This window comes from Bradyrhizobium cajani (assembly GCF_009759665.1).
GTDB lineage: Bacteria > Pseudomonadota > Alphaproteobacteria > Rhizobiales > Xanthobacteraceae > Bradyrhizobium > Bradyrhizobium cajani.
Window position 1 is genome coordinate 172831 of the sequence record NZ_WQNE01000001.1, and the last position, 227061, is coordinate 399891.

Here is a 227061-nt window from a genome sequence, read left to right on the forward strand (position 1 = left end):
GTCGAGCGCCGTTCCGGCCTTTGACGTGACCCGCATCCGCTTGGTACCACGCAGCATCTTCGCGGCCGCACGAACGCGCTTCTCGAGCGCAGGATCCGGCACCATGCGTTCCAGCGCCTCGGGATGCTCATTGGAGATCACCAATATGCGCGCGCCGGCCTTGAGGATCTCTGGCGTCTCCACCGCATGCATGAGGCCCTCGATCGTGCAATCGACCACAAAACCGGCCTGCTGAAGAGCAGTAATGACCGGACCGAGCTTCTGGATCGCCTCGCTCGCCCCGGTCGAGCGAACCGGAACGATATTCCGATTGCGCGGCGTCGGCATTACCACATGAAATGGCCTTGCACCTAATCGCAGCAGCGCCAGCTCTGCCAGATGCACATTCAACGCGCGCGACTGGGTTTCCGATAGGATCGCCGCCGTATCGCCGGCCTTGACCGCGCATCGTTCAAAAATCTCGCAAAACGCGTCGATCCATTTTGCCTCGATGCGATCAGCCAGCATGGTTCACTCCCGGTCTTCTGGTTTCTTGTTCGTCCAGTTCACGCTTCGGGGAAGCCCCGTAAGAGGTACGATCGCACGGCGCCAAGCAAGCCGTTCAGAATCAACCCCAGCAGCGAGATCGTAATCAGCGGCACGAACATGTCGACAGCCTGGAAGGTTCGCGCTGCCGTGACGAGCGCATGGCCCAATCCGTCCGTCGACGTAATCATCTCGGCCAGAAACACCACGATGCAGGAAATGACAAGACCGATCCGGCAGCCGGTCAGGATCGACGGCATCGCCGCGGGTAGCACTACCTTGAAGAGGACTTCATAGCGCGGCGTTCCCGCCGCCATGGCCGACCAGATCAGCTTCTGCTCGACGGTCGATGCACCGTAGTAGGTAGACAAAAGAATGGGAAACAACGCATCCGCCGCAACCAGCGTGATCTTCGATCCGTGACCGAAACCAAGCAGCAGCAGGAGTGCCGGATAGAGCGCGACTTTGGGCAACGGCGCCAATACGCGCACGATGGGCCGAACCACCGCATTTATGGCCGGATTGGCGGCGGCGGCGATGCCGATGCTCACGCCGAGCACGACCGCAATCGCGAAGCCGGCGAACAACCGGACCAGGGTTGCCGCTATCTCCTGCTGAAACGTCCACGTCACGAGCTGCTGGAGCAGCCGGCTGAAGACCAAGCCCGGCGGCGGCAGCAAAACCGCGGGGGCCAAGCCCGACGACACGAGGCCCTGCCACAGCGCGATCACCAGCACGATTGGCGCAAGCCCAAGGATCACGTTTGCTGGGAAAAAACGCGATATCATGAGAAGCTCAGCGGCATATCGAACTGAGGCTCGGACCAGCGCACCAGCCGTGCGCGAACCCGCTCGAAGATCGCATCCAGGCAGATCCCCATCGCTCCCACGATGATGATCATCGCGAAGACGGTGTCGTACTGGCCCATGTCGAGCGCGTTGAACAGGATGTTTCCGGCGCCGGACTGGCGGGCGATCATCTCGCTGGTGATCATCGTGATCAACGCCAGCACGAGACCCGTGCGGCACCCGGTCAGAATCTCCGGCAGCGCTGCGGGCAGCACGATCCGCATCAGGCGTTGCACGGGTGAAAGCCCCATCGCAGCACCCGACCACAGCATCTTTTCTTCCACGGCCTTGGCGCCCTCAAAGCTGTGATAGATCACGGGTAAGCTGACGCCGAGGAAGATCACCAGCGTCTTCGTGATGTCGCCGACACCAAGCCACAGCATGATGATCGGCATCAGTGCAGCCTTCGGCACCGGGTAGATCACCATCAAGAGCGGATTGAAGAAGGCCGCGACAGCCCGGCTGCGTCCCATCAACAGACCGAGTGGAATCGAAACCAGCACGGCTACGCCGAACCCGATCGCCATGCGGCGGAGCGAGGCCAGGATGTTGATTAGGGACTCCTTGTCGCCAAGGATATCCGGAATCGCGCGGATCGCCTCGATCGCCGTTGGAAAGCTGTCATTCTTCAGCGCGAGCGACCCAGCCTGCCACGCTGCCAGTAATCCGATGCATGCCAGCACCGGAGCAGCACGTCTGATCAAGGCTGCCGGCGATATCATGACGCAGACCCGCCTTCGTCGCTCTCATCGAACATCCGCTCGATGTCGACGACGTGTTTCTGGTAGCGCGGGTCGAGCAACAGCTCGTTGCGGCGACGCGGCCGCGGAAGATCGATGTCGATCAACTGCCGAATGCGGCCGGGCGACTTCGACATCATCACGACCTTGTCCGACAGGAACACAGCCTCGTCGACCGAGTGGGTGACGAACAGCACGGTCTTGCGGTCGCGCTCCCAGATATTCAAGAGATCGTTTTGCAGACGTGTCCGGGTGTGGGCATCCAGCGCGCCGAACGGTTCGTCCATCAACAGGACCTCGGGATGGTAGGCGAGCGTCCGCGCCAGCGCGACACGCTGCTTCATGCCGCCAGACAGTTCTTTGGGATAGAAGTTCTCATAGCCCTTGAGGCCGACCATTTCGATCAGGGCCCGGCTCTGCGCTTCTGCCGCGGCAGCCCGCACACCCTGCTGGCGCGGACCGTACATCACGTTGCCCAGCACGGTCTTCCAGGGAAACAACGCGAATTCCTGAAACACCGGACCGCGATCCGGCCCTGGTCCCGTGATCGCCTGTCCCTTTATCTTCGCCACGCCGCTAGTCGGGCTGACGAAGCCCCCGACGATGTAAAGCAGCGTCGACTTGCCACAGCCGGACGGACCAAGGATGGACACGAAGGCTCCCTCGTCGATCGTCAGCGAGATGTCGGATAACGCCAAATGATCCCTACGCGACGAGGTCTGGAAAACCTGCGAGACGCGGTCGATCTCGATGATCGCAGAAGCCGGCTTTTGTGACATCACCGGTCTCACCCATTCACTCGATCTCGAAGGCACTACCTTCATCGCGTCTCTTGCCTCACTCGTGCACGAACATCGCGCGACATAGCCGCTGAATGTCCTCCATCAGCGGCACAGCTTAGCAAGAAACTTGCCAGATTGCCGCTTCGCGCGAGCGCCGCGCATCATTCGAACCAGGGCCATTCTGCCGGGCCTTTGTGCGTGACGGCACCGCCCGGCGCCTGCCCTACCAGGCGCGCATATTTCGCGAGCGCGCCGGCGCGGTGCCGTGGCGGCTGCTGCTTCCAATTGCGTTGCCGCACTGTCAGTTCCTGCTCGTCGAGCAGTACGTCCATCCGCCGGTTTACGGCATCTATCCGGATCCTGTCGCCGTCGCGAACAAGCGCCAGCGGACCGCCGACAAAAGCTTCCGGAGACACGTAACCGATGCACATCCCGCGGGTTGCACCGGAGAACCGCCCGTCGGTGATCAGGGCCACCTTCTCGCCCATACCCTGCCCATAGATCAGCGCGGTGACGCCGAGCATCTCGCGCATGCCGGGACCACCGACAGGCCCTTCATTGCGGATGACGAGAACCTCACCCGCCTTGTAGCTGCGGTCGCGAACCGCTTTAACACAAGCCTCTTCGTCTTCGAAAACGCGAGCCACACCTTCGAAGAATTGGCTCTTCAGGCCCGCGACCTTGATGACCGCACCGTCGGGACAGAGGTTTCCCTTCAACACCGCCACGCCGCCGTCGGGCATGATCGGCGCGCGGGCCGTATAAACGACCTTTCCATCGGGTGCGTTGGCTGCGCCGTATTCTTCGGCGAGCGTGCGGCCCGTGATGGTGATGCAGCTGCCGTCGATATGACCGCTCTGAATTAGCTCGTGGATCACCACAGCGGCGCCGCCGATGTCGTAGACATCCTTTGCCGTGTATTTGCCGCCCGGCCTCAGATTTCCGATCAGTGGCGTCCTGGCAAAAACCTCGCCGACGTCATCGATCGTGAACGCGATGCCGGCCTCGTTCGCAATCGCCGGCAGATGCAGCGCGGCATTGGTGGAACCGCCCGTTGCAGCCACGATCGCAGCGCCGCTCTCCAGGGATTTCCGCGTCACGATGTCACGCGGTAGCGGCCCGCCGCGGTCCAGCATCTCCATGATCAGCCGCCCAGCGCGTCGCGAGATCTGCGCACGTTCGGCGTAGACACCGGGCACCATCGAAACGTTGGGAATGGTGAGGCCCATCGCCTCTGACACCATTCCCATCGTGTTCGCAGTGAATTGGCCGGCGCATGCGCCTATCGTCGGCAGGCAAGCGCGCTCGATCCGCTCGAGCGTGGCGCCATCGATCTCCCCGGTCATGAAGCTACCGACAGCTTCATAGGAATCGAGCACCGTCAGCGTCCGTCCGTCCACTCGTCCCGGCAGGGAGCTGCCGCCGTAGATGAAAATGGACGGCACGTTGCAACGGACCATCCCCATCATCACGCCGGGAAGGGTTTTGTCGCATCCGCCATACCCAATCAGCGCATCGTAGGCGAGGCCATGAACGACGGCCTCGATCGAGTCGGCGATCAGCTCACGAGAAAACAGGGAAAATTTCATCCCCTCGTGATTCATGCTGATGCCGTCGGAGACGGAGACAGTCGTGAACTCGCGCGGCGTACCGCCGGCCTCCTCGATTCCCGTCTTGGCCGCGGCGACCTGGAAGTCGTGGGTCATATTACAGGGCGTCTGTTCGCCCTTCATGCTGACGACGCCCACCATCGGCTTGGCAATCGCAGCGTCGTCGAGCCCCATGGCGCGCATGAACGCGCGGTGCGGGGCCCGGTCGAGGCCGTCTGTCGTGACCCGTGATCGCAACTTCTTCATGGATGCATCTGCTTCATGCTGCGCCCCGGATCACCCGGGACGTCGCGATCTCTCCAGTCGGATAATTCGCTCGGTCGCCTACTGCAGCGGCGCGACGATGGTCGGATGCTTGAACTGCGCAACATCCAGCTTCGGTAGCATTCCCGTCTCCGCATAGATGTCCAGCATCTTCTGGATCGCGGGGAAGTTCGGTGCCGCACCTGGATCCCGACCGAAATCGTTGTCCTTGAGCAGATAAGTCTCGAGCACCGGAATAGGCGCCTTCAGAACTTCATTGACGACCTTCAGGGTCTCTTCGCGGTTTGCCAACGCCTTCTTCATGCCTGACGTGATGTCGCTGACATAGGCCTTGACCAGCTCCGGATTCTTGTCGACGAAATCGGCACGGCAAGCCTCCAGGATGTGCACGATGTTCGGCATGGCCTGCGACAGCGAGAACAGCTTTCGGGTGCCGCCCTTCGCTTCCGCGCGCGCGGCAAACGGCTGGTTCATGTTGACGGCATCAACGCGGCCCTGCCGCAACGCATCTTCGGAGACGGCAAAGCCGACCTCCACCAGCTTGATATCCTTGGCCGGATCGACGCCGTTCTGCTTCAGGAGCAGGTTGAATGGGCCCTGCGTGCCGCCGCCGATCACGGAAATGCCGACCGTCTTGCCCTTGAGATCGGCAATCGTCCTGACCGGCGAGTCATCCATGACCGCCCAATAGACCGAGAAGCCGCCGGGCTTCTCGAAGACGTGTTGCGCCACGATGTAGGCCTTGAGATTGCCGCCGACCACGCCGTTGGCAAGCGACAGCGGCGCTTGCGTCGCGCAATCCAGTGCGCCGGCCGCGAGTGCCTGCGTCATCGGCGCGGTGCCCTGAAACTGGGTCCATTCGATGTTGTAGGTCTTGCCGATATTGGGAAATTCGGCCGGGCGGCGCATCATCCAGTACTTGGATTCCTCGGCCGGGATCGTCCAGCCGACGCGGATCGCCTGTTGAGCCCATGACGGACTCGAGCCCACTATCGCGGCCACAGCCGCCCCCAATGCCAGGATCCTCCTCGAAACGGTTCGCATCGTGCCCACTCCGTTGCTCCGGCGCCGAACGGCGCCACCCAACCCGACCGACCCAAATGTTTCATGGTTCAAACAATCAGGCAAGCCATGCGGGCCGGACGGTTTCGCCGTCAAATCTGCCATGTATGGTAAGGACGCGTTGCGTTGCGACAGAAGGAGGCAACCTATGGCTGATGCGAGCAAGATGAACCCGCAAGACGTCGAGAAGCTGGGCTATCTCGGCCTTGGACTGATGGGGACGCCGATGACTAGGCGCCTGCTCAAGGTCGGGCATCAGGTCAGCGTCTGGAATCGCTCGGAGGGCAAGGTCGCCCCGCTCGTCGAGGCCGGCGCCAAGCATGCAGCTTCACCTCGTGACTTATTGGCCCATTCGGACATCGTCTTCATGTGCGTGACGGATGCGGCGGCCGTGGAAGAGGTGATTTTCGGAGCTGAAGGTCTTGCAGCTGCTCCAGGCGCAGGCAAGCTCGTGGTCGACTTCTCATCGATCCACCCCGACGCCGCGCGCGACCTTGCAACACGACTGAAAGCCGCGAACAGCGCGGGCTGGATCGATGCGCCTGTGTCCGGAGGCACCAAGGGCGCCGAGGAAGGCACGCTCGCCATCATGGCGGGCGGAGAAGCCGGCGACATCGAGAGGGTGCGGCCCTATGTTCTGGCCATGGCACGGAGACTCACCCACATGGGTCCTATCGGGGCCGGACAAACCACAAAGCTCTGCAATCAGGTGATCGTCGGATGCGCGATGGCCGTTCTTGCGGAAGCGACGCGCCTTGCCGCGAACGCCGGAATTGACGCCAGTCGATTACCCGAAGCGCTCGCAGGCGGCTTCGCCGATTCCATTCCGCTTCAACTCTTCGTGCCACGGATGGTGCAGGCCATTCACACGCCGCCGCTCGGTCACATCGCCACGATGCTCAAGGATCTCGACACAGTTGCCGATGTCGCCCGGGCGACGTCGACGCCCGTCCCGATGGCGACGCTTGCGGGACAGATTTTCAGGCTGGCCAAGGCCGCGCGAGGCGCAGATGCAGACGCATTGGAGATATACAAGCTCTCTGCGGCAGAGCGTTGAGCCGTCGGACGCGACCTTAGCGCGTTACGGCGACTTCTTGCCCTCGTCGTCGGTCAGAAACCGGCCGAACGTCCCACGCGCGAAGAGCAGCGGCTCCTTTGCACTGTAAGTGTAGGCCTCGACCGCACCAAGAAAGATCACGTGGTCGCCGCCGTAGTAGCGATTGACCGAGCGGCATTGAAAATTGGCGACGCTCTCGGCGAGCACCGGCGCATTGCCAAGGCCTGGTGTCCAGTCCACACCGCTGAACTTGTCGTCGGACGACTTGGCGAATTTATTCGCGAGTGCCTGCTGCGATGCGCCAAGCACATTGACCGTAAAGTGGCTGGCATTCTGAAACACGGTCAGGCTGGAGGAATAAACGACGAGGCTCCACAGAACCAGCGGAGGATTCAATGAGACCGAGGCAAAGGAATTGCAGGTCAGTCCATAGGGCTTTCCGTCAGGAGCCGCGGCCGTGATGATCGTCACTCCCGTGGCATAGGTGCCGAGCGCGTTGCGAAAATCGCGAGGGTCGATCGGTGAGTTGTCGCTCGCGAACTCATTGGCTGGATCAGGAACGGCCGGCTGCTTCGGCAGGTCATTCATCGGCCGGCCTCACAGGGTGAGATTTTCGGACGGCAGGCCCAATGCCACGCGTCCATAATTGGTTCCCGACGCATCGAAATTGAACGCGAGATGGGAATTGATTGCGTGCGCATCGCGGAACTGGCGCTGCAACACCCCCGTTGTGAACAAACCGCGCGCTCCGCTCGCCGCAAACAGCATCGAGACTGCTTCCGTGCATAAGTTCACTGAGAAAGCACCGTCGCGCCGATATCTGGTCTTGGTCGCCATATCGGGAATATGACCGCGTCGCGCATCCTCCATGGCCACGAGACACGCCGAGCGCATGACCAGGCGCGCGGCATCGATCTTCGCCGATGCTTCGGCGATCTTGATCTGGGTGCTTTGGAAGTCACTCAGCTTGGCACGGTTGTAGGTCGAGATGCGATGACGCGCGACTTCCGCATAATCGTCGAGGCACGCCTGCGCGTTACCGAGCGCGACGCCAGACAGGACGTAGGGAAACAGCGAGAACACGGGTAACGCGTACAGCGGATTGGGATTGATCCTGCTCCCCGGGGTCTTGTCTCCAGCAAGCTCACCCACGGCGATCGTCATGTGGTCGGGCGCGAAGGCGTCCCTGACTTCAACATCGCAAGACCCCGTACCGCGTAGTCCCGCAACATTCCAGGTATCGAGCACTCTGTAGTCGCCCTTCGGAAGCAGGAATATCCGATATTCGATGCCGTCCGCCTCATCCTCAGAGTAGACAACGCTTGCGAGCATGTTCCATTCGCAGGAGGCAACGCCCGAGGAAAACGGCCAGCTGCCGTGCAGCCGGTATCCGCCCTCGACTCTCGTGGCGCGTCCGGCGGGGAAAATGAACGAGGATGCAATCAGTGCGTCCGGATCACGGCCCCAGACCAGATCCTGCGCCTTTTGCTCGAACATGCCGAGCATCCAGTGATGGCTCGCCAGATTGGCGAGATTCCAGGCGACCGATGCATCCGCCTGTCCAAGCAGATCCGCGCAATCGATCAGGGCGACATAATCGAGTTCGGCGCCGCCGACGCGCTTGGGCTGGAGCATCCGGAACAGGCCGGCATCGTGCAGATCTCGCTCGGTCTCCGGCGGCAAGTGCCGCAGCTCTTCCGTCCGCGCCGCCCGCTCCCGCAGTTGCGGCAGCAGCGCTCGAGCCCTTGCGATCATCGTCGCGTACGCGTGTTCACCGGAGTCCGGCCACGCGGGCTGCCCTATGCTCGGCTTTTGACCAGGCGCCATCGATGTTCCTCGCTTTGATACAGTTATGCGGCGGGAACCTCGCTAAATCAAGCTGAAGGCAATGTTAGCTAGCTGCGGTCGTCTTGTACCCCGGCTGCTCGAAGGGGTGCGACGTCGCAAAGGCCGGCATTGCGAAACACTGATCCGCCAGGCCCGCAACCCTGGGAAACGGCGTCAAGTCGAGCTTCAGAAAACGTGCACCTACGATCTGGCCGGCAAGGCAGATGTCCGCGAGGCCCACCTGTTGACCCAGTGCGAATGGCGCCGGCGGCCGCCGGTCCAATAATCTCTCATAGGTGGCCAGTCCTTCGATGGTCCAATGCCCCGCCCAATCCTCGACGGACTTGGCGTTGGCGCCGAGCATCCTGATCAGATGATTGCGGACACGTGGTGTTACCAATGGATGCGCATCCGCGACGGTAACCAGAGCCAGAGATCGTGCATAGGCACGATCGGCAGGATCAGATGGCAGCAACCTCGGTTCCGCTTTGAGGTCATCGAGGTATTCAATGATGGCCAAAGACTGAAATAGCCGGTGCTCGCCATGTACCAGCGTCGGGACGACGCGCTCGGCGTTGACAGCGTCGTAATCCGAACAGAACTGGTCTCCGGACAGGATATCGACAGGGATTTCCTGGAATGGCAACTCCTTAAGCTTCAGTGCTACGCGCACGCGAAACGAGGCAATCGATCGCCAGAAGCCGTAGAGCCGAAGGGTCATCGTCAACCTCCTAACCAAGAGATAGTCGATCCGCTTGGAGCGAGCAGGTCTTAAGCATCATTTCGGTTCAAAGCGACGCCAAAGGCTTGCTCGATCCAAAGACGCCTCTTCGCGCGAGCTCTGCAATGCGGCGATCGTCGTAACCGAGAGTATCACGCAAGACACGATCCGTATGCTCGCCCAGCAGCGGAGCGGCCACGGGATCCATCGCCGGCGTCACGCTCATGCTGATCGGTGGCTCGATGTTGGGAACCCATTCCGCCGTGGGATGCGGAATCTGATGCAAACGATGGCGCTCCCGGACCTCAGGCGCATTGAAACCTTCCTCGACCGTGCGCAGATAGCCCACCGGGATATTGGCGAGTTTCATCTTCGCCATCCAGTTCTCAAGGCTGTCGTTTGCAAACACCTCCGCGATGGCTGCCCGCAACAGCTCCTTGTTCGCGGAACGCGCCTTGCGCGTGGCGAACTGCGGATCTGTGATGAGATCCGGCCGGTTCAACACTTCGACAACCAGCCGTTTGTAGAGCCGGTCGTTGGCGCACGCCATGTAGAGTGGTCCATCGGACGCCTCGTAGACACCGACGGTAGGAGACCCGCTCGGCGAATTTCCGAATCGGCCAGGGTTTTGACCATTGATGAGATAGGCCATGCCGTAAAAGCCGGTCATCGCCATCGCGATATCGAACAGGGCAACTTCGACGTGTTGGCCGCGGCCCAGCCGATCTCGTGCCAGCAGGGCCAGAAGGATGGCGTTACAGGCCGTCATCCCCGTCGCAATGTCCACGATAGGTGGGCCCGTCCGGACTGGAGGGCCGTCGGAAAATCCGTTAAGCGACATGAAGCCGCTTTCCGCCTGCGTGATCGGGTCAAAACCGGGACGTGAAGCGAACGGTCCGGTACGTCCGTACGCGGAGATCGAGCAATAGATCAGCCGCGGATTGAGCGGCGCGACCGCCTCGTAGTTAAGGCCGAATTTCTTCATGACCCCGCTGGAGAAGTTCTCGACGACCACATCCGCCCTGCGGATTAGATCCAGCGCAATCTCGCGGGCCTCCGGCACGGCGAGATCAAGCGCAATCCCGCACTTGTTGCGGTTCAGGCTGAGATATGCCGCGCTCTCGCCTCCGATCTCGGCATGTTCATAGGCGCGCGTGTCGTCGCCCCCGTCGGGATTCTCGATCTTGATGACGCGCGCGCCGAAGTCGGCGAGCGTCTGCGTGCAGGCTGGGCCGGCGACCACGCGCGTGAAGTCGACGACCAGAAGACCATCAAGCGCGGTTGGCCCGACCTCGGCCCGCGGCGGACGCTGCGGCAGTTGCGGCTTGGTGGACATCGACAGCTCTCCCTTACATCGGCTTATGATCGCCGAATTTCCTGCAAGAGCAGACTTAAAGCCCGCCGACGCCGACTTCGCAAGTGCCTCACTCGCAACGCCTGAAAAAGCAAAAGGGCCCGGCAGCCATTGAGCTACCGGGCCCTCAGACATTCTGGGTACAAAATACCGCGCCACGTCGCGCGGGCTACGTTACAAAGCCACGTTCCGCATCACGGGAAACCCGTACCATTTAGCGAAGCCACTTTCGCCAGTAAAGCGTGTGCGACCAGGCCCAGGGCAGCTCTGGCTCGTAGAGCCGATAGCCCGCCCTGATGAAATTGTTGGCTGATACCGGGTTGTCCGTCGTGTCCGACACAATGCTGTCCCATCCGCTGCGCCGCCCCCTCGCCTCAATCGCGCGCATCAGCTTGAACTGAAGTCCTCGCCCCCAATGCCGTTGCAGAACCCCGACCCTGGAAAAGTAGCCGCTGTTTCGCGCATATGTCGACGGCACAACGCCGGCAAACGCGACAGCCTCGTCGTTGCAATAGGCAAGCCACCATGCACCAAGCTCGAACTGCGGCACCGCCGCAGCATCGAAGAAGGTCAGCTGATGCAGATCAGCCAAGGTCTCAGCAATGTCGTCATCCAACGCATCAACGCAACGAATTCTGTACATGGGATGGCCTATTTCGGGATGGCTTTTCGCGCGAACGAGCGGCTCGATCGCCGCTCGCGTTCACTTGCCCAACATGACCTTGACACCAAGCCAGACTGCGCCAACCAGACCGGTGACAATTACGGTGATCACGGCCTTGAACGTGTAGCTCTGCGCCTGTTCAACGCTCTTCCGCCACCGCCGCAGGTGCTGGAAATCCGCCCTGACCTCTTTCCGGTCATCATCTTCGATTCCAAAGGAAGCCAGCACCGAAGCCACCGCCTTCAACACGATCGCATCGATGCTCTCCTGATGAAGCCTGTGCTGCTCGGCCAGTGTTTCGGCGACAATCGCCCTGATTTCGTCGTCTGGCATCTTCACCGCCTGATTATCCTCGCAACATTCTCGAAACCGCGCTTGGCAAAGTAGAAGGAGACCACGAGATTAGCTGTGATCGCCGCAAATCCTGCCAGAGCATCCGTGGTGCCGAAGCCGAGGATCTTGTCGCGCCAGTTCGCCTTCACGACGACGGCACCGTCGGGTTGGCGCCCTCGCAGAAAATCGTCGATCGCATCACTCTTGCGGCGCGGATTCCAACTTGCCCAGAGCTCGGAGTCCTTGGCGCGGATCGTCGGCCGCAGCAGCGCGAGGCTGCGCGCGCTCAACGATTGCGCCTCGTCGATCCAGGCGATGCGAAATCCCTCCAATGACTTGATCGAGTCGGCCGTGTGGTCCTGAAGCCCGCGGAAGATGATGAGCCCGTCCCCGGGCGTCTCGATCTTGTCGCTGAAGAGCTTGAAGCCATGGCCGAGCCCGAGACCAGCAATCTTCCCTTCGATCAAGCGCTTCGACGATTGCGCCAGCGTGCGCTGTGCCTCGCGAATGCAGACCGCGAGCGTGCCCCGCTCGGCCTGGCAGGTCTCGACCAGAAGCTCGCCGAAGAAATGCGATTTTCCCGAGCCGCGCCCCCCATAAACGCCCTTGTAACGCGCGGGTTGCAGCAGCGGCTCGAAGATCTTGGCCGTCGGAATTTTCAGAATGGACAATGGCTACGCTCGCTCGCCCTAGGGCAGGCCGGTGCGCCTGCGCCACATCGCGGACCAGTCTTCGTTGTTGGGCGTGTCAGGTTTTCCCTGCTGAGCTTGATCGAAACCAGCAAGGACGCCGCCTCCGGAAGGCGAAGGCCAAGTTTTGTATCGTCCCTCGAAATCGGCTTTTGGCGAAGACGGAAACGAAGCGTCGGGAGGAATAGCGGGCACCGGCACGAGATCACCCGAATTGAATACGGATCGATCCGATTCCCCGGTCGGCATCCTTCTCAGAATCCGTACATCTTCGGGACGGGTCCCAGGCACGCGACCCGCGTTTTGCAGATACCGCAGATACTCCGGAATGTACGCCGGCAGAGCCGGGTTCGGATCGAATGGCCCCAATGCATCGGCAAACGCGCCTGGATCCACGAGACGCCCTTCAGAATCCTTGATTTGATAGTGAACGTGCGGGTCTCCCGGCTTTCCATCCTTACGGATGATGCCTGTGTTCCCCATAGTCCCGATTAGCTGGCCGGCGGCCACCGGATCACCGATCTTCACATGCCTGGCGTCGGTGTGCAGGATCTGATGGAGGAGGCCGTTCTTGTCTCTGATCGCGATCGTTCCCCACTTGTCCTCACCGGCGTTCTCGACCACACCATCAACCGGCGACCGCACCGCCGGATTGCTCTTGTTCAGACGAGCCTCTCGTCCGCCGACATAGTTGAAATCGATACCTCGATGCGGATTGGATGAGCCACGCGGCCTGTTCGTCGTCTCTCCGTATCCACTCGTAATATGAGGCGCCACGCGGCCGACGGGTTGCAAAATGCGCCGCATCATGTCTTCCCAGGACATATCCAACTCTCCATTTCAAGAGACGCAAGCCAATTCGTTCTACCCGTAGCTGCCATCCGCAGCTTCGGCCAGCTTGCTCAACTCAGGATAATTGCTTAACTATCTCACCCGCAGGGGTTTGCAGGCGCGGAAATTCGATCCAATGAGACACGGGAGATTTGCTTGAGGAAGTCGTCGGTCCTCAGAATTCTGGATTATGCAACGCTGGTGCTCTCACTGGCCACATTCACGTCCGCCGCCTTCGCGCAGGACCGGCCTACACCGGCATCCGACAAATGGCGTCCCAAAGCCGGCGTCTATGCCGAGTCCGGCAGGAATTTCCAGTCGTCCTGCGACGAAAGCGGCGGCCTTACGATCGACCTTGGCGAAAAGTCGGTCAGCGGTTACGAATGGGGCTGCGACGTCAAGAAAATCACCGATCTTGGCCCGGGCTCGCTGAAGGTTGAAATGGTCTGTGACGATTACAACCTTGCGCAGAACATCAACCCTCGCGATCCCAACTGGGAGAACAGACAATTCAACGAAGTCATGCTCGTCAAGCGGCTCGATGCGGCGACGATCTCCGTTCAGAAGAGCCTGAATGGGAAGCTCAAGGATCCACCCTGGCGTGCGGCCTACTGCCCTCTGAAGACACAGCGCGCGCTTGCCGAGGCCACGTTGAGAGCCAAGGTGGAAGCGAAGCAAAAGGCCGAGCAGGATCGAACCCTCAAGGAGGCCCACCCGAGGGATGGCGTCTACGCGGCGGCAGGCCCCGATTTCGAGGATCGCTGCACGAAGTTCAGCGACACCGTCGTTGCGTTCGCCGGCAAATCGATCACGACGGCCTCCAACATCTGCAAGATCGAAAATACGCGGGTCCAGCTTCCCGACACCGTGAGGATCGGCGCGACCTGCGCGCTGCAAGGGGCTTCTGGCCCGGATGCCGTCACCGTGCAAGATAAGGCCTCCACCCCGGACCGCGAGAACCTGATGTTCAAGAAGATCGACGACAAGACCGTCATTCTCTGGATCATCAACAACGGGCACTTCACCGGCGATGGTCGAAAGCTGTCCTATTGCAGCGACCAGACGCAGCGCGCCCATGCCGGGCAACGGCGGGCCAACAAGCCGACCACGAACTAGCGGAGGGATCATCGAAACGAAAAACCCGCGGCCAATTGCTGGGCGCGGGCTGAACCAACTCAATCTCGATGATGCCATTCTGCCAGTGTTTTGCCCGACGTGTCAAACGATCAATCGAAATTCCGAATCGAACTTTTCGCCTGATCAGGCCTCATGCCCGGCATCGCCGTCGCTCGCGTTGTCCGGATGCACGATGACGCGCTCGATCCTTTGAACCAATTCCGGTGCGCCCTCTTCGCCGTTCTCGGTCGGCTGCGCGGCCTTGCCCCAGCCGCGATCGAGGATGGCGTTCGCCGCCGAGACGCGGGCCGCCGGCGTCGCGTCATCGCTGCGCATGATGCCGACGAGCACGCGGATTGCGGTTCTGGTGTGGCTGCGCGCCAGCGAGCGGATCTCGGTCAGCGTCCGCGCTTTGGATGTCTTCCTGGCCGAGCGGACCGGCGCGCTCTCGAGCTCGCGTTCGGCCTCCTCGCTCAAGACAACGTCTCCCACAGCACGATTGCGACGAGGCCAGTGAGCGCGAGCGATATCAGGTAAGCGGTCATCGTCTCTCCACGACAAGAAAATGCGCGGCAGATCGCGTAACGAGGCGCGATCGTTTCGGGCGCGAACCCTATCTCCGTAAAGCCCGGAGACCGCAGCGGCGCGAGCGACAAGCCCAGCGCCGCGGGCCGGCACGTTCGCGCGTGCACGGCCAGCAATGGTTCGGACGACAGCGCGCCGATCGGCGCTCCAGTTCCAGCGAGTGCGTGGCCGTTATGCGCCGCCGCCGTCCGATCTCGAAATCGAGACGAAAAAACCCGCGGCGGATGTTGTCCGCGCGGGTGAACCAAACTCGTCTCGATGATGTCATTATGCCGGTGTTTTGCCCGACGTGTCAAACCTCGTGTTGAGCAAGTCGCCGCCATGCGAAGCGAGAACGAAGGCAGCGAAAATAAGAAGGCCCGCTGCAGATCGCTCCGCGCGGGCCGAACCAAACGTCTTTCGATGATGCCATTCTGCCAGTGTTTTGCCCGACGTGTCAAACGTCGCTCATGCGACCAGGCCTTGCCGGAACTTACCCGAAGCGGCGCGCGTTGATTCCTTCGTCGAGAGGAACGTTCGCGCGATGAGCCATACCGTCCTGGTTGTTGACGATGATCCCGCCGTCCTCGACGTGATCGTCGGCATGCTGGAAGATCTCGGCTGCCAGGTGATAAGCGCCCAAAGCGGGCGGGATGCGCTGGATCGGCTCGAGGAGAACCAGGACATCTCCATCCTCATCACGGACATCAACATGCCAGGCATGGACGGTCATGAGCTGGCCGAACTGGCCAGGCGAGCCCACCCGGAGCTCAAGGTGCTTCAACTTTCAGGCCGCGAGCCACGGCGCGGCGGCCTGCCCATGATCAGGAAGCCGTTCTCGTTCGAGGAACTCGCCGACATCATGCAGCGAACGACCGGCACTTGAACATCACGCCCAAAACAAAACCCGCGGCGGATTGCTCCCGCGCGGGCTGAACCAAACTCTTTCGATGATGCCATTCTGCCAGTGTTTTGCCCGACGTGTCAACGCGGCCGAACACGAGCGAGGAGACCTTCCTCCCATTCGTATATGTGGTGCGCAAGGGGCTTGCTTCAAGTCCCGGTCCCTGCCGTAGAACCCGTGACCCGGCCAACATATCGAGGGGTCACGACATGCCTGTACTGCTTCCGACGTCCCGTTCACGCCAGCAGGCGCATCGCGCCGGCGCGAGGAACGCGGCGATGACCGATCATGCCGTCATCATCGCTGGCGGCGGCCCGACCGGTCTGATGCTGGCGGCAGAGCTTGCGCTCGCCAATGTCGACGTCGCCGTGGTCGAGCGGCGCGTCAACCAGGAACTGGTCGAGACGCGCGCCGGCGGATTGCACGCGCGCAGCATCGAGATGCTCGATCAACGCGGCGTTGCGGATCGTTTCCTGCGCGAGGGCCAGATCACCCAGCTCGCGGGCTTCGCCTGGACTAGGCTCGACATCAGCGATCTGCCCACCCGGCACCCTTACGGCCTCGCGCTGCGGCAGAGCCACATCGAGCGCATCCTGGGCGGCCGGGTCGCGGAGCTCGCGGTGCCGGTCTATCGGGGCTCCGACGTGACGGGCTTCGCGCAGGACGAGACCGGCGTCGATATCGCCTTGTCCGGCGGCGAGACGCTGCGCGCGAATTATCTCGTCGGCTGCGACGGCGGCCGCAGCCTAGTGCGCAAGGCCGCCGGCATCGACTTCGCCGGTTTCGGCCCGACGCTCAGCAATCTCATGGCCGAGGTCGAGATGCGCGAGGCGCCGGCCTTCGGCCTGCGTCACGACGCGCTCGGCTTTCATGGCCTCAGCAAGACCGAGAACGGACGCGTGCTGGCCGTCGTGACGGAAGCGACGCTCGAGCGCACCGGCGAGCCCTCCTTGCGCGATCTCAGCGACGCCCTCATCGCGGTCTACGGCACCGACTTCAGTCTGCAAAATCCCGCCTGGATCTCCCGCTTCACCGATGCGGCACGGCAGGCCGTGTCCTATCGCAAAGCACGCGTGCTGCTCGCCGGCGATGCCGCGCATATCCATCACTCCGTCGGTGGACAGGGCCTCAACACCGGCATACAGGACGCCGTCAATCTCGGCTGGAAGCTGGCGCAGGTGATCAAGGGCACCTCGCCCGACAGCCTGCTCGACACCTACCATGCCGAGCGCCATCCCGTCGCCGCGCGCGTGCTGCGCAACACCATGGCGCAGATCGCCCTGCTCCGCCGCGGCGACGACGGGCTCAAGGCCGCGCGCGACGTCTTCTCCGAGTTGCTCGTCATGGACGAGCCGCGCCAGCGCTTCGGCGCGATGATGAGCGGGCTCGACATCCGCTATGATCTCGGCGATGGCCACCCCCTGCTCGGACGCCGCATGCCTGATCTCGATCTGACGGCCGAAGGACAGAAGTTGAGATTGTTCACGTTGCTGCACGGCGCCCGCGGCGTGCTGCTCAATTTCGGCAAGCGCGGCGGCATCGCCGGTACGCCCTGGGCGGATCGCATCGGAGTCGTTGACGCCGCCTGTGACGGCCCATGGCAGCTTCCGGCCATCGGAGAGGTCGCCGCGCCAAGCGCAGTGCTGCTGCGGCCCGACGGCCATGTGGCCTGGGTGGCAGACGAGAGTCGGCACGGACTCGAGGAGGCATTGACGAAGTGGTTCGGACCGGCTGCTGCGTAGCGCGCGAACGTGCTAGCGGCTCCAAACAGAGAAAGCCCGCGGCATCCCGCGGGCTTGATCCGAACTCTTTTGATGATGCCATTCTGCCGGTGTTTTGCCCGACGTGTCAAACGAACGATCTCGAGCGGCGGACGCATCACTCTGTAACAAGGCTTCACTCCGACCGAATGAGCGGCCGTATCCAGCGCGAGAACCATTCCTCGGCATCGTTGTGCGGATTGCCCGCGCCATCCACTCCGAAGATCGGTGGCGGAATGAGGTAGCTTGGTTCATCCGCAAACGCGCCGATCGGCTTGCTCGTGGGCGGTGGCCGTCCGTCAGTGGTCGGCACAATCCAGTTGCCAAACCGATCCGTGGAAGGCAGATATGGGACTGGCGCAGTCCCCGACGTGAAGACGTTACTCGCATTCGACGCGTTGACCCGGGTGAGGCGCCGGACCTCCTCGGGTGCGACAGCTCCTGCGGCTGGAGCGTCCGGCATCTGTTGCGCGTTCGAAGGCTGCGCAGGCTGAGTGCCTGCTGGCGTGTCGGTCCAGCTTCCGAAGCGATCGGCGAAGGTGCTTGCATGTTCCGGTTCAGGTGAACTGTCTTCGGCCGGCCATCCGGGTACAAGCCCAAGAGAGCTTCCGCCTGATTGAGGGGCAGGATTCCTCGAGGCGAACGCGTTGTAAGGAGTCGTGCCCGAGGAGAAGACGCCTTCAGCGCCTCTCTCGGCGCTGCTCTCCGCACCAGCGGCGCGAGCCGGCAACATCCCAGCGGATCCAATAGCGCCCAATATTCCCAGCAATGGCAGCAATTCCGGAGCGGCCGCTCCAAGCGCGGCGATTCCTGCGACACCATAGAGGGCGGGAGGCGGCATGTCGGCCGAAGGAGGATCGGGGTCTAGGATTGGTGAGGGCCCAGAAAATGGTTGAGGAGCCCCGGTAGCCGGATCGAACCTGAGAACCAGGGGATCCCGAGGGGTCACCGGAGTAGGAGGCAACTGCCCAAAGCCTTGCGGATCGACCGCCGGGAAACCGGGAAGTCCATAAGCTTGATGCGGGCTAGGCGAGAATCCTTCCGGTCGATTCAGATCTCCAGGTGAAGGCGGAATAAAGCCGGGCAGTCGCGCATCGATAACGGGGGCAACGAGGCCAGGCAGATCGGGAACAGGTCCAACAACCGCGAAGTGCTGCGAGATATGTGGACTAGAGCGATATCTCTCTAAGATCGCTATCCTGTCCGCGAGACTGAGAGTGGCGTCCGGAAAGAGGAGGGGAACGCGCAGAGCGCCTTCCCTTTGGCCAGCGGTATAAAGTCTGTCGGCGGTGTCCTGCATATGCTGAATGCTGTCTCGATTCTCGTTGGCGTACGTTCTCCAGTTTGCGTACCAGTCTTCAATACGTTTGTTCGCGTTCTCGGGTGTCATTCCCAAAGGAGTGTTGGCAAGCAAATGCCCCTTCGCCAGCGCGTGTTTGGCAGCGCCGAGAAAGCCGCTCAGTTCGGCATCCAGCTGATCGACAGCAGCGGTGTTGCCTTCCTGAGCGGCAACAAAGGATGGATGCGCCTGGAGTTCACCGAGAAACTTGCAGAATATTTTGCTATAGCTCCCAAGATGACCTCCTGTATGAGGGCTTGATCCTAGCTCTTGAGCTGCTTGCTCATTTGATGGCAGACCCATCAAATTCTTGATGCCGTTGAGGCTGAAACGATTACCCAAGACCTTGAGTGTGAAATGGCCAGCAAGGCTCTGTGGTAAGATGTGATGGATATGGAGCATGCTATCCTCTTGCATTCCGCAAAGGCGTCAATGAGCGCGGCCCCAAGCTGTTTGGTGCCCGCATGCGAGTGAAATTTTGATTGCTTGTCTTTGCCGTAGGCGAAGCGGCAGCTAGGAATCCAGAGCGGCGTCAAGATTCATGACGACCCATTCCATGCCCGAAGCAGGCGTTCTCGCATGAGGTCGCCGCCAACAAACCATGTCTGCTGCGAGGAAGAGCTGAAAAAGGCCCGCGACATCCTCGCGAGCGTCACCCAACATCTTCTGGATTCTCGCACTCCGGTGTTTTGCCCGACGTGTCAACGAACAAACCTGGCGCCGCAACGCCTTACATTCCGTTGGCCTCGACGAGCCACGCCTCGAGCGCAAGGCTTTTCCGGTCCCATAGGCGGGATTCTCAGCCAAGGGATCTCACTATCGGCAGCAGCTGCGCGTGAACTCAATACTTGGTCGTATCGGTGAATCCGATGCCCCTCATGCCCGCTTCCTTGCACGCATCCTTGACGACCTGATCGCAGACTATCATTGGATAGAAGCAAAGTCTGAAGATATGGGCCGCCCCGACACTATCCTCTTTGAAAAGTAGGCTACTTCTTCCACTCAGATTGTAAACCTTACGATCAGGCGTGGGATGCTCGATCTTGAGAACCGACTTCGCTTCGTCGACAGCATCGAGAACCCGGATAACATCGCAAAGCCAATACGTAGGCGCGGCGCGACCGTCTCGATATCGTGTCTCGCATCTGACAAAACGAACTCCCTCCAGATCCAGCCTCTCAAGAAGGTTCTTCATCCGGTCGGAAGCGAGCCAATAGTCGTGAAAGAGCTCCCAGTCCCTGGGAGCTCGGCCGAGAGAATTGTCGATCACGAGTCGCGGTGGTTCAGGGAAAGGCGGGAATCCCCGCCCCCGTGGAGCAATGAGTACTTCGCGCTCGCCGGCGACAGCTGCGAGATTCTCCATCTCCCATCCCGGCGCCGTTTGAAACCTGAAGTCCAGGCCCACAACATAGAACCTTCGAGCTCTTGCCTTGCCCCGACGCCTCTCCGGAAGGGAACTAATCATCCGTCTTCTCTCGTTCACACACACGCCCAATGCACTGTAAAGTGTTGCGCTGACGATGCCCACTTACACGAACTCATCCGTACAGAAAAACACCGGAAGCCCTCCAAAAACGTCAGACTTCTTGTAACGGACTGCGATACGCTCGGCCTCGTCTGCCCCGATCGTGTCGCCATCGTTCACCACGTTTCCATGCTCGATCAGATAGACGGAAAGTCCGGCCACCTTGTCGATCAGTGCCGGAAGCGTCAGCTTGCCGGTCTCGAACTCGATCTCGCGTCCGACAAAAGCGGACAACCCCACCGTGATCGCGCCAATCTTTCTGCCCGACTGGAACGGAAGGATGTCGGTCCACAGCGTGAAGGGATAATCGGGGAACGGCTCAAACGATCGGCTGGACATGTCCAGCCACAGATCGGAAGGCCGCGCGACCCGGCCGGCCCACACGACGCCGCAGCATTCCGGCATTGCGGCGATCAGCGCGCCGATCACTGCGGTGGTGATGCGCGCGGCGACGAGCGGTCGCTCGTTCTTTCCCAGCATTGAGACGATCAGGTGACCTCGATGCCGGGCTGCCACCGCCTTGCTCTCCGGCCACGTTGTGGCAGCGCGCGACCACAATCCGTCATCCTCCGGAATGGGAGCCGGCATCGACATGACCGCAACAAGCTCATTGCCGCAGCGAATGAGCGGCGAGTTTGCCTGAGCCTGTTGCAATTCGTCCTTCGTCATATCCGTTGCCAATTCCGGATGTCGCGCGCGAAGAATCCTGGCAACGGCGGACATATCGGGCGTGGCCGGACTGTCCAACAAGATCAAAGCGAGAAGCGAGTTACTCATCGGCCTACCCCCGCAGAAATCATCTTGCGACGAGATCCGCGTCTCGCCCAAAGGTTGATACTTCCGTCATCTAGAACAAATAGGGAACATTGTCAATTGACGTTTCTCGCTGCGCATCCCATTCACCCCCTCACCCTCGCCATCGCCTGGGGCAGCGACGCCAGCAGCAGCACGACGCAGACGCACAGCAGCACGATGTCCTTGAACAGAAACTCGCCGGTGAGATTCCAGGCCATCGGGTCGGTCGAGAGGCTCCATGTCACGACGCCCGGCGTGGTGAAGAAGAACGAGAAGGTGATGGCGAAGGTCACGACGCCCATGAAGGCGCCGAGCGCCGAGAGCAGCGGATTGAAGGCGCCGCCGACCAGCAGCGCGGCAATGGCGAACTCGGCGATCCCTAGCACGTAGGCTTCGCCGCGCAGCCCGAACACCGAGAGCCAGGAGATGAACGGGCTGTTGGTGATGAACTGCGCGATGCCCTGCGCCGACTGCGGCGTGAATTTCTGCATGCCGAACGAGACGAAGATGATCACCATGACCCAGCGCAGGATGGCGAGAGGGCGATAGGATCCGCTGCCGGCTTCGGCAATTTTGAAGTCTGCATTCATTGACGTTTCTTCCCTTGGCTGCTCCCCGCCGCGCGGGGTTGCCGGCTATACGCCGCCAGCCTTCAGGCCGTTACGTCCGCTTGCGTCACGACCGGTTCACGACCTCGTGCGGCGCCGATCAAGGGTAGCGCTCGCCTGCCGTCGTCATCGCGCTGGCGGTCAGCTCTCTCGCTTCCGCGGAAAGCCAGGTTCGCTCGGGAAAGGTTCGTAAGTCTTGCGACCCAGAAACGTGTCCGGCACCGGCTGCTTCAGGATCTCGAACGATCGCGTCAGGAGATCGCGCAGGTGCGCGCTCTGCCTCGCGATGGCGGCCGCCTCGTCGTGAATGCGCCGCAGATGATGATCGTCGCCCGGCATGGCCGTGCTCCCCTTGCTTTGCAGGCGGGAGCACGCTCGGTCTCTCAGCCACCGACGCCCACGGACAGAGCCTTGGCCGGTGATGCCTGGTAAACCACCTGCAGGCGCCTTTGTTCAAAACTGGACTTTGGAAGCACGGGGTCTCAAGATGAGTAAGCCGCTCAAAGTGCTGAACTTGCACTCGAAAATTAGTTCTCGCTGTGTATCAAATGATACTGACTCCCCGCTCCGCGCGGCGTAGGTTTGATCCATCACCGCAAGGCCCGTGGCATCGATCGGTGATGAGAACGCCAATTGCGCTCCCGCCTTCTCGAATATGGGAGCAGGCCATGCTGAAGCGCCGTCGTTTCAAACAGACCAGGACACTTCACGAGCGGCTCGCCGACGAGGCCGCACGCCTGCGCGAGGAAGCGCGCGCGCTTGCACCCGGACGCCGCCGCGAGATGCTGCTGCGCCGGGCGCGGCAGGACGAGACGGCCATGCAGATCGACGCCTGGCTGCATTCGCCCGGGCTGAGGGCACCGACATGAGCCAGCAATATCGCGCCTACCTGGTCGGCGACAACGGCGTCTTCCGCTCCGCCGAAGCGTTCGAGGCCGCATCCGATGCCTGCGCCCTCACCTTCGCGCAGCAGTTCACGCGCCACGGCAAGGTCGAGGTCTGGCAGCTCGGCCGCAAGATCGCCGTGCTGGAGCCCGAGCAGCTGCCGCCGGGCCCGCTCACGCGTCAATGATCGCGTGCGTGCGATCGCGTCTTGAGGTTCTCGATCTCGAACGAGAATGTCACCTGCATCACCGGACCGCCGTCGTCGCGCACGTCGATCGCCATCGTCTGCCTGCCGCCGGCAGGCGAGGCGGAGAGCACGGCATCGCGCGCCATGTCGGCGACCGACTTGGCGGCCTCGGCCTGAACGGCGCGGTGGCTGGCCAATTCCAATCCTTCCTCGTCGAGCGCAATACCCTTCTCGTCGCGAAGATCGAAGTAGTATCGGGGCATCTTCGCAATCCTTTGCCTAGATAGGTCCGAGGCGGACAAAGGTTTCTTGCGGACTCAAAAATTTGTCTTGGGATCAACGGGTTTCGGGAACGGCGGGGATCCTGCAACGGAAAGGCCCGCTCACTCCTCCGCCAGCTTGCGGGCGATGTAGGCATCCACCGTTTCCGCGAACGAGCGCTGCACGCCGACCGCGGCGACGTGCTGGTCGCGTGCGTCCAGCTGGAGCACGCACAACCCTCGCCCGCGCGCGCCGGCCGGCGTGATGGCCAGATATTGATCGATGGCGTTTTCGGCGAGCGGGATCGCCTGGGGATCTCCCCTCGCGATCAAAAGACGCAGGAGGCTCTGGCAATCGGCCAAACCCGGCATGACGTCGAGCCTCACCCGCGCGAGGATTTCGGCTTCCTGACGGGCTGGGTGTGGGTGCCGAACAGCGCCAAGAGCAACGCAACTTCTTCCTTCGAACCGATCTGGATCATGATTATCTCCTTTTCGCTCCGTTGGTCGGGGCCCGGGCTGGAGGAGTTCAGGACAATCGGGTTTCAGCACTGTTTCAGGCGTGTTTCGTCGGGGCCCGACGGGGGCCATCCAGCGACGACGAATTGCACCCCTGGCAAACGGAGGAATAATTCCCAATGCTTTGCCCGACTGGTCGAACTTTACCTAAAAGGCACCGAATCGGATTCGGCGGAATGAAAGCTGTTCGCGCCATGCTGGGACATGTTCGCCTTGCTCCCGTTGCCAAGAGGCAACCGGGCAAGTTTTTGGAGAAACCGACGATGTACTACGTCGCCGCTGCATTGCTGGTGCTGTCGGGACTGTTCTACTCCGCGAGCCGTCATGAGCTCGGTCAATTCGGCGCAGACATGTGCCGCTATGGCGGCACGTTCTGCGACAACCCGGTGGTCCTCTTCACGGGCGCCGCGCTGGCCGCCGCCTGGGGCATGTTCGTCAGCGTCAAGTAGCGCCAGAAGCACGGCGCATGAGAAAGCCCGCGGCCGGGGGACGGCGCGGGCTCGGCGAATTCTGCTACGATGGCAATCTACAGGTGTTTTGCCCGACGTGTCAACGAACGGGCGAAGCATCGCGCGACGCTGGCGCGTTGAGGAACTTCCGGTCAGCATCGCGCTTGATCCCCGAATTCGAAATTGCGGAAGGTTGCCCTGTCGAGCCGATCGAAACATCGCCACGCCCAGCCCGCCAGCGCCGAAGCATCGACGAAGTCGGTGCCGGTGCTGCTGAAAAGGCTGGGGCCGGGCCTCATCACCGGGGCAGCCGACGACGATCCGTCGGGCATCGCCACCTACTCGCAGGCGGGCGCGCAATTCGGCTTCGGACTGCTCTGGACGGTGTTTCTGACCACGCCGTTCATGATCGCGATCCAGCTCGTGAGCGCGCAGATCGGCCGAGTCACCGGCAAGGGTCTCGCCGCCAACATCATGCAGCTCGCGCCGCGCTGGGCGGTGCTCACGCTCGTGTCCATGCTGGTCGTCGCGAACACCTTCAACATCGCGGCCGACATCGCCGCGATGGCGGAGGCGCTCGCGCTCGTGATCGGCGGGCTTCACCACGAGCACGCGTTGATCTTCGCGGCCGGTTCGACCCTACTCGAGATCTTCCTGCCCTATCGCCGCTATTCGCCGGTGCTGAAATTCCTCACTTTGGCACTGTTCGCCTATGTCGCGACCGCCTTCAGCGTGGAGATTCCCTGGAGCACGGCGCTGCTCTCGGCGGTGTGGCCCAAGGCGAACGTCAGCGCCGACTATTTCCTGATGGTCGTCGCCGTGCTCGGCACCACCATCAGCCCCTACCTGTTCTTCTGGCAGGCCTCGCAGGAGGTCGAGGAGATGAACCGGGGCAAGCGCGACAGGCCCCTGCGCGATCTGCCGAACGGCGGCGATCCCGAGCTCGCGCGCATCAGGGCCGACACCATCGCCGGCATGCTGCTGTCCAACGGCATCGCCTTCTTCATCATCCTGACCACCGCATCCGTGCTGAACGCCAACGGCGTCACCAATATCAGTTCGGCGACGCAGGCCGCCGAAGCGCTGCGGCCGCTCGCCGGCGACTTCACCTTTGCGCTGTTCGCGCTCGGCATCATCGGTACCGGCCTGCTGGCGATCCCCGTGCTGGCGGGCTCGGCGGCCTATGGCGTCGCCGAGATCTTCGGCTGGCGCGCCACGCTGGAGGCAAAGCCGGAGAAGGCGGTCGGCTTCTATACCATCATCGCCGCCGCAACCATCATCGGCTTCGGCCTCGGCTTCACCGGGATCGACTCGATACACATGCTGGTGTGGAGCGCGGTACTCAACGGCATCGTCGCCGTTCCGATCATGGCGATGATGATGCTGATTGTCTCGAGCAGAGCGATCATGGGCCGCTTCAGGGCCCGCTCATGGCTGATCGCGCTGGGCTGGCTCGGCACCGCGCTGATGGCGCTGGCGGTCCTCGCTCTGCTCGGCTCGTCCGCGATCGGCTGACTAAAGCATGATGCGGAAAAGTGCGCAGCGGTTTTCTGAAAAGGTCATGCTCAAACAATAACCCGACGCCCGATGACGCTTCATCCCAGTCTCATCGCGCTTTAGGGCGTCACGGGATTGACGGTCGGCGACGTCTTCGGCCCCGGCCGTGCCGGCTCGATCGGCGACCTCGGCTCGGTCGGGAGCACTGCGGCGCCCGCGGCGCGTGCCGCCTCCCCCGTGGTCGCGTACATCGCAACATGGGCGGGCCGGGTCTTGGCGCGGTTCCAGGGCCCGTGATCGACGATCAGCATCGCTGCAATCGTCAGCCCGGCCACGATCAATGCGATCACACCGGGATGGCGAAGCGCTGACGAGATGGAGTTCGCGAAACGATCAGCCGTCATCAGGGGGGTCCGCAATTATCCTATCGCAGGTTAATTCAATTGCGCCCTGCCCGGTTCCCCGCCCGGCTTCGATAAGATCAGGCCAAGGCGAGGAACATTCCGCGTCACGATTTGACTGGATTCACTCGCCTGGCGAGATGGCATTGCTCGGAGTGGGCCTGTCGGTGATCTGCTGGCCGAACAGGCTACCGATCAGTTCGACCGCAGTGCGCGCCGTGCGGCCGCGCTCGTCGAGGAACGGATTGAGCTCGACAATGTCGACCGATCCCACCACCCCTGAATCGTGCAGCAGCTCCATGATCAGATGCGCCTCGCGATAGGTCGCGCCACCCGGCACCGTAGTGCCGACGCCCGGCGCAACGCAGGGATCGAGAAAATCGACGTCGAAGCTGATATGCAGGACGCCATCGTTCGCTTTCACGCGTTCGATGACGCGCCGGATCAGCACGGCGACACCGAATTCGTCGACCTGACGCATGTCCGCAATCCTGACCTTGCGCGCCCGCATCAACTCCTTTTCGAGCTGGTCGATCGAACGCGTCCCGAACAGAACGAGCCTATCCGGGGTGATGGAGGCGCGTGGATCGTCGCCCAGCAATCCGTCGAGGCCCGGCTCGCCGCACAGGAACGCCGCCGACATGCCGTGCATGTTGGCCGTGATCGTCGTCTCCGGCGTGTTGTAGTCGGCATGGGCGTCGAGCCAGAGCACGAACAGCTCGCGCCCGCGCTCCCGCCAATGGCGCGCCATCGCATTGACCGAGCCCATCGACAGCGTATGGTCGCCTCCGAGGAAGATCGGGAGCGCACCGGTCTTCGCGATCTCATAGCCTCTGCGGCTCAGCACACGCGTCCACCGCTGGATTTCGCGGTAGTGGTTGGCTTTTTCAGGCGGCGTGTCGCCGAGGTCGCTGATCTCGGCCACGGAGAGATCTCCATAGTCGACGACTTCAATGTCCAGGCTTTCGAGCAGCGCCGCGAGGCCGGCGGTGCGCAGCGCCGCAGGGCCCATCAGGGTGCCCCGTTGCGAAGCGCCCATGTCGATGGGCGCACCGAGCAAGGCGATGCACCGGGCTCGATCCGTCACGGTCTGATCGGTCACGGCAGCCTCCTGAAATCGGCAAGGTTGAGCCAGCCTAACAGAGATTCGCATCCGTCGTTTCACCGGGATCGGCGTTTCGGCGGAACAAAATCCCGCGCGCCGAATTGCCCATCCAAGGCCGGCACCCGCCGTAAGACACGGCGCCTGTCGCGGATAGCCAAAGGTCGTCAGACCCGCTGTTCAAAACGAGCGCTCGCGCGGATAGCCAAAGGTGCCGGCCTCCATCGCGTCATCACGCCGGGAGGTCGCGCGCTTGAGCACGGAGATACCGCAGCCCACTCCTCAACCTGGCATGGCCGAGCGCGCCATCGATGCAGCGACGGATGTATCCCGCACGATCGGGGAAGTCGCCGGTGGTCTGCACGCGGCTGTCGACCGTCTCACCCTTGCGATCGAGGAAGCGCGAAGGCCGGGCCGGCCGCTCTCGACAGTCGCAGCGATCACGCGTGAAGCCCCCCTGACCAGTCTTTTTGTGGCCTTCCTGTTCGGCGTCGCGGTCGCGCGCCGTCGCTAGCAATCTTATCGGATCTGCGGCGATCTAGGCGGCGCTGACGACGGGGCGCTCGGTCGTCAGGAATTGCCGTTCGAACGCCTCGGCCGGCATCGGCCGGCCGAAGAAGTAGCCCTGCCCTTCAGCGCATCCCATGCTGATCAGGACGTCGGCCGTGGCGCGGTTCTCGATGCCTTCAGCCACGATCGTGAGCCCAAGCTGCTTGCTGAGACCGATGGTGGAGCCGACGATCGCGGCATCGTCGGAATCGGTGAGCAGATCGAGCACGAACGACCTGTCGATCTTGAGCCCATCGAGCGGAAACTTCTTCAAATAGCTCAAGCTCGCATAGCCGGTGCCGAAATCGTCGAACAGGACGCGGACGCCGAGCTTCTGGATCCGCTTGAACATGTCGAGCACGCGAGCCTCGTCGTGTAGCAGGATGTCCTCGGTGACCTCGAGCTCGAGCAGCGAGGGTGTCAGCCCCGTTGCATCGAGCAGTTCCGCAACCGAATGCGCGAGGTCGCCGGAATCGAGCTGGGACGGCGACAGGTTGATCGCCACGCGAACCCTGTTGCCGGACATTTCCCAGGCGCGCGCCTGACGGCAGGCGGTCTCCATCACCCAGTTCGCGATCCGCTCGGACAGCGCCGACGTGTTGACGACCGGCATGAATTCTGCGGGCGAAACGTAGCCGCGCGCCGCATGCCGCCAACGGATGAGCGCTTCGGCCCCGACCAGGCTGCCGTCGACCAGGCGAACCTGGGGCTGGTAGAACAGTTCGAACTCGCCGCGATCGGAGGCAAGCGCCAGTTCGCTCTCCAGCGTCAGCCGGTTCTCCAGCTCTTGCCTGATCGCACTCTCGAAAATCACATGGCTGCCGCGCCGCGTCGCCTTCGCGCGGCTCAATGCGAGATGGCCGTTGCTCAGGAGGTCGTCCGCGTTGTCGCCACCGTCGGGATAGACGGCGACACCGATGCTGATCCGGACGCGGTGCTGCCGTGTGCCCGTTGCAAGCGGCGCCTCGAAGACGCGCGCGATCCGTTCTGCGAACGCGGCAGTCGGCTCGCCGGTCTTCGCGCAATCCAGCGCGATGGCGAACTCGTCGCCGCCGAGGCGCGCGACGATAGCCCCCGCGCCTGCCTCGATCTTCAGGCGCTCGGCGACCGCCCGCAGCACGAGGTCGCCGGCAGCATGCCCGAGCATATTGTTGATCTGCTGGAAACCGTCGAGCCCGAGCACGAGCAGGGCGACGGTGGAAGAGCGTCGTTCCGCCGCGGTGATCAGGCTGGCGAGCGCCGCATGCAGCATGTTGCGGTTGGCAAGACCCGTCAGCGCATCATGTTCGGCGAGATACCTGATGCGTTCGGCCTCGCGCTTGCGGACCGAAATGTCACGCAGGATCGCGCCGTACTGAAAACCGTCCGTTCCCTGCCAGCCCGAGAAGCTCGCCTCGACCGGGAAGATTTCGCCGTTCTTGCGCCGGCCCTCGAACTCGACGACGACCGCTCCCCCGGGGACCAGAAGCGCCTGGCGCGCGGCGTCACGCATGGACGGCCTCGCATCGCCCTCGGCCGGCCCGGCGCACAAGGTTTCGAACGGACGGCCGATCATCTCGGCCGGCATGTAACCGAAGATCGCGCTCGCGCCGGGATTCCAAACCGTGATCCGGTGATCCTCGTCGGTGCAGACGAGGCCATCACCAAGCGACATCGCGATGCGATGAAAGCGACTCTCCGCGATGCGTCCCAGGAGACTACGAAAATCGATCTCATCCAGCGCGATCGCCGTCAGATAGGCGACGATCGCGATGTGGAACAGCGATGTGTCGATGACGTAGGGCCATCTTGCCTGCACAAGGACCGCGGCCAGTTCGGCGATCGCCCCGGCGGCGATCAGGATCGCGACCCGAACTCCCGGTGCGCAGCGGCGCCACGAATACATCATCAGCAGGCAGATCAGGCCGAGGCCGAGCATCATGCCGACATCGGACGTCCAGCGCAGCATCCGGTTCTGAAGGATCGATTCCGCCGCCAACGCCTGGAGGACGGGCCCCGAGATGATCTTGCCGTTCGGAACGCTGAACCGGTCGCCAAGCTCGAGCGCCGTGGCACCGACGATGATCTTCTTGCCTTTCAGCTTGTCGAGAGTCGCGGTATCGCCGCGCAGCACGTCGGCATAGGAGACACTCGGAATGGAGGTTGCCCGAATACTGAAATCGATCAGGAAAGGTGGCCGCCGATTGGCGTCCTGCCCGTCCAGTACAACCGCCATCGACGGCATCAAGGCATCGCCGAGCCTCTCTCCGAACGGATAACGGCGAACGAGCCCGTCGGATTCGACCGCGACATTGACGACGGCGGGCCACGACTGGTTGCTGAACGGCTTCAGGGGACGATTGATGTGGGCTGCGCCGCCATTCGGCGTCGGCTGCTTGAAGGACGGCAGGATCGTGGAGCCACCAACCTCCCGTAGCGCGTTGACGAAGGCCTCGTCGGAGGCCGCGTCCGACGGCATGCTGAAATCGACGTCGAAGGCGACGTCCTGTGCGCCCGCCGCCTCGAGCCGGTGCAGCAGCTCCGCGTGGAGCCGGCGCGGCCATGGCCACACTCCGATCTGGTCGATTGAGGGCGCGTCGATGGCCACCACGACGACATTGCCGCTGGCCACGCGCGACTGCGAAGCGAACCGCAGATCGGTGAGCGCATTGCGAAGCGCACCATGCCATCCCGTGGACAGCACCACCGCGAGCGCGATCACAACCAGAATATGCGGCCGATAGCGTTTCACTCTGCTCCCCTGCACTCGCGGCACTCGCCGCATAGTGCTCCCCTATGCCGACGGCGCAGTCCTAGCGATGGCCTCTGTTCCAACCGTAGTGGTGGCCATTATTGCCATTGGTGCCGTTTCCGTGGTCGTGATTGCCGTTGCCGGTTGCGCCAGTTCCGCGGCTTCCGCTTCCCGCACCTCCGCCAGACACGTCACTGGTCGAACCAGCGGTGGTCGCAACAGTCGTCGCGCTTGACGATGCCGATGCGGCGTTGGCCGAGGCTGCACTGCTGTTCACGGTGACCGCTGTCGTCGTTGAGCTGTTAGCGGCCGTGGTCGTCGTGCTCGTCTTGCCATCACTCCAGACTGTCTCGGTACCGGTGCTGGCGTTCGCGCTACGCACCTGTCCGGGAGCAACGGCGCCGTGGGCGAGACCGTGCGTGGCCTTGTGGATGTTCAGCCTGACCTCGCCGAGCGAGCTCGAGATGCGCACGACGCCAGCTTTGGACACCTGACTTCCGGCCGCCTGATGTGATTGCTTCGGCGCGCCGGCCGTCCTAGCCCCCTTGTCGATCTGACCGAGCGCATGGATTGCATGACCATTCGCGGCGTTACGCGGCGCCGACAATCCTGATTTCGGCACGGGAATTCGCTCAATCGTGGAGGCGCGCGGCTTGCCACGCTCAATCGGATTGAACGTCCCCGCGCCGCTCAGGCTGAGACCGGGCTTGCCATGCTCAAACGCGGTGGCGGCTTGGCCCGGCATGACCTGGACGATCTGTCCCGTCTTGAAGTCGGAGACCTCGACCTGGCCGCGCAGCACACCGACCTTGGTGCTGCCCGCCCCCACGGTGACGCTGAACTGCGTTCCCTTGACGACAGCGGCGAGATAGGGCGTCTCGATCTCGAAATGCTTGACGTTACGCTTCTCGACTTCGAGCAGGATCGAGCCCGCTTGCTGGATGATGGTTGTCGAGAGTCCCTCCTTCTTCTCGGGTGGCAAACCGACCACCGAATTGGAAGAGATCAGGATCGTTTCCTCGCCGCGGACGAGCAGCACCCGCCCATTGCGCCCAGTACGAATGGTGTCGCCCGGCTTGAGCACCTCTTCTTGGGTGAGCGATACCTGCTGCGCGCCGTTGGTGGCGACCCAGACCTCGCCGGAAGCCTTGCTGACGGACCACGTGCCGTCCTCAGCGGCGGATGCGCCGGAAGCCATTCCCAGCACCAGCGCCGCCACGAAAGCGCGCCGCATTCCAATTCTGCCGAGCATGACGATCCTCAGTCCGCGTTACAGCCGGGCCTGAGGCGTATTCGAAATCACTCAAGAGAGACTTAGCGGGAAGCGGCAAGCGGCGGAGCTGCATTAACCAATCATTGACCATAAAAACCTAAGAAAAATCATGCGGCTAACGAACCCTTACCGCCTTCTGGAAAGAGCTCCGTCGAACTACGGAGACAGGTTCGCTGCGCGCGTTGAGAAGCGGCACCTCACTACCGCGTTGGTGCTGCTTGCACCAATTTTTGCGGGAGTTCCGCAATCTTTCGCACAACAGGCGAACCAGCAGGGTTTTGATCCGCGCCAGCCGGAGAAATACTTTGAAAACCAATCCGAGCGGGAAACGCTGAACCGTCCGCCGGTCAAGCTACCGACGGTCGGTCAACCCGGCACCGGCGGTGATACCAGACCACAATTCGTGCTGCGCGGAATCGACGTGATCGGCGCCCACGCCGTCTCGCGCGATCGCATCGCTGCAGTTTATCAGAGCTTTCTCGGCAGGAAGGTCTCGCAAGCGGACCTTGCCGCGATTGCCGGCGCGATCAGCGATCTCTACCGCGAAGCTGGATTCCACCTCAGCCGCGCGATCGTGCCGCCGCAGGACATTGCCGACGGCCGGGTCCGAATTCAGGTGATCGAAGGCGCCATCGTGCAGGCTGACCTGAAGGGCGACGGCGCCGAGCAGTTTGGCGTGAGGCCGATGCTCGGGCCGGTTCTGGCTGAGCAACCGTCGCGCCTGGCGACGCTCGAACGCCAGCTCTTCCTCATCAACGGCAGGCCGGGTGTCCGGATTACCGATACCGCACTCGAGGAGATCGGCGGCGCGACCGGCCGCTTCCGCTTGACCGTTTACTTGAAGACCTGGCACGTCTTCTCGTCGTTCGGCCTGGACAATCTCGGCTCGTCGTCGGTCGGGCCGTGGCAGACCTACGCGACCGGTGCTTTCAATTCCTACTTTACGCCAGGCGACACGCTGGTGGTCAATCTGTCGACCATTGCCAACGATCCACGCGAGCTTGGCTTTGCGCGTCTCTCCTACGACGCGCCCGTCGGCGTCGACGGCGTACGGCTCGGCGCTTCCGTCCTGTACAGCGCGGTCCGCCCGGGCGATGCCCGCCGCCTCGACAGCGACATCACTACAACCGAGGCCTTCGAGGTGCGGGCCAGCACCGTGCCCTTGATGTCGCAATCCTCGGCGCTGACGCTCACCCTGGCTGGCACCTTCAGCAACGTGTCGGAGCACGATCTGTACGGCCCGTGGTACAACGACCACATCAGGACTGCGAGCCTGACCGCCGACTATCGGCTTCAGGATCGCTTCGGCGGCACCAACCTCGCGACGTTGAGCTACCGCCAGGGCCTTGACATCTTCGGCGCCTCGCATTTCGACGACGATCTGCTATCGCGCGACGGCGCCTCGTCGAACTTCTCGGTGCTGAATGTTTGGTTCACGCGCTACCAGACGCTCAACGACACCTGGTCGCTCAAGCTCTCCGCGGCGAGCCAAACGGCGTCGCGACCGCTGTTCATCTCGCAGCAATTCTATGTCGGCGGCGCGGCTTTCGGCCGGGGCTACGGCGCTGCCGAGATCAGCGGCGACAACGGTCTTGCCGGCTCGCTCGAGCTGCGCTTCGATCAGAAGCTCAATTTTCGCTACTGGACCGGCTACCAGCTCTATGCCTTTGGCGACGTCGGCGCAGTCTGGAACGACGGTTACCGCCTGAGCGACGGCCTGTCCCTGACGTCGGCCGGAGCCGGTGCGCGATTCTTCCTGCCGGAGGACTTCCAGGCCGATCTCGGCGTGGCCGTCCCCTTGAGCTACCGGGCGCCGGACAACGAGCGCCGCAGCCCGCGCTTCCTGTTCACACTGTCGAGCGCGTTCCGGCTTTGCCCTGAACGCGGCAAGGGCAACTGCCTCTAGCCGCAAGCCTGCTCCGCGCCTTGATGCGGCCCTTTTGGGGCACCGCTCACAAACTTGCCCAAATTTAATCCCGTAACCTGCTCACGATCGCTCGATCCGGGAGTTCCGGATGACCATGTTCAGCCGAGAGTGATCTGAGACGGGGACCATGAAGAGGGTGTTTGCAATTCTGGCGCTCCTTTGCGCCCTTGGCGTCGGCGAATATGTCGTCATCAGCCGGTTCGCGATCCGGCATGAGACGTTGACCTTGTTCGACGCTTCGCGCCAGCGGCCGATCTCGGTCGACGTCGCGGTGCGGCGCGACTACGAGACCAAGGCCAATCTCGGCCTCTGGAAGCTCCCGCTCGCCGTCATCAGCAACGGCAACACGGTCAAGGCCACCGAATATTCCTTCCTCACCAACGTGCTTGCGGCACGCGGCTATCTCGTTGCCAGTATCCAGCAGGACCTGCCGAGCGACCCACCGCTGATGACCCATGTCGGCGAGAAATATGTCGGCCGGCGCGAGATCTATATCCGCTGCGAGGCCAACATTCTCTTCGTGCTGCGCGAGCTGAAGAAGCGGCAGGAGAACGTCGATTATGACCACATTACGCTCGTCGGCCATTCCAACGGCGGCGATGTCTCGATGTATGTCGCCCATCAGCATCCCGAGCTGGTATCGAAAGTGATCACGCTCGACAATCTGCGAGTGCCGTTCGTAGTCAGCGACAACATGAAGATCCTGTCCTTCCGCTCGAAGGATCCGCATTTCGAGACGGATCCCGGCGTGCTGCCGACGCCGGAGGAAGCCAAGGCGCGCGGCATCGATATCGTCCACACAGGCGCGCAGCACACGGAGATGAGCGATCGCGGTCCCGCCTCGGTCAAGGAGAAGATCCAGCAGACGCTCGACCGCTTCCTGCGTGACAGTGCCAGCAGCGCGCTCGCGCCGGCCGATACGAAGAGCCCGATGATCATGAACCCCGGCGACTATTAGCCGGGAACGCGTTTGCGGCAGATCAAGGCGTCTCCGAGCCGGCAGGGTAAAAGGGCCCTATAGCGTCGGAGAAACCCGTGCCGCCCTACACCGAAAGCCTTGATACGAAGAGTCTTGGTCTGCCTGCGGCGAGGATGCCGGCATTTGCACGGCATCTCTACCGTTCGGCACGCAGGCTGTTGCGGTCGATCATCGCCCACATCGATCTCTCGCAATTTCCGGGATCGTGTTGCGGCTGAGCCGTCGGCCGAATGCATGAAGGTTGCCCGATGCACCAGCATTTGAGACGATTTCGCCTGCTGCTCGCCGCGGCCATCTCGAGCTTCGGCATGTCGTCCGCTCTTGCCGCCGACGCTGATCACGGCGCCGACCTCGCCAAGCGCTGGTGCGCGAGTTGCCACGTCGTGGCGACCGGCCAGACCCAGGCGAGCGCCGACGTTCCCTCCTTTGCATCCGTTGCGCGCAGGCCGGACTTCAGTCCGGAGAGGCTCGCATTCTTCCTGCTCGACCCGCATCCAAAGATGCCGAACTTTCCCTTGAGCCGGACGGAAGCCGGCGACATCGCGGCCTATATCGGATCGCTGCGCCGGTAGAGCGCCGCCAATGGGCGACGGCACCAAAACCGCAAATCCCTGCCGGAGAACCGACAGGGATCAGCAGAAAGGATGACGGACGGCGAATAAGGATCCATTCGGTGGCCCATCATGGACCTGCGTCAGCATCAGAGTGCGCATCTCGCCACCGCGCAAGATCAATTTGTGGGCATGCAGCGCGGCACCAACAGAATCAGGACTTGCCCTTGCCCGGTTGCATGAAACTGCCGGTCATCTGGCGCATGTGGTCTCCGGCGCTAGTGAACTGGCTGCGCAGGAAGTCGGACTGAATTCGCATCGCTTCCTGAAGGTCTGTGGCGTGAACGAGCTTTCGCGCATGCTCGAACGCCGACTTCATGTTCTGCTCGGTGAAAGCGAGGGCTTGTTTCGACACGTCCGTCCCCGCGCCCGGGACGGACGACATCGACTTGGTGGCGGCTTCGAAAAACATGCCAAATGCCTTTTCCGCCTGGTCGATCGTCTTCTCGGCCAGGTCACGGAGTTCGGCCGGAACTTCGAGTTTCGGTTCGATCATGGTCACACTCCTCTCCTCCCTTTTTTGACCTGAATACCACACTTGCCCGATCGCCTGCCAGCGGCCAGCCCCGGGCGCAAACCTCCGCCGGGCGCGCCCGGCTCTGGCAGAAAAGTGAAGTACAAGGGATAAAGGCCGACGCGGCCCGGCTCAGGACAGGGGGTGTTCGGGAAGGACGTCTTCGGTGGCGAGGTCTTCGACGAGCTTGATGACCTCGAAACGCTGCCGAGGCGCGAGCTTCAAAAACGCACGGAGGAGGCGCAGACTTTCGACGGTGCCACTTGCAGGCGCGCCGAGCTTGAGATGGAGTTCAGCCGCGAAATTGAGGTTCTTCATCTCGCACCTATGACAAGCATCGGCCTTCGTGATCCGTCGTCGAGAGTCCCATTCGAGAAACCGAACGCCATAACTCGACGCCATGGCGACGACGAGTTCTCGGCCGGGGTGCGCGGCGGGGATTATCACGCTGACTGCATATCCGAACGGACCGGCTCAACCGAACAGGTTGCAATTATGACAAGGAACAACCCATCCGGCAAGCCAAACTGTCGACACAGCGATGCTTCGTCTGCATCGCACCACGGCAAATCCGGATAACAGGAATATGCACCGCCGTCACCCACCTGCGTCAAGAAGCGTCATCGATCACGCCCACCGCCTTGATTGCCGTCATCGGCAAGACGTTTCGCCTTGTTTCCGATGTGAACGGAGATTGGTGGAGACGAGCTGGGGTATCTTCAGCGAATACACGCAATTGTTGAGTCGCGTCTCAGCGGTTGCATCATTGACGAAATGAAGGTCGATCTCGCGGCCCGTCTCCAGCGTCTCAATTGGGGCACCGGTGAGGCCGAAAGACGCGGGAAGCTCCCGGGATCGGACGTCTTGTCGGGCACTACATCTCTGAACGTGTCCGGCCGTGAACCGATGTTCGATTCCGAACGACCAAGCGGTTGCGAAGCGGCCACGCGGATCACGGGCGCCATGGCTGACGGACTTCTTCGATTCGGGCGCGCCTCAGCACCAAAGGACGACGATATGCTTTCTCGCTGCGATCTCATCAGGGGCGCCGCGGTCGCGCTTCTCACCCTCTCGACACAAGGCGCATGGGCGCAGGAGACCAGGATGAATCTGTTCAAGGTCGTCACCATCAAGGACGAAATCGTCATCGGGCTGTCAGCGGAAGAGCTTCGGGCGCTCGGCGGCAACGATGCGAGCGCAGTTGCGCACGCGCTGGCGCAGAAGGGCGATCTAACGGTCTGGCAGTACAACGTACATCGCGGTCCGAACGGCGAATTGCAGCAGGCGCCGACCGCCAAGATCGGACTTTTGGCCAATGCCTCGCTGCGCGTCGAGCCATACACGACGCCTTACCAGATCATGCCGCACCCGTGAGCGGCGGACGGGCACGCTTGTGAGCAGGATCGCAGGCGTGCCGTCCTCATTTGCGCTGCTCCGTACGCTGCGTCCCCGTTTCCGTCGCAAAGCCATAGATCAGTGCCAGCCGATCCAGGCATTCGCGAAAACGCCGCGCAAAGTAATCGTTCCAGCGCTGGGTGCGGACGGCCCGACGCTGCCCGATCTGGTCCATGGTCAGGCCCAGCACCAGCACGTCGTGCACCAGCGCGGCGCCGTCGGTGCCGAGCTCGCGTTCGACCCGATTCAGCCGCAGCACCGCCTGGCGCTGGCTCTCGGTGACGGGCTCACGCGTACGCGCACCATCGACATATTCACGGGTCGGGTCCATCGCCTGAGGTCCCCGCTCCGCCCTCTCCCAATCGCTCTGGAAGGCGCGCCCGCCGCGATATTGCGCCTCGTCGATTTGGTGGTGCGCATGCAGCCGCCCGAGCGGATCACTGCGGACCGACCGCACGGCCACGATCTTCTCACCGGGATCGAGCGCCAGCGGATTGTCGACCTCGACCTCCGCCACCTCGACATTGAACGGCAAGTCGCGCGACCGCCGGTCGTAGACATTCGTCAATTTGTAGGACTTGTTACGTCGGACGCGTGCCACTCGGAAACTCCCTGCAAGATTGGCGATTGAACGAACGGCCGCACCTTCAGGCGGCGGTAACCAGCCTGAGCACGACAGGACCGGCGGCTCGGTCGGGCACCGTTCCGGATCGGCGCGTCAGTCGAGCATGCGGCGTGCAATAGCTGGAACCGGGCTGGCGCGGATGGCCGCAGAAGCCGATCTCCTCGCCGTCCTTGTCCCCGCCATAGGGATAGCGGCAATCGCCGGGCGCCAGCTCGACCAGCGGGATCAAACGGGGCTTGATGCCGACGCAGCGCAACTTGACCGGCGCGGCCGGCTTCAGCGCGGACTTTGGTGGCAGGTTCAGGCCCTGCGATGCCAGACGATGCGGCGACAGAAGTGCGGACTCACCGGGCAGGGACGGCACGATCGATGGGCTCGTCATTCGTTCAGGTGCGGCGAGCCCGAGCCGTTTGGCGCGACCAGCCACCGCATTGCGCGTGTAAGCCGTTCCGAATCTTGCGTTAATCTCCTTCCCGATCTTCGCATAAGACATTCCCTTGAAAAAATAGTCGCGAAGCGCGTCGGAGTGCTCCGACGGCCAATGACCCGGTTCCATGCTGCTGTCCTGTGATGCGCCTCCTCCGATCGAACGACCGGGGGCGAAACGGACATTCCGGTATTCCGAAACAAAAGTCAAGCCGGAATTCTGATATTCATAATTGCATCAATTCCGAATTTCGGATTACAAGAGGAGACGGTGCGCAATCGAGGGAATCACCATGTTGGACGTTGCAATGATCGAGCGGGGCCTGGAGAAGACGGGCAAGAGCAAGGGCGGCCTTGCGGCGGCCATGGGCGTGCGGCCCGGCGCAGTGTCGGAGATCCTGGGCGGCGAGCGTCTGGTGAAGGCCTCGGAAATTCTGCCGATCATGGAGTATCTCGAGCTCAATCTCGCGCCGATCATGGGCCGGGTCGGCGCCGGCGCTGTGATCGAGCCCGATTATGAACAGGTTCCCCCGGAGGGCCTCGGCGACATCACGCTGCCCTTCCCCATCATGGAAGAGACGGTCGCTTTCGAGATCGTCGGCGATTCGATGCTGCCCAAATACGAAAGCGGCGACGTGATCGTGGTCTACAAGGACCAGCGGCATCCGCTGTCGAGCTTCTACGGCGAGGAGGCGGTGGTCCGGCTCAAGACCGGTGAGCGCTACCTGAAAACCATCGAGCGCGGCAAATCCCCCTCCGTCGTCAATCTCACCAGTTTCAACGCCAAGCCGATCGTCGGCGTCAAGCTCGACTGGGTCGGGGAGATCTGCCTGTCCATGCCCAAGGGCCAGCTCGAGCGGCTGCGCGCCAAGTCGGCGCGCCCCCGCAAGAAAAGTAGATAGGTCATCGCCGATTTCCGATTTTTGGAAATCACTTGACTAAATTCCGTTTTTCGGAAATACTCTGCCGCGCGCCCGATCACGGAGCGCGCGGCAGGATCGTTTCATGCAGTATTTCGTCGTGATGATCGACTATGGACGGCGTGGTCGCGAGGCGATCGTCGATCCCGAGATCACAAGGCGCGAGGTCATCTCCCGCATCGCCTCGGGTGAATATCGGAACATTTCGTTCATCCACGAGATCGCGGAAAGCTCGGTCGAGGACGTGACCGAGGCCATCCTGACTGAAGCCGCCCTGCCTCAAATCCCACCCGACGATATCGATCTCCAGGCGATCCGCCTCGATCACGCCCGCGACCTGCGCAAGCACGAGCGGTCGTGACGCGGGCCCGGACGGGCCTGCGCCACTGCCCGGCTCGACGTCACACCAGGAGGACGGTCGATCCCATGGTCTTGCGAGCGGCGAGATCGGCATGCGCCTTGGCCGCGTCCTTCAGCGGATAGGTCTGGTGCACCTCGATCTTGACTGCGCCGGACTTCACCACGTCGAACAACTCATTAGCCATTGCGACCAGGTTGTCGCGCTTGGCGGCATAGGTGAACAGCGTCGGTCGGGTGACGTAGAGCGAGCCCTTCTGCGCGAGCAGTCCGAGATTGAGCGGCTCGACGGCGCCGGAGGATTGGCCGAACAGCGCCGCGACGCCGAGCGGCGCGAGGCAATCCAGCGATTTCAGGAACGTGTCCTTGCCGACGGAGTCATAGACCACGGGCACCTTCTTGCCGCCGGTGATCTCGTCGACGCGCTTCACGAAATCCTCCCGCGTATAGATGATCACGTGATCGCAGCCATGCGCCTTGGCGAGTTTCGCCTTCTCGTCATTGCTGACGGTGCCGATCACGGTCGCCCCGAGATGCTTGGCCCACTGGCTCAGGATCAGGCCGACACCGCCGGCCGCCGCATGGAGCAGGATGGTGTCGCCGGCCTGCACCCGATAGGTCTGCCGGATCAGATATTGCGTGGTCAGTCCCTTCAGCATCATCGCCGCCGCGGTCTTGTCGTCGACGCCATCGGGCAGCTTCAACAGCCTGTCGGCCGGAATCAACCGCGCCTCGGAATAGGCGCCGAGTGGCGAAGCACCGTAGGCGACGCGGTCGCCGGGCTTCAGGTCGGGAACGCCGGATCCGACCTCCTCGACGACCCCTGCCGCCTCGCTGCCGAGGCCGCTTGGCAGTTGTGCCGGATACAGGCCCGAGCGGTTGTAGATGTCGACGAAATTGAGACCGACCGCGGTATGGCGGATGCGCGCCTCGCCCGGTCCGGGTTTGCCGACACTGACCTCCTCCCAGACCAGGACTTCCGGACCGCCGGTCTTGTGAAAGCGAATGGCATGCGTCATGGGCGTTGCTCCCTTATCGTTGCAGTGAAGGTCAGAGAACCTGATCGGACTGTGAAATAAGCCTTTGGTCCGCCCGTTACAGTACAGACACGTAGCAAGAATGTCACAGCGAACGACAAACGCCCGCCGTTCCGTCTCTGTTCGGAAGAGTTGATGACGGCCTTGGGGCGACCGGCAGTAGCCTGCACGCGGGGATTGGTGGTCGCCTGCGAAGGAGAGCCGAGATGCCAGCTTATGTTCAGCATCATCAGGATATCGAGATCGCGCCCGTGATTTGCCCTACCTGCATGGGGTTCCTGCCGATGTATGTGCGCGAGGTCGAACCGCATTGGAGCCTTGCCAAAATCGACTTTGTCTACGAATGCGCCGATTGCGGCGCCGAGGTCAGACAGACCCTCTGTAAACCGGAGCTGCAGCGGCACTGATCGCGCGATCGGCGAACGGCCCAACTTATTTGCGCTGAGCGGAAAAAGCGGTCGGTCGCGCGGATCTGGCCCTCCCAAACGAGGCTTGTTCTTTGCCAGGAACGCAGGCAGAACAAGCCTCAAGCAAGACCTTTGGGAGCGCCCTTTCGTGGCTGAACAGAAGGCCTCGACGTCGATCGAGGCAGTGGAGAGCGGCCTCGCGGCCCAGGGCTATATCGCGAGCCGGCAGATCGCGACCGCCGTCTATCTGTCGCAACAAATCGAGAAGCCGATCCTGGTCGAAGGCCCTGCGGGCGTCGGCAAGACCGAGCTTGCCAAGGCGATAGCCGCCTGGCGCGGCATGAAGATGATTCGCCTGCAATGCTACGAGGGCCTCGACGAAGCCAAGGCGCTCTACGAGTGGAAATACGCCAAGCAGCTCCTCTACACGCAGATCCTGAAGGACAAGCTCGGCGAAGTGCTCGGCGGCGCGCAGACACTGCACGCCGCGCTCGACCAGCTCCATGATTTCGGTGACGTGTTTTTCTCCAAGGAGTTCGTCGAGCCGCGGCCGCTGCTCCAGGCGCTGGAGCAGCCGGGCGGCTGCGTGCTCCTGATCGACGAGATCGACAAGTCGGACGCTGAATTCGAATCGCTGCTGCTGGAAATCCTCTCCGACTTCCAGGTCACGATTCCCGAGCTCGGCACCGTCTCGGCCATCGCCCCACCGACGGTGATCCTCACCTCGAACAGCGAGCGCGACCTCGGCGACGCCCTGAAGCGGCGCTGCCTGCACCTGCACATCGGCTTCCCCGAGCAGCGGCTGGAGGAGCGCATCGTCGAGAGCCGCGTGCCCGGCATCTCGCAGACGCTGCGTCGGCAGATGGTCGGCTTCATCCACGAGATCCGTACGCTCGACCTGAAGAAGCTGCCCTCGGTCAGCGAGACCATCGACTGGGCGCGCGTGCTGGTGCTGCTCCAGGCGTCCGAGCTCGATACCGAGATCGTCAAGGACACCCTCAACGTGCTCCTGAAATACGAGGCCGACATCGAAGCCGCGGCGCCGCAAGTTACGACCTTCATTGCCAAGGCTGCGCGGTCCAACGTCTTCGGTTGACGGCGATGCGGGAGAACCTCCATCGTTTCTTTCGGGCGGCGCGGGGCGCCGGCGTTCATGTCTCGCCCGCTGAAAGCATCGATGCGATGCGCGCGGTCAAGCAGGTCGGCTTTTCCGACCGTGCCATCTTGCGCGATGCGCTGCTCCTGACGCTGGCCAAGTCGCAGGACGAGAAGCTCGCTCTCGGCGACTGCTTTGATCTCTTCTTCAGCCAGCCCGAGCCGAAGCAGGATCAGCCTGAGGCCGACAGCGACGACAATTCTTCGCAGGACGCGGATCTGTCGCCCTCATCCGGCCCGGCCAGCCAGGCGGGCGAAGGTCAGCCGCCAGAAGAATTGGGCCCGCTCGCGCAGATGCTGCTGTCGCAGGATCGTAACGCGATCGCAGCCGCCATCGCCAGCGCTTCCGGCGCAGCCTCCCTGTCCGACATCCGCTATTCCACCCAGCGCGGCATCTTCTCCAGCCGGATCCTCAACGCCATGGGCCTTCAGCGCCTGCGCGACGATCTCGACGTGCTGACCGCAACCAACCCGGCGCTGGCCGAGCGTCTGCGCGCTGCGCTCGACGCCCTGCGCGAAGCGGTGCGCGACACGGTCTCGCAGGGGCTCGCACTCTATGCGCGTGAGGAGGCCGAAAACCTCCGCAACGAGATCCTGCGCAACGCGCCGCTCGCACGCATCGAACGGCGGCAGGTCGCGGAGATGCGCGCCCTCATCCGCCAGATCGCGCGTCGCCTGCGCGAGCGCTACTCGAAGCCGCGCAAGCGCCAGCGCCGCGGCCACCTCGATGTCCGCCGCACGCTCCGCCGTAACGCGGCCTGGGGCGGCGTACCCTTCCTCACCGCATGGAAGCGCAAGCATCGCGACCGGCCCAAGATCGTGGCACTTTGCGACGTCTCCGGCTCGGTCGCCCAGGTCTCCGACTTCTTCCTGCTCCTGATCCACTCGCTGCACGAAGTGGTCGACGACGTCCGCTCCTTCGCCTTCTCCTCGCACCTGATCGAGGTCAGCGACATCCTGGAGACGAAGTCCCCGGAAGAGGCGATGGCCGACATCATGTCCAAGGTCGGCTTCGGCTCGTCAGACTATGGCTCCTCGCTGGTCGATTTCGAGAAGGAGTGGATGAGCACGCTGACGCCGCAAACCACGGTGATCGTGCTCGGCGACGCCCGCAGCAACAACCTCGACCCGCGCGCCGACATCCTGCGCCGCATCTCCGAACGCTCGAAGCGGCTGGTCTGGCTCAATCCCGAAGGACGGCTAGCCTGGGGCTTTGGCGATTCCGAGATGCCGCGCTACGCCACCTTTTGCACCGTCGTGCGCCAATGCGCCACCGCGCAGCAACTCGAGCGCGCGGTGTCCGATATCGTGGCGACTTATCAGTAGGTCCAACCGGAGACGTCAGCCTCGCGCAAGCTCCGCCTGCACGACATTGCACTCCCGGAAGTGATAGGCAATTTCGTCGAGCGCGAGTTGCTCCCATTCCTGGGCTTGCGCGAGCCAGAAAACACGGCGTTCAAAATCGAGTGCGGCACGCTCCCGGCACAGGGATTCCTGACTGCGAATTTCCACCAGCCTGTTCATGCACTCACACTCCGTGTGAAAGCCGTTCCCTGCGAATCAGCCTAACAGACTCCTGAAAGTCTCGTCTCATGATTTCTGTGCGTATCGCGACGCAGAATGGGACAGCGATACTTCCCGTGCACCGCGGCAGCTTGCGGCGCAGCATCAAGTCCAAATCATCAATAAGTGATCGAAGCTTGGGACGGTATTCATTCGCCAGCGATTTTAACTCCTGTGGCGTAACGAAGTGCGGCAATTTGTGAAGAGAAGTTCTAAACAACTCTCCGAATTCCCGACTCATTGTCGTCGCACGGTCTTCACGCAGCGCCGCTAACAGAGGCGCGAACGTTACTATCGCTTGAGGCAACATGAGCAACGACGTCGACTTCGATCTTTCGCCGGACCAATGGGAAGCCCTGCGCACACTGCGCAACCCGGTGTCGAACGATCGCCTCTCGAAGGCCTATCTCGTCGAAAGCCTCGTCAAGCTCGGCCTCGTTGTCATCAATGACGGCGTCCCTGCGATGACGCCCGCCGGACGCAAGGTACTCGTGCGCGGATCGTGCCGGCTGCTGGACGTCGCGGCATAGGTCAGAATATCTGCGCGATCGCGATCGCGTAGGCAACGAACACCACACCCAGACCCCAGACCATCGCGGGAATCTGCGATCGCCGCCCCGTCGTGACCTCCAGCGCAATATGACTCAACGTACCCAACGCCATGCCGTTGATGAGGTTGTTGGTCAGGACGGTGACCAGCAACGTCAGCACGATCGGCACCGCGTTGACGAGATCGGTCATGTCGATGCGCGCGAGCCCCTGCATCATCAAGACGCCGACGAGCACCAGCGCCGGCGCGGTGGCCTGCGGCGGGATGATGACGAAGACCGGCCAGAAGAACAGCGCGAGGCAGAAGAACGCCGCGACCGTCAGCGAGGTCAGGCCGGTGCGACCGCCGGCCTGCACGCCGGTGATGGATTCTATATAGGCCGTGACGACCGAGGTGCCGAGCAGCGGTCCCACGATCGACGCCGTCGCATCCGTGGCGAAAGCAGCCGTGGCGTTCGGGATCGAACCGTCGGGCCGGCGCAGATTGGCAGCGCCCGTCACGCCGATCAGCGTTCCGAGAGTTGAGAAGAATTCGGCGCAGAGGAAGTAGAACAGGAGCGGGAGCGCCACAATGAAATGGCTGAAGAGATAGCCGACATCGAGCGCCATGAATGTGCTCGTGGGCCAGCGCGGCCACGACATGATGGCCGAGGGTGCTGACGTCACCATCTTGCCGTTCGCCCCGGGGACGAAAAAGCCGATCAGCGTCAGCACCGCGATCGACAAGATCAACGCCGCCGGTACCCGGCGCACCACCAGCACCGGCGTGAGCAGGAGACCAAAGAGTGTCAGCAGCACCGACGGGCTGCGCAGCGATCCCATCGCGATATAGGTCGAGGGATTCTGCACCACGAAACCGGCGCCGCGCAGCGCGATGAAAACAATGAGCGTGCCGACGGCAGCCTGGATGCCCACCTTCAGCGCCTCTGGAACATCCCTGGCAACGCGCTCGCGCAACTTCGACAGGCTGAGGATCAGGAACAAGACGCCGGTGAAAGCGACCATGGCAAGCGCACCTTGCCATGGCATGCCCATCTGCTTGACGATCACATAGGTGAAGATGACGTTCGAGCCCATGGCCGGCGCAACGGCGAGCGGCAAATTGGCGCAGAGACCCATCATCGCCGAGCCGAAGATGGCGGCGAGAGCCGTGGCGCTGACGAGATCGGCGCGATCCATTCCGGCGTTGGACATGATGGCGGGGTTCACCGCAATGATGTAGGCCATCGCCGCGAAGGTGGTCGCACCCGCCATCACCTCGCGTCCAATGGTGGTGCCGCGCTCGGAGAGGCTGAAGAGGCGGTCGATCGGACCTTGCGGGACCGACGGCCCGCCTGACTTTGGCGCGGTATCTGCGGAAGCCGTTTGCGGTGGCATCATCTCGTTCATCGCTGTCCCCCCATCGCTGCGATCACCAGACCACCGGGTGCGACTCGCCGGTCTGGACGTTGATGAATCCGAGCGGTGCCTGCTCGCAAGGCGCGACCAATACCCAGCTCCAGGGTGCGCAGGTCAGCGTCGCGAACATCAATCGCTCCGGAAATCCGGGATACCAGCGCGGCCGGAAGGTCGGCTCATACATCCAGTCCACCTTGCGGCCCTCCGCATAGAGCGCCTGCATGTCGGCATCGAGCGCCTGCGCCGAGCGACAGCTCATCAATCCGCCGACTTCGAACCGCACGGTGGCGACGAGTTCGCCTTCGCGCACCAGCGCCCATCCGCCCTGACGTTCGACCAGCGCGTTCACGGCCTTGGCCATCGCGGCATCGGACGAGCCGACCACCCAGATGTTGTGCTTGTCGTGTGCGACCGAGCAGGCAAGCGCGGTGTCCGGCGTGCGCGGTCCGCAGCCGCGCCAGAACATCTTCGCAACCCGGCCGTCGCCGGAGAAGCGATCGACGATGGCAAACTTGGTGATGGCCTCGCTCTCATCGCGCTGCACAGCGCCGTCACGCACCGGCAAATCGAGGGTGTAGAACTCCGGATGCCAATGGAACGGGCGGACCACAGCGGCCTTCATCGTCGTACGGCCGGGTTCGGCCGCCAATTCAAAGTCCTCCGGCTGGATCTCACGCTTGATGTTCACCGTCCTGGTCGCCCAATCGGGCCAGGAGATCTCTGGAACCTTGCACAGGTAGCGCTTGCCTTCGGACACCTGCACGCCGTCGGCCCAGACCTCGGCGATGGTCAGCTTGGCGACGTCCGAGAGCAGCACGACATCGGCAAAACGCCCCGGGCCGAGGCTGCCGACGAACGGCGTGATGCGCATGTGCCGCGCGGGATTGATGGTAAGACACTGGATTGCGACTTCCGGAGCGAGACCAGCCTCGATCGCGACCCGCGCGTTGTGGTCGCTGGCGCCGAGCTCGAGCGTATGGCTGGCGCTGCGGTCGTCAGTGGTGAAGGCGATCTGCGACCAGTCCTGCAAGCCCTTGGTGAGCAGCCAGGCGACGATCTCGGGCATGGCGTAGACGCGCAACTCGATGAAAAGACCGCGGGTGAGCTTGTCCCAGGTCTCCTCGGGCGTCTGCACTTCATGGTCGGAGGCGAGCCCAGCCGCGGCAAAGGCGTTGATCGATGGCAGGTCGCGCAAGCCGGAGGCGTGGCCTTCGACGACGCCGCGAGCCGCGAACGTGGCCTCGATCATGCCCCACAGCCGCTTGTAGGAGGGATTGTCGGGATTCCAGACCGCCGGCCAGTCCATCACCTCGTCGAGCCCGGTGACCATCAGGCTCTCGCGCATGAAGCGCGCCTGCTCCTCGCGGCCATACCAGCCGCCGCCCCATTCATAGGCCGTGGGCGGCACCGCCGATCCGGGTTGCGGAAAGATCTTCAGCGGCGATCCGCGACGGCGTGCCTCGAACCAGAACTCGAGATTGCGCGCGCCGTTGACGTTCGAGAATTCGTGGCTCGCCTCGCACGTCCAGGTATTGCCATGCGGCAGCACCAGCGCCGCCTCCCATTCCGGTGTCAGATGCGAGCTTTCGATATGCTTGTGCACCTCGCCGAATCCGGGCACGGCCGCGAGATCGGGCCGATGCTCGCGCTCGCGGACCTCGCCCGGATAACTGCCGGCGGGTCCAACCCAGGCAATGCGCCGCCCCTTGAACACGATCTCCTGATCTTGGCTCCAGGTGCGGCTGTGCACATCGAGCAACCTGCCGACCCGCAAGCTCCGATCGGCCGGCCGGCGGCCGAGCGATGTCAGCACCAGATCCTGCCGGATGCGAACCTCATCGGTCGCGTTGATCAGGAGGTCGTTCGGCATCTCGTCCGAGGTTGTCATGACCTGCTCCCCTATGAGGGATCTCCGGCGGCGGTTCGTTTCTGCGGCGACTTGCCGCCCTTGTCGGAACGCAGTCGTGCCGCGGCGGCATCGCGCTGGCGGATATCTTTCAGGAGCGTCCTAAGCGCCCAATCGATCGCATCGGCAATCTCGGCACTCGACATTCCGAAGTCCTCGCGCAACGCGCTCCAGGCGAGCACATTGTTGAGATAGGCTGCGAGCGCCTCGGCCTGGCGAACCTCTTTCGGCTTGAGGTGCCGCACCAGGGGGGCCATCGCCTTGCTATGTCGCTCGATCAGGTGCCGCCGGAAGCCGGCCCGTACGCTGCGGCCGGCCCGGGTCATGGCAATCGCGCGCGCCAGATTCGGATGGCGATCGAAGCTCTTGCAGAGCTTGCGAAAAATATCCGGCAGCTCGTCCGGCGAGGAAAAGGGAACGTAGCCGAAGACATTGTCTTCGATCCACTCGCCAGCTGCCGCAAACAGCTCCGCGCGGGTCTTGAAGTGCCGATAGATGGTGCGCTCGGCAACCTTCGCACGCCTGGCGACGGCAGCGATCGAGACCTCGTCGGCAGCATCATCCTCGAGCGTCTCGACGAAGGCCGCAACGATGCGCTGTCGCGTCAGCTCGGCATATTCGTCCCGAAGGCTCGCCTTGTGTCGCTTTACTGCACTCATGTCATAACTCTGACATTGGCGATCGCAGCCGGTCAAGACGGCATTCGAGGCACTGACGCCTCAATAATGTGCGGGGTTTGCCGCGCGACATGGTCGCCGGCTCTTGTCACCCTCCCAGGGAAAACCAGGTCAAGGTCACTGACGGCCCCTGCGGCGTCCGGTTCCGACGTGGATATTCGGCAAGACGGCGAAGGCGGCGGAATAGACCCGCCCCAGCGGAAACCGCCTCGTGCTGGTGTTGTCGGTCGACTGGTTCATCGGCATGGCCCGCGCGCTCGGCAACCTCGTCGGCAACTGCGTGGCGACGGTCGTGGTGGCTGCCTGGGAAGGCGACCTCGACCGCGCCAAGGCGGCCAAGGTGCTGGAGGGCGGCGAGCCGGTGGACGTGACCGCGGGATAAGCCCGCGGGTCAGTCATTCCACTGGAGGAGCGGCGTTCCATACGCCCTCCTCCAGACCGACAGGAAGCGCGGAAACCAGGAATGCGCCACGGCGCCCTTGTAGGCCCATGTGCGATATTTGAGGCCTTGCTCGGACAGCAGTTCCTGATAGCCGCCGTGAACCTCGGTTGCGGTCCGAATGTCCTTCAATATTCCCTGCGCGCACGCCCGGTAGGTATCGCCACCTGAGAATTCATCATAGTCCAGCATGCGATCCGCAAACTCGACATTGAACGTCGGCCAGGAGGAACGCCCCTGGTAGGCGGGCGCCGCGATCTTGTGGATCATCTTGTTCCGCGGATTATCCGCGGACACCAGGAAGTGGAACGTGCTGGGTATGCGGAAGCGCGGTTCGGTGATGATCAGATCCGTCGTGGCCGCGAACAGCGCGCGCTCGCTGGCGTCGTTCAGATCCCAGAAGCCGCGATGCACGCTGACGAAATCCAGGGCAACCGAGGACACCGGCGAACCTGCCGGGCCGTCCAGTGAATGCCTGACATAGCCGTCCTTGCCGAACAGACGGAGCAAGTCCTTCTTGTATTGCGCAAGGTCGCGTCCGAGCAGCGGCTTCAGCTCGTTCTCGTCGACGACTCCGAGCTGCACGCCCCATACAAACGTGGTGTAGACGCTGGCGTTGGTGACGAAACGCCGACGCTCGGCGCGGGTGTCCGTTGCCGCGGAGCGAGGCGCGCGGACGTCGCAAAGCAAGTATCTGATACCGTCATCGCTAAACGGCTCCAATTCGCTCGCAAGCTGCAGGATCGCTCCCTTCAGGTCGACGCCATACTCAGCCAGCAACAGTCGGCCAGCATGCGCGCATTGCGACATCGCCAGATAGGACGACGCGCGCTGGTCGGCATCGATCATCTGCCGCAGACCGGCAAGGACGCCAAGCAGGGTATCGGAGGGACGCGAGAAATAGTTCACGCCGAGGTACCGACCACGTCCGGCCGGGACGATCGTTGTCGTGACGACGCCGGCGCGAACCGCCTCCAGCAGCAGGCGGATGCTCTTTTCGAGCAGGCGAACCCGCCGGACCGCATCCTGCGAGTCCATGATGGTTTCAGGGTCGAGAACGTTGGGATAGAACCAGGCGAAGTCGCGCGGGTAGTATGCGGATGCGTGCGGCGCCCCGGTGACGAGAAAGGCTTCGGTCAGCGAGAACGCACTGTCCATCGAGTGCCGGTAGAGGTCCTCGATGGCCGACGACAGATGATGCGACCTTCGCAGGAAACGATCACCGAGGAAATTCACCGCCTGAAGGGCGTTGGCGACAACGCTCGCGGCCCTGCCCTGGTAGAATCGATTCTCACGACGTGATGGAAAAGAGATGTCGCTGTTCATATGCATCAATCGACTGAAGTCTGGCGATCCCGATGATGGCAGTCACCATTCTAATGGTGCCTGATTCGTATCTCTATCCGGTGACTTGCGGGCTCGACTTACCTACCCGCGGCCGAAAATTCTCGATCACCCGCAGCAGCACCCGCGCGCCAGCATCGGCATCGGCGAGCTCCACATGCTCGTCGGGGTGATGGCTGATACCGCCACGGCAGCGGACGAAGATCATGCCGACATCGGCGATGTCGATCATCGCCATGCCATCGTGCCCTGCACCGCTCGGCAGCTCGAACACGGAGAAACCTTCCGCAGCGATCGCGTTCGCGATCTGCTCCCTGAGCCACGGCGCGCAGGGCGCGGTGCGGTTCTCGTGCGTAACGTCGAGCTGAAGCGCCAGTTGACGGCGTTTCGCGATTGCCTCGATCTGGCGGACGACGTCGGCGACCGCGCGTTTGCGATGCATGTCGGTCGGCGCGCGCATGTCGATGGTAAACGACACCTCGCCCGGAATGACGTTGGTCGCGCCGGGTCTGGCGTCGATGTATCCGACGGTGCCGACCAGCCCGCTCTCGTCGGTCCGGCAGAATTGTTCGATCGCGCCGATGCATTCTGCCGCGCCTGTCAACGCATCGCGCCGAAGCGCCATCGGCACGGTGCCGGCGTGGCCTGCCATGCCGGTTAGCCGCGCCGTAAGCCGTGTCGCACCCGCAATCGCAGTAACTACGCCAACGGGCAGGTTCTGTGCTTCCAGCACCGGACCCTGCTCGATGTGCAATTCGAGATAGGCGAGCAGTTCGCGCCGCGTCCGCGCAGCTGCGCCGATGTGATCGGGGTCGAGACCAAACTGCACGAGCGCGTCACGCATCGACACACCGTCCCGGTCCCGCGTGTTCAGGACGGCCTCGTCAAAAGTGCCGGCCACCGCGCGACTTCCGAGCAGGGTCGATGCGAAGCGCACGCCCTCCTCGTCGGCAAAGCCGATGACCTCGATCGCAAACGGCAGGCGCTTGCCGCGACGATTGAGCTCTGCAACGCAGGCGATCGCCGTGATCACGCCGAGCGGCCCGTCCCATTTGCCGGCGTCGCGCACGGTGTCGTAGTGCGAGCCGAGCATCAGGCACGGCAGCCCCGGCCGATCGCCCTCATAGCGACCACAGACGTTGCCTATCGCGTCGAGGCGCGCGCTCATGCCGGCCTCGCGCATCCAGTCGAGGATCCGGTCTGCGGCGGCGCGCAGCTCCTTGCTGAGATAGACGCGGGTGAGCTGGTCGCTTTCCTCCGAGATCGCACCGAGCTCGTTGATGCGACGCACGACCTCTTCGCCGAGCGATGCGTCTTGAACGGCGTTACCAGCACCCATTCCGGCGAGCTTTCCATCCTCTGTGGACCACGACAGCGGTGATCCTGGCGGCAATCGATACAAGTTCGGTGCCAGCGAAAATCGCTCCGCTCGCCGTCCCCGACCAGCGCGTGGTTAGCATGAATACGACCGCCGCAGACCGCCGAACCAATGCAAATGCACACGCGAGAACAGGTTAAGGGTGCTTAACCAGACTGCATACAATGATGTAGTATTGCCTAATATTTAGGCCAAAGAATCTCCGACCAAAATTTGGATATGATATATATTTGTTATTTTTCAAATACTTATTCGAAGTTTCTCACTCGATAATCCTTGGCACGAAGCTTGCGACAACTTATCCCGGCTCCGCAGAGAACAGGTGGGGCCGCGAGATCAAGGCGGGGCATCCGCCAAGGGGAGCAAGCAATGGATTTTGGCAGGATTTCACGACGGCATTTGTTGCAAGGCGGCGCGGCCCTCACCCTCGGCGCGGCGGTCGGCGCCCGCCCGGCCTTCGCGGCCGAGACGACGATCGGCTTCATCTACGTCGGCTCGCGCGACGACTACGGCTACAACCAGGCGCACGCGCAGGGCGCGGCAGCGCTGAAGAAGATTCCCGGCCTCAAAGTCGTCGAGGAAGAAAAAGTGCCGGAGACCGACGCGGTCGAGAAGACCATCGAGTCCATGACCAATCTCGACGGCGCTACGCTCCTCTTCCCGACCTCGTTCGGCTACTACAACCCGCACATGATCAAGATGGCCAACAAGTACCCGAAGCTCCGCTTCGAGCACTGCGGCGGCCTGTGGAGCGACAAGGATCCGAAGAACGCCGGCAGCTACTTTGGCTACATCGACGAGGCCCAGTACATCTCCGGCATCGTCGCCGGCTACACCTCAAAGAGCGGCAAGCTCGGCTTCGTCGCCGCAAAGCCGATCCCGCAGGTGCTGCGCAACATCAACGCCTTCACCCTCGGCGCCAGGCTCGCCAATCCCAAGGCCACCACGCAAGTCATCTTCACCGGCGACTGGTCGATGCCGGTCAAGGAGGCCGAGGCCACCAACAGCCTGATCGACCAGGGCGTGGACGTACTCACCTGCCATGTCGACGGTCCGAAGACCATGGTCGAGAACGCGGCGCGCCGCGGCGCCTTCGTCTGCGGCTACCACACCAACCAGTCACCGCTCGCGCCGAAGGCTTATCTCACGGGTGCCGAGTGGAATTGGGAAGCGCTCTATCCGAAGTTCGTGAAGATGATCGCGAGCGGCGAGAGCATCCCGAACTTCTATCGCGGCGGCCTCAAGGAAGAGATCGTCAAGACCTCGCCCTTCGGCGAGGCGGTGTCGGCCGAGGCGCGCAAGCATGCCGACGACGTCAAGGCCAAATTCCTGTCCGCGGAAGGCTACGCGATCTTCAAGGGTGGACTGCTCGACAACAAGGGCAAGACGGTCATCGCGGCCGGCACCGATCGGGGCCAGAAGGATCCCGAACTGGAAAAGATGGACTATCTCGTCGAAGGCGTGATCGGAGCGACTTCGTGACGACGGAAGCGGCGGATGCTGCCGAGACGGTCGGGGCAATTGCTCCGGCCGCCGATCCCGGCTTTCTGCAACGTTACGGCGGCGCGATCGAATATGTCCTTATCCCGGGCGCGGCGCTCGTCGGTGCACTCGTGGTCTTCGGCATCTTCGTCATGCTGTTCGGCAAGAATCCGCTCGACCTCTATTTCTATATGTACTACGGCGCCTTCGGCACCTGGTTCTCCTGGCAGAACACGCTGACGCGCGCAGCGCCCCTGATCCTCACCGCGCTCTGCACGGCGCTGCCGGCGCAGCTCGGCATGGTCATCATCGGCGGTGAAGGCGCCCTCCTGATCGGCGCGCTGTCGGCGACCAGCGCCGCGCTCGCGCTTCAGGGCATGCCGCCGCTCGTCGTGCAGATCGCCATGGTCTGTGCCGGCGTGATCGGCGGCGGCCTGTGGATCATGCTGGCCGGCGGCTTGCGCCAGTATCGCGGCGTCAACGAGACGATCTCGAGCCTGCTGCTCGTCTACATCGCGCTCGCGATCCTCAACCATCTCGTCGAAGGCGCGATGCGCGACCCGGCGAGCCTCAACAAGCCCTCCACCCGCGAGATCGGCGCCGCCAACATGATCGGCACCATTCCCGGCACCGACGTGCATTGGGGCCTGGTGTTCGGCCTGATCGCCGCGATCGCCGCCTACATCCTGATCCATCACACCGTATTCGGCTTCGCCGCGCGCGTGGCCGGCGGCAATATCCGCGCCGCGAAGATCGTCGGCCTCGGCGTCAGCAAGCTCATCCTGACCGTCTGCTTCCTCGCCGGCGGGGCCGCCGGACTTGCCGGCATGGTCGAAGTCGCCGCCGTGCAGGGACGCACCAACGCCAACCTCGCAGCCGGCTATGGCTTCACCGGCATCCTCGTCGCCTTCCTCGCACGGCAAAATCCGCTCGCGATCATTCCCGTCGCCATCCTGCTCGGCGGCATCAGCGCCAGCGGCGGCCTGTTGCAGCGCCGCCTCGGATTGCCCGACGCATCCGTTCTGGTGCTCCAGGGCATCATCTTCGTTTTCGTGCTCGCCAGCGATGCGCTCTACGGCCGCATCGGTTTCCTGAAGGGAAAATCCTGATGGCAGACGGATCGATCGGGTTCTGGACCGTCCCCCTCGCCGTGCTCGGCGGCGCCATTCGCGTCTCCACGCCATTCCTGTTCGTGAGTCTCGGCGAATGCATCACCGAGCGCTCCGGCCGCATCAATCTCGGCCTCGAAGGCACGCTGGTGATGGGCGCGATGAGCGCCTACGGTATCTCCTACCTTTCGGGCTCTCCGTGGCTGGGCGTGCTCGCCGCCGGCATCACCGGCGCCATGCTCGGCGCGCTGCATGCCGGCATCTGCTCGCTGCCGCGCGTCAACGACATCGCGGTCGGCATCGCGCTGATGCTGTTCGGCACCGGCCTTGCCTTCTATCTCGGCAAGCCGCTGATCGAGCCCACCGCGCCGCGCCTGCCAGCGATCGATTTCGGCTGGTGGAGCGACATCCCCCAGGTGCGTGCCGCGCTCCGCGTCAACGTACTCTTCCTGATCGGCGTCGCGCTCGCGCCGATCCTCTACTGGGCCTTTCGCACCACGCGCTGGGGCTTGCTCATCCGCACCGCCGGCGAGAGCTCGGATGCCGCGCGCGCGATGGGCCATTCCGTGCTGCTGATCCGCCTGCGCGCGACCATGGTCGGCGGCTTCCTCGCCGGCGTCGGCGGCTCGTTCCTGTCACTGTTCTATCCCGGAAGCTGGAACGAGGGCCTGTCCTCCGGTCAGGGCATCACCGCCGTCGCGCTCGTCATCTTCGCGCGCTGGGATCCCCTGCTCTGCCTGTGGGCATCGCTGGCCTTTGGTGGCGCAGCGGCGCTCGGACCCGCGCTGCAATCGGTCGGCGTCACCTCCGGCTATCACCTCTTCAACGCCGCGCCCTACATCCTGACGCTGGCGATCATGATCATCACCTGCTCGCCGAAACGCACGCTGACCGGAGCCCCGGCCGAATTGTCGATCACCCGCTAGAGAGCGAAATCATGCCCGAGCGCCATATCAAGTCCGAGCCCTATGCCTGGCCCTACAACGGCGATCTCCGTCCCCAAAACACCGCGCTCATCATCATCGACATGCAGACCGATTTCTGCGGTGTCGGCGGCTATGTCGACAAGATGGGCTATGATCTTTCGCTGACGCGCGCGCCGATCGAACCGATCAGGAAGCTGCTCGCAGCGATGCGCGCCCAAGGCTTCCATATCATCCATACCCGCGAAGGCCATCGTCCCGATCTCTCGGACCTTCCCGCCAACAAGCACTGGCGCTCGCGGCAGATCGGCGCCGGCATCGGCGATCCCGGCCCCTGCGGCCGCATCCTGGTGCGCGGCGAACCCGGCTGGGACATCATTCCGGAACTGGCACCGCTGCCAGGCGAGCCGATCATCGACAAGCCCGGCAAGGGCTCGTTCTGCGCCACCGATCTCGAACTGATCCTGCGCGTGCGCGGCATCGAGAACATCGTGCTGACAGGCATCACCACCGACGTCTGCGTCCACACCACCATGCGCGAGGCCAACGACCGCGGCTTCGAATGCGTCCTGCTGCACGATTGCTGCGGAGCGACCGACAAGAGCAACCACGACCACGCGCTGAAGATGATCAAGATGCAGGGCGGCGTGTTCGGCGCGGTCTCGACGTCGGACGCCTTCATCGGAGCGATTTCGTGATCATCGGCGAAACGCCTCCGCCCTCCGGCGCCTTCGGCGTCGATGCCATCGCCATGACGATGCGCTTCGGCGATTTCCTGGCGCTCGACAATGTCGAGCTGAAAGTGCGGCCGGGCTCGTTCCACGCGCTGCTCGGCGAGAACGGTGCCGGCAAATCGACCCTCGTCAAGTGCATCATGGGCTACTACCACGCCACCGAAGGCGACATCATCGTCGGCGGCCGCGAGCAGCCCATCGTCAATCCGAAGGACGCCCACGCGCTCGGCCTCGGCATGGTCTACCAGCATTTCACGCTGGTACCGGCCATGACCGTCGCTGAAAACCTCGTGCTGGCCCGCGACGACGTGCCGGCCGTGGTGAACTGGCCGAAGGAGATGAAGGCGCTCGAGGCGTTCCTGGCGCAGATGCCGTTCAAAGTGCCACTCGGCGCAAAGGTCTCCGACATCTCCGCCGGCGAGCGGCAGAAATGCGAGATCCTCAAGCAGCTCTATCTGAAGCGCCGCTTCCTGATCCTGGACGAGCCGACCTCGGTGCTGACCCCGGCAGAGGCCGACGAGGTGCTCGGCATGCTCCGCGACATGGTCCTCAAGGGCGAACTGACGATCCTGATGATCACCCACAAGTTCCGGGAGGTCATGGCCTTCGCCGACGACGTCACCATCCTGCGCCGCGGCAAGCTCGCCGGTCACGGCAAGGTCTCGGAGATGACGCCCGACGCGATGGCGCGCACCATGATCGGCGCCGAGCAGCTGACGGTGCAGCCGCCGCGCACAGGCGAGGCCGGTCGGGCGCGGTTGGAGCTGAAACAAGTCCGTGCGCTCGACGATGCCGGTGCGGTTGCGGTTCACGACGTCTCGCTCGCCGTGCGCGCCGGCGAGATCGTCGGCATCGCCGGCGTCTCCGGCAACGGCCAGCGCCAGCTCGTCGAGGTGCTGGCCGGCCAGCGCGAGGCCGAGAGCGGCGAGATCCGCGTCGCGGGCGATCCCTACCGCGCCAGCCGCGAGGAGATGCGGCGTCACAAGATGTCACTCCTGCCCGAGGAGCCGTTGAAGAACGCCTGCGTCGGCGGCATGAGCGTCGCCGACAACATCGCCTTCCGCGAGTTCGACCGCGCGCCCTTTGCAAGTGGCGGCTGGTGGCTCAACCGCAGCGCTTTCCGTGACGATGCGAGGAAGAAGATCGCCCGGTGCAAGATCAAGACCCGCACGCCCGATACGCCGATCTCGGCGCTGTCGGGCGGCAACATCCAGCGCGCCGTGCTCGCCCGCGAACTCGCCGGCGACATCGAGGTGCTGATCGCCGCCAACCCCTGCTTCGGCCTCGACTTCGCAGCGGTGGCGCAGATCCACGCCGAGATCATGGCTGCGCGCAACCGCGGCGCGGCGGTGCTGCTCGTCAGCGAGGATTTGGACGAATTGCTCGAGCTGTCCGACCGAATGGTGGTGATGTTCCACGGCCAGTTCGTGTATGAAGCACGGACCAGCGAGGCCGACCTCACCGTGGTCGGCCGGCACATGGCGGGACATTGATCAGGGACCAGCGATGGACGGCGCATCCGAGCGCGACGAGCATTTCCTGCGCCTGTCCTTCGCGGTTGCCCGCCGCTCGCTCACCCATGGCAATCATCCGTTCGGCTGCATCGTCGTCGATGCCGACGGCCAGGTGCTGATCGAGGCCGAGAACGGCTACATGCCGGACCACGACGGCACCGCGCATGCCGAGCGCCTTGCGGCCACCCAGGCCTGCCGTACGTTCAGCCGCGACGTGCTCGCGACAGCTACGCTCTACTCCTCCGCAGAGCCCTGCGCGATGTGCGCGGGCGCGATCTATTGGGCCGGCATCGGCCGCGTGGTCTACGGCCTCAGCGAGCACCGCCTGCGCGGCGTCACCGGCAATCATCCGGAGAACCCCACGCTCGACCTGCCCTGCCGCGAGGTCTTTGCCAGCGGGCAGCGGCCAACGGAAGTCATCGGCCCGCTACTCGAAGAGGAAGCCGAAGCGCTGCACGACGGCGTGTGGACGAAGTAGACGTTTCAGGGTGGGCAAAGGCGCCCTTGCGCCGTGCCCACCATCGGAGTGGAATCGAACCAGGTCCGCACAGCGGGTTCCGATTTGGCTTGAACCGTCACAAATTTGCAACAGACGCCGCTTGCGGGCACAATTGCTCCCGCTGTCCAGAGCGGTTTGCGGCGCTCGGTCCTTTGGCAAACGATGACAACCGACTACGCCAGCCGCCTGCCGAAGCGTTGAGCAAGGGATGACGCATTTTCGCACCTTACGCGACGCTTCAAACTAGCCCACAATTGAGGCACTTCATCCCATGCAAGTGCATCAGCGCATGTTAGATCCGACGCTTAACGGCCAGCATACCGGCGAGTCCCCGCTGTTAAGGACGCTCGGGCTCACCAAACGCTACGGTGATTTCCTCGCCAACGATTCCATCGACATCGATATCTGGCCGAACGAAATCCACGCGCTGCTCGGCGAGAACGGTGCCGGCAAGTCGACCCTGGTCAAGGCGATCTACGGGCTGATCCAGCCCAGCGCCGGCGAGATTCGCTGGCAGGGCGAGCGAATCATGCTGTCAGGCCCGTCTGAAGCACGCCGCCGCGGCATCGGCATGGTGTTCCAGCACTTCTCGCTGTTCGACAATCTCACCGTCGCCGAGAACGTCGCCCTCGGCCTCGATGGGAGGGAATCCTTCAAGGACATGTCGGCGCGACTGGAGCAGGTGTCGAAGACCTATGGCTTGCCGCTCGATCCCCGGCGAGAGGTCTGGCAACTGTCGGTCGGCGAGCGCCAGCGCATCGAGATCGTCCGCGCGCTGATGCAGGATCCGAAGTTCCTGATCCTGGACGAGCCCACCGCCGTCTTGACGCCTCAGGAGGCCGACCAGCTCTTCATCGTGCTGGAACGGCTCAAGGCCGAAGGCCGCGCCATCCTCTACATCAGCCACAAGCTGGAGGAGGTGAAGCGGCTTTGCGACACCGCGACGATCCTGCGCGGCGGCCGAAAGGTCGAGACCTGCAATCCCAGGCTCGAGACTGCGGCCTCGCTCGCCCGCATGATGGTCGGCGGCGAGATCAGGGAAGTGAAGGCTGCGTCCGGCCGGAAGACCACGGTGCCGCGGCTCATCGTCGACGATCTCTCACTTGCACCGGGCGAAGCGCATGGCGTTCGGCTCGAGCATATTTCGTTCGAGCTCAAGGGTGGAGAGATCCTTGGAATCGCCGGGGTCGCCGGCAACGGCCAGGACGAACTGTTCGCTGCGCTCTCCGGTGAACGACTCGCGAAGGATCCTGGTACCATCGTGATCGAGGGCATCGCCGCGGGCCACCTCTCGATCACCCAGCGCCGTAAGCTGGGCGCGGCCTTCGTGCCCGAGGAGCGGCTCGGCCACGGCACCGCGCCGCGCATGAAGCTGTCGGAGAATGCTCTGCTCACCGGGCATGCGGCGAGCGGCATGGTCCATCGCGGCTTCATCGATACCGTCGCCACGCTGAAGACTGTCGATCGTGCGACCGAAACATTCGACGTGCGCAAGGCCAAGCGCGATCCCGAGGCCGCGAGCCTCTCCGGCGGTAACTTGCAGAAATTCATCGTCGGCCGCGAGATCCTGCGCAACCCGGCCGTGCTGGTGGTGAGTCAGCCCACCTGGGGCGTCGACGCAGGCGCCGCCGCCGTCATCCGTCAGGCGCTGCTTGATCTCGCAACCGCAGGCGCCGCGGTGCTCGTGACCAGCCAGGACCTCGACGAGCTCGCCGAAATCGCCGACCGTATTGCCGTGATGTTCCACGGCCGGCTGTCGGCCCCGCTTGCCACCAGCGAGGCGACGCGTGAAAAACTCGGCCTGTTGATGGGCGGAAGCAGCCTGGAGCCGAAGGAGGCCGCGCATGCAGTTGGTGCTTGAGAAGCGCGCCGAGCGCTCCAACGCTATTGCGCTGGTCTCACCCCTGATCGCGATCGGCCTCACGATCGTGACCATGGTCATCCTGTTCGCGGTCCTCGGCAAGAATCCCCTGCTCGCGCTGCAGGCCTATTTCATTGCGCCTTTGACCGACGGCTATTCGCTCCAGGAGATCGCGGTGAAGGCGACGCCGCTGGTGATGATCGCGATCGGGCTATCGCTCTGCTATCTCGCCAACGCCTGGAACATCGGCGCCGAAGGACAGTTCCTGATTGGTGCGGTCGCCGGAAGCTGGATCGCGGTGAAGACGCAGGGTACCGACGCCGGGGCCTGGGTGCTGCCGGCGATGCTCGTGCTCGCGGCAGCGGCGGGCGCTCTCTATGCGCTGATCCCGGCAATCTGCAAGGTGAAGTTCGGCGCCAGCGAGATCCTGACCAGCCTGATGCTGGTCTATGTCGCCGATCTCTTCCTCGACTATCTCGTGCGCGGCCCCTGGCGCGATCCGCACGGCTTCAACTTCCCGACCACGGCCGAGTTCGATCCGGTGGCGACGGTGCCGCTGCTGATCGAAGGCGGCCGGCTGCATCTCGGCTCGATCATCGCGCTGCTGGTCGTCGCGGCTGCGGCGATCCTGCTCGGGCGCACCATCAAGGGTTTCGAGATCCGCGTGGTTGGAGCTGCGCCCCGCGCGGCGCGGTTCGGCGGCTTCAATGCCAACCAGCTCGTCATCTTGACCTTCGCTGTCTCAGGCGCGCTGGCGGGTCTCGCCGGTATCATCGAGGTCGCCGGCCCGATCGGGCATCTCCAGCCGGGCATCTCGCCGGGCTACGGCTTTACCGCGATCATCGTCGCCTTCCTCGGCCGGTTGAACCCGCTTGGAATATTAGTTGCAGGCCTTTTCCTCGCATTGACCTTTATTGGCGGCGAGCAGGCGCAGATCGCAATGAAGATCCCGTTGGACGTCACCAAGGTGTTTCAGGGCATCCTGTTGTTCTATGTGCTTGCCTGCGATTCCCTCATCCTCTACCGCTTCAAGCTGGTGTTTTCGAACCGACAGGTGGCACGTGGAGCTGGTTGAGGCCATCATCCTGGCGGTGCTCGCGGCGTCGACGCCGCTGCTGATCGCGGCGACCGGCGAGCTCGTGACCGAGCGCTCCGGCGTGCTCAATCTCGGCGTCGAGGGCATGATGATCGTCGGCGCGGCCTGCGGCTTTGCTGGCGCCTGGCTGACGGGCTCGATCTTCGTCGGCGCATTATTCGGCATCGTCGCGGGCACGCTGATGTCGCTGATCTTCGCGCTGATGGCGCTCGGGCTCGCCGTCAACCAGGTCGCAACGGGTCTTGCGCTGACCATCCTCGGCATCGGACTCTCCGGCCTGATCGGCGCCGGCTTCGTCGGCGAGCGCCTCACGCCGGCCGCGCACCTCAGCATTCCCGGCCTCACCGACATTCCGCTGATCGGTCGCGTGCTGTTCGGCGAGGACGCCTTCGTCTATTTCTCCATCGCGCTCATCATCGGTGTCTGGTGGTTCCTGTACCGCACGCGGGCGGGATTGATCCTGCGCGCCTGCGGCGACAACCACGTCTCCGCGCACGCGCTCGGCTATCCCGTGCTGCGCATCCGCACCTTCGCCGTGATGTTCGGCGGCGCCTGCGCAGGGCTTGCCGGCGCTTACCTGCCGCTGGCCTATACGCCGTTCTTCATCCCAGGGATGACCGCGGGGCGCGGCTGGATCGCGCTGGCGCTGGTGGTTTTCTCCTCCTGGCGGCCTGGCCGGCTCGTCGTTGGCGCCTATCTGTTCGGCGCGGTGACGATCCTGCAACTGCACGCGCAAGGCTGGGGCGTCGGCATTCCCTCGCAGTTCATGTCGGCGCTGCCCTATCTCGCGACCGTTATCGTCCTGGTCCTGCTCTCCCGGGCGCGCACCGGCGGCTCGACCGCGCCGGCAGCGCTCGGCACTGTGTTCGTGCCTGATCGCTGAGTTTCATTTCCAAGGCGTGCGCGATGGGGCGCGCACGCTGCGGATCGTGGTTTTCCCCGACTGTTGGAGATTGATGATGAGGAAATCACTTCTTGCGCTGGCTGCCGGCCTCTTGCTTGCCGGGAGCGTCAGCGCGGCCTCCGCCGCCGACAAGCTGAAGGTCGGCTTCATCTATTTGGGTCCGATCGGAGATCTCGGCTGGACCTACCAACACGATGTCGGGCGCCTGGCGCTGGTGAAGGAATTGGGCGACAAGATCGAGACCACCTATCTCGAGAACGTCCCCGAAGGTCCCGATGCCGAACGTGCCATCGAGCAGCTCGTCCGCGCCGGCAACAAGCTGATCTTCACCACGTCGTTCGGCTACATGGACCCGACGCTCAAGGTCGCCAAGAAATATCCGAACGTGCATTTCGAGCACGCCACCGGTTACAAGCGCAACCCGAACATGTCGACCTATTCGGCCAAATGGTACCAGGGCCGCTACATCCAGGGCCTGATCGCGGCCAAGATGTCGAAGTCCGGCGTGCTCGGCTATATCGGCTCGTTCCCGATTCCGGAGGTCGTCTCCGGCATCAACGCGACGATCCTCGCAGCGCAGACCATAAATCCGAACATCAAGGTCAAGATCATCTGGGCCAACACCTGGTTCGATCCGGGCAAGGAGGCCGACGCCGCCAAGGCGCTGATCGACCAGGGCGCCGACGTCATCATGCAGCACACGGATTCGCCCGCGGCGATGCAGATCGCCAGCGAGCGCGGCAAGCTGGCCTTTGGCCAGGATTCCGAGATGATCAAGTTCGGGCCCAAGACCCAGCTCACCTCGATCCTGGACACCTGGGGGCCCTACTACATCGCCCGCGTCAAGGCCGAGCTCGACGGCACCTGGAAGTCCGAAGACACCTGGGGCGGCCTCGACAGCCACATGTTCGCGATGGCGCCCTACACCAACATGCCTGATGACGTGAAGAAGATGGCAGAGGATGCCCAGGCCGCGATCACCGCAGGCAAGCTGCATCCGTTCAAATGCCCGATCGTTGGGCAGGACGGCAAGCCGGTCGAATGCAAGGGCGGCGATCACCTCGACGACGGCCAGATCCTCGGCATGAATTTTTATGTGAAGGGCATCGACGACAAGCTGCCGGGCAAGTAGCACGCTTCTTGCATTGCCTAAATCACCTGCTCCTCCCGGAGGAGGTTCGGAGGGGGTGGCCAGAAGCACCCGGCACTTGTGGTCGCCCCCTCTTTCTATTTTGGCCGGACTATCCCGCCTGCATCGCCCGCGCCGCGGAACTGTGGCGGCGGATGAGGTCGACAACATCCAGGCCCGGGATCGCGCCGTCGACCACCGCCCATTTGCCCGCCACCATCACCCGGTCGGCCCGATGCGCGCCGCACAGCACCAGCGCGGCCAGCGGATCGCCGTGGCCGGAGAAGCGCAGTTCGTCGAGCCTGAACAGCGCGAGATCGGCGGCCTTGCCGACGGCGATCTCCCCGAGTTCCGGCCGGCCGACGCAGGCCGCCGACCCCTTGGTGGCCCAGCGCAGCGCATCCTTGTGGCTGACCTTGTTCACCCCGTAGCGCGCCCGTTGCAGCAGGAAGGCGGCACGCACCTCCTGCATCAGATTTGATCCATCATTCGAGGCCGAGCCGTCGACGCCGATGCCGATCCCGACGCCGGCCTCCTCCATCTCGCAGACGGGACAGCAGCCCGACGCCAGAAGCTGGTTGCTGCACGCGCAATGACTGATGGTCGTCTTGGCCCTGCCGAGCCGCTGCATCTCGTCCGCGTTGAAGAAGATGCCGTGGGCGAGCCAGGTCCGCGCGTTGAGCCAGCCGCATTGTTCGAGGTAGTCGAGCGGGCGGCAGCCATACATCTGCTGGCAGAACCTGTTCTCGTCCTCGGTCTCGGCGAGATGAGTGTGCAGGCGCACGTCGAGCTTGTCGGCGAGATCGGCGGTGGCGAGCATCAGGGATGTCGTCACCGAGAACGGCGAGCAAGGTGCCAGCGCAATCTGCACCATCGCATCCGCACCGCGCTGGTGATGTTTGGCGATCACGCGCGCGCTGTCGGCGAGGATCGTGTCCTCATCCTGCACGACGCTGTCAGGCGGCAGGCCACCGTCGCGCTGCGACAGGTTCATCGAGCCGCGCGTCAGCAGCACCCGCACGCCGAGCCGCTTCGCCACCGCCACCTCGATGTCAACGGCGTCTTCGAGCCTTGCCGGGAATACGTAGTGATGGTCCGTCGTGGTGGTGCAGCCCGAGAGCAGGAGCTCGGACATCGCCACGGTGACGCCAAGCTCCAGCGCCTCCGGCGTCAGCTTCGCCCACACCGGATAGAGCGCCTGGAGCCAGGGAAACAGCTCGCGGTCCATCGCCACCGGCAACGCCCGCGTCAGCGTCTGATAGAAGTGATGATGCGTATTGATGAGGCCGGGCAGGACGACGTGCTCGCCCGCGTCGAACACCGCGACGTCCGCCATTGCAGGCGTGCTGCCGGCCGGCACGAGCTCGACGATCCGGCCATCCCTGACCACGATCCCGCGCGCAGCATCATCGGCGAGGATCGCGAGGGGATCCCTGATCCAGATCGGCTTCGCATCGCTCATGGCCCTGCTCTCCTCACATCTGCTAGCGACAGGCCTGCAAGGCTGACGCCAGTCCAATCACGTTCATGCTACGACTTTGCTTGTTGCGACTTGGCTCCGGTCTTGCAAGACTCTATCGCACGATTCATCGGGCGGAAGCTTTTTGGCGCAGCCATGGATTTGAATACCATCACAGCAGTCGCCCACCCGCAAACGCGCGCGGAGCTGCCTGTCTGGACGTCAAGTGATGCTTGGCTCGCGGGCGGCACCTGGCTGTTCTCGGAACCGCAAGCCCACCTGACACGGCTGATCGATCTCACCGACCTGAAATGGCCCGCGCTCACGATCACCGAGACCCATCTCACCATCGCGGCCACTTGCACGGTCGCGCAGCTCGATGGCCTCGCCTGCCCGCCGGACTGGCTGGCGGCACCGTTGATCAACCAGTGCTGCCGCGCGTTCCTCGCTTCCTTCAAGATCTGGAAGACTGCGACCGTCGGCGGCAATCTCTGCATGTCGTTGCCGGCAGGACCGATGATCTCGCTCACGTCCGCGCTCGATGGCGTCTGCACCATCTGGAAGGCCGGCGGCGGCGAGCAAAAGATTCCCGTCGCCGGCTTCGTCACCGGCAACCAGAAGAACCGCCTGACGCCCGGCGACCTGCTGCGCCAGATCGATATCCCCATCGCCGCGCTGAAGCGCCGCTCCGCCTTTCGTCAGATCTCGCTGGCGCCTGTCGGCCGCTCGGCAGCGCTCCTGATCGGCAGCCTCGATGCCGGCGGAACAATGTCGCTGACCGTCACCGCATCGACGGTGCGGCCGATCCAGCTGTCCTTTCCCAGACCGCCGGACCCGGGCGCGCTTCGCGACGCGATTGTGCAGCAGATCACGGACGATCTCTACCACACCGACATCCACGGCAAACCGCTCTGGCGCAAGCACATGACGCTGCGGCTCGCCGAGGAGATCCACAGCGAATTAACGGGTCCGGCGCGCCCATGAGCTTCGAGGTCGACGGCAAGCTGTTTTCGCAAGAGCCGCGCGCCGGCCAGTGCCTGCGCACGCTCCTGCGGGAGCTCGGCCATTTCGGCGTGAAGAAGGGCTGCGACGCCGGCGATTGCGGCGCCTGCACCGTGCTGCTCGACGGCGAGCCCGTGCACAGCTGTCTGATCCCGGCGTTCCGTGCCGAGGGCCATGCCATCACCACGATCGAGGGATTTGGCAGAGACGGCGGCCCGCACCCGATGCAGCGGGCCTTTCTCGACGCGCAAGGGTTCCAGTGCGGCTTCTGCACCGCCGGCATGATCCTGACCTGCGCCTCGTTGAACCAGGCACAGCGCGCCGATCTCGGTGCGGCGCTGAAGGGCAACATCTGCCGCTGCACCGGCTATCGGTCGATCGAGGATGCCTTGCTCGGCAGGATCAATGTGGAGGAGAGCGTCGAGGCCGGCGCCGCATTCGGCCGCAGCCTGCCGGCACCTGCCGGCCCGGACATCGTGCACGGCAGCGCGCGTTACACCTTCGATACCGAAATCGACGGCCTGCTGCACATCAAGCTGCTGCGCTCGCCTCACCCCCACGCGAAGATCGTCGCGATCGACAAGGCGGAGGCGCTGAACGTTCCCGGCGTGCACGCCGTGCTGACGCATGAGGATGCGCCGTCGATCCTGTTCTCGACCGCACGGCATGAGAAGGACTGGATGGACCCAGAGGATACCCTCATCGTCGACGACGTCGTCCGCTTCGTCGGTCAGAAGGTCGCCGCCGTCGTCGCCGAGACCGAAGGCGCCGCCGAGGAGGCCTGCCGGCGCCTCAGGGTCGATTACGAGATCCTGCCCGCGCTGATCGATCCTGAGCAGGCGATGGCACCGGGCGCGCCGATCATCCATCCTGACCGCACCACCGAGAACCGTGTTGCCGATGCCCAGCGCAACCTCGTCGCGGAGACACATGGCGAATTCGGCGATGTCGCGGCGGCGCTCGCGACGTCCGCCGCCACCTTCGAGGCCACCTTCCACAGCCATCGTGTGCAGCATGCGGCGCTCGAGACTCATGGCGGCCTCGCCTGGCTCGACGTCGAAGGCGTGCTCAATGTCCGCACCTCGACGCAGGTGCCGTTCCTGACCCGGCGCGCCCTGTCGGACATCTTTGGCCTCCCCATGGACAAGGTCCGCGTGTTCTGCGAGCGCGTCGGCGGCGGCTTTGGCGGCAAGCAGGAGATGTTCGTCGAGGACATTCTCGCACTCGCTGCCCTCAAGACCGGGCGGCCGGTGAAGCTGGAGCTCACCCGCGAGGAGCAGTTCATCGCGACCTCGACGCGGCACCCGATGCGGGTCCGCATCAAGGCCGGCGCGGATGCCGACGGCAAGCTCACCGCGCTCCAGCTCGACGTGCTCTCCAACACCGGAGCCTATGGCAATCATGCCGGCCCCGTGATGTTCCACGCCCTGGCCGAGAGCATCAGCGTCTACAATTGCCCGAACAAGAAGGTCGATGGCGTTGCCGTCTATACCAATACGGTGCCAGCCGGCGCGTTTCGCGGCTACGGCCTGCCGCAGGCGCTGATCGCGGTGGAGGCTGCGATCGACGAGCTGGCGAAACGGCTCGGCATCAGCCCCTACGACATGCGCCGCCGCAACATCGTCAAGCCCGGCGATCCCATGCTGGCGCCGCCGCCGTCCGAATATCACGACGTGCTCTATGGCTCCTACGGTCTCGACCAGTGCCTCGACCTCGTCGAGCGCGCGATGCGAGCTGATGGTCCGCCGCCTGAGCTGCCGCCGGAATGGCTGATCGGCGACGGCATCGCGCTGACCATGATCGACACGGTGCCGCCGGCCGGCCACATCGCGGACGCGATGATCTCGCTGCGCGATGACGGCGGCTTCGATCTCACCGTCGGCACCGCCGAGTTCGGCAACGGCACCAGCACGGTGCACCGGCAGATCGCGGCGACGACGCTCGCGACCACCGTCGACAGGGTCCGCTTGCGCCAGTCCGACACCGCGCATGGCGGTCACGACACCGGCGCCTATGGCAGCGCCGGCATCTTCGTCGCCGGCAAGGCGACACATGCAGCGGCGATGCAGCTTGCAGTCGAGCTGAAGTCGGCCGCGGCCGGAGCCTGGCTCTGCGATGTGGAAACCTGCGTGCTTGACGAAGACTCCGTCGTCAGCGGCGTGCGACGCATGTCTTTTGTGGAACTCGCGAAGCTTGCCCGCGAACGCGGACAGCCGTTCGCGGCGAGCGGCAACTCCGGCGGCACGCCGCGTTCGGTCGGCTTCAACGTCCAGGGTTTTCGCGTCGCGGTGAACAAGGCCACCGGCGAGCTCAAGATTCTCAGGAGCGTGCACGCGGCGGACGCGGGCGTCGTTGCCAATCCCATGCAATGCCGCGGCCAGGTCGAGGGTGGCGTGGCGCAGGCGCTCGGCGCTGCGCTCTACGAGGAGATGGTGATCGATGCAGAGGGCCACGTCACCAACCCGAAATTCCGCGACTATCATCTGCCGACCTTCGCCGACATTCCGCGCACCGAGGTGTTCTTCGCCGAGACCTCCGACACGATCGGCCCGCTGGGCGCGAAGTCGATGAGCGAGAGTCCGTACAATCCGGTCGCCGCCGCACTCGGCAACGCAATCGCGGATGCCACCGGCATCCGCTTCACCGCGCCGCCCTTCAAGCCGGACCGGCTGTTTCCGGCCCTGCTCGACAAGTTCGGCGACTCCGATGGGACGCGATAGCGGCGACCACGGCGACGCCATGCTCCCTCGCCCCGCTTGCGGGGAGAGGGTTGGGGTGAGGGGGAGTCTCCGCAAGGACGCGACAGTTGGATTCGCGGCGAGTCCCCTCACCCGGATTGCATCTTCGATGCAATCCGACCTCTCCCCGCAAGCGGGGCGAGGTGAAGAGCGCGCTTGGCATTCAGCTGCCGCGATAGGTCGAATAGCTCCATGGCGTGACCAGCAGCGGCACGTGATAGTGCCCCTCGGGCTCGCTGATCGCGAAACGAAGCGGGATCTCGTCGAGGAATGGCGGGTCCGACATCGGTACGCTGCGCTCGGCAAAGTATTGACCGACGCTGAATTTGAGCTCGTAGCGGCCGATCGGCAGCGGGCGGCCGCCGATCAGCGGCTGGTCGGTGCGGCCGTCCGCGTTGGTGACGGCGCGCGCAATGACGCGGCTGTCGCCGAGCTTCGCGAGCTCGACCAGCTCGACCGCGACGCCGGACGCGGGCTTGCCCGTGTGATTGTCCAGCACATGCGTCGAGAGTCGGCCATGCACCTTGAGCCTGTCGTCGGCGACGACGAGCTGATCCAGCCGCAGCGCGGAGATGCGGCCGATCTCCTCGATCGCGCGCCGGATCTCGGTCTTGACAAGGTTGGGCAGCCGCGTCTCGAAGTCGCGCAGAACGGAGTCCTTGGTGTGACGGCGCACGCAGACGATATAGGGGAAGCCGAACTTATCGCGATAGGCGTTGTTGACGCGCTCGAACGCCGCGTATTCGGCATCCGACAGCCGATCGAGACCGGCGCTGTTCTGCTCGTCGGTGGATTCCGCAGTCAGCCCCGCCGCGCGCTGGGTCTTGCCGGCGAGATCGGGATGCGCGCGGATCAGCGCCAGTTGCACCTCGGGTTCGGCAGCCTGAATCACCGCCATCAGTGCTGTGTGCAATTGATTGACGCCAACGAACGGCCGCTTCCCGGCGAGCTGCTCGGCGATCCACGGCGAATATTCGACGACGTTCGCAAGGGCTGAAACGAAATCGACCTTGCTCGCGGCGTTGAGATCGGAAAGCGAGATCTGCGACATCCCTCACCCGATCTCGAATGCGTCGGCCGCAAGATGCGCATGCTTGTCGTGCCAGTGCTGCGCGATCTGAAACCGCGTCGGCACCCAGACGCGCTCGTGCCTGCCGATATAGTCCAGGAAGCGGATCAGCCCGGCGGCGCGGCCGGGCCGACCGGCGAGACGACAGTGCAGGCCCACCGACATCATCTTCGGCGCGCTCTCGCCCTCGGCGTAGAGCACGTCAAAGGCGTCCTTGAGGTAAGTGAAGAACTGTTCGCCTTCGGCAAACCCCTGCGGATTGATGAACCGCATGTCGTTGGCGTCTAACGTATAGGGAATGATGAGCTGCTTACCGCCCGCGCCCTTCACCCAATAGGGCAGATCGTCGGCATAGGAATCGCAGAGATAGAGGAAGCCGCCCTCCTCCATCAGCAGGCGGTTGGTGTTGATCGAGGAGCGCCCGGTGTACCAGCCCAGCGGCCGCGATCCGGTCGCCTCGGTGTGGACGCGAATGGACTCGGCGATCTCGGCGCGCTCCTGCGCCTCGGTCATGTCCTTGTGCTCGATCCACTTCAGGCTGTGGCTGGCGATGTCCCAGCCCGCCTCCTTCATGGCGGCTACGATTTCCGGATTGCGCTTCAACGCGGTAGCGACGCCGAACACGGTGGCCGGCCAGTTGCGCGCGGTGAACATCCGCCACAGCCGCCAGAAGCCGGCGCGCGAGCCATACTCGAACATCGATTCGATGTTGGCGTGGCGCTGACCCGGCCAGGGCTGCGCACCGAGCACGTCGGACAAAAACGCTTCCGAGGCGCGGTCGCCATGCAGGATGTTGTTCTCGCCGCCCTCCTCGAAATTGACCACGAACTGCACCGCGACCCGCGCATCACCGGGCCATTGCGGATGTGGCGGGTTGCGGCCGTAACCGCGGAGATCGCGCGGGTAGCGGGTATCGGTCACTCAGACTTCCTCGAAGCGGATCGGCAGCGCGCCCTTCCACAGCACGCTCTTGCCCAGCGTCGCCAGATCGTCCAGGCCAGAGGTCAGCGTGATGAAATGGTTGCCGGCGAGCTGCCCCATCTTGCTCGCGAAATGCACGCCGCCATAGGCGAGCAGGATCTCGGTCTCGCTGATGCCGCCGGGATAGAGGATGATCTGGCCCGGCGCCGGATAGCTGGTGTGGTTCTCGTAGCCGACCCCGAAATCGAGATCGCCGAGCGGCATCCACACCCCCTCGCCACTCCAGCGCACATGGATGATGTGGCTTTCGAACGGCAAGGCCTTGCGGAACGCGGCGACGGTCTTGGGTGCCAGCTGCTCCTCGAAACGGGCATCGAAGGTGAAATCGCCGGCGCGGATAACGAGTTTGCTCATCTCATCTCTCTGGATCGGGGGCGGCAGCCCCCCGGGGAACTTTCAGGCAAAGAGCATTCCCGGCAGCTTCGCGCAAGTGGCGCGGCCAGTCACCTGCGATCGTAGGATCAGCCGAAAATGCCGCTCCGCCGCACCTCCGGCTCCGGCTCGGCGGCCGGGGCGGGCGCCTCCTTCAGTTCCGCCTGCGGCAGCGGCGCAGGCGCCGGCAGGTTCTCGCATTTCGTGGAATAGACCAGCTTTCCATCCGCCGTACGCCCGATCGGGACACAGGGATCGGGTTGCGCCACCGTGGTCTTCGGCGCCAACTTGACTTGCGCCGCCGCCGGAGAGGCGATCAGGAGAAGGACCAGCAGATATCTCGACATCGTTGTCGCCTAGAAAACCAGTTCGCCATTGAACCGGATTGCGAGGGGCAAGTCCATCGGCGCCAAGGGCGCAATTGCCGAATATTTAGCCGGCATGCGCGGGCTCCAGCCCCGACCCGAATTAGCCTTGAAAGAGCAACTGCATCAACACCGTCATTGCGAGCCAACGGGTCCGCGCGGAGCGCGGCCCGATGACAGGCTCAGCGAAGCAATCCAGAGTCTTTCCACGGAGACAGTCTGGATTGCTTCGCTGCGCTCGCAATGACGGAGTATGAAGCCACATCGCCATTCTCAAATTCGCATCTCAACCCGTAGACACGCATCCTCGCGGCGCGTTTCGCCCGAGCTTTGCTTCGTCGCGCCACCCTCTTGATCCAAGAGGGCGCAGGGAAGGCCGGGTGCCAGCTAGCACCCGCGGTCCGCTGCGCGAGATGTAGCGCAGAGAAACCGCACAGCAGCATACAGGTGAAGCCCAACACACGGCCTTCCCTGCGCAGTGGTTGGACGGCTTATGCCGTGCTCTCCCGGGAGCCGAGTTCCTTCTGGCCTCCCTCGCCCCGGCGAAAGTCGCCGGCACCGCGCCGGTTGACGCGACTGCCGCATCCGCCAGGGCTTGACCGTAGCAACGACGGCCAGGACCACACGGTTTTGCCGTACGCACGGCCCGCTGTTCGCCGCAGTTTTCCCAGCCCTGTCGACCAGGCTGGAAACTTACAGGCGAGACGAATCTGACAGCGCCGTTCGTCCGCGCGCGGTCTCGCGCTCACGGAGAGCAATCCGCCCTGCCCTTGACCTCTCGCGCCCGACGCTGCCGCGTCCACCGCAGGCCCGGCCCTGCGACCATCACGACAAAGATCGCCCCTCAAGGGTGAGCCGGGATAGGCGACACATACGCCAATTCCGAATTTCGGTAAAGCGGAATATATTTGCGCACCCAGCTTGACAGACGGACGAAACAGCGACGGCATGGCGATCTCCAACCTGGAAACGCCAAGAGGGGCGGTGCAAAGCACCGCCCCTCTTGTATTCAGGAGGCTTCCCGCAGCATGGCCCGCTGATCGAGATCCAGGCTTAGGCGAAAAGGCCGCCTAGTATGGCTGGTAGTAATAACGCTGGCCATAGTAGGGATCGCCGCCGTAATAGCCCGGACCGCCGTAGTAGGGACGCGGGCCGTAATAATAGCGGTTCTCGTAATACTCTTGGCGCCGACTCTCTGCGATTGCACCGCCGATAAGGCCCACTGCCGCGCCCATGAAGGCGAGGCCTGCCGCGTTCGGCCCGCGCCGATAGTAGCGGTGGCGGCGAGCGGCGCTGAAATCGGTGACGTCCGACGCCGCCGGACCTGCGGCAACCGCCTTGGCAGGCGGCGTGGACGAGCTCGCGGCCGAAGGCGCGGTAGAGGCCGTAACAAGGGCGAGGCTTGCGAACGCGACCAGCAAACTATTGCGGCCGGCTCCGGAAATCATGGGTCTAACACTCATCTCGATCTTCCTCTGTTCTCGCCCAAAAGAGATATGCAAACCACGATCAACGTGCAAATCACTGAAATGGTTTCATGATCGCGGCAAACTGCCACGCTTTGAACGATTGTAAACCGAACGATCGGATCCAGCTTGAACCATCCAACCTGAGCGGTTAATGAACAGCCGCGCCGTTTTTCGGTCGCCGTAAGCGTTTCACGTGAACCAACGCATCAACCGACGCCGTCGGGATCGATGCCGATTTCAAGGGTTCAACGTGACTGACGCGTCCTTTTCCTCAAGAGAAATCAGATGATTGCGGTTCGCAAACTGCCGGCGCGCTATGCGCCGATCGTGATGCCATTCGTGCTGTCCATCCTCATGACGGCGGTGGTGTCGGTCATTTCGACGCTTCGGAGCCTCGGTGCAACGCCGGCGTTCCTCGCGACCTGGCCGGGCGCCTGGGCCTTATCATGGCTCGTCGCCTTTCCAACGCTGCTGATGGTGCTGCCACTGGTCCGCCGGATCGTGGCCTGCCTCGTCGCCTCTCCATCTCAACCAGGCCGATAGAAGGCGCGGACGGCGGCGCATGGAGCACGCCGCCCCGCTTCCAGATTGCTCACCACTTGGATCAAGCTTCCACATTCCTCACTTCACCCGTCGCGCTGTTGTGGATGAAGCTGTTCCCGGTGCTGCGCGAGGTCGATCGGCTGGAATGAGCTTACGACAACGCCCCCAGCACGCCGCGCGTCGCCTTGTCGATCTCCTCGACATAGCGGCGGCGGGCGAAGGTTTCGGTGAGGAAGCCGACCACCTTGCGGCTGTCGGTGGAATCGACCACCGCCAGCATCTCGGCTTCCGCCTCGTCGAACACCGCCATCGCCGACTTCACGTTCATTTCCGGGATCAGCACGATGTCGATCAGGCGTGCGAGCTCGATCACCTGGATGTCGTCGGCGATGGTGTCGAGGTCGCTGGAGAACAGATCGGGCAGCAGGACGAGCCCGACATATTCGTCCGCATTGTTGACAATGACGATTCCGGGCCGCGAGCCCAGCGCGAATTCGCGGCGGGCCGCGGCGATCGTCGTGGTCGACGGCACCTTGCCGACGTCCGAACGCATCAGCCGCTCGACGGTGAGATTGCGCAGCCAGCCGACGTCGTTGGCGCTGCGGATGGTCTCGCCGCGGAGATGCAGGCGCCAGGTCGAGAAGGAATGGCCGAACATGAAGCGGACGCAGATCGAGGTGACGATGCAGCCGGCCAGCACCACGGCGGTGACGTCGACATTGCGCGTCATCTCGAGCACGAGGAACGACATCGTCAGCGGGCCGCCGACGATGGCGACGCCGAGCGTCGCCATGCCCGTCAGCATCGCTACCAGCGGGTCGATCGCGAAGTCCGGGCTGATGAGCAGCAGCAATGCGGCGAAGAACTTTCCGATCAGGCTGCCGACGAACAGCGAGGCGAAGAACAGGCCGCCGCGGAAGCCCGAGGCGAGCGAGATCAGACAGGCCGTCAGCTTCAGCGCGATGATGATCGCGATCAGTCCGATCGTCATCTCGTGAAAGAGATCGAGCACCATGGCACCGTGGCCGGCCGCGAGCACCTGCGGAGTGACGATCGCAAAGGAGCCGACGATGAGGCCGCCAATCACCGGGCGCAACCAGACCGGCAGCCAGGCGAACAGGCGTTCGAACATCGAGGACGAGCGCATCACGGCGATGCCGACGCCGCCGGTGATGAGCGCGAGCCCGATCAGCGCCAGATATTGCTCGATCCCGACCGAGCTGACTTTCGGTATCTCGATAGAGTACGGCGCGCCACCGAGCCACTGTGCGGTCAGCGCGCCGGCGAGCGAGGCCGCCAGGATCGGCGCGGCGCTGCCAACCGAGTAGACGCCGACGATCAGCTCGCAGGCGTAGAAAGCGCCAGTGATCGGCGCACCGAACGCCGCCGCGATCGCCGCCGCGGCGCCGCAGCCGACGATCAGGCGCAAATCGTTGCGGCGGAGATTGAAGAACTTGCCGAGCAGCGAGGCGATGCCGGAGCCGATCTGGGTATAGCCGGCCTCGAGGCCGACCGAGGCGCCGCAGCCGTTGGAGATCAGCGTCTGGCTCGATACCACCACGCTGTCCCGCATCGAGAGATTGCCGCCGCGCAATGCATTGGCCTCGATCGGGTCGACCGCGTTCGAGATCTTCATGCGCCGCCGCGACCATTCCATGATGCCGAGCACTAGCCCGCCGAGCGCAGGCGCGAGCAGCGCCGCCCAGGGGCTGACGCGCGCATGCGCGGACAGGCGGACGTCAACGGGAATGCCATAGATCAGGACATGGGCGATCTGCGCGATCTCGGCCATCAGCGTCACCACCGCGCCGGCAAGCGTGCCGATTACGAGCGCGAGCGGGATCAGGTAGAACTCGTTGCTGCGCAGCAGCGCGCGCATGCGAACCATGACGCGGTTCGAACCCTTGCGATCGACGAGATGCCTGAAGCGCGCGAACACCGTTTACCTGCCTACCCTTCCGACAGGCCGTAGCCGGCCATGCGCCGGCGGACCTGTTCGATCTCGGCGCTGGGGAGCAGCGGCGGTTGTCCGATCTGGAGGCAGCCGTGATACTGCCGCGCCAGGGTTTCGACCTCGACGGCCAACCACATCGCCTTGTCCAGCGACTTGCCGATCGCGATCATGCCGTGATGGTCGAGCAGGCAGGCAAGCCGGCCCTCCAGCGCCAGCACCGCATGCTCGGACAGTTCCGCTGTTCCAAAGGTGGCATAGGGCGCACAGCGGATGGTGTCGCCGCCGGCAGCCGCAATCATGTAGTGCACGGGCGGGATCTCCATGCCCATGATCGCAAGGATTGTACAGTAGGTCGGATGGGCGTGCACGACGGCGTTGACGTCGGGCCGCGACTTCAGGATGTCGCGATGGAAGCGCCACTCGCTGGACGGCTTCTGATTGGGGGCATGCGAGCCATCCATCGCCATGAAGACGATCTGATCGGGCGTCATGGCGTCGTAAGGCACGCTGGTCGGCGTGACCAGAAGCCCGTCCACATGCCGGACGCTGATATTGCCCGAGGTGCCCTGGTTGATGCCGAGCGCGTTCATGCGGCGGCAGGCGTCGATGATGGCCTGCCTCTTGTCGCGTTCGTCCGCTGTCATCGACATCCCGATTTTATCTCGACTTCTTGGCTTTGGACGTTTGTCAGAGGGGAAGTACGTCAAAGCAATGCGGCAGTGCAAGCGAAAGCGACCGGCTCGCGCGCCATCTTGCCGGCGGCTCTGCCGCTTCACGAAATAGACCGTAAAATCAACAGATTAACAGATTAACAGATTGTCGCACCGTTAGGCCAGGCTCGCCCGGACAGCCGCAATCCCGTTGATCACGAACTGCACCGAATAGGCCGCGAGCAGCATGCCAAGGACGCGCGAGAGCACGGCATTTCCGGTACGGCCGAGGGTGCGCGCGATCAGGTGAGCTGAGGCGAAACAGAGCATGCAGAGCAGACAGACCGAGAGCACAACCGCGATGATGATCGCGAGCCTCGCCCCATAGCCGGCATCGCCCGAAAGCAGCAGCGTGGTCGCGATCGCGCCGGGACCGGCCATCATGGGGATGGCCAGCGGAAACACCGCGACATCGGAGGCATGCTCCGACGTGGCCTTGTCGGCCTCACGGGCCTCGCGATGCGGACGGTCACCGAAGATCATCTGGTAGGAGACGCCGAACAGCAGCAGCCCGCCGGCGATCTGGAAGGCGGGAATGCCGATCCCGAGCTGGCGGAGCAGCCAGTTTCCGACGAGCGCGATCACCACCAGGATCGAGGCGGCGATCAGCGGCGCGCGCAGCGCGATCGTTCGCTTGACCTTGTCGGGCATGCCCCCGGTGGCAGCGAGGAAGGCCGGCGCAAGGCCGACGGGATCGACCACCAGCAGCAGCGTCACGAAGGCCGACAGGGCGAAGTCGATCATGTTCCGTTGGGCTCCCTGGATGCAGGAACGATGGCTGGCGGACTGACTTAGCCCGGCAGAGGCGTTTTGCAAATCACTGGAGACGATCGATGAGCGACAGCGGAATCGGAATGCTGCTCGGCCAGCTCTCGGCCAACCTGCTCTGGCTCTGGTTCATCGGAGCCTTCCTGCTCGGCGCGGTCCTCGCCTATGGCGTGATGAAGGCCGGGCGCCTGCGGCGCGGCGAACGCGCGCAACTCGACCGCAACACCGAGGCGCGGCAACGGCAGGAAGATCCCTACAAGCGTCCGACCTGAACGATCGCCGCGAGCGCCGGCTGCTGTTTGGAACTTTCGTTCTCCAAGCGGCTTTCACCGCCTGAGGATTGAGGAAGGAGACGCCTTCCCGTGTCACCTCAAGAGGAGGACGTATGGCTAAACGAGCGAAGAAACGCACAACCAAGAAATCGGCCGCGCGCCGCACGCGCCAGGCGCCGAAGATGCTGAGCGACCTGTTCCTGGAAACGCTGAAGGACATCTATTTCGCCGAGAACAAGATCATCAAGACGCTGCCCAAGATGGCCAAGGCCGTGCATTCGAAGGATCTTGCGGCGGCCTTCAACAAGCATCTGCGCGAGACCCAGGGCCAGGTCAAACGTCTCGACCAGATCTTCAAGATGCTGGGCAAGCCCGCGCGCGCCAAGCCCTGCGAAGCGATCAACGGCATCACCGACGAGGGCGCCGAGATCATGAAGGCGTTCAAGAACGCCCCTGCCCTCGACGCCGGCCTGCTCGCCGCGGCGCAGGCGGTCGAGCACTACGAAATCTCCCGCTACGGCACGCTGCGCACCTGGGCCGAAGAGCTCGGCATGCCGGACGCGGCAAGGCTGCTTCAGGAGACGCTGGACGAGGAAGAAGCGACCGATCACACGCTGACCGAACTCGCCACCTCGGTGATCAACCTCGAAGCGGAAGCAGGGTATCGCGCCGCCGCCTGATGCCGCGCGCCGCGCCCAACTGTTGCCTTCGACGCCGCGGAACATACCCGCGGCGTCGATGCGTCTGACGGCAAGGGCCTCTTCCGAATGGAGAGGCAGGCATGCTCAAACGCGCGATGCTGGAAATTTAGGGAACCATCCCCATATGCCCGGTTTCCAACCGCAGCGCCTTCCCCGAGTTTTGCCATGCAACCGAAAAATCCCCTCGACTGGATGCTGTCCGAAGCCCTGGACTCGCTGACCCGCGCCGAACGGCTGCGCCAGCAGTTCGGCCGCCAGGAAGCCTGCTGGGAGCCGCCGATCGACGTGCTCGAGACCGAGCATGAGCTCCTGATCCTGGTCGCGCTGCCCGGTGTCAATCCTGACAATGTCGAGACGGTGATCCATGACGGCGTGCTCGTCATTTCCGGCCAGCGCACCCTTCCGCCGGAGCTTCGCAACGCCCGCATCCACCGGCTCGAGCTGCCGCAGGGCCGTTTCGAGCGGCGCATCGCGCTTCCCCTTGGCCGCTACGCCATCAGCCGCTTCGTGATGGACGGCTGTGTCGCGCTGCGCCTCGCCAAATCCTGAGGTCGATCATGGCCACCGAACAGATGAATAACGCTCAGACCAATTCCCAGAACAATTCCCAGAACAATTCCGACGTGAAGATCCCCGAAGACGCGCTGATCATCATCCCCGTGCGCGAGATGGTGCTGTTCCCCGGCGCCATCGCGCCGATCTCGATCGGCCGGGCGAAGTCCATCGCGGCCGCGCAGCAGGCGCTGCGCGAGCAGCGGCCGATCGGCATCGTCCTGCAACGCAGCCCCGAGATCGAGGAGCCCGGGCCGGACGACCTCTATCGGGTTGCGACCATCGCCAACATCGTGCGCTACATCACCGCGCCCGACGGCACCCATCACATCGTCTGCCAGGGCGTGCAACGCGCGCGCATCCTCGACTTCCTGCCGGGGACGCCGTTCCCGGCTGCGCGCATCCAGCAGATTCCGGAGCCGACCACGACCTCGCCCGAGATCGAGGCGCGCGCCCTGAATTTGCAGCGCCAGGCGATCGAGGCAATCGAGCTGCTGCCGCAGGCCCCGCCCGAGCTGGTCGCGATGTTCCAGAGCACCAGCGCGCCCGGCGCGCTGGCGGACCTGGCGACCTCGTTCATGGACATCAAGCCGCAGGACAAGCAGGAGGTGCTGGAGACCATCGACCTCGCCCTGCGGGTCGAGAAGGTGTCGAAGCACCTGGCCGAACGGCTGGAGGTGCTGCGCATCAGCAATGAAATCGGCCAGAAGACCCGCGCTACGTTCGACGAGCGGCAGCGCGAGGCGATCCTGCGCGAGCAGATGGCGACCATCCAGCGCCAGCTCGGCGAAGGCGACGGCAAGGCGGCCGAGGTGACCGAGCTGACGGCTGCCATCGCCAAGGCCAACATGCCGCCCGAGGCGGACGCGCACGCGAAGAAGGAGCTGCGCCGCTACGAGCGCATGCCCGAGGCCGCCGGCGAAGCCGGCATGGTCCGCACCTATCTCGACTGGCTGATCGAGCTGCCCTGGGCGCTGCCCGCCGAGAAGCCGATCGACATCAAGGAGGCGCGTCGCATCCTGGACGCCGACCATTTCGGCCTGGAGAAGATCAAGAGCCGCATCATCGAATATCTGGCGGTGCGCAAGCTCGCCCCGCAGGGCAAGGCGCCGATCCTGTGCTTCGTCGGCCCGCCCGGCGTCGGCAAGACCTCGCTCGGCCAATCCATCGCCCGCGCGATGGATCGCCCCTTCGTGCGCGTCAGCTTGGGCGGCGTGCATGACGAGGCCGAGATCCGCGGCCACCGGCGCACCTATATCGGCGCGCTGCCCGGCAACATCATCCAGGGCATCAAGAAAGCAGGTGCGCGGAACTGCGTCATGATGCTGGACGAGATCGACAAGATGGGCCGCGGCGTGCAGGGTGACCCTTCCGCCGCGATGCTGGAGGTGCTCGATCCCGAGCAGAACGGGACGTTCCGGGACAATTACCTGGGCGTGCCCTTCGACCTGTCGCGCGTGGTGTTCATCGCGACCGCCAACATGCTGGATCAGATTCCGGGTCCGCTGCTGGACCGGATGGAGCTGATCAGCCTCGCCGGCTACACTGAGGACGAGAAGCTGGAGATCGCGCGCCGCTATCTGGTGCGGCGGCAGCTCGAAGCCAACGGCCTCTCGGCCGGGCAGGCCGAGATCGAGCCGGAGGCGTTGAAGCTGATCGTCAAGGGCTATACCCGCGAGGCCGGCGTGCGCAATCTGGAGCGCGAGATCGGCAAGGTGCTCCGGCATGCCGCCGTGCAGGTCGCCGAAGGCACGGCCGCGAAGGTCGTGGTGAGCCCGACGGACATCGCCACCGTGCTCGGCCAGCCGCGCTTCGAGGGCGAGATCGCACAGCGCACCAGCATTCCCGGCGTCGCCACCGGCCTCGCCTGGACGCCCGTCGGCGGTGACATCCTGTTCATCGAGGCTTCGCGCGTGCCCGGCCGAGGCGGGATGATCCTGACCGGCCAGCTCGGCGAGGTCATGCGCGAGAGCGTGCAGGCAGCGCTGACTCTGGTGAAGAGCCGAGCCACGCAGCTCGGCATCGATCCGCAGCTGTTCGAGAAGAGCGACATCCACGTTCACGTCCCGGCGGGCGCGACCCCAAAGGACGGGCCAAGCGCAGGCGTTGCGATGTTCACCGCGCTGACGTCCCTGCTCACCAACCGTACGGTGCGCAGCGACACCGCGATGACCGGTGAGATCTCGCTGCGCGGCCTGGTGCTGCCGGTCGGCGGCATCAAGGAGAAGGTGGTGGCTGCGGCCGCTGCCGGATTGAAGCGGGTGATGCTGCCGGCGCGCAACAAGCGGGATTACGACGACATCCCGAAGAGCGCGCGGGACAACCTCGAATTCATCTGGCTGGAGCGCGTCGACGAAGCCATCGCCGCCGCGCTCGAGCCGGCCGAGGCCAACGTCGAGGCAGCGGAGTAATGCGATGAAGAAACTGCTGGAAAGAGCGAAGCGATCACGGAAGACGCAGCGGCTGCGCCAGCTGCTCGATCGCGCCATCGACCGGGTGCGCGATGCGCTGGCGGCGCCAGGACCGCGGCTTCAGCCGGTCCCGGTCCGGGTGAAGCGCCGCAAGGGTTGAGCCCTCCGTCTCGGGCCCTCGCGGCAGCCCCAATCGAAAGGCCCCCTCCTTCGAGGGGGCCTTTGCGTTATCAGGCCACGGCGTCCTTGGCGGCCTTGACCGGGCGGGCGCGGACGATCTTCCGGGCCGGCTTGGCCTTGAACATCATCTCTTCACCCGTGAACGGGTTGGTGCCCTTGCGCGCCTTGGTCGCGGGCTTCTTGATGACCACGAACTTGGCGAAGCCCGGCACCAGGAACAGGCCGTTCTTCTTGAGCTCCTTGTGGCCGACGTCGGTCAGCGTCTCCATGACGTTCTTGACGTCACGCTTGGAAAGCTCGGTGGCGGTCGCAATCTTTTCGATCAACTGCGATTTGGACATTTGGGTTGGCATCGTGTCTCCTCTGATTCGTTGCCGGTTGCATACTAGACCAACCGTTAGAGGCTCTAGAGCCTTCTGCACAGTTTTGTCGCGGTTTTACGGGCTTTTTTGGCCCCCTGTGACAAAAAACCCTGCTTTTTAGCTGCTTCCGGAGCGGAAGGAGCCTCAGGCAGCGGTTTTTGCCTTGTTTCAAAGGCCCGCAAGCCACCTTGCTAAAGCTGATTCGATGCTTTCGACAAGCGACGACCGGCCCCTTTGCGGGAGGGGGAGCGCGATTCACCCTGAAAAATAAGGGTTAGATCGTCGTGCTGTGTGCTCTCCCTCGCCCCGTTCTTACGGGGGCGAGGTGAAGAAGCAAGCTAGAGGCGCTCGATGATGACCGCGGGCGCCATGCCGCCGGCGGCACACATGGTGACCAGTCCGCGCTTGAGGTCGCGCCGTTCGAGCTCGTCCAGCACGGTGCCGATCAGGATCGAGCCGGTGGCGCCGATGGGATGGCCGAGCGCGATCGAGCCGCCATTGACGTTGACCTTGGCGCGGTCGAGCCTGAGGTCGCGGATATATTTTTCCGCAACCACCGCAAACGCCTCGTTGATCTCGAACAGGTCGATGTCGTCGATGGTCAGCCCCGCCTTCGCCAGCACCTTGCGCGTCGCGGGTACCGGCGCGTTCAGCATCAAGGTCGGCGAGTCCCCCATGTTGGCCATCGCGACCACGCGGGCACGCGGCTTCAGGCCATGTGCCTTGGCGTAAGCGGGCGAGGCCAAGAGGATCGCGGCGGCGCCGTCGACGACGCCGGAGGAGTTGCCGGCGTGGTGCACGAAGTCGATGTCGAGGTCGGGATACTTTTGCAGGATCAGGCCGCGATAGGTCGTGCCCTTGTCGTCGAGCGCATAGTCGGCAATCGCGGGGAACGCCGGCTTCAGGCTGCTCAGGCTCTCCATCGTGGTCTGCGGCCGCGGATATTCTTCATGGTCGAGCGCGAGGCTGCCGTCCTCGCGATAGACCGGCACGAGGCTCTTCTTGAAATGGCCATTCGCCATCGCACGCGCCGCGCGTTGCTGGCTCTCGAGGCCGAGCGCGTCGACGTCCCCCCGCGTGATGCCCTCGAGCGTCGCGATCGCGTCCGCACAGACGCCCTGATGCGACTGCGGATGCCGCGCACGCAGGCGCAGATTGCCGCTATCCATCATCATCGGACCCGAGCCGCGCCGCCCCTCCATCGACATCATCTCGCAGCCGCCGGCGACGACCAGGTCTTCCGCGCCCGCCATGATCGAGCTTGCGGCCATGTTGACGCTGGTGATGCCGCTTCCGCAGAAGCGGTCGAGCGTCACGGCGCTGGCGCGCACGTCGTAGCCGGCATCGAGCGCCGACATGCGGCCGAGATCGCCGCCTTGCGTTGCGACCTGCGCGCTGCAGCCCCACACGATGTCGTCGACATCGGCCGTGTCGATCCCGGTGCGATCGGCGAGCGCGCGTAGCACGGTCGCGCCGAGCTGCTGCGGATGAATGCCCGAGAGTGCTCCCTTGCCGGCCTTGCCGACGCCGCGCGGGGTCCGGCAGGCATCGATGATCAGCGCATCAGCCATTGGCGTTGTCCTCTTGTCATGGGTGTTGGGGGCGTTGTGAATCAGGGGGAGAGCGGTGTCAATGCGCGGTGCCTCTCCGCCTCGCCCGCTTGCAGACAGAGAGGCCGGATTTTACGCGGAGCGGAAAATCCGGGTCAGGGGGAGCCTCCGCAAAAGCGGTGCCAGATGGACTCGTGGATAGCGCCCCTCACCCCTGCCCTCTCCCCGTAAGAACGGGGAGAGGGAGAGGAGCTACGCACCCGCCGCGTTCTTCGCGATGACGTTGCGATAAAAGCTCGCGCTCAGTTTCGGCGTGCGCACTTGCGTGTCGAAATTGACGTGGTAGAGCCCAAAACGCTTGTTGAGCCCGAACACCCATTCGAAATTGTCCATCAGGCTCCAGAGGAAATAGCCGCGCACCGGCACGCCTTCGGTGGTCGCGCGCTGGAGCTGGGCGAGATAGTTGCGCAGATACATGATGCGGTCGGTGTCGTAGATCTTGCCGTCGGGCGTCACCACGTCGTCGCCGGAGGTGCCGTTCTCGCTGATATAGATCGCATCCGTCTTCCAGATTTTTGCCGCGAGCTTCGGCACCCAGTAGATCGTCTCCGGGCCGACGCGCAGCCAGTCCGAATTCATGTGCGGGAACGATTTCGGGATCGGCAGCGGCATGAAGCCGGCGCCTTGGTCGGAGGCCACCACATAGTTCTGCGGCGCGTAGATGTTGAGGCCGAGGAAATCGACGGGCGAGGAGATGATCTTCAGCTCCGCGTCGGTGAACCTCGGCGCGTTGGGCCCAGCGAATTTCAGGAAGGCGTCGGTATATTGGCCCGTCATGATGACGTTGAGGTAGCCGGCGTTCATCTCGCGCAGCGCGATCTCGGCAGCGCGGACGTTCTCCGGGGTGTCGATCGCGGGCGCGCAGGCATCGATGTTCTCGGCCGGTCCCACCCTGGTGCCGCGGCGGCCATGGGCGCGCACCGCCTGCACCGCGAGTCCGTGCGCGAGCGCGCTGTTATGCCGGATCTGGTTGACCTCGGCTTGCGGCAGCGTCTCGCCCGGCGCATCGATGCCGATGCCGTAGCCGAAAAAGACGAAGCGGCCGCTCTCGTTCAGCGTGAACACGTTCTTGACCCGGTCAGTCAGGCGCTCGGCGACATAGGCCGCATAGTCGCCGAAGATCTTGCAGGTCTCCGTCGAGCGCCAGCCGCCAAACCGGTCCTGGAGCGATTGCGGCAGGTCCCAATGATAGAGCGTCAGCCACGGCTCGATACCGTTCTTTAGGATCTCGTCGACAAGACGATTGTAGAAGTCGAGCCCTTTCGGGTTCGGCTTGCCGTCGCCCTCCGGAAACACCCGCGGCCAGGCCACCGAGAAGCGATAGGCCTTGCAGCCGAGCTCCTTGATGAGCGCGATGTCCTCCTTGTAGCGGTGATAATGCTCGACGGCGCGGTCGCCATTGGTGCCATCCTCGATCTTGCCGGGGATGCGCACGAATTTGTCCCAGATCGAGGCCCCTCGCCCGTCCGTGTTGACCGCGCCCTCGACCTGATAGGACGAGGTCGCCGTGCCCCAGAGGAAGCCTGCCGGAAAGCCGCTTCCATCGCGCGGCGGTGCTGCTGGCTTGGCCTCGAGGGGACTCGCAATTCCGGCTGCGGACACTCCCGCCAGCTTGGCAAACTGGCGGCGCGAGACCCTGTCCGTCATCGATGCTGCTCCACTTCTCTTCGTTTCGGGTCGGCACAATGAACAGTTCCCGGCGATTTGAGAAGCGGGTGCGGAATGACCCAGACCAGCTAGCGCAGACGGCGCGGCAGACAATTGCCGTTCCTTTTCCGAGATGAACGCCTCTCGAGTTCAGTGTGGCGGTTCTAGTCGGCCTGCTCCGATTGAACCGACCACAATCTGCATCAGCCACGCGATGCCGGCGTCTCTCATCGCCGCCTTGGTTGCGATGGCCCGGATCGTATCCGGTTTTCGCGCGAAGGGCAGCTCGGCAAAGACCAGGCCGAAACGACCGGCGTGTTGCTCCACCAGTCCGCGCGGCAATGCTGCAATCAGATCAGACCCTGAAAGCTGGGCCAGCGCCATCATGAAATTCGGGACAGTCAAGGCGACGCGACGTTCGAGGCCGCGCTTAGCCAACATCTCATCGACGAAACCGCGTGGTTCACCACTGAGAGAGACCAGCAGGTGCTGCGATCGCGCGAATGCAGCATGGGTTGGCGCTTTTGCCAAGGGATGTCCCTTGCGCATGGCCAGCACGAACTCCTCCTCGTAAAGCCTGCGCGCCTCGAAACGCGGTGACACCGCCGGCAGCGGCAGCATTGCGATGTCGAGCTCGCGTCTTTCGAGCATGTCGAGATTTTGCTGCCAAGGCTCTCCAATCGCACCACCGCGCGGCGCAGGCATCAGGTGAATCAGCCCAATGTCGATGTGGGGCGCCGCAGTCGCGATCGATCGCAAGAGCGGACCGATTGCTGAGCCCAGTACGGCATCGGGAGCGCCAATCATGAACGGCGGCTGCTTGTCTGGGGGTTGAACGGTGCAGCCGAGCCGATCAGCCGTTCGACGCGTGCGATGATCTCGGCCACTGGCTCCCCAAGCTCCAAGGCCCGTGCCGTTGGAACGACGCCCTTCGGGGTCCTCAAAAACAGCGGATCGTTCAGCAGAAGGCGGAGTCGGCCGAGCGCATGGCTGACAGCCGACGGCGTCAGGCTCAGCCGAGCGGCTGCACGCGCGACATGGCGCTCTTCCAGAACCACGCGAAAGAGCACGAGGAGATTCAGATCAATCCTGGATAGATCAATTTGGTTCAGCATATTGCTGAAATCATATCGCTGGATTCATTATGATCAAGGCTTCATGGATGGGGCTCCTCGTTCGATCAGGAGATGTGAAATGACCAATAAACCGTCCGGGCTGAACAGGTGGCCATGCCAGGAAAAGATGTCGCGGCGCGGGATGATGGCCGCCACGGCTGCAATTCCGCTGTCCGGTCAGCTTTGGGCCGATGCGGCCCCTGGGAGCCAAGCGATAGCCAGTCTCATCGAACGCGCCCGCGAGAAGAATGCCGCCTTCATGCGTGGGGACATGGATCGCTGGTCCCAGCTTGTCCGCATTGCGCCGGATTTCACACTTATGCAGCCCTTCGGCGGTCCGGCAAGCCGCGGATTCGACGCCGGCCCAGAGCGCTTGGCTGCCCTATCGCGATACTTCAGAGAAGGCGAGACCGAACTTGAGGTTTTGCAAACCTATGCATCGGACGCGCTCGTCGTTCTCGTGATGGTCGAACGTCAGCGGGCCGAGGTGGGCGGATTGGCGGCTCAAGACTGGTCGCTGCGCGTGACTGAAGTCTACCGCAAGGACGGTATGGATTGGCAACTCGTGCACCGTCATGCGGATCCGCTGGTCCGAAGCATCACCTTGCAACAAGCAGCGATGCTCGCCCGGGGCTGGCCGGAGGAAAAATGACGAAACCCCGGTCCAGGGCGCTAGCCGGATACCAGTCGAGAGGAGCGGTTTCGTCGCGATGAGCAATCCGTCAGCGCGAGCGCTTCGGCAGTTTTGGCAACTTGTCGGGATCGAACGCCGGGAGCTCCCCGGCTCGTTTGCTTCCCTCTCCAAATGCCGGGTCGTCGAGAACAGGTTCCCTGACAATCCCCTGACTTCAAATGTTGCGATGCAACCATACGCCGCGCGCGCCCCCTTGCCTCGCGGTGGTCGACGGTGCCGCGCCGAGCGCTGCGGTCCCTGTCGCGAATTTCGCCTTCAATTTGCACGTGTGGTGGGCTTCTGCTACGCTGAGGTACGTGCCTCATTTCACCTCGCGGATTGCCCGTTGACGGGCCACCGCCGCAAAGAAGCGGATGGCGGCCGTTCCGCGCGCACCGTCGAGAGGGGGCATGCGCTCAATTCGCGCTCAAGCAGAGTTGGCCTGCATCAAGGGCCGGCCGCCTAAGGGGAGGATGATAATGAAGCGTCTCTTGGTTGCAGGTGTGTCTGTTGCTTTCGCAATTGCACTGGGTGCCGGCTCGGCCGTCGCGGCGGACAAGAAGGTTCTGGCCTTCGTCGTCAACGGCGCGTCCGACTTCTGGAAGATCGCCGAGGCCGGCGTGAAGAAGGCCCAAGGCGAGCTGCCCAATTACGACCTCCAGCTCAAATATCCGGAGCAGGCGGCCGCTGCCGTCCAGCAGCGCATGATGGACGACCTCGTCGCGGCCGGCGCCGCCGGCATCATGGTCAGCGCGGTCGATCCGAAGAATCAGGTCGAGCATCTCAACAAGATCGCCTCGCAGACGTTGCTGTTCACCACTGACAGCGACGCGCCGAACTCGAAGCGTATCGCCTATATCGGCTCTTCCAACGTCGATCTCGGCAAGGACGCCGGCAAGCTCATGCTCAAGGCGCTGCCGAACGGTGGCAAGTGCGTCGGCTTCGTCGGCCTTCCCGGCGCCGACAATGCCCGCGAGCGCATCGAGGGCGTCAAGGCGACGATCAAGGGCTCGAAGGTCGAGCTCGTCGACGTCCGCGGCGACGAGATCGACCAGACCCGCGCCAAGCGCAACGTCGAGGACATCCTCGCCGCCATGCCGGACATCAGCTGCATGGTAGGCTTCTACTCCTACAACACGCCGCGTATCTACGAAGTGCTGAAGGAGGCCGGCAAGCTCAACAAGATCCAGATCATCGGCTTCGACGAGGATCCGATCACGCTCGGCGGCGTCAAGGAAGGCGCCATCGCCGGCACGGTCGTGCAGCAGCCGTTCGAGTGGGGCTATCAGGGCATGAAGCTGATGGCGAAGTACATCGAGGGCGACAAGTCCGGCGTGCCCGCCAACGGCATCATCATCGTTCCCGGCAAGGTCATCGACAAAACCAATGTCGACGACTTCATGGCCTCGATGAAGACGATGCTCAAGAAGTAGGAGACGTGCGGGCGTTGCCCGCAAGCGTCAATGCCAGAGCCGTTTCTCGAACTGGTCGATATCAGCAAGAGCTATCCCGGCGTGGTCGCACTCGACCACGTCGGCCTTGCCGTGTCGCCGGGCGAGGTGATCGCCCTGATCGGCGAAAACGGCGCCGGCAAGTCCACCCTGATGCGGGTGCTCGGCGGCGTGGTCGAACCGAGCGGCGGCACGATCCGCGTCGATGGCGCCGAGCGGAGCGCACTCACGGTGGCTGAGGCGATAGCCGCGGGCATCGCCTTCGTCCATCAGGAGCTCAATCTCTTCGACAATCTCGACGTCGCCGGCAACGTGTTCATCGGCCGCGAGCCCGTGCATGGCGGGCCGCTCCGGCTGATCGACCGCAAGGCGCTCTACGCCAGGACGCAGCCGCTGCTGGACCGCCTGGGGGCCGATTTCGCGCCGGACGCGCCGCTTGCCGATCTGTCGCTGGCACAGCGCCAGCTCGTCGAGATCATGAAGGCGCTGTCGCTCGAGGCGCGCCTTGTCATCATGGACGAGCCGACCTCGAGCCTCACGCTGTCCGAGACCGACCGGCTGATGCGGGTCATCGCCGGCCTCAAGGCCGACGGGGTCAGCATCATTTTCATCACCCACCGCCTCAACGAGGTGATGCAATGCGCCGACCGCGCGGTGGTCCTGCGCGACGGGCGCATGGTCGGTGCGCTGACCCGTGCCGAGCTGTCTCCTGCGGCGATGATCCGTCTGATGATTGGACGTGACCTCAAGTCGCTCTACGTACCGCCGGCCGCCCCGCCCGGCGAGGCCGTGCTCGACATCGTCGAGGCCGTCACCGACACCTATCCGGAGCGCGCGGTGAGCCTGTCGCTTCGCCGCGGCGAGATCTTGGGGCTGGCAGGCCTGGTCGGCTCCGGCCGCACCGAGCTGGCGCGGGTGATCTTTGGTGTCGATCCCTTGCGCGGCGGCGTGATCAGGCTCGAAGGCGACCCGATCCGGGCCGCGAGCCCGCGCGCGGCGATCGACCACGGCATCTACCTGATCCCGGAGGACCGCAAGGGCTGCGGGCTTTTGCTCGACGTATCCATCGCCGAAAACATCTCGTTGCCGGACCTGTCGTCCTATCTGCGCTTCTTCCTGGTCAACACCGCGCAGGAGACGGAGAACGCGCGGACGCAACGCGAGCGGCTGAAGATCCGGGCGCCCGACGTCGGAACCACCGTCGGCTCGTTGTCCGGCGGAAATCAGCAGAAGGTCGTGCTCGCCAAATGGCTGTCGATGCGTCCGAAGGTCCTGATCTTCGACGAGCCGACGCGCGGCGTCGACGTCGGCGCCAAGCAGGAGATCTACGAGATGCTGCGCCGTCTGGCCGACGCCGGCGTCGCGATCCTGATGATTTCGAGCGACATGGAGGAGGTGATCGGGGTCAGCGACCGGATCGCCGTCATGCACGAGGGCGCGATCTCGGGCTTCCTTGATCGCAGCCAGTTCAGCGAACACAATGTGCTCCAGTTGGCCGTCGGCCATGCGGTTGAGATGAGGGTGCCGTGAACAAGAAAGATCTGAGCCTTCTGGTCCTGATCCTCGTCGTCGGCGCGGTCGTGGCCTTCATCAATCCGCGTTTCCTCTATGTCGGCAATCTCTCCAATACTTTGAACCAGGTCGGGATGTTCGGCATCTTCTCGATCGCAGAGGCCTTCGTCATCATCATCGGCGGGATCGAGCTCTCGGTCGGATCGGTGATCGCGCTGCTCGGCGTTATCTTCATCGATCTCATCGTCAATCACGACGTCAACTGGGTCCTCGCCGTCGCCGCGATCATCGCAGGCGGTCTAGTCATCGGCCTCGTGCACGGTGCGCTGGTCACCCGTATGCACATCCAGCCCTTCGTGGTGACGCTGTGCGGTCTTTTGATCTATCGGGGTGCCGCGCGCTACTACACCGAGGATGCGACCGCGGGCTTCGGCTTCGGCGCCAGCTTCCCGACCCTGGAATGGCTGACCGCGGGCCGCACCAACGTGCTGGGCTTTCCGCTGCCGCACAGCGTGATGGCGCTCGTCATCGTCGCCGGCGTGGCCTGGGTGCTGCTGCACCGCTCGGTGTTCGGCCGATATCTCTACGCGGTCGGCAAGAACGAGGAGGCGGCGCGCTATTCCGGCATCCGCTCGGAGCGCGTGATGATTTCGGCCTATGTCATCTGCGGCGGACTGACCGCGTTTGCCGCCATCCTGTTCGCGATGTACACCCGCTCGATCTCGCCGGCCGTGCACGGCTCGTTCTACGAGCTCTATGCCATCGCCGCCGCCGTGCTCGGCGGCTGCTCCTTGCGCGGCGGCGAAGGCTCGATCATCGGCGTCGTGCTCGGCACCGTGCTGCTCCAGGTGCTGCAAAACCTGGTCAATCTGCTCGGCATCCCGAGCTCTCTGAACTTCGCAGTGATGGGCGCGGTTATTCTGATCGGCGTGCTCGCCGATCAGTATCTTGTGCAGCGACGACACCACGTGAGCCCGGCCAAAGGCCGGGGGCAGACAAGCGTGGCGGCCGCGCCGCTCGAGCGGGTGAAGGTGGATTGAGGGACGGACGGTCTTGCGCCCGTGGTGCCGTAGAGGACCCAGTCCTTCGCATCTACCTTGACGTCACCCGCTTCCCCGCATGGAACGCGCGCGGCCTTGCCGGGCTCGGTGATGCCGTAGCGGCGGGCACAATGGCGGGTAGCGGCGGCTTTGGGAAGCGATGGTGCCGGGATTTGCGCCCCGCTTCGCAGGTCGCTATTCCGGTTCGATGCCGAGCCCCTGAATGATCTTGCCGGAAGCGACGAGTTGGTCTTCGAGGAAGCGCTTTGCGCCCGCGGGCGTCACCGCATCGCCAATACGGACATCGAAGCCGAGGGTGGGAGCTCGCTCGCGCACGTCAGCCGATTCCAGGGCGCGTGCAATCGCGGCGCTCAGTTTTTCAACGATATTGGCGGGCGTGCCAACCGGCGCCATGAACATGAACCAGCCCTGGAGATCGACGCTTTGCAGCGTTTCCGCGATCGCGGGAACGTCCGGCAGCGAGTCGATCCGTTTGGCTCCGGCAACGGCTACCGGTCGAAGCGTACCTGCCTTGATGAAGGCCTCGGCTATGGATGCCGATTGGATCGTCACCTGGATACGTCCCGTAACGGCGTCCTGAACCGCATTGGTGGTCGTGTTGTAGGGGATGAGGACAAAGCCGGTCCCGGCGTTCTTGTTGATGGCTTGAGCGATCAGACCCGAGAGGTTGCGCGCGCCGTCGACGGCAAGGCTCAATGAACCAGGCGCCGACCTTTCGAGCTTGATCAATTCCGGCAGCGAGTCGGCCTTCACTTCCGGATTGACGAGAAGGACGTGGTTACTTCTGGCCGCCATCGCGACCGGCACGAAGTCCTTTACGGGATCGTAGGGGAGCTTCTTGAACGTGTAGGGATTGGTGACGATCGCAGCCGACGTGGCAAACAAGAACGTGTAGCCGTCCGGAGCCGCACGGGCGACCGATTGCGTGCCGACGAGGTTTGCGGCACCCGGACGATTCTCGACGATGAACTGCTGCCCGAGGGTCCGGGAGAGCTTCTCGGTGATGAGGCGACACATCACGTCCGGGCTGTTGCCCGCCGGCTGTGGTACGACAATCGTCACGGGCCGCTGCGGCCACGACTGCGCGGATGCTGGAAAAGAGAGACAAAGCGCAGCGCCGGCGAGCAGCAGACGACGAGATAGTCCGGACATGGTGTTCCTCCCTGGAGATCCCGCTTTGCGGGCTTTTATCAGTCGTTCGCACGCCGTCGCCGGCTGCAGTCGTTCGATCAGGTTTCGTCTTCGACGACATTCCGCAGCACGCCGAGGCGTTCGACCTCGATCTCGACGACATCGCCGGGCTTCATCCAGAGTGGCGGCTCCCGCCGCGCGCCGACGCCCCCCGGCGTTCCGCTCACAATGACGTCGCCGGGCTCGAGCCGCGTAAACGTGGAGCAGTATTCGATCTGGCGCGGGATATCGAAGATCATCTGCTTGATCCGCGCTTCCTGCATGACTTGCCCGTTGAGGCGGGTCTCCAGCTTGAGCTCGCCCAGCGGACCGAGCTCGTCCGGCGTCATCATCCAGGGCCCGAATGCGCCGGTGTCCGGGAAGTTCTTGCCCGGCGTGAACTGATGCGTGTGACGCTGGAAGTCGCGGATGCTGCCGTCATTGTAGCAGGAATAACCCGCAACATGGTCCATGGCGTCCGCGCGGGAGATGTAGCGTCCCGCCTTGCCGATGATGACTGCGAGCTCGCCTTCGAAATCGAGGTCGGTCGAGACGCGTGGCCGCACGATCGGACGCAAATGTCCGGTCTGGCTGTTGGCATAGCGCGAGAAGATGGTGGGGTGAGCGACCTCGGCTCGGCCGGTCTCCTTGCGATGAGTCTCGTAATTCAGGCCCACGCACAGGATCTTGTCGGGGTTCGGGATGACCGGGAGCCAAACGACTCTCGAGGTCGGAACGGCAGCGGCCGTGGCTCTTGCATCCGCGACCCCCGATAACCCGGAGCCGATTGCCGCCTTGAGGTCGGCATAGCGCCCCCCAAGCACGGCGCCGACATCCAAGAAAGTCTCGCCTTCGACAATGCCCCAGGTTGTGCGCCCGTCGATCCTTACAGTAGCCAGTTTCACGGCGTGTTCTCCATTCTCAGATCGGAATTCTTGTCTCGCTCGGCTGGAGCGTCACGAAGACGCACGTCGATCTCGCGCAGGAGACCGTCGAGCTCGGTGACATTGCGCACCGTGCCGAAGACGTAATGGTCGGGGCGGACGATCGCTGCGACGACACCGTGACGATCGAACCAGTTCGCCAATACGCCCTCGGTCTCTTCGAGCGCGTCAGGCGCACCGGCGCCGACGGGTGCGACTGCCGCCGCAGATATGTCCGGGCGTGTGGCGCAGAGCGAGAGCATGGGGGCGGCATCATTGCTGCGGCCATCGATGAACAGTCGCCAGCCCGGTTCGATCACTTCGTCCAGCAAGCGAGCCGTACTGCCTCTCGCGATGCGCGGCTGTGGAAACAGGCTTCCTCGCGCCGGCGTCTCGTGATGTGCCAGACATCCTGCGCGCAGGGGCGGAATGATTTCCTGCCGTGTCATGAGCAGCGGCTTGCCACCGCCGTCCGCCAGGACTTGCGCATCGCGTTGCCGGGCCGCCGCCGGATCGCGCTCGCAGATCGATTGGCCGATCGCCTTGATCTTGCCGGTCAGCTCGATGACGTGCTGCTTGCGTTCAACCGTGTAGCTGTCGAGCAGGCTGTCGGGGGACGCGCCCTTGAGCACCCGATCCAGCTTCCAGACGAGGTTCGTGGCGTCACGCAGGCCCTGGCACATGCCCTGGCCAATGAAGGGAGGTTGCTGATGCGCGGCGTCGCCGGCGACCAGGATCCTGCCGCTGCGCCAGTCGGCTGCAACGAGGGCGTGGAATCGATAGGAGGCTGCCCGCCACAATTCCCCGTCATGCGGTTTGATCCAGGGCGAGAGCAGCTTCCAGACGTTGTCGGGCCGCTCCATCTGCCGCGCGTCTTCGCCCGGCAGCAGCATGATCTCCCAGCGGCGGTGATTCTTCGGGCCAATGAGGAAGCTCACGGGACGCGCCGGATTGCAGAATTGCGCGGAGCATTGCGGCAGGCGGGCAAGCGCGTTCTCGTTCACGCGCATGTCGACCACCAGCCAGGGTTCATCGAAGATGAGATCCTCGAGGCCAAGGCCTGCGATCTGCCGCACTGTGCTCGAGGCGCCATCGCAGCCGAGCACGTAGCGCGCAGTCACGAAGCGGTGCCGTCCATCGCGGTCCTTCAGACGTGCCCCGACGCGATCGGACGTTTGAACGAGATCGAGCAGTTCGACGCCCAGTTCGGCCCTCACATTCGAAAAGCTGGTTGCGTGACGGCGCAGCTCCGCCTCGACCGCGGGCTGATTGAACACCATGCTCGGGGTGTAGCCGAGCGGATAGGGCTTTGCGACCATGTCGATGCGTCGGATCAATCGGCCGTCGACGCCAAAATGCTCCGATGCGGTGAAAGGCTCGATGTAGGGCGAGACCGCCTCGGCGAGGCCCATATTGTCGAAATGGCGAAAGATCTCGTGATCCAGCGCAATCGCGCGCGGCTTGTCGTACACGGCGGCGAGCCGGTCGATGACCAGCGTCCGATGACCGAGACGGCCGAGCTGGCCTGCGGCAACGGCGCCGGTCGGCCCGAAGCCGACGACGAGCACGTCATAGTCGGTGGCGCCGGCCGTATCCGTCATGCGCGAGCCGTCGTAACGAGGGAGGCTGCGAAGGGAACGGCGAGTTGCGCTGTCTTGCAGGCGTCGGACTTGGGCGGGGCGATGCCCCACTGATCCGTCCGTCCCGGCGGCCAGACCCAATCGCCCGGCCCCTTCGCGACGTAGCTGTCGTCGATCTGCAAGACTTCGGCGGTGTATTCGATGACGGCACCGGTCGGATCGACGAAATAGGCAAACACGTTGTCGCCCGGTCCATGGCGGCCAACGCCCCAGCCGATCGGGTAGCCGTGGTCCACCATGCGACCTGAGCCGCGCATGACGGACTCCAGATCGGGCATGAGGAAAGCAACGTGATTGAGGCCGTTGCGAGGTGCCTCCGCAAGCACGATCGCATGGTGATCACTGTTGCAGCACAGGAATGCCATCAGCTTCGAGCGATCCGACAGCCGAAATCCCAACTCGCCCTGGTAGAAGGCCGACAGCTTTTCGATATCGGCGCTGTTGATGTTGACATGCGCCAACCGCTCGGGGCGATCCGCGATCACGCGCGGCGGCTTGGTATGATCGCCATGGACGAACTCGATGGTGCACCCTTGCGGTTCGCGAACCACAAAACCTTCGCCTCGCGACGGCGCAGGCGATGGTGCGGGCGAACCGATTACCTCGCAGCCGGATTGCCGCGCACGCGCGAACAGGTGGTGCAAATCCTCCTGTGAGCGGGCGCGGAAGCTGATCTTGCGGAGCGACGTCGCCTCGCCCGGCGTGAGCTCGAGAACATGGAAGTCGCTGCCCGTTGCGGCGAGGTACACCGTGCCGTCGGCTTCCGCCGCGACGTCGAGGCCCCAGACCTTGGTGTAGAACTCGACCGAACCGGCGAGGTGCGGCGTCGTGATCTCGACGCTGCGAAGGGCCTTCACCGGAAAGTCGGACATGGGGCTTCCTTGTCAGGGGCAAGCGAACGCCAATCCCTTAATATGTATAAAACCATCAGTAAAGCATAAATCTATAAATTGTGACCGGAAACTCTGTTAGTGTACACAAGCGCCGAGATTCCGATGGGAATGCCCATGAGCCCTGACCTGCCAAGCCAGAAGTTGGACCAGCCGGCGACGCTGGCGACCACGATCTATGCGCGCCTCAAGACCGACATCCTGACCACGCGGCTCGAACCCGGACGCAAGCTGCAATCGCGCTTCCTGATGGAGCACTACAATGTCGGGCAGACCCCGCTGCGCGAGGCGCTCAACCGTCTGACTGCCGAAGAGTTCGTCGTCGGCATGGAGCAGCGCGGCTTCTACGTAAAGGAGGTCAGCAAGGAGGAGCTCCAGGAGCTGACCAAGACGAGATGCTGGGTCGAAGGTCTGGCGCTTCGCGAGTCCATGCAGAATGCGACTCAGGCCTGGGAAGAGGCGCTGCTGGTTGCGCATCACCGGCTCGATCGCACGCCGCGTTCGCTCAAGCCCGATACATTCGAAGACAATCCGGATTGGGAGAAGGTGCATCGCGCGTTCCACGCGACGCTGATCGATCTTTGCGGTTCACGTCCGCTGCTCGGCTTCTGCGAGCAACTCGCCGACCGGCTCTATCGTTATCGCATGATGTCGATCGCGAAGGCCTATCCGGCGCGCAAGGTCGGCGCCGAGCACAGCGACATCCTCCAGGCGGTTCTCGCCAGGGACAGCGAGCAGGCCGTGCGTCTGCTTCAGCAGCACTATCAGCGCACGGCCGACGTCATCTATTCCGACCTCGACGGAGTGCTGGCAATCAAACCGTCACCCGCATCCCCGCGCAGAACGCGTGAGGCCTAAAGCGCGATGAGATTGGGATGAATCGTCATCGCGCTTTAGGTTGTTTTTTGAGCATGATCTTTTCGGAAAACCGCTTCACACTTTTCCGGATCATGCTCTAGTTGCGGGCTAACCGCCATACCACATCCGCCGAAGCAGCCCATCGCCGCGGACGAACTGGTGATAGAGAGCGGCTCCCGCATGCAACACCAGCAGCGCGACGAGGATAAAGGCGCCGAGGCCATGCGGCGCGCGCGGCGGGTAATCCGTGAAGTTCGGCAATGCCGCTCCAGTTGCGCCAAACACTGCGGGACCTGCACCGCTGAGGATCATCATCCCGATGCCGCTTGCGACCATGCCGAATATGACCACGTAAAACGCCACGTGCACCCAGCCTGCGATGCGTTCCTGCCAGTCCGCAGACCCCTGAACGGGTAGCGGCCTTCGATCGAACCACCACCACCACACGATGCGCACAAAGGTGAGAAGCACGACAATGATCGCGATCGGAATGTGGAAGCGAAGGATTCCCGCTTTTACGGCTGCTTCCACGGCAGTCGCGGCCCGGAATCCGGAGCCGAGCAAAGCGACGATGAGGAGCGCGCTCAACCAGTGTATCGAGACTGCGACCGCACCGTAGCGATTGGGCCTACTCTTCAGCATCTCCTGGTCCTTGCAGCTTGCCGCGCAGCGCCGACAAGACGCTTCGCGTGGTTTCGATGTCCTTGACCCGCAGCCCTTCCGAGAGCTCGTTGATCCAGGGCGCCTGCAGGCGCATGGCGGCCTCGAACGTCTGCTTCCCCTTGCTGGTCAGAACGACGAGTTGAGCCCGCCGGTGATGCGGGTTTGGCTCGAAGGCGACCAGACCTTCCATTTCCAGATCGTTGACGATTCGCTGCACGTTCTGCCGGTTCGCTCCCATGTCGCGCGCCAGCCATGCGACCGGTTGCGGCCTTGCCGCCGCGGCGATGGTGCCGAGCACCTGCCAGCGAGCGCTGGTCAGGCCGAGCTTGGCGACCAGCCTGTCGCCCGCCGCGAGCAGGCGGTTGTTGAGGCTGAAGAGGTCGAGAATGAGAGCACTCAAGGCGGTTCCGACCGGTGTTCGCTCGGTATCCTTCATATGTCACCATAATTCATTATTGACATCATGATGTCAAGAATATAGTATCGATGATGTCGTAATGACATCATATCACCAATTTGAACGGAGCTCAAAATGGCGCACTTGCAGCCCATGGACCCTGCTTTCCCGATCGATCGTCAGCTCGCCGTCGATGCATCCCCCGTCGTGCTCGTGAACGTCTTCACGCTCGACAAGGCCGACGAGCAGACGTTCCTCCGCACCTGGCAGGACGATGCGGAATTCATGAAGCGGCAGCCCGGCTTCATCTCGACCCAGCTTCATCGCGCGATCGGCGAAAGCCCGACATATCTGAACTACGCCGTCTGGGAATCGACCGCCACTTTCCGCGCCGCGTTCACGCATCCGGAGTTCAGGGCAAAGATCTCGGCCTATCCGACGTCGGCCAAGGCTTCCCCGCATCTCTTCCAGAAAGTCGGCGTACCCGGCATCTGCGTGGCCTGAGCGCAGTTGGGGACAAGACGGCACGCACATGGAGTGGCGAAATGCGTGCGGCCGAGATCACGCGAGAAATGATCGCGCTGGCCGTGCGCGGAGCACGGGTGCTCTGTGCCTTGCGCGACGAACGTGCCAGACAAACCGAAGCACGACGCCGCCGCTCCTGCACTCAGCGCAAGCGCTTTGGCAGCTTTGGCAGCTTGTCGGGATTGAACGCCGGTGCCTGCCCGGTTGGTTCAGGTGCCGGCGGCTGTTGTTCCGTCAGAATGAGCGTTCCCTGGAGGATCATTCCCGGCACCTGGGCTGCCCTCGCCGTGTAGGTCGCGACCTTGCCGGGACAGTTTCCCTCGATGTCGAGCGTCAGCTCATCATCGACGCCGAAGACCGTTGCACGTCCGTCGGTATGACGCTTCGTCGACACGGTGGCGGTGAAGCGATCTCCATCGACCTTGCAGGAGCCGTGATAAGTCATCAGGCTGTCGCAGCCCCAGATTTGTCCGTCTGCGACATGGACGATCCCGGTACCCTGATCGAGCGGCGTCTTGTACCACGCCGCGTAGGTGCCGTCCTTCAGCATGGGAGCAGTCTCCCCCTGGTATTCCCTCGCGAATAATCCGCATGATTAGCGCTAAGAAACGGTTAATCGCGCAGCCCGTGCCAATCCGGTCTGTCCCTCCGCAGCTCGGCTTCAAGTTCCTCGATAATGCTGTGAAGCAGACACACGGCGAGCGGGTCGGTCACTTCCCGCTCCAAACGCCTGTAACGCGCGATCTGGAATTCCTGCTCTCGCAACTGTTGCTCTGTCATCGGACGGGCCCTCCGACAAACCGACGCGGAGGAAGCCAAGTCGTTTCGTTAAAATTTTCGGATCATTCGCGATGGTTTCCGATCGGTAAAAAAACGGCGCGGCGCCCGGCTGCGCCGGCACGCTCCGGACGAACAGCCGAGGTCGCTCTCGGCTTCCGGCCTCAGCGAGCGCGCCACCATTGGCGAAGAAGGCTGCCCGGTCATAGCCGATGTCACGGCACGTCGCCGCTGCGGTGACTTTCACCGATGCTGTGCGGCTTGTTCAGGAAGAACTCCCGATTGCCGAGCGCCGCTTCCGCATATTGATCGATCGCGACCTGGATCGCCTCTACGTGCATGCGGCACCACCCCTCGCGGCAAGACAGGCGCCGCACATGATCGAGAGCCTTCAGGAATTCGGGCGGCTCCTGCATGTCGGAGAAATAGGCCGGCCTCTGTCCCTTCATACCTGCGCCACCTCTCGCAGCGGGACGAGACGCCGCCCCTCGACACGGCGCGGAGGCGTCGGCTTTCGGCGGGGAACGAAGAGGCTGGCGACGACGATCGGGTCGGTGTCGCCGAGAGCGGCCCGCTCCTGAACGAGCCCGCTCATCACCATGCGCATTTTCATGACTTCCTCGGCGACGAAGGCGCAGTCTTCGTCCCGGTTGATTTGCTCATGCATGACGGCCTCAGCCTCGCGCATGCTGACACGCAATGCTCTGATAATTCTGCGGATTTCACTGATGCGGTTGTCCATGGCTCGCTCCCTTGGCTGGACGACCAGCATAAGAACAAAACATGAACATTTAGTCAATCGGCCTGAAGTAGAGCGACGCCGCAGCGACACGCCATAGGCTGCGCCGGCGAAGAGCCCAGCCCATCTCGCTACTCCACGCCGGACCTCGCGCTTTAGGCGAAGATCAGAACGTCATCCGCATCCCCGCATAGAACGCGCGCGGCCTTGCCGGGCTGAGCGAGCGCGGATCGGTGAATTCTGCGCCACCATTGGTGAAGTTGGGCAACGCTTCGCGGTCGAAGAACTGTCCGTAGGTCGCGTAGCGCTTGTCGAAGATGTTGTCGACGCGGCCGTAGAGCTGGAAGTTCTTCGTCACCTGATAGGACGTATGGAGATTGAAGACCGTGTAGGACGGCAGTCTCGCGAACTGGTTCGACTCGTCGCCAACGAAATACTGGCTGGAGACGAACAACGCGTTGCCGCCGACTTTCCAGACGTCGGTCACGTTGTAGTCGACGCCCACTTTGATGCGGTGGCGCGGAATCGCGGGAATCTGGTTGCCGGGCAGGACCTGGATGGTCTCGGTGACGGGATCCCTGAACGGGCTTTCGGAGCCGAGTTCGAAAGCGTCGAGATAGCGAGCGTCGACGAAGGCATAGCTTGCCTGGAACTGGAGCGTGGGGGACTTGATGTTGACCTCGGCCTCGAACCCCTGACGCCGCGTTCTGCCGACGTTGGTGAAATAACCGAAGCCGGTGCGTCCGACCGCAGGAACGGCTGCGATGTCGTCATAATTGGTGGCGCGGAAGCCGCCAATCTTCCAGCCGAGCGTGCCGATGTTCAGCTCCTTGGTGCCGCGGAAGCCAGCCTCCACCGTCTTGGATACGACCTGCTTGAGCGGCGGATCGGAGACGAGAAACGCAGCGATGAGACAGGGACGGGCCGGATCGGAGCAGCCGAGCTCGAGCGGCGTCGGCACCCGGTTGGCCTCGGAATAGCCGGCATAGGCGGTCAGCTCCGGCGTGATCTTGTAGGTGCCGCCGATGACCGGATTGAATCGGGTGAAGGTGTGATCGCCGTTGAGCGCGGTCCCCAGCTGATCTTCCAGTGTGATGCGCGCCACGTTGAAGCGTCCGCCGCCGGTGACGGCGAAGGCGTCCGTGACGTTGAACGTGTCCATGGCGTAAAGGCCGTTATACTGGTTGACGGTCCGCAGCGAGACGGGACCGGCAACAGGATCTGTCGTGGGCGTCGCGCCGAGGAAGAGGCCGCTGCCGCTGACGACGTAGTTTTCGCCCATCGTGCCGATCTCGGCGGTGGCGTTGTAGCGCGTGACACTGGCATCATAGGTCGCGCCCATCACGAAGCGGTTGTCGTGTCCGAACAATTGATCGGTATTGGTGGCCTGCCCCGATACGCCGAAAGTGGTCGAACGGATCGAGCCCCGATCGATCTCGCCGAGGATCGTGCCCGACGCGAAAGGATTGGCAAGGGGCAGGCCGTTCACACCGTTCGCAGGCGTGGCGCCGTCGCCAAAGCAGAGAAGACCAGCGAGCCCCGGATCGGTGCATTCCTGCGCGTCGGTCGGATTGCCGTCGACGATCTTCTGCTCGTACCTGCGGACATGGGCGGTGCCTTCGAGCGTCCAGGTCGGCGTCGCGTCGACCTTGCCGGTCAGGTTGAGATAGCCGACCCGATTCGAGGTGGTCTGCGGTGTCGTGTAGGTCGCGCCCCAGTATTTATCGAGCAACTCGGCGGGAACGGTGGCGCTGGCACCGAAATCGTTCTTGGCGACGCCCATGTTGGCGTGGAATTCGCTGTCGCCGGCCTTGTAGCCGACATCGCCGTAGAAGCGCCGCACGTCCGATTGCGAGAAATTGCGGAAGCCGTTGTCGTGCAGGCCTTCGAGCGCGGCATAGACGGCGTAGTTCTTGTCGACCTGCTTGCCCCATTGCGCCGAACCCTGGATGCGGCCGAACGAGCCGCCCATGAGATCGAGCTCCGCACCCTGATAGGTGAAGCCGTCCTTCATTTGCAGATTGATCGCGCCGCCGAGCGCATTGAGGCCGAAGGCGGGATTGTTGGTCACCAGCGTCACTGAGCGGATCGCGGCGGTCGGGATCAGGTCCCAGTTGACGGCGTCGGAGAAGGCTTCGTTGATGCGGACGCCGTTCTGGTACACCGCAAGGCCCTGCGGCGTGCCCGTCACGGGCGAAGCGACAAAGCCGCGGAATTCGACATCCGGCTGAAACGGATTGCCCGTGACCTCGGTGATATTGACCCCGGCGATGTTATCGCGCAGCGCGTCGGTGACGTTCAGCGAGCCGGTGCGCTTGATCTGGCTGGCATCGACGGCATTGACCGCTGACGGAACCTTGTCGACATCGAGACCTCTGCCGGTGCCCGGCGAGGTCGGGTAGACGTAGATGCGTGTCTTGGGGCGGGACGAAGATGCCCCCGCACGCTCGACCGGCCGCGAAGACGCCGTGCGCCTTGCCGCGGAGGGCGGCGGCGCTGTCACCTCGACCGGCGGCAGGTTCTGGACGTTGGTCTCCTCGTCCTGCGCGGCCACGGCAGGGCTCGCGAAGACAATTCCAGACACCAGCCCCGTCGACACCGAGGCAATCAACAAACCACGCTTGCCCATCCCAGCCTTCCCATCCGTGACCATCGGCTGTTTTGATTTTCGCCGTTTCGTCGGGATGAGTGTAATCAGCGGTCGCAATCCCGCCAGCCACAAAAGATCGGGCAATATCCGCTCCCGTTTTCCCGATCAAATCGGGAATTTTTCCCGATCATCTCAGGCCGCCGCCGTCGGGACCAGCGCCTCGACGGTCAAACCGCCGTCGCCGGAGACGACGTTGAGCGTGCCGCCCAGTGCCAGAATCCGCTCGCGCATGCCGACGAGGCCGAAGCCGAGCTTCTGGCCCGGCTCCATGCCGCGGCCATTGTCGCTGACCCGCACCCGGGCGCAGAAGCGGCCGTCGCGTCCCTGCTGCCCCGCCGGCTCGATGACGACATTGACCGAGGTCGCGCCGGCGTGACGGAACACGTTGGTGAGGGCCTCCTGCACGATGCGGTAGATGGTGAGATCGGCGGTCTCCCCGGTGACGCCGAGCGCCGGCGAGATCAGGGTCTCGATCGCAACATCGGGATGCGACTCCCGCCACAGCCGCGACAGCGATTCGAGCGCCTGGCGCAGGCCGAGCTCGGCGAGACCGACGGGCCGGAGCCGCTCCAGCACCCGGCGATTGAACTGCTGGAGCGCGTTGATCTGCTCCAGCATGGCGCTGCCGTGCTTTCGCACGGCGTCCGCGCTCGGGTCGCGCCCATCCGCCTGCTTCGCCAGCGCGCTGGCATGCGCGCGCAGCGAGAACAGATACGGCCCGAACTCGTCGTGGAGCTCGCGCGCGATCTCCTTGCGCTCGATGTCCTGGAGCGACACCGCGCGCTCGGCAAGGCGCCGCTTGTCCTCGACGGCCTCGCCAAGCGTCGCCGCAAGATGGTTGAGCTTGGTGCAGATCGCGGCAAGTTCAGGCGCGCCGCCCGGTGCAACCCGCGCCTGATATCGCCCGCCTTCGAGCTCGGCCATCATGTCCGCCAGGGACTGAAGCGGCGCCAGCGCCCGGCCGACCACGTTCATCATCAGCAGGAACAGCACGAGCGCGATCACCGAGCCGACCTCGAGCTGGGTCACGATGCCGTCCCAGATCTCGGCGATCTCGTCGTCGGGATGCGAGGTGATCAGGAGCGAGCCTGGCTTGCCATGGATCGACAGGGGCACGCTCACCGCGGTCTGCTCGGGATGAACCAGGCTGACGAACCAGGCCGGCGGTCCGCGCGTGTCGTCGTCGGAATCGGGCCGGGGCGGCGTGAGCGGATGACCGCCGGCGTCCCGAAGCGTGATGCTGACATGGCGCAGACGGCTGAGATCGCGCGCGATCTGGTTCAACCTCGCATCCGGGTCGGGCGCCTCGTTCAGATCCGCCACGATCATCTCGATGAACTCGCGTGCGAGCCGGATCACGCTCTGGTCCTCGGCCTGCACGCGCGGCGCGGCCTCCGCGACCTGCCGGCCGATATTGACCGCGAGCCCCAGTGCCAGCAGAAGCGCCAGCAGCAGGTTGATGCGCGCGCGCAAGGATAGATTTTGCCACATTGGTATTGCTCGTGCCCCGCGAAGGTTTTGCCCGCGCCTGTCCGATGACGTTGACAGGGGCGAAGCGGCGGATATCTAATCGGAAGCGTACAGCAATCCCGACCGGGTTGCATGAGGCGACATGAGACGCGCGCGTCTCCTTTGTCCGGCATCATGCGGCGCAAAACAGGCAAGGTCTAACACGGGGAACGCGCTGTCGCGGGGAACGCCTATGCGCATTCTGATCGTCGACGATCATCCCATTGTCGCTTCCGGCTGCCGGGCCGTGCTGGCCGACGAAGGCGAGATCGAGATTTTGGAGGCCGCCGACGCCGAGGACGGCGAGTGCGTCTTCATCGTCGAGCGTCCCGATCTCTGCATTATCGACATCAACCTGCCGACCGTCTCCGGCTTCGAGCTCGCGCGCCGCATCCTCGAACGCGCGCCCGAGGCCCGCATCATCATGTTCAGCATGAACGACGACCCCGCCTTCGCCGCGCGTGCAATCGAATGCGGCGCCAAGGGCTATGTCTCCAAGACCGGCGACCCCGACGATCTCGTCGAGGCCATCCGTGCCGTCGGCGGTGGCGGCACTTACCTGCCGAGCGCGATCGCGCGCAGCATCGCCTTCGCTGGGCCGGCGCTGGCGCAGAGCCCGCTGTCGAAGCTGAACGCGCGCGAGATGGAGATCCTGCGGCTGCTCAGCGCCGGCAAGAGCCTGTCCGAGATCGCCTGGCTAGTGCAGTCGTCCTACAAGACGGTGGCCAACACCTCCTCGATCATGCGCCAGAAGCTCGGAGTCAAAACCTCGGTCGAGCTGGTGCGACTGGCGATCGACAGCGGCGTCGCCTGACCCGCGACAACCGCCACGAATTCGGTCACACAAGCGTTGCAATCTTGATGTGGTTAGATGCCACGGAGCTTTAAGGCATGACGATCCAGACTGTCTCGACCAATCAATCCTACGGCGGCGTGCAGGGCGTGTATCGCCATGCGAGCCAGGCGACCGGAACCGACATGGTGTTCTCGGTCTACGTTCCGCCGCATGCGAACGGCGCAAAACTTCCCGTGGTCTGGTATCTGTCCGGGCTCACCTGCACGCATGCCAATGTGACCGAGAAAGGCGAATTCCGGCGCGCCTGCGCCGAGCTCGGCCTGATCTTCGTCGCGCCCGACACCTCACCGCGCGGGCCGGACGTGCCGGGCGACGCCAACAACGCCTATGATTTCGGCCTGGGCGCCGGTTTCTATGTCGACGCGACGCAAGCGCCGTTTGCGCGAAATTATCGCATGTGGAGCTACGTCACGGACGAGCTGCCCAAACTCGTCGCGGAGAATTTTCCGGTCGACGCCAAGCGGCAGTCGGTGATGGGCCATTCCATGGGCGGACACGGCGCGCTGACGGTGGCGCTACGCAATCCGCATCGTTTTCGCGCGGCCAGCGCCTTCGCGCCGATCGTGGCACCCTCGCTGGTGCCCTGGGGCATCAAGGCGCTGACCGGCTATCTCGGGCCGAACAAGGACGCCTGGCGCAACCACGACACAGTGGCGCTGATCGAGGACGGCGCGAAGTTTTCCGGCTTCCTGGTCGACGTCGGCGAGGCCGACAATTTCCTCAAGGAGCAGCTTAGGCCTGAGCTGCTTGAAGCCGCCTGCAGCAAGGCGAGCATCCCGCTGACGCTGCGGCGGCAGGCGGGGTATGACCACAGCTATTATTTCATCTCGACCTTCATGAGCGACCATCTGCACTGGCATGCGGAGCGGCTGAAGGGGTGATGCTTTGCGCGCTAAGCGCGCGCTGCCCTTCCCTTCTCACCTTGCGGGAGAAGGTGGCGCGAAGCGCCGGATGAGGGGTATCTCTCCGTTCGCGCGGCTGTTCGTGGGGAAGGATACCCCTCACCCGGCTTCGCTGCGCGAATGTCCAGCGGATGGATGGGTAACAAAACAGACCGGATGGATAGGTAACAATCGTTCATGGTTCGGTCCGCTGCGGCGCAGCGCTAGCGTAACGCCGCAGCTTGGAGGTTTTCTGGTCGATGATGCCGATCGGCACGTCGAAGAAGCGCACTTGCCAGTGTCCGTCCTCGGTTTCCTCGACGGCAACAGCTTCATCGACAAGAGCGCTGCAAATGTGGATGAAGTCGCCACGCCATTTGATCTCGCCGTTGGAACGAACCTGGCGCACGGCAGCTTCGGGCGGATATTCCGGCGCTGGAAGCCGCCTTGGCATCGCGCGAGGCGAAGGCTGATAGGCGCTGGCAGGTCTTCATGCGGCCGTTCTTCGTTGTAGTCGCGCGCAAATGCCGCAAAGCGCCGCGCTTGCACAGCCCGGGTTAGCGGCGGTGGCCGCATGGCTTCCAGAAGCGTCGCGTGAAAACGCTCGTGACGACCGTTCTGCTGAGGATGGCCGGGATCAATCCGTTCATGGCGGATGCCAAGCTTGATCCACCATACTGACAACGCCGTCAGACCTGTCGTCCCAGTCGAGGCGAACGGCGAGCCGTTGTCGGAGCGGATGATTTGCGGCAAGCCGTACTCGCGAAATGCCCGCTCCAGCGGCGGCCGGCACTCGGCATATTGCGTGCTGCCCGTCGCCGCCAGGCTGATCAGATAGCGACTGAAGCCATCGGTTACCGTGAAGGGTTCAACGCGACAGCCGTCGCCCAACCGGATCCAGCCCTTGTGATCCAGGGCCCACACATGGTTGGCGTGTTGAGGCACCGTCAGTTGCCCCATACGCGGCGGCGCACGTCGCCGAACCCGACGGCTGCTGACCAGTCCCGCTCGTTTGAGGATCTCGCCGGCCGTCGAGGCTGACGGCCAATCGACATCTCCCTAACGAGCCTCAAGCTTGCTGACGATCTTGCGCGGTCCCCAACTCGGCCGCTCACGTCGCAGCCCTACAATCGCATCCACAATGTGCTGCGGCGTCGCTCGCCCATGCACCCACGCAGCGTGGGAGCGATCCCCAAGCCCTCCAGGCCCTTCCAGCCGGTAGCGTTCCAACCACTTGTAACCGGTCTTGCGACTAATCTCGTAGCGGTCGCAAAGCTCCGTCATCGTCCACAATCCGCTTCGCTGATCCGCGATGAAGCTAACCCGTTGGTCCATTGCGCAGCTCTCTCGCCAAGGCATCGGCTGTTCCTCCCAGCCGACAGAGAACTGTCACCCATCCATCCGGTCCACTGTGTTACCCATCTATCCGGTCTGGACACGAAGCCACCCTCTCCCGCAAGGGGAGAGGGTGCAGCGGTGTTCGCGGAGAGAAAATTACTCCGGCTTGCCGTAATTCGGCGCCAGCAGGCGGTTGCGGATCAGATAGCTCATCGTGCGGGTCCAGGCTTCATCCGTGTTGCCGCGCATATCGGCGCTGGCGGCGGTGATCATGTTGCCGGTCTTCACGTCGCGCAGATAGATGTTCAGATTGATGATCAGGTTCGAGACCTTCTGCACCATGCCGGTGATCTCCAGGTCGGCACCCAGCTGCCCGGCGAGCTGGAGATCGCAGCCGCCGCAGGCCTGCAGATTGGCGTGACGGGCGGCGTCCCTGACCGGCGCGATGTCGAGCACCTGGAACTTGCCTGAGTCAGTCAGTTCCTTGCGCAGCTGCTCGCTGATGCGGTCGAGCCGCGCCAGCTCCGGCTTCGAGCCGTAGAACTCGCCGGGCAGGCTGGTGTCGATCAGCTCGAAATCGAACACCGCGAGCTTGGGCGGATCGGCGAACGCGACCGAACCCGTCAACAGCAAAGCAGCCATCGCCGTAAGCGCTCGCATGATCGTGATTCCCGTCCTCGCGTGCGCGAGGACGAAATGCGGGGTTGCATGCCCTGACAAATCGGTCATGCTTTAGCAGAGACAATTCTCCATCGGCGGTCAAGCCGGGGAGAGCGCCTGGAGGAAACATGATCCGATGGTTGGCCGGGCTGATCGGCTTGGGTGTCGCCGCGACGAGCGCGCTCGCGGCCGACCCGGTCGCGATCGGCGTCGGCTATCTCGGCGTCGCCGGCACCAGATCGACGCTGTCGCTGGTGGAGCAGCCCGCGGAGAATGACGGCATTGCCGGCGCGAAACTCGCGATCGAGGACAACAACACCACCGGGAAATTTCTCAACCAGCGTTTTACACTGGAAGAGCGCCGCATCAGGGAAGGCGAGGATCCGGTCCAGGCCGCGACCGCGCTCGCCGAGACAAACGGCTTCATCATCGCCGACCTGCCGGCCGATGCGCTGCTGAAAGTCGCGGACGCCCTGCGCGATCGCGGTACGCTGCTGTTCAACGCCGGCGCGATCGACGAACGGCTGCGCGAGGCCGATTGCCGTGCCAATGTCATCCATACCGCACCGACGCGCGCGATGCTGGCGGATGCGCTCGGGCAATATCTCGTTTGGAAAAAGTGGTCGCGCTGGCTGCTCGTGGTCGGCTCGCATGACGAGGACAAGCTGTTCGCCGATGCGCTGAGGCGCACGGCCGCGCGGTTCGGCGCCAAGATCGTGCAGGAGCGCACATTCGAGGACAAGGGCGGCGCGCGCCGCACCGACTCGGGTGTGACGCTGATCCAGCGGCAGATGCCGGTGTTCACGCAGCAGGCTCCAGCTTACGACGTGCTCGTTGCTGCCGATGAGAGCGAGGTGTTCGGCGCCTACCTGCCCTATCGCACCTGGGATCCCCGCCCCGTCGCCGGCTCGGCCGGCCTCGTGCCCCGGAGCTGGGACGCGGCGCAGGACCAGTGGGGCGCGATCCAGATGCAGAACCGCTTCGTCAAGCTGAATTCGCGGCGGATGACCGCGCTCGACATGCAGGCCTGGACCGCGGTGCGGATGATTGGCGAGGCCACCTCCCGGACCAATTCCGGCGACGTCAAGAAGGTCACCGACTTCATCAAGGGCCCGGATTTCTCGGTCGCCGCCTTCAAGGGCACGCGGCTGACACTGCGCGACTGGAATCTCCAGCTGCGCCAGCCGATCCTGCTCGTTGACGGCCGCATGGTGGTGTCGGTGTCGCCGCAGGAAGGTTTCCTGCACCAGGTCTCCGAGCTCGACACGCTCGGCTACGATCGCCCGGAGAGCAAATGCAAGCTGAAGTGAGGACGCAAATGTTGCGCATGTGGCGTGTGGGGCTGCTCTCCGGACTGGCGCTGGCGGCCGCGCCTGCGCATGCGTTCATCGCCTATGTCTCGAACGAGAAGAGCAACACGGTCTCGGTGATCGACACCGATACCTGGACGGTGACCAAGACCATCAAGGTCGGCCAGCGTCCGCGCGGCATCGACTTCACGCGCGACGGCAAGTTCGTGATGGTCGCGGTCGGCGACGACGACACCATCCAGGTGATCGACGCCAAGACGCAAAGCGTGGTCGACAGTCTGCCCTCCGGCCCCGACCCAGAGCTGTTCGCGCAGGATGCCGCCGGAAAGATTCTCTACGTCGCCAACGAGAACGACAACACGGTGACCGTGATCGACCTCGAGAAGCGCGCACGCCTCGGCGACATCCAGGTCGGCGTCGAGCCCGAGGGCATGACCATCAGCCCCGACGGCAAGACGCTGATCAACACCTCCGAGACGACCAACATGGCTCATTTCATCGACACCACCTCGCGCCAGATCGTCGCCAACGTGCTGGTCGACGCGCGGCCGCGCTTTGCCGAATTCAAGCACGACAGCTCGGAAGTTTGGGTGTCCTCGGAGATCGGCGGCACGGTCTCGGTGATCGATCCCAAAAAGCACGAGGTGATCGGCAAGGTCACCTTCGAGATTCCGGGCCTGCGGAAAGAGGCGATCCAGCCGGTCGGCATCGGCATGACCAGGGACGACAAGACCGCCTTCATCGCGCTCGGCCCCGCCAACCGTATCGCCGTCGTCGATGTCGCCACGCGCAAGGTGACGAAATACCTGCTGGTCGGGCAGCGCGTCTGGCACGTGGCCTTCACACCGGACGAAAAGTACCTGCTCACCACCAACGGCGTGTCGAACGATGTCTCCGTGATCGACGTCGCCGCGCAAAAGGTGATCAAGACCATTCAGGTGGGCGAACTGCCCTGGGGCATCGCGATCGCGCCATGACCAGCCCTGCCCCCGTCACCGAACCGCGCGACACGCCGAGGCTGGAAGCAGCCGCGGTGCCGGCGCTGTCGATCGACGGCGTCAGCCATTCCTACGGACCGCGGCGGGCGCTGATGGACGTCTCCTTCAATGTGCAGCCGGCGAGCTTCACGGCACTGCTCGGTCTCAACGGCGCGGGCAAGAGCACGCTGTTCTCGCTGATCACACGGCTGTTCGGCATCCAGTCCGGCCGTGTCGGCATTTTCGGCCACGACATCAGCAAAGCCCCCGGCGAGGCGCTGCGGCTGCTCGGCGTCGTGTTCCAGCCACGCACGCTCGATCTCGACCTGTCGCTGACACAGAACCTGCTCTATCACGCCGCGCTCCACGGCATCGGCCGCCGCGAGGCCGCCGCGCGCAGCGCCGAGTTGCTCGGCCGCATCGGGCTCTCCGAGCGCGCCGGCAGCAAGGTTCGCGATCTCTCCGGCGGACAGATGCGGCGGCTGGAGATCGCGCGGGCACTATTGCACCGGCCGCGGCTGCTGTTGCTGGACGAGCCGACCGTCGGCCTGGATGTCAAGGCGCGCGCCGACATCATCAGCCATGTCCGCCAGCTCGTGACCGAGCAAGGCATCGGCGTGCTCTGGGCGACGCATCTGTTCGACGAGATCATGGACGGCGACGACCTCGTGGTGCTGCACCAGGGCAAGGTGCTGGCACAGGGGCCGATGAGCCGCGTCATCACCGAGGCGAGCGCGCAGGATGTCAACACCGCCTTCATGCGCCTGACCGGCGCACAAACCATGCCGGGAGGCGGCGCATGAGCAGCATCACCACGCGCGAGGCGCCGCGCGGCTTCTCCGCCTCGGAATACATGACCTGCCTCACCGGCATCGTCTGGCGCGAGGGCCTGCGCTTCCTGCATCAGCGCGAGCGATTCGTCTCGGCGCTGGTGCGGCCGCTGGTGTGGCTCTTCATCTTCGCCGCCGGCTTCCGCCAGGTGCTCGGCATCTCCATCATCCCGCCCTACGAGACCTACATCCTCTACGAGGTCTATATCGCGCCCGGCCTGATGGCGATGATCCAGCTCTTCAACGGCATGCAGTCCTCGCTGTCGATGGTCTATGACCGCGAGATGGGCAACATGCGCACACTCTTGGTGAGCCCGCTGCCGCGCGGCTTCCTCTTGTTATGCAAGCTGCTCGCGGGCACGGCGGTATCGCTGCTCCAGGTCTATGCGTTCCTGCTGATCGCCTGGTTCTGGGACATCACACCGCCGCCGTCAGGCTATCTCACCGTGCTGCCGGCGCTGATCCTGTCGGGGCTGATGCTGGGCTCGCTGGGGATGCTGATCTCCTCCGGCATCAAGCAGCTGGAGAATTTTGCCGGCGTGATGAACTTCGTCATTTTCCCGATGTTCTTCGCCTCCTCCGCCCTCTACCCGCTCTGGCGGGTGCAGGAGGGCAGCCCCTATCTGTACTACCTCTGCGAGGCCAATCCGTTCACCCATGCGGTCGAATTGATACGTTTTGCACTCTACGGGCAGATTAACTGGATCTCGCTGGCGGTGGTCGCGACCTGCACAATCGTCTTCATGATCGGGGCAATCTATGCCTATGATCCCTCGCGCGGGCTGGCGCGGCGGGGCCCTGCGGGAGGCGAAGGATGACGGTTCGGGTTCTGGCCATGGCCGCTCTGGCGCTCGCTGTTGCGAGCACCGCCGCGCACGCGGCCGATCCGCGCTATCCGGACTGGCCATGCACGCAGGCAAAAGTGCCGGACATCTCGCTCGCCGCCGTCTGGGCCGGGCCGCCGCTCGACGACGTTCAGAACAAGTGGAAGGACGACGCCAAGATCAGCGCGCTGGTCGCAAAGCTTTCGGCGCGCAAGACACCGCTGGACGAGGCCGAGAAGTCCGTGAAGGAGTTCCTGGCCGCCTCCGCCACTGACAAGACGGCGAACGCAAAGCTGCTGTTCGCGGGCCTGTTCGACACGCTCAACGCCCAGCGCTCCCAGGTGATGAGCGGCCTCGAACGCGTCAGCCGCAAGCAGCGCGAGGCCGCCGACAAGATCCGCGAGGACACGCTTGCGCTCCAGGCGCTCCAGGGCGCAACGCCGCGCGACGAGGCCAAGGTGGAGGCGCTCAGCAACGAATTGATCTGGAAGACCCGCATTTTCGAGGACCGTCACAAAGTGGTGCGATTCGTCTGCGAGGTTCCGACCACGATCGACCAGCGCCTGTTCGCGCTCGGGCGCGTGATCCAGCAGGAAATGGAATAGCGTCAGCCTCGCTGACGGCTCACCAAAGTTCCCGCGATATCAGCACGATCGTTAACCTTTCGCCGCCAGATCCGGCGGAACCAAATCGCTCTGGGATGTCTTGTCGAAGTCAATCCAAGACATCCAATCCAGGACATCGGGAGGCCTCGATGGGAACCACAAAATTCATCCTCGCAGGCGCTGCGGTCATCACCATGCTCGCATCCAGCGCCTTTGCTGACGACATGACCGGAATGGTCACGCGGATCGACCGGCTCAACGGCACGATCTCGATCCAGCAGACGCAGAAGGGCACGGTCGGCGCCAGCTCGGGGAGCGCTGGCGCGCTCCAGGAGTACAAGGCGAAGGATGCCGCGATGCTCGACGCCGTCCATGCCGGCGACAGGGTGAGCTACGCTGCCACCGACAACAACGGCACCGGCACGCTGACGAAGTTGCAGAAGCAGTAGGGCACGGTCGGCGCCTCTCCCCGCTTGCGGGGAGAGGTCGCAATGCGTACGCAGCGTGGATTCCGGGTGAGCGGCAATCTCCGCGAGTCCGTCTACCACCGAGAACGCGAAGCTCTGCCCACATCGTCATTGCGAGCGTAGCGAAGCAATCCAGGGTCCCTCCGCGGGAAAGATTCTGGATTGCTTCGCTACGCTCGCAATGACAAGGGGGAGGTGGCGCTTACTCTCTCTAACACCGCCTACTGCTCAGGTCGCGGTTCCGGCTGCGCCTCTTCGGTGGGAAGCTTTGCGCGCTCCCAGCCGTCGCTGCCGTCGGGATACCAGGCGACGTTGGAGTAGCCATACCCCAGCGCGCGCTTCGCGGCGTTCCAGGACATCCAGCAGTCGGCGAGGCAGTAGATCACGAGCAGCGCGGCCTTGTCGCCGCGCGAGGCGCGTGCGAGGCCGCGCTGGAAATAATCGTCCATAGCCGGCGGCAACGTGCCGTAGCCGGTATCCGGCAGCCAGATGCCGCCGGGAATGTTCCTGCGCGGCGCATCGCGCCACACCGTGCCGTCGGGAAGGTTCTTCGGCTTCGGTGGCCGCGGCAGCACGTCGACGAAGGCGCCGCTCTTCGCCCGCCAGATCGCTTCGGCTTCCGCTGTAGAGAGCACGCGCGCGCCTGCCAGCGTCGCCGGCACCGGCGCGCGGTAATTGTCGGTACGATACCCCTCCGGCTCGAACGGCTCCTGCTCCTGCGCCAATGCCTGCCCTGCCAGAACAGCGGCGAGCAGCGCAGCAGCGAGAGACCGCTTCATGGCGTCTTCTTGGCCGTCTCCGCGCCGAGCGGCCGGTCGTTCTCGTCCAGCAGCGGTATGCCGAAGTCGAGCAGGATCTTGTTGATCTCGCCCTGGTTCTCCTGGATCAGCTTGTTGAGCTGGCGCTTCCAGTTCTGGTCGGCGGGACGCACACCCATACCGATGCGATAGACCAGCTTCGGCCCGGTCGTTTCTTTCACCAGCGGCGTAACGTGGAGCGAGGAGCCCGCCTTCTTCGCATAATAGCCGGCCATCGGCCCCCACAGCACGCCGGCGTCGATCTTGCCGGCGGCGAGATCGTCGACCATTGCCTGCGCCGAATTATCGAAGCGCGTGTCGATCATCAGCGGATAGGGCTTTGCATCGCCCATCAGGCCGGCCAGCGCCATGTTGGTCGCCGGCGGCGTGCCGGCGACGATGCCGACATGCTTGCCCTTCAGCCGCGCGTCCTCGAGCGTGTCGACGTCCTCGAGCCCGCTGCCCGTCTTCGCAACCAGTGCATAGCTCGTGCGGTAATAGGGATTGGTGCCCTGCACGAGGTCGTCACCTTGCGGGAAGCCCATGATGACGTCGCAGCGATGCGCACCCAGCGTCATGCGTACGAAGCCGGTGGCCTGCGGGAAGAAGACGTAGTCGAGCTTCTTCTGGAGCTTGTCCGCCAGGAACTCGGCGAGCTTGTTCTCGAAGCCCTCGCCCTTCTCGTTCGAGAACGGCAGATTGCGCGGGTCGGCGCAGACGCGCAGCACCTTGGGGTCGACCAGCTCGAAGGAGAGGTCGCCGGTCTCGTTCGTCTGCGCGGTGGCGACGTCGCCCAGCACGCAGGATGCAGCCAGGCTCCACAGCAAGATCAACCAGCGACGATGTCGTCCGGCCTCCGTCATCGCGCTTCCTCCTCGTTTTGTTTGAATGTTATCCATGCAACGCATGACGCGCCATGTTTGCCAACTTTGTGTTGGCTTTGCTTTGTTGCAGTGCAATGCGGCACCCCCTGAACTGAGGCAAAAAAGTGTCTTATGTCGCTTCAATCATCGCCGCCTTGTCCGTGCTGGGGATAGCGACGCTAGCACGCGTCGAGGCGACCGAATTGCCTGTGAGCGAAGTCGCGCCGGGAATCTTCGTACACTCCGGGGCCATCGCCCTGATGAGCCGCGAGAACGAGGGCGACATCGCCAATATCGGCTTCATCGTTGGCGATGAGGCCGTGGCCGTCATCGATACCGGGGGCAGCCTCCGCGAAGGCGAGGCGCTGCTGGCGGCCGTGCGGGCCCGCACGCCCAAGCCGATCCGCTACGTCATCAACACCCATGGCCATCCCGACCATGTCTTCGGCAATGCGGCCTTTGCCGCAGCAGACACCAGCTTCGTCGGCCATAACAGGCTCCCGCAGGCGCTGGCGACGCGCGGGCCTTTCTATCTCGATAATTTCCGCCGCATCATGGGCAGCGAGCTGATCGATCCCGTGAAGATCATTGCCCCTACCCTGCTCGTTTCGGACACGAGGACGCTCGATCTCGGCTCGCGCCGCCTGATCTTGCGCGCCTGGCCGGCGGGGCACAGCGACAATGACCTGACCGTGTTCGACGAGACGAGCAAGACCCTGTTCGCAGGCGATCTCGTGTTCCTGCGCCATATTCCGGTCATGGACGGCAGCATTCGCGGCTGGCTCGACACGCTGAAGGAGTTGGAGGCCATTCCGGCGCTGCGCGTCGTTCCCGGTCACGGCCCCGTGAGCGACTGGCCTGCCGCACTCGCCGATGAACGGCGTTACCTGTCAACGCTGCTCTCCGACGTCCGCGCATTGAACAAGAAGGGCGAGCCGATCCGAGCCGCCGCAGACAAGGCGGCTGCGTCGGAACGAACACATTGGCAGCTGTTCGATGACTACAACGCCCGCAACGCAACCGCAGCATTTTCGGAAATTGAATGGGAGTAGCGGGCGCGCTACGATGGGCGCGACGCCCGCGGGACCATGACATGATGGGATGCACACGCCGCCTGACCTTGACCGCCCTTCTCCTCGGCATCGCCTTCGGCGTGCCGGCGCAGGCTGAAGAGGCCTACGATCCCTGGCCGGGTCTGGTGCAGGACATCTTCAGCAACCGTCCGATGAACGACGGCAGCGCCGTCATCGGCATCGAGATGCCCTATCGCGCCGAGGACGCGGCCATCGTGCCGGTGACCCTGCGCAGCAAGCTGTCGCCCGGCGATGCCCGCCGCATCCGTTCGATCACGCTGGTGATCGACCGCAACCCGGCGCCGATGGCGGCAAAGTTCGAACTCGGTGCGGACGCCAACGTCACGGAGATTTCCACGCGCGTCCGCGTCAACAATTACACGGACGTCCATGCGGTCGCCGAGCTCACCGACGGCCAGCTCTATGTCTCGAAAGTTTATGTGAAGGCCTCCGGCGGCTGTTCGGCACCGGCGGGAAAGAATATCGAGGAAGCCAGGAACCGGCTCGGCCAGATGCGCTACCGGCAATTCGCGCGCGAGGAGGCGCCGGTGAGCCGCGTCCGCGAGGCGCAGATCATGATCGGCCATCCGAACAATTCCGGCCTGCAAATGGACCAGGTCACGCAGCTTTATATCCCGGCCTTCTTCGTCAACCAGCTCAAGCTGACGCAGGACGACAGCCCCGTGCTGTCGATGGAAGGCGGCATCTCGATCTCGGAAGATCCCAATCTGCGCTTCACGTATGTTTCCAATGGCGCCAAGCGCTTTCGCGCGGAGGCAAAGGACACGGACGGGCACGTGTTCCGCAACGAGTGGGATGTGGAGAAGCCGGGGACGTAGTTTCGCGAGGCTTGCGCTGACCTCCCTCTCCCCTTGCGGGAGAGGGTGGATCGCCGCGATAGCGGCGAGACGGGTGAGGGGTATCTCTCCACGAGCGCCAACATCCGAGTATGAGGAGAGATACCCCTCATCCGGCGCTTCGCGCCACCTTCTCCCGCAAGGGGAGAAGGATGAGAGCACCGTCTACGCAGCAAGCCGTCAGAAACACCTCACCTCGGCCTCGGCCTGTGCACGCCTCAGATCATTCACCGCCGAGTTCGCCTGCTCGGAGGTGCGGAACTGGACGCCGAGATTGCCGCGCACCTGCGACATGCTGAGCGCGGTCTCCGCGGTGACGTAGCGTTCATAGGACACGATCGACGCCACGACATCGATCGAGCAGGAACATTGCTCGATCGCAGACCGCGTTTCGCCATTGGCCTTCATACAGCCATAGACATATTCGGCGCGCGCCGCTGTCGGATAATCATTGGCTTCCTCGGCCCGCGCCACACAAGCGGTCGCTGCCAATACCGCCAATGCGGCGACAATCGGTCGTAGCTGTCCCGCCAGTTTCATGCGCATCCTCCCGCTGGTTGCGACCAAAGCTATGCTATGCGTATTGTCCTGAAAAGCACTCTGTCAGAGGAAACGGCTCACAAGGTGATGAGAGCTCCTGGTCGAACATTGGCGCTCGCGGTGACGCTGGCGTTGACGCTAGCCGCGCCCGGCCGCGCCGCGGACACCATCCGGCTTGCGGTGCAGAAAACCGGAACATTCTCCTGGGAGCTGGCCGCGATCCGCGCCGGTGGTCTCGACAAGGAGGCCGACCTGTCGCTCGACGTCACCGAGCTCGCGAGCACCGAGGCGGGCAAGATCGCGATGCGCGCGGGCAGCGCCGACATCATCCTGTCGGACTGGCTGTGGGTCTCGCGCGAGCGGGCGCTCGGCGCCAAGCTCACCTTCTATCCCTACTCCAGTGCGCTCGGCGCAGTGATGGTGCCGGCCAATTCGCCGATCAAGACGCTCGCCGATCTCAGAGGACGCAAGCTCGCCGTCGCCGGCGGGGCGATCGACAAGAGCTGGCTGCTGCTCCAGGCCCGGTTGAAGCAGGACGGCATCGACCTGAAATCGGAGGCGACCATCGTCTATGGCGCCCCGCCCTTGATCACCGCCAAGGCGCTCGACGGCGAGATGGATGCGAGCCTCAATTTCTGGAATTTCTGCGCCCAGCTCGAGGCCAAGGGCTTCCGCCGCCTCGCCGGCATCGAGGACATCCTGCCGAAGCTCGGCGCCAAGGGCGCAGTTTCCGCCGTCGGCTATGTCTTCGACGAGAGCTGGGCCGCGAGCCGTCGCGACGCGGTGGCGCGCTTCATCGCGATGACCCGCAAGGCCAAGCAGTTGCTGGTCACGTCGGACGCTGCCTGGGACAAGATCGCGCCGCTCACCGGCACGACCGATCCGGCCATGCTCAAGACCTATCGCGATCGCTATCGCGACGGCATCCCGCGCCGGAGCATCGCCGAGGAAGAGGCAGACGCACGCGTGCTCTACCGCGTGCTGGCGGAGACCGGCGGGCGCGACCTCGTCGGGCCCGCGGCCGAGCTCGATCCCGGCACGTTCTATCATGCGGTCCCCGGAGACTGAGGTGCTGCGTCTTCTCTCGTTTGCCCTGTTCCTTGCAACCTGGTGGATCGCCGCGCTGTTCGTCGGCGGCGCAAAGCTGCCCTCCCCGCCCGCCGTGCTCCAGGTGATGATCGCGGAAGCATCGACCGGCGCACTGTTCCTGCATCTCGGCGCGACGCTCGCGCGTGTCGCGCTCGCCTTCGTGCTGGCAATGTCGCTCGGCAGTGCCATCGGCTACCTGATGGGGCGTGTGAAGCTCGCCGACCGTCTGGGCGATCCCTGGCTGATCCTGCTGCTCAATCTGCCCGCCCTGGTCGTGATCGTGCTGGCCTATATCTGGGCCGGCCTGACCGAGGCCGCAGCGATCGCGGCCATCGCCATCAACAAGCTGCCGACCGCCATCGTCACCCTGCGCGAGGGCACCCGCGCGCTCGACCGTTCGCTGGACGAGATGGCAAGCGTATTCGCAATGCCGCGCTGGCGCGCCTTCCGCCATGTCGTGCTGCCGCAGCTGGCGCCCTATATCGCCGCCTCCGCCCGCTCCGGCCTCTCGCTGGTGTGGAAGATCGTGCTGGTCGCCGAACTGCTGGGACGGCCGAACGGCGTCGGCTTCGAGATCGGCGTCGCGTTCCAGCTGTTCGATACGCCGCGGCTGCTGGCCTATTCGCTGACCTTCGCCGCCGTCGTGCTCGTCATCGAAACCTTGCTGGTGCAGCCGTTCGAAGCCCGCGCAACACGGTGGCGGCCCCGTGCGGCTTGAGGTCGAGATCACAGGGAAGACGTTCAAGAGTGCCGCGGGCGGAACGCACGAGGTGCTGGCGCCGGTCAGATTCACGCTTCAATCCGGCGAGGTCGGCGTGCTGATCGGTCCCTCCGGCTGCGGCAAGAGCACGCTGCTGCGCATCATCCTGGGGCTCGATCATGAATTTCAGGGGCGCATCATACGGCCGCCGGAGGCTCGCATCGGCATGGTGTTTCAGGAGCCGCGGCTGCTGCCGTGGCGGTCGGTCGAGCAGAATGTCCGGCTCGCGGCCCCCGACGTCACCGACAAGAAGCTCGCCGAGTTGTTCAGGATCCTGGAGCTGGAGGCGCATCGCAGCCACTTCCCCGGCGAATTGTCGCTGGGCCTTGCCCGGCGCGTCGCGCTTGCCCGCGCCTTCGCGGTCGAGCCCGATCTGCTGGTGCTCGACGAGCCCCTCGCCTCGCTCGACGACGCCCTCGCCGGCCGCCTGCGCGACGAGATTGCAACGCTGGTGGCAAGGCGCCCCGTGATGACGCTGCTCGTCACCCACAGCCTGGATGATGCGGTCCGGCTCGGCGACCGGCTGTTCTTCCTGTCGCCGCGCCCGGCGCACATTCTGGCCGAGGTCCCCATCGGCATCCCGCGCGAGGCACGCGACGACGCCGCGATTGCCGCGATCAAGGCCGGGCTTGCGCGGCAAGCCCAGGGTGAACAGGGCGCCGAACGCTCCGGGCGTGATGTCTCATAGGCAGCCGCGCGGCGCGTGTGCTAAACAGGTCGGCAGCGGAGCCTGACGATGAAACGAACCGTTGCTCTGACGACGCTGGGCTTCGCGCTCGTCGCGACTATGGCGAGCGCTCAGGACATGATGCGTGACGTCGACCTCACCTCACCTGCCATGGTCTCCGCTGAAATGAGCCGGCAGGACATCGAGGCCGTACTGGCCAAGGCGAGCGCCGGTGCACCCGCCGACTTCACCGGCACGCGCTTGTCGGGGCTCGATCTCTCGGGGCTCGACCTTTCCGGGGTGGTGCTTCGCGCGGCGCGGCTCAACAAGACAAAACTCGGCGGCGCCCGTCTTGATCGAGCGATCCTCGATCAGGCGTGGCTTCTCGATGCGGATCTCACGGGCGCAAGCCTGAAAGGCGCGAACCTGTTCGCTGCGCAGATGGCTCGCGCTCACCTCGACGGCGCTGATCTGACCGGCGCGCGCATCGCAGCCGATCTCAGCGGCGCGAGTCTGGTCGGCGCCTCGATCGCCGACGCGAATCTCGGCGCCGACATGCGCAACCAGTCGATGGGGTTGATGCGCGCCGTGCTGCGATCGGCCAAACTGGAACGGTTGAACGCGCGCAACGCCGACCTGTCGCGCGTCGATCTCGAATTTGCCTCCCTCAGGGGAGCCGACCTGACCGGGGCGTCTCTCCGGAACGCCCAGCTCGGCGGCGCGGACTTGACCGGGGCAACCGTCATCGACACCGATTTCGATGGCGCCGATCTCACCTCCGCCAAGCTGATTGCACCAATCGGCCTTGACCGCGCCAAGAATTTCGACAAGGCAAAGAACCGCGAGCGCCTGATCAGGCAATAACGGCGTCGCCTTGGGAGGACGATTTGATGCGTTGGGCTCTGGTGTTGATCGCGTTGCTGGCGTTTGCCGGCGAAGCCGCCGCGCAAGGCAAAGGCAAGGGAATCCGGCTCTGGAATCTGACGACGGAGACGATCTCGGGCTTCCAGCTCTCGCCAGCAGGCAAGACCGACTGGGGCCCGAACCAGACCTTGAACGACAAGGACAAGGAGGTCGACCACGACGAGCGGCTGCGCATCATCGGCGTCGAGCCCGGCCGCTACGACGCCAAGGTCAGCTATCCCAATGCGCGGCAGTGCATCGTGCGCGACATCGAGATCAGGGCGGATGCAGTGTTCTCGATCGCGGACAAGGATCTGAAGGACTGCACGAAGTAGTTAAAAGACCCTCATGGTGAGGAGCGCGAAGCGCGTCTCGAACCATGAAGGCCCGGCTCTCGCCTCTGGCCATCCTTCGAGACGCCCGCTCCGCGGGCTCCTCAGGATGAGGCGCGGTAAGGGGCGTACGGGCTCGTCACGCCTTGTCGTTCGGGTGGGGATATTCGCAGCGCCACCGCACTGCATGCCACTTCGGATGCTCGCCGACCCACTGCGCGATATAGGGCGGCGCGGCCATCGCGCATTGCCGCGGCGACCCCGTATAGTTGAACACGATATGCTGCTCCTCGCAGGTCGCAGGCGAAAGCACCGCACACACAGTCACCACCAGGTCAATCGGGTTCATTCCGGGATCCTCTCGCAAGGGGCGATGGAGATTAGCATGAAAGGCTACGCCCCATGGAGCGGGAAGTTTCAATTTGATCGGGGAATGGCTTCCTCTGTTCCCCTCTCCCCGTCATACCCAGGGCTATCGCATATGCTGCCAATTTCTTTGTGGCCATCCTTCGAGACGCCCGCCGTTGGCGGGCCCTCAGGATGAGGACCGAGTGCGTGGCAGCAGTTTCGACGAGCGCCGATGCCGCTTAGCCTCATCCTGAGGAGACCGCGAAGCGGTCGTCTCGAAGGACGAGGCGCGCGCTCAAGTCACGCAAAATGCCATATGCGATAGCCCTGCCGCAAGCGGGAGAGGCGAACAAAGCCCTCGCTAGAAGTTGACCCCGAACACCAGCCGTGCCTGATGACGCTCGAAATTGACGAGGTCGAGATTGGCACCTGATCCAGCCGGACGGCCCCAGGCCTGCATGCTCCAGCTCAGCGTCAGCCGCGATCGCTCCGATAGCTGGACGTAAGCGGTGGGACCGACGAACAGCGCCTGGCCTGAGAATTCGCCGAGGCCGATGCCCTCATACTGCCGGAAGTAGCGTAGTTCGCCGCCGAGCAGCACGTTGGGGCGCACGCGAACCATGCCGGCAAACGCCGCCCCGATCGTCGAACTCTTCTCGGACAGGCCCCCCACCTCGAAGCGCGCCCATTCCGGCTGATAGATCAAATTGAGCGCAGCGATGGCGAAGTTCGGGACGAGTTCGCGGTCGAAGGCCAGCGTGAATTCGGTGCCGTACATCCGTCCCTTCGCGCCGCTGGTCTCGTCGATGCGGTCGCCATGGAGTTCGGCCGCCACGGTAAAGCCAAATGGCGCGCGCTCGCGGTCGAGCAGGCGGTAACGCAGGTCGAGCGAGGCGCCCTGGAAGTTGAACTGGCGGCGATCGTCGATATCGGGAACGCCGGTGATGTCGTGCAAGGTGGCGGTGCCGCCGACCTCGATGCGAAAATTCGGCAGCGGCACCACCTCGATCTCGACCTCGTGCTCGAGGGCGCGATAAGTGCCCCCGCCTTTGCCGAGGCGCCCTGTCGTCTGGGTCTGGAATTCGCGCTCGCCGGGACTGCCGACATCGGTGCCGATCATGAAGCCGAAGATGTGCTCGGTATCGAAGCCTTCCTCGGCGCTGACGCATGCCGGCACAGCCGCAATGCCGCACGCAACCGCCGTCCAGAATCTCAGAGCCCCACCGCGCATCCCGTATCCCGAAGCCGCCCGCCGCCTTGATGCGGCAACCGCGCTGTCCGAGCGTCAGCGTAACACAGGGACGTTGAGCAGGGTCGAGATTTTGACGGGAGAATCTTGAAGCCCGCCAAGGTGTAGGTTTGCGCCAATGGCGGCGCATGAGGCACATTTGCGGGCGAAGGTCCGACACTGCCACGGCTTCGATGGCATCCGCCACCGAAGCCGCGGCAGGTCGTCAGTCTTACTTGCGCGAAGCGCAGGCGTACATGTTGATTTCCATGCCCACCGGCACTTCCACGATCTTCGGAGCTTTCCAAGCCATCCGGGGTCTCCCAAGGTATTGAGCGCGACATCGCGCGAACCGAAACCTAGGGCTGCGTCAGACACGACGCAAGTCTGGAATCCGACCGCCGATACAGCGAACTGCCGCATGACACGCGCGCAGTTCTCTCTCGGGCAAACCGTCTTCGCTCCCAGTCAAGCGCCGCGGCTCTCACCTCAACAATCGCAGCAGCGTGCGGCCCGCACGCGCGCTCAGCTCCTTCGTATCCAGCGTGCCGTCCTTGTCGGGATTGGCCGCGTTGAATCGCTGCTCCACCACGGACAGATATTCGTCGAGCGTCAAAGTCCCATCGCGATCGGGATCGGCGGCGGCGAGTTCTTTGGCCGTCAATCGCCCGCGCAATTCGCGCGCGTCGAGCGTGCCGTCGTGATCAGGATCGAGCTTGGCAAACATCGCGGCGGCCACCTTCTTGACCTCGGCAAGATCGAGCGTGCCGTCATTGTCGGTGTCGAACATCTTGACGACGTTTCCGGACGCCGACCAGGCCGGGCCGGACAGCAATGCAATCGTGAGCGCAAGCGCAACAGAAAGGCGCGATATCATCAGAACCTCCATGACCAAGAGTCCCGATTCGAGCGGGATCCAAACGAGATAAGTCCACAAACGTGCCCCGGTTCAAGTCGGGATTACAACCAGCACGCGTCACAACTCGCGGAATCGACCGCGGGCCCGGCGACGGCCTCCGGCCGAGCTGCTTCGCGACGCGGAATTTTTTCAGCGCCTGCACACAAGTGAGCCTGGGTTGTAAGGTCTCCGTCAGCTGACTGGCATCTGCGCGCAACATATCGGCGCCGCACTTGCGACTTTCGTATTGACGCGTTTTGCATTCGGGCGGAGTGTTGCTCCCGCAGCGTCAAAAGGCGCGCATATTGGGAGGAACGGATGAAACGCTTTGCGATGGCCGCGAGCCTCGTCATGCTTGCATCGACTTGTGCAAGCGCACAGACCAGCGAGCAGCTGGTCAAGGGCGCGACTGATACATCGAACGTTCTCAACTACGGGATGGGCTACAATCTCCAGCGCTTCTCGACGCTGAACCAAATCAACAAGGACACTGTCAAGAACCTCGTCCCGGTCTGGAACTACTCCTTCAACGACGATCGCAGTGAGGAATCCCAACCCATCGTCTATCAGGGCGTGATTTATGTGACGTCGCACAATGCGACGATGGCCGTCGACGTCAAGACAGGCAAGCAAATCTGGAAGAGCAAGATCGAATATCCCGCCGAGACGCCTCGAATCGTCTGCTGCGGCATCATCAATCGCGGCGTCGCGATCCACGAGGGTAAACTATTCCGTACCACCCTCGACGCCAACGTGATCGCGCTCGATGCCAAGACCGGCAAGGAGCTGTGGCGGCAGAAGGCGGCGGACATCAAGGAAGGCTACTCCATGACGGTGGCCCCGCTGGTCGCAGACGGCGTCGTCATCACCGGCATTTCCGGCGCCGAGTTCGGCACACGCGGCTTCATCGACGGCTGGGATCCGGCAACCGGCAAGCATCTCTGGCGCACCCACTCGATCCCCTCGCCGGACGAGCCCGGCGGCGACACCTGGAAGGGCGACACCTGGAAGCTCGGCGGCGGCTCGACCTGGATCACCGGGTCTTATGATCCCGAGCTAAACACGATCTATTGGGGCATCGGAAATCCCGGACCGTTCAACTCGGCAGTGCGCCCGGGCGACAATCTCTACACCTGCTCCGTGCTGGCGATGGATCCCAAGACCGGCAAGATCAAGTGGCACTACCAGTTCTCGCCGAACAATCCGTTCGACTACGACGCCGTGGCCGAGATGGTGCTCGCCGATGTGAACGTCGAGGGCAAGCCGACCAAGGCGCTGATGAATGCCAACCGCAACGGCTTCTTCTACGTGCTCGACCGTACCAACGGCAAGCTGCTCGCGGCCAACCCTTACGTGAAGGTCAACTGGGCGACGGGTATCGACATGAAGACGGGACGTCCGATCGAAACCGACGTTTCGAAGGACGCGCGCGAGGGCAAGAAGGTCACGGTCTATCCCTCGATCCTCGGCGGCAAGAACTGGGAGCCGATGTCGTTCAATCCGCAGACCGGCCTTGCCTATGCCAACACGCTTGCCTTCGGCGGAAGGTACAAGACCGAGCCCGTCACCTACAAGCAGGGTGAATGGTATCTCGGCATGGACCTGACCGACCTCTGGGAGTACGGAGACGGGCCGCGCGGTCACCTCAAGGCCATCGACCCCATGACCGGCAAATCGAAGTGGGAAGCGCCGAGCGACATTCCGCGCTTCTCGGGCGTGCTGTCGACGGCCGGAGGCGTCGTGTTCTCGGGTGCGCTGACCGGCGAGTTCGAAGCCTTCGACGCCGACACCGGCAAGAAGCTTTGGCAGTTCCAGACCGGCTCCGGCATCGAGGGACAGCCCGTGACCTGGCAGCAGGATGGCGTGCAGTATGTCGCAGTGACGAGCGGCTATGGCGGCGTCTACTCGCTGTTCTCCGGCGACGAGCGGTTGGCTCAGGTGCCGCCCGGCGGTTCGCTGTGGGTCTTTGCAGTCAAGCAGTAACTACGGATACGATGCTGAAAGTGATTTCTCACAAGACGGCGGCGGTGATCGCCGCCGTCGCGGTGCTGTCGGTCGCGCTTGCGGCGACCGTTCGCGCCGATGACGCCACCGCCAATTCCATGCAAGCGCAGATCGATCATGGCAAGTCGACCTACGCCTCGAAATGCTCGCACTGCCACGGCCCAAATCTGATGAACTCCGGCACCATCACGCCGGACCTGCGCGCCATCCCCGACGACAAGACGCGCTTCATCACCACGGTGAAGAACGGCAAGAACAACAAGATGCCGCCCTGGGGCGACATCCTCAGCGACGACGAGATCGGAAACCTCTGGGCCTTCGTCTCCAGCCGGAGACGGCCATGAGACGCCGGCTCTCCGCGTGGAGCGTTGCTGCGATCCTCGCGGCGGCGCCCCTCGTTGCGCGCGCGGCCGAAGACCCGCTGAAGATCTGTCTCGACAAGGACCGGCCACCGCTGTCGGTGCATCAAAAGAGCAAGCCGGATGCGGGCTTCGACGTGCTGCTGGCGCAGGCAATTGCAGAGCGGATGCGACGGCCGCTGACGATCCAATGGTTCGAGAGCAGGCTCGACGAGGATTCCAGCCCGCAGCTCGAGGCCAATGCGCTGCTCTCGGACGGGCGCTGCTCGCTGGTCGGCGGCTACGCGCTGACGCGGGATTCGCTCGTCGTCCCCGGCATGAAGACGGCGCGCTTGCCGGACTTCACCGGGGCCACCCGTGACGACCGGCGCCGCCGCGTCGCGCTCGGCGTGCTGGCGCCGAGCCAGCCCTATGTCTATTCGCCGATGACGGTGGTGCTCGGGCCGAAGGCGCGGGATCGCAAGATCGGCGACATCGGCGATCTCGCCGGGCTACGGCTGGTGATCGAAAGCGGATCGCTGGGCGATGCGATCCTGATGACCTACGACAAGGGGCGCCTGATCGACAGCATCACCCATCTCGTCCCCGGCCGCGACGACCTGCTCGGCACGCTCAGCCGTGGCGACCATGACGCAACGCTGATCGATCTTGCCCGCTTCGACGCCCATCGCGCCGCGCATCCCGATACGGCAATCACCGCATCCGGCTATTACTATCCGATCGGCGCCAATCGCGGCTATGTCGGGCTTGCCCGCGATGGCGCGCTGATCGAGGCCGTCAACAAGGTGCTGACGGAGCTTGGCACCGAGGGCAAGATCGCCGAATTCGGCAAGCAGGCCGGCCTCACCTATCTGCCGCCGCGCGAGCCCGCGATCCTCGGCGACGTCTGGATGAAGATCATTCAGCGGTAGAGGCCTGTCATTCCGGGGCGCCCGTAGGGCGAACCCGGAATCCATTTCTCCACAGCGCATGCGGTCCGATGGATTCCGGGCCTGCGTGCTGCGCACGCATCCCGGAATGACGATACGGTTGGCGGTGGAGCACAACGGCATCGACTCGCCTGGCGGCGCCATGAACCGTATGATGCCAGCGTTTCATTCGCCCATCCGGTGCCCCGTGAACCTCCCGACCATCCCGCCGGCCGCCAACCTGCGCGACGTCATCTCCCGGGAAATCAAGACCGGCGAACTCCTGCGCGCGCTGATCGTCGTCGGCCCCATGGTCGCGGCCTATTTCATCTCGCGCGAGGCGGCCCTGCTCAATCTCGGGCTGGTCGCAGTCTCGCTGCTGATTCCCGCGCTCAGGTTGCATTTGGCGCCGAAAGTGATCGCGTGGCACTACCTCGCCATTCTCGTCACCTTTGGCGCTCTGTTCCTCGCAAGCCCCATCAAGGCGCTGTTCGTGGGGCTGACGGCGCTCGCCGGTTTCGTCGCGGTCGCCGTGACACGCCACGGAGAAGACTTCCGCACGCTCGGCAATTGGGTCTTCATCCCCGCCGTCTATCTCGCCTGCGAAGTGCGGGAGGGCGTGAGCCCGTCCGAGGCGCTGCGCCATGCCGGCGTGATCGTCGCGTCCTCGCCGATTGCGCTGGCGTTGGTCTGCTCTGTCCAGATTTACGACCAGCGGCGGCGCGGCAGGGACGCGGCGACTTCGTTCGGAGCCCCTGCCGCCCAGTGGTTTCTGCCGGCAAGCGCGACCGCCATGGCGGTCTTCGCCGCGGCCGCGCTGGTCGAGATATTCGACCTTGCGCAGGGGCAATGGGTGATGTGGTCGGCCGCAAGCGTGGTCGTCGGCGATCTCGCTGCGTCGACGGGCAAGCTGAAGCAGCGCGCGATCGGCGCGTTCGTCGGCGTGCCGCTCGGCTTCCTCGCCGGCATCGCGCTGCCGCAAAGCCGTGTCGGCTATGCACTTGCAGTGCTCGCGGCCACCCTCACGCTGATGTCATTCTCGCGCTACGTCGTCGGCTTCGGCCTGCGCTGCTTCTTCATTGCGCTGGCCGCGTCCTTTGCCGGCGGCGCCAGCGGCATCGCGGAGGAGCGCATCGTCAACGTGCTGATCGGCGGCACGTTCGGCCTCGTTGCGGTGGCCCTGACCGAGGTCGCCTGGCAACGGGTCATGCGGAAGGCCCGGCCGCCCGGGTGAGGCGCGAACGAGCACGGCGCTCTCCTTCGAATGCGCCAATCTGTCTCGCCTGTCGGCCATGGCGGAGGCGGCGCGATGCAGTACCCTCGGTACAAATCCGGGAGAGAGCAACATGTCTGCAAGACTCGATCGCCGCCACTTCGTCGCCGCCGGTGTCAGCGCGCTCGCGATGCCTTTCGTCTCGCGCGGCGCCTCGGCGCAAGCTGCGTGGCCGGCGCGGCAGATCCGCATGATCTGCAGCTATCCCGCTGGCGGGCAGACCGACCTGCTCGCGCGCGCCTATGGCGAATTCATCTCCAAGCAGGGCGGAAAGACCGTGGTCATCGAGAACAAGGCCGGCGCCTCCGGTGCGATCGGCGCTGCGGAGGTGGCCCGCGCGGAGCCCGACGGCCACACCGTGCTGTGCTCGATCTCGACCACCTACATCATGAACCGAGTGGTGATGAAGAATCCGGGCTATGACATGGACAAGGATCTGACGCTCGTCAGCGTCATTCCCGGCGCCGGCCTCCTGCTGGTCGCAAACCCGAAAACCGGAGTCAAGACGCTGGAGGATTTCGTCGCCTTCGCCCGCAAGAGCGGCAAGGTGAATTTCGGCACCTACAGCGCCGGCTCGGTCCCGCACATGACGATCAACGAGCTGAACAAGCAGTATGGGCTCAACATCGAGCCGGTCCACTACCGTGGCGAAGCACCGATGTGGACGGGGATGCTGGAGGGCACGCTCGATGCCGCGATGGGCAGCTACACAGCGGCGCAGTCGGTTCTGCAAAGCGACCGCGGCACCGTGTTCGCGGTGCATTCGAAGAAGGTCGACGCGATTCCTGCGATCAAGACCCTCCCCGAGCAGGGCGCAACGTCGAAAATTCTTCACCGTCAGCGGCTTCACGGGATGGGCCGTCCCGAAGGCGACGCCACAGCCGGTCGTCGACCGGCTGGCCGAGCTCTGCGTCGCCGCCAACAGCGATCCGAAGGTGAAGGAGGTTCTCGCGACCTTCGTGCTCGAGCCCGCGATCGGCTTCAAGGAGACCAACGCCCTGTATCAGAGTGAACTGCCGATCTGGATCGAGAGTGCGCAGTCGCTCGGCCTCGAGCCGGCCTGAACGTCGCGGCGCCGCTTAGCCCGCTGGCCACACCCCTTTGTGCCCGGCGTCCGACCAAAGCCTAGTGTTGGAAGCGCATTTTCCCGCTATGATTGTGTACCGCTGCCGGAAGACCCATTTGGCGCGGACGCGAAAGGCCGATCGCATGACACCGGATGGCGTCGCCGTAGCAGTCATGATCATCCTGCTCTTTCCGATGGGCTATTTCACGCTGGCTTCGCCCGCCTTCCTGCTGGTGAAGCTGGATATCCAGCCCGTCGCCCAGTTGCTACGCGGAATGTTCAATGCCCATTTTCTGGTGATGCGGGTTGCCGGCGTCATCGGAACGGTGGCTTTCCTGCTCGACGGTCGCCTGGTCGCCGCGGCGGGCGTTGGGTTGGTTGCGGCCTTGGCGATCTGGGGCCGCCGCTGGTTCATGCAACGGATGGACGACCAACTCAGCGCGAGGGACGCCGGCGATACCGAGGCCCCGCGTCGGCTGCGCCGGCTGCACTGGAGCGGAATGCTGGGTAACGCGGTGCTGCTCGTCGCTCTCGTGGCCAGCATTCCCTACGTCGCCGCGTCGGCGTGAGGGATATCGCCGCCGCCGGCACGTGACCGGCAACCGCCGTTGGCGACCGGCCGTCGTCGCGCGGCCCGACTAATGCTCCTCCGAGCTCACGGTGCCCTGCTGCGCCTTGTGAATCGAGGACGGCACCACGCCGAAATATTTCCGGAACACCCGGCTGAAATGCGATGAGCTGGAGAAGCCCCAGGAGAACGCGACGTCGGTGATGGTCTTGCCGGCGTGCGCCTCGAGCTCCTGGCGGCAGTTCTGCAAGCGCGCCTGCCAGATATAGTCGCTCACCGTGGTGCCGCGCTCGGAGAACAGCATGTGCAGATAGCGCTTGGAGCAGCCGAGCTCGGCGGAGATCTGGTCGATGCACAGATCCGGATCGCGCAGGTGCTCGCGGATGAAGAACTGCGCGCGTACATACATCGCCTCGGGCCCGACGCGATCGAACATCGTGTCGGCCTCGCGCAGCGGCAGCAACAGAAGGTCGATCAGCGAGTCGGCAACACCGACTGCGCTGTTCGCCGACAGCTTCGCCGCCTCGTCGAAGGTCGCATGGACGAAATCATGGGCAATGCGGCCCGTACCTGTCTTTGCCGACAGCTTGCAGGCCGGCATCCGCTGCGACGGGAATCCGCGGTCGCGCAGCAGCGCCTTCGGCACGATCACCACGTCGTGACGCGTGAAGGCGGGGCTGATGATCGAATGCGGGCAGGAGACGTCATAGGCGATGATGTCGCCGGGGTTCAGCTCGATGTGTCGGCCTTCCTGCTCGAAATAGGACACGCCGTAGGTCTGGAAGTGGATCTTGATGTACGGGTGTTCATTGGCCTTGGCGCGCGCCATCGTGTGCGCGATGCGATGCTGGCTGACCTCGATCTGACAGAGCTTCAGGCGCGAGACGGTCGTGTAGTCGATGCGGCCCTCGAGCGAGGATGCCTCGAGCGGATCGACGTCGAAATGGCCACACAGGCTCGTCAGCCCGTCGATCCAGCTCTGGATCTGGCGCTTCGGCGTCATTCCGGTGGTCGAGAGCGTGTGAATTGTGTCGGACATTAATCCAGCCACTGGTTTGATCCGGAGATTCGACGCGAATCGCGACCAGCGCTGTCGGAGCCCTCAGCCGTGATTTGCGTGACGTTTGCCTCGAATTTGAGTGGTCTTTTGCAACGAGCGCCATCGTTCCATTGCCACCCTTGAAAGTTAATCCTCCGCCTTAGTTGCAGCGCCGTCAAGGGGAACCTGAGCGCCGAGGGCGGTCCCGAAGCGGTGCGGAAGCCGCTGAATTCGCTACTGCAAAATCAAAAACTTCGCATCCGTGCGCTGTCAAGCAAACCGGCTTCTCTCTTGGGCAAGTTTCCCGAGGACGAAGCCGTTAGGGATTACGGCAGGAACAACAAGAACGGGCCGCTCCTGCACGTGGACCCGTGGCTCTCATCAGGAGGAGGAAACAGCACAGCATCGTTTCTGGTCCCAATCGCGACCGCCCTGCACGAGCAGACGCCGGACGAGAAGCCCGGTGATTGAGCAAATAGTTCGGAAACAATAAACGAGACCAACGGAGGAATGACTATGCGCAAGGTGCTACTGGCGACCTATCTTGGCTCCGCGGCGGCTCTCGCCGTCGGCAGCGCGTCAGCCAATGACGAGCTGATCAAGATGTCGCAGAACCCGAAAGACTGGGTAATGCCGGCGGGCGACTACGCCAATACCCGCTATTCCAAGCTGAACCAGATCAACGCACAGAATGTCGGCAAGCTTCAGGTTGCCTGGACCTTCTCGACCGGCGTGCTGCGTGGCCACGAGGGCGGCCCGCTGATCATCGGCAACATGATGTACGTCCACACGCCGTTCCCGAACAAGGTCTACGCTCTTGACCTTTCAAACGAGAACAAGATCGTCTGGAGGTACGAGCCGAAGCAGGATCCGAACGTCATCCCGGTGATGTGCTGCGACACGGTCAACCGCGGCCTGTCTTACGGCGACGGCAAGATCATCCTGCACCAGGCCGACACCAACCTCGTCGCGCTCGACGCCAAGACCGGCCAGGTGGCCTGGTCGGCGACGAACGGCAATCCGTCGAAGGGCGAGACCGGCACATCGGCCGCGCTGGTCGTCAAGGACAAGGTGCTGGTCGGCATCTCCGGCGGCGAATTCGGCGTGCAGTGCCATGTCACCGCTTACGATCTCAAGAGCGGCAAGCAGGTCTGGCGCGCCTACTCCGAAGGTCCGGACGACCAGATCAAGGTCGACCCGGTCAAGACGACGGCGCTCGGCAAGCCGGTCGGACCCGACTCTTCGCTGAAGACCTGGCAAGGCGATCAGTGGAAGATCGGCGGCGGCTGCACCTGGGGCTGGATTTCCTACGATCCCGCTCTGAACCTCGTCTATTACGGGTCAGGCAACCCCTCGACCTGGAATCCGAAACAGCGTCCGGGCGACAACAAGTGGTCGATGACCATCTTCGCGCGCGACGCGGACACCGGTATGGCCAAGTGGGTCTACCAGATGACGCCCCATGACGAGTGGGACTATGACGGCGTCAACGAGATGATCCTCACGGATCAGCAGATCAATGGGCAGCCTCGCAAGCTCCTGACCCATTTCGACCGCAACGGTCTCGCCTATACCATGGACCGTGAGAACGGCGAACTGCTGGTCGCCGAAAAGTACGATCCGAAGGTGAACTGGACCTCCGGCGTCGACATGAACAAGAGCTCGCCGACCTATGGCCGTCCGAAGGTGCTGGACGCAGCGTCGACCGACAAGGCGGGCGAGGACGTCAACGTGAAGGGCATCTGCCCGGCCGCGCTCGGCACCAAGGACGAGCAGCCGGCAGCCTACTCGCCCGACACGCAGCTGTTCTACGTTCCGACCAACCACGTCTGCATGGACTACGAACCGTTCAAGGTGAGCTACACCGCGGGCCAGCCCTATGTGGGTGCGACGCTCTCGATGTATCCGCCGCAGGGTGAAAGCCACATGGGCAACTTCATCGCCTGGGACGGCAAGACCGGCAAGATCGTCTGGTCGAACAAGGAGCAGTTCTCGGTCTGGTCGGGTGCGCTCGCGACCGCCGGCGGCGTGGTGTTCTACGGCACGCTCGAAGGCTACCTGAAGGCTGTCGATGCCAAGTCCGGCAAGGAGCTCTACAAGTTCAAGACTCCCTCCGGCATCATCGGCAACGTCACCACCTATGAGAACAATGGCAAGCAGTACGTTGCCGTGCTCTCCGGCGTGGGTGGCTGGGCCGGCATTGGTCTGGCGGCAGGCCTGACCGATCCGACCGCCGGTCTCGGCGCCGTCGGTGGCTACGCGGCCCTCAGCAACTACACGGCGCTCGGCGGTACGCTGACCGTGTTCTCGCTGCCGAACTAGCCTCAACCGTATCGTCCGGCGCGTGGATCAACTCCACGCGCCGGCTCGTCTCCACCGAACGCCTTCGAGGACAATCTCTTGCGTAAAATCTGCTCTGTCATTGCTGCGATGATCTTCGTTGCGTCCGGAGGAATTGCGGTCGCGGACGGCCCCGGCGACCCGACCGCCGTGAAGAAGGAAGACGACGGAAAGTGGCTCGATAAGGAAGGGACCCCGACCTACAAGATTTCGGCCGACGGCACCGTGGACTGGTTCACCTATTCCGGATACCGCCGCTATCACTCCGACTGCCACGTCTGCCATGGCCCCGACGGCATGGGATCGACCTACGCACCGGCGCTGAAGGACTCCGTCAAGTCCATGAGCTATGGCGACTTCCTCGGCGTGGTCGCCTCTGGTCGCAAGAACATCTCGACGGCGCAAGAGAACGTCATGCCGGCCTTCGGCGACAACCCGAACGTCGCCTGCTACATGGACGATCTCTACGTCTATCTGCGCGCCCGCTCCGACGAAGCATGGGGCCGGCAGCGTCCCTCCAAGAAGGAGGAGAAAACGGAAGCCTATACCAAGGCGGAAGACGCCTGCATGGGCAAGAAATGAACGTTGCCGGGACTGCAGAGACTGCTTCCTGGCATCATACGAGAATTTGAGGAGCTTACGATGAAGACACGTGCCGCCGTCGCTTTCGAAGCGAAGAAACCGCTTGAGATCGTCGAGGTCGATCTGGAAGGACCGAAGGCTGGCGAAGTCCTGGTCGAGATCAAGGCCACGGGCATCTGCCATACCGACGCCTATACGCTCGACGGCTTCGACAGCGAGGGGATATTCCCCTCGATCCTCGGCCATGAAGGTGCCGGCATCATCCGCGAGGTCGGCGCCGGCGTGACCTCGGTGAAACCGGGCGATCACGTCATTCCGCTCTACACGCCGGAATGCCGGCAGTGCAAGAGCTGCCTCAGCCAGAAGACCAATCTCTGTACCGCGATCCGCGCTACGCAGGGCAAGGGCGTGATGCCCGACGGCACCAGCCGCTTCTCCTACAAGGGCAAGCCGATCTACCACTACATGGGCTGCTCGACCTTCTCGAACTTCACGGTGCTGCCGGAGATCGCGGTCGCCAAGATTCGCGAGGACGCGCCGTTCGACAAGAGCTGTTACATCGGCTGCGGCGTCACCACCGGCGTCGGCGCCGTCGTCAACACCGCCAAGGTCGAGCCGGGCTCCAACGTGGTCGTGTTCGGCCTCGGCGGCATCGGCCTCAACGTCATCCAGGGCGCCAAGATGGCCGGCGCCGACAAGATCATCGGTGTCGACATCAACGACTCCAAGGAGGATTGGGGCCGCAGGTTCGGCATGACCCATTTCGTCAACCCGAAGAAGGTCACTGGCGACATCGTCCAGCATCTCGTCGGCCTCACCGACGGCGGTGCCGACTACACCTTCGACTGCACCGGCAACACCACGGTGATGCGTCAGGCGCTGGAAGCCTGCCATCGCGGCTGGGGCACCTCGATCATCATCGGCGTCGCCGAAGCCGGCAAGGAGATCGCCACCCGCCCGTTCCAGCTCGTCACCGGGCGCAACTGGCGCGGCACCGCCTTTGGCGGCGCCCGCGGCCGCACCGACGTGCCGAAGATCGTCGACTGGTACATGAACGGAAAGATCCAGATCGATCCGATGATCACCCACGTGCTCAAGCTCGATGAGATCAACAAGGGGTTTGACCTCATGCACGAGGGCAAATCCATCCGTTCCGTCGTCGTGTTCTAGCTCACAGACATCACACCAAGGAGGATCGACCCATGACTGTTGCACTCCACCCATCGATCGACAACGGCCTCAAACAGGGCACCGGCAGCTTTGCCGGCGGCACGCTGGTCTGCAAATGCAGCGACCACCCGGTCAAGGTCGGCATCAAGGGCGACGTCGCCCACAACCACGCCTGCGGCTGCACCAAGTGCTGGAAGCCGCAGGGTGCGACGTTCTCCGTCGTCGCCGTGGTGCCGCGCCAGAACGTTACCGTGCTCGAGAACGGCGACAAGCTCCAGATCGTCGATCCCTCGGCGGTGATCCAGCGCTACGCCTGCAAGGCCTGCGGCACGCACATGTACGGCCGCATCGAGAACAAGGGCCATCCGTTCTACGGCCTCGACTTCATCCATCCCGAATTGTTCCAGGAGCAGGGTTCGCAGGCGCCGCAATTCGCCGCCTTCGTCTCCTCCGTGATCGAATCGGGCGTGAAGCCGGAGCAGATGGCCGGCATCCGTTCGCGGCTGAAGGAGATCGGGCTCGAGCCCTATGATTGCCTGTCGCCGGCGCTGATGGATGCGATCGCGACCCACGTGGCGAAAGCCAAAGCCGCCTAAGCAAGGCCGCCGAGAGCCTTTGCCAAGCGCCCATCGGCTCGCTGGTGCCACCATCGCCAGCGAGCCGGACGGTCCCGCCCCGGGACCATCGCGGCGATGACGCCGCCTCTGCACGACGCGTAGATGAGGACCATCAGTTCCTCAGTCCTGGTCTCTGAATGACTGCGCAGTGCCGTCAACTTCCATCTTGAAGTCCGCGGTGCCTGCGTTTCTCCCTCCCTCGACTGAGGCATCCTGCTTCGTCCGCGCAGTCTTCCTGGCGGACGAAGCTTTTTTTGTCGCGCCCGCCTCGCAAGCACGCGGCGTAGACTCCGCGCCCTGCTTTTGACAAACCACCGATGCAATCTTTTCCCGGTGAAGGCCCCGGCCGTGAACACCTGGTTGTGAACACCTGGTTGTGAACACCTGGTTGTGAACACCTGGTTGTGAACACTTGGCTGTGAACGCCGGGCCGGCGCGATCTCTGCTACGATCGCGTCGTCACGATGCCGCACGGACTCAATCAATTAAGAAGAAAACGGGAGGTATCGAGTACATCCTGACATCGCCAATTGCGTTCCTGCCTCCTGCCGGGATTTGCCCGTGCGGGATCACGGGCCGGAATGCTGCGGCGCGTATTGCGCCGACCGCAATCGGCAAATCTTGAAATCAGCATGCTTATGAAGAGCGAGGGACGATCATGATCAAGGTGAAGATCAACGGCCAGGAACAGAGCTGGGATGGCGACCCGGATCTCCCGCTTCTCTGGTTCCTGCGCGACGAGGCCGGGCTGACCGGCACCAAATTCGGCTGTGGCCAGGCCCTGTGCGGCGCCTGCACCGTCCTCGTCGACAAGGAAGCGGTGCGATCCTGCATCACATCCATCAACGATGTCGCCGGGCGCGAGATCACGACGATCGAAGGATTGCACCCCACCGGTGACCACCCCGTGCAGAAGGCCTGGCGTCAGGTCAACGTTCCCCAGTGCGGCTTCTGCCAGGCCGGCCAGATCATGCAGGCCGCCGCGCTGCTGATGGACAATCCCAAACCGTCACACGATCAGATCCGCGAGGCGATGTCCGGCAACATCTGCCGCTGCGGCTGCTATCAGCGCATCGAGAACGCGGTCCATCTCGCATCGACGGGGGTGTGACATGAATTACATCGACAATCCTCGGAAACTTCGTGGCTTCGAAAAGAACATCAAGATCGAGAAGATCTCGCGCCGCAGTATCCTGAAGGGGCTCGGCGTCACCGGCGGCTTCGTGCTTGCTGCGCCCGTGATGTCGCGGCAGGCGCTTGCCTATGAAACCGGCGCCGGAAAGATGCCGCATGGCGTCGTGGTCGATCCGCGTGTGTTCGTTTCGGTGGCTCCAGACGGCATCGTCACCATCGTCGGACACCGTTCGGAAATGGGCACCGGCGTGCGCACCAGCCTGCCGTTGATCGTGGCCGAGGAAATGGAGGCCGACTGGACCAGGGTGAAGGTGCAGCAGGCCCATGGCGACGAGGTCAAGTTCGGCAATCAGGATACCGACGGCTCGCGCAGCACGCGGCACTACTTGATCCCGATGCGGCAGATCGGCGCCTCTGCGCGCACCATGCTGGAACAGGCCGCGGCAAAGCGCTGGGGCGTGCCGGCGACCGAGGTCAGGGCCGTCAATCACGAAGTCGTCCACAGCGCTAGCGGACGCAAGCTCGGCTTCGGCGAGCTCGCCGCCGACGCCGCCAAGGAATCGGTGCCGAGCATCGAGGGCCTCAAGCTGAAGGACCCCAAGGACTTCCGCTATCTCGGCAAGGGCCAGATCGGCATCGTCGATCTCCACGACATCACCACCGGCAAGGCGCGTTATGGCGCCGACGTGCGGCTGCCCGGCATGAAATACGCCGTGATCGCGCGCCCGCCGGTGACCGGCGGCAAGCTGGTCTCGTTCGACCCGGACGCCGCGCTGAAGATCTCCGGCGTCGAGAAGGTCATGCAGGTGCGCGGCTGGCCCTGGCCCTCGAAATTCCAGCCGCTCGGCGGCGTCGCCGTGATCGCGCGCAACACCGGAGCGGCGATCAAGGGCCGCGACGCATTGAAGCTCGTGTGGGACGATGGTCCCAACGGCAAATACGACTCCGTCGCCTACCGCAAGGAGCTCGAGGAGGCCTCGCGCAAGCCCGGCCTCGTCCTGCGCAAGGAGGGCGATGCGGACGCTGCGCTGAAGGGCGCCGACAAGGTCATCGTCGGCGAATACTACATCCCCCATCTCGCCCATGTCAGCATGGAGACGCCGGTGGCGGTCGCCGACGTCAAGGGCGACAAGGCGGAGATCTGGGCGCCGGTGCAGAGCCCCGGCGGCACCCGCGAGGACGTCGCCAAGACGCTCGGCATTCCCGAACAGAACGTGACGGTCAACGTCACGCTGCTCGGCGGCGGGTTCGGGCGCAAGTCGAAATGCGACTTCGCACTCGAGGCCGCGCTGCTCTCCAAGGAGCTCGGCGCCCCGGTGAAGGTGCAGTGGACGCGCGAGGACGACCTCCACAACGGCTTCCTGCACACCGTCTCGGTCGAGCGGATCGAGGCGGGCCTCGACAAGAACGGCAAGGTGATCGCCTGGCGCCATCGCAGCGTGGCACCCAGCATCGCCTCGACGTTTGCTGCCGGCACCGTGCACCAGGCCCCGTTCGAGATCGGCATGGGTCTCGTCGACATGCCGTTCGAGATCGCCAACATCTCCTGCGAGAATCCGGAAGCGGCCGCGCACACCCGCATCGGCTGGTTCCGCTCGGTCTCGAACATCCCGCGTGCCTTCGCGGTACAGTCGATGGTCGGCGAGATCGCACAGGCGACCGGCCGCGACCAGAAGGAAACGCTGCTCGCGCTGATCGGCAGCCCGCGCATCGTCAAGCCTGCGGTGAAAGACCTCTGGAACTACGGCGAGCCCCAGGACAGCTACCCGATCGACACCGCGCGCCTGCGCAAGGTGGTCGAGCTGGTTGCCGAGAAGGGCCAATGGGGACGACAGGTGCCGAAGGGCCACGGCCTCGGCATCGCCGTGCACCGCAGCTTCGTCAGCTACATCGCGACCATCGTCGAGGTGGCCGTCGACGACAAGGGCAAGCTGACGGTGCCGCGCGTCGACACCGCGATCGATTGCGGCACCTATGTCAACCCCGAGCGCATCGCCTCGCAGATCGAGGGCGCAGCGATCATGGGACTGAGTCTTGCCAAGTACGGCGAGATCACCTTCAAGGACGGCAAGGTCCAGCAGAAGAACTTCGACGACTTCCAGGTCGTCAGGATGGACGAATCTCCCGTGGTGACCAACGTCTACATCGTGCCGCCCGGACCCGACACGCCGCCGAGCGGCGTTGGCGAGCCCGGCGTGCCGCCGTTCGCGCCGGCGTTGATCAACGCGATCTTCGCCGCGACCGGAAAGCGCATCCGCAGCCTTCCAATCGGGAAGCAATTGGAAGCGTAGACGCAGGGAACGCAAGCGGCCTTGTGTCGTTTCCATCGATCTGACAGGAGCAGATCGATGACCAACATCTCAAAGGCGCTCGCAGTCTCGCTGTCGAGCGCTTTTCTTTTGACGACGTCCGGCGCGTTCGCCCAGAGCAACACCACCCCGCCGACCACGGCAACGCGCCCCGCCACGCCGGACCAGAACTCACTCCCCAACGCCAACGCCCCACCCGCCTCGACCAGCCAGACCACCGGACAGAGCAATACCGATCCCAAGGTTCAGGAGATGAACCAGAAGGAAAAGGACAAGGTCGACAGGCAGGGGAAGTAGCACTGGCACTCTGGCGGTTGGTGCACTGCGTTGCCACGCCGTTTGGCCGGGCTTGTCCCGGCCATCACGACTTTTCACGCGGAACGAAGAACGTGGATGCCCGGGACAAGCCCGGGCATGACGAGAGTGGTGATACAGGCGTCAGCTCGCACGCAAAATGCGGCGGACGTTGCCGTCCGCCGCATTTGCCCCCTGACGCTCCGCTTCTTTCGATCCGCCAGCGGAGCTTATTTCTTCAGCGCGAACACCCAGATGACGCCGCCCTGCGGCACATTGGATTCGATGCCGATATTGTTGGTCGCGAGCGCATCCTGGATGCGCTGCGCGTCCACACCCCAACCCGACTGGATCGCGATGTATTGCGTGCCGTCGATCTCATAGGACACCGGCATGCCCATGATGCCGGAGTTGGTCTTCTGCTCCCACAACAGCTCGCCGGTCTTGGCATTGAAGGCACGGAAGTTGCGATCGTTGGTGCCGCCGACGAAGATCAGATCGCCCGCGGTCGCCGTCACCGAGCCGAACAACTGCGACTTCGGGAAGTTGTGCTGCCAAACCTTCTTGCCCGTGGCGGGGTCCCAGGCCTGGAGCTCGCCGAAATGGTCCGCGCCGGGCTTCGCTTTCAGGCCGATGTCCTCCGGCTTGGTGCCGAGCCAGAGCTCGCCGGGCTTCAGCGCGATCTTCTCGCCGGTGAAGCCGCCGCAGAAGTTCTCGTTGGCCGGCACGTAGACGAGCTTAGTCCTTTCGCTGTAGGCCGCCGACGGCCAGTCCTTGCCGCCCCACAGCGACGGGCAGAACTCGACTCGCTTGCCGATCACCGGCTTGTGCGCGGGATCGACGATCGGCTTGCCGCTCTCGGCATCGATGCCCTTCCAGACATCGGTGGAGACGAACGGCCAGCCGGCGACGTAGTTGATCTTGGTCGGCGTGCGCTCGAGCACCCAGAAGATCGCGTCGCGGCCCGGATGGACCAGGCTCTTGATGTTGCGGCCGTCGCGTTGCAGATCGATCAGCATCGGCGCCTCGACCTCGTCCCAGTCCCAGGAATCGTTCTGGTGGTACTGGTGATAGGTCTTGATCTTGCCGTTGTTCGGATCGAGCGCCAGCACCGAGGATGTGTAGAGATTGTCGCCGGGATGCATCTCGCCCGGCCATGGCGCGGCGTTGCCGACGCCCCAGTAGATCGTTTTGGTGTCCTTGTCGTAATTGCCGGTCATCCAGGCCGAGCCGCCGCCGTTCTTCCAGTCGTCGCCCTGCCAGGTGTCGTGACCGGGCTCGCCTTCGCCGGGGATGGTGTAGGTCCGCCACAGCTCCTTGCCGTCCTTGGCATCATAGGCGGCGACATAGCCGCGCACGCCGAACTCGCCGCCGGAGCCGCCGACGATGACCTTGCCGTCGACGATCAGCGGCATCAGGGTCATGTACTGACCCTTCTTGTAGTCCTGCACCTTGGTGTCCCACACCACCTTGCCGGTCTTGGCATCGAGCGCGACGACGTGGTCGTCGGTGGTGGCGAGATAGAGCTTGTCCTCCCAGAGGCCGACGCCGCGGCTGGTCGGATGCAGCTGGAACAGGTCGTCGGGAAGCTGCCGCTTGTAACGCCAATATTCGTCGCCGGTCTTCGCGTTCAGCGCGATCACCTGCCCCATCGGGGTTGCCACGAACATCACGCCGTTGTTGACGATCGGCGGCGCCTCGTGGCCTTCGACCACGCCGGTGGCGAAGGTCCAGACCGGCGTGAGATTCTTCACGTTCGAGGTGTTGATCTGGTCGAGCGGGCTATAGCCCTGCCCATCATAGGTGCGCCGATAGAGCATCCAGTTGCCGGGCTCCGGATTTTCCAGCCGCTGCGACGTGACCGGTGCGTAATTCTCGATCGGGCCCGACACGGCAGCTGTCGAGGCAAGGCAGGTGAAGGCGACGAAGCCGGACAGTAACCATTGCTTCCTGGTCATGGACGTTTCCCCTTTTCATCCGTTTGAATTCTTGATTTGAATTCTTTGTCGTTCGTCCCGTCGTCCGCCTATCGGCGGATGCGGCCTCTCGCGACGCGGGCGCAGCCCGCTCGTCGGTCATCCCGGCTGCGCGCCACCTACCTTTCCGATGAAATTGCCGGCGACGCTGAGCGAGCCGTCAGCGAGCTCCAGCGGCAATGCCGCGAGCCGTCGCGGCGCCGGCCCGAACACGACCTGCGCGCCCGCGCGGGGATCGTATTCGGAGTTGTGGCACACGCACTTGAACACTTCCTTCTCGCCGACGTCGCTCTTGACCCAGGCGGTGACGGGGCAGCCGGCATGGGCGCAGATCGCGGAATAGGCGATGATGCCGTCGACGGCACGCGCGCGAGTCTTCTCGTCGAGCTCGGCGGGATCGAGCCGGATGACCAGGATCTCGTTCAGCCGCGAGGCGCTGCGCACCACCGATGTCTTGGGATCCTTTGGCCAGGCATGGACCGGCGGTCCGCCAACCGGCAGATCGGCCGCCGCGACGAGCTTCCCCTCCTGATCGCCTTCGGAGAAGACAAGCAGATCGCCCTTCTGAGGCCGTTCGTCCGAGCCGGGCGGATCCTCCCCCGCGCGCGCTTGCGTGGAACAGCCAAGGCAGGCTGTGGTGACGAGCGCACCCAGCAGGAGCGTTCGCCGCGTCTGTTCGGCGCCCGCGTCGTTTTCAGGTTCCGCAATTTTCTCGGAAGGTGACGAATTGCTGGTGAAGGATGCGCTCGACATGCACGTTAGCAGGCGCTGGAACTCTGCCGAAAACAAGGCGAAGAATTGGCGCCGCAGTGCATCAATATGTCTTTGCTCGCTTTGATTGAGCGAGGGTGAACGCATTCAAGCGCGTTTTCGCAATTTCAACGTCTCATTGCGCGACCAGCATGATGATTTTGCAGATCAGACAGATCATGCTGGAATTGGTGCACCGCGCTATCCGTCGCGCGACGCAAACTCGTCGCTTCAGGACCGGAGCACGTGACGCGGCGATGCGATACGGCCGGCGACCGTCGCCGACGCCATTTCAAAACTGTCGGCGATACGCCGTGCCTTGTCGATGAAGAGCGCGGCTGCCGCGGGCGGGCAGACGTCGCGCGCGGTCTGTTCGAACAGATCGAGCCAGCGGTCGAAATGATCGCCAACTAGGCTCAGCGGCAGATGCGCCCGCATCGGCGAGCCATGATAGCGGCCGCTCATCAGCACGACCGACGACCAGAAATCCCTGAGCTTGGCCAGATGCTCGTCCCAATTCTGCACGATCGCAAAGACGGGGCCGAGCAGGGCGTCCTCGCGCACGCGTCCGTAGAAGCGGGTAACGAGTTCCCCGATCATCTCCTCGGTGATCCCGGTGCGCTCGATCGCATCCTGGGTCAGCAGGTTCCGCCGCGCGGCCGCCGCCTCGCGCTCGGCCTTCAATCGATCCGACATGTCCTTTATTATCCGTTCCGTTGGTCCCGCAGGCCGCCCGTTCGACATTGTCGGACCAATTGCGCGCGACGTCTTTGTCGCAGCGCAAATCGCGGGGATCGGGCGGCGACGCTTCGTGACCGCCGCCCAGGCCGTGATCAGGCGCTATAGGTGTAGAAGCCCTGCCCGGTCTTGCGGCCGAGATGGCCGGCATCGACCATCTCCTTGAGCAAGGGGGCTGGACGATATTTGGGGTCGTTGAAGCCTTTGTAAAAGACCTCCATCACCGAAAGCATGGTGTCGAGCCCGACGAGATCGGCGAGTGCCAGCGGCCCGATCGGATGGTTGCAGCCGAGCTTCATGCCGGCATCGATTTCTTCCGCCGTCGCGATCCCCTCCTGGAGCGCGAAGATCGCCTCGTTGATCATCGGGCACAGGATGCGATTGACGGCGAAGCCCGGGCTGTTCTTGGCCGTGATCGCGACCTTGCCGACGCGCTTGGCGAAATCGAGCGCCTTGGCATGGGTGTCGTCGGAGGTCTGCAAGCCGCGGATGAGCTCCAGCAGCGCCATCACCGGCACCGGGTTGAAGAAGTGCATGCCGATGAAGCGGTCGGGACGATCGGTCGCCGCGGCGAGCTTGGTGATCGAGATCGACGAGGTGTTGGTCGCGACCAGCGTGCGCGGCGACAGCGTCGCGCAGAGATCCTTCAGGATCTTGACCTTGAGTTCCTCGTTCTCGGTCGCGGCCTCGATGACGAGGTCGCAATCCGACAGCTTCGCCCGGTCGGTCGTGCCGGTGATGCGCTTGAGCGTGGCCTCGCGATCCGCCGCCGACATCTTCTCCTTCTTGACGAGCCGCTCGAGGCTGCCACCGACGGTCGAAAGTCCGCGGTTCACCGCCGCGTCGGAAATGTCGACCATCACGACCGAGAGACCGGCCGCCGCGCAGACCTGCGCGATGCCGTTCCCCATGGTCCCTGCCCCGATGATGCCAACGGTTTGGATCATTGCGTCACATCCTTCTACCTTGCGGGCGTGCCTGTGGCGGCCCAGCCCCATTGTTCCTGCATCAGGGTCTAGCACCGCCGCCGGGCGGGTGCGACCTGATCCTGCCTCTTCCTTAAAGCATCCAAGGTGGGAATAAAGCCGACTTTCGGCCGCGAAAGGGCGTGATTCGGCGGCCTGGCCGGCGGTTTGCCCCGCCCGCCCCTGCCAGGCGCCTCGCGGCGAAAGGACGGGATCGATGCCCGGCAGGCTTCTGACCAGACCCGATCTACTTCGATCGGACGATGCGGTGCTCACTGATGGTGTGGTGTAGTTGCGCCATGGCCAACGCGAACGCTTCGCGACGCCATTGTGACATAGCCCACATCGGCTTCGTGCCCCACCTGTCAGCGTGGTGCCCCATGAAGAAGAATATCAAGCTCCCAATCATCCTCACCGCTCTGCTCGTCGCCACGCAAAGCCTGGCAGCCGAGACCAAAGGAGCGGGCTCAACCTTCGTTTCGCCCGTGATTGCGAAATGGATCGACGCATACAAGGCCAGGACAGGCAACGCCGTCAGCTACCAAGCGGTCGGCTCGAGCATCGGCGTCGGCTTGATCAAGAAGGAAGCCGTCGATTTCGGCGCGAGCGACATGCCGCTCGATCCCAAGGAGCTCGACAAGCTTGGCCTGATGCAATTCCCGATCGTGATCGGGGGCGTCGTGCCAGTGGTCAACATCGACGGCGTCAGGCCGGGACAGATCCGCTTCACGGGGCAGGTGCTCGCCGACATCTATCTCGGCAAGCTCAAGTCCTGGAACGATCCGGCCATTCGCGCGATCAATCCCGACATCAGATTGCCGAACGCGCCGATCACAGTGGTCCATCGCAGCGACGGATCCGGCACGACCTTCAACTGGTCGAACTATCTCTCGAAGGTCAGCCCGCAATGGAAGTCGAGCGTGGGTGAAGGCACCTCGGTCGAATGGCCGCTCGGAGTGGGCGGCAGGGGCAATGACGGTGTCGCCTCGCTCGTCAGTCTCGTTCCCGGCTCGATCGGTTATCTCGAATACACCTACGCGCTGCAACGGCTCGACAGGATCTCCTTCGGCATCGTGCAGAACAGCGCCGGCAATTTCGTCGTCCCTGACGCCGCATCGTTCCAGGCGCGGCCTCGAACGCGGACTGGAAGGCGGAGAGGGATTTCCATCTCGTCCTCACCGATGCGCCCGGCGAAGACGCCTACCCGATTACGGCGACGACCTTCGTGCTGATGCCGAAAGCTCCAAAATCTCCGGAACGGTCGGCCGCTGCCATCGACTTCGTTCGCTGGTCGCTGGAGAACGGAAAGTCGCAGGCCGAAACGCTCAACTACGTGCCGCTGCCGCCCGCCTTGATCGATCAGGTCGAACGCTATTGGCAGCAGAGCCTCGAGGCGACCCCGACGGTTTCGGCATCGGCCCACAGCAAACACTGAAGGCCAAAGGCGAACCCGGGTAAATTTGGTTTCCAAACTGCTCCATGTGAGTATTCTGTGACCAGCCTGCGCCGGCAAACCTCTCCGTGCTGCAGGCAGAGCCACATGTGCAGGCGGTACGCGACCGATCCGCTGCGTTGCACCACGATACTCGCAGGGAATTAGCCGTGAAACGCCTCCGTAGTCCCGAAATCGACGCTCCCGAGGCATGGCTGCTGGCGCCGACGTTCAGGCACGGATGAACGACTTCACGCAATCTGTCGTCGCCGCCTTCGCGCTGATCGGCGAGGCCGACGCCGAGCTTCTCGGCATCGTCGCATTGTCGGTGCGCGTCAGCCTGACCGCGAGCATCCTCGCGCTGCTGATCGGCGCCCCATTCGGAGCCCTGCTCGCGATCACCCGCTTCCGCGGGCGGCAGGTCATCATCGTGCTCACCAATGCCCTGCTCGGCCTTCCGCCTGTGGTGGTGGGGCTCGCACTCTATCTCCTGCTGTCGCGGTCCGGCCCGCTCGGATCAGCTGGATTGCTGTTCACCCCGGCGGCCATGGTGATCGCGCAGACGCTGCTCGCGACGCCGATCGTGGTAGCGCTGGTGCACCGGCCGGCGAGCCTGCTCTGGGCGGAGTATGGCGACCTGGCACGGATCGACGGGCTGTCGATCCTGCGCAGCATCGGCCTGCTGTTCGCGCTCGGCCGGACCTCGCTGCTGACGGCCTTTCTCGCGGCGTTCGGGCGCGCCATCGCGGAAGTCGGCGCCATCATCATCGTCGGCGGCAACATCCGCGGCTTCACGCGCACGATGACGACCGCGATCGCGCTGGAGACCAGCAAGGGCGACCTGCCGCTGGCACTCGGCCTCGGGCTGATCCTACTCGCACTCAGCGCGGCGGTCTCGACCGTCGCCTTCCTGCTAGTGGGACGCGTTGGGGAAAAATAGCTGCTCGCCGCCGACCTTGTAGCCGGCAATCGCCTCCTGCCCCTTCGAGGAGACCAGCCAGTCGATGAAGGCCTGCCCATCCTGCGCCTTCACGTCGGGATGCTTTGCAGGATTCACCAGCATGACACCGTACTGGTTGAACAGCCGCTTGTCGCCCTCGGTCAAAACAGTGAGCTCGCCCCTGTTCTTGAACGACAGCCAGGTGCCGCGGTCCGACAGAAGATAAGCGTTCGAGGACGAGGCCATGTTGAGCGCCGGGCCCATGCCCTGGCCGATCTCGCGATACCAGCTGTCCTTGCCGGCACCGAGGTCGACGCCCGCCTCCTTCCACAGCCTCAGCTCGGCCGCGTGCGTGCCGGACTTGTCGCCGCGCGAGATGAACGGCGCCTTCGCCGCCGCGATCTTGCGCAGTGCCTCGGCGACATCCTTGCCGCCGGCAATGTGCGCCGGATCGCTCTTCGGCCCGACGATGACGAAGTCGTTGTACATGACGTCGAAGCGCTTCACGCCCTGCCCTTCGGACATGAACTTGTCTTCGGCGGGCCTGTCATGGACGAACACGACATCGGCATCGCCGCGCCGCCCGATGTCCAGCGCCTGCCCGGTGCCGACGGCAACGACCTTCACGTCGATGCCCGCGGCCTTCGAGAACAGCGGCAGCAGATAGCCGAACAGCCCCGACTGTTCGGTCGACGTCGTCGAGGCCACGGTGATGCTGCGATCCTGCGCGGATGCGATGGTGGACCAGAGCAGAAGCGCTCCGACGGCGACTAACTTTCTCATGCGTGGTCCTTACGATAAATGCTCCGGGGTTCCGAACTCCCCTCGCGGGTAACCTACCCTCAAGAGAATGACGCAGGAAGTCACATGGGTAGCGGCTTGATCTTATATCGATCGCAGCTTCTCGATGTTCTGCAATTGGTCCCACCTACATTGACATCAGTGTGACGGCCGGGGCAGTTTTTTGCATTGCTGGCGAATCAGCGATTGCCTCACGCCGAGTACCTCTTGGACAACTCCCAGTGCTTTCGAGACTGATATCGTTGCTGCGCCGCATTCCTGCGGTGAAATGGGCGTTCACCCGGCTTCGGCCCTTGCCGCACAGCGGCAGTATCGACGCCGCGCCGATCGCCGCAAACAACTCGCCCACCGTTGCCGCCGACGTTGTGGAAGCTGCCCCGACTCTCGACGCCGCTATCAGCGGTGCCCCGCGGCCCAGCGAAGCCGAGATTGCGGTCGCGACTCCGGTCGCAGAGGACGACACTGTCACCGCGGAGAGCCCGTCGGCAGCGCCAACCGACATCGACGTCGGAGATCATCCAACCTTGGAGATGCCGGCCGACGTCAAGCCGGCCGCCGTCGAAGAGGCTGCGGTCTCGTCGGTCGAGAGCGAGCCGGTTGATGCTCCCCAAGTCATCGGCGATGACTCGCCCGCCGAACTCCTCGTGAACACTGAACCCGTCGTTGCCGAGGAGGCACCGGTCGCGACCGCCGCCGTCGAGGTCGAGCCGATCGAGGTTCCTGAGCCCGTCATCAGCAGCAATTCCCCTTTCGAATTCCAGGTCGACGTCGAACCCGTCGTCGCGGAAGAAGCACCCATTTCGTCTGCCGGCGTCGCGACTGCCTCGGCCGATGCACCCGTCGTCGACGACAATGCTTCTCACGACCTGCCAGCAGGTGTTGAGCTGGCCGTCGTGGACGACCCCTGTGTCGCGCTTGCCGATAGCAAGATCTCAGCGGAAGGTGTCGCCGAGAGCAGCGCTGGCGGCGACCCATCTCCCAGCGTCGCGGTCAAGATCGAGCCGGTCCTCGCCAATGATTCTGCACCCGTCACGGCGATCGCCGCAGCGGACTCCTCCACGGACGCTCCGAGCGTCGTCACGGACGTCGCGCCGGAGCCGGTTCTCGCGACTCCCGCTCCGGAGATCCTCAGCGCGCGGAAACCTCGGTCGAAGGTCGCGGAACCCGTCGACCGTGCCGCGCTGATCCGGCAGCGCTGGGCTGAGACCGGGATCAGGATGTGGAATCCGCGGCTTCATGGCACCGGCGATGCCACGCTGAACATCCAGGGGAGCATTGGCCTGCTGCCGCCGGCGCCCGGCGAGACGATGCCGCGCTACGACAAGCTGGAATTCAGGGTGCTCGGCGGGCAGATCGTCTGCGAAGGAGTCATCCTCGAGGCGCCCGCGCCGACGGGCCATCGCAGCTTCACCCGCCTCGCCGAGCCACGGAACCTCGATCGGACTTCCAGCCCGATGCGGGAGCGCCAGGCGGCGCTCGCCTGATCTCTTTCCCCTGCGACGACTGCCGCAATGTGCTAGGCTGATGCCCGGACCCGGGAGAGCCGCATGCGGGCAAGGTCGTTGCAACTCGTCGTGATAGCCACCCTCTGCTGCTCGCAAGGCGCCCTTGCGGCTTCGGGCAAGCGGCAGCATCACGCGCCGGCAACGACCTCCACCAATCCGGCGGCGCCCTACAAGGCCGATCGCCTCTCCTCCTCGCGCGGGGAAACGATTCTCAACACGCCCGGCCAGACCACCGTGCTGACGCGGCAGGTTCTCGACGACATGAAGGCGACCAGCCTCCGCGACGCGATGCGCTCGACCGCCGGCGTGACGATCGGGCGCTAGGGCTTTCACCAAACACGCCGTTCTTCCCGCGCGGTTCATGAATTTTCCCAACTCACGGCTGTTGCCTGCACTGCCAGCGACGACGTAACTTGCGCGCCGGTTGAGCCATACGCGCCCGATCAAACGACAAGAACACTGTGGGAGGCAAACTATGAAGAAGCTCGCGGCCGCGCTGTGCGCGCTGGCATTGTTCGCAACTGGAGCACAGGCGCAGACCCTCAAGGATTTCCTGGCAACGGTCATGCAGAAGTGGACGGCGCCGTTCGAACCGTTCCAGCTGATCGGCAACATCTATTATGTCGGTACCGACGGTATCGCTGTCTACGTCATCAAGACATCGCAGGGCCTGATCCTGATGGATACGGCGATGACCCAGTCGACCGGCATGATCAAGGACGACATCGCAAAGCTTGGCTTCAAGGTTTCCGACATCAAATACATCCTCAACACGCACGCGCATCTCGACCACACCGGTGGCTTCGCCGAGATCAAGAAGGAGACCGGCGCACAGCTCGTCGCCGGCGAGCGCGACAGGCCGCTGCTGGAGGGCGGCTACTATCCCGGCGACGAGAAGAACGGGGACCTCACCTTCCCCGCCGTGAAGGTCGACCGCACTGTGAAGGAAGGCGACAAGGTCACGCTCGGCGACACCACGCTGACGGCGCATGCGACGCCCGGCCATTCGCCGGGCTGTACGAGCTGGGAGATGACCGTCAAGGACGGTGGCCAGGACCGCGAGGTGCTGTTCTTCTGTAGCGGCACAGTGGCGCTGAACCGGCTGGTCGGCCAGCCGACTTATCCCGGCATCGTCGACGACTACCGCGCGACCTTCGCCAAGGCCAAGGCGATGAAGATCGACGTGCTGCTCGGGCCGCATCCGGAAGTCTATGGCATGCAGGCCAAGCGCGCGCAGATGAAGGTTGGTGCGCCGAATCCATTCGTCAAGCCGGGCGAGCTCGCAGCCTACGCGAGCGGACTGTCGGATGAATTCGACAAGCAACTCGCCAAGCAGACCGCAGCGCTGGAGAAGAAGTAGCGGCATCACGCGATGCGCTTCACCTCTCCTCGACGAGGAGAGGTGAACGCAGCGACCGGTGCCGCCGACGTGCGGCAATGCGCAGCGCCGATATGCATGGTTAGCAGGACGTAGCCGCAAGCGGCCCGACAGCGCCGAAACACCCGACTCGGCCGCCGCGTATCCTTAACGGAGCCTCACCAATGCACGTGGCCGGTAAACGCCGCAGCAGCGTGCAACCTGCGCTGGCTTTGCGCCCGGAACCCACCTAACGCGACCTTTACCCCCTCCGTGCAAGATCGCCCGGTTTTGAAGGGACCAGGGCTCGTATTGCAATGCCTGCTGCCGATTTGAAATCCCACCTCGCCGCCGCAATGCGGCTGTTTCGCGTGCCGGCCGACAACCCGGACCTGACGCGCGCGCAGTTCGACGCCTTCTCCAAGCAGGTCCCGCTGCTCTACTTCATCCTCATGAGCAACACGATCGCTGTTGCCTATACCTATGTGAACGTGGCGCCTGACTGGCTGACGATGGTGGTGCCGGGCGTCCTCACCGTGCTCGCAGGCTTGCGCACATTCTGGTGGCTGCACCAGCGTCACCTGGTGCGCAGCGACGCCGATATCCTGCGCAATCTGCGCGCCACCAACTGGCTGACGCTGCCGATCGGCGCCGGCTTCACCGCCTGGTCGTTCGCGCTCTACCCTTACGGCGATCCCTTCGCCAAGAGCCAGGTCGCCTTCTACATGGCGGTGACCGTGATCGGCTGCATCTTCTCGCTGATGCACCTGCGCTCCGCGGCGCTGATCGTGACGCTCGTCGTCGACGTGCCCTATGTGCTGTTCTTCTGGGCCACCGGCGAGCCGACGCTGAAGGCGATCGCGGTCAACAACCTGCTGGTTTCAGGCGCGATGGTGACGGTGCTGTTCATCTATTATCGCGACTTCGCCGATCTCGTCGCCAGCCGCAAGTCCCTGCTGGCACAGCAGGCGGCGACCCAGGCGCTCTCGGACGAGAACTTCCGCCTCGCCAATCTCGATTCCCTCACCGAACTGCCGAACCGCCGCCGCTTCTTCGCCGAGCTGTCGAGCGCCTTCGCCGACGCCGAGCGCAGGAAGGTTCGCGTCGCGGTCGGAATCATCGACCTCGACGGCTTCAAGCCGATCAACGACAATTACGGTCACTCGGTCGGCGACCGTGTCCTGATCGAGGCTGGACACCGCATCCGCGAGATCTGCGAAGGCTTCGGCCCGCAGCGCGTCGAGTTCGCCCGGCTCGGCGGCGATGAGTTCGGCCTGGTCGTTTGCGGCGACCTGGACGAGGCGGATCTGACGCGACTTGGCGAACGCATCTGCGATCAGATCAAGCTGCCCTACCAGCTCGACACCGCCCATACCGGACTGTCCTGCTCGACCGGCTTCGCGCTGTTCCCGGACTCCGCGACGACATCGGAGGCGCTCTATGAATGCGCCGATTATTCGCTCTATCACGCCAAGCGTCACCTGCGCGGCCGCACCGTGATCTTCTCGAGCGAGCTCGAGGCCGAGATCCGCAGCCGCGGCGTCATCGAAAACCTGCTCCGCACCGCCGATTTCGGCACCGAGATGGACCTGGTGTTCCAGCCGATCGTGGACGCCATGAGCGAGCACACCGCCGGCTTCGAGGTCCTGGCACGCTGGCACAGCCCGCGCCTCGGGCTGGTTTCGCCGGCCGACTTCATTCCGGCCGCCGAGCGTATCGGCCTGATCAGGCCGCTGACCCAGGCGCTGCTGGTCCGCGCGCTCGCAACTGCCGGGACCTGGCCCGACCACATCCGCCTGTCCTTCAACCTCTCCGCCCACGATGTCTGCGCGGCCGAAGGCATTCTGCCGCTGATCACCATCGTCGAGAAGAGCGGGGTGTCGCCGCACCGCATCGATTTCGAGATCACCGAGACCGCCGTTACCTTCGACTTCGTGCGCGCACATCAGTCGATCGTGGCATTGAAGGCGATGGGCTGCGGCATTTCACTGGATGATTTCGGCACCGGCTATTCCTCGCTGAGCCACGTGCACCGGCTGCCGCTCGACAAGATCAAGGTCGACCGCAGCTTCGTCGCCGACATCAACGAGAATCCGGTGAGCCACAAGATCATCAAGTCGCTCACGGGCCTGTGCGACGACATGGAGATCGCCTGCGTCGTCGAGGGCGTCGAGACCCGTGCGCAGCTCGACACCCTGCGCCGCCTGGGATGCGACTTCATCCAGGGCTACTATTTCGCCAAGCCCATGCCGGCCGACGCGATTGACGACTATCTGGCGAAGGAAGGCCAGCGCCTCGACGGCGCCGGGGCCAAGGTCGTGGCCTGACGTCGTAGCTACTTCGGCAGGCTTGGCAGATCGAGCCCCTTGTCACGGGCGCAGTCGATCGCGATGTCGTAACCCGCGTCGGCATGGCGCATGACGCCGCTGGCGGGATCGTTCCAGAGCACGCGCTCGATCCGCTTTGCGGCTTCCGGCGTGCCGTCGGCGACGATCACCATGCCGGCGTGCTGCGAATAGCCGATGCCGACGCCGCCGCCATGGTGCAGCGAGACCCAGGTCGCGCCGCTGGCGCAATTGAGCAGCGCGTTGAGCAGGGGCCAGTCGGACACCGCATCCGATCCGTCCTTCATCGCCTCGGTCTCGCGGTTGGGGCTCGCCACCGAGCCGCTGTCGAGATGATCGCGGCCGATCACGATTGGCGCCTTCAATTCGCCGCGCGCCACCATCTCGTTGAAGGCAAGGCCGAGGCGATGGCGATCGCCGAGACCGACCCAGCAGATCCGCGCCGGCAGGCCCTGGAACTTGATGCGCTGCTTGGCCATGTCGAGCCAGTTGTGCAGATGCCTGTCGTCGGGCATCAGCTCCTTGACCTTGGCGTCGGTCTTGAAGATGTCTTCGGGATCGCCCGAGAGCGCGGCCCAGCGGAACGGCCCGACGCCGCGGCAGAACAGCGGACGGATATAGGCGGGCACGAAGCCGGGGAAATCGAAGGCGTTCTTCAGGCCCATGTCCTGCGCCATCTGGCGGATGTTGTTGCCGTAGTCGAGCGTCGGAATGCCCTGTGCATGGAAATCCAGCATGGCCTGGACATGCTCGACCATCGAGGTCTTCGAGGCGCGCTCGACCGCCTTCGGATCGGAGGCGCGCTTCGCTTCCCAATCAGCCAGCGTCCAGCCCTTCGGCAAGTATCCGTTGATCGGATCATGCGCGCTGGTCTGGTCGGTGACGATGTCGGGCTTGACGCCGCGGCGCACCAGCTCCGGGAAAATCTCCGCGGCATTGCCGAGCAGGCCAACCGAGACCGCCTTCTTGGTCTTTGCGGCCTCTTCCATGATGGCGAGCGCTTCGTCGAGCGTTGCAGCCTGCCGATCGAGATAGCCGGTGCGCAGCCGCATCTCGATCCGGCTCGGCTGGCATTCGACCGCGAGCATCGAAGCCCCGGCCATGGTCGCAGCCAGCGGCTGCGCGCCGCCCATGCCGCCGAGGCCGGCGGTCAAGATCCACTTGCCGGCGAGGCTGCCGCCATAATGGCGACGACCGACCTCGACAAAGGTCTCGTACGTGCCCTGCACGATGCCCTGGCTGCCGATATAGATCCAGGAGCCCGCCGTCATCTGGCCGTACATCATCAGGCCCTGGCGATCGAGCTCGTTGAAATGATCGAGCGTCGCCCAATGCGGCACGATGTTGGAGTTCGCGATCAGCACACGCGGCGCGTCGGCGTGGGTGCGGAACACACCGACCGGCTTGCCGGACTGGACCAGCAGCGTCTGGTCGCCCTCGAGCTTGCGCAAGGCCGTTGTGATCCGGTCAAAACTCTCCCAGTCACGTGCGGCACGGCCGATGCCGCCATAGACCACGAGCTCGCTCGGGCGCTCGGCGACATCAGGATCGAGATTGTTCATCAGCATGCGCAGCGGCGCTTCCGTGAGCCAGCTCTTGGCGCTGATGTCGCTGCCGCGTGGCGCGCGGATGGTGCGGTCATTGTCCAGTCGGCGGTTCATGCCAGTACCTCTTTAGTCAAGTCTCGGAAACGGATCAGATGGAAGCGCCGTGAGCGCCGTGGCCGGCAGCGCATCGGCTTCGACGAGCGCGGCGGCGCTGGCGAGATCGCCGGCCATGTAGCGGTCGGCGCCGAGCGCGGGCACCTTGTCGCGAAGCGCCGCGATGACGACAGCGAGTGGTGAACTCGTCGCATGCGGCGCGCGCAGCGTGATGCCCTGCGCTGCGACCAGAAGCTCGATGCCGAGGATCGCGGCAAGATTGTCCGCCATGTCGGACAGACGCCGCGCGGCGTGCGCGGCCATCGAGACATGGTCTTCCTGGTTGGCGCTGGTCGGCGTCGAATCGATCGAGCAGGCAGCTGCGCGCTGCTTGTTCTCGGCATAGAGCGCGGCCGCCGTCACCTCGGCGATCATGAAGCCGGAATTGATGCCGGGATCGGGGGTGAGGAACGGCGGCAGGCCGAAATTGAGCGCGGGATCGACCAGCGTCGCGATGCGCCGCTCGCTGATTGCGCCGATCTCCGACAATGCGAGCGCGATTTGGTCGGCGGCAAAGGCCACCGGCTCCGCATGGAAATTGCCGCCGGAGACGATCTCACCGGTCTCGACAAGGACGAGCGGATTGTCGGTGACGGCGTTGGCCTCGACGATCAAGCTGCGCGCGGCCTGCGTGATCAGGTCGAGCGCGGCGCCTGCGACCTGCGGCTGGCAGCGCAGGCAATAGGGATCCTGCACGCGCTCGTCGCCTTCGAGATGCGACAGGCGGATGTCGCTGCCGTCGAGCAGCGCGGTCAGCGTCGCCGCCGCGGCGATCTGCCCGGCATGGCCGCGCAGCGCCTGGATTTCAGGGCGGAACGGTGCCGTCGAGGCCATCGCCGCATCCACCGACAGCGCACCGGTGACGAGCGCAGCACGGGCCAGACGAAATGCGCGCAGCACACCGGCCATGGCGTAGGCGGTTGAGAACTGCGTGCCGTTGATCAGCGCAAGGCCTTCCTTGGGGCCCAGGGTCAGCGGCGCAATGCCGGCGGCGGCGAGCGCCTCGCTGCCCGACACGATCTTGCCGTCGGCGACCGCCTGCCCCTCGCCGATCATCACTGCCGTCATGTGCGCAAGCGGGGCGAGATCGCCGGAGGCACCGACCGAGCCCTGCTGCGGCACCAGCGGATAGACGCCCCGCGCCAGCATGGCCTGCAGCTGCTCGATCACCTCCCGGCGTACGCCCGAGGCGCCGCGACCGAGCGAGATGATCTTCAGCGCCATCATCAGGCGGACAATCGGCTCCGGCGTCGCCGCGCCGACGCCGCAGCAATGCGAGACGATGAGGTTGCGCTGGAGCAGCGCGGTCTGATCGGGCGGAATGCGCTTCGAGGCCAGCTTACCGAAGCCGGTGTTGATGCCATAGACAGGCGTGTCGGCGCGCGCCGCCTTCGCGACGATCTCCGCCGCCGCCTCGACCCGCGGCCAGAACGCGGGATCGAGCACGACGGATTGACCTGCAAGCACACGCGCAAGATCGTCGAGGCTGACCGTTCCCGGTTTGACGACGACTGCGGCGCCCTGCTCGATCATTTTCCTCTCCAGACCCGGCGGTGCAGCGGATTGAACCCGATGCGGTAGACGAGCTCGGCGGGACGCTCGATGTCCCATATCGCGAGATCGCACCATTTGCCGGCCTCCAGCGTGCCGGCCTCATCGAGCACGCCAAGCGCCCGCGCGCCTTCGCGCGTGACGCCGGCAAGGCATTCGGCGACCGTCATCCGGAACAGCGTCGCGCCCATGTTCATGGCAAGCAGGAGCGATGTCAGCGGTGAGCTGCCGGGATTGCAGTCGGTCGCCAGCGCCATGGGAACGCCGTGCTTGCGGAACGCTTCGACCGGCGGCTTCTGCGTCTCCCGGATGAAATAGAATGCGCCGGGCAACAGCACGGCTACCGTGCCGGCCCTCGCCATCGCGGCGGCGCCGGCTTCGTCGGTATGCTCCAAATGATCGGCTGAAAGCGCCGAGAATTTCGCGGCAAGCGCAGCACCGCCAAGATTCGACAGCTGATCGGCATGGAGCTTGACCGGCAATCCCAACACCCTCGCCGCCTCGAACACCCGCGCCGTCTGCTCAGCCGAAAACGCGATGCCTTCCATGAAGGCATCGACGGCGTCGGCCAGAGCAGCCTTTGCGACAGCCGGCAACATCTCCTTGCAGACGAGATCGATATAACGGTCCTTGTCGCCGTCCGCCTCGACCGGCAATGCGTGTGCGCCGAGGAAGGACGTGCGGATTGCAACCGGCCGGTGACGGCCGAGGCTGCGCGCGGCTGAGAGTTGCCGCATCTCGGTCTCGGCGTCGAGGCCATAGCCGGACTTGACCTCGACCGTGGTGACGCCCTCGCCAATCAGGGCATCGAGCCGCGGCAGCGCGCTCGCGACAAGCTCGGCTTCGCTCGCCTTGCGCGTCGCGGCCACCGTCGAGACGATGCCGCCGCCGGCGCGCGCGATCTCTTCGTAGCTCGCACCCTTCAGGCGCAGCTCGAACTCATGCGCGCGGTTGCCGCCATAGACGAGATGGGTGTGGCAGTCGACGAGGCCCGGCGTGATCCAGCGCCCCTCGCAATCGATCCGCTCGATCGCGTCGGCATCCGCCGGGAAGTCCGCCGCTCCGCCCGCATAGAGAATGTGGCCGCCGCGCGCAGCGATCACGCCACGCTCGATCTCGCCGAGATCGGGACGGTCGGCCCGCATCGTGGCGAGCCGGGCGTTATGCCAGATCCGGTCGAAGCGCTCTGCCATGCAACGGTCCCTTCGTGGGATGCTTGACTTATATGTCTAGACATATAATCGTGGGGCGGTTCTGTCCAGCCGGCGTGTAATCATGACCCGACTGCATTTCGCCTCCGCGCTCCTGCCCTCGGGCTGGGCCAATGACGTGCAGGTGGTGATCACCGCCGGCGCGATCGCCGAGGTGACGCCGGGCGTGGCGCCGGCCGCCGACGACGAACGCCACAGCATCGCGCTTCCGGGACTGGCGAGCCTGCACAGCCACGCCTTCCAGCGCGGCATGGCGGGGCTGGCGGAACTGCGCGGCGACAGCACCGACACCTTCTGGACCTGGCGCGAGACGATGTACCGTTTCGCGCTGGCGATGACGCCGGATGACGTTACCGCTGTCGCAACGCTGCTTTATGTCGAGATGCTCGAGCAGGGTTTTACCCGCGTCGGCGAATTCCATTATCTGCATCACGATCGCGACGGCTCGCACTATGCCGACCTCGGCGAGATGGCTGCGCATATTGCAGAAGCTGCCGACGCGTCCGGCATTGCGCTGACGTTGCTGCCGAGTTTTTATGCGCATGGCTCCTTCGGCGGCGCCGCACCGCATGACGGCCAGCGCCGCTTCATCTGCTCGGTCGATCAGTTCGCCGCGTTGATGACCGCCTCGCGCAAGGCGATCGCAGAATTGCCGGGCGCCAATATCGGCATCGCGCCGCACAGTTTGCGCGCGGTGACACCGGACGAACTCGCGGCGATCGTTCCGCTCGCGGGCGGCGGGCCGGTGCATATTCATGCCGCCGAGCAAGTGAAGGAAGTCGAGGATTGCCTCGCCTGGTCGGGCCGGCGGCCGGTGCAATGGCTGCTGGAACACGCGCCGCTCGATCGACGCTGGTGCCTCATTCACGCGACCCACACGACGGATGCGGAAGTGAACGCGTTCGCCAGGACCGGCGCGGTCGCGGGTCTCTGCCCCATCACCGAGGCCAGCCTTGGCGACGGCATTTTTCCAGCGCGCGAATTCCTCGATGCCGGCGGCGCATTCGGCGTCGGTACCGATTCCAACGTGCTGGTCGGCGTCGCCGACGAGTTACGCCAGCTCGAATACGGCCAGCGCCTCAAGCATCGCGAGCGCAACGTGCTCTCGGGTGGTGCCGGCGCCTCGACCGGACGCACGCTGTTCGATCATGCGCTTGCGGGCGGTGCTCGGGCGCTGGCGCAGGGCACGGTCGGCCTCGCGCCGGGCGCGCGCGCCGATATCGTCACGCTCGACACGGCGCACCCGTCGCTGGCGGGACGACAGCGCGACGCCGCGATCGACGGCTGGATCTTTGCCGCGGGCAGTGGTGCGATCGATTGCGTCTGGGCCGGCGGCCGCAAGGTCGTCGTAGGCGGGCGGCATCAATCGCGTCAGGTGGCGCGCGAGCGCTTCAACGCGGCGGTCCGGAGGCTCGTCGCATGAGCCTCGCCACCGATGCGGCCGACAAGCCGACGCTCTACAAGCGCATCCGCGCCGACATCGAGAAGCGCATCCTGACCGGCGAGTGGCCACCAGGGCATCGCATTCCCTTCGAGCATGAACTGGTCGCCCGCTACGGCTGCTCGCGCATGACGGTGAACAAGGCGCTGTCGGAGCTCGCACAGGCCGACCTGATCGAGCGGCGGCGGCGTGCCGGCTCCTTCGTGCGCCGGCCGCAGCATCTGTCGGCGGTGCTCAAGATCGCCGACATCCGTGCCGAGATCACCGCGCTCGGCCGCGCCTACGGCTACGAGCTGATTGGCCGCAAGCTGCGCACCGCGACCGCCGCCGACCGCGACCGTCTCGGCGTGAAGAAGGCCGGCAAGGTCGTTGCGATCGCCTGCCGGCACAGCGCCGACAACGTGCCCTTCGCCGTCGAGGACAGGCTGATCGATCTGTCGTCCGTGCCGGATGCGGCGACCGCGGATTTCTCGCGCGAGCCGCCTGGCTCGTGGCTGCTCCATCATGTGCCCTGGACGGAGGCCGAGCATACCATCAGCGCCATCGTTGCGGACGATCGCGCGGCGGAGGCGCTCGACATCGCCGTCGGCGCGCCCTGCCTCGTGATCGACCGCTATACCTGGCGCAGTGCACGCACGATCACTGCGGTGCGCCTGCTCTATCCCGGTGACTCTCACCGCCTTGTCGCCCGATTCAAGGGAGGTTGAGAGGACGATGTCGGCACAAATCGTGCAACGCTTCGGGCAACGGTCCACAAGGACCGACAATGATCAACAGGACGTCAAACCATCGATCGGCAAGAGGACGACAATCATGCGTAGTTCGACAATATTTGCGACAATCATTGCCCTCGCGGCCTCCACTCCCGTGCTCGCCGACGAGGTCAAGGTCGGCGTCGGCATCTCCGGATGGACCGGCTTCGCGCCGCTGACGCTGGCGAAGGAGGCCGGCATCTTCAAGAAGAACGGCCTCGACGTCACCATCAAGAAGATCCCGCAGAAGGACCGCCATCTCGCGATCGCCTCCGGCGACATCCAGTGCGCGGCAACGACGGTGGAGACCTGGATCTCCTGGAACGCGAACGGCGTTGCGACCAAGCAGATCTTCCAGCTCGACAAGAGCTACGGCGCCGACGGCATGGCCGTGCGCAACGATGTCGCGTCGATCAAGGACCTGAAGGGCAAGACCGTCGCGGCCTCCGCGCCCGGCACCTCGCCCTATTTCGCGCTGGCCTGGATGCTCAAGAAGAACGGCCTCTCGGTGAAGGACGTCACCGTCGTCAACCTCGAGCCCGCCGCCGCTGCGCAGGCCTTCGTCTCCGGCCAGAACGATGCTGCGATGACCTATGAGCCGTATCTGTCGACGGTGCGCGCCGCGCCCGACAAGGGCAAGATCATCGCCACCACGCTCGACTATCCGATGGTCATGGACACCTTTGGCTGCACGCCGAAATTCCTCACCGAGAATCCCAAGGCCGCCAAGGCGCTCGCCGACAGCTATTTCGAGGCACTCGACATGATCGCCAAGGATCAGGCCAAGGCCTACGAGATCATGGGCGCCGACGTGAAGCAGACCGGCGAGCAGTTCGGCAACTCGGCAAAGTATCTGCGCTGGCAAGACAAGGCCGCGAACCGGAAGTTCTTCGCCGGCGATTTCCTGACCTTCAACAAGGAGGCCGCCGACCTGCTGCTCGAGATCGGCATCATCAAGGCCGCGCCGAAGGTCGAGGACCTCTTCGACGCGAGCTACATCAAGTAACCTCTTCAACAGCTGCCGGTCCCGTCTCGCGGCGGGGCCGGCAATTCTGTTCACTGCCCGGATAGATCGTTGATGCGTCCCCTGGATCCCGTGACATCGAAGCAGCGCGTGGCCTACGGCTTTGCGTTCTTCGTGCTGTTCGTTGCCCTCTGGTCATGGGCGACGCTCGGCGGCCATGTGTCGAAGACATTCCTCGCCAATCCGCTGACCATGGTGCAGGAAGGCTATGACCTCCTGGCCAGGCAGGGCTTCCTGTACGACATCGGCATGACGATCTGGCGCGTCGTCGGCGGCTTTGCGCTCGCCGCGATCATCGCTGTGCCGCTCGGCGTGCTGATGGGCGCCTACAAGCCGGTCGAGGCGTTCCTCGAACCGTTCGTCTCCTTTGCGCGCTATCTGCCGGCGTCCGCCTTCATTCCGCTCCTGATCCTGTGGGCCGGCATCGGCGAACTACAGAAGCTGCTCGTCATCTTCATCGGCTCGGTGTTCCAGGTCATCCTGATGGTCGCGGTGACCGTCGGCGCCACGCGGCGCGATCTGGTGGAGGCGGCCTACACGCTCGGCGCCAGCGACCGCGGCATCATCCGCCGTGTGCTGCTGCCCTCCTCCGCCCCCGAGATCGCCGAGATCCTGCGGCTGGTGTTGGGCTGGGCCTGGACCTACGTCATCGTCGCCGAACTGATCGGCTCGTCCTCGGGCATCGGCCACATGATCACCGACAGCCAGGCGCTGCTCAACACCGGCCAGATCATCTTCGGCATCATCGTGATCGGGCTGATCGGCCTCCTCTCGGACCTCCTGTTCAAGGCGTTCAACGCCTGGCTGTTTCCGTGGAGGCTCGCATGACCACGCTCAGAATCGAGCAAGTCTCGCGAACCTTCCCCGCGCGCCACGGCAACGCACCGACCAGGGCGCTGGAGCCGACCGACCTCACCATCGGCAACAACGACTTCGTCACCATCCTCGGTCCCTCCGGCTGCGGCAAATCTACGTTGCTGCGCATCGTTGCGGGCCTCGATCGTCCGACCAGCGGCCGCGTCACGCTCGACGGGCGCGAGGTCACCGGCCCGGGCGCCGATCGCGGCATGGTGTTCCAGTCCTACACGCTGTTCCCGTGGCTGACGGTGCGCGAGAACATCGCCTTTGGCCTGCGCGAGCGTGGCGTCGCGCAGGACGAGCGAAACAAGATTGCCGACGCCCTCATCCGCCAGGTCGGATTGTCCGGCTTCGAGAACCATTGGCCGAAGCAACTCTCCGGCGGCATGCAGCAACGCACGGCAATCGCACGCGCGCTTGCCAATGATCCGAAGATCCTTCTGCTCGACGAGCCCTTCGGCGCACTGGACAACCAGACCCGTGCCTTGATGCAGGAAATGCTGCTCGGCATCTGGGAGCGCGACCAGAAGACCGTGCTGTTCGTGACCCACGACATCGAGGAAGCGATCTTCCTCGGCAGCCGCGTCATCGTCATGAGCGCGCGTCCCGGCCGCATCAAGGCCGAGATCAACGTGGACCTGCCGCATCCGCGCTCCTACAAGATCAAGACCACGCCCGAATTCGTCCAGCTCAAGGAACGGTTGGTCGAGGAGATCCGCACCGAGGCGCTGAAGGTTGCCGAACATGCTTGACACAAAGCCGCGCGCCGACGGGAAACGCGTTCTCGCCGATCTCAATACGCTCCGCGCTATCGGCGCCTACAAGACCGGCGTGCACAAGCCGACCTTCTCCGAGCCGCACAAACAGTCGCTCGAGTGGTTGGTGCAGAAGCTGCCCGACGCGGGTCTCTCCGCCGCGATCGACGGCATCGGCAATGTCTTCGGCACCAGCGCAAAGTCCGGACCGAAGCTCCTGGCGGGCTCGCATCTCGAAAGTCAGAACTACGCCGGCTGGCTCGACGGCCCGCTCGGCGTCGTCTATGCGCTGGAAGCGGCGCGCGTCCTCAACGCCGATCCCGCGCTCAAAGGCGCCGTCGAAGTCGCGGCCTGGTGCGACGAGGAAGGACATTTCGGGCACTTTCTCGGCTCCCGCTCCTATGTCGGACAGGTGACCGAAGCCGACATCGATGCCACGCGCGACCGCACCAGCGGCCGCACCATGCGCGAGGCACTCGCCGACATGGGCCTCGCCGGACGCCCGCGCGTCGCCGCCGAGCCGGGACGGCACGTCGGTTATCTCGAGGCGCACATCGAGCAGGGCGATGCGCTCGAAAGCGGCGGTCTTGCGATCGGCGTCGTGACGTCCATCGTCGGCATCTGGCAGTACCGCATCAACTTCACGGGTGAGCAGAACCACGCCGGCACCACCCGCATGGCTGTGCGGAAGGACGCGGGCCTGGCGCTGGCGAAATTCTGCGTCGCCATCGACGAACGCTTTCCGGCCGCGTGCGGGCCGCGCACGGTCTGGACCACCGGCCGCATCGCGCTCGATCCGGGTGCGCCGAGCATCATTCCTGGCGGCGCCGAAATGCTGTTCCAGATCCGCGACGACGATCCCGCCGTGATCGCGCGGCTGGAGGCGGTGCTGCGCACGATGGCGGATGAGTTCAGTGCGAACGGTCCCTGCACAGTGGCCGTTACGAAGCTGCGGACCGGCGCGCCCGCGATGATGAACCCCAGTTTTCAGGATGCGATCGAAGCCGCGAGCAGGGCCTTGGCCGGCGGACGATCAGTCCGTATGCCAAGCGGTGCCGGCCACGATGCGCAGATGCTGGCAACGATCATGCCCGCGGGCATGCTGTTCGTGCCGTCGATTGGCGGCATCAGCCATCATTGGACCGAGGACACCGCCGATGCCGACATCGTCACCGGCGCAGAGGTCTTCGTCGACGCCTGCCGGCGAATCCTCAGCGGCTGAGTTGGCGCTGTGTCCCGCATCCGCTGACCGGCTGACGGGACGACAACGAACAGCATTCGCTCCATCATGCCCGATCCCCTAGCAGGATCGTGCAAAGCCCGACCGCTTTGGGAAAGACACTGGTTTCGCACGAGGCCTAATCTCGCGCGCCCCACGCGCGAAGGCCCACCATGTCCAGGTTCTCCCCAGCAACGCCCGCCTCCATCGTCGACGCTCTGAAGGCGGTTGCCGGCAATCCGCCGAAAGTGCGCGCGAGCTTTGCAAAGGGCTGGTGCGTTCGCGGCACCTACACCCCGTCAGATCGCGCGAGGGAGATCACGAGATCGCAGAGCTTCACAAGACCATCGCGGGTGCTGGCGCGATTCTCCGTGGGTGGCGGCAACCCCCACGTGGCCGATACCAACAGCCTCGTGCTGCGCGGCTTCAGCTTCAGGCTCGGGGATGACGATCATCGATCCGACATCCTCGCGGAAAGCGCTCCCCTGCATTTTGCGAGAACGCTCGACCAGATGCTGGCCTTCCTCGATGCGCGCATGCCGGGAGCGGATGGCAAACCGGACACGGCGAAGGTCAAGGCGTTCTCGGCGGCCAATCCCGAAACGCTCAATCAGGCGAACTACATCGCAGCGCGTCCACTGCCGGGAAGTCTTGCCGGCACCACCTATTGGGGCGTGCATTCCTTTCCTGCGACCAATGCCAGCAACGAGACGCGCTTCATCAAGTTCAAGATCGTCCCGGCCGGCGGTGACATCACGCTGACCGAGGACGAGGCCAGGACCAAGCCGGCCGACTTCCTGCACGACGATCTTGGCAGGCGGATCGCTGCCGGTGAGGCCCGCTTCAGCGTGATGGCACTGCTCGATCGCCCTGGCGACCCCACCATGGACGTGACCGCGCGCTGGCCGGACGAAGATGATCGTGAAGAGGTACGCCTGGGCACGATCGTGATCACGGGATTCGAACCGGACCAGGCCTGCGACGCGTCCATTTTCGATCCCGCCAATCTCGCCGACGGCATCGCTCACCCGCCGGACGAGATCTTTGCGGCGCGGCGTGCTGCCTACACCATCTCATACGCGAAACGCCGCTGAGGACAGGCGCCCGATACTGCCGTCAGGTCTTGCCGTGCGCGGAGCCAAGCGCCTCGCGGCGCCACACTGCCGGGCTGACACCGACAATCGAGGAAAACACCCGCGTGAAGTGACTCTGGTTGGCGAACCCGGCCGACATCGCGATCTCCGACAGCGGCAGGTCGCGGACGCTCATCAACTGCTTGGCGGCCTTCACGCGTTGATGAAGCAGCCATTGGTGCGGCGGCAGGCCGACGGAGATTCGAAACGCACGCGAAAAATGACTGACCGAGAGATCGAGCTCGGTCGCGATCTTCTGCAACGAGAGCTTTCCGCCGAGATCCGACTCGAGCCTCTCGCAGGCGCGCTTGGCCTGCCACGGCGCGAGACCGCCGCGCACCGGCGCCGACGCGCGCTGAAGCCCGCCGTAGGTCTGGGCGACATGGGCGGTCAGCCCGAGCATCATGTGGTCTATGAAAAGCTGGTTGGCCTCGTCCGGCCTGCGCAGGCCTTCCTGCAGCGACGCGCCGATGTGACGGATGATTCCATCGTCATGACCGACCCCAATCTGACAGTCGAGCTCGTCGATCCGGGGCGCATTGCACTGCTCGGAGATGCTGTCGAGCGCCGAACGCGGAATGTAGAAGAACAGGGAGTGGAACGGCTTGTCGATCACATAGCGCGGGTCGCGCTTGAGGTCATAGAGATAAGTCGTGCCGGCGTGGACGTCCGCTTTCATGATGCATTTGCCACGCTCCCAGAGCTCACAGTCCGGGTAATCGTGAAGCTTCAGGCTGACGAGAAAGGCGTCTTCGGCCGTAAGCGACCCGGACAAGCCAGGCACCGGACGGTCATTCCGGGTTTCGGTGACTGCGAGCTCGGTGCTGCGCAGCGAGCGCGTGATCAGCGAAGGTGGCGCCTCGTCCAAACGCAGGAATTGCCCGAGCCTCAGTCCGTAGGCGCCTGCCTGTGTCATCGCGATTTGCCCTTCTGTGGAAGTCCGCGTGCAGGCCACAGTGTCCTGCAATTTCCGTGCGCATTATCGGACATCTGCAAGTGGCTGTCCACGCTCGCAGACCCGTCAGGCCGTCATCACTGCGACTCGTCCGCGCCAGCGCAGCAGAGCGATTTCGTAGCAACTTCAATGTGATTTGGTCTGATCTGCCAACGCGACACGCTCCGCCTGATCCGGCACCTCATCACGCATTTTCACAAACGCACGACGAAATGGCGCCGCCCCTCCTTCGACGCGCGACGTCCCGCTAGAACGAAGTGCCGCCGCCGAACCTGAACTCCTGGACGACGTCATATTTGCCCTTGCTGAGCGGCACGGCATAGTCGAAGCGCAGCGGCCCGAACGGCGAGGCCCAGATCAGGCCGATACCGACCGACGAGCGCACCACGTTGCCGTCGTCGTATTGCAATCCGCAGGTCGGACAGGCCGCCGTGTTGACCTCGCCCGTGGCCGACCAGGAGGTCGGTCCCTGGTAGCCCCAGAGCGAACCAGCATCGGCGTAGACCGCGCCCTTCAGGCCAACTTCCTTGGGCAGAAACCAGAACGGCATCTGCAATTCCATGGATGCGCCCCAGTATTTCGTGCCGCCCAGCGCATCGCCGCTGGCGCCGAAGCCCGCATAGGTGATGTCGCGCGGACCAATGCCGTTGGAGGCAAAGCCGCGCACGAGGTTCGGACCCATCTGGAAATGATCCAGCATGCGCAGGTCCTGGTCGCCGATCTTGTTGAGGATACCGCCTTGGAGATGGATCACGCTGACGATCTCGGACACCAGCGGGGTGTAATATTTGGTGTCCACGGCGGTCTTCAGATAGGTCACGTCGCCCCCTACGCCGGCGAAGTCTTGCTTGAAGTCGACCAACAGGCCGTCGGTCGGGTTCTTGGTGTTGTCGAGCGTGTTGTAGGTCAGCGTATAGCCGAGGGCCGACGTCCAGGTCCGACCGTTCGCGAGCTCCTTGCGGACCGGCAGGCTCGATTCGCCGTCGCCATAGCAGCCGTATCCATAGACGCCCGAATCGGTGGAGTTGGTCGGATCCACGCCGCCAAGAACGCTCCTGATGTAAGCGGGAGTTGGGTTGTAGGCGAGCGACGTGTTGGACGCGTTGTTGTTGCAATTGTTGTATGCGCTGGCGAGCGTGATGCTCTGCTGATAGAGCGAGTAGCGGAGCTGGAGCGATAGATCCTCGCGCAGCGCAAGGCCCAGGCGTGGTGAGAAGCCCAGCGTCGTCACGCCGTAGCTGGTGTAGCTGTTCGACAGTTGCTGACGCCAGGACACGTCCATGCCGAGCGCCAGCCGGTAATCGAGCAGATAAGGCTCGACGAAGGACAGCGATATGCCGCGCGAATACTGGCCGTAACTGACGGATGCCTTGCCGTAGAGGCCGCGGCCAAGCAGATTGCGCTCGGAGATCGAGACTTCGGCCAGCGCGCCGTCGGTCGTGGAGTAGCCGCCCGAGACCGAGAAGTCGCCGGTCGATTTCTCTTCGAGATCGACGATCAGGATGACGCGGTCGCTCGAGGAGCCCGGCTCCGTCGTGATCTTCACGCTCTTGAAGTAGTCGAGGTTCTTCAGGCGCCGCTCGGCCCGGTCGACCAGCGCGCGGTTGTAGGCATCGCCTTCCGAGATGTCGAACTCGCGCCGGATCACGTAGTCACGCGTGCGGCTGTTGCCGCGGACGTTGATGCGCTCGATATAGGTGCGCGGACCCTCGTCGATGTTGAACACGACCGAGACGGTGTGCGCCTCGAAGTTGCGGTCGCCGCCGGGACGGACCACGGCGAAGGCATAGCCGCGGCGCGAGGCCTCGATCTGCATCTCCTCGACCGACTTCTCGACCGATTCGACGTTGTAGAGCGAGCCGACATTGACGCGCGAATAGCCGCGCAGCGAACCCGTGTCGAAACCGGGAATGCTGGAGTGGAAGTTCACCGATCCAACCCGATACTGCTGGCCTTCCTCAATCTTGAAGGTGACGAGAAAACCCTTCTTCTCTGGATCGTATTCGGCGAGCGCGGCCACGACCTGGACGTCGGCAAAGCCGTTCTTCAGGTAGAAGCGGCGGATCAGGTCGCGGTCGGCCTCGACGCGATCGGGGTCGTAGATGTCGTTGTTGCCGAGGAAGCTGAGCAGGTTGCTCGCGTGCGTCTTGATCACGTCGCGCAGACGCGCCGCCGAGAAGGCGCTGTTGCCGACGAACTCGACCGATTTGACGCCGGTCTTGGCGCCCTCCACGATCGTGAAGATCAGATCGACACGATTGTTCGGTTGCTCGATAACCTCGGGCGTGACCCGCACATCGTAGCGGCCGGACCGGCGATAGATCTCGGCGATGCGCAGCGTATCGGACTGTACCGTCGCCCGCGAGAAGGTCCCGCGCGGCTTGGACTGGATTTCGGCGGTGAGCTGCTCGTCCTTGATCTTCTTGTTGCCCTCGAAGGCGATGCGGCCGATCACGGCATTCTCCACCACCGACACCAGAATGCGGCCGCCCGCCTGGCTGATCTTCACGTCCTGAAACAGACCGGTTCCGATCAGCGCCTTGAGACCGTCGTCGATGGCGGGCTGATCGAGACGACCGCCGGGGCCAGGTTTGAAGTAGGAGCGGACCGTCTCGGCTTCGACGCGCCGATTGCCTTCGACAACGATGGTCTCCGTCGCTTGCGCGGCCGCCGGCTGCGGCAACAGCGCAAGCGGAACTGAACTTGCAATCGACACGCCACTCACCGCCGCAGCGACCAGCCAGGCCCGCAAAATCGACATTCCACACCTCAACAGACGTCGCCTGCTCTGAAACGAGACGGCTGTGGCCGCGGTGTGGCTTTGAGATTGCTGTACTGTTTCCAAGGATTGAGTTTGATTTAGCGCGTCGGCAGCTTCAGTGCAGATGGCGGTAACGTTCCTTCCCGCTCAGCATGGTTCCATCGACCTGCGGCTACGTCCATCAGCCACGCGCCCGGCGCATTTTGTCTTCGCCGCAAAGGCATCTATATAGCGGGACAGTCATCGATGACTTGCGCGCGCCGACGCGTTCGCTCCCGTTCGCACGGCAGCTCAGCCATTTTCGCTGCCGCCCGCCTCTCGTCCTTCCTTTGGAGTTCCCATGCTTTCCGCCGACCGGCCGGCGACACGCCTTGCGACCCGGCTCGCCTTCCTCGTCGCCGGCTTCGGCATCGCGTGCTGGGCGCCGCTGGTGCCGTTCGCGAAGACGCGCCTCGCCGTCGACGACGGCATCCTCGGGCTGCTCCTGCTCAGCCTCGGCATCGGCTCGGTCCTCGCCATGCTGCTGACCGGCGTCCTCAGCGCGCGCTACGGCAGCAGGCCGATCATCATCGCGGGCGGTCTCGGTCTTGCCCTGGTCCTGCCCTCGCTGGCCGTCGCAAGCTCACCCGCATCGCTGGCGTTGGCGCTCTTCGCATTCGGCGCCGCGCTCGGCTCCATCGACGTCGCCATGAACATCCATGCGGTGGAGGTGGAGCGCGCCGCAAGACGGCCGCTGATGTCCGGCTTCCACGCGCTGTTCAGCATCGGCGGCTTCGCCGGGTCCGCGCTGATGACGGCGCTGCTCTCGCTGCAGCTCGGCGCGCTCACCTGCACGCTAATCTGCTCCGCCCTGATGCTGATCGCGATGCTGGCGGCCTGGCCGCGCCTGCTTCGTTCGGCGCAGGTGCAGGAAGGGCCGCTATTCGTGCTGCCGCACGGATCGGTGCTTCTGCTCGCGCTGCTCGGCGCGATCACCTTCCTCGTCGAAGGCGCGATGCTCGACTGGGGGGCGCTGCTCGTCATCGGCGCGGGCCTCGTCTCCGAGGCACAAGGCGGGACTGGCTATATCGTGTTCTCGATCGCGATGACGATCGGGCGACTCGGTGGCGACGCCATCGTCGCGCGTATCGGCGACCGCACGACGCTGTTGTGGGGAAGCCTCATCGCCATCGCAGGCTTCGTGGTCCTGCTCACCGCTCCCGTTGCGGCGGTCGCAATCGCCGGCTTCCTGCTGATCGGCCTCGGCGCATCGAATCTCGTGCCGGTGCTGTTCCGCAGGGCGGCCAAGCAGACCGCGATGCCCACCGGGCTCGCAGTCGCGGCCATCACCACTGCCGGCTATGCCGGCATCCTCGTCGGCCCCGCCGGCGTCGGTTTCGTCGCCCGTGGCAGCGGGCTCCCGGCAGCGTTCTGGCTCCTGGCCGCGCTGATGGGTCTCGTCACACTGTCGGCGCGCATCGTCACGACCGATCGGCGCCAGGTATCGCGCGTCGGTGCGTGAGCAGTCTCACAGATTGCTCAATCCGATCGATTTGATCACGGGCGCCAGGCTTGCCGATGTCGCCTCGACGATGCGCTGGAATTTGTCGGGGCTCGAATCGCCGTCCGGCTCCATGCCTTGAGCGCGATAGCTCGCCTGAAGCGCTGGATCGGCCATGGCCAGGCGCGTCGCCTGGGCGATCCGATCGATGATCGCATCATCGGTTGGCCTCGGCGCGAACAGGCCGAACCATCCCTCATATCTCAGATCCGGCATGCCGGATTCGATGGCCGTCGGGATTTCCGGCGCGCCGCTGAGCCGCTTTTCAGTGGTGACCGCAAGCAGCCGGATTTTGCCGGCGCGACTCAATTGCTGCAATTGGACCGACATGACGGCAATGACGAGCGATATCTGATCGCTGACGAGGTCGTTGGTCGCCTGCGCGATGCCCCGATACGGAACGTGGACGATATCCGGCGCGCCCGCCTGCTGCTTGAACGCTTCTCCGACCAGATGATTTCCGGTGGCAACCCCAGGAGTCCCGTAGGACAGCTTTCCCGGATTGTCCTTCGCATAGGCGATCAGCTCGCGCAGATTTGCGGCAGGCACCGATGGATGGATGGCGAACACCAGCGCACTGTTGATCAGGCGATAGATGGCGCGGAAATCGCCGACCGAATAACCGGGATTTGACGACGTCAGCGGGATGATGACCTGCGTGCTGCCGTTGCCGAGCAGCAGCGAGTGGCCGTCAGGCTCTTCGCGCACGACCATCGCGGTGCCGATCGCGCCGCCGGCACCACCGATATATTCGACGAAGGTCGGCCCGAGCAGCGAGGACATCTTGTCGACCCAGGGGCGCCCGATCTGGTCTCCCGAGCCGCCGGCTCCGTACGGGATCACCAATCGTATGGGACGCGATGGATAGTCGGCGGCTCGTCCGCTGCGCGACATTGCGGCGAACGCCGCCGCGCCGGACAGCGCATGGACGAACTGTCGCCGCGAGAGGAAAGGCATGTTCGAATTCCGGAAGTCGGCAATCACGGCCGAGGCGGGACCGGCCGGTCAGAGCGTTCAATCGCAGCAATCCGCCGCCGCCGTCAATGGGCCCATGTCGGCCAGAGCCAGACCGTCGTGAGTCCGGCCCACCGGCCTAAGCCATTCCTTTTCCAGCATTATTTCGGCAAGCTGGCGGACCTCAGCGATCCGCGCAGGGCTGTCAGCCCCACCCATTGCTTTCGGCCAGTTTACTGTACGCCTCGTTCTGATAGACGAGAAGCCAATACCTTTTGACTCCCGTCGAGGGGGCAATGGCGCGTGCCAGATCGTAGCGAAGACTCGGCCATTTCATTTGGGCCATTTCGACTGTTTCCAAAGTCCCGGCTCTTGGAGAAGGAGGGCACGCCGCTTCATGTCGGCGGCCGCGCGCTCGATATTCTCATCTTCCTGGCCGAGCGCCCCGGTGAGGTCATCGACAAGAGGGAGCTGGTCAAGCGCATCTGGGCCAACGTCAATGTCGACGAGGGCAGTCTGCGCTTCCACGTCGCATCATTGCGCAAGGCACTCGGCGATACCGGCAAGTCGGCTCGTTACGTCGTCAATGTGCCCGGCCGCGGCTATTGCTTCGTCGCGTCTCTCGCCCAGGCGACCCCGCCCGTCTCGGTCGACATCGCTCCTCCGCGTTCCCTGCCCGCTCAGCTTGCGAAGATGGTCGGGCGAGAGGAAGTCATCGAGAAGATCTCGAACGGGCTTTCGCTCTATCGCTTCATGACCGTGGTCGGCCCGGGCGGCATCGGCAAGACCGCCGTCGCCATCGCCGTCGGGCACCGCCGATCGGCGGATTTCGGCGGACGCGTTTTCTTCGTCGACTTTGGTCCGCTGAGAGACCCCGGCCATGTTGCAACGACCATTGCCTCCGCGCTCGGATTGACCGTCAGCGCGGAGGATCCGAGCCCGGCGCTGCTGACCTTCCTGAAGGCAAGCCCGGCCCTCCTGATCTTCGACAGTTGCGAACATGTGCTGGATACGCTGGCACCGCTCGTCGAGCGCATCGTTCGCGAAGCACCGCAGCTTCGCGTTCTCGCAACCAGCCGCGAGTCGTTCCGCAGCGAAGGCGAGCGGATCTTCAGGCTCTTCCCGCTGGACTGTCCGCCCGAACGCGACGGCCTGAACGTGGCGGACGTCCTCGCCTACCCCGCGGCTCAACTCTTCGTCGAACGCATTGCCCAGAGCTCGGGTCCGTTCCAGCTCAGTGCGGAAGAGGCGCCGCTTGTCGCAAGCATGTGCCGGCGCCTCGACGGCATTGCGCTCGCGATCGAGCTCGCGGCGGGGCGCGTCAATGCCTATGGCATCGCAGGCACCGCATCCCTGCTCGACAGCCGCTTCTCGCTGCAATGGCGGGGACGGCGCACCGCCGTGCCGCGACACCAGACGCTCGCTGCGGCTCTGGACTGGAGCTACGATCTCCTGCCTGCGGCGGAGAGCGCGACCTTGCGCAGGCTGTCGGTCTTCGTCGGGCCCTTTGCGCCGGAGGCCGCTGCCGCGGTCGCATCCGGCGACGGTCTCAGCGTATCGGAGACGCTGGAGGCGATCGACAGCCTGGTCACCAAATCGCTGATCTCGCCGTCCGGCTCGCGGACGCTGCGCTATCGCCTGCTCGACACCACGCGCACCTACGCGCTCGGGAAGCTGAACGAGCTGGGTGAAACCAGGCAGTTCGCGCGGCGCCACGCGGCGCATTTTCGCGATTTCTTCGAGCGCGCGGAGGCCGACACATCAACTCCGCTGCCCGAATGGCTGAGCGTCTACGGCGCGGAGCTGGACAATGTACGTGCGGCGCTGGACTGGGCCTTCGCGCCCGATGGCGACGCTGCGCTCGGGATCGCACTGACGGCGGCCGCAGTCACGCTGTGGGTGCGTCTTTCATTGTTCGCCGAATGCCGCGAACGCAGCAGGATGGCACTGGCGGCGCTCGGCGACACCGGCGCCGACGACCGCATCCGCATGCAGCTCCTGTCCGCACTTGGCTGGTCGCTGATGTATGGTGAGGGCCGCGCGCGCGAGGCGCGCCCGATCCTCGAGACGACTCTCGAGCTGGCTGAGAAGCTCGACGACAAGGATTTCCGGCTGCGCGCGCTGTGGGGCCTGTGCATCGACCAGTTCAACAACGGACAGTTCGGCAAGGCCCGCGCTCTCGCCGATCGTTTTGCGGACGCGGCGGCGAACTCGCCCGACAAGACCGACCTCATGCTGGGCGATCGGCTGATGGCCGTCGCGCTGCACTATCTCGGCGACCAGAACGACGCACGGCTGCGCATCGACCGGGTGGGCGCATCGCTGCACGTGCTGGCGGCGAAGCCGAAGATCTTCCCGCTCGACCTCCGGATATCGACGCAGTATTTCCGGGCGCGCATCCTGTGGCTGCAAGGCCTCGCCGATCAGGCCCGGGCGCTTGCCGCCAGAAACATCGAGGAGGGCCGCGCCAACGGCCACGCGCTGACCTTCTGTAGCGTGCTGGGACAGGCCGCCTGCCCGATCGCCTTCTGGGCCGGCGATCTGGATGCCGCAGAACGCCACGGGACCGAACTGCTCGAGCACACCGAGCGCCATGCCATCCGGCTGTGGGGCCTGTGGGCACGCGCCTTCAACGCGGCGGTCACTGCGAAGCGCGGCGACGTCGCGACGGGCCTGCCGCTGCTGCGCGAGGAGCTCAACCGCGCCGGCGACGCGCGCTTCCTGCCGCGGTTTCTGCCTCTCCTCGGCGAACTTGCCGCATGTTTTGGCGAGGCCGATCAGGCCGATCGCGGCCTGGACATGATCGAGGACATACTGGCGCGCTGCAACGATCGCCAGGAGCACTGGTATCTCCCGGAGCTGATCCGCATCAAGGGCGAGTTGATGCTCAAGAGCCCACGACACTCATTGGACGCCGACGCGCGCTTTCGCGAGGCCATGGACATTGCCGCCCAGCAGGGCGCCCGCTTCTGGGAGTTGCGATGCGCAACCAGCCTCGCCCGGTCCGTGATCGGAGCTGGGCGGAATGCAGAAGCTCGAGCGGTTCTCGACAAGGTAAGCGGGACGTTCGCCGAGGGCTCCGACATCGCCGACATGCGCATCGCCCGCGAGCTGATCGCGCAATTGCGAACCTGACCGGCCGCTACGAGGCGTTCAGCCTCCCACCCCAACCGTCCGCCGCGGCAACTTCCAGTCGGGTCGGATGAAATGACAGGTGTAGCCGTCCGGGTAACGCTCGAGATAATCCTGATGCTCCGGCTCGGCTTCCCAGAATTCGCCGGCGGGCGCGACCTCGGTCACCACCGCGCCGGGCCATAGACCCGACGCCTCGACATCGGCGATGGTGTCTTCGGCAATCCGATTCTGCTCGTCGCTGGTGTAGAAGATCGCCGAGCGGTAGCTCGTGCCCAGATCATTGCCCTGACGGTTGAGCGTTGTCGGATCATGGATCTGGAAGAAGAACTCCAGCATGGTCCGGAAGCTCGTCTTCGCGGGATCGAAGATGATCTCGATCGCCTCGGCGTGACCTTCGTGGTTGCGATAGGTGGCGTTCTTCACCTTGCCGCCGGTGTAGCCGACGCGGGTCGAGATCACACCTGGCTGCCCGCGGATGAGATCCTGCATGCCCCAGAAGCAGCCTCCGGCCAAAACTGCGCGCTCCGTCGTCATATGTCCGCTCCCGGTTGATCGCTCTGTCGTCCTCTGCCCGCCGGCCGAGATGATCTCGACCGGCGGGCGTGAGATGGGCAACTCAAAGCTCGCAATTAGACCAGCTTGGCGTCAAGCGTAATCGCGGCGTTGAGCACCTTCGACACCGGGCAGTTCTTCTCGGCCTCGCCGGCGATGCGGGCGAAGCCGGCCTCGTCTAGCTTCGGCACCTTCGCGCGCAAGGTCAGCGCAGACGTGCTGATCTTGAAGCCCTTGCCTTCGGGCTCGAGCGTGACGGCGGCTTCCGTCGAAAGCTCGTCCGGCGTGAAGCCGGCGAGCTGAAGGCCGAAGGCCAGCGCCATGGTGAAGCAGCCGGCATGGGCCGCCGCGATCAACTCTTCGGGATTGGTCCCCTTCTCGTTCTCGAAGCGGGTCTTGAACGAATAGGCCGTCTCGTCGAGCACGCCGGATTCGCTCGACAAATGGCCGCTGCCATCGCGGCCAGTGCCCTTCCATACTGCCTTCGCCTTGCGGATCATCTCATTTCTCCTGCTTTACTTGCGGATCGTTCAGCCTGGCGCCCTACTGATGATTTCCAACCGGTCGCGCGCCGAAGCGGTTCCGTCAATCGCTTGCATCAATCATAATATCCGTGCTGACGACCTCAGGATGGCAGCGGCTGACCGGCCTGCTCACGAACAATGTAGTCGGCGTACCAGTCGACCCAACTCTCGTCGTGCGCGCCGATCCGCTTCTCGTGCTCACCATGCGCCACCGCGGCGCGGCGCAACGCCGCAGCCAGTTCGACCTGCGATGCGAACGTCGTGCCGTCGGCCGCGATGCGTCCGGGCAATCGTGTCGTGACCTCCTGGAACAGCCAGCCGTTGCCGTCGGGATCGCTGAACGCGGCAAATGAGCTGTAGCTGCCGCGCTTCGGGTCAGCGCCGCTGACCCGAACACTGCCGAACAGGTATGGCTCGTCCGACCCGGCGTGAACATCGCCGGCACCATGGAAGGGTTCACTGACCTCGATGTCGCGATCGAGCAGATCCTGTCGCGCCGCCTCCAGATCGGAGACGATCAGGTACAGGCCGCGCGCCGAACCGGGCGCTGCCGCGGTCACGTTCCTGCCGAAGATCACCGAGCAGGCCGAGCCGGGCGGCGTGAACTGGATCACGCGCCAATCATCACCGGCGGCAAAATCAGCGTCCAGCCGCCAGCCGAGGCGCGCATAGAACGCCTTGGCGCGGTCGACATCGGACACGGGAATGACGACGATCTCGAGCTTCAGATCGATGTTACGCATTTTCGAAGGCTTGGCCGCGGCCGCGCGCTCGATTTCGATAGTAGCCATGTCGACCTCCCTGGTCTGAGACGCGGGTTCGGGGCGAGCCCGCTCGTCTTCGTGAGCCGTTGTGAGCGGAGACGATTGTCATGCGGCGCGCATAGTGCATCCACCGGCCGCGTTTTGCGCGTTAGACGTTGCAAGATTCTGTTATGATCGGCGGCATCACACCTTCGCAAGCCCGTGCTCATCGCGACGGTCAGCCCCACTGACGAGTCGTTCCGATCGCGCCGCAGACTGCTCGCGTTTAAGCAAGATTTGCGACGAATCGTGCCCGTGCGATCGGCCAATTGCCGCGCGATTTCGCCACTTTCGGCCAGTTTACTCACGACCTCGTTCTGATAGATCACAGCGCAGACGGCAGCCCCTTCCACTGGAATCATCGACGCGTGGCGGACACTAACGACCAAGATTCGGCCATCTCCTTCGGACCATTCCGGTTGTTTGCCAAGTCGCGCCTGCTCCAGAAGGACGGCGTCCCGCTTCCCCTTGGCGGCCGCGCGCTCGACATCCTCATTTTTCTCGCCGAGCGCGCCGGCGAGGTCGTGGACAAGCGGGAGTTGATCAAGCGCGTCTGGGCCGACGTGACTGTCGACGAAGGCAGCCTGCGCTTCCACATCACGACTCTGCGCAAGGCCCTGGGAGATGTCGGCGAAGGCTCCCGCTACGTCGTCAACGTACCGGGTCGCGGCTATTGCTTCGCGGCCCCGCTGCTTCGCCCGGCATCTTCGGAAAGCCGCATCAGCCCGGCCGTCTCGTCGCCCCGCGCACTCCCCCCGCCGCTCGCGAAGATGATCGGTCGAGACGATGCGGTCGAGAGGATTTCCGCCGAGCTTGCCCTGCATCGCTTCGTGACCATCGTCGGCCCCGGCGGGATCGGCAAGACTTCGGTCGCGCTTGCCGTGGCGCATGGCGAGCTCGCGGCGTTCGACGGGCAGGTGAGCTTCGTCGATTTCGGCGCGCTGACGGATACAAGGCTCGTTCCCGGGGCGATTGCGGCCACGCTCGGCCTGACCGTCAACTCCGAGGACCCGATTCCGGGCCTGCTGACGTTCCTGCGCAGCCGGCGAACGCTGCTCGTCTTTGACAGTTGCGAACACATCCTCGACGAGCTCGCGCCGCTGGCCGAGCGCATCGTCCAGGAAGCGCCCGGACTGCACATTCTCGCCACCAGCCGCGAATCCTTCCGCACCGAAGCCGAGCGCGTGCACCGGTTGTTTCCGCTGGATTGCCCGCCGCAGCGCGACGGGCTCGGCATCGCCGATATCCTGGCCTATCCCGCCAGCCAGCTCTTCGTCGAACGCATTGCCGAGAGCCTGAGCGAGTTCGAACTGAGCGAGGAGGATGCGCCGCTCGTCGCGGAGATCTGCCGGCGGCTGGACGGCATCGCGCTCGCGATCGAGCTCGCGGCCGGACGCGTGAACGCCTATGGCATCGCCGGGACCGCCTCGCTGCTCGACAACCGCTTCTCGCTGCTGTGGCGCGGACGGCGCACCGCGATTCCGCGGCACCAGACCCTGAGCGCAGCGCTCGCCTGGAGCTACGACCTGCTGCCGGCAGCCGAAAGCGCGGCGCTGCGCGGGTTGTCGGTGTTCGTCGGGCCGTTCACCCTGGAAGCCGCGATCGCAGTCGCATCCTGCCAGGGCATCCGTGAGCCCGAGGCGATCGAGGCGATCTCGAATCTGCTCTCCAAATCCCTGATCGCGACCTCGCCCGCGGAGCGGCGGCTGCGCTATCGTCTGCTCGACACCACCCGCGCCTTCGTCGGCGACAAGCTCGTCGAGAACGGCGAAGCTGACCGCGTCGCGCGCGCCCACGCCGAATATTTCCGCGATTTCCTGCGCGACATTGCCGTCAAGTCCACGGGCATGCAGAGCGCGGGCGGCTTCCTTCCCTATGCCGACCACCTGCCCAATGTCCGGGCCGCCTTGAACTGGAGCTTTTCGGACCGCGGCGACCGGACAATCGGCGTGGAGCTGGCGGCCTCGGCAACCCAGTTCTTCCTCGAGCTGACCTTGCTGACCGAATGCCACCGCTGGACGCAGCAGGCGCTGGCATCTCCCGATGCCGACGCGATGGACGCCCGTCACGAGATGACGTTGCAGGCCGCGCTCGGCGTCTCCGTGATGTTCACGCAGGGCAATACCGAAGCGGTCCGTTCGGCATTCACGCGCAGCCTCGAGCTTGCACGGGAGCTGGAGGATCTGCACTGGCAGCTCTGGCTGCTGCGCGGATTGCACATCTACCTGACGCGGATCGGAGATTTTCACGGCGCGCTCGGGACCGGCGAGCAAGGCGAGAGCGTTGCGCGGAAGCTGAACGATCCGGCCAGCACGCTGAACGTCGAATGGATGCTGGGCGTCGCGCATCATCTGATCGGCAACCAGGATAAAGCGGTGCAGTTCTGCCAGAGCGCGATGGTGCATAATCCGGCCTCGCAGCGGCTGAACATCGGGCATCTCGGTTATGACGACCGCATCGTCGCGCTGGTGGCGCTGGCGCGCGGGCTCTGGCTCACCGGCCGGCCCGACCGTGCGATCGAGGCGGCCAGATACACCGTTCGCGAGGCCGAGCTGCTCGAGCAGCCGCTCACGCTCGGTATTTCCCTGATCTGGACGATCTACGTCTTCCTCTGGGTCGGCGACTGGGCCGATGCCGAAATCCTGATCGACCGGCTGATCGATCATTCGGCGCGGCACTTCCTCGGCCCCTATCATGCGGTCGGCATCGGCCAGAAGGGCGAGCTGCTGCTGCGCCGCGGTGACGTCGCCGGCGGCATCGAGCACCTGCGCCGCAGCCAGGCCACGCTGTACGCAACGCGGCACCGGATCATGACGACGGTGTTTGCAACGGCGCTCGCGGAGGGTCTTGCCGCCCAGAACCAGCCCGACGAGGCCTTGCAGACGATCAACGAGGCCATCGCCGAGGTCCCCGATCACGGCGAATCCTTCGACATGCCGGAGATGCTCAGGGTCAAGGGCGACATCCTCGCCCGGTCGGGCAACGCGGCGGAGGCCGAGCGCCATCTCCTCAAATCGCTCGATCTGTCGCGGCGGCAAGGCGCACTCGGCTGGGAGCTCCGCGGAGCGATCAGCCTCGGCCGCATCTGGCAGCAGGCCGGCAGGGCCGGCGATGCGCGCGCCCTGCTCGGTCCCCTCGTCGCGCGGTATCAGGAGGGCTTGCTGAGCCGCGATCTGGTCGCCGCAAGGGGACTCCTGGGCGCCCCGAATTGAGAGTATCTTCAACGGGATATGACGATACTGCACGCTCGCAACTCCTAACAAATTCTAACACGCCAAGCCGCATACGGCCCGCCATGGTGGTGGCACCTCACGGTGGACACGGCGGGACATGGCGCTTCTTGACGACGTAATCGATGCCAGCGGCGGAATGTCCCGCTGGAACAGTCTGGACCGGTTCACGCTCCATCTTTCGGTCGGCGGAACGCTGGTCTCCAGCGCCGGGCACGCCAGGGAATTCAAGGATGTGACGGCGGAAGGCTCGACGCGGGCGCAATCGGTCCGCTTCACCGGCATCACCGGGGGCGAACATTCGGGCTCCTTTCAACCGGATGCCATTACGATCGAGGACCTAGATGGTGAGGTCCTGCGGACCTGGCGCAATCCGAGCCTTGCGTTTCCCGAGGCCGGCCTCCCTGCGCTCGCGGACGAACTGCACCTCGTCTTCTTCTGCGGCGTCGCGATCTGGAATCATCTGACGACGCCGTTCCTGCTTGCCCATCCCGATGTCGTGGTGGAGGAGCTGACGCCATGGCGCGAGAACAGCGAAACGTGGCGGCGGCTGCGGGCGCAATTCCCCGCACACCTGATCATGCTCGCGCAAGAGCAGACCTTCTATTTCGACGAGAACGCCCTGCAACGGCGGATGGATCACGACCTCTTCGGGATGAAGGTCGCACATTTCTCCTGGGCTCATGACAGCTTCGGCGGCCTCGTTGTGCCGACGCTTCGGCGTACGCAGACGCTGCGCCCTGACGGAACCGCAATCGCCAAACCCGTGCTGATGGACGTCGAGATCTTCGACGCCGCCTTCGAGTAGCGACGGCGATTGATGCGATGAATTGAAAAGCTTCCATGGAATCAACCGTCCTGCGGCCAGCTGTCGCACCGCTCGCTCACACAACAACTAACAACTCCTAATCACCACTAACGAGCGTCCTGGCGCGCTCGCGCCTATTCTCCGACCATAGCGAACGCAGGACTTGTGCGTTCGCCGGCCGCCGCAAGCGGCCGCGAAGCCGAGAGAGGACGAACGATGTTGACCGATTTGCAGGCCGCGCGTGCCTGGATGCAATTTCCCGGCAGCCGATGCGATCTCGAGGTCTCCCACGAGACGCAGGCAATCGTCCGGGAAAGCGGATGGCGCCGGATCGATCGCACGGAGGCGGCCATTGAGGACATCATGATCTCGCGATGGGAAGATTCGCGGGAGGCTTCGTCGCATGAAGCGACGACGCCTGAGGATCGCTATTTCGTCGGCATCGCCCTCACGACGACGCGCGCGAAGCTGACCCGGGATCGTCAGATCGTTTTCGACGGCACCATGCCCGCGGGCACGCTCTATGTCAGCGCGCCGTCGAGGTCTCTCGCCGCACAATTCCAGTCGCCTTGCGCCTTTGTGCACGTCCTGATCTCCGCGGATCATTTCCCGGCGCAATTGCCAACGACCGAAACGCTCGACGATCTCGTTCTGCTGCGCGATCCGCTCGCTGCCGAGCTCGTCAAGGCGCTGGTCGAGCACGGCGATGCTGCGGACCGCGAATTCGCGCACTGCATCGGCCAGACCCTTGCGATGCATCTCGCCCGGCTGGAGCCGCCACGCGCCAGGGTCAACGCCTTGCCGAAGTGGCGGTTGCGGCGTGTCGAGCGGTATATCGCCGATCATTTCGAGCGCTGCATCAGCCTGTCTGAGCTCGCCCATGTGGCAGGCTTGTCCAGAATGCATTTCGCGGCCCAATTCCGTGCTGCGACCGGCTATCGTCCGCGCGAATATCTGCTCAATCACCGGGTCGAGCACGCGAAGATGCTGCTTGCAACGACCGAGCGGCCCTTGACCGAGATCGCACTCGCCGTGGGATTCAGCACGCAGGCTCATTTTTCAACCGTCTTCAGGCGCATCAGCGGCCAGCCTCCGGCACGCTGGCGCCTCGCCAACAAAGGCGAGCGGCCTGAGCTCGAAGCGCCTCCGCGGCGGCGTGCTGCTTCGGACAGGGACTGGATCGCCGCTGCCGCGTAGCTCATTCCGGCGAATTGACAAACGGCGTGGGATCGAGAGTGGAGTGGGCCGCTCGCTCCTTCCACACCGTCATTGCGAGCGCAGCGAAGCAATCCAGAGTCTTTCCGCGGAGGGATTCTGGATTGCTTCGCTGCGCTCGCAATGACGGAGTATGAGGCAACAGCGTCGCTCCTCCGGCTAACATTTTGAATCGCAGACACACCCTCGCATCCTCGCGGCGCATTTCACCCGAGCTTTGCTTCGTCGCGCCACCCCCTTGATCCAAGAGGGCGCAGGGAAGGCCGGGTGCCAGCTAGCACCCGCGGTCCGCTGCGCGAGATGTAGCGCAGAGAAACCGCACAGCAGCATACAGGTGAAGCCCAACACACGGCCTTCCCTGCGCGATGGTTGGACGGCTTATGCCGTGCTCTCCCGGGAGCCGAGTTCCTTCTGGCCTCCCTCACCTTCGCGAAAGTCGCCGGCACCGCGCCGGTTGACGCGACTGCCGCATCCGCCAGGGCTTGACCGTAGCAACGACGGCCAGGACCACACGGTTTTGCCGTACGCACGGCGCGCTGTTCGCCGCAGTTTTCCCAGCCCTGTCGACCAAGCTGGAAACTTACAGGCGAGACGAACCTGACAGCGCCGTTCGTCCGCGCGCGGTCTCGGGCTCACGGAGAGCAATCCGCCCTGCCCTTGACCTCTCGCGCCCGACGCTGCCGCGTCCACCGCAGGCCCGGCCCTGCGACCATCACGACACATGACCGCCCCTCAAGGGTGAGCCGGGATGGGCGACACATACGCCAATTCCGAAATTCGGTAAAGCGGAATGTTTTTGCGTGCTGGGATTGACAGATGGCGACACAGGCGGACGCGTCGCCCGGATGGAGCGGAAGCGTAATCCGGGAAAGTGCCGATGCCGAGCGAAAGCTCCCGGATTACGCGGAGCCTCTCATCGGGCGGCGCTTCGCGCCGACCCGTTGGCTCCATCCGGCTACGGACCGCCCCTACACCGGATCGAATGCCCGGATCGGCGGCAGATTGCCCGTGAACTTCTCCACTTCGACCGCGGTGAGCTGCCCCGTGCAGCCTTGCGCGAAGGACGAGGTGCCGATGTCGCGGGTCAGCACGTTCGGATTGCCGTGGACGCAGAGCGGCGCATCGTCCTCGGGGGCTTCGGGATCGTACCAGGCCCCGGTCGGAAGCTGGACGACGCCGGGCGCGATGCCGTCGGTGACGTGGACCGCGGCGAGGCAGGCGCCGCGGTCGTTGAACAGGCGGATGATGTCGCCATCCTTGATGCCGCGTGCATTCGCGTCACGCGGGTTCATGCGCGCGACCTCGCGGCCGCGATGTTTGGCGCCAAGCGAATGTCCACCGAAATCGAGCTGGCTGTGCAGGCGCGTCACCGGCTGGTTGGCGACCAGGAAGCACGGCGCGCCCGGTTTCGGCATGTCGGTCTTCTCCAGCCAGACCGGATGGCCGGGGCAATCCGCATCGCCATGGTCCGCGATCTTTTGCGAAAAGATCTCGATGCGGCCGCTCGGCGTCGGCAGGGCGTGATTGACCGGATCTTCGCGAAAGCGCCGCAGCCGGCCGCCATCGTCGGGCTGCTGCGGCACGACGAGGCTGCCGCGCCGCCAGAATTCCTCGAAGCTTGGGGCCTCGAGACCGCGCGCTTCGAGCGAGGCTCGGGTCGGCTCATACAGATGCTCGAGCCACTGCCGCGACGTACGCCCCTCGGTGAAGGGTTCACGCGCCCCGAGACGCTCGGCAAGATCGACGAAAATCTCGTAGTCGTCGCGCGCCAAACCGAACGGCTCGGCGATCTCGTGCATGGCGACCATCAAGGCATCGTTGGAGGAGTAGCCGATGTCCTCGCGTTCGAGCGTCATCGTCGAGGGCAGCACGATATCGGCGTGCCGCGCCGTCGCGGTCCAGGCGAGTTCGTGCACGACCAGCGTGTCGACCTTTGCAAAGGCCTTGCGCAGGCGGTTGATGTCCTGGTGATGATGGAAGGGATTGCCGCCGGCCCAATAGACGAGGCGGATGTCCGGATAGGTGCGCGTCTCGCCGTTGTAGCGATAGGTGGTGCCAGGGTTGAGCAGCATGTCGGCGATGCGCGCCACCGGAATGAAGTCCCTGACGCCATTGCGGCCCTGCCCCAGCGTCGGCCCCGGGACGTCGTTGACGCGGCGGCCGTAATAGCCGATCGCTCCGAGCGAATAGGCATAGCCGCCGCCGGGAAGACCGATCTGACCGAGCGCGGCGGCCAGCACCATGCCCATCCACACCGGCTGCTCGCCATGTTCGGCGCGCTGGAGCGAATGGGAGACGGTGATGAGCGCACGCTTGCCGGCAAGCCGACGTGCCAGCGTGCGGATCGTCTCCGCGTCGACGCCGCAGATCGCGGCCGCCCATTCGGCGTGCTTCGCTTGCCCATCGCTCTCACCGGTGAGATAGCGCAGAAAGACCGGCCATCCTTCGGTGTAGCGATCGAGGAAAGACTGATCGTGCAGGCCTTCGCTCACCAGCGTGTGGACGACGCCGAGCATCAGCGCGGTGTCGGTGCCTGGCACGCAAGTCATCCATTCGGCACCGGCCTCGACCGGCAGATCGTCGCGCAGCGGGCTGACCAGGATGAACTCGCAGCCGCGACGGCGCGCAGCTTCCATCGCGCCGCGCTCGACATGCTTGCTGATGGAACCGCCGGCCACCATGGAGTTCTTCAGCGCCATGCCACCGAACGCCAGCACGATGTCGGTCTCGGTCGCGATCTGCTCCCAGGTCACGTTGCGCTTGGTGATGTCCTCGTAGCCGCAGAGGATCTGCGGCAGCAGCACTGAGGACGCACCGGAGGAATAGGTGTTCACCGAGCGCACGTAGCCGCCCATCGCGATGTTGAGGAAGCGATGCACCTGGCTCTGGGCGTGATGGAAGCGCCCCGCGCTCGACCAGCCATAGGAGCCGCCGAACACGGCGCCGGGCCCGCGCGTGTCGCGGATGCGTGCCAACTCGTCGCCGAGGAGATCGAGCGCCTTCTCCCAGCTCACGGAGACGAATTCATCGCGGCCGCGCCGATCATCCGGACCGGGGCCGCGCTCGAGCCAGCCGCGGCGGATCGCCGGCTGGCCGATCCGCGCCTGGTGGCGCAACGCGCCGGGAAAGTTGTCGATGATGCCGTTCGGGTCGGGATCCCCCGCATAGGCCCTGACCTCCAACCCGGCCGCGCCTTGCCGCGCCGAGAACACACCCCAATGCGAGGTGTGCGGCTTGAAGCCGTCCGAGAGGTCGAGGCCCGGGTCGGGGAAACCAATCGTATCGTCCATCATCTGATTCCTCATCCCGGTCCCGGCCCGGCTGCACCTTGACAATCCGCCGGGCAGTATACTGATCCACCCCTCAATGTCATTGTGATCAGGGTTGAGGAAACGCCGGGTCCCCACGCGCTGAGCAATGAGCGCCAATGGGACACCAGCGAATTCAGCAGCGATCTAGTTGCAGAAAGGCGGCCAGGGCGGAAGTTTCGGCCACTCCGTCGGGAAATAGCAGCGCCGGCCCGCGGATTCTGACGTCGCGCGGACGCCGCTGCCGTTGCTTGCAAAGCGAGCGCCAGCAAGACTGAGGCGAGCACCATCGGAGACTCTGCTTCGCGCCTCTGCCGCGCTTGTCAGCGCGCTCGCGGCGAGCAACACGCTCGCCAGAACCACGATAAATCGTTTCATTGTCGGTTACTCCTTTTTTTCTCAGCTGCAAATCCTGACCGGTTCGAAAATGCGCTTGCTAGCGCGCAGCCCCCGCGACGATTGTCCTGCAGAAGTCGAAGGTGACGCGGCCATAGAGGGCGCCCGAACCGGGCTCCGAAGTTGCGAGGCGATAGGAATTGCCGAGAACACGGGCGATCTCGAACAATCCCATGACCTCATGGTGCGCCACCGCCGAGTGAATGCCGATCAGCTGCAGCAACAGGGCCTGAATGCCGACACTGTTCATGACGGTCCCACTCCGGCACGCGGCAGCGGCAGGAATTGCGCGAGATAGGCGCTCCTCCACTGATACGGCGTATCGCCGGCGAAACGCTTGAACACCGTGGTGAAATGCGCCTGGGTCTGGAATCCGACGGTCAAGGCGATGTCGACGAGCGAGACGTCGGCCCGCTTCAGCAGGTCCTGAGCGCGTTCGATCCGCCGCTTCAGCAGATATTCGTGAGGCCGCATTCCGACGGCCGCCCGGAACTGCGCGGCAAAGTGCATCCGGCTCAGGCCGGCAACGGTGGCGAGATGCTGCAACGTGACCTTGCCGCTCAGATTCTCGTCGACATATTGCAACACGCGCTTGAGGCGCCATTTCTGCAGCGACCGCACCGACCGGCATCGCTCGCCATCGGCCGGATCGACCGCGCTGCGTTCGGCGGCCGTCTGCCGGCTGGCCCTGCGGGTCAGGATGGCAAGACGCAACGCGTCTGCAAGGATGGCGGAGTGGGCATGATCGGTGGCCTCGGTTGCCGCGAGCGCATCGGAGAGGCGCCGCATCACCGGGTCCGTGAATTCGCCGACACCGGCATCCCGATCGGCCTCGACGGAGACGCGCGCAAGGCGTTTCGCCGAGACCCTGAAGCCGCGTTCGTCGCCGGCAGATCTCCGCGCATCCGGCGCCGGCGCCTCGATGGCCAGAGCGACATCGAGGTGAACGAGAGAGAGCGTCATCGCCTTCCCGCCGGTGCGATCCGGACGTCCCGCAGGCCCGGTCCGCCGGTCATCGATCGCCGAGACGTCGATCGAGCCGACGACATGATCCTTCGCGCCTTGCGGGTGTGACATCTGTAGCGACATCGTCGAACCTCCTTGTCCCGTTTTCGATCCGGCAAGCCGCGCTGGCTTGTCCGAATGTCATGGGGACAGACTAGTCCGACGGCCCACACGCTCCATTCTACGCGCGGGTGCATCGATAAGTTCTCGGGTTGACCGAGTCATACCTAGGTATGATCGCAACATCGCCGACACTCGCGGTGCCGACACGGAGCCGCGCCGGCCAATGAACCTCACCCTGCGGTAAGTTGACGCGCTCGCCGCACCCCAATTTCACGCAAAACCCTTGTTTTGCCGAAGAATGCTCCGCAAGCGTGCTCGCGCGAATTTGAACTGCGCGAAACGTCTTCCAAGAGAGCACGAAAATCACATTTCCGGATGTTGTCGGCGCAATCAAATCGCGGCATCAACGGAGACGGAATGATGGGAGCGACCACCAGCGACGATGACTGCTCATGATCGGGCCACGGGTTCATCCATGAGCCGCGCCGGCTTGCGGTTCTGGTCCGCCGTCCTTGCCGTCGCGGTTTTCCTGGTAGACGTGCTGACGCCGCTCGAGGGCGCGGTCGCGGTGCTCTACGTCGTTGCGATCCTGCTCGCGGCGAGGACGAACCGGCGCAACGACATCATCGTCGCGGCGACCGGCTGCGCGCTCCTGACGGTCTCCGCCTATCTGTTGTCGCACGATCTGGAAGCCATCGCCTCACCCGCCGTTCGCGCGGTGGTGAGCCTTGCAGCCATTGGAATCGCGACCCTGCTGGCGCTGCAGAACTACGCGGCGACGAGCCGCCTCGCGGCGCAGGCGCGCCTGCTCAACCTGTCGCACGACATGATCTTCGTCAGGGACCGCGGCGGTGTCATCACGTTCTGGAACAAGGCCGCTGAACAGGCCTATGGCTGGCCGGCCGAGGACGCCATCGGCCGGCTCGCCGACGATCTCCTGCAAACGAGATATCCCGACCGGCGCGAGACCATCGAGGCAACCCTGCTCGAAACCGGCCGATGGGAAGGCAGAGTGGAGCAGCGGACGAAAGCCGGAGTCGCGCTCACCGTGGATGCCCGATGGGCGCTCCAGCAAAACCATCTCGGCAAGCCGATCGGGGTGCTCGAAACCCACACCGACGTCACCGACCGCGTGGCGGCGCATACCGCGCTGGTGCAGAGCGAGCAGCGATACCGCCGGATGTTCGATGCCAGCCGGATCGGCGTGGTCGAGGAAGACTGGAGCGGGCTCCGGACCGCGCTAAAATCGCTGGACACCGGCGAAGCCGGTCTGCGCGACCATCTCGCGCGAAACCCGGATTTCGTCCGGCAGGCTCGCCGGCTCGCGAAGATCACCGACGTCAATCCGGCCCTGCAAAAGATGGTTGGGGCGAACGGCCCTTCGGCGTTCATCGAGAATGTGGACAGGCTTCTCGGCGAGAACGACATCAGTTTCCTGGGCGCGTTGGTGGCATTTGCGCAGGGCGAGCCGTTCTACGAAGGGGAGACCGAGCTCGCCAGGTTGGACGGAAGCAGGGTTCCCGTGCTGTTCACGATCACGTTCCCGGCAGCGCCGCAAGGCGACCGCAACGTGCTCGCTTTCGTCGTCGACATCACCGAGCGCCAGCAGGCGCAGGACGCCTTGCTCGCGGCGCAGGCGGAACTCGCTCACGCGGCGCGCGTCGCGACGCTCGGCGAACTCTCCGCATCCATCGCCCATGAAGTCAATCAACCCCTGGCGGCCATCGTCACCAGCGGCCAGGCCGGCTTGCGGTGGCTGCGCCGCGATGTGCCCGACCTGAACGAGGTTGCTGCCACGATCACCCACGTCGTCTCCGAAGGCCGCCGCGCCAGCGAGATCGTGACCCGCATCCGGGCGTTCCTGAAGAAGACACCGGCTCAGCAGGCCGTACTTCAGATCGGCGAGATCATCGAGGAAGCAGCCTCGCTGGTCGCGCACGAGCTCGCAAGGGACGACGTCGTCCTCACAATCGAGGCGGAGCCTGGCTTGCGGCCAGTTCGGGGCGATCGCGTCCAGCTTCAGCAGGTCCTCGTCAATCTGCTGATCAATGCCGGCCAGGCCATGTCGGACCAACCCGGCGCCCGCACCATCACACTGCGCGCCGGCGCCGTCGACGGCGAGAGGCTCGCCATCACGGTGCAGGATAGCGGCCCCGGCATCATGCCCGACGATTTGCCGCGCCTGTTCGATCCGTTCTTCACGACGAAGGACGGCGGGATGGGCATGGGACTTGCGATCTGCCGAACCACCGTGGAAGCTCACGGCGGCCAGTTGTCGGCAGAGAGCACCCCCGGCGCGGGAGCGACATTCCGATTGACACTGCCATACAGCCAAGAACACACCCCGCCATGACACGACCGGACCAAGCGCATCCGCAGCCTCATGCAGTCGTCATCATCGTCGATGACGATGCAGGCATCCGCGCCTCGCTCGACAGCCTGTTTCGATCCGTCGGCCTCGAGACGCGCCTGTTCGCCTCGCCGGCCGAGTTGCTCGGCGGCTCGCTGCCCGATGGCCCCGGCTGTATCGTGCTGGACGTGCGGCTTCCGGGCGTGAGCGGGCTCGATCTGCAGGGGCAGCTGACCCGCCAGGGCATCGGCTTTCCGATCATCTTCATGACCGGCCACGGCGACATTCCGATGTCAGTGCGCGCCATGAAGGCCGGCGCCGTCGACTTCCTCTCCAAGCCGTTCCGCGACCAGGACATGCTCGATGCCGTGACGGCAGCGCTCGAGCGTGATGCGCAGCGCCGTGCCGAAGCCGCCACGAAGGACGACATCCGCGCCCAATACGAGACCTTGACGGCGCGCGAGCGCGAGGTGATGGGCCATGTCACCGCCGGCCTGATGAACAAGCAGGTCGCAGGCCTGATCGGCCTCAGCGAGATCACGGTCAAGATCCACCGCGGGAACGTGATGCGGAAAATGGGCGTCCGCTCGCTGGCCGACCTCGTCCGCAAGGCCGAGGCGCTCGGGATTTCCCAAAACCGGAAGACTACGGACCAAACCTGAGTATAATTCCGGTGGGACTGCCCCGAGGTGCATAAGACGCCATCGGCCGCGTGTGGCGGGAGATTTCCTCCTTGCGGAACACGGCGGTCAGGAGTGTCAATGGCCAAGACCCCGGTGATTGCAATCGTGGACGACGACGAAGGCGTTCGCGCGTCGCTCGCGAGCCTCGTGCGTTCACTCGGCTATGAGGCCCATGCCTACAAGTCCGGCGTCGACTTTTTGCAGGAACCGCCGCAAGACGATCCGGCCTGCATGATCGCCGACGTCCAGATGCCGATCATCACCGGCGATGAATTGCAGGCACGGCTGGTCGCCTCCGGCCGCCGCTTCCCGATCATCTTCATGACCGCGTTTCCCAGCGACACCGTGCGCCAGCGCGTGATGGCGGCGGGCGCCCATTGCTACCTCGGCAAGCCCTCCAGCGGCGACGAGATCATCCGCTGCCTCGAAGAGGCGTTGGCAGGCCACGCGTCGCACTAAAGCGGCCCCGGCCGAGCACGGCGTGCATTCCCGCAAGCGGGTTGGTGGACCGGAAATACCGGCGGTCACCGCAAATCTCATATTCGCATCCGATTTCGCGACAGCGGCGGGCTGATTGCCTTTGCCGGGAACGGATGAATCACGATGCCGGGGAGCACCACCAATACTGCTGACGGAAGCCGTGCAGTGGTGTTCGCCGGGTTTCCGGTGAGTTCCTGGGTCTTCGCGCTGCGCGTGTGGCTGGCGATGCTCCTCGCACTCTATGTGAGCTTCTGGCTCGAGCTCGAATCTCCGTCGTCGGCGGCCCTCACCGTAGCGGTGCTGGCGCTGCCCACGCGCGGCCAGGGTATGGAAAAGGCCGGTTACCGGCTGTTCGCGACTGCGCTCGGCGTGGCGGCATCGATCGCGATCGCCGGCATGTTCTCGCAGACAGGCGGTCTGCTCCTCGCTGTGTTCGGCATCTGGATTGGGCTCTGCGTCTATGTGGCAGGCATGCTGGACGGCAATCGCGCCTATGCGGCGGCGCTCTGCTGCATCACCGTCGCCCTGATTGCCATTGAGCAGATCGACAGCCCGCTCCAGGTGTTCCCGACCGGCGTCGCACGGGGCGCGGCGATCGGGATCGGCGTCCTTGCGGTGGCGCTGGTCAACGAGGTGCTGGCCGCGCCGGACTATCACCCGGTTCTGGCGAGCCGGCTCGAAGCACTGCATCGCCGCGTCACCGAGTTCGCGCAAGCCGCCCTCCGCGGCGAGGCTTCATCCACGACCTCTGCCGCGGACATGCTGCGCGATATCGCGGCGCTGCATCCGGAAATCGCAAGCCTCACCACGGAATCGAGCATCGGCGCGGCGCGAACCGCAGCCGCGCGTTCGGCGATGGTGGACCTCGTCGGCGAGCTCTCGCTCGCCCGCGCGCTTGCCGCCGTGCCGGCCGCATCCGCGACGGCAGGGCATGATGCAGAGGACGGCGGATCCAGCCTGATGACGATATGCCGGGCCCAGCTGCGCAGCGAGATCATGCGCAGGAATGCCGACGTGCGCGACAGCCTCGCAGCGCTGCGGGCCGGAACCCATCCCCTGCGGCAATGGCGTGCGTCGCTGTACCGATCCCGTCGCATTGCAGCCGAAGGTGCCGTCAGGGCCGCAATCCACTTCACCCTCATCGCAATCATCTTCGTGATGGCGGGATGGCCGACCACCGAGCTCTGCCTTGCGCTCGCCGCAGTGATCATCGGTTTGAGTGCGACGGCTCCGGATCCACGCGCCTTCACCAAGCTGGCGGTTCTCGCCATGCCGATCGCATGCCTGCTTGCAGGCATCCTGAAATATCTCGTCTTCAACGGCGTATCCGAGTTTCAACTGCTGGCGATTGGCCTCGCACCCGTCGTGATCGGCACGGCGCTCCTGATCTCGCTGCCGAGCCGCGCGCTGTCGCCGCTCGGCCGGCTCACCCTCGTGTTCACGCTTGCCGTCCTGGCACCGAGCAATCCGCAGAGCTACGACCCGGAAGTGTTTCTGGTAACGTGTCTCTTTGCCCAGCTTTCTTCGGTTCTGGTGTTTGCGGCGCAGCTCCTGCTGCCATCCCTGTCCGGCGACCGGCGGATCCGGCTGCTGCTGGACGAGGCCCGTCGTGAGCTGAGCCATCCCCGAGCGCGGCATCTTGCGCCGGAGGAAGCCGCGTTTCGCGAAGCCGCGCGGATCGAGCAGATCTTGACGGCGAATGGCGGCACGACGGCCTCCCCTCAGGTCATCGTCGAAGCCATGCGCTGCTTCGACCAGGCGGTGGTGCTGCGACGATGCTGTGCCGAACTGGACCGCCTGGCAGAGGGCCCGCTCGCCGCGGCGGCACATGAGGCGCGCGCGGCACTTGCCCGGCGGGATGGGCGCGCAATCCTGGCTGCCGCGGAGGCTCTGCGCCGGACAGCCGCGCAAGCCCACGCAGCAGCCGATCCGGTCCTTGCCGCGCTCGTTCCGGCAGGCATCGCATTCGCGCCGTCTCAAACTCCAGCCCAGGGATGACATCATGACGAACACCTATCGTGAGCTCGTCCTAGGCGGCGTGCTGGTTGCCCCCATCGTGTCCTATGCGGCAACGGCGCTGCTCGCATTCCTGTTGCTCCGCCCGGTGCTGCGTCTGGTCGGATTCACGAGGTTCTTCAGCAACCCGTCGCTGGCCGAGCTCTGCCTCTACGTGTCGATGTTCGGCCTGCTCGCGCTGTTCTTCTAGGGAGACAATCATGGACGCCAGCGTGCCCCGAGATGCCGACGCCGTGGAGCGCTCCGGCATGGCAGAGACCGTGGCGCGCGATACCCGCGATAGCACAGCGGATGGCGATAAAGCCTCCTGGCAGGCGATGCCATCGGCGACGTCGCGGCGCACGACCGTCGCGCGGTTCATGGCCGGCGCCGGCAAGCATCTTGCCACGCTCGCCATCGCGCTGATCGCCATCCTGATATCGGTTGCGACCTGGCAGCATTATGTCACCGCGCCCTGGACGCGGAACGGCAGCGTGCGCGTGCAGGTCGCCAACGTCGCGCCGCAGATTGCGGGCAAGATCGTGGAGCTGCGGGTCGCGGACAATCAGTTCGTCCACAGGGGTGACGTGCTTTACGTCATCGATCCCTTCGACTTCGACGTCGCCGTCCGCATCGGCAAGGCGCTCGTCGATCAGCGCGCGGCGGATCTGGTGGTGAAGCAAGCCGAGTTCGACCGGCGCCAGCATCTGTCCAATCTGGCAACGACACCCGAGGAGCAGCAGATCTTCGCCGGCAACGCCATGCAGGCAAAGGCCGCCTATGCAGCAGCCGCGCACCAGCTTGCGCAGGCGGAATTGAACCTGAAGCGCACCAGCGTACTCAGCCCCGTCGATGGCTACGTCACGAACCTCCTGCTGCGCGTCGGCGACTATGCCGTTGTCGGCGTCAGCAACGTCTCCATCATCGATTCCAACAGCTTCTGGATCGACGGCTATTTCGAGGAGACCAAGATGGCCCGTGTCTGCATCGGCGATCGCGTCGAGGCGCAGCTCATCGGCTACGCGAAGCCGGTTCTGGGACATGTGAAGAGCGTGACCCGTGGTGTCAGCGTGTCGAACGCAGCGGCGGGCACGCAAGGCTTGCCCAACGTCGATCCCATCTACACCTGGGTGCGGCTTGCGCAGCGCGTACCGGTTCGCGTCGCCATCGACACGGTGCCGCCGGACGTGCCCCTTGTCTCCGGCATGACAGCAACGGTGACGATCCGGCAGCCGGAAGCGGACGATCGCCCAACCTGGTCTCACCGGTTCCGTACGACCTTCGTGGAGCCAATCTCCGAAGTGTTCGGTGCAGGCCTTCCGCCGCGCGTGAACTGTCTTCAGCCTGCATCCCAGCAGCGCCCCGAGGTGGAAGCCCTTCCCTACGCGCGGGTGCCTGCAATTCCGACCGCGGAAGAGATTGCGCCTGGCCTCAGCCCCGGCATCGATGCCTCGCCGCGCGTTCCTGAATCCGGCCAGGCCTCCCGGCCAGAATGAGGAGCGCCGCATCGCGCTCCTGATCCAGCCCGCGTCGTGCCCTAACACCGGGACTCACGGCCAAGCCTTTCATCCATTGAGCCAATTTACGCTTGTTGCGACATCCGACCGCACCCATCGTCTTCGCAAAATCTAACACGCTTTAAGCAACCCTAACGAGCCTTATGACAGGACCGGGCATATCGTTCGAGCATGAACCAATGGTTTTCGGCGGCCGTCACGGCGGCAGCGGAATCCGAGAGATGGGACGAACGATGCTCACCGATATGCAAGCGGCCGGCGCCTGGTTGACCTATCAACCCAGCCCCCGCGAACCGGATTGTTTCCCTCAGCGGGCGCGCGCATTTCCCCACGAACGAAAATGGCGCCAACCCGAGCCACGCGCGGGCCTTGCGCCCGAGGACATCACGATCTCGCGCTGGACCTGTGCGCAAACGGCCGTCGGGTACGAGGAAGCGACGACGCCTCCCGACCGTTACTTCTTCTCCGTCGCCCTGAAGACGACCCGTCTCAAGCTGACCAGAGGCAACCAGACCATCTTCGACGGCATCATGCCGGCTGGCACGCTCTATGTCGGCGCACCGTCGAAGCCGCTCTGCGCACAGTTTCATGCGCCGTGCGATTTCCTGCACTTCCACGTCTCGGTCAATTGCCTTCCATCTCCGCACCCTGGAACCGAGCCGCTCACGCCCGAAGGCCTGAACGATCTCGTTGTGCTGCGCGACCCGTTCGCCGAGCAGCTCGCAAAGGCGCTGACCGAGCACGACCATTTGGCGGATCAGGAATTCGCCCGCTGTATCGCCCGGACTCTGGCGATGCATGTCGCTCGTCGCGAACTGCCGCGCGCGAAGGTCAACGCCCTGCCGAAATGGCGCCTGCGCCGCGTCGAAGAATATGTCAGGACGCATTTCGACCACTGCATCTGCCTGTCGGACCTCGCCGACGTCGCAGGATTGTCGCGGATGCACTTCGCAGCGCAATTCCGCGCCGCGACCGGATACCGGCCCCGCGAGTACCTGCTGCACCAGCGCATCGAGCACGCGAAAACGCTGCTGGCGAACTCCGAGACATCCCTGGCCGAAGTGGCACTCGCGGTCGGCTTTTGCACGCAGGCGCATTTCTCGACCGTCTTCAAACGGATTACGGGCGACACACCGGCACGCTGGCGATGTGCCAGCCGGAACGCGCTCGCCTCGACCCGGCCCGCGGGCGTCCTGCCGGCGGACCTTCGTGAATCATGCGAAACGAGAAACAGCCTGCCTATGTGAAATACTCCGCCAGGCAGATCGCCGATGATACGGATGTTAGTGACTGAGACCCCCAAGTCACGGCTCGAGCCTCTCCTCCCAGGCATACGAGCATTAGGGCCGTCCTTTGCCCCAAAGGACGGCCCCTTTTTTTCGGCAGCATTGCGAACGAACGAGGGCATCGGCCGTTCGAGCGCGGAAGGGCCAGCCTTCATATTTGATATTTGTATTTCACTGGTCGCCAAGGTGCCGTGCAAGCCAGGCCCGCACGCCCTGAAGGCTCCTGAAATCATCCAGCGAGCGCGCCGGAAGATCGGGCCAGATGCCCGCAACCATCCGGCTCAGCGCATGCCCCGGCCCGAGTTCGAGAAACGCCGTCGCGCCGGCTTCGAGGCAGCCTTGCAAGCAATTGGCCCATTGCACCGTTTGCGAGATCTGTGCGGCGAGCTTGTCGAGCCCAACCTCGGCGGAGACGACAGGGGCGCCATCGATGCCGCTCAGGATGCGCGCGCCTGTCACCGGCGGGAACGCCACCGACGCCGACCGCAAGACTTCACGAAACACGGTCGATGCCCCGGCGAGCCGTTGGGTGTGGGAGGCGACCTCAACCGGCAGATCGACGATCCTTGCGCGCATCGCCCTTGCGTCGGCGGCGACCGCGCTCAATGCCTCCCGGCCACCGCCGAGCACAAAGGCATCGCCCGGATTGACGATGGCGATCGCCGCGCCATGGCGTTCGCAAAGGCGGCCGACGTCGCCACGTGAAAGGCCGCGTACGAAGATCAAGCCGTCGCCGGGGTGCGCGTCGGCATCCATGGCTTCCGCCCGGCGCGCCACGATGTCGAGCGTGACGGCCGCTTCCAGGAGACCTCCTACGCCCCAGGCCGCGACCTCGCCGACGCTATAGCCGGCAATGACGGCAGCAGACGGAACGGCGTCATCGAGCGCGGCCGCTGCGGCCAGCGCCTGCAAGGTGCATAAGATCTGGCCGGATCGGTTGCGATGCAGAGCCCCGTCGGTTTCGCTACGCACGAAATCGCGGGGATCCCTGCCGCCCAGCAATGCCTTGGCCCCTGCAAACAGGTGTGCAGCCTCCGGTGCATCACCGGTGAGGGCGAACATGTCCCGATGCTGCCCGCCTTGTCCCGCGCACAGGATCGCGAGCGTCATCGTCGCGGCCTAATTGGGAAAGAGCAAGGCGATCGCAATCGCCATGGTCGCGATGCTGACCCCCGTGCTCGCGATGACCATCGATCCCGCCGTTGCAGAATCCAGCCGGTAATTGACCGCAAACAAGATGCCGAAAAAGCCTGAAGGCACGGCGCCGATCAGAATGGCTATCTTCGCGGTGTCCGGCGCGATCGGGATGACGTGAACGACCGCGACGGCCAGCAGCGGCCGGACGATGTTCGAGGCCACCGTTGCGCCGGCGATCCTCCAATCCAGCCGGAACGATTGCGCCGACAGAATGGCACCGGTGAGAAACAGGGCGACGCCCGCCGCCGAACTCCCGATCAGCGCGAGGCTCGCATGAGCAAGCGCATCGAGGCTCAGATCCGACAACGAGAACAGAATGCCGAGCGCAGGCGCGAGCACCACGGGTTTCGTGATCGCACGCCCGACTGCCGTCAGGACCTGCCGCGCCGTCATTTCGTCGCCACGCCCCTCGGCGGCGCCCATCTCCGCCATGATCAGGGTGAGCGGACTGATGAGGATCGAGCCCGTCGCCAATGCGACGGCGACCGGAACGGTGCCAGCCGGTCCAACGACGGACGTCAGGAGCGGAAGACCCACGCCAGCGAGATTCGGAAAGCCGATCGTCAGCGCCTGCAACGATGCCTCGGGCCGGGAGACCCGGGAGAAACTGCGCGCGGCGAAATACCAGGCAGCATAGAGCAGCAGCATCGTTACGCCGAGCACCATGAAGAGCGGGACCTGTTCGATCATCTCACGGCGCGAGGCGGAAGCGGTCGCCGCAAACAGGGCGGCCGGCACCGCAAAATCCATCACGAGCGCATTGAGCGCATCGACATGAAGACTATCGACGATGTGGAACTTGCCGGCGGCGTATCCCAGTAACAGGACAAAGAACACCGGCACCAGTGCCATCAGGATGACATGGGACATCATCGGCCCGGCGCCTGTCGGGCAGCGACGAAGAGCGTCATGGCAAGCAGATCGGCCGAACCGCCCGGGCTGAGACGGCGGGCGACAAAGCTCTCATGGATCGATTGCGCCCGTGCACGCCATCCGGTCGCCCGCACGCCGCCGGCTTCGATGAAACGACGCGCCTCACGACGCGCAAAGCAAAGGCCATCGAGCCCGCCGCGATGCAGCAGATTGGTGTCTTCGACGGCTGCGATCAGCGCGAAGCAGGTTTCGACCCGAGCCGCCTCGGCATCCCCGGGGACGGCGGTCGCTGCTCCCCGCAGGGCGGGCAAGCCGGTGCGGTAGACGCTGGGGAATCCTCTCGCCGCTTCGAGACGGGCTCCGCCCGCATGAAAGCGGCGGCGAGCAGCGCTGCCATGGCTGTGCAGCAACACCGGACCGTCGAGGATGCTCGCGCCCCAGAGCCGCGCCACGACGTCGCCGAGCGACAGCGCCGGATCGATCCATCCGCCGGCCCTCGCACCGGCCGCGGCGCATAACAGGCCGAGCCCGAAGATCGCCCCGCGATGGGTGTTGACGCCCGAGGTCGCCACAAGCATCGCCCGTTCGGCCTCGAGCCCAATGATCCGCAGCCGCCCCAGGCCGCAACCAAGCGCCCCCGCATCAGCGAGATGTTGAAAATAAGGCTTGATCGCCGCAGCGCTGCGGCGAAACGTGCCGGCGTCCATGTCGTCGTGACTGCCATTGTCGACGTGACTGACGAGGCCCGGCTTCGGCCAGGTCTCCAGCTCCATGACGAGACAATCGGCGGCGAGATCGCCGATGGCGCCAACGTCGGACGCGATTTGCGCCCGGCGCGGAACGAAGGGTTCGATGCCTCGTGCGGCCGAGGTGATCATGTTCCCGACGCTCCCGAAACGAAACGATCTCTGTCCAGCAGGGCTGCGTTGCCGATGGTCTTGACCAGAAGCTCGCGCGCGCCGCCGTGGAATTCGCGCCAGTTCACCGCCGCACCATCGACGCGCATCAACTCGCCATCGAGCCGCATCGGCGCTTCGGCCTCGATCGCCGCCACGTCCGCCGCCAGACGATCCAGATCGGTTTCGCGACCGAACTCGAGCAGGATGTCGAGGTCGGAACGGGCGGTCAGGTAATCGAGCCCGGTCAACGACTGCCATGCGAGGCTGCCGAACACGCGCAGGTCCACCGAATGGCGAAGCGCGAGCCGGTCGAGCCGATCGAGCGTCGGCCACCAGCTCTGCGGCGCGGAGATGCGCGCCACCTGTAGCGAGGGCGGTCTCACAACCGAGGCGATGTGGTCGATGTCGGTGAGGAAAGAGAGCCGCTTCTTGCCGGCAGAGGGCGGCAACGGCAGGCCCAGCGCGAGGCCGGGGGTCTCGCATGGCAGTGCGCGCCGCCTGATCGTCGGCCATCCCATCACGGGCCAGCACGCGACCCAAGGATCCGCCGCGAGATCGCCGTGCGCCGCGAACATGGCGCGCCAGCCTTGCGGGCTAACAAAGACGAGGTCGTGCCGGCCGGCCGGCCGCTCACCGGACTTGCAAAGCGAGGTCACGAACGCGCTCCGAGATATCGGCGGCCTTCGGCCGGCCGCCACGCTGCTTGCCGAGCGCATCCCGCCGATCGTGCGCGGCCGGCATGTCGGCGAGCAGCGCCTCCAACTGGCTGGCGAGCGGAGCGGCATCGTTCCAGATCATGTGAACGGCGCCCATCTGCTCGAGGTTGGACAGGCCTGGGGCAAAGACCGGCGTCGATTTCGCCTTCTCCTCGAGGGCCTCCATCGACAGCTTGGTGACCCTCGCCATCGACGGCAGGTCCATCACCGCGGGCTCGGCGCCGGGCAATCCGACCAGCACGCGGGTCGCAAGACCGGTCGCGAGCAGGGCCCCGGCCGCCGAGTGGCCGTAGAGAAGGCCGATGGTCGGGCGGCCGTTCATGTCCGCATGGATCAGCACCTTCGCCAGATGCGCGAGGAATTCATTGAGCCCGAGCAGCTCGTCTCGCTTGCTCATGCGCTGGCTGTCGCTGTCCACCAGCACCAGGATCGGCCCGCTTCCGCGGTCGATCGACTCCAGGACATGTTCGGACAGTCTGATGGCCTCGTTGACGCCCAGCGCCGTCCGGTCCGCAACGCCAATGACGAGCATCCTGCCGCCGGACCGCAGCGTCGCCGTTCCGGCCACAACGCCATCATCCTTTCTGACCTCATGGCCATCGGGAAACAGGGAGACGAGAATCTCATCGAGCGTCACGGCTGGTCCTCCCGATCCTGTCGGCAAGCGCAATGAACCGGTCGGCCGGCAAGTCCGGCACCGTCTCCGCATCCGCAACGCCCTCGGCGGTCCAGATGTCGACGGCGTCCTTGCAGGTGCCGAAACGGCGCAACCTGCCGGCCAGACGCTCGTGCTCCGCCTTGAGCCGGTCCGGGCCGAAAGCACCGACCAGGCCGATCAGCTCGAGCGCGGCCTCGCGAAAATCCTGCACAGTATCGTCGGCGAAAACGTCGGCGGCACCGAGCAGACGCCGGTGCTTGCCGCCCATCGTGCGCCAGACCAGCGCGCGATCGCGGGAGTCGAACTCCTCGACACCACGATTGGTCTCGATCACCTCGGGCCCTGATACCGCGATACGCCCCGGCTCCGACACCGCGAGCGCCGAGCAACAGCCCGCGATCAGGCCGCCGCCGCCATAGCAGCCGGACCGCCCGCCAATCAGGCCGATCACCTTCGCGCCGGCGGTGCGCGCTTCCATCACCGCGCGCATGATCTCGGCGATGGCGAGCTCGCCCGCATTGGCTTCCTGCAACCGGACGCCGCCGGTGTCGAACAAGATCAGGACGGGGATCGAGCCGATCTCGCGCGCCGCGCGGAGCAGCCCCGTGAGCTTGGCGCCGTGCACCTCGCCGAAGGCGCCGCCCATGAAGCGCCCCTCCTGCGCGGCGACGAATACCGGCGAGCCTTCCAGGCGGGCGTGACCAACGACGATACCGTCATCGAACTGCTCGGGCAGGTCGAAGATCCTCAGATGCGGACTGACCTCGCGCTGCTCCGGCCCGATGAACTCGACGAGACTGCCGGCATCGAGCATCAGCTCCAGCCGGGTGCGTGCCGATGCCTCGTTGAAGCTGGTGCGGCGGGCCCGCTGGGCACGGGCGACGTCGTCGAGCGAGGCGGTCATTGGCCGTCCTCCGCGATCAACCGGACCGCCTGCGCCAGCCGAAGCGAAACCGTGTCGGGACGCGCGCCGCCATCATTGATGGAGAACTTCAGCCCGCCGGGCGAATAGCGCTCGACGAAATCACCGATCACGGCGCTCCAGATCTCGCCGAAGCCCATCGCCGCGGTCCTGATGTCGACGACGCATTGCGCATCCGGCAACGCGCGCTCCACCAGCACCTCCAGATTGCCCGAGGCGACCACGCCGACGACCGCGCTCCGTCTGGTGCCGCTCGCGCGCGCGCGAACCTGATGTTGAAAGTTGAGATCTTCCATGGCCCGTCCTCACCAGTTCCTGAATTTCGACGGCGGCGCGTAGAGCCCGCCGGACCAGCGCACGAGATCCTTGATCGAACGCGCCGCCAGCAGGCTTCGATCGGCATCGAGCGGATTGATGCCGAGATCCTCGGGCCGCCGGATCACGCCGCGTTCGCGCAGCTGCGCGACCATGGCGCGATCCCGCCGGCGGCCGACGTCGGTGTAGCCGGCTACGCCGCGGATCGCCTGCTCGCGCTCCTGCGCGGTGCGGCACAACAGCAGGTTCGCCACGCCTTCCTCGGTGACGATGTGCGTGACGTCGTCGCCGTAGATCATCACCGGCGCGAGCTCGAGCTTCAGCTTCTCCGCGAGCTCGATCGCGTCGAGCCTCTCGACGAACAGCGGCACGTTCTTGTCGCCGAAGGTCTCTCCGATCTGGACCACCAGCTTGCGGCCGCGGCGCAGCGCCGCCGGACTGTCGGGATCTGCCTCGGCGCCAGCCTTCAGCCAGGGCTCGCTCGGATGACGCCGCCCGCGGGCATCCGCCCCCATGTTCGGTGCGCCGCCGAAGCCGGCGATGCGCGAGGTGGTGACGGTCGAGGAGTTTCCCGCCAGATCGATCTGGAGCGTCGAGCCGATGAACATGTCGCAGGCATAGAGCCCGGCGGTCTGGCAGAAGGCGCGGTTGGAACGCAACGAGCCGTCGGGGCCCGTGAAATAGACGTCGGATCTGGCGCGGATGTAGTCGTCCATGCCGACCTCCGAACCGAACGAGTGAATTTGCCGGACCCAGCCGGACTCGATCGCGGGAATCAGCGCGGGATGCGGGTTCAATGCGAAATGCGTTGCGATCCTGCCCTTCAGCCCGAGCCGCTCGGCGAAGGTCGGCAGCAGGAGCTCGATCGCGGCCGTGCTGAAGCCGATGCCATGATTGAGCCGCTGCACGCCGTAATGTGCATAGATGCCCTTGATCGCGAGCATCGCGGTCAGGATCTGCCCCTCGGTGATCGCGGCCGGATCGCGCGTGAACAGCGGCTCGACGAAGAACGGCTTGTCGGACTTGACGATGAAATGAACCCGGTCCGCCGGGATGTCGACCCGCGGAACCTGCTCGACGATCTCGTTGACCTGCGCGATCACGACGCCGTCCTTGAACGCCGTCGCCTCCACCACGGTCGGCGTGTCCTCGGTGTTCGGACCGGTGTAGAGGTTTCCGTCGCGGTCGGCGCTGACGGCAGCGATGAGTGCGACGTGGGGCGTCAGGTCGATGAAGTAGCGGGCGAACAATTCGAGATAGGTGTGAACCGCGCCGAGCTCGATCTTGCCGCCGAACAGCATGCGCGCGATGCGGGCCGATTGCGGCCCCGAATAGGCGTAGTCCAGCTTCTTGGCGACCCCGCGGTCGAACAGATCCAGATGTTCGGGGAGAACGACGCCCGACTGCACCATGTGCAGATCGTTCACCCTGGAGAGATCGACCGCCAGCAGCGCGCGGCTGAGCAGATCGGCCTGCTTCTGATTGTCTCCTTCCAGACAGACCCGGTCGCCCGGCCGTATCACGGCCTCGAGCAGGCGCGTGGCATCGCGCGCTTGCACGACCTTGCCATGGGCAAGTCCCGCCCCTGCGGCGATGCGGGCATCGCGCGCACCGCGGTTGTTCTGCCAGCTCGTCATGGCCTTGGCTCCTCGGCGCGCCTCATCGTCGCGCTCCAGCCCGTGATGGCTGCCGGTCGTCTCGATCAGGTTCATGGAACTCTCGGGTGTGGCAGTCGGGCCGGCGGGAGTGCTGTCTCTCCCGCCGTCCTTCCTTCGGCCGGCCGTGCGTCAGGACCGGCAAAATGCGTCGTCAGCGGGTGGCCGGTTGATCGATGCTGCGTGCGGCGCGGGTGATGACGGCCGCCACTTCCTTCGGATGCGATTCGTAGACCGAGTGACTTGCACCCGGAATCACGGTGGTGTGGCTCTTGGCGCGCTCATAGTACCAGCGCTCGAGATCGGGATTGATGATCTGGTCGCCGCCGGCAACGATGCCCCAGCTCGGCTTGGTCTTCCACGCCGCCGCCGTCAGCGGCGTGCTGAACACCTGCGCCGCGGCCGGGACCTGGGACCGTGCGACGAATTCGGCCCGCTCGCGCGGCAGATCGGGCGCGAACAGTTTGGGGAATTGCACCGGATCGAGATAGGTGAACTTGTCGGGCGTGACCTTGATGACGCCTTCGGTCTTTCCAAGCACGCTCGGCGTCTTCTTGCCGAGCGCGGACTCGTCCTCGCCGACGTCGGGCGCGTGCGCGGCGACGTAGACGAGGCCGACGACGCTGGGATGAACACCTGCTTCCGTGATGATCGAGCCGCCATAGCTGTGGCCGACGAGCAGCGTCGGGCCATCCTGGAGATCGAGGATCCGCTTCGCCGCCGTGACGTCATCGGCGAACGACGTCTCCGGCTCCTGGACCATGGTGACGCGGAAACCTTCCTTGACCAGGATCTCGTAGACCGGCTTCCAGCCGGATGCGTCCACCCAGGCGCCGTGGACCAGCACGATGTTCTTCAAGGGCTCCGCACGCGCCGTGTCGACGGTCGCGAATAGCGAAACAGCGGCAGCGAAGGCGAGGCAGGCGTGGCGAGGTTTCATGTCGGGATCACTCCGGGTTGGAATGGCGCGACACTAGGTCGAGGCCCGTCACGCGTATTTCCTCAAACAACTGTCCTTGCCACTTCGCACGCCGGGAAACGTTGATCGCGACAACGGCTACTCGCGCATCCCCGGCGCACGACCTAGCTAAGCGCGCATCTCGACTGCACAGGATCGAACCAATGACGTCCACCGCAAAATGCCGGATCGCCCTTCTCATCCTGCTGTGCGCGGCATCGCCGGCCCATGCGGGCACCTGCGCGCAAGAGATCGCTCACACTCAGGTGCAACTGGATCGGGCCATCGAAAACGACGCCGGCTCGCACGGCTGGAAGCCGGAGAGCCTCAACGCGCTGCGCAATCATCAACCGACGCCCCGCTCCCTTGCCGAGGCCGAGAGTGGCGACGGCATGGATTTCACGGCTGCGCTCGATGCGCTTGATCGTGCTCGCGCCGCCGATCACATCGGTGACATCGCCGCGTGCAGCCGGGAACTCGCCCACGCGCGGGCCATTCTGAGATAGCGCAGGCGGCCCGTCTGGTGCGAATGCCTGTTGTCTTCGTGCAGCCCGGGAGCGGGACGTGCGTTCTGGAAATACCCGCGCTCGCGCACCTTTCTAAGGTTCGATGGCATTCAGCCCGGAGCAATCTTCATGCGGGACCAGCACTCGCCGAACGAGACCAGCACCACGAGATCGGCATCGCACCGGCTCGTCCTGATGTATCGAGGCGCGGCGCTCGCAACCAGCATGCTTTGGTTCGCCTCGGCCGCGGCAATCGCGCAAACGACGATGCCGGGAACGCAACCCCCGACCGGCATGCTCGCGACGTCGCCGCTCAACCCGCAATCGACACGGCCCGTGGGCATCCCATTGGGATCGACCGAGATCGCAACGCCGGGCACTTCGCCGCTCAATCCAGCGCAAGGCATGATGAATTGTACTGGCTCCGGAAATCCGGCGTCGCCGGGCGCATTATTCGACGGCGGCGGACTTTCCGGCGGCTCATCGACCGCCTGCTCCGCCAGCACGATGGCTCCGTCTCCCCTGCCCTCTACATCGACGGCTGGACGCGTCGGGATTCCGCTGGGAGCCACCGAGCTCGGCGGCGCCGGAATCAGCCCGTCCGTGCCGGTGCCGAGTCCTGTCCCCTCGGACGGCACGACCTCCGTGGGCAGCTCCGGCAATCCCTGACATCGAGGATCAGCATCGTGAAACGACACCTCGCCATCGCGCTCATCGCCGTCGCCGCGGTCCTTGCCGCGACGGGCTTCTGGATCTTCGGTACCGACCGCAAGCCGGTCGTCGTAGCCGCGCCCGTGCCCGCAGCCGTGCCGGTGGTCGCCGCCACCGTCACGGGCAAGGACGTTCCGATCTATCTGAGCGGCATCGGCACGGTGATCGCCTACAACACCGACGTGGTGCGCAGCCAGATCCAGGGCCAGATCGTCAAGATCGCATTCACCGAGGGACAAGCCGTCAAGGCCGGCGATCTGCTCGCCCAGATCGATCCGCGTCCCTATGAGGCCCAGATCGAGCAGCTGACGGCCAATCGCGACAGAGACCAGGCGCAGCTCGCGAACGCCGAGGCCAATCTGACCCGCTACAATCAGCTCGGCGACAAGGGCTATGCGACGCCGCAATTGATCGAGACGCAGACCGCGCAGGTGGCGCAGCTCAAGGCGGCCGTGAAGGCGGACCAGGCGCAGATCGACCAGGCCAACGTCCAGCTCAGCTACACGCGCCTGACCTCGGCCATCCCCGGCATCACCGGCGTCCGCCAGATCGACGTCGGCAACGTGATTCATCCGACCGATCCCAATGGTCTCGTCGTCGTCACCCAGATCGAGCCGATCTCGCTGCTGTTTACCCTGCCGCAGACCGACCTGCCGATGATCCAGCAGTATGCAGCAAAGGGAGCGCTGAAGGTCATCGCCTACAGCCAGGACAACAAGATGAAGCTGGACGAGGGCAGGCTGCTGCTGGTCAACAACGAGATCGCGGGGACGACCGGCACCGTCCAGCTCAAGGCGGAATTCCCAAATCACGAGCACCGGCTGTGGCCGGGCCAATTGGTGAACGCGCGCCTGCTGCTGGAGACGCGGAAGGATGCGCTGACGGTTGCAGGCTCGGCGGTGCAGCAGGGCCCGAACGGCAGCTATGTCTATGTCGTGTCCGGCGACCAGACGGTCGTCCTGCGCCCCGTTCACGTCGCGCAGATCAGCGACGGCCAGGCCCTGATCGACCAGGGACTGAAATCCGGCGACGTCGTCGTGATCGACGGCCAGTATCGGCTGACCGAAGGCAGCCGCGTTCATGAGCTGCACGGCAAGGCCGCGCGTGAAGCCGACCTGCAGAGCGCCGTGCAGGACGCCATCCCATGAATCTTTCCGCCCCCTTCATCCTGCGGCCGATTGCAACCGCTCTGCTGATGGCGGGCCTACTGCTGCTCGGCCTTGCGGCCTACCCGCTGTTGCCGGTCGGCGCGCTGCCGAACGTCAATTACCCGACGATCCAGATCTCGGCACAACTCCCCGGCGCCGACCCGGGGACCATCGCCTCGTCGCTCGCCACCCCGCTGGAGCAACAGCTCAGCCAGATTCCCGGCGTCACGCAGCTCACCTCGTCCAGCGCGCTCGGCGTGGCCCAGCTCACGGTGCAGTTCGAGCTGTCGCGCACGGTGGACAGCGCCGCCGTCGACGTGCTGGCCGCGATCAATGCGGCCAGCCCCTTTCTGCCGCCAAATATCCCCTACCCGCCGACGATCAGGAAGGTGAACCCTGCCGAGACGCCGATCATGCTGATCGCGCTGACGTCGGACTCGCTGCCGCTGACCACGGTGGATGCCTACGCTGAAAACATCCTGCTACCCAAGATCTCGCAGGTTCCGGGCGTGGGCCTCGTCGGAATCGGCGGGCAGCAGAAGCCTGCGATCCGCATCCGCGTCAATCCGCAGGCGCTTGCCGCCCGCGGCATCGGCCTTGAAGACGTCCGCAACGTGATCGCCGGCGCCAATGTCGATCTGCCCAAGGGCACGCTCAACAGCCCGCGCGTCACCTATACGCTGAACACCAACGACCAGTTGCTGAAGCCTGCCGCCTATGAAGACCTCATCATCGCCTATCGCAACGGCTCGCCGGTGCGGCTGCGCGACGTCGGCACGGCGATCGAGGCGCCCGAAAACGACCTGCTGGCCGGCTGGTACGGCAAGGACCCCGCCATCATCCTGGCTGTCCAGCGCGTTCCCGGCGCCAACGTCATCGAGACCGTCGACCGCGTCAAGAAGCTGCTGCCGCAATTGCAAGCCTCCGTTCCGCCCGCGATCAAGGTGACGATCGCAGCCGATCGCACTGCCACCATCCGCGCCGCCGTCTCCGACGTCCAGTTCACGCTGCTGCTGACGGTCGAATTGGTGGTGATGGTCATATTCCTGTTCCTGCGGAATTTCTGGGCCACCATCATCCCGGCGATCACGGTTCCCCTGGCGTTGATCGGCACCTTCGCGGTGCTCTATGTGCTCGGCTACAGCCTCGACAACCTCTCGCTGATGGCGCTGTCGATCGCGGTCGGCTTCGTGGTCGACGATGCCGTGGTCGTCATCGAGAACATCGTGCGCCATCTCGAGCAGGGCATGACGCCGATGCAGGCCGCGCTCAAGGGCTCCAGCGAGATCGGCTTCACGATCGTCTCCATCACCCTGTCGCTGATCGCGGTGTTCATCCCGCTCTTCCTGATGGGCGGCTACGTCGGAAAGCTGTTCCAGGAATTCGCCATCACCATCACCGCATCGCTGCTGCTGTCGCTGATCATTTCGCTCACCTTGACGCCGATGATGTGCGCGCGCCTCCTGAAGGATGAATCGCGAAGGAAGCATGGCCGGCTCTACCTCCTGTTCGAGCGCGGTTTCGATTCCCTGCTCGCGCTCTATGCGCGAGGATTGCGCGTCGTGCTGCGCCATCGTTTCACGACATTGCTCGTGATGCTCTCGACCGTCGCGCTGACCGGCTACCTCTACGTGGTCATTCCGAAAGGCTTCTTTCCGCAACAGGATACCGGACAGATCGTCGGCATCACGGAGGCGGCCCAGGACATCTCCTTCCCCGCGATGTCCGAACGCCAGCAGGCGATCGTCGGCATCCTCTCGAAGGATCCGGCGATCCAGTCGGTGGCGAGCTACATCGGCCCGGGAGGACCGACGGCGACACTCAACCAGGGACGCATCTTCATCGTCCTGAAGCCGAAGCCCGAACGCAAGGTGAGCGCCGACCAGGTGATCGCGCGATTGGGGCCGCGACTCGCTCACATCCAGGGCATCACGCTCTACATGCAGGCGGCGCAGGACATCACCATCGGGGCACGCCTGTCGAAGACGCAGTATCAGTACACCCTGACGGACGCCGATTCCAATGAGCTCACCCACTGGTCGGCGATCTTCCTGGCGAAGCTGCGCGCGCTCGACCTCATCACCGACGTCGCGAGCGACCAGGCCAATGCCGGCCCGAGGCTGGAGGTCACCGTCAATCGTGAAGTCGCGTCCAGCTTCGGCATCCTGCCCACGACCATCGACAACGCTCTCGACGACGCCTTCGGCCAGCGCATCGTCTCCACCATGTTCACCTCGCTGAACCAGTACCATGTCGTGATGGAAGTCGATCCGCGGTTCCAGTACGGACCCGAGGCGCTCAAGGACATCTACCTGAATTCGGCCACCGGCCAGCAGGTCCCGCTGAGCACGCTGGTCCACGCCGTCATCAAGCCTGCCCCCATCCTGATCAACCATCAGAGCCTGTTTCCCTCCGTCACCATCTCGTTCAACCTGCGGCCCGGCGTTGCGCTGGGCGACGCGGTGGCTGCGATCCAGAAGATCGAGAAGGACACCGGCAAGCCCGCCTCGCTGTCGGCCTCGTTCCAGGGCAACGCGCAGGCCTTCCAGTCCTCCCTGTCAGGCACGCCGCTGTTGATCGGCGCCGCTCTCATCGTGATCTACATCATTCTCGGTGTGCTCTATGAGAGCCTGATCCATCCGATCACCATCCTGTCGACGCTGCCGTCAGCCGGCATCGGCGCGCTCCTGCTGCTGCTGGCGGTGCACATGGATCTCAGCGTCATCGCCATCATCGGCATCATTCTCCTGATCGGTATCGTCAAGAAGAATGGCATCATGCTGGTCGACTTCGCCCTCGAGGTGGAACGCCAGCATGGGCTCAGCCCCGAGGAGGCGATCTACCAGGCCTGCACGCTCCGCTTCCGCCCGATCCTGATGACGACGATGGCGGCCCTGCTCGGCGGCGTGCCGCTGATGCTCGGCACCGGCACCGGCGCGGAGTTGCGCCAGCCGCTCGGCTACACGATCGTCGGCGGCCTGATGCTCTCGCAGATCCTGACGCTCTACACCACGCCCGTGGTCTATCTCTATCTCGACCGGCTCGCCAACCGGTTCAGCAAGCACAAGCCGCACGCCGCCGAGACGTCGCCCTCCACGACCAAAGCAGATGCGGGATTGAGCCATGAGTCCGCTTGACAAGGTGACCGTCGGCATCGCGGCGGAGACGCTGGTAATCGTCACACCCGAGATGACGGTCGGCCATGTGGTGCCGGGAATGCCGGCTGTCTACGGCACGCCGATGATGATCCTGCACATGGAGATGGCCGCGGGCGCCGCGGTCCAGCCGTTCCTGCCCGCGGGACATGTCAGCGTCGGAATGATGGTCAATGTCCGCCACCTCGCGGCGACGCCTGTCGGCCGCACGGTGCGCGCGACTGCCCGGATCGTCGCGGTCGAAGCCAGGGGCGTCGTGTTCGAGGTGGAGGCCTGGGACGGCGACCGCAAGATCGGCGACGGCACCCATCGCCGCGGCGTCGTCGACGTCGCCGGGTTCGAGAAGCGGTTCGGCGTGACGAGACCCGCGGCAGCGATGGCCTAGCGTCCACATCCGAGTCGCCCCCTCTCCGAGGTGCAACTGCGACAATTCGCTCTCAGGCCAGCTTGCCGCAGCGTGCTTTTTGACAAAGAGCCGGCAAGAAAGCAAAAGACCGATTTTTCGCGGCGCGGTACACCACGCATCCCTTGTCCAATGCTCCGGGTCCCTGGCCCTGGAATTGGTCTCATGCTCGGCGAGTATCTCTTGGCGCTCTTCGATTTGCCGGCACGGAAATCTGCGACGGCGCGGTACGATTCATGACGGCCGAACGTCAGGGGTCGGATGCGACGGCCGAACATTTGGGCGGCACTCAGCCGCCACGAGCCAAGCGACGGTGGCTTCGCCTGCCGCCGGGCCAGACCGGGCGCCGCGGCGTCCTCGCCCATACCACGCTTTGGGTACTGGGAAGCGCCGCGCTGAGCGGATTGTCGATCGCCTGCTTCCTGCTCGGGTTTGACTTCGCCACCAGCGCTTTCGCCCTTCTGGTCGCCATTGTCCTGCTGTCTCTGCTCGGCAGCTTCGTGTCGTCGGTGATCTTCTCGACCGTCGCGATCGGCTGGCTGGTCTACCTGTTCGTCGAGCCTGTCCATGCCTTTGCGGTGAGTGAGCTCCAGGACGTCGGAGCCCTGGTCGCTTTTCTCGTCACGTCGCTCGTGATCGTGCGCCTGCTGCATCGGCTTGGGCGCGAGGACGCATTGCGGCAACGTCAAGCCGCCTATCTCGCCGAGGCCCAGAAGCTCAGCCGCACCGGCAGCTTCGGCTGGAACATCGCGAGCGGGGAGCTGTTCTGGTCCGACGAGACATACAGGATCTTCGATCTCGATCCGGCGTTGCCCCCGTCACTCGACATCGTCCTGAAGCGCACGCATCCCGACGATCTGAACTTCGTCCGTGAAGCGATCGAGCGCGCCGTGCACGACAGGAAGGGCATTGCCCAGGAACATCGACTGGTGCTGAGCGACGGCTCGATCAGACACATTCGCGTGGTCGCCCACGGGATCACGGACCACCGGGGGCAGTTCGAGTTCATCGGCGCGGTGATGGACATCACCGACCAGAAGAAGGCCCACGCTGAACTGGAGCGGAGCGAGCAGCGTTATCGCCACCTGTTCAGCCGCATGCCGATCGCACTTCTGCAACTCGACGCGAGCGCGCTGGTAGTGCTGTTCCGAAGACTCCGTGCCGAAGGTGTCACGGATCTCCACGGCTATTTCGAAAGTCATCCCGATTTCCTGAGGACATGCATGGACGCGCTCTCGATTCAGGAAGCCAACGAACGGGCCATTCAGATGTTCGGAGGAGGCGCCGAGGGCTATCACGGGCGCCCTTTGGCCGAGACCTGGAAAGAACGTCCGGACACCTTCCGGCGGGCAATGGAGTCCCGCTTCCGGGGAGAAACGAACTTCGAGGAGGAGACCAGGATGGTCACGTGGGACGACCGCATCGTCGACGTCCTCTTCACGACGGCCCGTGTCGGTCCGGTCAACGATCTCGAGATCAGCCTGGTCGGAACGATCGACATCTCGCAACGCCTCCGTGCCCAGGAGAGACTTCGGCAGGTGCAGACCGAGTTTGCGCATGCCGCACGCGTCTCGATGCTCGGCGAGCTCACCGCGTCCATCGCGCACGAAGTCAACCAGCCTCTGGCGGCCATCGCGACCAACGGCGCTGCCGGGTTGCGGTGGCTGAACAGGCCGGTCCCCGACATGGCGGAGGTCCGCAGCGCAATCGAAAACATGGTGACCGATACCAGACGGGCAGCGAACATCGTGGCGCGTGTTCACGGCATGGCTTCGCGCAAGGCGCCGGAGCCCGCCCTCCTGTCGCTCGACGACGTCATTCGCGAGGCGCTTCTCTTCCTCCGGCACGAGATGGAATCCCGCCGTGTGACGATCCTGCACCGTCCCGAGGCGGAAGCACCGCTCGTGCGTGCCGACCGCACCCAGCTGCAGCAGGTGATCGTCAACCTGGCCATCAACGCCGTGCAGGCGATGACGCAGGCCGGACGCGAGGATCGCAGGATCATCATCACGACGGCCACCCGGGACCCGGCGACGCTGTGCTGCTCGGTGGAGGACACCGGTCCCGGCATCGCCGCCGAACATGTGGGCCGCCTGTTCGAGAGCTTTTTCACGACCAAGGACAGCGGCATGGGCATGGGGCTGCCGATCTGCCGCTCGATCGTCGAAGCCCATGGGGGTCGGATCGACGCCGAGGGCATCGGCGCCGAGGGCGGCGCCCGCTTCTGGTTTACATTGCCGATCTCGACGCCGGCGGCGCAGTCAACTTTCCGCGCCGATGCGTGATCGCGATCTTCGCCCTATCGCCACTATTGCGCTGGGGCAGTCGAGCGCACGAGGCGGATCGGTATGCCCTTAAAGGACGGCGTGAAGCTGAGCGGATCGCGGGCATAGAGCGGCACCAGCGGATTGGTTTCCGGATAGTACGCGGCGCAGCAGCCGGTCGGGAAGGAGTAGGCCACCACGCGAAAGTTGCGCACGATCCGCTCGGCGCCGTCGGTCGATACGGTTACCAGGTCCACGCGATCGCCATCCGCAAGCCCTCGCCTCTTCATCTCATATTCGTTGAGGAACACCACGTCGCGCTGCCCGAACACGCCGCGATAGCGATCCGACATCGAGTACAGCGTGGTATTGTACTGGTCGTGGCTGCGAATGGTGCTGAGCCAGAGGAAATCGGCGTCGCATTGCGGCGGATCCTCGCCGCACCCCTCGAAGACCAGGAAATTGGCCTTGCCGGACGGCGTCGCCCAGATGCGCTCGCGGGCCGTCGAAGTGAGATGGAAGCCGCCGGGCACGCGGATCCGGGCATTGTAGCCCTGGAAGATGGGGAAGACGGCCTCGATCGCATCGCGGATGCGATCGTAATCGGCCACGAAGCCGTCCCAGTCGACCAACGTGCGCTCGCCGAGCGTTGCCTTGGCAAGGCCCGCGACGATCGCGACTTCGCTGAGCAGATTCTCCGATGCCGGCCTGTTGCGCCCGCCCGAGGCGTGGACCATCGACATCGAATCCTCCACCGTGATCGACTGCGGTCCCGTTTCCTGAATGTCGATCTCGGTGCGGCCGAGGCACGGCAGGATCAGGGCAGAGCGGCCGTGGATCAGGTGGCTGCGGTTGAGCTTGGTGGAAACGTGGACGGTCAGGTCGAGCTTGCGCAGCGCTGCCTGCGTCGCCTGCCAGTCTGGAATGGCCGCGGCAAAATTTCCGCCCATCGCGAAGAAGACCTTGACCTCGCCGCGGACCATCGCCTCCAGCGCCGTCACGACGTTGTGTCCGGGCGCAGCCGGCGGCTTGAAGCCGAAATGATGCTCCAGGCGCTCGAGCAAATCGGCCTTGGGAACCTCCGTGATCCCCACGGTGCGATCGCCCTGCACGTTGGAATGGCCGCGAACCGGACAGACGCCGGCGCCTTCGCGCCCCACATTGCCGCGCAGCAGCGCAAGGTTGGCGATCTGCTGCACGTTGTGCGCGCCGCGCTGGTGCTGGGTAATGCCCATGCCGTAGACCAGGATGGCGCGCTCCGCCTTCATATAGGCGCCGGCCGCATACTCCATGTCTTCGCGCGTCAGGCCGGACTGACGTTCGATATCCGGCCATTGCGTGCGCTTGAGATCGTCGATCAGCGCCTCGATGCCGACGGTGTGGCCGCCGATGAAATCCCAATCCAGGATCTCCGGCTGCTCGGCGGCACGGGCGGCCTCGTCCGTTTCCACCAGGATCTTCATGATCCCCTTGAGGACGGCGACGTCGCCGCCGACGCGCACCTGGAAGAGCTTCGAGCTGATCGTCGTCGACGACAGCGTGATCATCTCGACGGGACTTTGCGGCGCCTGGAAACGCTCCAGCGCTCGCTCGCGGAACGGGTTGAACGAGATGATCGAAGCGCCGCGGCGCGCCGCATTGCGCAGGCTCGTCATCATCCGCGGGCTGTTGGTGCCGGGATTCTGGCCAAAGATGAAGATGCAGTCGGCCTTGTCGAAATCCTCCAGCAGCACGGTCCCCTTGCCGACGCCGAGCGATTGCGGCAGGCCGACGCTGGTCGCCTCGTGGCACATGTTCGAGCAGTCGGGAAAGTTGTTGGTGCCGAATTCGCGCACGAAGAGCTGATAGAGGAAGGCGGCTTCGTTCGAGGTCCGGCCGGACGTGTAGAATTCGGCCATGTTCGGGTCCGGCAGCGCCTTCAACGCGCGGCCGATCATGTCGAACGCATCGCTCCACTCTACCGCAACGTAGCGGTCGGATGCGGCATCATAAGCCAGCGGATGGGTGAGCCGCCCGACCATTTCGAGGTCATAATCGCTCCAGGCGGCGAGTTCGGTGACGGTATGCTCGGCGAAGAATTCGGGCGTGCAGCGCTTGGAGGTCGCCTCCCAGGCGACCGCCTTGCCGCCGTTCTCGCAGAACTCGAACGACGAGGTGTGTTTCGGATCCGGCCAGGCGCAGCCGGGGCAATCGAAACCCTCCGGCTGGTTCATGCGGCTCAGCGTCGTCGCACCCTTCACCGGCACCCGCTGGACCAAGAGCGCTTCGCTGAGCGCCTTGAGAGCGCCCCAGCCGCCGGCGGGCTCATTGTAGGGACGAACCGACTTCCTGGTCATCTCGACATCTCACGATATGGCAATCCTCCGGTCAGTTAAGGACCGCAGTGGCGAGGCGTCTTTTCAAATCAGAACTTGAATTTCTCAATCGCAAGAGTTCGCCCCGGCCGTTCCGCCCGAACGGCCAGTGCATTCCTGAAAAAGGAAAGCCGTTCGCGGAAGCTGATCCAGTCGCCGGAAACTAGGGTGGATGGCTGGAGCCTCGTTGCGACGGAGAGCTTTCATACCTTTTTCAGGAGCAATCAAACATGTTTTCACGACGTGATTTGCTGGCCATGTCCGCGGCGGGCGCCGCCATGGTCGGCTCCAGCGCGCAAGCTGCCACTTTCGGCAATCCGGACGAGCCGCCACAAGGTGCGGTCAACGCCAGGAGTCCCGGCAGCCTGACCGATCCCGGTCCGCAAAATCCGGCACTCGCCAGGCAATTCCCCTCGGCACAGAACCCGCCCGCCACGGACGTCGGCGGTCTGCCGATGGACTGGGCCTCGTTCAACAACGCGCCGAGGCGCATCCAGGACGGTGGCTGGGCCCGCCAGGTCACGGTCGCGGATTTCGCCATCTCGAAGGAGATCTCCGGCGTCAACATGCGGCTGTCTGCCGGCGGCATCCGCGAGCTGCATTGGCATCAGGCCGCCGAATGGTCGATCATGACCTACGGCTCCTGCCGCATCACCGTGCTCGACACGCAGGGTCGTCCCTATGTCGCCGATCTCAAGGCCGGCGACCTCTGGTATTTTCCGGCGGGCACTCCGCATTCGTTGCAGGGCCTGGGCCCCGACGGCTGCGAGTTCGTGATCTGCTTCGATGACGGCCACGCCAACGAATTCAATACGCTGCTGGTGACAGACTGGTTCGCCCATACGCCGCCCGAGGTGCTGGCGAAGAATTTCGGCGTTCCGGCCGAAGCCTTCGCCAAGATTCCACTGAACAATCGCTGGATCTTCCAGGGCACGGTGCCCGGCGACCTCGCCGCCGATCGCGCCGCCGTTGCACGGCACGCCGAAGCACCTCCCTACCCGTTCGTGCACTCGCTCGGCAGCTCGGCTCCGGTCAAGGAGAGTTCGGCCGGAAGCATTCGCGTCGCCGACAGCACCAACTTCAAGGTGGCCACCACCGTCGCCGCGGCGCTGGTGACGATGCCTCCGGGCGCGGTCCGGGAGATGCACTGGCATCCGAATGCCGACGAGTGGCAGTACTACATCAAGGGCAAGGCGCGGATGACCGTGTTCGATACCGGGCCCAATGCGCGGACGACGGACTTCTCCGCCGGCGATATCGGCTATGTCCCGCGCAATCTCGGCCATTATGTCGAGAATGTCGGCGACACCGAGCTTCAGCTCGTCGGCGTGTTTCGGGCGCCTCGCTACGAGGAAGTGTCGCTCTCGAACTGGCTGACGCATACGCCGCCCAAACTGGTCGCCCAGCATCTCAACATCGACGAGAAGCTGATCGCCCAGTGGCCGGACAACAGCCCCGGGCTCATGCCCAAGACCTGATACAAGTATCTTGAACAAGATCCACGACGACAAAGGCGCCGAAACCGGCGCCTTTTCTTCTTTGCTTCTCGACGATCGACCGGGCGCGTTCTCAGCCGTCAGTAATGATCGGCCGCGGAGACGGCCTTGCCGCGGAAGATGCGATAGCCGACCGCAACATAGAGCAGCATCAAGGGGAATACGAACAGGCCCGCGCCCCAGAACATGAAGGCGAGACTTGCATGGGGCGCCGCGGCCTCCTCGATCGTGACGACGAACGGGATCATGTAGGGCCAGAACGACAGCGCGAGCGTTCCGAACGCCGACACGAAGATCAGCGCCACCATGTGGAACGGCCAATAATCGTCGTGGCTCAGGATGCTCCTGGCGAGTACCGCAGCCGCACCGGCGCCGATCAGCGGAAACACGAACAGATAGGGCCGGTCGACCCACCGGTGCAGAATTGGAAGATGCTCGACAAGCGCATGGAGGAACACGATGACCAGGAATGCCAGGACACCGATCGCCAGCATCGGGATCTGACGCCGCGCATCGTCCCGAACGGGGCCTTCGCACTTTCTCACCAGCCAGCAGGCGCCGAGCAGCGCGTAGCCGAAGCAGAGCCCGATCCCGCACAAGGCGGAAAAGCCGGTCAGCCAGCCGAACGTGCCACCGGTATAGTCGCCGTTCGAGAACTGAAGTCCTTCGACGAGGGCGCCGACCATCGCGCCCTGCATGAAGCTTGCCGCAAACGATCCTGCCGAGAAGCTGACGTCCCAGACCCAGCGCGAGCGTTGCGCCTTGCCGCGAAACTCGAACGCCACGCCGCGCAGGATCAACCCGAGCAGCATGACCAACACCGGAATATAGAAGGCCGACATCAGCATGGAATAGACCACGGGGAAGGATCCCCACATGATCACGCCCGTGACGATCAGCCAGGTCTCATTGCCGTCCCAGACCGGAGCGATCGTACCCAGCATGGCGTCCCGCTTCGCTTCCCCGCTGGTCAGGCCGAACAGCATGCCGACGCCGAGATCGAATCCGTCGAGGAGAAGATAGATCAGGATGCTGATGGCAAGCAGCGCAACCCAGAACATCACCATGGTCATTCTCCTGCCTCGAGATAGCTCCGAGTAGCCGGCACCTGGTCGGCGAGCGACATCGGCCGGTTGGGCACCGGAATGTGCAGCGGCTTGCCGCCGAGGCCCGCAGGACCCGCCTGCAGCAGCCGGTAAATGTAGTAGGTCCCGAACGAGAAGATGAAGGCATAGACTGCAACGAACAGGATCAGCGAAGCTGTCGCCGCGGACGCGGTCAGGAATGGCGTCACGGCGTCGGCGGTCCGCAGCATGCCGTAGACCGTCCATGGCTGGCGGCCGACTTCCGCGGTGTACCAGCCGGTGAGGATCGCGATCCACGGCAGCGGAAAGCTGAGAAAGATGCCCCAGAGCAGCAGGCGGTTGCGCTCAATGCGATGCTTCAGGCCAAGCCAGGTCCCGAGCCAGGCCAGCCCCAGCATCAGCAGGCCGCAGGCGACCATGATGCGGAAGGCGAAGAACGGAATCAACACCGGCGGCCGGTCCTGCGGCGCGAAGCTGGTCAGTCCGACCTCCTTCGAGGTCAGGCTGAGGCTTCCGATGATGCTCCCGAGGACCGGAATCGATATCGCGTATCTGTTGGACTCGGTGCTGGAATCGGGAATCGCGATCAGCACCTCGGAAGCAGGCTGCTCGTCATGCCAACGCGCCTCGATCGCAGCGAACTTGACCGGCTGGTAATCGTGGACATAGTCGCCGACGAGATGTCCGATGAAGAGCTGGACCGGAAGCAGCACGGCCGCAAGTGCAAGGCCCATGCGCAGCATGACATGCGCCTCGGCGCGATAGGTCCGCCGCAGCAGATACCAGGCCCCGGTTGCCGCCACGCAGAACGCTCCGGTCAGGTAGGAGGCGAGCAGCATGTGCGGAAACCGCACCCAGACCACCCGGTTGAAGATGATCTGCATCCAGTCGTCGGGCACGAACTGGCCGTTCTGCATGACGTAGCCCGTCGGCACTTGCATCCAGCTGTTGTTCACCATGATCCAGAATGCCGACAGCGTCGTTCCAAGCGCCACCATGGCGGTCGAGAACAGGTAGAACCAGGGCGGCACCCGGGGTCGTCCAAAGATGAGGATGCCGAAGAAGCTGGCCTCCAGCATGAAGGCGGTGAACGTCTCGTAGGACAGCAGCGGCCCCTGGATCGGTCCCGACATCTTCGAGAGCACGCTCCAGTTCGTTCCGAACTGGAACGCCATCACCACGCCCGATACGACGCCCATGCCGAAGGCGACACCGAAGATCTTGAGCCAGAACTCGAACAGGGTCCGGTAGACGGACCTGCCGCTGCTCAGGTGCATGGCTTCAAGCACGGTCAGCCAGGCGGCAAGCCCGATCGTGAATGCCGGGAAGATGATGTGGAAGGAGATCGTGAACGCGAATTGCAGCCGCGACAGAAGAAGTGCCGTCGGATCCATCGGAACGCCCCTCTTGCTCAGGCTCGTTTCGCAGCGGGCGCGCGCGCGGCCGGACGCTGGATGTCGTCGACCTTGAGGACCGCTGCCGTTGCGGCGCGAATCTGGCGGCAGAAATCCGCGTCATCGATCAACGAGACGCCATAGGACGGGATGATCTGCTTCAGCTTCGGCAGCCAGGCGCTTGCCGTCAGCTCGCCGGCGAAGCATTTTTCCAGCACGCTGATGGCGATGAATGCGGCGGTCGAGGCGCCCGGCGATGCACCGAGCAGGGCCACCAGCGAGTGATCGTCGGCGCCGACGAGCTCGGTTCCGAACTCGAGCAATCCCCCGCGCTTGACATCGGGCTTGATGATCTGGACGCGCTGGCCCGCGACCTGCAATCGCCAGTCCTTCGGATCGGCCTTCGGGAAATATTCGTCGAGCGCAGCGAGACGGTGGCTCTCGGACTGCAGTACCTGCCCGACCAGATATTCGGTGAGGTCGAAATTGTCGCGCGCTACTGAAAGCAACGGCTTGACGTTCGCGGGACGAATGGACTCGAACAGATCCAGCAGCGAGCCGTGCTTGAGGAACTTGCTCGAGAAGCCCGCATAGGGGCCGAACAGCAGCGAGCGCTGGCCGCCGATCACGCGCGTGTCGAGATGCGGCACCGACATCGGCGGCGAGCCGACCGCGGCCTTGCCGTAGACCTTGGCGTGATGACGCTTGTTGATCTCCGGATCGTCGCAGCGCAGCCAGATTCCGCTGACCGGAAAGCCGCCATAACCGCGCCCCTCGGGGATGCCGGATTTCTCCAGCAGCGGCAGCGCACCGCCGCCGGCGCCGATGAAGACGAACTTGGCGCGGACCGACCGCGTCTCACCGCTCGCGGTGTCGCGCACCTCGACCCGCCACCGGCCGCCCTCTTCGCGGACGAGACCGGTGACGCAGCTGTTGTAGCTCACTGCGCAGCCGGGTTGGCTGACGAGATGACCGACCAGGAGATGGGTCAGCGCGCCGTAATCGACATCGGTGCCGGTGATGATGCGCGTTGCCGCAACCGGATCGTCGCCAGTGCGACCGTCCATCACCAGCGGCGCCCATTCGGCGATCTGCCTTGGATCCTCGGTATGTTCCATGCCCTCATAGCAATGATGGGCCGACATCGCCTTGAACCGCTTCCTGAGAAACGCGACGTTCTCCGGGCCGTGCACGAAGCTCATGTGCGGCACCGGATGGATGAAGGCACGCGGATCCGCGATCGCCCCCTTCCCGATCAGGTAGGACCAGAACTGCCGGGACAGATCGAACTCGACATTGACCTGAAGCGCCTTGGAGATGTCGATGCTGCCATCCGGCTGCTCGGGCGTGTAGTTCATTTCGCAATTTGCCGCATGGCCGGTGCCGGCATTGTTCCAGGCGTCCGAGCTTTCGCGCGCGCAATCCTCCAGTACCTCGAGCATCTGGATCGTGAGGGAGGGCTCCAGCTCCTTGAGGAACACGCCGAGCGTGGCGCTCATGATGCCTGCGCCAATGAGGACGACGTCGGTTTCGCGATCGGAAGCTTGCATGGCGTTTTCTCCTCGTTGGATGTTGTTGTCTGGGTTGCTGGGATCAGGCGCGAGCCGATTGCCGCGCCTTGGCGCGGAACGGTACCGGGGCTCCCGGTCGCAAGACCACGTAGGCCCTGCGCCAGGATGAATCGTCGGTCAGCTTCCAGCTGTGTCCCGAACCCGCGGTGTCTTCGGCAAGCAGGATGTTGCCGGGATGAAGCAGGAAGTGATGGCCGTCACGCGTCTGGAAATCGAGCGTTCCACTCAGCGTGATCACCAATTGCCGGACCGGCGCGGTGTGCCAGGAGAAAGCGCCGCCCGCTTCAGTTTCCTGGAAGGAGACGCTGACGGCATCGATCTTGCCGGTGAGAAAGTCGCCGCGCTGGCCCGTCTCCAGCTCGATGAATCCCTCCTCGAAATGCGAATTGCCGTCCTCTCCGGTCCACAGACGCACACAACGGATCATCGTTTCTCTCCTTTCAGCCGGCCTTTGCGCCGATTGCGAGTGGCGGCTTGATCTCGGCGACATAGGGTTTGACCATCTTGGCGGGATCGACGATGCGATCGAACTCCGGCTCAGTCACGAAACCGAGCTTCAGCGCCGCCGACTTCAGCGTGAGGTCATTGTCCATCGCGTAATGCGCGATCCGCGAAGCCTTGTCGTAACCGATCACCGGAGCCAGCGCCGTCACGAGCATCAGCGACCTCTCGACATACTCCTTGATCCTCTTGTGGTTCGGTTCGGTGCCTTCGACGAGGAACCTGCGGAAATTCGTGCAGCCGTCGGTGAGGATGGCGACGGACTGCGCGATGTTGTGGATGATCAGCGGCTTGTAGACGTTCATCTCCAGGTAGCCGCCGGCACCGCCGAACCCGACGGCGACGTCATTCGCCATCACCTGCACGGCGATCATCGTCAGCGCTTCCGCCTGCGTCGGATTGACCTTGCCCGGCATGATCGACGAACCCGGCTCGTTCTCGGGGATCAGCAGCTCGGCAAAGCCCGCACGCGGGCCGCAGGACATCAGACGGATGTCGTTTGCAATCTTGTAGAGCGATCCGGCGAGCGTGCGGAGCGTGCCGGACAGCTGCACCAGCGCATCGTGCGCACCCTGCACGGCGAATTTGTTCGGCGCGCTGACAAAGGGCAGCCCGGTCAACCCCGCGATTTCCGCGGCGACGGCCTCGGCGAAGCCCGGTGCTGCATTGATGCCGGTGCCGACGGCCGTGCCGCCCAGGGCGAGCCGGAAGACACCCTTCAGCGCGTCATCGATGCGCGCCAGATCGTCGGCGAGCATGCCGGCATAGCCGGACCATTCCTGTCCGAGCGTCAGCGGGGTCGCATCCTGCATGTGGGTTCGGCCGATCTTGACGACATCGTTCCACTGGCTCGACTTTGCCGCGATCGCATCATGCAGCGCCTCGATCGCCGGCACGAGGCGCTGTGTCACGTTCATGGCGCCCGCGATGTACATGGCCGAGGGAAAGCTGTCGTTCGACGATTGCGACATGTTGACGTGATCGTTCGGGTGAACCGGCTTCTTGCTTCCGAGCGGCGTACCCGCAAGCTGGCAGCATCGGTTCGAGATCACCTCGTTCACGTTCATGTTGAACTGTGTTCCGCTGCCGGTCATCCAGACGTGGAGCGGGAACATGTCGTGATGCTGGCCGGCGAGAATCTCGTCGCAAACCTGAACGATCAGCTTGTGGATCCTGCCGTCGAGACGGCCGCCCGCGCAATTGGCGTTCGCGGCCGCCTTCTTCAGGATCGCGTAGGAGTGGATCATTTCGCGCGGCATCAGGTCCTTGCCGATGCTGAAATGCTCGAGTGAGCGCTGCGTCTGCGCGCCCCAGAGCTTTGCCGCGGGAACATCCACTTCGCCCAAGCTATCTGTCTCTTTGCGGAGGTCGTTCATCCTTGTCTCTCGTGCATGGTGATGTCTGAAGGGCATCTCAGTCGTTGCGCAGAGCCTACGCACCACACCGCGCGCATGCTTCCGTGAAGGAACGTCCTTTTGCCGAATGGCATGCTGGACGTCTCGGAACTCGATGAAATGTAGGCCTGTTGCGGGTGCGAGTTCGGAACTGAAACTCAGGCTCGGAGCGGTCGGCAGCACAGCCGGAGAACGCACATCGACGATGCGATCGGCAGCGAAAGGCCCCACGCGCCGAACCACTTCGTCGCACAACTGCCGACGGCGGCTCCCGACAGGAACATCAGGCAGAGCAGAATCATGACCCCGGCACCGCGCGCCGCATCACGATCGGATCCAGCAACGGACTGATCGATGGCGCGGAGCATGTTGCCGGTGACGGCGACGGAGAGGAACTTCCAGTGCTCGACTTGCCTGAAGCTGGCCGACCGCAGCGCGACACCGAAGGAGATCGCGGGAATCACGATCATGTCCGGGATTCGATGAAGCAACGACATCGTCGCCGCCAGGCAAACGATCTCTCCGGCGAGACAACGCAGCGGCGCCTTGAAACGGATCGCCACCGACGCACCGAGGAGAAAGCCCGCGATCGGAAGAAGGTGGTGAGCGGCCTGCCGCCACTCCCCGGACATGGTGCAGACGCCGAGGAAGACGATGTTGCCGGTTTGCGAGCTTGCGAACACGCCGCCGAGCGAGAGCCAGGTAAACGCGTCGAGAAAGCCGCCTGACATGGTCAGGAGAGATGCGACGAGAACTGATCGCTCCGGAGCGTAGACGCCGACGCGCGTCTCGGCGATCGGCTCGGGAGATGCGGCCTGCATCGTCATGTTCGTCCGTCCGCGAGGTCAGCAACCGGCGCGCGGCGCGGCCTCGTCAGGCAGCAGAACGCGGCGCGGGTGCGTGAATACGCCATATCCATCGTCGCGGGCGACCGCGAGCAGCGTGATCCCCGCCTCCTCCGCGGTCTGGATGGCGAGTGCGGTGGGCGCGGAAACGGCCACAATGACAGGTGCACCGATCATCGCCGCCTTCTGCACCATCTCGACGGAGACACGGCTCGTCAGCAGCACGGCGCCGTCGCGAGCGGATTTCTGCTCGCGCACGATCGCACCCGCGAGCTTGTCGAGCGCATTGTGCCGGCCGACGTCCTCCCTGACGGGGCCGAAGCCGGTGCGCGGATGCCAGAAAGCTGCCGCGTGGACGGACCGCGTCTGCTGATTGAGGATCTGGAGCGGCGACAGCGCCTGCATGGCGCTCAGCAGATCCCGCGCGTGAAAGACGATGCCGCTGCCCGCCACCCGCGATGGCGCGCGCCGCGCCTGTTCGAGGCTCTCGATGCCGCATAGCCCGCACCCGACGGGGCCGCTGATCGCCCGGCGCCGCGCGGCCAGGAACGCCGCACGGTCGCCATCGAGCCACATCCGGACCTCGACGCCGAGTTCGTTCGGGATCAGCTCGATGCTCCTGATCTCGCTCTCATGTTCGACGATCGCCTCGGTGAGGCTGAAGCCGATGCCGAAATCCTCCAGATCGCCCGGCGTACCCATCATAACGGCATGGGTCGACCCGTTGTAGGTGAGCGCAATCGCGGTCTCCTCGGCGATCAACCGCGAAGTCGACCTCGTCTGACCGCCGCGCCAGGCAATCTCCCGATGCCGGGTGAATGTCGCGCCCATCATCATGGCTCACACCGTCGCCGGATGGGCCGGGTAGCGCGAAGCACGGCTCCTGAGCATGAGCCCGAATGCGATGAATCCCCAGCCCTGGAAGATCAGGTCGACGACGAGCATCGCACCGAGCAGCCACAGGCCGATGGCGGGCCAGGTCGCAAACAGCATGACGCTGACGCAGAAGGTCAGAACGCCCGCAGCGACGATCCAGCGCCAGCCTGCGGCCGGCCGCATATGGAAACCGGCCCAGATCCGTATCACGCCGGCAGCGGCCAGGAAGGCGCACGCGGCGAGCGATAACGTGAACGAGGCCAGGATCGGATTGTAGAGTATGACGACTCCGGCCGCCCCGTAGACGATCCCCGCCAGCAGCCACAGCAGAAATCCGCGCAAGCCGCGCACGGAAAAAGCATGCACGACCTGGAAAAGACCGGCGGCCACCATGGTGGTGCCGATGACCAATACGGAAGCAAGACTCGCGGCCATCAGGTTTGCCGAAGCGATCCCGCCGAGGATCAGCTCACCGACGCCGAGGGCAACGAACCAGCCCCATTTTCCTGTGATCGCGTGGATGGCCCTTCCGAGCGAGGCTTTCGAGTTCGACACGTCCGTCATGGCTTGGTCCTTGTTCGCATGACCGGGGCATCAGTCATGAACGGCAGCAAGGGTACGAAAGTCTGGCCGGCCCCATCTTTCGAGGACGCCGCGATATTATTTCATCCGCACGATGCGGATCGTTGGGACCAAGGCCGGGGCGTACGACTAGGGCGCGGACTTATAACGCGCGGCCAGCCATAGCCGGATAGATACGAGTTGGACGAAGGCGAGATAGTTGGCGGCGAGCCTGTCGTAGCGCGTCGCCACCCCGACGACACTGTTTGATCCTGTTGAAGAATCGCTCAACCTGGTTGCGAGCGCAGTAGAGATACGGACTGAAGCAGATCGGATCGCTGCGATTGCTTTTCTGCGGGATATTGGCCCACGCGCCTTTTTTCATGACAAGCTCTCTGAGCCAGTCGGCGTCATAGCCACGGTCGGCAAGCACCATTGATCCGGATTTTAGACGAGACAGCAGCTTTCCAGCAAGTCGGACGTCGTGGGCCTCGCCGGGGATCAACGCCAGTCGGACCGGCGGACCATTGCTATCGACCACAGCATGAGTTTTGCTCGTCAAGCCGCCACGGGACATCACAATCTTGCGTTTCTATGAGCAACGGCTGATCATATTTTCTGCTCAGACCGAACCCAGAGCGTGGCGACCTTCACAAGAGACGGTTGGACAGTGACAGAATGGATTTTGAAAAGGCAGCAGCGCTGGCAACAGCATGGGTTGAACTTACGTCCGAGGGAAGTGCTCGGATACAGCGCGAACTCACAGTCGCAAAGCCCTACGGCTGGATATTCTTTCATCAATCAAAGGAGTTTCTCGATGGCGGCGATTTTACGGCACAGCTTGTTGGAAACGTGCCCTTCATTGTGGACAGGGATACGCTTGAGCTGCGCATAACGGGTAGTTCGGCAATGCCGCTGGAGTACCATTTGGCAGAGTACGAGAGAACACTCCTCCTGCGTCCCTTCAACGCGCGCCGCAACCTCCGACATGGTAACAGAGACGACAGATATCGCATCATTGCCGCGCTTGACCGGTTTTGGCCCGGTGGCGAAGTTCGGCTTGGCTGCGAAATGGTCTGCTGATCAGGACAGACCGGAAGTGACAGGCCGCCCGTGAAACCGACGCTTTTGACCCAATTGCGACATTAGCTCGTATGGGCATCCCATGTGACCTGTTGTACAAAATCGCGTCTAGGTTGGATCGCAGGCATGATGCAAGAGCGGCCAGACCGGGTCGAGCGCAGGTTGTCGGCGATATTGGTCGCCGACGTGGCTGGCTATTCGCGGCTCATGCACCAGGACGAAGAGGCCACGCATGCCAAACTGACCGCTCTCCTACTGGAGGCTGTCCACCCCGCAATTGCTGAACACGGCGGTCGCATCGTGAAGAATACCGGCGACGGGTTGTTGGCAGAGTTTCCAAGCGCAGTCGAAGCCGTCAGAGCTGCTGTACAGTTCCAGTCCCGCGTCGACGAACTGACAATCGTAGATGCCGAAGATAGGCGCATTGCTTTCCGTGTGGGCATCAATATCGGCGACGTAATCGTCGAGCCCCACGACATCTTTGGAGACGGCGTTAACATTGCGGCGCGGCTTGAAAGTATCGCAGAACCGGGCGGCATCTGCATCTCGGCTTCTGCCTACGATCAAGTCCGGGGCAAGGTCGGTGTTGAGTTCGCCGATCTGGGCGAACAGAACCTCAAGAATATCGACCGCCCGGTGCGGGCCTATGCCGTCGTCAGGGATGGACCTAGCCCGGCTACCCAGACTGAACGCGCAAGACAAGGCCCGCTTTCACCGCCTCGTCGTTTCATGGGTCGGAGCCGAGCGCGTTTGACGCCTGTCGGCGGCGCGCTTGCCTCAATTGCGGTCGTCGGTGCGGTGGCCAGCGGCCTCGTCGTCTTGAAGACGGTCCGCACTGACGTCTTGCAGGAAGGGCAAACGACACAAAAAGAAGCAGCAGTCCGGCCCGATATCGCTCCCCGCTTGTCCCTTGTCGTCCTGCCATTCGCGAACCTCAACAACGATCCCGAGCAGGACTATTTCGCTGACGGTATTACAACTGACCTGACGACCGATCTTGCGCAAATGCCCGGTGCATTCGTCATCGGGCGCGGGACGGCTTTTACCTACAAGAACAGGCAGGTCGATCTTAAGACGCTCGGCAAGGACCTTGGCATTCGCTGGGCCGTACAGGGTGCGGTGCGGCGGGCCGGAGATCAAGTCCGTATGAATGTGTCACTTTCCGACCCGTCAACTGGCCGAGACGTCTGGTCGGACCGTTTTGACGGTGATCGGACGAATCTTGCGGCCTTACAGGAGCAGGTCACGGCGCGGCTCGCCCGCTCTCTCAACGTTCAACTCGTCCAGGCCGAAAGCCGGCGTAGCCAAATCGACCAGTCAACGAATCCAGACGCTGTGGATTTCAGCATGCGCGGCTGGGCGAAGCTCTATGAGCCTCGGACCAAGGTAACGAACGCGCAGGCAAACGACTTGTTCGATAGCGCGCTGCGCCTCGATCCGGATAACATTGACGCGATGCTCGGGAAAGCGTTTTGCATAGCTAGTGGCGTGATAAACGGATGGTCAACGTCCGTGGTCGAGGACAAAAAGACGGCGATCAAACTAATTGATCAAGTTCTCGCAAAGCGCCCGGCGACCGCAAACGCGCACATAGCCAAGGGAAGCATTTTGCAACACGGAAATCCCGAGGGAGCGCTGCCTGAATACGACGCAGCTTTGGAAATCGACCCCAATTCGCCGGTCGCGTACGCATCAAAGGGAATCGCACTTATCACGGCGGGACGCGCGCGCGAAGCGTTCTCCCCAGTTCAGATCGCTTTGCGGTTAAGCCCCAAAGATCCGGCCGCTGGCGATTGGCACTTCTTCCTTTGTCATGCTCACGTGCATGTGCACCAATATAACGAAGCCGTTGAAGAATGCAGGCGCTCGATCAATCTGAACAAATTAAACTGGTTGCCGTATGCGGATCTGATTTCAGCTTATGGAGCCACAGGCCAATCGGAAATGGCCCAGCAAATGTTAGCCGAATTGAATGCAATCCGACCGGACTTCACGGTCCAGTGGTTCCATCAAATAGGTTACGCACGTTCGAGCAATCCTCAGTTTCGTCGCGAGTACGACGACATCATCGAGGGCCTCAGAAAGGCTGGCGTTCGCGAGCAATGAGGCGGACAAGAAGAAAGCTGAAACTTCATTGCCGCGAAAATAAGGACATTGCGCCGGGATGGTGCTTGCAGCGGGGGGGGCAGCGCGGTTGACTACGCTGAGGAGCATGATCGCCATTGGGATGTCTCCTCATGGCCCATCGCGACATATTGCGCTGCCGCACGAGCTTGGTCGCTATAGGAGCAAAGCGGACGTAGTCACCACTCACATCGGACTGCCGAGTTTATAGGTACACGGCCTAGATCAGCAACTAGCGCGGCACGTTCACGACGGTTCTGCCGCCATCGACGCCGACGCAAACATCGACCGTCCCGCCCAGATGCGCGACCAGCGTCTCGACGATGCTGCGGTCTTCTTCGCGGGACCGGCTCTCGTCGGAGAAGCCGTTGCCCGTGATGCAGCAGCTGATCGACGTAGCCGTTACCCATAGCTCGAGATGAATCTCCCCCGCTCCGCTGTCCGACACGTGGCGCGCCGCGCTGGTGATCAGCTCGAACACGATCATTCCCAGCAGCCAGCAGCGCTCGGAGTCTATCTTCAGCGGCTGCAGCAGAAGCGAGAGCGCGATCCCCTCGTGTTCGAGACTCGAGCGACTGATCGACCGGCACAATTGCTGGAGATAGGCCGCCAGATCGACCGTCGTGGTGAACTGCGGCATTTGCAGCGCGTGGTGAAGTCGCGCATGGCTTCGCAGCCGGTCCTGCACGGAAGCGAGGGTCGCCCTCACTTCCGCACCGTCGCATCCATCGATCGCCTTCGTCACCAGATTGATGGCCGAGGCGAGCTCGTCATCGGTCCGATGCGCGAGCTCGCGCAGCAGCAGGCGCTCGGCCCTTACGCCGCCGTCCGGCACGAGGTCCGAGAGATTGCTCATCCTTCATCCGCTTCCCGGCCGAACGGCATGCCCTATTCTCAGGAATTCGGGCCGCTGCGACCGGTCTCGTACAGGAACCAGATGCGCCGCTCGGTCTCGTCGATCCAGTTCTCCAGGAGGCTTGCGGTGGCGACATCGCCGTATTCGTCACAGAGTTCATGGACCCGGCGCATTTCCCGCGTCAGCTGCTGGTTGTCGCTGCGCAGCTCGGCGAGCATGTCCTGCGAGTCGACATAGTCTGCGTCGTTGTCGAGAATCCGCTGCTCGCGCGCGATGTGGCCGATCGAGCGCAGGGTCGTACCGCCAATCTTGCGCGCGCGTTCGGCGATGTCGTCAGTCATCGCAAATATCTGGTCGGCCTGCTCGTCGAGCAGAAGGTGGTAGTCGCGAAAGTGGCTTCCAGAGACGTGCCAGTGGAAATTCTTGGTCTTCAGGTAGAGGGCGAAGACGTCGGCGAGCAGCGCTCTCAGCGCGGCTGGAACGTCCCGGTTCGCATTAGCTCCGAGATCCGTCGGGCTTTGGAGGTCTGCTTTGGTCATGGTCGGCATCCTTGCTTGGAGGTGAAAAGACTCTAGTCGCGTATCGAGCAGACGGTCTTTCCGGGCTGAAAGACCATTCCTGGATCGCACGCCTGCAACGGGCGCGTGCCGGCGCGCAACGGCGTCACTCCGCGGCGGTCATCCTGTTCCGCGGGCGCAGGAGCGAGATCGTCTCGAAGACACCATCGCGGCGGACCAACGCGTGGAACAGCCCCGCCGCCACGTGCAGCAGCACGAGGGCAAAGAATGCGAAGCCCAGATAGACGTGGGCATTCCAAAGCAGCGTGTGCACGCCGTCGCTCTGCGGCAGCAGCGCGGGAATTTGAAACCCGCCATAGAGGACGACCGGATAGGCCGCAGCCCAGAGCATGCCGAGGCCGAGCAGCGGCATGACGATCATGAGGCCGTAGAGGAGCTGATGCGACAATCTTGCTCCGAGCTTCATGGCTCCCGGGAGATCGGCCGGCAACGGCGGCGCGCCGTAGTAGAGGCGCAGCGCCAGCCTGATCAGAACGAGGATCAAGAGAGTGAAGCCGAGCGTCTTGTGGACCAGGATCAGCGGCAGATATTTCGGCGCGACCGTGGATACCATGCCTGCTCCGATGAAGAGCATGGCGAGAATGCAAACCGCCATCAGCCAGTGCAGGAGCCGCTGGATCAGGGCAAAACGGCGAGGAGCGTTGGTCATGGCTTGGCAGTCCCGGTTCGCGGATAGTCCTTGGCTTCGGCAGCGCGCAGATCATAGGACCTGCGGTAGACCGACGAGCGGGCGGCCGGGAAGGGATCGTCCGACACCCGAATTCCTTGCGGCAGGACGGTCGGATCGAAGTTGACGTCGCGGCATGGCCCGTCGCGCTCCGGCTCGATCCGTTGCACGATCAGCGTTCCCACCTGCACCTTGCGGCGGTTCTCCGGCCAGGCCTTGCTCGGGTCCGCGGTCGGGTCACCCGGTTCGGCGACGGTCGTGACCATGGTCCATCGCAGCGGACCGGCGGCCCGGATCCGTTCCGTGATCTCCTGCTCGAGATAATCCGGTCCGCGCTTTTCGAGATCGGCCTGCGAGACCGGAACGGGTTGCGCCGAGGGCAGCAGCGACCATCGCACCGTGCGGTCACGGCCCTTCGCATCGGTGAAAATGAAGCTGTTGAGGCTGTGATAGGGCTCTTCCGCATAACTACCGGTCCAGGGCGCCGTCTTGGCCCAGGCCGCGAAGGCGCTGAATTCCGGATTGGCCGCGATGAAGGCCTTCATCGCCTCCGGATCCTTCTTGCCGGATGCGATCAGCAGGTCGTGAAACGCCTGCGGCGTGGAAACCGCGAAGAATGGCGGGTTGATCATCGCTGTCCGCCACTCTTCGCCATCCGCTGCTGTGATCTGCAACCCCAGGCCGCGCACGCGCACGGTGGCATCCACCGCGTTCGGATCAGTCGTGCCGAGATTGAAACGGCCCAAGGCCTGATATCGGCCCTGTTCGAAGACTTTGGCACGAGAGAGTTCCGCGCCGTTTCCGTTCGCCTCGAACGTGCCGGTGAAGCAAATTCCCTTGGCGTGATTTCGCCGGTGCCCGAGCGCCGCACCGCTCGGAGGCGCGAACGCCTCGATCATCCGCTCAGGCGTCAGACGCCCGGGCGACAGCCACCCGGCGGTGTATGCGAACGCAACGACGCCGCCTCCGAGGACGGCCGCAATCAGCACGAGGGACCCAAGCCCCGCGCGCGGTAGTTTGCCTGACAGACTCATTCAGTCTCCTCGCGACGCACGAAACCGCCTGGCGATCGAATCCACGCGGCTTTATCGGCGGTAACGGGGATGCTTTAGCGGGCCATCGCGGCCTCGATCTTCCCAAACTCACCGTCAATTTCGCGAAGGCACGCCTGGTTCGGTCTGAGCCCGGCGCCGCCCTGGCGGCGGGCCAACTGGCTCCGTTCGGGCTTTCTGGAGAAAATCCGTGCTTTCTGAAAATCGTCCGCGACGCTCGAAAGACCCGACGTGTGCGGGGCCCTATTTCAGATGCTTGGCGCACAAAGGCAGCGGTCGGTCACCAGACGATGGATCGCATCGTAACGGAACTGCCTCGCAAAAGGTGGAATGCGATTGGGGATCGAATGAGCAAAGTGATCGTCGTCACGGGAGCTGCGAACAGCATCGGACGAAGCACCTGCAGGGAACTGGCGCTGGCGGGCCACCGGGTCTACGTCTCAACGCGGGACGCGAATGGCCAGAATGCGCACGGCTTCGAGGCGACCGGCGCAGAGACCGACAAGCCCGGCATCGACGTTCGTACTCTCGCGTTCGACGTCGGCTCGGAAGCCTCCGTGAATGCGGCCATCGAGACCATCGTTGCCGAAAACGACCGCCTCGACGTGATCGTGCACAATGCGCGGCAGGTCGTCTACGGACCAACAGAAGCCTTTACGCCGGAGCAGCTTGCCGAGCTCTACGACATCAACGTGCTGAGTGCACAGCGCCTCAATCGAGCGGCATTGCCACAACTGCGCAAACAGGGCCAGGGCCTGCTGATATGGATTACGTCGAGCTGCGCACGCGGCGGGGCCGTCCCCTTTCTCGGCTCCTATGCGTCGTCAAAGGCTGCCATGGATGCGCTCGCGCTCGGTTATGCCGGCGAGCTTGCGCGCTGGGGTATCGAAACAAGCATCTTTGTCCCCAGCGCGCTCGGGCCCGGCCACTACGTTCGCTCCGGTCGGCCAACCGACACCATTCGGGCCGAGGAATATGCGGATGGTCCGACTGCCAACTTGTCCGAGATCGCCCTGTCGGGAGTAGCGCAGCTGTCGCAGAAGGATCGGACCCCACAAGACGTCGGGAGGGCCATAGCGGATGTCGTGGACATGCCATTCGGACAGCGGCCACTGAGG

Annotated in this window: 217 protein-coding genes and 5 pseudogenes (2 of these 222 cut by a window edge); 106 read left to right on the plus strand and 116 right to left on the minus strand. The window is 64.2% G+C overall.

What is annotated here, in order from left to right; genetic code table 11:
- The 6 genes from GPL20_RS00750 to GPL20_RS00775 form a co-directional block, all read right to left on the minus strand.
- On the minus strand, positions 1–507 hold the beginning of the coding sequence (locus tag GPL20_RS00750) for a 2,5-dihydroxypyridine 5,6-dioxygenase NicX family protein (protein ID WP_157326898.1). The gene continues 540 nt to the left of window position 1, outside the view; the window shows 507 of its 1047 coding nt (coding positions 1–507); it begins with the start codon at positions 505–507; its stop codon lies beyond the left edge, outside the window.
- A 38-nt stretch (positions 508–545) separates the two neighbouring features.
- Positions 546–1313 (minus strand): ABC transporter permease, encoded by a 768-nt coding sequence (locus GPL20_RS00755; protein WP_157326899.1) that lies wholly within the window; start codon positions 1311–1313, stop codon positions 546–548.
- Positions 1310–2095, minus strand: a complete 786-nt coding sequence (locus tag GPL20_RS00760; protein WP_157326900.1) for an ABC transporter permease — start codon at positions 2093–2095, stop codon at positions 1310–1312. Before GPL20_RS00760 ends, GPL20_RS00755 begins: the two co-directional genes overlap by 4 nt.
- Positions 2092–2937: an ABC transporter ATP-binding protein gene (locus GPL20_RS00765; protein ID WP_157326901.1), complete on the minus strand. Its 846-nt coding sequence runs from the start codon at positions 2935–2937 to the stop codon at positions 2092–2094. Before GPL20_RS00765 ends, GPL20_RS00760 begins: the two co-directional genes overlap by 4 nt.
- Positions 2938–3056: 119 nt before the next feature.
- On the minus strand, positions 3057–4751 hold the full coding sequence (ilvD, locus tag GPL20_RS00770) for a dihydroxy-acid dehydratase (protein ID WP_157326902.1): 1695 nt from the start codon (positions 4749–4751) through the stop codon (positions 3057–3059).
- Between the two features lie 78 nt (positions 4752–4829).
- A complete protein-coding gene (locus GPL20_RS00775; RefSeq protein WP_167532831.1) occupies positions 4830–5813 on the minus strand; it encodes an ABC transporter substrate-binding protein in 984 nt (327 codons plus the stop codon).
- 166 nt (positions 5814–5979) lie between these two features.
- Between GPL20_RS00775 and GPL20_RS00780 the strand changes: the two genes are divergently transcribed.
- Entirely contained in the window at positions 5980–6888 is a 909-nt protein-coding gene (locus GPL20_RS00780; protein WP_167532832.1) for an NAD(P)-dependent oxidoreductase, read from the plus strand.
- A 24-nt stretch (positions 6889–6912) separates the two neighbouring features.
- On the opposite strand, the gene GPL20_RS00785 is transcribed toward GPL20_RS00780, so the two are convergent.
- From GPL20_RS00785 to GPL20_RS00820, 8 genes and pseudogenes are all read right to left on the minus strand, one after another.
- Positions 6913–7476: a flavin reductase family protein gene (locus GPL20_RS00785; protein ID WP_157326905.1), complete on the minus strand. Its 564-nt coding sequence runs from the start codon at positions 7474–7476 to the stop codon at positions 6913–6915.
- Positions 7477–7485: 9 nt separating this feature from the next.
- Positions 7486–8715: an acyl-CoA dehydrogenase family protein gene (locus GPL20_RS00790; RefSeq protein WP_157326906.1), complete on the minus strand. Its 1230-nt coding sequence runs from the start codon at positions 8713–8715 to the stop codon at positions 7486–7488.
- Positions 8716–8779: 64 nt separating this feature from the next.
- The gene (gene maiA / locus GPL20_RS00795) at positions 8780–9436 is read right to left on the minus strand and encodes a maleylacetoacetate isomerase (protein WP_157326907.1); all 657 of its coding nucleotides are present in this window, start codon (positions 9434–9436) and stop codon (positions 8780–8782) included.
- A gap of 67 nt (positions 9437–9503) precedes the next feature.
- Positions 9504–10772 (minus strand): CaiB/BaiF CoA transferase family protein, encoded by a 1269-nt coding sequence (locus GPL20_RS00800; protein ID WP_167532833.1) that lies wholly within the window; start codon positions 10770–10772, stop codon positions 9504–9506.
- Between the two features lie 232 nt (positions 10773–11004).
- Positions 11005–11433 (minus strand): GNAT family N-acetyltransferase, encoded by a 429-nt coding sequence (locus GPL20_RS00805; protein WP_157326909.1) that lies wholly within the window; start codon positions 11431–11433, stop codon positions 11005–11007.
- A gap of 60 nt (positions 11434–11493) precedes the next feature.
- A complete protein-coding gene (locus GPL20_RS00810; RefSeq protein ID WP_254124979.1) occupies positions 11494–11793 on the minus strand; it encodes a hypothetical protein in 300 nt (99 codons plus the stop codon).
- Positions 11794–11915: 122 nt separating this feature from the next.
- Positions 11916–12458, minus strand: a pseudogene (locus GPL20_RS00815) (phage terminase large subunit); the annotation flags it as partial.
- Positions 12459–12476: 18 nt separating this feature from the next.
- Positions 12477–13301 (minus strand): M23 family metallopeptidase, encoded by an 825-nt coding sequence (locus GPL20_RS00820; RefSeq protein WP_157326911.1) that lies wholly within the window; start codon positions 13299–13301, stop codon positions 12477–12479.
- A 162-nt stretch (positions 13302–13463) separates the two neighbouring features.
- Here GPL20_RS00820 and GPL20_RS00825 point away from each other — a divergent pair, with 162 nt between their 5' ends.
- Positions 13464–14423, plus strand: coding sequence for a hypothetical protein (locus GPL20_RS00825; RefSeq protein WP_157326912.1), 960 nt, complete (start codon positions 13464–13466; stop codon positions 14421–14423).
- A gap of 144 nt (positions 14424–14567) precedes the next feature.
- On the opposite strand, the gene GPL20_RS00830 is transcribed toward GPL20_RS00825, so the two are convergent.
- Both GPL20_RS00830 and GPL20_RS00835 read right to left on the minus strand, forming a co-directional pair.
- Positions 14568–14900, minus strand: coding sequence for a hypothetical protein (locus tag GPL20_RS00830; RefSeq protein ID WP_157326913.1), 333 nt, complete (start codon positions 14898–14900; stop codon positions 14568–14570).
- Positions 14897–15448 carry a hypothetical protein gene (locus tag GPL20_RS00835; protein ID WP_157326914.1) on the minus strand — a complete coding sequence of 184 codons (552 nt, stop codon included), beginning with the start codon at positions 15446–15448 and terminating at the stop codon, positions 14897–14899. Before GPL20_RS00835 ends, GPL20_RS00830 begins: the two co-directional genes overlap by 4 nt.
- A gap of 83 nt (positions 15449–15531) precedes the next feature.
- On the opposite strand from GPL20_RS00835, the gene GPL20_RS00840 reads away from it, so the two are divergent.
- Together GPL20_RS00840 and GPL20_RS00845 are read left to right on the plus strand one after the other, a co-directional pair.
- Positions 15532–15873 carry a response regulator gene (locus GPL20_RS00840; protein ID WP_157326915.1) on the plus strand — a complete coding sequence of 114 codons (342 nt, stop codon included), beginning with the start codon at positions 15532–15534 and terminating at the stop codon, positions 15871–15873.
- 227 nt (positions 15874–16100) lie between these two features.
- Positions 16101–17633: an FAD-dependent monooxygenase gene (locus tag GPL20_RS00845; RefSeq protein WP_157326916.1), complete on the plus strand. Its 1533-nt coding sequence runs from the start codon at positions 16101–16103 to the stop codon at positions 17631–17633.
- Between the two features lie 154 nt (positions 17634–17787).
- Here the strand turns inward: GPL20_RS00845 and GPL20_RS00850 are convergent, their stop codons facing one another.
- From GPL20_RS00850 to GPL20_RS00870, 5 genes are all read right to left on the minus strand, one after another.
- Complete coding sequence (locus GPL20_RS00850; protein WP_157326917.1) at positions 17788–19392, minus strand: hypothetical protein; 1605 nt, start codon at positions 19390–19392, stop codon at positions 17788–17790.
- 439 nt (positions 19393–19831) lie between these two features.
- Positions 19832–20518: an imm11 family protein gene (locus GPL20_RS00855; RefSeq protein WP_254124981.1), complete on the minus strand. Its 687-nt coding sequence runs from the start codon at positions 20516–20518 to the stop codon at positions 19832–19834.
- The gene (locus GPL20_RS00860) at positions 20519–21292 is read right to left on the minus strand and encodes a DUF4261 domain-containing protein (protein ID WP_157326918.1); all 774 of its coding nucleotides are present in this window, start codon (positions 21290–21292) and stop codon (positions 20519–20521) included.
- Positions 21293–21414: 122 nt separating this feature from the next.
- Positions 21415–21900, minus strand: coding sequence for a DUF417 family protein (locus GPL20_RS00865; RefSeq protein ID WP_157326919.1), 486 nt, complete (start codon positions 21898–21900; stop codon positions 21415–21417).
- Between the two features lie 159 nt (positions 21901–22059).
- Positions 22060–22257, minus strand: a complete 198-nt coding sequence (locus GPL20_RS00870; RefSeq protein WP_157326920.1) for a hypothetical protein — start codon at positions 22255–22257, stop codon at positions 22060–22062.
- 329 nt (positions 22258–22586) lie between these two features.
- Here GPL20_RS00870 and GPL20_RS00875 point away from each other — a divergent pair, with 329 nt between their 5' ends.
- Both GPL20_RS00875 and GPL20_RS00880 read left to right on the plus strand, forming a co-directional pair.
- Complete coding sequence (locus tag GPL20_RS00875) at positions 22587–22787, plus strand: hypothetical protein (protein WP_157326921.1); 201 nt, start codon at positions 22587–22589, stop codon at positions 22785–22787.
- Complete coding sequence (locus GPL20_RS00880) at positions 22784–22990, plus strand: hypothetical protein (RefSeq protein ID WP_157326922.1); 207 nt, start codon at positions 22784–22786, stop codon at positions 22988–22990. The genes GPL20_RS00875 and GPL20_RS00880 overlap by 4 nt, the downstream gene beginning before the upstream one ends.
- On the opposite strand, the gene GPL20_RS00885 is transcribed toward GPL20_RS00880, so the two are convergent.
- Together GPL20_RS00885 and GPL20_RS00890 are read right to left on the minus strand one after the other, a co-directional pair.
- Positions 22984–23253: a DUF6894 family protein gene (locus GPL20_RS00885; RefSeq protein WP_157326923.1), complete on the minus strand. Its 270-nt coding sequence runs from the start codon at positions 23251–23253 to the stop codon at positions 22984–22986. The genes GPL20_RS00880 and GPL20_RS00885 overlap by 7 nt on opposite strands.
- A gap of 120 nt (positions 23254–23373) precedes the next feature.
- Positions 23374–23637, minus strand: coding sequence for a hypothetical protein (locus GPL20_RS00890; protein ID WP_254124983.1), 264 nt, complete (start codon positions 23635–23637; stop codon positions 23374–23376).
- Positions 23638–24032: 395 nt separating this feature from the next.
- Between GPL20_RS00890 and GPL20_RS00900 the strand changes: the two genes are divergently transcribed.
- A complete protein-coding gene (locus GPL20_RS00900) occupies positions 24033–24218 on the plus strand; it encodes a hypothetical protein (protein ID WP_157326924.1) in 186 nt (61 codons plus the stop codon).
- Positions 24219–24485: 267 nt separating this feature from the next.
- Positions 24486–25733, plus strand: coding sequence for an NRAMP family divalent metal transporter (locus GPL20_RS00905; protein ID WP_254125040.1), 1248 nt, complete (start codon positions 24486–24488; stop codon positions 25731–25733).
- A 101-nt stretch (positions 25734–25834) separates the two neighbouring features.
- Here the strand turns inward: GPL20_RS00905 and GPL20_RS00910 are convergent, their stop codons facing one another.
- Both GPL20_RS00910 and rocF read right to left on the minus strand, forming a co-directional pair.
- The gene (locus GPL20_RS00910; RefSeq protein ID WP_157326925.1) at positions 25835–26119 is read right to left on the minus strand and encodes a hypothetical protein; all 285 of its coding nucleotides are present in this window, start codon (positions 26117–26119) and stop codon (positions 25835–25837) included.
- A gap of 121 nt (positions 26120–26240) precedes the next feature.
- A complete protein-coding gene (rocF, locus tag GPL20_RS00915) occupies positions 26241–27218 on the minus strand; it encodes an arginase (RefSeq protein ID WP_347340014.1) in 978 nt (325 codons plus the stop codon).
- A 253-nt stretch (positions 27219–27471) separates the two neighbouring features.
- Between rocF and GPL20_RS00920 the strand changes: the two genes are divergently transcribed.
- Complete coding sequence (locus GPL20_RS00920; protein WP_157326927.1) at positions 27472–27732, plus strand: hypothetical protein; 261 nt, start codon at positions 27472–27474, stop codon at positions 27730–27732.
- Positions 27733–27756: 24 nt separating this feature from the next.
- Here the strand turns inward: GPL20_RS00920 and GPL20_RS00925 are convergent, their stop codons facing one another.
- Together GPL20_RS00925 and GPL20_RS00930 are read right to left on the minus strand one after the other, a co-directional pair.
- Positions 27757–30498, minus strand: a complete 2742-nt coding sequence (locus GPL20_RS00925) for an EAL domain-containing protein (protein ID WP_254124987.1) — start codon at positions 30496–30498, stop codon at positions 27757–27759.
- Between the two features lie 61 nt (positions 30499–30559).
- Positions 30560–31750, minus strand: a complete 1191-nt coding sequence (locus GPL20_RS00930; RefSeq protein WP_157326929.1) for a FecR family protein — start codon at positions 31748–31750, stop codon at positions 30560–30562.
- A 130-nt stretch (positions 31751–31880) separates the two neighbouring features.
- Here GPL20_RS00930 and GPL20_RS00935 point away from each other — a divergent pair, with 130 nt between their 5' ends.
- The 3 genes from GPL20_RS00935 to GPL20_RS00945 all read left to right on the plus strand — a co-directional run bounded on the left by GPL20_RS00935 (position 31881) and on the right by GPL20_RS00945 (position 35249).
- Complete coding sequence (locus tag GPL20_RS00935; protein WP_157326930.1) at positions 31881–33677, plus strand: ShlB/FhaC/HecB family hemolysin secretion/activation protein; 1797 nt, start codon at positions 31881–31883, stop codon at positions 33675–33677.
- Positions 33678–33825: 148 nt separating this feature from the next.
- Positions 33826–34656, plus strand: a complete 831-nt coding sequence (locus tag GPL20_RS00940; protein WP_157326931.1) for an alpha/beta fold hydrolase — start codon at positions 33826–33828, stop codon at positions 34654–34656.
- Between the two features lie 269 nt (positions 34657–34925).
- Positions 34926–35249, plus strand: coding sequence for a c-type cytochrome (locus GPL20_RS00945; protein ID WP_157326932.1), 324 nt, complete (start codon positions 34926–34928; stop codon positions 35247–35249).
- Positions 35250–35442: 193 nt separating this feature from the next.
- Here GPL20_RS00945 and GPL20_RS00950 read toward each other — a convergent pair whose 3' ends face one another.
- Both GPL20_RS00950 and GPL20_RS39270 read right to left on the minus strand, forming a co-directional pair.
- Positions 35443–35784, minus strand: a complete 342-nt coding sequence (locus GPL20_RS00950; protein WP_157327418.1) for a phasin — start codon at positions 35782–35784, stop codon at positions 35443–35445.
- A 150-nt stretch (positions 35785–35934) separates the two neighbouring features.
- Complete coding sequence (locus GPL20_RS39270) at positions 35935–36120, minus strand: hypothetical protein (RefSeq protein ID WP_167532835.1); 186 nt, start codon at positions 36118–36120, stop codon at positions 35935–35937.
- A 699-nt stretch (positions 36121–36819) separates the two neighbouring features.
- Here GPL20_RS39270 and GPL20_RS00960 point away from each other — a divergent pair.
- Positions 36820–37176, plus strand: coding sequence for a hypothetical protein (locus GPL20_RS00960; protein ID WP_167532836.1), 357 nt, complete (start codon positions 36820–36822; stop codon positions 37174–37176).
- A 46-nt stretch (positions 37177–37222) separates the two neighbouring features.
- On the opposite strand, the gene GPL20_RS00965 is transcribed toward GPL20_RS00960, so the two are convergent.
- The gene (locus tag GPL20_RS00965; protein WP_254124989.1) at positions 37223–37798 is read right to left on the minus strand and encodes a hypothetical protein; all 576 of its coding nucleotides are present in this window, start codon (positions 37796–37798) and stop codon (positions 37223–37225) included.
- A gap of 46 nt (positions 37799–37844) precedes the next feature.
- Entirely contained in the window at positions 37845–38378 is a 534-nt protein-coding gene (locus GPL20_RS00970) for a GcrA family cell cycle regulator (protein WP_157326935.1), read from the minus strand.
- Positions 38379–38541: 163 nt separating this feature from the next.
- Here GPL20_RS00970 and GPL20_RS00975 point away from each other — a divergent pair, with 163 nt between their 5' ends.
- Together GPL20_RS00975 and GPL20_RS00980 are read left to right on the plus strand one after the other, a co-directional pair.
- Positions 38542–39150 (plus strand): S24 family peptidase, encoded by a 609-nt coding sequence (locus GPL20_RS00975; protein WP_157326936.1) that lies wholly within the window; start codon positions 38542–38544, stop codon positions 39148–39150.
- A gap of 103 nt (positions 39151–39253) precedes the next feature.
- Complete coding sequence (locus GPL20_RS00980; RefSeq protein ID WP_157326937.1) at positions 39254–39529, plus strand: hypothetical protein; 276 nt, start codon at positions 39254–39256, stop codon at positions 39527–39529.
- Between the two features lie 40 nt (positions 39530–39569).
- Here GPL20_RS00980 and GPL20_RS00985 read toward each other — a convergent pair whose 3' ends face one another.
- Positions 39570–40544: a quinone oxidoreductase family protein gene (locus tag GPL20_RS00985; RefSeq protein ID WP_157326938.1), complete on the minus strand. Its 975-nt coding sequence runs from the start codon at positions 40542–40544 to the stop codon at positions 39570–39572.
- A gap of 224 nt (positions 40545–40768) precedes the next feature.
- Between GPL20_RS00985 and GPL20_RS00990 the strand changes: the two genes are divergently transcribed.
- The 3 genes from GPL20_RS00990 to GPL20_RS01000 all read left to right on the plus strand — a co-directional run bounded on the left by GPL20_RS00990 (position 40769) and on the right by GPL20_RS01000 (position 43450).
- Entirely contained in the window at positions 40769–40969 is a 201-nt protein-coding gene (locus tag GPL20_RS00990; RefSeq protein ID WP_157326939.1) for a hypothetical protein, read from the plus strand.
- 148 nt (positions 40970–41117) lie between these two features.
- Positions 41118–42065 carry an AAA family ATPase gene (locus tag GPL20_RS00995; protein WP_254124991.1) on the plus strand — a complete coding sequence of 316 codons (948 nt, stop codon included), beginning with the start codon at positions 41118–41120 and terminating at the stop codon, positions 42063–42065.
- A 5-nt stretch (positions 42066–42070) separates the two neighbouring features.
- Complete coding sequence (locus GPL20_RS01000) at positions 42071–43450, plus strand: vWA domain-containing protein (RefSeq protein ID WP_157326940.1); 1380 nt, start codon at positions 42071–42073, stop codon at positions 43448–43450.
- A gap of 15 nt (positions 43451–43465) precedes the next feature.
- On the opposite strand, the gene GPL20_RS01005 is transcribed toward GPL20_RS01000, so the two are convergent.
- A complete protein-coding gene (locus GPL20_RS01005) occupies positions 43466–43648 on the minus strand; it encodes a hypothetical protein (RefSeq protein WP_157326941.1) in 183 nt (60 codons plus the stop codon).
- A gap of 347 nt (positions 43649–43995) precedes the next feature.
- Here GPL20_RS01005 and GPL20_RS01010 point away from each other — a divergent pair, with 347 nt between their 5' ends.
- Positions 43996–44217 carry a hypothetical protein gene (locus tag GPL20_RS01010; protein WP_157326942.1) on the plus strand — a complete coding sequence of 74 codons (222 nt, stop codon included), beginning with the start codon at positions 43996–43998 and terminating at the stop codon, positions 44215–44217.
- A 1-nt stretch (position 44218) separates the two neighbouring features.
- On the opposite strand, the gene GPL20_RS01015 is transcribed toward GPL20_RS01010, so the two are convergent.
- Genes GPL20_RS01015 through GPL20_RS01025 form a run of 3 tightly spaced genes read right to left on the minus strand, consistent with a single transcriptional unit; the run spans position 44219 to position 48199 of the window.
- Positions 44219–45625 (minus strand): NCS2 family permease, encoded by a 1407-nt coding sequence (locus GPL20_RS01015; protein ID WP_157326943.1) that lies wholly within the window; start codon positions 45623–45625, stop codon positions 44219–44221.
- Between the two features lie 22 nt (positions 45626–45647).
- Complete coding sequence (locus GPL20_RS01020; protein ID WP_157326944.1) at positions 45648–47522, minus strand: adenine deaminase; 1875 nt, start codon at positions 47520–47522, stop codon at positions 45648–45650.
- A gap of 11 nt (positions 47523–47533) precedes the next feature.
- Positions 47534–48199, minus strand: a complete 666-nt coding sequence (locus tag GPL20_RS01025; RefSeq protein ID WP_157326945.1) for a TetR/AcrR family transcriptional regulator — start codon at positions 48197–48199, stop codon at positions 47534–47536.
- A 226-nt stretch (positions 48200–48425) separates the two neighbouring features.
- Between GPL20_RS01025 and GPL20_RS01030 the strand changes: the two are divergent.
- Positions 48426–48599, plus strand: a pseudogene (locus GPL20_RS01030) (C4-dicarboxylate transporter DctA); the annotation flags it as partial.
- A gap of 9 nt (positions 48600–48608) precedes the next feature.
- Here GPL20_RS01030 and GPL20_RS01035 read toward each other — a convergent pair.
- Positions 48609–49982, minus strand: coding sequence for a hypothetical protein (locus tag GPL20_RS01035; protein ID WP_157326946.1), 1374 nt, complete (start codon positions 49980–49982; stop codon positions 48609–48611).
- A gap of 73 nt (positions 49983–50055) precedes the next feature.
- Positions 50056–51339, minus strand: coding sequence for an allantoate amidohydrolase (locus GPL20_RS01040; RefSeq protein ID WP_157326947.1), 1284 nt, complete (start codon positions 51337–51339; stop codon positions 50056–50058).
- Between the two features lie 408 nt (positions 51340–51747).
- On the opposite strand from GPL20_RS01040, the gene GPL20_RS01045 reads away from it, so the two are divergent.
- The 10 genes from GPL20_RS01045 (at position 51748) to GPL20_RS01090 (ending at position 62632) form a co-directional block, all read left to right on the plus strand.
- Complete coding sequence (locus GPL20_RS01045; protein ID WP_157326948.1) at positions 51748–52860, plus strand: BMP family ABC transporter substrate-binding protein; 1113 nt, start codon at positions 51748–51750, stop codon at positions 52858–52860.
- Positions 52857–53969 (plus strand): ABC transporter permease, encoded by a 1113-nt coding sequence (locus GPL20_RS01050; protein WP_254124993.1) that lies wholly within the window; start codon positions 52857–52859, stop codon positions 53967–53969. Before GPL20_RS01045 ends, GPL20_RS01050 begins: the two co-directional genes overlap by 4 nt.
- Complete coding sequence (locus GPL20_RS01055) at positions 53969–54895, plus strand: ABC transporter permease (RefSeq protein ID WP_157326949.1); 927 nt, start codon at positions 53969–53971, stop codon at positions 54893–54895. Before GPL20_RS01050 ends, GPL20_RS01055 begins: the two co-directional genes overlap by 1 nt.
- Before the next feature lie 11 nt (positions 54896–54906).
- On the plus strand, positions 54907–55590 hold the full coding sequence (gene biuH, locus GPL20_RS01060; RefSeq protein WP_157326950.1) for a biuret amidohydrolase: 684 nt from the start codon (positions 54907–54909) through the stop codon (positions 55588–55590).
- Entirely contained in the window at positions 55587–57119 is a 1533-nt protein-coding gene (locus tag GPL20_RS01065) for an ABC transporter ATP-binding protein (RefSeq protein ID WP_254124995.1), read from the plus strand. Before biuH ends, GPL20_RS01065 begins: the two co-directional genes overlap by 4 nt.
- Positions 57120–57132: 13 nt before the next feature.
- A complete protein-coding gene (locus tag GPL20_RS01070; RefSeq protein WP_157326951.1) occupies positions 57133–57618 on the plus strand; it encodes a nucleoside deaminase in 486 nt (161 codons plus the stop codon).
- Positions 57619–57928: 310 nt separating this feature from the next.
- Positions 57929–59500, plus strand: a complete 1572-nt coding sequence (locus tag GPL20_RS01075; protein WP_157326952.1) for an ABC transporter ATP-binding protein — start codon at positions 57929–57931, stop codon at positions 59498–59500.
- On the plus strand, positions 59484–60575 hold the full coding sequence (locus tag GPL20_RS01080; RefSeq protein ID WP_157326953.1) for an ABC transporter permease: 1092 nt from the start codon (positions 59484–59486) through the stop codon (positions 60573–60575). The genes GPL20_RS01075 and GPL20_RS01080 overlap by 17 nt, the downstream gene beginning before the upstream one ends.
- A complete protein-coding gene (locus tag GPL20_RS01085) occupies positions 60562–61479 on the plus strand; it encodes an ABC transporter permease (protein ID WP_254124997.1) in 918 nt (305 codons plus the stop codon). The genes GPL20_RS01080 and GPL20_RS01085 overlap by 14 nt, the downstream gene beginning before the upstream one ends.
- Before the next feature lie 76 nt (positions 61480–61555).
- Entirely contained in the window at positions 61556–62632 is a 1077-nt protein-coding gene (locus GPL20_RS01090; protein ID WP_167532856.1) for a BMP family ABC transporter substrate-binding protein, read from the plus strand.
- A gap of 109 nt (positions 62633–62741) precedes the next feature.
- On the opposite strand, the gene GPL20_RS01095 is transcribed toward GPL20_RS01090, so the two are convergent.
- Positions 62742–64091, minus strand: a complete 1350-nt coding sequence (locus GPL20_RS01095; protein ID WP_157326955.1) for an 8-oxoguanine deaminase — start codon at positions 64089–64091, stop codon at positions 62742–62744.
- Positions 64092–64244: 153 nt separating this feature from the next.
- Here GPL20_RS01095 and GPL20_RS01100 point away from each other — a divergent pair, with 153 nt between their 5' ends.
- The gene (locus GPL20_RS01100; RefSeq protein ID WP_157326956.1) at positions 64245–65072 is read left to right on the plus strand and encodes an FAD binding domain-containing protein; all 828 of its coding nucleotides are present in this window, start codon (positions 64245–64247) and stop codon (positions 65070–65072) included.
- Positions 65069–67810 carry a molybdopterin-dependent oxidoreductase gene (locus GPL20_RS01105; RefSeq protein WP_157326957.1) on the plus strand — a complete coding sequence of 914 codons (2742 nt, stop codon included), beginning with the start codon at positions 65069–65071 and terminating at the stop codon, positions 67808–67810. Before GPL20_RS01100 ends, GPL20_RS01105 begins: the two co-directional genes overlap by 4 nt.
- A 181-nt stretch (positions 67811–67991) precedes the next feature.
- Here the strand turns inward: GPL20_RS01105 and uraD are convergent, their stop codons facing one another.
- From uraD to GPL20_RS01135, 5 genes are all read right to left on the minus strand, one after another.
- Positions 67992–68879 (minus strand): 2-oxo-4-hydroxy-4-carboxy-5-ureidoimidazoline decarboxylase, encoded by an 888-nt coding sequence (gene uraD / locus GPL20_RS01110; protein WP_157326958.1) that lies wholly within the window; start codon positions 68877–68879, stop codon positions 67992–67994.
- A 3-nt stretch (positions 68880–68882) separates the two neighbouring features.
- Entirely contained in the window at positions 68883–69818 is a 936-nt protein-coding gene (gene puuE, locus GPL20_RS01115; protein WP_254124999.1) for an allantoinase PuuE, read from the minus strand.
- Positions 69819–70232: a DUF3830 family protein gene (locus tag GPL20_RS01120; RefSeq protein ID WP_157326959.1), complete on the minus strand. Its 414-nt coding sequence runs from the start codon at positions 70230–70232 to the stop codon at positions 69819–69821.
- 107 nt (positions 70233–70339) lie between these two features.
- A complete protein-coding gene (locus tag GPL20_RS01125; protein WP_157326960.1) occupies positions 70340–70597 on the minus strand; it encodes a hypothetical protein in 258 nt (85 codons plus the stop codon).
- Positions 70598–71685: 1088 nt separating this feature from the next.
- Positions 71686–72078: a hypothetical protein gene (locus GPL20_RS01135; RefSeq protein WP_157326961.1), complete on the minus strand. Its 393-nt coding sequence runs from the start codon at positions 72076–72078 to the stop codon at positions 71686–71688.
- Between the two features lie 291 nt (positions 72079–72369).
- Between GPL20_RS01135 and GPL20_RS01140 the strand changes: the two genes are divergently transcribed.
- Entirely contained in the window at positions 72370–72627 is a 258-nt protein-coding gene (locus GPL20_RS01140) for a DUF2798 domain-containing protein (RefSeq protein WP_157326962.1), read from the plus strand.
- A 151-nt stretch (positions 72628–72778) separates the two neighbouring features.
- On the opposite strand, the gene GPL20_RS01145 is transcribed toward GPL20_RS01140, so the two are convergent.
- The 3 genes from GPL20_RS01145 to GPL20_RS01155 all read right to left on the minus strand — a co-directional run bounded on the left by GPL20_RS01145 (position 72779) and on the right by GPL20_RS01155 (position 76035).
- Entirely contained in the window at positions 72779–74566 is a 1788-nt protein-coding gene (locus GPL20_RS01145; RefSeq protein ID WP_254125001.1) for a chloride channel protein, read from the minus strand.
- Between the two features lie 11 nt (positions 74567–74577).
- The gene (locus GPL20_RS01150; RefSeq protein WP_205751126.1) at positions 74578–75231 is read right to left on the minus strand and encodes a class II aldolase/adducin family protein; all 654 of its coding nucleotides are present in this window, start codon (positions 75229–75231) and stop codon (positions 74578–74580) included.
- Positions 75232–75408: 177 nt separating this feature from the next.
- On the minus strand, positions 75409–76035 hold the full coding sequence (locus GPL20_RS01155) for a MarC family protein (RefSeq protein WP_157326963.1): 627 nt from the start codon (positions 76033–76035) through the stop codon (positions 75409–75411).
- 89 nt (positions 76036–76124) lie between these two features.
- Between GPL20_RS01155 and GPL20_RS01160 the strand changes: the two genes are divergently transcribed.
- The 5 genes from GPL20_RS01160 to GPL20_RS38615 all read left to right on the plus strand — a co-directional run bounded on the left by GPL20_RS01160 (position 76125) and on the right by GPL20_RS38615 (position 80155).
- A complete protein-coding gene (locus tag GPL20_RS01160; RefSeq protein WP_157326964.1) occupies positions 76125–76331 on the plus strand; it encodes a hypothetical protein in 207 nt (68 codons plus the stop codon).
- A 113-nt stretch (positions 76332–76444) separates the two neighbouring features.
- Entirely contained in the window at positions 76445–77011 is a 567-nt protein-coding gene (locus GPL20_RS01165; protein WP_157326965.1) for a YciE/YciF ferroxidase family protein, read from the plus strand.
- Between the two features lie 186 nt (positions 77012–77197).
- Positions 77198–77581, plus strand: a complete 384-nt coding sequence (locus tag GPL20_RS01170) for an Hsp20/alpha crystallin family protein (protein ID WP_080136362.1) — start codon at positions 77198–77200, stop codon at positions 77579–77581.
- Positions 77582–77589: 8 nt separating this feature from the next.
- Positions 77590–79995 (plus strand): endopeptidase La, encoded by a 2406-nt coding sequence (gene lon, locus GPL20_RS01175; protein WP_157326966.1) that lies wholly within the window; start codon positions 77590–77592, stop codon positions 79993–79995.
- Between the two features lie 4 nt (positions 79996–79999).
- Entirely contained in the window at positions 80000–80155 is a 156-nt protein-coding gene (locus tag GPL20_RS38615) for a hypothetical protein (protein ID WP_167532838.1), read from the plus strand.
- Between the two features lie 70 nt (positions 80156–80225).
- Here the strand turns inward: GPL20_RS38615 and GPL20_RS01180 are convergent, their stop codons facing one another.
- From GPL20_RS01180 to GPL20_RS40075, 5 genes are all read right to left on the minus strand, one after another.
- Positions 80226–80528 (minus strand): HU family DNA-binding protein, encoded by a 303-nt coding sequence (locus tag GPL20_RS01180; protein WP_157326967.1) that lies wholly within the window; start codon positions 80526–80528, stop codon positions 80226–80228.
- A gap of 347 nt (positions 80529–80875) precedes the next feature.
- Complete coding sequence (locus tag GPL20_RS01185; RefSeq protein ID WP_157326968.1) at positions 80876–82108, minus strand: acetyl-CoA C-acetyltransferase; 1233 nt, start codon at positions 82106–82108, stop codon at positions 80876–80878.
- A 231-nt stretch (positions 82109–82339) separates the two neighbouring features.
- The gene (locus tag GPL20_RS01190) at positions 82340–83794 is read right to left on the minus strand and encodes a GH1 family beta-glucosidase (protein ID WP_157326969.1); all 1455 of its coding nucleotides are present in this window, start codon (positions 83792–83794) and stop codon (positions 82340–82342) included.
- 150 nt (positions 83795–83944) lie between these two features.
- Complete coding sequence (locus GPL20_RS01195; RefSeq protein WP_309143199.1) at positions 83945–84601, minus strand: LysR substrate-binding domain-containing protein; 657 nt, start codon at positions 84599–84601, stop codon at positions 83945–83947.
- Positions 84598–84909, minus strand: a complete 312-nt coding sequence (locus GPL20_RS40075; RefSeq protein ID WP_309143200.1) for a LysR family transcriptional regulator — start codon at positions 84907–84909, stop codon at positions 84598–84600. Before GPL20_RS40075 ends, GPL20_RS01195 begins: the two co-directional genes overlap by 4 nt.
- Positions 84910–84988: 79 nt before the next feature.
- On the opposite strand from GPL20_RS40075, the gene GPL20_RS01200 reads away from it, so the two are divergent.
- The 4 genes from GPL20_RS01200 to GPL20_RS01215 all read left to right on the plus strand — a co-directional run bounded on the left by GPL20_RS01200 (position 84989) and on the right by GPL20_RS01215 (position 89585).
- Complete coding sequence (locus GPL20_RS01200) at positions 84989–85561, plus strand: YybH family protein (RefSeq protein ID WP_157326970.1); 573 nt, start codon at positions 84989–84991, stop codon at positions 85559–85561.
- Positions 85562–86061: 500 nt separating this feature from the next.
- The gene (locus GPL20_RS01205; RefSeq protein ID WP_157326971.1) at positions 86062–87015 is read left to right on the plus strand and encodes a sugar-binding protein; all 954 of its coding nucleotides are present in this window, start codon (positions 86062–86064) and stop codon (positions 87013–87015) included.
- Positions 87016–87045: 30 nt separating this feature from the next.
- Positions 87046–88563 (plus strand): sugar ABC transporter ATP-binding protein, encoded by a 1518-nt coding sequence (locus GPL20_RS01210; protein ID WP_157326972.1) that lies wholly within the window; start codon positions 87046–87048, stop codon positions 88561–88563.
- A complete protein-coding gene (locus GPL20_RS01215; protein ID WP_254125003.1) occupies positions 88560–89585 on the plus strand; it encodes an ABC transporter permease in 1026 nt (341 codons plus the stop codon). The genes GPL20_RS01210 and GPL20_RS01215 overlap by 4 nt, the downstream gene beginning before the upstream one ends.
- Before the next feature lie 195 nt (positions 89586–89780).
- Here GPL20_RS01215 and GPL20_RS01220 read toward each other — a convergent pair whose 3' ends face one another.
- The 4 genes from GPL20_RS01220 to GPL20_RS01235 form a co-directional block, all read right to left on the minus strand.
- Complete coding sequence (locus GPL20_RS01220) at positions 89781–90758, minus strand: Bug family tripartite tricarboxylate transporter substrate binding protein (RefSeq protein ID WP_157326973.1); 978 nt, start codon at positions 90756–90758, stop codon at positions 89781–89783.
- Positions 90759–90835: 77 nt separating this feature from the next.
- Positions 90836–91681, minus strand: coding sequence for a fumarylacetoacetate hydrolase family protein (locus tag GPL20_RS01225; protein ID WP_254125005.1), 846 nt, complete (start codon positions 91679–91681; stop codon positions 90836–90838).
- A complete protein-coding gene (locus GPL20_RS01230) occupies positions 91678–93300 on the minus strand; it encodes a bifunctional 3-(3-hydroxy-phenyl)propionate/3-hydroxycinnamic acid hydroxylase (RefSeq protein WP_157326974.1) in 1623 nt (540 codons plus the stop codon). Before GPL20_RS01230 ends, GPL20_RS01225 begins: the two co-directional genes overlap by 4 nt.
- The gene (locus GPL20_RS01235) at positions 93297–94211 is read right to left on the minus strand and encodes a VOC family protein (protein WP_157326975.1); all 915 of its coding nucleotides are present in this window, start codon (positions 94209–94211) and stop codon (positions 93297–93299) included. Before GPL20_RS01235 ends, GPL20_RS01230 begins: the two co-directional genes overlap by 4 nt.
- A gap of 135 nt (positions 94212–94346) precedes the next feature.
- On the opposite strand from GPL20_RS01235, the gene GPL20_RS01240 reads away from it, so the two are divergent.
- Positions 94347–95087 carry a GntR family transcriptional regulator gene (locus tag GPL20_RS01240; protein WP_157326976.1) on the plus strand — a complete coding sequence of 247 codons (741 nt, stop codon included), beginning with the start codon at positions 94347–94349 and terminating at the stop codon, positions 95085–95087.
- Between the two features lie 108 nt (positions 95088–95195).
- Here the strand turns inward: GPL20_RS01240 and GPL20_RS01245 are convergent, their stop codons facing one another.
- Together GPL20_RS01245 and GPL20_RS01250 are read right to left on the minus strand one after the other, a co-directional pair.
- Positions 95196–95729 carry a cytochrome b gene (locus tag GPL20_RS01245; RefSeq protein WP_157326977.1) on the minus strand — a complete coding sequence of 178 codons (534 nt, stop codon included), beginning with the start codon at positions 95727–95729 and terminating at the stop codon, positions 95196–95198.
- Entirely contained in the window at positions 95716–96186 is a 471-nt protein-coding gene (locus tag GPL20_RS01250; RefSeq protein WP_157326978.1) for a MarR family winged helix-turn-helix transcriptional regulator, read from the minus strand. Before GPL20_RS01250 ends, GPL20_RS01245 begins: the two co-directional genes overlap by 14 nt.
- A 96-nt stretch (positions 96187–96282) precedes the next feature.
- On the opposite strand from GPL20_RS01250, the gene GPL20_RS01255 reads away from it, so the two are divergent.
- Entirely contained in the window at positions 96283–96651 is a 369-nt protein-coding gene (locus GPL20_RS01255; protein ID WP_157326979.1) for an antibiotic biosynthesis monooxygenase family protein, read from the plus strand.
- 163 nt (positions 96652–96814) lie between these two features.
- Here GPL20_RS01255 and GPL20_RS01260 read toward each other — a convergent pair whose 3' ends face one another.
- The 6 genes from GPL20_RS01260 to GPL20_RS01275 form a co-directional block, all read right to left on the minus strand.
- Positions 96815–97222, minus strand: a complete 408-nt coding sequence (locus GPL20_RS01260) for a hypothetical protein (RefSeq protein ID WP_157326980.1) — start codon at positions 97220–97222, stop codon at positions 96815–96817.
- A gap of 62 nt (positions 97223–97284) precedes the next feature.
- Positions 97285–97452, minus strand: coding sequence for a hypothetical protein (locus GPL20_RS38620; protein WP_167532839.1), 168 nt, complete (start codon positions 97450–97452; stop codon positions 97285–97287).
- Between the two features lie 212 nt (positions 97453–97664).
- A complete protein-coding gene (locus tag GPL20_RS38625; protein WP_167532840.1) occupies positions 97665–97898 on the minus strand; it encodes a hypothetical protein in 234 nt (77 codons plus the stop codon).
- Positions 97895–98191: a hypothetical protein gene (locus tag GPL20_RS38630; RefSeq protein ID WP_167532841.1), complete on the minus strand. Its 297-nt coding sequence runs from the start codon at positions 98189–98191 to the stop codon at positions 97895–97897. The genes GPL20_RS38625 and GPL20_RS38630 overlap by 4 nt, the downstream gene beginning before the upstream one ends.
- 163 nt (positions 98192–98354) lie before the next feature.
- Complete coding sequence (locus tag GPL20_RS01270) at positions 98355–100841, minus strand: TonB-dependent receptor (RefSeq protein WP_157326981.1); 2487 nt, start codon at positions 100839–100841, stop codon at positions 98355–98357.
- Positions 100842–100970: 129 nt separating this feature from the next.
- The gene (locus GPL20_RS01275; RefSeq protein ID WP_157326982.1) at positions 100971–102329 is read right to left on the minus strand and encodes a histidine kinase; all 1359 of its coding nucleotides are present in this window, start codon (positions 102327–102329) and stop codon (positions 100971–100973) included.
- A 211-nt stretch (positions 102330–102540) separates the two neighbouring features.
- Here GPL20_RS01275 and GPL20_RS01280 point away from each other — a divergent pair, with 211 nt between their 5' ends.
- A complete protein-coding gene (locus GPL20_RS01280) occupies positions 102541–103161 on the plus strand; it encodes a response regulator (protein ID WP_157326983.1) in 621 nt (206 codons plus the stop codon).
- Positions 103162–103238: 77 nt separating this feature from the next.
- Positions 103239–104084 (plus strand): S-formylglutathione hydrolase, encoded by an 846-nt coding sequence (gene fghA / locus GPL20_RS01285; protein WP_157326984.1) that lies wholly within the window; start codon positions 103239–103241, stop codon positions 104082–104084.
- A gap of 120 nt (positions 104085–104204) precedes the next feature.
- Here the strand turns inward: fghA and GPL20_RS01290 are convergent, their stop codons facing one another.
- From GPL20_RS01290 to GPL20_RS01295, 3 genes are all read right to left on the minus strand, one after another.
- Complete coding sequence (locus tag GPL20_RS01290) at positions 104205–105044, minus strand: DDE-type integrase/transposase/recombinase (protein WP_246249980.1); 840 nt, start codon at positions 105042–105044, stop codon at positions 104205–104207.
- 99 nt (positions 105045–105143) lie between these two features.
- The gene (locus tag GPL20_RS39275) at positions 105144–105443 is read right to left on the minus strand and encodes a helix-turn-helix domain-containing protein (protein ID WP_309143201.1); all 300 of its coding nucleotides are present in this window, start codon (positions 105441–105443) and stop codon (positions 105144–105146) included.
- 135 nt (positions 105444–105578) lie between these two features.
- A complete protein-coding gene (locus GPL20_RS01295) occupies positions 105579–106151 on the minus strand; it encodes a DUF3280 domain-containing protein (RefSeq protein ID WP_157326985.1) in 573 nt (190 codons plus the stop codon).
- A 59-nt stretch (positions 106152–106210) separates the two neighbouring features.
- Here GPL20_RS01295 and GPL20_RS01300 point away from each other — a divergent pair, with 59 nt between their 5' ends.
- The 6 genes from GPL20_RS01300 to GPL20_RS01325 all read left to right on the plus strand — a co-directional run bounded on the left by GPL20_RS01300 (position 106211) and on the right by GPL20_RS01325 (position 111077).
- Positions 106211–107392, plus strand: a complete 1182-nt coding sequence (locus GPL20_RS01300; protein ID WP_157326986.1) for an ABC transporter substrate-binding protein — start codon at positions 106211–106213, stop codon at positions 107390–107392.
- Between the two features lie 8 nt (positions 107393–107400).
- Complete coding sequence (locus GPL20_RS01305; RefSeq protein ID WP_167532843.1) at positions 107401–108369, plus strand: YVTN family beta-propeller repeat protein; 969 nt, start codon at positions 107401–107403, stop codon at positions 108367–108369.
- Positions 108366–109172, plus strand: coding sequence for an ABC transporter ATP-binding protein (locus tag GPL20_RS01310; protein WP_157326988.1), 807 nt, complete (start codon positions 108366–108368; stop codon positions 109170–109172). The genes GPL20_RS01305 and GPL20_RS01310 overlap by 4 nt, the downstream gene beginning before the upstream one ends.
- On the plus strand, positions 109169–110017 hold the full coding sequence (locus GPL20_RS01315; RefSeq protein WP_157326989.1) for an ABC transporter permease: 849 nt from the start codon (positions 109169–109171) through the stop codon (positions 110015–110017). The genes GPL20_RS01310 and GPL20_RS01315 overlap by 4 nt, the downstream gene beginning before the upstream one ends.
- Entirely contained in the window at positions 110014–110628 is a 615-nt protein-coding gene (locus GPL20_RS01320) for a hypothetical protein (RefSeq protein WP_157326990.1), read from the plus strand. Before GPL20_RS01315 ends, GPL20_RS01320 begins: the two co-directional genes overlap by 4 nt.
- 149 nt (positions 110629–110777) lie before the next feature.
- Positions 110778–111077, plus strand: a complete 300-nt coding sequence (locus GPL20_RS01325) for a copper-binding protein (protein ID WP_157326991.1) — start codon at positions 110778–110780, stop codon at positions 111075–111077.
- 239 nt (positions 111078–111316) lie between these two features.
- Here GPL20_RS01325 and GPL20_RS01330 read toward each other — a convergent pair whose 3' ends face one another.
- Positions 111317–111874 carry a PQQ-dependent catabolism-associated CXXCW motif protein gene (locus tag GPL20_RS01330; RefSeq protein ID WP_157326992.1) on the minus strand — a complete coding sequence of 186 codons (558 nt, stop codon included), beginning with the start codon at positions 111872–111874 and terminating at the stop codon, positions 111317–111319.
- Positions 111871–112755: a substrate-binding domain-containing protein gene (locus GPL20_RS01335; RefSeq protein ID WP_157326993.1), complete on the minus strand. Its 885-nt coding sequence runs from the start codon at positions 112753–112755 to the stop codon at positions 111871–111873. The genes GPL20_RS01330 and GPL20_RS01335 overlap by 4 nt, the downstream gene beginning before the upstream one ends.
- A gap of 125 nt (positions 112756–112880) precedes the next feature.
- On the opposite strand from GPL20_RS01335, the gene GPL20_RS01340 reads away from it, so the two are divergent.
- Complete coding sequence (locus GPL20_RS01340) at positions 112881–113807, plus strand: quinoprotein relay system zinc metallohydrolase 2 (RefSeq protein ID WP_254125009.1); 927 nt, start codon at positions 112881–112883, stop codon at positions 113805–113807.
- A 41-nt stretch (positions 113808–113848) separates the two neighbouring features.
- Positions 113849–114667: a quinoprotein dehydrogenase-associated SoxYZ-like carrier gene (locus tag GPL20_RS01345; RefSeq protein ID WP_157326994.1), complete on the plus strand. Its 819-nt coding sequence runs from the start codon at positions 113849–113851 to the stop codon at positions 114665–114667.
- Positions 114668–114865: 198 nt separating this feature from the next.
- Here the strand turns inward: GPL20_RS01345 and GPL20_RS01350 are convergent, their stop codons facing one another.
- A complete protein-coding gene (locus GPL20_RS01350; RefSeq protein WP_157326995.1) occupies positions 114866–115225 on the minus strand; it encodes a hypothetical protein in 360 nt (119 codons plus the stop codon).
- 87 nt (positions 115226–115312) lie between these two features.
- Between GPL20_RS01350 and GPL20_RS01355 the strand changes: the two genes are divergently transcribed.
- The 5 genes from GPL20_RS01355 to GPL20_RS01375 are packed head-to-tail and all read left to right on the plus strand — an operon-like array spanning position 115313 to position 118979.
- A complete protein-coding gene (locus GPL20_RS01355) occupies positions 115313–116293 on the plus strand; it encodes an ABC transporter substrate-binding protein (protein WP_167532844.1) in 981 nt (326 codons plus the stop codon).
- A 1-nt stretch (position 116294) separates the two neighbouring features.
- Positions 116295–117032 carry an ABC transporter permease gene (locus tag GPL20_RS01360; protein WP_254125011.1) on the plus strand — a complete coding sequence of 246 codons (738 nt, stop codon included), beginning with the start codon at positions 116295–116297 and terminating at the stop codon, positions 117030–117032.
- The gene (locus GPL20_RS01365; RefSeq protein ID WP_254125013.1) at positions 117022–117762 is read left to right on the plus strand and encodes an ABC transporter ATP-binding protein; all 741 of its coding nucleotides are present in this window, start codon (positions 117022–117024) and stop codon (positions 117760–117762) included. Before GPL20_RS01360 ends, GPL20_RS01365 begins: the two co-directional genes overlap by 11 nt.
- 48 nt (positions 117763–117810) lie before the next feature.
- Positions 117811–118605 (plus strand): pentapeptide repeat-containing protein, encoded by a 795-nt coding sequence (locus GPL20_RS01370; RefSeq protein WP_157326998.1) that lies wholly within the window; start codon positions 117811–117813, stop codon positions 118603–118605.
- A gap of 26 nt (positions 118606–118631) precedes the next feature.
- Entirely contained in the window at positions 118632–118979 is a 348-nt protein-coding gene (locus GPL20_RS01375) for a hypothetical protein (protein WP_157326999.1), read from the plus strand.
- Positions 118980–119115: 136 nt separating this feature from the next.
- On the opposite strand, the gene GPL20_RS01380 is transcribed toward GPL20_RS01375, so the two are convergent.
- From GPL20_RS01380 to lanM, 4 genes are all read right to left on the minus strand, one after another.
- The gene (locus GPL20_RS01380; protein ID WP_157327000.1) at positions 119116–119325 is read right to left on the minus strand and encodes a hypothetical protein; all 210 of its coding nucleotides are present in this window, start codon (positions 119323–119325) and stop codon (positions 119116–119118) included.
- A 360-nt stretch (positions 119326–119685) separates the two neighbouring features.
- Positions 119686–120555 carry a DUF6662 family protein gene (locus tag GPL20_RS01385; RefSeq protein ID WP_157327001.1) on the minus strand — a complete coding sequence of 290 codons (870 nt, stop codon included), beginning with the start codon at positions 120553–120555 and terminating at the stop codon, positions 119686–119688.
- A gap of 229 nt (positions 120556–120784) precedes the next feature.
- Positions 120785–120865 (minus strand): pyrroloquinoline quinone precursor peptide PqqA, encoded by an 81-nt coding sequence (gene pqqA, locus GPL20_RS01390; protein WP_008562446.1) that lies wholly within the window; start codon positions 120863–120865, stop codon positions 120785–120787.
- A 171-nt stretch (positions 120866–121036) separates the two neighbouring features.
- Positions 121037–121429, minus strand: coding sequence for a lanmodulin LanM (gene lanM, locus GPL20_RS01395; protein ID WP_157327002.1), 393 nt, complete (start codon positions 121427–121429; stop codon positions 121037–121039).
- Positions 121430–121768: 339 nt separating this feature from the next.
- On the opposite strand from lanM, the gene GPL20_RS01400 reads away from it, so the two are divergent.
- From GPL20_RS01400 to GPL20_RS01425, 6 genes and pseudogenes are all read left to right on the plus strand, one after another.
- Positions 121769–123433, plus strand: a complete 1665-nt coding sequence (locus GPL20_RS01400) for a methanol/ethanol family PQQ-dependent dehydrogenase (RefSeq protein ID WP_157327003.1) — start codon at positions 121769–121771, stop codon at positions 123431–123433.
- Between the two features lie 11 nt (positions 123434–123444).
- The gene (locus GPL20_RS01405) at positions 123445–123798 is read left to right on the plus strand and encodes a c-type cytochrome (protein WP_157327004.1); all 354 of its coding nucleotides are present in this window, start codon (positions 123445–123447) and stop codon (positions 123796–123798) included.
- A complete protein-coding gene (locus tag GPL20_RS01410; protein ID WP_157327005.1) occupies positions 123795–124724 on the plus strand; it encodes a substrate-binding periplasmic protein in 930 nt (309 codons plus the stop codon). Before GPL20_RS01405 ends, GPL20_RS01410 begins: the two co-directional genes overlap by 4 nt.
- Positions 124725–124929: 205 nt before the next feature.
- Complete coding sequence (locus tag GPL20_RS01415; RefSeq protein WP_254125015.1) at positions 124930–125955, plus strand: FUSC family protein; 1026 nt, start codon at positions 124930–124932, stop codon at positions 125953–125955.
- 112 nt (positions 125956–126067) lie between these two features.
- Positions 126068–127058, plus strand: a pseudogene (locus GPL20_RS01420) (Bug family tripartite tricarboxylate transporter substrate binding protein).
- Between the two features lie 145 nt (positions 127059–127203).
- Positions 127204–127629 carry a hypothetical protein gene (locus tag GPL20_RS01425; RefSeq protein ID WP_157327006.1) on the plus strand — a complete coding sequence of 142 codons (426 nt, stop codon included), beginning with the start codon at positions 127204–127206 and terminating at the stop codon, positions 127627–127629.
- Between the two features lie 69 nt (positions 127630–127698).
- Here GPL20_RS01425 and GPL20_RS01430 read toward each other — a convergent pair whose 3' ends face one another.
- Positions 127699–128667, minus strand: coding sequence for a helix-turn-helix domain-containing protein (locus GPL20_RS01430; protein WP_157327007.1), 969 nt, complete (start codon positions 128665–128667; stop codon positions 127699–127701).
- A gap of 516 nt (positions 128668–129183) precedes the next feature.
- Between GPL20_RS01430 and xoxF5 the strand changes: the two genes are divergently transcribed.
- From xoxF5 to GPL20_RS01465, 7 genes are all read left to right on the plus strand, one after another.
- Positions 129184–130989 (plus strand): lanthanide-dependent methanol dehydrogenase XoxF5, encoded by a 1806-nt coding sequence (gene xoxF5 / locus GPL20_RS01435; protein WP_157327008.1) that lies wholly within the window; start codon positions 129184–129186, stop codon positions 130987–130989.
- 108 nt (positions 130990–131097) lie between these two features.
- On the plus strand, positions 131098–131589 hold the full coding sequence (locus tag GPL20_RS01440) for a c-type cytochrome, methanol metabolism-related (RefSeq protein WP_157327434.1): 492 nt from the start codon (positions 131098–131100) through the stop codon (positions 131587–131589).
- A 60-nt stretch (positions 131590–131649) separates the two neighbouring features.
- The gene (locus GPL20_RS01445) at positions 131650–132759 is read left to right on the plus strand and encodes an S-(hydroxymethyl)glutathione dehydrogenase/class III alcohol dehydrogenase (RefSeq protein WP_157327009.1); all 1110 of its coding nucleotides are present in this window, start codon (positions 131650–131652) and stop codon (positions 132757–132759) included.
- 32 nt (positions 132760–132791) lie between these two features.
- The gene (gfa, locus tag GPL20_RS01450; protein WP_157327010.1) at positions 132792–133355 is read left to right on the plus strand and encodes an S-(hydroxymethyl)glutathione synthase; all 564 of its coding nucleotides are present in this window, start codon (positions 132792–132794) and stop codon (positions 133353–133355) included.
- Positions 133356–134034: 679 nt separating this feature from the next.
- Positions 134035–134487, plus strand: a complete 453-nt coding sequence (locus GPL20_RS01455; protein ID WP_157327011.1) for a (2Fe-2S)-binding protein — start codon at positions 134035–134037, stop codon at positions 134485–134487.
- 1 nt (position 134488) lies between these two features.
- Entirely contained in the window at positions 134489–136801 is a 2313-nt protein-coding gene (locus tag GPL20_RS01460) for a xanthine dehydrogenase family protein molybdopterin-binding subunit (RefSeq protein ID WP_157327012.1), read from the plus strand.
- A gap of 57 nt (positions 136802–136858) precedes the next feature.
- Complete coding sequence (locus GPL20_RS01465) at positions 136859–137116, plus strand: hypothetical protein (protein WP_157327013.1); 258 nt, start codon at positions 136859–136861, stop codon at positions 137114–137116.
- Between the two features lie 227 nt (positions 137117–137343).
- On the opposite strand, the gene GPL20_RS01470 is transcribed toward GPL20_RS01465, so the two are convergent.
- The 4 genes from GPL20_RS01470 to GPL20_RS01485 form a co-directional block, all read right to left on the minus strand.
- Positions 137344–139071, minus strand: coding sequence for a methanol/ethanol family PQQ-dependent dehydrogenase (locus GPL20_RS01470; protein ID WP_157327014.1), 1728 nt, complete (start codon positions 139069–139071; stop codon positions 137344–137346).
- 117 nt (positions 139072–139188) lie between these two features.
- Positions 139189–139842 (minus strand): QcrA and Rieske domain-containing protein, encoded by a 654-nt coding sequence (locus GPL20_RS01475; RefSeq protein WP_157327015.1) that lies wholly within the window; start codon positions 139840–139842, stop codon positions 139189–139191.
- A gap of 228 nt (positions 139843–140070) precedes the next feature.
- On the minus strand, positions 140071–140535 hold the full coding sequence (locus tag GPL20_RS01480) for a group III truncated hemoglobin (protein ID WP_157327016.1): 465 nt from the start codon (positions 140533–140535) through the stop codon (positions 140071–140073).
- A 137-nt stretch (positions 140536–140672) separates the two neighbouring features.
- Positions 140673–141524: a 3-hydroxybutyryl-CoA dehydrogenase gene (locus GPL20_RS01485; RefSeq protein ID WP_036007996.1), complete on the minus strand. Its 852-nt coding sequence runs from the start codon at positions 141522–141524 to the stop codon at positions 140673–140675.
- A gap of 398 nt (positions 141525–141922) precedes the next feature.
- Between GPL20_RS01485 and pstS the strand changes: the two are divergent.
- Both pstS and GPL20_RS01495 read left to right on the plus strand, forming a co-directional pair.
- A pseudogene (gene pstS / locus GPL20_RS01490) lies at positions 141923–142977 on the plus strand (phosphate ABC transporter substrate-binding protein PstS).
- A 238-nt stretch (positions 142978–143215) separates the two neighbouring features.
- Entirely contained in the window at positions 143216–143914 is a 699-nt protein-coding gene (locus GPL20_RS01495; RefSeq protein ID WP_157327436.1) for an ABC transporter permease, read from the plus strand.
- Here the strand turns inward: GPL20_RS01495 and GPL20_RS01500 are convergent.
- Entirely contained in the window at positions 143888–144697 is an 810-nt protein-coding gene (locus GPL20_RS01500) for an ABC transporter substrate-binding protein (RefSeq protein WP_157327017.1), read from the minus strand. The two genes, GPL20_RS01495 and GPL20_RS01500, sit on opposite strands and share 27 nt — an antisense overlap.
- A 260-nt stretch (positions 144698–144957) precedes the next feature.
- On the opposite strand from GPL20_RS01500, the gene GPL20_RS01505 reads away from it, so the two are divergent.
- From GPL20_RS01505 to GPL20_RS01520, 4 genes are all read left to right on the plus strand, one after another.
- Entirely contained in the window at positions 144958–146199 is a 1242-nt protein-coding gene (locus tag GPL20_RS01505) for a hypothetical protein (protein ID WP_157327018.1), read from the plus strand.
- A 63-nt stretch (positions 146200–146262) separates the two neighbouring features.
- Positions 146263–146544: a TonB-dependent receptor plug domain-containing protein gene (locus GPL20_RS01510; protein ID WP_157327019.1), complete on the plus strand. Its 282-nt coding sequence runs from the start codon at positions 146263–146265 to the stop codon at positions 146542–146544.
- A gap of 151 nt (positions 146545–146695) precedes the next feature.
- Positions 146696–147580, plus strand: a complete 885-nt coding sequence (gene blaBJP, locus GPL20_RS01515) for a BJP family subclass B3 metallo-beta-lactamase (RefSeq protein WP_157327020.1) — start codon at positions 146696–146698, stop codon at positions 147578–147580.
- A 314-nt stretch (positions 147581–147894) separates the two neighbouring features.
- Complete coding sequence (locus GPL20_RS01520) at positions 147895–149904, plus strand: putative bifunctional diguanylate cyclase/phosphodiesterase (RefSeq protein WP_157327021.1); 2010 nt, start codon at positions 147895–147897, stop codon at positions 149902–149904.
- Between the two features lie 8 nt (positions 149905–149912).
- Here the strand turns inward: GPL20_RS01520 and hutU are convergent, their stop codons facing one another.
- Genes hutU through hutI form a run of 3 tightly spaced genes read right to left on the minus strand, consistent with a single transcriptional unit; the run spans position 149913 to position 154366 of the window.
- A complete protein-coding gene (hutU, locus tag GPL20_RS01525) occupies positions 149913–151583 on the minus strand; it encodes a urocanate hydratase (RefSeq protein WP_157327022.1) in 1671 nt (556 codons plus the stop codon).
- A 12-nt stretch (positions 151584–151595) separates the two neighbouring features.
- Positions 151596–153155, minus strand: coding sequence for a histidine ammonia-lyase (gene hutH, locus GPL20_RS01530; RefSeq protein ID WP_157327023.1), 1560 nt, complete (start codon positions 153153–153155; stop codon positions 151596–151598).
- On the minus strand, positions 153152–154366 hold the full coding sequence (gene hutI / locus GPL20_RS01535) for an imidazolonepropionase (RefSeq protein WP_157327024.1): 1215 nt from the start codon (positions 154364–154366) through the stop codon (positions 153152–153154). Before hutI ends, hutH begins: the two co-directional genes overlap by 4 nt.
- An 82-nt stretch (positions 154367–154448) precedes the next feature.
- On the opposite strand from hutI, the gene GPL20_RS01540 reads away from it, so the two are divergent.
- The 7 genes from GPL20_RS01540 (at position 154449) to GPL20_RS01570 (ending at position 161527) form a co-directional block, all read left to right on the plus strand.
- The gene (locus tag GPL20_RS01540) at positions 154449–155807 is read left to right on the plus strand and encodes a formimidoylglutamate deiminase (protein ID WP_157327025.1); all 1359 of its coding nucleotides are present in this window, start codon (positions 154449–154451) and stop codon (positions 155805–155807) included.
- Positions 155804–156532, plus strand: coding sequence for a histidine utilization transcriptional repressor HutC (gene hutC / locus GPL20_RS01545; protein WP_157327026.1), 729 nt, complete (start codon positions 155804–155806; stop codon positions 156530–156532). Before GPL20_RS01540 ends, hutC begins: the two co-directional genes overlap by 4 nt.
- A 106-nt stretch (positions 156533–156638) precedes the next feature.
- Positions 156639–157583 (plus strand): ABC transporter substrate-binding protein, encoded by a 945-nt coding sequence (locus GPL20_RS01550; protein ID WP_157327027.1) that lies wholly within the window; start codon positions 156639–156641, stop codon positions 157581–157583.
- A gap of 72 nt (positions 157584–157655) precedes the next feature.
- Positions 157656–158429 (plus strand): ABC transporter permease, encoded by a 774-nt coding sequence (locus GPL20_RS01555; RefSeq protein ID WP_157327438.1) that lies wholly within the window; start codon positions 157656–157658, stop codon positions 158427–158429.
- Positions 158426–159211, plus strand: coding sequence for an ABC transporter ATP-binding protein (locus GPL20_RS01560; protein ID WP_157327028.1), 786 nt, complete (start codon positions 158426–158428; stop codon positions 159209–159211). Before GPL20_RS01555 ends, GPL20_RS01560 begins: the two co-directional genes overlap by 4 nt.
- A complete protein-coding gene (locus tag GPL20_RS01565) occupies positions 159204–160436 on the plus strand; it encodes a Zn-dependent hydrolase (protein ID WP_157327031.1) in 1233 nt (410 codons plus the stop codon). Before GPL20_RS01560 ends, GPL20_RS01565 begins: the two co-directional genes overlap by 8 nt.
- A gap of 170 nt (positions 160437–160606) precedes the next feature.
- On the plus strand, positions 160607–161527 hold the full coding sequence (locus GPL20_RS01570) for a catalase family peroxidase (protein WP_157327033.1): 921 nt from the start codon (positions 160607–160609) through the stop codon (positions 161525–161527).
- Between the two features lie 22 nt (positions 161528–161549).
- Here the strand turns inward: GPL20_RS01570 and GPL20_RS01575 are convergent, their stop codons facing one another.
- A complete protein-coding gene (locus GPL20_RS01575; RefSeq protein ID WP_157327035.1) occupies positions 161550–162482 on the minus strand; it encodes a helix-turn-helix domain-containing protein in 933 nt (310 codons plus the stop codon).
- Positions 162483–162768: 286 nt separating this feature from the next.
- Positions 162769–165282, minus strand: coding sequence for an outer membrane protein assembly factor BamA (gene bamA / locus GPL20_RS01580; RefSeq protein WP_167532845.1), 2514 nt, complete (start codon positions 165280–165282; stop codon positions 162769–162771).
- 340 nt (positions 165283–165622) lie between these two features.
- Here bamA and GPL20_RS01585 point away from each other — a divergent pair, with 340 nt between their 5' ends.
- Entirely contained in the window at positions 165623–166783 is a 1161-nt protein-coding gene (locus GPL20_RS01585; protein WP_157327040.1) for an MFS transporter, read from the plus strand.
- 6 nt (positions 166784–166789) lie between these two features.
- Here the strand turns inward: GPL20_RS01585 and GPL20_RS01590 are convergent, their stop codons facing one another.
- Complete coding sequence (locus GPL20_RS01590; protein ID WP_157327042.1) at positions 166790–167779, minus strand: Bug family tripartite tricarboxylate transporter substrate binding protein; 990 nt, start codon at positions 167777–167779, stop codon at positions 166790–166792.
- Between the two features lie 300 nt (positions 167780–168079).
- Between GPL20_RS01590 and GPL20_RS01595 the strand changes: the two genes are divergently transcribed.
- A complete protein-coding gene (locus GPL20_RS01595) occupies positions 168080–170911 on the plus strand; it encodes an ATP-binding protein (RefSeq protein ID WP_347340015.1) in 2832 nt (943 codons plus the stop codon).
- 18 nt (positions 170912–170929) lie between these two features.
- On the opposite strand, the gene msrA is transcribed toward GPL20_RS01595, so the two are convergent.
- The 3 genes from msrA to GPL20_RS01610 form a co-directional block, all read right to left on the minus strand.
- Positions 170930–171445 (minus strand): peptide-methionine (S)-S-oxide reductase MsrA, encoded by a 516-nt coding sequence (gene msrA / locus GPL20_RS01600; protein ID WP_157327044.1) that lies wholly within the window; start codon positions 171443–171445, stop codon positions 170930–170932.
- Between the two features lie 95 nt (positions 171446–171540).
- Positions 171541–171963 (minus strand): OsmC family protein, encoded by a 423-nt coding sequence (locus tag GPL20_RS01605; protein ID WP_157327046.1) that lies wholly within the window; start codon positions 171961–171963, stop codon positions 171541–171543.
- Positions 171964–172088: 125 nt separating this feature from the next.
- On the minus strand, positions 172089–172778 hold the full coding sequence (locus tag GPL20_RS01610) for a VOC family protein (RefSeq protein WP_157327048.1): 690 nt from the start codon (positions 172776–172778) through the stop codon (positions 172089–172091).
- A gap of 380 nt (positions 172779–173158) precedes the next feature.
- Here GPL20_RS01610 and GPL20_RS01615 point away from each other — a divergent pair, with 380 nt between their 5' ends.
- The 3 genes from GPL20_RS01615 to GPL20_RS01625 all read left to right on the plus strand — a co-directional run bounded on the left by GPL20_RS01615 (position 173159) and on the right by GPL20_RS01625 (position 178025).
- Positions 173159–176002: an ATP-binding protein gene (locus tag GPL20_RS01615; protein WP_254125022.1), complete on the plus strand. Its 2844-nt coding sequence runs from the start codon at positions 173159–173161 to the stop codon at positions 176000–176002.
- A 118-nt stretch (positions 176003–176120) separates the two neighbouring features.
- Positions 176121–176828 (plus strand): hypothetical protein, encoded by a 708-nt coding sequence (locus GPL20_RS01620; protein WP_157327051.1) that lies wholly within the window; start codon positions 176121–176123, stop codon positions 176826–176828.
- Between the two features lie 216 nt (positions 176829–177044).
- The gene (locus tag GPL20_RS01625; protein ID WP_157327052.1) at positions 177045–178025 is read left to right on the plus strand and encodes an AraC family transcriptional regulator; all 981 of its coding nucleotides are present in this window, start codon (positions 177045–177047) and stop codon (positions 178023–178025) included.
- A 986-nt stretch (positions 178026–179011) separates the two neighbouring features.
- On the opposite strand, the gene GPL20_RS01635 is transcribed toward GPL20_RS01625, so the two are convergent.
- The 3 genes from GPL20_RS01635 to GPL20_RS01645 all read right to left on the minus strand — a co-directional run bounded on the left by GPL20_RS01635 (position 179012) and on the right by GPL20_RS01645 (position 182836).
- Entirely contained in the window at positions 179012–181333 is a 2322-nt protein-coding gene (locus tag GPL20_RS01635) for a molybdopterin guanine dinucleotide-containing S/N-oxide reductase (protein ID WP_157327443.1), read from the minus strand.
- A 454-nt stretch (positions 181334–181787) separates the two neighbouring features.
- Complete coding sequence (locus GPL20_RS01640) at positions 181788–181997, minus strand: hypothetical protein (protein WP_157327053.1); 210 nt, start codon at positions 181995–181997, stop codon at positions 181788–181790.
- Complete coding sequence (locus tag GPL20_RS01645; RefSeq protein WP_157327054.1) at positions 181994–182836, minus strand: helix-turn-helix domain-containing protein; 843 nt, start codon at positions 182834–182836, stop codon at positions 181994–181996. The genes GPL20_RS01640 and GPL20_RS01645 overlap by 4 nt, the downstream gene beginning before the upstream one ends.
- Before the next feature lie 454 nt (positions 182837–183290).
- On the opposite strand from GPL20_RS01645, the gene GPL20_RS01650 reads away from it, so the two are divergent.
- The 7 genes from GPL20_RS01650 (at position 183291) to GPL20_RS01680 (ending at position 191087) form a co-directional block, all read left to right on the plus strand.
- Positions 183291–185168: a PAS domain-containing sensor histidine kinase gene (locus GPL20_RS01650; protein WP_246249982.1), complete on the plus strand. Its 1878-nt coding sequence runs from the start codon at positions 183291–183293 to the stop codon at positions 185166–185168.
- The gene (locus GPL20_RS01655) at positions 185165–185827 is read left to right on the plus strand and encodes a response regulator transcription factor (RefSeq protein ID WP_157327056.1); all 663 of its coding nucleotides are present in this window, start codon (positions 185165–185167) and stop codon (positions 185825–185827) included. Before GPL20_RS01650 ends, GPL20_RS01655 begins: the two co-directional genes overlap by 4 nt.
- A gap of 99 nt (positions 185828–185926) precedes the next feature.
- Positions 185927–186307: a response regulator transcription factor gene (locus tag GPL20_RS01660; protein ID WP_157327058.1), complete on the plus strand. Its 381-nt coding sequence runs from the start codon at positions 185927–185929 to the stop codon at positions 186305–186307.
- Positions 186308–186451: 144 nt separating this feature from the next.
- On the plus strand, positions 186452–188326 hold the full coding sequence (locus GPL20_RS01665; protein ID WP_157327060.1) for an FUSC family protein: 1875 nt from the start codon (positions 186452–186454) through the stop codon (positions 188324–188326).
- Positions 188327–188330: 4 nt separating this feature from the next.
- Positions 188331–188534: a DUF1656 domain-containing protein gene (locus tag GPL20_RS01670; protein ID WP_157327062.1), complete on the plus strand. Its 204-nt coding sequence runs from the start codon at positions 188331–188333 to the stop codon at positions 188532–188534.
- 10 nt (positions 188535–188544) lie between these two features.
- Complete coding sequence (locus GPL20_RS01675) at positions 188545–189819, plus strand: HlyD family secretion protein (protein WP_157327064.1); 1275 nt, start codon at positions 188545–188547, stop codon at positions 189817–189819.
- 254 nt (positions 189820–190073) lie between these two features.
- Entirely contained in the window at positions 190074–191087 is a 1014-nt protein-coding gene (locus GPL20_RS01680; RefSeq protein WP_157327067.1) for a helix-turn-helix domain-containing protein, read from the plus strand.
- A gap of 210 nt (positions 191088–191297) precedes the next feature.
- On the opposite strand, the gene GPL20_RS01685 is transcribed toward GPL20_RS01680, so the two are convergent.
- From GPL20_RS01685 to GPL20_RS01725, 9 genes are all read right to left on the minus strand, one after another.
- On the minus strand, positions 191298–192236 hold the full coding sequence (locus GPL20_RS01685; protein WP_157327069.1) for an acyltransferase domain-containing protein: 939 nt from the start codon (positions 192234–192236) through the stop codon (positions 191298–191300).
- Between the two features lie 9 nt (positions 192237–192245).
- Entirely contained in the window at positions 192246–193196 is a 951-nt protein-coding gene (locus GPL20_RS01690) for an AEC family transporter (RefSeq protein ID WP_157327072.1), read from the minus strand.
- Positions 193193–194074, minus strand: coding sequence for a triphosphoribosyl-dephospho-CoA synthase MdcB (gene mdcB / locus GPL20_RS01695; RefSeq protein ID WP_157327073.1), 882 nt, complete (start codon positions 194072–194074; stop codon positions 193193–193195). Before mdcB ends, GPL20_RS01690 begins: the two co-directional genes overlap by 4 nt.
- Entirely contained in the window at positions 194071–194751 is a 681-nt protein-coding gene (mdcG, locus tag GPL20_RS01700; protein WP_254125025.1) for a malonate decarboxylase holo-[acyl-carrier-protein] synthase, read from the minus strand. The genes mdcB and mdcG overlap by 4 nt, the downstream gene beginning before the upstream one ends.
- Positions 194726–195448 carry a biotin-independent malonate decarboxylase subunit gamma gene (mdcE, locus tag GPL20_RS01705; protein ID WP_254125027.1) on the minus strand — a complete coding sequence of 241 codons (723 nt, stop codon included), beginning with the start codon at positions 195446–195448 and terminating at the stop codon, positions 194726–194728. Before mdcE ends, mdcG begins: the two co-directional genes overlap by 26 nt.
- Positions 195435–196373 (minus strand): biotin-independent malonate decarboxylase subunit beta, encoded by a 939-nt coding sequence (locus GPL20_RS01710; protein ID WP_157327077.1) that lies wholly within the window; start codon positions 196371–196373, stop codon positions 195435–195437. Before GPL20_RS01710 ends, mdcE begins: the two co-directional genes overlap by 14 nt.
- A complete protein-coding gene (mdcC, locus tag GPL20_RS01715; RefSeq protein ID WP_157327079.1) occupies positions 196370–196687 on the minus strand; it encodes a malonate decarboxylase acyl carrier protein in 318 nt (105 codons plus the stop codon). Before mdcC ends, GPL20_RS01710 begins: the two co-directional genes overlap by 4 nt.
- 9 nt (positions 196688–196696) lie before the next feature.
- The gene (mdcA, locus tag GPL20_RS01720; RefSeq protein WP_157327445.1) at positions 196697–198343 is read right to left on the minus strand and encodes a malonate decarboxylase subunit alpha; all 1647 of its coding nucleotides are present in this window, start codon (positions 198341–198343) and stop codon (positions 196697–196699) included.
- A gap of 172 nt (positions 198344–198515) precedes the next feature.
- Entirely contained in the window at positions 198516–199301 is a 786-nt protein-coding gene (locus GPL20_RS01725; protein WP_157327081.1) for an alpha/beta hydrolase, read from the minus strand.
- A 182-nt stretch (positions 199302–199483) separates the two neighbouring features.
- On the opposite strand from GPL20_RS01725, the gene GPL20_RS01730 reads away from it, so the two are divergent.
- Entirely contained in the window at positions 199484–199825 is a 342-nt protein-coding gene (locus tag GPL20_RS01730; protein ID WP_157327083.1) for a hypothetical protein, read from the plus strand.
- Positions 199826–199935: 110 nt separating this feature from the next.
- On the opposite strand, the gene GPL20_RS01735 is transcribed toward GPL20_RS01730, so the two are convergent.
- Complete coding sequence (locus GPL20_RS01735) at positions 199936–200487, minus strand: hypothetical protein (RefSeq protein ID WP_246250043.1); 552 nt, start codon at positions 200485–200487, stop codon at positions 199936–199938.
- Positions 200488–200511: 24 nt separating this feature from the next.
- Here GPL20_RS01735 and GPL20_RS01740 point away from each other — a divergent pair, with 24 nt between their 5' ends.
- The 4 genes from GPL20_RS01740 to GPL20_RS01755 all read left to right on the plus strand — a co-directional run bounded on the left by GPL20_RS01740 (position 200512) and on the right by GPL20_RS01755 (position 207527).
- Complete coding sequence (locus GPL20_RS01740) at positions 200512–201684, plus strand: efflux RND transporter periplasmic adaptor subunit (RefSeq protein WP_254125028.1); 1173 nt, start codon at positions 200512–200514, stop codon at positions 201682–201684.
- The gene (locus GPL20_RS01745; protein ID WP_157327084.1) at positions 201681–204821 is read left to right on the plus strand and encodes an efflux RND transporter permease subunit; all 3141 of its coding nucleotides are present in this window, start codon (positions 201681–201683) and stop codon (positions 204819–204821) included. The genes GPL20_RS01740 and GPL20_RS01745 overlap by 4 nt, the downstream gene beginning before the upstream one ends.
- On the plus strand, positions 204808–205224 hold the full coding sequence (locus GPL20_RS01750) for a thioesterase family protein (protein ID WP_157327085.1): 417 nt from the start codon (positions 204808–204810) through the stop codon (positions 205222–205224). Before GPL20_RS01745 ends, GPL20_RS01750 begins: the two co-directional genes overlap by 14 nt.
- Positions 205225–205367: 143 nt before the next feature.
- Complete coding sequence (locus tag GPL20_RS01755) at positions 205368–207527, plus strand: ATP-binding protein (RefSeq protein ID WP_246249985.1); 2160 nt, start codon at positions 205368–205370, stop codon at positions 207525–207527.
- A 23-nt stretch (positions 207528–207550) separates the two neighbouring features.
- On the opposite strand, the gene GPL20_RS01760 is transcribed toward GPL20_RS01755, so the two are convergent.
- Complete coding sequence (locus GPL20_RS01760) at positions 207551–209842, minus strand: FdhF/YdeP family oxidoreductase (protein WP_157327086.1); 2292 nt, start codon at positions 209840–209842, stop codon at positions 207551–207553.
- A gap of 248 nt (positions 209843–210090) precedes the next feature.
- Between GPL20_RS01760 and GPL20_RS01765 the strand changes: the two genes are divergently transcribed.
- Entirely contained in the window at positions 210091–211338 is a 1248-nt protein-coding gene (locus tag GPL20_RS01765) for an oxalate decarboxylase family bicupin (protein WP_157327089.1), read from the plus strand.
- 98 nt (positions 211339–211436) lie between these two features.
- Here the strand turns inward: GPL20_RS01765 and cydB are convergent, their stop codons facing one another.
- From cydB to GPL20_RS01810, 9 genes and pseudogenes are all read right to left on the minus strand, one after another.
- On the minus strand, positions 211437–212423 hold the full coding sequence (gene cydB / locus GPL20_RS01770; RefSeq protein ID WP_157327091.1) for a cytochrome d ubiquinol oxidase subunit II: 987 nt from the start codon (positions 212421–212423) through the stop codon (positions 211437–211439).
- A gap of 2 nt (positions 212424–212425) precedes the next feature.
- A complete protein-coding gene (locus tag GPL20_RS01775) occupies positions 212426–213835 on the minus strand; it encodes a cytochrome ubiquinol oxidase subunit I (RefSeq protein WP_157327093.1) in 1410 nt (469 codons plus the stop codon).
- A 17-nt stretch (positions 213836–213852) separates the two neighbouring features.
- Entirely contained in the window at positions 213853–215385 is a 1533-nt protein-coding gene (gene mqo, locus GPL20_RS01780; RefSeq protein ID WP_157327095.1) for a malate dehydrogenase (quinone), read from the minus strand.
- Between the two features lie 43 nt (positions 215386–215428).
- Positions 215429–215833, minus strand: a complete 405-nt coding sequence (locus tag GPL20_RS01785; RefSeq protein ID WP_157327097.1) for a cupin domain-containing protein — start codon at positions 215831–215833, stop codon at positions 215429–215431.
- Between the two features lie 13 nt (positions 215834–215846).
- Complete coding sequence (gene fumC / locus GPL20_RS01790) at positions 215847–217283, minus strand: class II fumarate hydratase (RefSeq protein WP_157327099.1); 1437 nt, start codon at positions 217281–217283, stop codon at positions 215847–215849.
- Between the two features lie 176 nt (positions 217284–217459).
- Entirely contained in the window at positions 217460–218128 is a 669-nt protein-coding gene (locus tag GPL20_RS01795; RefSeq protein ID WP_157327102.1) for a YoaK family protein, read from the minus strand.
- A gap of 18 nt (positions 218129–218146) precedes the next feature.
- A complete protein-coding gene (gene fdhD / locus GPL20_RS01800) occupies positions 218147–218983 on the minus strand; it encodes a formate dehydrogenase accessory sulfurtransferase FdhD (protein ID WP_157327104.1) in 837 nt (278 codons plus the stop codon).
- A 3-nt stretch (positions 218984–218986) separates the two neighbouring features.
- A complete protein-coding gene (locus tag GPL20_RS01805) occupies positions 218987–219586 on the minus strand; it encodes an HdeD family acid-resistance protein (protein WP_157327106.1) in 600 nt (199 codons plus the stop codon).
- 147 nt (positions 219587–219733) lie between these two features.
- Positions 219734–220157: pseudogene (locus GPL20_RS01810) on the minus strand (IS5 family transposase); the annotation flags it as partial.
- A 104-nt stretch (positions 220158–220261) separates the two neighbouring features.
- On the opposite strand from GPL20_RS01810, the gene GPL20_RS01815 reads away from it, so the two are divergent.
- Both GPL20_RS01815 and GPL20_RS01820 read left to right on the plus strand, forming a co-directional pair.
- Positions 220262–220666: a YrhB domain-containing protein gene (locus GPL20_RS01815; protein WP_246249989.1), complete on the plus strand. Its 405-nt coding sequence runs from the start codon at positions 220262–220264 to the stop codon at positions 220664–220666.
- 126 nt (positions 220667–220792) lie between these two features.
- The gene (locus GPL20_RS01820; RefSeq protein WP_157327108.1) at positions 220793–222772 is read left to right on the plus strand and encodes an adenylate/guanylate cyclase domain-containing protein; all 1980 of its coding nucleotides are present in this window, start codon (positions 220793–220795) and stop codon (positions 222770–222772) included.
- Positions 222773–223022: 250 nt separating this feature from the next.
- Here GPL20_RS01820 and GPL20_RS01825 read toward each other — a convergent pair whose 3' ends face one another.
- From GPL20_RS01825 to GPL20_RS01840, 4 genes are all read right to left on the minus strand, one after another.
- Positions 223023–223646, minus strand: coding sequence for a histidine kinase dimerization/phosphoacceptor domain -containing protein (locus tag GPL20_RS01825; protein WP_157327110.1), 624 nt, complete (start codon positions 223644–223646; stop codon positions 223023–223025).
- A gap of 38 nt (positions 223647–223684) precedes the next feature.
- Positions 223685–224185, minus strand: a complete 501-nt coding sequence (locus GPL20_RS01830) for a Dps family protein (protein ID WP_167532846.1) — start codon at positions 224183–224185, stop codon at positions 223685–223687.
- Positions 224186–224309: 124 nt separating this feature from the next.
- A complete protein-coding gene (locus GPL20_RS01835) occupies positions 224310–224873 on the minus strand; it encodes a cytochrome b (protein ID WP_157327115.1) in 564 nt (187 codons plus the stop codon).
- Complete coding sequence (locus GPL20_RS01840; RefSeq protein WP_157327117.1) at positions 224870–225925, minus strand: catalase family peroxidase; 1056 nt, start codon at positions 225923–225925, stop codon at positions 224870–224872. The genes GPL20_RS01835 and GPL20_RS01840 overlap by 4 nt, the downstream gene beginning before the upstream one ends.
- Before the next feature lie 365 nt (positions 225926–226290).
- Between GPL20_RS01840 and GPL20_RS01845 the strand changes: the two genes are divergently transcribed.
- Positions 226291–227061, plus strand: partial view of an SDR family NAD(P)-dependent oxidoreductase gene (locus GPL20_RS01845; protein WP_167532847.1) — the 5' portion only. 123 nt of this gene lie beyond the right edge of the window; only the first 771 of its 894 coding nucleotides appear in the window; it begins with the start codon at positions 226291–226293; the stop codon falls past the right edge of the window.

Excerpts from the sequence above, each read along its gene's own strand:
- GPL20_RS00755 (WP_157326899.1), bottom strand. The coding sequence starts at position 1,313 with ATGATATCGCGTTTTTTCCCAGCAAACGTGATCCTTGGGCTTGCGCCA.
- GPL20_RS00760 (WP_157326900.1), bottom strand. The coding sequence starts at position 2,095 with ATGATATCGCCGGCAGCCTTGATCAGACGTGCTGCTCCGGTGCTGGCA.
- GPL20_RS00765 (WP_157326901.1), bottom strand. The coding sequence starts at position 2,937 with ATGAAGGTAGTGCCTTCGAGATCGAGTGAATGGGTGAGACCGGTGATG.
- ilvD (WP_157326902.1), bottom strand. The coding sequence starts at position 4,751 with ATGAAGAAGTTGCGATCACGGGTCACGACAGACGGCCTCGACCGGGCC.
- GPL20_RS00775 (WP_167532831.1), bottom strand. The coding sequence starts at position 5,813 with ATGCGAACCGTTTCGAGGAGGATCCTGGCATTGGGGGCGGCTGTGGCC.
- GPL20_RS00780 (WP_167532832.1), top strand. The coding sequence starts at position 5,980 with ATGGCTGATGCGAGCAAGATGAACCCGCAAGACGTCGAGAAGCTGGGC.
- GPL20_RS00785 (WP_157326905.1), bottom strand. The coding sequence starts at position 7,476 with ATGAATGACCTGCCGAAGCAGCCGGCCGTTCCTGATCCAGCCAATGAG.
- GPL20_RS00790 (WP_157326906.1), bottom strand. The coding sequence starts at position 8,715 with ATGGCGCCTGGTCAAAAGCCGAGCATAGGGCAGCCCGCGTGGCCGGAC.
- maiA (WP_157326907.1), bottom strand. The coding sequence starts at position 9,436 with ATGACCCTTCGGCTCTACGGCTTCTGGCGATCGATTGCCTCGTTTCGC.
- GPL20_RS00800 (WP_167532833.1), bottom strand. The coding sequence starts at position 10,772 with ATGTCCACCAAGCCGCAACTGCCGCAGCGTCCGCCGCGGGCCGAGGTC.
- GPL20_RS00805 (WP_157326909.1), bottom strand. The coding sequence starts at position 11,433 with ATGTACAGAATTCGTTGCGTTGATGCGTTGGATGACGACATTGCTGAG.
- GPL20_RS00820 (WP_157326911.1), bottom strand. The coding sequence starts at position 13,301 with ATGTCCTGGGAAGACATGATGCGGCGCATTTTGCAACCCGTCGGCCGC.
- GPL20_RS00840 (WP_157326915.1), top strand. The coding sequence starts at position 15,532 with ATGAGCCATACCGTCCTGGTTGTTGACGATGATCCCGCCGTCCTCGAC.
- GPL20_RS00845 (WP_157326916.1), top strand. The coding sequence starts at position 16,101 with ATGCCTGTACTGCTTCCGACGTCCCGTTCACGCCAGCAGGCGCATCGC.
- GPL20_RS00850 (WP_157326917.1), bottom strand. The coding sequence starts at position 19,392 with ATGCTCCATATCCATCACATCTTACCACAGAGCCTTGCTGGCCATTTC.
- GPL20_RS00860 (WP_157326918.1), bottom strand. The coding sequence starts at position 21,292 with ATGAGTAACTCGCTTCTCGCTTTGATCTTGTTGGACAGTCCGGCCACG.
- GPL20_RS00865 (WP_157326919.1), bottom strand. The coding sequence starts at position 21,900 with ATGAATGCAGACTTCAAAATTGCCGAAGCCGGCAGCGGATCCTATCGC.
- GPL20_RS00870 (WP_157326920.1), bottom strand. The coding sequence starts at position 22,257 with ATGCCGGGCGACGATCATCATCTGCGGCGCATTCACGACGAGGCGGCC.
- GPL20_RS00875 (WP_157326921.1), top strand. The coding sequence starts at position 22,587 with ATGCTGAAGCGCCGTCGTTTCAAACAGACCAGGACACTTCACGAGCGG.
- GPL20_RS00880 (WP_157326922.1), top strand. The coding sequence starts at position 22,784 with ATGAGCCAGCAATATCGCGCCTACCTGGTCGGCGACAACGGCGTCTTC.
- GPL20_RS00885 (WP_157326923.1), bottom strand. The coding sequence starts at position 23,253 with ATGCCCCGATACTACTTCGATCTTCGCGACGAGAAGGGTATTGCGCTC.
- GPL20_RS00900 (WP_157326924.1), top strand. The coding sequence starts at position 24,033 with ATGTACTACGTCGCCGCTGCATTGCTGGTGCTGTCGGGACTGTTCTAC.
- GPL20_RS00910 (WP_157326925.1), bottom strand. The coding sequence starts at position 26,119 with ATGACGGCTGATCGTTTCGCGAACTCCATCTCGTCAGCGCTTCGCCAT.
- GPL20_RS00930 (WP_157326929.1), bottom strand. The coding sequence starts at position 31,750 with ATGCTCGGCAGAATTGGAATGCGGCGCGCTTTCGTGGCGGCGCTGGTG.
- GPL20_RS00935 (WP_157326930.1), top strand. The coding sequence starts at position 31,881 with ATGCGGCTAACGAACCCTTACCGCCTTCTGGAAAGAGCTCCGTCGAAC.
- GPL20_RS00940 (WP_157326931.1), top strand. The coding sequence starts at position 33,826 with ATGAAGAGGGTGTTTGCAATTCTGGCGCTCCTTTGCGCCCTTGGCGTC.
- GPL20_RS00945 (WP_157326932.1), top strand. The coding sequence starts at position 34,926 with ATGCACCAGCATTTGAGACGATTTCGCCTGCTGCTCGCCGCGGCCATC.
- GPL20_RS00950 (WP_157327418.1), bottom strand. The coding sequence starts at position 35,784 with ATGATCGAACCGAAACTCGAAGTTCCGGCCGAACTCCGTGACCTGGCC.
- GPL20_RS39270 (WP_167532835.1), bottom strand. The coding sequence starts at position 36,120 with ATGAAGAACCTCAATTTCGCGGCTGAACTCCATCTCAAGCTCGGCGCG.
- GPL20_RS00960 (WP_167532836.1), top strand. The coding sequence starts at position 36,820 with ATGCTTTCTCGCTGCGATCTCATCAGGGGCGCCGCGGTCGCGCTTCTC.
- GPL20_RS00970 (WP_157326935.1), bottom strand. The coding sequence starts at position 38,378 with ATGGAACCGGGTCATTGGCCGTCGGAGCACTCCGACGCGCTTCGCGAC.
- GPL20_RS00975 (WP_157326936.1), top strand. The coding sequence starts at position 38,542 with ATGTTGGACGTTGCAATGATCGAGCGGGGCCTGGAGAAGACGGGCAAG.
- GPL20_RS00980 (WP_157326937.1), top strand. The coding sequence starts at position 39,254 with ATGCAGTATTTCGTCGTGATGATCGACTATGGACGGCGTGGTCGCGAG.
- GPL20_RS00985 (WP_157326938.1), bottom strand. The coding sequence starts at position 40,544 with ATGACGCATGCCATTCGCTTTCACAAGACCGGCGGTCCGGAAGTCCTG.
- GPL20_RS00990 (WP_157326939.1), top strand. The coding sequence starts at position 40,769 with ATGCCAGCTTATGTTCAGCATCATCAGGATATCGAGATCGCGCCCGTG.
- GPL20_RS01000 (WP_157326940.1), top strand. The coding sequence starts at position 42,071 with ATGCGGGAGAACCTCCATCGTTTCTTTCGGGCGGCGCGGGGCGCCGGC.
- GPL20_RS01005 (WP_157326941.1), bottom strand. The coding sequence starts at position 43,648 with ATGAACAGGCTGGTGGAAATTCGCAGTCAGGAATCCCTGTGCCGGGAG.
- GPL20_RS01010 (WP_157326942.1), top strand. The coding sequence starts at position 43,996 with ATGAGCAACGACGTCGACTTCGATCTTTCGCCGGACCAATGGGAAGCC.
- GPL20_RS01015 (WP_157326943.1), bottom strand. The coding sequence starts at position 45,625 with ATGAACGAGATGATGCCACCGCAAACGGCTTCCGCAGATACCGCGCCA.
- GPL20_RS01020 (WP_157326944.1), bottom strand. The coding sequence starts at position 47,522 with ATGACAACCTCGGACGAGATGCCGAACGACCTCCTGATCAACGCGACC.
- GPL20_RS01025 (WP_157326945.1), bottom strand. The coding sequence starts at position 48,199 with ATGAGTGCAGTAAAGCGACACAAGGCGAGCCTTCGGGACGAATATGCC.
- GPL20_RS01035 (WP_157326946.1), bottom strand. The coding sequence starts at position 49,982 with ATGAACAGCGACATCTCTTTTCCATCACGTCGTGAGAATCGATTCTAC.
- GPL20_RS01040 (WP_157326947.1), bottom strand. The coding sequence starts at position 51,339 with ATGGGTGCTGGTAACGCCGTTCAAGACGCATCGCTCGGCGAAGAGGTC.
- GPL20_RS01045 (WP_157326948.1), top strand. The coding sequence starts at position 51,748 with ATGGATTTTGGCAGGATTTCACGACGGCATTTGTTGCAAGGCGGCGCG.
- GPL20_RS01055 (WP_157326949.1), top strand. The coding sequence starts at position 53,969 with ATGGCAGACGGATCGATCGGGTTCTGGACCGTCCCCCTCGCCGTGCTC.
- biuH (WP_157326950.1), top strand. The coding sequence starts at position 54,907 with ATGCCCGAGCGCCATATCAAGTCCGAGCCCTATGCCTGGCCCTACAAC.
- GPL20_RS01070 (WP_157326951.1), top strand. The coding sequence starts at position 57,133 with ATGGACGGCGCATCCGAGCGCGACGAGCATTTCCTGCGCCTGTCCTTC.
- GPL20_RS01075 (WP_157326952.1), top strand. The coding sequence starts at position 57,929 with ATGTTAGATCCGACGCTTAACGGCCAGCATACCGGCGAGTCCCCGCTG.
- GPL20_RS01080 (WP_157326953.1), top strand. The coding sequence starts at position 59,484 with ATGCAGTTGGTGCTTGAGAAGCGCGCCGAGCGCTCCAACGCTATTGCG.
- GPL20_RS01090 (WP_167532856.1), top strand. The coding sequence starts at position 61,556 with ATGAGGAAATCACTTCTTGCGCTGGCTGCCGGCCTCTTGCTTGCCGGG.
- GPL20_RS01095 (WP_157326955.1), bottom strand. The coding sequence starts at position 64,091 with ATGAGCGATGCGAAGCCGATCTGGATCAGGGATCCCCTCGCGATCCTC.
- GPL20_RS01100 (WP_157326956.1), top strand. The coding sequence starts at position 64,245 with ATGGATTTGAATACCATCACAGCAGTCGCCCACCCGCAAACGCGCGCG.
- GPL20_RS01105 (WP_157326957.1), top strand. The coding sequence starts at position 65,069 with ATGAGCTTCGAGGTCGACGGCAAGCTGTTTTCGCAAGAGCCGCGCGCC.
- uraD (WP_157326958.1), bottom strand. The coding sequence starts at position 68,879 with ATGTCGCAGATCTCGCTTTCCGATCTCAACGCCGCGAGCAAGGTCGAT.
- GPL20_RS01120 (WP_157326959.1), bottom strand. The coding sequence starts at position 70,232 with ATGAGCAAACTCGTTATCCGCGCCGGCGATTTCACCTTCGATGCCCGT.
- GPL20_RS01125 (WP_157326960.1), bottom strand. The coding sequence starts at position 70,597 with ATGTCGAGATATCTGCTGGTCCTTCTCCTGATCGCCTCTCCGGCGGCG.
- GPL20_RS01135 (WP_157326961.1), bottom strand. The coding sequence starts at position 72,078 with ATGAGTGTTAGACCCATGATTTCCGGAGCCGGCCGCAATAGTTTGCTG.
- GPL20_RS01140 (WP_157326962.1), top strand. The coding sequence starts at position 72,370 with ATGATTGCGGTTCGCAAACTGCCGGCGCGCTATGCGCCGATCGTGATG.
- GPL20_RS01150 (WP_205751126.1), bottom strand. The coding sequence starts at position 75,231 with ATGTCGATGACAGCGGACGAACGCGACAAGAGGCAGGCCATCATCGAC.
- GPL20_RS01155 (WP_157326963.1), bottom strand. The coding sequence starts at position 76,035 with ATGATCGACTTCGCCCTGTCGGCCTTCGTGACGCTGCTGCTGGTGGTC.
- GPL20_RS01160 (WP_157326964.1), top strand. The coding sequence starts at position 76,125 with ATGAGCGACAGCGGAATCGGAATGCTGCTCGGCCAGCTCTCGGCCAAC.
- GPL20_RS01165 (WP_157326965.1), top strand. The coding sequence starts at position 76,445 with ATGGCTAAACGAGCGAAGAAACGCACAACCAAGAAATCGGCCGCGCGC.
- GPL20_RS01170 (WP_080136362.1), top strand. The coding sequence starts at position 77,198 with ATGCAACCGAAAAATCCCCTCGACTGGATGCTGTCCGAAGCCCTGGAC.
- lon (WP_157326966.1), top strand. The coding sequence starts at position 77,590 with ATGGCCACCGAACAGATGAATAACGCTCAGACCAATTCCCAGAACAAT.
- GPL20_RS38615 (WP_167532838.1), top strand. The coding sequence starts at position 80,000 with ATGAAGAAACTGCTGGAAAGAGCGAAGCGATCACGGAAGACGCAGCGG.
- GPL20_RS01180 (WP_157326967.1), bottom strand. The coding sequence starts at position 80,528 with ATGCCAACCCAAATGTCCAAATCGCAGTTGATCGAAAAGATTGCGACC.
- GPL20_RS01185 (WP_157326968.1), bottom strand. The coding sequence starts at position 82,108 with ATGGCTGATGCGCTGATCATCGATGCCTGCCGGACCCCGCGCGGCGTC.
- GPL20_RS01190 (WP_157326969.1), bottom strand. The coding sequence starts at position 83,794 with ATGACGGACAGGGTCTCGCGCCGCCAGTTTGCCAAGCTGGCGGGAGTG.
- GPL20_RS01195 (WP_309143199.1), bottom strand. The coding sequence starts at position 84,601 with ATGATTGGCGCTCCCGATGCCGTACTGGGCTCAGCAATCGGTCCGCTC.
- GPL20_RS40075 (WP_309143200.1), bottom strand. The coding sequence starts at position 84,909 with ATGCTGAACCAAATTGATCTATCCAGGATTGATCTGAATCTCCTCGTG.
- GPL20_RS01200 (WP_157326970.1), top strand. The coding sequence starts at position 84,989 with ATGACCAATAAACCGTCCGGGCTGAACAGGTGGCCATGCCAGGAAAAG.
- GPL20_RS01205 (WP_157326971.1), top strand. The coding sequence starts at position 86,062 with ATGAAGCGTCTCTTGGTTGCAGGTGTGTCTGTTGCTTTCGCAATTGCA.
- GPL20_RS01210 (WP_157326972.1), top strand. The coding sequence starts at position 87,046 with ATGCCAGAGCCGTTTCTCGAACTGGTCGATATCAGCAAGAGCTATCCC.
- GPL20_RS01220 (WP_157326973.1), bottom strand. The coding sequence starts at position 90,758 with ATGTCCGGACTATCTCGTCGTCTGCTGCTCGCCGGCGCTGCGCTTTGT.
- GPL20_RS01230 (WP_157326974.1), bottom strand. The coding sequence starts at position 93,300 with ATGACGGATACGGCCGGCGCCACCGACTATGACGTGCTCGTCGTCGGC.
- GPL20_RS01235 (WP_157326975.1), bottom strand. The coding sequence starts at position 94,211 with ATGTCCGACTTTCCGGTGAAGGCCCTTCGCAGCGTCGAGATCACGACG.
- GPL20_RS01240 (WP_157326976.1), top strand. The coding sequence starts at position 94,347 with ATGAGCCCTGACCTGCCAAGCCAGAAGTTGGACCAGCCGGCGACGCTG.
- GPL20_RS01245 (WP_157326977.1), bottom strand. The coding sequence starts at position 95,729 with ATGCTGAAGAGTAGGCCCAATCGCTACGGTGCGGTCGCAGTCTCGATA.
- GPL20_RS01250 (WP_157326978.1), bottom strand. The coding sequence starts at position 96,186 with ATGAAGGATACCGAGCGAACACCGGTCGGAACCGCCTTGAGTGCTCTC.
- GPL20_RS01255 (WP_157326979.1), top strand. The coding sequence starts at position 96,283 with ATGGCGCACTTGCAGCCCATGGACCCTGCTTTCCCGATCGATCGTCAG.
- GPL20_RS01260 (WP_157326980.1), bottom strand. The coding sequence starts at position 97,222 with ATGCTGAAGGACGGCACCTACGCGGCGTGGTACAAGACGCCGCTCGAT.
- GPL20_RS38620 (WP_167532839.1), bottom strand. The coding sequence starts at position 97,452 with ATGACAGAGCAACAGTTGCGAGAGCAGGAATTCCAGATCGCGCGTTAC.
- GPL20_RS38625 (WP_167532840.1), bottom strand. The coding sequence starts at position 97,898 with ATGAAGGGACAGAGGCCGGCCTATTTCTCCGACATGCAGGAGCCGCCC.
- GPL20_RS38630 (WP_167532841.1), bottom strand. The coding sequence starts at position 98,191 with ATGGACAACCGCATCAGTGAAATCCGCAGAATTATCAGAGCATTGCGT.
- GPL20_RS01270 (WP_157326981.1), bottom strand. The coding sequence starts at position 100,841 with ATGGTCACGGATGGGAAGGCTGGGATGGGCAAGCGTGGTTTGTTGATT.
- GPL20_RS01275 (WP_157326982.1), bottom strand. The coding sequence starts at position 102,329 with ATGTGGCAAAATCTATCCTTGCGCGCGCGCATCAACCTGCTGCTGGCG.
- GPL20_RS01280 (WP_157326983.1), top strand. The coding sequence starts at position 102,541 with ATGCGCATTCTGATCGTCGACGATCATCCCATTGTCGCTTCCGGCTGC.
- fghA (WP_157326984.1), top strand. The coding sequence starts at position 103,239 with ATGACGATCCAGACTGTCTCGACCAATCAATCCTACGGCGGCGTGCAG.
- GPL20_RS01290 (WP_246249980.1), bottom strand. The coding sequence starts at position 105,044 with ATGGGGCAACTGACGGTGCCTCAACACGCCAACCATGTGTGGGCCCTG.
- GPL20_RS39275 (WP_309143201.1), bottom strand. The coding sequence starts at position 105,443 with ATGCCTTGGCGAGAGAGCTGCGCAATGGACCAACGGGTTAGCTTCATC.
- GPL20_RS01295 (WP_157326985.1), bottom strand. The coding sequence starts at position 106,151 with ATGACCGATTTGTCAGGGCATGCAACCCCGCATTTCGTCCTCGCGCAC.
- GPL20_RS01300 (WP_157326986.1), top strand. The coding sequence starts at position 106,211 with ATGATCCGATGGTTGGCCGGGCTGATCGGCTTGGGTGTCGCCGCGACG.
- GPL20_RS01305 (WP_167532843.1), top strand. The coding sequence starts at position 107,401 with ATGTTGCGCATGTGGCGTGTGGGGCTGCTCTCCGGACTGGCGCTGGCG.
- GPL20_RS01310 (WP_157326988.1), top strand. The coding sequence starts at position 108,366 with ATGACCAGCCCTGCCCCCGTCACCGAACCGCGCGACACGCCGAGGCTG.
- GPL20_RS01315 (WP_157326989.1), top strand. The coding sequence starts at position 109,169 with ATGAGCAGCATCACCACGCGCGAGGCGCCGCGCGGCTTCTCCGCCTCG.
- GPL20_RS01320 (WP_157326990.1), top strand. The coding sequence starts at position 110,014 with ATGACGGTTCGGGTTCTGGCCATGGCCGCTCTGGCGCTCGCTGTTGCG.
- GPL20_RS01325 (WP_157326991.1), top strand. The coding sequence starts at position 110,778 with ATGGGAACCACAAAATTCATCCTCGCAGGCGCTGCGGTCATCACCATG.
- GPL20_RS01330 (WP_157326992.1), bottom strand. The coding sequence starts at position 111,874 with ATGAAGCGGTCTCTCGCTGCTGCGCTGCTCGCCGCTGTTCTGGCAGGG.
- GPL20_RS01335 (WP_157326993.1), bottom strand. The coding sequence starts at position 112,755 with ATGACGGAGGCCGGACGACATCGTCGCTGGTTGATCTTGCTGTGGAGC.
- GPL20_RS01345 (WP_157326994.1), top strand. The coding sequence starts at position 113,849 with ATGATGGGATGCACACGCCGCCTGACCTTGACCGCCCTTCTCCTCGGC.
- GPL20_RS01350 (WP_157326995.1), bottom strand. The coding sequence starts at position 115,225 with ATGAAACTGGCGGGACAGCTACGACCGATTGTCGCCGCATTGGCGGTA.
- GPL20_RS01355 (WP_167532844.1), top strand. The coding sequence starts at position 115,313 with ATGAGAGCTCCTGGTCGAACATTGGCGCTCGCGGTGACGCTGGCGTTG.
- GPL20_RS01370 (WP_157326998.1), top strand. The coding sequence starts at position 117,811 with ATGAAACGAACCGTTGCTCTGACGACGCTGGGCTTCGCGCTCGTCGCG.
- GPL20_RS01375 (WP_157326999.1), top strand. The coding sequence starts at position 118,632 with ATGCGTTGGGCTCTGGTGTTGATCGCGTTGCTGGCGTTTGCCGGCGAA.
- GPL20_RS01380 (WP_157327000.1), bottom strand. The coding sequence starts at position 119,325 with ATGAACCCGATTGACCTGGTGGTGACTGTGTGTGCGGTGCTTTCGCCT.
- GPL20_RS01385 (WP_157327001.1), bottom strand. The coding sequence starts at position 120,555 with ATGCGCGGTGGGGCTCTGAGATTCTGGACGGCGGTTGCGTGCGGCATT.
- pqqA (WP_008562446.1), bottom strand. The coding sequence starts at position 120,865 with ATGGCTTGGAAAGCTCCGAAGATCGTGGAAGTGCCGGTGGGCATGGAA.
- lanM (WP_157327002.1), bottom strand. The coding sequence starts at position 121,429 with ATGATATCGCGCCTTTCTGTTGCGCTTGCGCTCACGATTGCATTGCTG.
- GPL20_RS01400 (WP_157327003.1), top strand. The coding sequence starts at position 121,769 with ATGAAACGCTTTGCGATGGCCGCGAGCCTCGTCATGCTTGCATCGACT.
- GPL20_RS01405 (WP_157327004.1), top strand. The coding sequence starts at position 123,445 with ATGCTGAAAGTGATTTCTCACAAGACGGCGGCGGTGATCGCCGCCGTC.
- GPL20_RS01410 (WP_157327005.1), top strand. The coding sequence starts at position 123,795 with ATGAGACGCCGGCTCTCCGCGTGGAGCGTTGCTGCGATCCTCGCGGCG.
- GPL20_RS01425 (WP_157327006.1), top strand. The coding sequence starts at position 127,204 with ATGACACCGGATGGCGTCGCCGTAGCAGTCATGATCATCCTGCTCTTT.
- GPL20_RS01430 (WP_157327007.1), bottom strand. The coding sequence starts at position 128,667 with ATGTCCGACACAATTCACACGCTCTCGACCACCGGAATGACGCCGAAG.
- xoxF5 (WP_157327008.1), top strand. The coding sequence starts at position 129,184 with ATGCGCAAGGTGCTACTGGCGACCTATCTTGGCTCCGCGGCGGCTCTC.
- GPL20_RS01440 (WP_157327434.1), top strand. The coding sequence starts at position 131,098 with ATGATCTTCGTTGCGTCCGGAGGAATTGCGGTCGCGGACGGCCCCGGC.
- GPL20_RS01445 (WP_157327009.1), top strand. The coding sequence starts at position 131,650 with ATGAAGACACGTGCCGCCGTCGCTTTCGAAGCGAAGAAACCGCTTGAG.
- gfa (WP_157327010.1), top strand. The coding sequence starts at position 132,792 with ATGACTGTTGCACTCCACCCATCGATCGACAACGGCCTCAAACAGGGC.
- GPL20_RS01455 (WP_157327011.1), top strand. The coding sequence starts at position 134,035 with ATGATCAAGGTGAAGATCAACGGCCAGGAACAGAGCTGGGATGGCGAC.
- GPL20_RS01460 (WP_157327012.1), top strand. The coding sequence starts at position 134,489 with ATGAATTACATCGACAATCCTCGGAAACTTCGTGGCTTCGAAAAGAAC.
- GPL20_RS01465 (WP_157327013.1), top strand. The coding sequence starts at position 136,859 with ATGACCAACATCTCAAAGGCGCTCGCAGTCTCGCTGTCGAGCGCTTTT.
- GPL20_RS01470 (WP_157327014.1), bottom strand. The coding sequence starts at position 139,071 with ATGACCAGGAAGCAATGGTTACTGTCCGGCTTCGTCGCCTTCACCTGC.
- GPL20_RS01475 (WP_157327015.1), bottom strand. The coding sequence starts at position 139,842 with ATGTCGAGCGCATCCTTCACCAGCAATTCGTCACCTTCCGAGAAAATT.
- GPL20_RS01480 (WP_157327016.1), bottom strand. The coding sequence starts at position 140,535 with ATGTCGGATCGATTGAAGGCCGAGCGCGAGGCGGCGGCCGCGCGGCGG.
- GPL20_RS01485 (WP_036007996.1), bottom strand. The coding sequence starts at position 141,524 with ATGATCCAAACCGTTGGCATCATCGGGGCAGGGACCATGGGGAACGGC.
- GPL20_RS01495 (WP_157327436.1), top strand. The coding sequence starts at position 143,216 with ATGAACGACTTCACGCAATCTGTCGTCGCCGCCTTCGCGCTGATCGGC.
- GPL20_RS01500 (WP_157327017.1), bottom strand. The coding sequence starts at position 144,697 with ATGAGAAAGTTAGTCGCCGTCGGAGCGCTTCTGCTCTGGTCCACCATC.
- GPL20_RS01510 (WP_157327019.1), top strand. The coding sequence starts at position 146,263 with ATGCGGGCAAGGTCGTTGCAACTCGTCGTGATAGCCACCCTCTGCTGC.
- blaBJP (WP_157327020.1), top strand. The coding sequence starts at position 146,696 with ATGAAGAAGCTCGCGGCCGCGCTGTGCGCGCTGGCATTGTTCGCAACT.
- GPL20_RS01520 (WP_157327021.1), top strand. The coding sequence starts at position 147,895 with ATGCCTGCTGCCGATTTGAAATCCCACCTCGCCGCCGCAATGCGGCTG.
- hutU (WP_157327022.1), bottom strand. The coding sequence starts at position 151,583 with ATGAACCGCCGACTGGACAATGACCGCACCATCCGCGCGCCACGCGGC.
- hutH (WP_157327023.1), bottom strand. The coding sequence starts at position 153,155 with ATGATCGAGCAGGGCGCCGCAGTCGTCGTCAAACCGGGAACGGTCAGC.
- hutI (WP_157327024.1), bottom strand. The coding sequence starts at position 154,366 with ATGGCAGAGCGCTTCGACCGGATCTGGCATAACGCCCGGCTCGCCACG.
- GPL20_RS01540 (WP_157327025.1), top strand. The coding sequence starts at position 154,449 with ATGACCCGACTGCATTTCGCCTCCGCGCTCCTGCCCTCGGGCTGGGCC.
- hutC (WP_157327026.1), top strand. The coding sequence starts at position 155,804 with ATGAGCCTCGCCACCGATGCGGCCGACAAGCCGACGCTCTACAAGCGC.
- GPL20_RS01550 (WP_157327027.1), top strand. The coding sequence starts at position 156,639 with ATGCGTAGTTCGACAATATTTGCGACAATCATTGCCCTCGCGGCCTCC.
- GPL20_RS01555 (WP_157327438.1), top strand. The coding sequence starts at position 157,656 with ATGCGTCCCCTGGATCCCGTGACATCGAAGCAGCGCGTGGCCTACGGC.
- GPL20_RS01560 (WP_157327028.1), top strand. The coding sequence starts at position 158,426 with ATGACCACGCTCAGAATCGAGCAAGTCTCGCGAACCTTCCCCGCGCGC.
- GPL20_RS01565 (WP_157327031.1), top strand. The coding sequence starts at position 159,204 with ATGCTTGACACAAAGCCGCGCGCCGACGGGAAACGCGTTCTCGCCGAT.
- GPL20_RS01570 (WP_157327033.1), top strand. The coding sequence starts at position 160,607 with ATGTCCAGGTTCTCCCCAGCAACGCCCGCCTCCATCGTCGACGCTCTG.
- GPL20_RS01575 (WP_157327035.1), bottom strand. The coding sequence starts at position 162,482 with ATGACACAGGCAGGCGCCTACGGACTGAGGCTCGGGCAATTCCTGCGT.
- bamA (WP_167532845.1), bottom strand. The coding sequence starts at position 165,282 with ATGTCGATTTTGCGGGCCTGGCTGGTCGCTGCGGCGGTGAGTGGCGTG.
- GPL20_RS01585 (WP_157327040.1), top strand. The coding sequence starts at position 165,623 with ATGCTTTCCGCCGACCGGCCGGCGACACGCCTTGCGACCCGGCTCGCC.
- GPL20_RS01590 (WP_157327042.1), bottom strand. The coding sequence starts at position 167,779 with ATGCCTTTCCTCTCGCGGCGACAGTTCGTCCATGCGCTGTCCGGCGCG.
- msrA (WP_157327044.1), bottom strand. The coding sequence starts at position 171,445 with ATGACGACGGAGCGCGCAGTTTTGGCCGGAGGCTGCTTCTGGGGCATG.
- GPL20_RS01605 (WP_157327046.1), bottom strand. The coding sequence starts at position 171,963 with ATGATCCGCAAGGCGAAGGCAGTATGGAAGGGCACTGGCCGCGATGGC.
- GPL20_RS01610 (WP_157327048.1), bottom strand. The coding sequence starts at position 172,778 with ATGGCTACTATCGAAATCGAGCGCGCGGCCGCGGCCAAGCCTTCGAAA.
- GPL20_RS01620 (WP_157327051.1), top strand. The coding sequence starts at position 176,121 with ATGGCGCTTCTTGACGACGTAATCGATGCCAGCGGCGGAATGTCCCGC.
- GPL20_RS01625 (WP_157327052.1), top strand. The coding sequence starts at position 177,045 with ATGTTGACCGATTTGCAGGCCGCGCGTGCCTGGATGCAATTTCCCGGC.
- GPL20_RS01635 (WP_157327443.1), bottom strand. The coding sequence starts at position 181,333 with ATGGACGATACGATTGGTTTCCCCGACCCGGGCCTCGACCTCTCGGAC.
- GPL20_RS01640 (WP_157327053.1), bottom strand. The coding sequence starts at position 181,997 with ATGAACAGTGTCGGCATTCAGGCCCTGTTGCTGCAGCTGATCGGCATT.
- GPL20_RS01645 (WP_157327054.1), bottom strand. The coding sequence starts at position 182,836 with ATGTCGCTACAGATGTCACACCCGCAAGGCGCGAAGGATCATGTCGTC.
- GPL20_RS01650 (WP_246249982.1), top strand. The coding sequence starts at position 183,291 with ATGAGCCGCGCCGGCTTGCGGTTCTGGTCCGCCGTCCTTGCCGTCGCG.
- GPL20_RS01655 (WP_157327056.1), top strand. The coding sequence starts at position 185,165 with ATGACACGACCGGACCAAGCGCATCCGCAGCCTCATGCAGTCGTCATC.
- GPL20_RS01660 (WP_157327058.1), top strand. The coding sequence starts at position 185,927 with ATGGCCAAGACCCCGGTGATTGCAATCGTGGACGACGACGAAGGCGTT.
- GPL20_RS01665 (WP_157327060.1), top strand. The coding sequence starts at position 186,452 with ATGCCGGGGAGCACCACCAATACTGCTGACGGAAGCCGTGCAGTGGTG.
- GPL20_RS01670 (WP_157327062.1), top strand. The coding sequence starts at position 188,331 with ATGACGAACACCTATCGTGAGCTCGTCCTAGGCGGCGTGCTGGTTGCC.
- GPL20_RS01675 (WP_157327064.1), top strand. The coding sequence starts at position 188,545 with ATGGACGCCAGCGTGCCCCGAGATGCCGACGCCGTGGAGCGCTCCGGC.
- GPL20_RS01680 (WP_157327067.1), top strand. The coding sequence starts at position 190,074 with ATGCTCACCGATATGCAAGCGGCCGGCGCCTGGTTGACCTATCAACCC.
- GPL20_RS01685 (WP_157327069.1), bottom strand. The coding sequence starts at position 192,236 with ATGACGCTCGCGATCCTGTGCGCGGGACAAGGCGGGCAGCATCGGGAC.
- GPL20_RS01690 (WP_157327072.1), bottom strand. The coding sequence starts at position 193,196 with ATGATGTCCCATGTCATCCTGATGGCACTGGTGCCGGTGTTCTTTGTC.
- mdcB (WP_157327073.1), bottom strand. The coding sequence starts at position 194,074 with ATGATCACCTCGGCCGCACGAGGCATCGAACCCTTCGTTCCGCGCCGG.
- GPL20_RS01710 (WP_157327077.1), bottom strand. The coding sequence starts at position 196,373 with ATGACCGCCTCGCTCGACGACGTCGCCCGTGCCCAGCGGGCCCGCCGC.
- mdcC (WP_157327079.1), bottom strand. The coding sequence starts at position 196,687 with ATGGAAGATCTCAACTTTCAACATCAGGTTCGCGCGCGCGCGAGCGGC.
- mdcA (WP_157327445.1), bottom strand. The coding sequence starts at position 198,343 with ATGACGAGCTGGCAGAACAACCGCGGTGCGCGCGATGCCCGCATCGCC.
- GPL20_RS01725 (WP_157327081.1), bottom strand. The coding sequence starts at position 199,301 with ATGAAACCTCGCCACGCCTGCCTCGCCTTCGCTGCCGCTGTTTCGCTA.
- GPL20_RS01730 (WP_157327083.1), top strand. The coding sequence starts at position 199,484 with ATGACGTCCACCGCAAAATGCCGGATCGCCCTTCTCATCCTGCTGTGC.
- GPL20_RS01745 (WP_157327084.1), top strand. The coding sequence starts at position 201,681 with ATGAATCTTTCCGCCCCCTTCATCCTGCGGCCGATTGCAACCGCTCTG.
- GPL20_RS01750 (WP_157327085.1), top strand. The coding sequence starts at position 204,808 with ATGAGTCCGCTTGACAAGGTGACCGTCGGCATCGCGGCGGAGACGCTG.
- GPL20_RS01760 (WP_157327086.1), bottom strand. The coding sequence starts at position 209,842 with ATGACCAGGAAGTCGGTTCGTCCCTACAATGAGCCCGCCGGCGGCTGG.
- GPL20_RS01765 (WP_157327089.1), top strand. The coding sequence starts at position 210,091 with ATGTTTTCACGACGTGATTTGCTGGCCATGTCCGCGGCGGGCGCCGCC.
- cydB (WP_157327091.1), bottom strand. The coding sequence starts at position 212,423 with ATGGTGATGTTCTGGGTTGCGCTGCTTGCCATCAGCATCCTGATCTAT.
- GPL20_RS01775 (WP_157327093.1), bottom strand. The coding sequence starts at position 213,835 with ATGGATCCGACGGCACTTCTTCTGTCGCGGCTGCAATTCGCGTTCACG.
- mqo (WP_157327095.1), bottom strand. The coding sequence starts at position 215,385 with ATGCAAGCTTCCGATCGCGAAACCGACGTCGTCCTCATTGGCGCAGGC.
- GPL20_RS01785 (WP_157327097.1), bottom strand. The coding sequence starts at position 215,833 with ATGATCCGTTGTGTGCGTCTGTGGACCGGAGAGGACGGCAATTCGCAT.
- fumC (WP_157327099.1), bottom strand. The coding sequence starts at position 217,283 with ATGAACGACCTCCGCAAAGAGACAGATAGCTTGGGCGAAGTGGATGTT.
- GPL20_RS01795 (WP_157327102.1), bottom strand. The coding sequence starts at position 218,128 with ATGACGATGCAGGCCGCATCTCCCGAGCCGATCGCCGAGACGCGCGTC.
- fdhD (WP_157327104.1), bottom strand. The coding sequence starts at position 218,983 with ATGATGATGGGCGCGACATTCACCCGGCATCGGGAGATTGCCTGGCGC.
- GPL20_RS01805 (WP_157327106.1), bottom strand. The coding sequence starts at position 219,586 with ATGACGGACGTGTCGAACTCGAAAGCCTCGCTCGGAAGGGCCATCCAC.
- GPL20_RS01815 (WP_246249989.1), top strand. The coding sequence starts at position 220,262 with ATGGATTTTGAAAAGGCAGCAGCGCTGGCAACAGCATGGGTTGAACTT.
- GPL20_RS01820 (WP_157327108.1), top strand. The coding sequence starts at position 220,793 with ATGATGCAAGAGCGGCCAGACCGGGTCGAGCGCAGGTTGTCGGCGATA.
- GPL20_RS01825 (WP_157327110.1), bottom strand. The coding sequence starts at position 223,646 with ATGAGCAATCTCTCGGACCTCGTGCCGGACGGCGGCGTAAGGGCCGAG.
- GPL20_RS01830 (WP_167532846.1), bottom strand. The coding sequence starts at position 224,185 with ATGACCAAAGCAGACCTCCAAAGCCCGACGGATCTCGGAGCTAATGCG.
- GPL20_RS01835 (WP_157327115.1), bottom strand. The coding sequence starts at position 224,873 with ATGACCAACGCTCCTCGCCGTTTTGCCCTGATCCAGCGGCTCCTGCAC.
- GPL20_RS01840 (WP_157327117.1), bottom strand. The coding sequence starts at position 225,925 with ATGAGTCTGTCAGGCAAACTACCGCGCGCGGGGCTTGGGTCCCTCGTG.